Genomic DNA, 230,686 nt, shown 5'->3' with positions numbered 1-230,686 from the left:
AGCCGGAAGGAGCTACCTTATCTGGCGTGGCAGATCAAGCCGCGCGATATTCTGTAGGATTGCCATCGAACGTGCCGCATGTGACTCTTCCATTACCATTTCTATATGAAAGCACCGGAGTTGAAACCTACTTTCGTGACGAGCGTGATCCGCAGCCGCGTTCGCGCCGCATATTTCATTTCCATCGCCCGGAGACACTGGCAGACTGGGTATCTGAAAAAGTAACCTTTCGTGGACGTCTTGGACAATATCCGCCGCTGAATACAACCGGATTGTGGAAGGCGCAAATTGAAGCCGTCTCCAATTTGGAAGTATCTTTGGCGCAGGATAAGCCGCGCTCGCTGATTCAAATGGCGACCGGTTCAGGAAAAACTTTTACTGCGGTCAGTTTTGTTTATCGGATGATCAAATTTGGAAAGGCACGGCGGATTCTCTTTCTGGTGGACCGCGCCAACCTCGCCCGTCAGACGCTCAAGGAATTTCAGGCATACACCACGCCGGATGATGGGCGTAAATTTACCGAGTTATACAATGTTCAACATTTGCAGGGCAATACCATTGACCCTGTCAATCGTGTGGTGATCACAACCATCCAGCGCGTGTACTCGATGCTGCGCGGGGAAGAATCTTTCGAAGAAGGCAACGAGGAAGGTTCGTTGTTTGAAGTTGAAAATGTCCTTGACCAGCAGCAGGAAAAACAGGTTGAGTACAATCCTAGATTTCCAATCGAAATGTTTGACATCGTGGTCACCGATGAGTGTCACCGCTCGATTTACAATCTTTGGCGGCAGGTGCTTGAATATTTTGATTCGCACTTGATCGGCTTAACCGCTACACCCAGTAAGCAAACCTTCGGTTTTTTCAATCAAAATCTTGTGATGGAATATCCCCGGACGCGCGCTGTCCTTGACAAGGTAAATGTGGATGGCGAAGTCTATCGTATTCGTACCAAGATCACGGCAGAAGGCTCAAGCGTGGATGCTGGTTTTTGGGTCGGACAGCGCGATAAACTCACGCGCCGTGAACGCTGGGAACAGTTGGACGAGACTCTTACTTATGATGCCAAACAACTCGATGTGGAAGTTGTCAGCGATGGTCAGATCCGAAAAATTCTGCGTACCTACAAGGAACGCTTGTTTACTGAAATTTTTCCAGGGCGAACGGATGTGCCCAAGACCTTGATCTTCGCCAAAGATGACAGCCATGCAGAAGACATCGTGCGCATTGTGCGTGAGGAATTTGGCAAGGGCGATGCGTTTTGTCAGAAAATAACCTATCGCGCTACCGGCGTCCCGCCCGAAACCTTGATCGCTAATTTTCGAAACAGTTATTATCCGCGCATCGCCGTCACCGTGGACATGATCGCCACCGGCACAGATATCAAACCGTTGGAAGTCTTGTTGTTCATGCGTCAGGTGAAAAGCCGTATCTTGTTCGAGCAAATGCTCGGGCGCGGTACGCGCGTCATCAATCCAAATGATCTACAGGCTGTAACGCCTGATGCCACCGTCAAAGACCGCTTTGTGATCGTGGATGCGATCGGAATTGTCGAGCAGGCAAAAGTGGATACGCAATCGCTGGAACGCAAGCGCGGGAAAACCTTCCAGCAATTATTGGAAGCCGTCGCGTTCGGCGTGACGGACGAGGATACGCTTTCTTCGCTGGCAAGCCGCTTGATGAAATTGGACGGCAGATTAAGCGATGCAGATCGAAGCCGGATTCAGGCCACGGGTGCGAAGCGGACTCCCGTTGAAATTGCCGAAGCGATTCTGGATGCGCTCGATCCTGATGCAGTGATCGCATCTGCTTCAAATCTGAATCCTGCTCCTGATGAAGAACAAATTGCACAGGCAGGCCGTGATCTCGTGGAGGCCGCTATTCGCCCATTGGCTGAAAATCCAAATTTGCGCGGCGTGCTGATCGAGATTCACACTCGTAATGAGCAGGTATTGGATACGGTCAGCGTGGACGAGTTGCAGGAAGCCGGCTTTGCCGCTGAAGGCACAGAGAAGGCGCGCGCAACCGTCGATCTTTCAAGCAGTTCATTGAGCAGAACAAAGATGAGATCACCGCATTACAAATGATTTTTCAACCGTCCGCATGGACAGCGCCGAGTAACATTCGCACAGATCAAGGAACTGGCGGCGATCTTGGAACAGCCGCCGCATACCTGGACGACGGAACGGCTGTGGCGGGCGTATGCTCAATTGGAACGTGACCGCGTGCGCGGGGTGAATGAACGCCGCGTGCTCTCGGATCTGGTTTCGCTGGTGCGCCATGCCGTGCAGTTGGATGATGAGTTGACGCCCTACCTGAGCAGGTCGCGCAGCGTTATCACGAATGGCTGACGGCGCAGGAAAGAAATGGGCGCACATTTACGAATGAACAACGTTGGTGGCTTGATCGGATCGCCGAGCATATCGGCGTGAATCTTTCGGTGCGTACCGATGACTTGAGCGTGGGTGAGTTTTATAACAAAGGCGGGCAGTTTGCCGCAGTGCGCGTGTTTGGGGATGGCTTGAGTGCTTTATTGGATGAGTTGAATGTGGTGTTGGGAGAGTAGGGAATAGAGAATGGATAAGGGCGCGAAGCAGTTGCCGAATGGCTGGATAGAAACTACTCTTGGAGAAATTGCTGAACTTGTTGGCGGTGGCACTCCATCACGCGAACACCCCGAATATTTTGGAGGACGTCATATTTGGTTGACTCCAACTGAAATTCCACGCAATCGTGTTACTGTTGTTGCTACTTCTAGAGAAAAAATTACCGATGACGGCTTGAAAAAAAGTTCTGCCCGCTTACTACCAAAGGGAACAGTTTTGATGACATCTCGTGCCAGTATAGACTATGTTGCCATTGCTGGAGCAGAGGTAACAACCAATCAAGGGTTTGCTTCTTTTATTTGTAAAGATGATGTTTACAACCATTATCTGGCATATTGGCTTCTTGGAAATGTTGATTTTTTTATTGGGCAAGCAACAGGAACAACTTTTAAAGAAATCACGAAATCGAAATTGCGCAATTTTTCTTTCCCTTTGCCTCCACTGCCCGAGCAGAAACGCATTGTCGCCAAAATCGAAGAACTGTTTACGCAGTTGGATGCAGGCATGGCTGCGCTCCAGCGTGTCAAAGCGGAGGTTAAACGTTACAAAGCGTCCGTGCTCAAGGCGGCGGTGGAGGGGAAATTAGGAATTCGGAATGATGAATTCAGAATTCAGGATGATGGTCAACTACCTGCAGGGTGGAAGTGGTCAACGGTTGGCGAAGTTGCTAAAGTTGGAACTGGCTCAACACCCTTACGAAGCAATGAACGATATTGGAAAAATGGGACTATCCCTTGGGTAACGAGCGGAGCACTAAATGACTTGTTTGTGAACGAGGCAAATGAATTTGTTACAGAGGCCGCCCTGAAAGAAACGAATGTAAAGATATTTCCAAAGGGAACGTTACTTGTAGCCATGTATGGTGAGGGAAAAACTCGCGGTAAAGTCTCTGAATTAATAATTGACGCAACCACGAATCAGGCTTGCGCTGCTCTTGTTTTTTGAAAAGATACTCTTGAGAACAAACCGTTTGTCAAAATATTTTTTCAGAATATTTATGAAGATATTAGAAGGTTATCTTCTGGTGGAGTGCAAAAACCTAAACCTTTCAATCATAAGAAGTGGAGCGGCGGCTGTCCCTTGCGGCGGGGGTCGAGTCCACGCTGGCGGCGTCCATGTCACGGGCGGCGCGGCTGCGTCAGTCCGTGCTCAAGTCCGCGTTTGAGGGGAGGTTGGTGTGATTTTTACCAGACTTAAACTCAAAATGGGAAAATGGCTTCCTGGAAAACGAAAAGAACAATATAAATATGATTTTACGAACGATATAAACAAAAACTTTAAGAAGTTTGTTGATGTTAATGAACAATATTTTTTAGTAGCACACAAGTTCTTTTCCACATCACTTCAAGAAGATGAAAACTCCCTGCGCAAATCAGCGGAAGATGTTGTTGCTGCGTACAAAACTGTCGAGTTGTTTACGCTATACGAACGAGTAAATTTTTTTCATCAATCTACAGACAAAATCACGGCCAATCTCGATCAGATTGCCGAGTTAATGTTTTGGATTGACAAACGAGATAAAAGTGTTGTTGCAAATATAGAAAAATCTAGAGAAGAGCATGGTGATACGATTACGAGTATATTTTATGCTCACATTCCATTAGAAAATACGTTTCTTAATCTGGTTATGGGCTATACAACTGGACTGTCAGTTATAATGTCTTACTTCAAGTATATAGTCAAACAGTCTTTTACAGATGTTTCACTGCCCTCTGCTATTGAAGATTTTTACAACCGCTATAAATACTCAAAATTGTGGCTTGTGTTGCCATTTATAGGACTTGCTCTAACTATAATTGGCTTTATTCCTATAGTCTCGGTTGCTACTGGAGTATTAGGCTTGATAATGTTTTATGTGGAAAATTGTATTCTTGCCGGAAAAGAATTAAGAAATCTCAAGAAGATGCCGGAAGTCGCAGCAAAGGCTAAAGAAGAGTTGCATGTTATTAAATTGAAAATTGATGTTTTGCGTGTTACAAAGGATTTTGTCGTTAATTGGATGCTTATTTGCCAGCTACTACTATTGAAGTATTGGACAAAATGAAAGCAGGTCAAAAAATAAATCCTTTTAGACTTAAGTCTGAATGCGAATTTTTACATCAAAAAATCGAAGAAAATCGAGCTGCCGACTGGCCAGGCATTGGAGCAGTATTAAAAAAAGAAAAATCTGAGACTGAAAGTCCTAAAAAAGCAGAAAAATCTCGAAAGCGCCATAAGAAGGAAAATGATTCTTTTGTACCAGAATCGGTAGAGCAAACAAATACTAATCACATGCCCACCAAATTCTTCTTCACCATCCAGTATGTCTGGTATGAATACAATACCTTGCAGTGGCATTATTCTCTTATAACAGGGATTGAGTCCATGTTGGTGGCATCCATGTCACGGGCGGGGCGGCTGCGTCAATCCGTGCTCAAGTCCGCGTTTGAGGGGAGGTTGGTGTGAGTATGGAATCTATCAATGGGAAATTCATAATTCCCCGTGAGAGCGAAACAGAATTAAGTGATAATAAACTAAAATCTGCCCGATTTGCTTGGTGGGCGGTATTTCTTATGAATGGGCTATTTTTTGGGTTTTACTGGCAGTATGTTTCTGAATTAGAAGGCACATTTATTGTTATCTACAATTGGGTGTATCGAATCACCTCCTTTTTTTCCATCGCTCTGGCTTTATTTCTTTATTATAAAAAACCAAAAAATTGGATGGCGCTTTTAGTCTCCATGATGCTGGTAAGCCTTATAACCAATTATAGATTTTCGATCTTTTATTCCATCTTAGACAGTGCGTTTTTGTATACCTGGGGGTTCACAAATCGAAACGCAATCATATTCGCCGAATTCATGAGCTTTCTTACGCTCTTTATTAGGTACTCGCTTATTTTCACAGCCTTCTTACACTTTCCAAATGGAAAGTGGGTATATCGACGGGTATGGTGGATTCTCATCGTTTGGGTGATTGCTTTCGTAATCGAATCATTTTATTCCCCTTTTGTTCAATCTGCTTCGTTCGTTTCTTCTTCCAATATGCTATTCAGCGTAACATTTTTTATGATATTGGTGGGTGTAGTACAAATTAGAAATTATTACCAAATACAAGATGCCATCCAACACCAGCAAATCAAATGGGTGTTGATCTTTTGGAGTGGACTGGCCCTGCTGTCTATAACTGGCTCCGCAGTGGAAATATCGCGGGAAGTAATAACTGATGAAGTTTATTTACTTTTAGTAAAGATCTTTAGTGTAACCCGCAACGTTCTTGTTTTTGGGATGGTTGCTTCATTTGCTATTTCAATTGTTCGCTACCGATTATGGGATGTTGATATATTTTTTAATCGGGCAGTTGTATATAGTGTGCTCACAGGTTTGTTGGGGGTTTTGGGAGGTATCAGTTTGGCAGTAATAAACTATGCGATAGGACAATGGTTTGAGGAAAATTCATCGGTGTGGGCGGTCGTCATCTCTGTCCTGCCTGTTGCCGCTGCCTTTAATCCGCTTAGGGATTGGGTGCAGGAAATAGTGGATCGTTACTTCAAGCCTGAAGAAGTGAATTTTGAAAACCATTTCCTTGAATTCAGGTCAGATATACGGGACATGCTGGGCACTTCACGCATGATCGAGGTTGTTTCCCGACAGGTAAAAAAACAACTCGATGTGGAAACTGTCCGAATCTATCTGGCGGATGAAAATGAAAACATTCCCTCTCTGGCTGTAGGTGATGACGCCTTGAAAAGGCTAATCAATGGTCAACTTGTTGTTGGAGAAGACAACTCCGAATACTCCCTGATGGTGCCACTCGTGGTTGAGCGCCCCGTCATTCCAGACTTTATAGGAGTCATCGTCCTTGGTCGCCGCTTGAAAGGCAAGGGCTACTCCACGCCCATTCTGGATAGTTTGACACTTCTAGGAACCAAAGCTGGCGAGGCCATTTATTTATCCCGGTTGAATGAGCAGTTTAAAATAAAGGTAATGGCATAACGATATGAATACGACATCCTCTACTATTGTCCAACGCGTCTGGAACTACTGCAACGTCCTGCGTGACGACGGCATTTCCTACGGCGATTACGTCGAACAACTCACTTATCTTATCTTCCTGAAAATGGATGATGAGAATGCGCAATTGGCAAGCCCAGTTCCGTCCCCGCAGATTTGCGCTGGCGTACTCTGCAAAAAAGATGGCGTCATATTAGACGGCGAAGCGCTTGAAGCGCATTACATCCATATCCTTGCTTCACTCGGTAAAGCAGCTGGCATGCTCGGCGTCATTTTTCGTAAGGCCCAAAATCGTATCCAGAACCCTGCCCGTCTGCGTCGTTTGATTGATCTGATTGACAGCGAAAACTGGGTCGGGTTGGATGTGGACGTCAAGAGCGAAATTTACGAAGGCTTGCTTGAAAAGAACGCTCAGGATACCAAGAGCGGCGCGGGTCAATACTTCACCCCGCGTGAACTGATCAAGGCGCTTGTCGAAGTGATGCGTCCCCAACCCGGCGAGACCATTTGCGATCCAGCGGTCGGCACTGGCGGTTTTTACTGCGTGCCTACGATTACATTGTTGAAAATAACAAACGACTGGATCAGGATCAATGGAATCACCTGCGTCACGATGCCTTGCATGGCTGGGAGATCGTAGATAACACCGCCCGCCTGTGCGTGATGAACCTATACCTGCATGGCATTGGTCTGGAAAGCGCTGAGTCCCCCATCCACGTGGAAGACAGCCTTACGAAAAAGCCCGGAACCAGTTTCCGCATGGTGCTTAGTAATCCACCCTTCGGTAAAAAATCAAGCATTGCCACGGTTACTGATGCAGGTGAAACTAACAAGGAATCCACTGTCATCGAGCGCGACGACTTCTGGGCATCCACCAGTAACAAACAATTGAACTTTGTTCAACACATTGTCAAGATGCTCGAAATCAATGGGCGCGCGGCAGTGGTCGTGCCTGATAACGTGCTATTCGAAGGCGGAGCCGGCGAAACCATCCGCAGGAAACTACTGGAAGAATGTGATGTCCACACCCTCTTGCGCTTACCGACCGGTATTTTTTATGCACAGGGCGTCAAAGCCAACGTGATCTTTTTCGACCGTCGCACAGGCGGTGAAAAAGCCTCAACCGAAAAACTATGGATCTACGATCTGCGTACCAATAAAAACTTCACCCCCAAGACCAATCCGCTTGTTCGTGGTGATTTGGATGAATTTGTAAAATGCTACAACCCGGAAAACCGTCACAAGCGCAAGTCCACGTGGTCAGAGAAGAATCCAGAAGGCCGCTGGCGTGCCTATACCTATGAAGAACTCGCCGCGCGCGACAAGATGAATCTCGATATCTTCTGGCTGCGCGATGAGTCCCTCGAAGATTCTGCGAATTTACCCGATCCCGATGTTCTTGCTGCTGAAATTATTGAAGACCTCGAGGCCGCGCTTCTTCAATTTAGGGGTATTGCCAGTGACTTGGGTGAAGAGGAGTAACCTCCTTTTAAGAACATCAAGCCTGACAGGTAAAACAAAAGGCCGATGTCCAAAATGGACATCGGCCTTTTTATATTCCACTATTATTTATTCACCATTTCCTTCATCTGCTCCACATAAGCAAGTGACTGATGCCGGAAGTAGGTATTGTACAACTCGGCGTAATGTCCGCTTTGGCTTAGCAGGCCATCGTGGCTGCCTTCTTCGATGATCGTGCCTTTTTGCATCACGACGATCCGGTCCGCGGCTTTTACTGTGGAGAGGCGATGTGCGATCAAAATGCTGGTTGTGTTTTTCAAAATGAGATTCAGCGCCTGTTGAATTTGCCACTCAGTGAACGGATCCACGCTGGCGGTGGCTTCATCCAAAATAAAGATGGCGGGATTTTGCACGAGGACGCGCATCAGCGCCACAAGCTGACGCTGACCCATGGAGAGTCTGTTGCCGCGTTCGCCGACTTCGGTGCCCAGTCCGTCGGGCAGAGTTTCGAGCCACTCACCGTCGCCGATCTTCCTTGCGAGTTTGAGCATCTCTTCCTCAGGGACGCCTGGTGCGGCGTAACGGATATTATCTGCGACTGAACCAGAGAACAAGAACGGCACCTGTGAAACAATGCCAAGCTGTTTGCGATATTGGCTCAGATCAAAAGTGCGGATGTCGCGCCCGTCGATCATTAAGCGTCCCTGTTGATATTCGTAGAATCGTGCGATCAACTTTGCGATGGATGACTTGCCCGCGCCGGTATGTCCTACCAGCGCAAGAGTCTCTCCGGGTTGTATGAGCAGGTTGAAGTCGGTCAGAATCGGTTCCTTATCCGAATAGCGGAAATGCATATGGTCAAAATGGATTTCGCCTTTCAGTCGCGGCACATCCTGCTTTTCGGTCTGGATCACATTCGGGTCCGCGTCGATCAAAGCGAAGACACGCTCCGCGGCGGAAAGTCCCGATTGGATCTGCGCCCAGAAGGAGGTGAGATTCAAAATGGGGAAGAAGAATTGATCGAGACTCATGATGAAGAGATACCACGCGCCGATGCTGATCATGCCATTCGCCGCGCTCATGCCGCCGACATAGACCAGCACGCCGACGAAGATGCCGCCGACCGCGTTGAGCACGGGGAAGACCAGCGAGAGAATAAATCCGCGCTGCACGTTGACCTGATATGACTGCTGATTTGATTCGTCGAAGGACTTGAAGATGCTTTCTTCCTGACGGAAATTTTTCGCGATGGAAATTCCGCTGAAAGTTTCCTTGATGGCCGCGTTCACATCTGACGTGGCTTTCATGCCGCGTTTGGTGACGCGCCGCGCCAGCACCCGGAAGCCCGATGCGATGGCGAAGATGAAGGGCAGGAATCCGATCAGTAATAACGAAAGCCGCCATTCAGTGCGGAAGAGCACGATGGCGATCAAGAACGCCTGGAACATTTGCGAGACCACATCGGTGATGATGACCACGAGTTGACCGAAGTCATTCGTGTCTGATGTGATGCGCGAGACGATGCGGCCCGAGGAGAATTGATCGTAAAAAGAGAGATCGTGTTCGGCGGCGGCGCGGAAGGAACGGGTGCGCATGTCGAGCACCACGTCACCGACGGCGCGCACGATCAATGCGCGTCTGAGCCAGTTTAATCCCCACAGTCCAACCGCCACGATCACAAGTGCAACGCCGACCCATGCAATTGATTCGGGCGTCGGGCGCGTTTGGATCAAGTCCACCATTTGGCTGACCACCACCGGCAAAGCCGCGCCGATGACCGCCAGAAGAATGATGGTAATGGATGCATACACCAGTCGTGTGATCTGGGTATTGAAATAATTGATCATGCGACTCGCCAGTACACGGTCTGTGTATTGGCGGTCGTATTTTTCGTCGTTTAATCCTGCAAAGAAGCCCATAAGTGATTTCCGATTTTTGATTTGATTTACGATTTATTCTGCATCCTCCCGAAAGTTCGCCGGGACAGTGTAGGGTGACGAGTCCCAGGATGGTTCCAAATAAATCCCGTCCTCGGCTGCGCTGCGCAAAGATCAAGTGCGCGCAACTCCGCTCGGGATGTGGAATTAATCTCTAAAAATTCTCGAATATGCTTCAGATGTTTTCATCAGATCATCATGCGTGCCGATGGCGACGATCCCGCCTTTGCGCAAAACGATGATGAGGTCAGCCCAGCGGATCTGCGAAAGGCGATGCGTGATGATGAAGGTCGTCCGTCCGCGGGCGGCGTTGGAAATGGCGCGTTGAATTTTATCTTCGGTGGCCGAGTCGATGGCGGATGTGGAGTCATCCAGTACCAGTACACGCGGATCGGTCAGGAAGGCGCGAGCGAGTGCAATGCGCTGGCGCTGTCCGCCGGAGAGGGTCACGCCGCGTTCGCCGACCGTCGTGGCGTAGGATTGGTCAAAGTCGAGGATAAAATCATGTGCCTGCGCGGCAATCGATGCAGACATGATCTCGTCTTTTGTGGCGCCGGGTTTGCCGAAGGCGATGTTGTCGCTGAGTGAACGCGAGAATAAGAAGATATCCTGTTCGATGATGGAAATCTGTTCACGCAACGATGCCAGATTCCACTCGCGCACATCCACACCATCAACAAGTACCTGCCCTTCGGAGACATCATAGGTGCGGTTGATCAACTTGGCGAGCGAAGTCTTGCCCGCGCCAGTCTGCCCGACGATGGCTACGGTCTGTCCGGGTTTGACCTTGAAGGAAATATCCTTGAGCACAGACTCGCCGTTGGGATAATTGAACGAGACGCCGCGAAACTCAATTTCGCCGCTCATGCCCGAGGTCCGGCCTGATGCGTTCTGATCGAGTTTTGTCTCGCTGGTAATGAGTTCCAAAATACGGCGCGCGGAGGAAAGTCCGAGTGAAATTTGTGAATAGGCCCAGGTGGATGTAAATGTGGGGAATCCCAAAAGCTGCAACATGCCGAAGTATCCGATGACCGCGCCAACGCTGATCAATCCGCTGCGGAAAAGAATCAACGCGTGGACAAGTCCGCCGGCGTAGGCCATGCCGAGTAACAACATGGCAATGTAACGCGCTTCGAGATCGCCCTGCTGCACAAAGGCATTGCGCACTTCACGCGCATTGATGCCGAAACGGTCCACTTCCGCCACTTCCTGCGCCGCGCCTTTCATGATCTCAACACCATCCAAAGACTCGGAAAGATGCGTGTTCATCTTTCCGAAACTCGCACGTACATCATCGGTGATAGGTGAGAGTTGTTTAAGATAACGCGCAAGCGCAATGAAATAGATGACGATAAAAATAACGGGCGTGGCGATCAACGAAATGTGATAACGGGGCGCAAAGAAGAGCGGCATCAGGATGAACATGAACGAGCCGACCACCAGATTCACGCCGGGGCTGAACATGTAATTCACTTCACGCACATCGTTCGTGGCACGCGCCATCGTATCGCCCACAGGCTGTAAACTGTGAAAGGTCATGCTTTTGCCGAGCAGCGAGAGATACAACTCGTCGCGAATATCGCGTTCCATTCGCTGCGCCATTAATTCGGCGCCGAAGTTTCTTCCCAGCTGCAACACGCCGCGGATAACCTGCGAGATGCCGATCGTGATGGCCAGCGGCAGCAGCACCGATGTATCAGGCGTACTTTCCAGCATGGCGTTAAATGCGTCACCGGTCAGCACCGGCACCACCACGGCCAGCACGGCATTCCCGATCGCGCCAACGATGATCATGATCACGATCCACCAATAAGGTTTGGCATGTGAATAGATCCAGCGCACGGCCGAGGAATGTTCAAATTTGTTTTTGCGATGTAATGTGAATTCTGCGGGATTGGTAATTGAAGACATGCAACGATTTTACCACCCCAAAAAATGGCGCTCTTATTTAAGCTCTGAAAATATTTTTGCGCATTGCATCAAGTATCCGCTGTCCATGTTACCTTCCACACTCCACCATGCGGATAAAACGGCGTGAGCAGTTGCCCAGTTAAGGATTTTTCTCCACTCCCAGCCCAATCTCTCCGAGAGGATGCTCACCCGCCTCTCGGTCTTAATCTGAAAACTGGTCCCGTCCGAAAAGCTGTCCCACGGATTGAGCATGAACGGTCCTATCTCATACCCCGCCGGCCCAATGACTCCCTTCGGGTCGATCACCAGCCAGCCGCGTTCTGATGAAAGAATATTGTAATGATGAAAGTCGCCGTGCATTAATTTGATATCCTGATCTGCAAACAACTCCGGCAAAAAAGATTCCACCCGCTCCAGCAATTCCTTCTCGATCGGCCCCGTCCCTCCACCAAAATGCGGACGAATTTTCTTCAACCCGTCAAACCAATCGGATAATTTTATAAATCTGTTGTGGAGTGGAACAGCTTGCTGTTCCACAGCGGGCAGCAAGCTGCCCGACTCCATAGGACGCCAAATCTTTTGCATTACATCCGCTGCGATGTGCGTGCGTTCGTCATCATCTTCGATCTCGGCCAGCATTTGCCCCGGCTTGAGTCTTTCCAGCAAAAGAAATCCGCGCTCTGCATCATATTCCAGTAATTGACACGCACCATTACCGTTAAATAATTTCAACGCCAGCATTTCACTGGTCAACTCGCGGTTTGGGACTCCCATTTTGAGCACCACATCATCTTGTCTGGTGGTTGAGCTTGTCGAAACCCGTTTCGCAAAGGCCACAAAATTAAAAGATAAATTTGGCACAGGTTGAACATCAGTCAACCCCCAACGTTGCGATACTTCTTCAATTAAAAAAGGAAGGACAGCGAGAAAATTCTCGCCATCCTTTTTATAGACGTTTTTTATAGTAGTGATGAATGAATCAGGAAGTTGCATACTAATTTACCAATCCCGAAGGAATGTCATGGAATTTTCTTGCGATCCTGACACCCCTTCGGGGTTGAAAACCATTTCTATTTATTTCCTATAATCATTTGACCCCTTCGGGGTCATGTGAAACTTCGGAAGTCTTTTTAGGAGTCTTCATGGCGGGAGCTATATATGGGAGACTTCCGAAGTTTGGTTAATTTTGGTTGATTGTTACTTCACCCAGCCGAGTCCGATGCGTCCGCGCTCGGTTTCGATCTTTTGGATTTCTACATCAATAATGTCACCGACTTTGAGGACAGTGCCGTGTGGAATTTGGCTCTTGTGCAGCAGGCCATCGCCTTTGATGCCGATGTCTACGAAGGCGCCGAAGTCCACCACGTTGCGGACGGTGCCTTTGAGCTGCATGCCTGTCAGCAGGTCTTCGGCTTTGAGCACGTCCGAGCGCAGGATGGGAGCGGGGGTATCGGAGCGTGGGTCACGGCCTGGGCGGACGAGTTGTTCGAGGATGTCTTTCAGTGTGGGCACGCCGCATTCGAGTTCGGCGGCTAATGTTTCGAGGGATGTCTTTGCGGTGAGGGATTCCAAGGCGGCGATTCTGTCTGGGATGGACGAATCAACTGTCAGCGCGGCGCGAGCGAGAATGGATTCTGCTATCGCGTAGGATTCTGGATGGATGGCTGATTCATCCAACGGGTTCGCTCCATTTCAGATCCGCATGAAGCCTGCTGCCTGTTCAAAAGCCTTCGGGCCAAGCCCGGCGACCTTCTTCAATGCGGTGCGGGATTTGAAAGGGCCGTTCGCGTCGCGATGCGTGACAATGTTGGTGGCGAGTTTGGGGCCGATACCCGCGACATGCGTGAGCAGTGCCGAGCTGGCAGTGTTGACATCCACGCCGACGCTGTTGACCACGCTTTCGACAACGCCATCGAGCGCGTGCGTGAGCGCAGTTTGATCGACATCGTGCTGATACATTCCCACGCCAATGGACTTGGGATCGATCTTGACGAGTTCAGCGAGCGGGTCTTGCGCGCGGCGGGCAATGGATACCGCGCCGCGGATGGTGACATCGAGATCGGGGAATTCAGCGCGGGCGAGAGATGACGCGGAATAAACCGATGCGCCCGCTTCATTGACGATGAGATATTTTGTTTGATGTGCTGGTGGTTGAAGGTCGAGCGATGTTTTCCCTGCCCCTGTTTTCGTGTCTCTTTGTATCGCACCACGTATAGTTCGGCCGCGAGCTTTTCCGTTTCGCGCGAGGCGGTGCCGTTGCCGATGGTGATGAGCGTGACGTGATGGCGGTTGATCATATCCTGCAGGGTGTTGATCGAACCCTTCCAATCGTTCTTCGGCTCGTGCGGATAGATCGTGCCTGTGTCGAGCAGTTTGCCAGTGGCGTCCACGACGGCGACTTTGCAGCCTGTGCGGAAGCCAGGGTCGAGGCCGAGGACAACTTGATTTGCAAGCGGAGCTTGTCCGAGCAGGGCGCGCAGGTTGGTGGCGAAGACTTGAATGGCGTGGTTATCTGCGACTTCGCCTTTTTCACGGCGGACATCGCGTTCGATGGCGGGGAGTAATAATCTTTCAGCAGAATCTTGAATGGCGAGTTCGAGCTGCTCTGCAAAGGGACTGATGATATCTTCTTCAAATTCAGATTGAATCGCGTCGAGCCAGTCACGTCCGGGGACGTCAACATGCACACGCAGCACGCCTTCTTTTTCGCCGCGCGTGATGGCGAGGATTTGATGCGGCTGTAGTCTGTTTACGTTGATTTCGAATTCATAATACGATTCGTAAACTGCTTTTTCATCTACAGAATCTTTTATTCTTTCAACGCGGATTTTCCCAGTCTTAAGTGCCTTTTCGCGTGTAGCGGCGCGGACATTAGCATTTTCACTGATCATTTCAGCCACAATGTCACGTGCGCCTTGCAGAGCTTCTTCGATGTTCGCAACTTGATCGTTGAGGAATTTCTTTGGCGAATTTTCTGGGGGAGCCAGAATCCTGTTTCAAAATCAAATCGGCCAGCGGTTCCAGTCCCTTTTCACGGGCGACCATGGCGCGGGTGCGGCGTTTCTTTTTATAGGGCGCGTACAGATCTTCGAGCGCGGTCATGGTGACGGCGGCGTTGATGCTCTCGCGGAGTTCGTCGGTGAGTTTGCCCTGCTCTTCGATGGAGGCGAGGATGGAGACGCGGCGTTCGTCGAGTCCGCGCAGGCGAAGGAGTTCATCGGCGATGATGCGGATCTGTTCGTCGTCGAGGGAGCCTGTCATTTCCTTGCGGTAACGGGCAATAAATGGGACGGTGTTGCCTTCGTCGATTAAGTTGATGACTGCCGTAACTTGCGATGGCTTGACATTGAGTTGGGATGCGATCTGTTCAGCGTGGGTCATGGATGCGATTTTATCATAGTAGAACAAAGTTTCTTTTATTGTAAGGTTGAGGGTTGAAAGTTGAAGATCGAAGGACAGTCCTTCGACTGCGTTCCTCGAAGAGCGCTCGTCACTCCGCTCAGGACGATGCAAATCTATATAAAACAGCGCACAGAGATTGCACTCCATGCGCCGTTGTCCATCGTCTGCGGTCTATCGTCTAACTCAGGAAAAGTGGCTCAAAGACCCTAACCAGAAGGCAGCACCTTTTTTAGTACAGACTTGATTTCCGTGGAAACTGCTTCAATTGACTCGATGCCATTGACCTCGGTCAGAAGTTTACGCTCTGTGTAATATTGAATGAGAGGGGCGGTTTGATTTTTATAGATTTCGATCCGGTTTAGAACTGTTTCGGCCTTGTCATCATCGCGTTGATAAAGCTCAGAGCCGTCGATATCGCAGACCCCTTTCACTTTGGGCAGATTGAAGCGTTCATGGAAAACGTGGCCCTGTGCCCTGCAAGACCATCGTCCAGCCAGGCGTTCGATCAGGGACTCTGCGGGAGCGGTGATAAAAAGGACGAGGTTCACACGTCCGCCGAGACTGTTCAATAAAATCTCAAGCGCATCTGCCTGGGCTGGTGTGCGTGGAAAGCCGTCCAGAATAGCTCCATTCTTGCAATCAGGTTGTGTGAAGCGTTCACGCAGCAGGGCGATCGTCACGTCATCCGGTACGAGTTTGCCTTTGCTGATATAAGAATCAGCCAGCTTGCCCAATTCATTGCCCTGCTTAATATTCGCGCGGAAGATATCTCCCGTGGAAATATGCGGCAGATCCAGTTCGTTTGCTATAAATTTGGATTGTGTGCCCTTACCCACTCCGGGAGGGCCTAACAGTACGATATAAGTAAGCATAATCACCTTTTGAATTCTCATTGTTTAAAACGGCGCACAGAAATTGTTATCCATGCGCCAGTCACTTATTACTTATTACTTCTCAACTTGCTACTTGTTTACGATGGAAAAATCTTATCAAACACCTCAGGACAATACTTTTGCACCATGTCGGAAGAGATGCCGTTCTCTTTGCATATCTCAGCGTAGAAATCCACACTCGGGCGGCGGATGCGTTTTTGGGTGTCAATATCCAGTCCCCAGAGGCCAAAGCGTTGAGTCCAGCCGCGCTCCCACTCGAAGTTGTCCACCAGTGACCAGTGGAAGTATCCCTTCACAGGCCAGTTGAAATTGACCGCGCGCCAGACCTGGTGCAGATGCTGTGCAATGTAACGCGGACGCATGTGGTCATCCGAATCTTCCACGCCGTTCTCGGTGATGATGATCGGCGTGTTGGGATAGGTGCGCTCGGCCCATTTGATGGAGTTGAAGATGCCTTCGGGGATATTGGCGATGAAGTTCGTGTCGCTCATATCTGCGTTTTTGGGATAGCCGCTGTTTGAGAACAATTCGCCAGGTTTGAAGAGGTCGAACCAAACGGTATCGACAGAGTAATAGTTGAGACCAAGATAATCCTGCGTGCCTTTGGCTTCGGGGATGTTTTGATTGCCGACAGGTGAACGCATAACGCCGGTTGAAATGGCGGAAGGAAAGCCCATGTTGATTCCTTCGTAGCGGACGTTACGCATGAGTCTATCCAACGGTGACCACGAAATGCGCGGAACCATTGGGCGGTAATGCAATGCATATCCCACACGAGATTCGGGCTGTAATTCGTGGATGGCACGATATGCGGCAGCATGTGCGCGGACCATGTTGCCCAACACGCGCATGGATAACCTGATGTCTTTTTTCCCTGGCGGGAATGAGCCTTGCACATAACCGCCCAACGCATAAACATTCGGTTCGTTGATCGTACACCAGAGCGTGTTGTATTCCTTGAGCGCGTCCACAACTTTGCGGACATATTTCTCGAACAACGGAACAATGTCTGCATTTTCCCATCCGCCGCGCTCGGTGACCCATAGTGGATCGGTAAAATGATGCAGCGTAACCAAAGCTGTCAGATTGCGTTCCCTCAGTCCGCGCAGCATGAGGCGGTATTTTTCGATGGCTTCCTCATCCCACGTGTCAGGCGTCGGCTGAATGCGGCTCCATTCCAATGAAAAGCGGTGCGCGTTCTGTCCTGTTTCGGCGGCGCGGTCAAAGTCCTCGCGCCAGCGTCCGCCCCACCAATCGGCGGCCAGACCAGATTTATGGACTGTATGACCCGCTTCTTCCCACGCGTGCCAATTGTTGTTCGTGTTGTTCCCTTCCACTTGATGTGAGGCAGTGGCCGTTCCCCACAAAAATCCTTTTGGAAAATGATAGGTTGCTTGAGGCATGGATTCTCCGTGATACGTGAAACGTGAAACGTGATTACGTTTTACGCTTCACGTGATAAATAAGCTAAATATAATGCCACCGACCCCGCAACGGCCGCATTCAAAGATTCGATTTTTCCGCGCATGGGCAGCTTCAAAACGACGTCGCATTTCTTTCGGACGAGATCATGTAACCCGTCGCCTTCTGATCCGACGACGAGTCCCAATGCGCCTTTGAGATGACGAGACCCCGCTTCAACCTCCGCCCCAGCCTGATCCAGTCCGACGATCCAGATATCATTATCTTTGAGCGCGTCTATCGTCTGGGACAGATTTGCCTGGGCGATGAGCATGTGCTCGCTCGCGCCCGAAGACGCGTTGACCACGGCCGGCGTCACATCCACCGTGCGCGCGGACGGGATGACCACGCCATGCACGCCGAGCGCCTCAGCCGTGCGGATGAGCGTGCCGAAGTTCTGCGGGTCTTGCAGGGAATCGAGCAGCAGGATAAACGGCAGTTCGCCTTTGGCATTCTCTAAAATCTCGATCACATCCGAGTACGGATATCCGCTGACTTCAGCCACGATGCCCTGATTGTTCTGATGCACCTTGTCCAACTTGGGGCGCGGCACGCGGTTGACCTTGATCTTTTGCTCTTTGGCCAGTTGAGAATTTGTTCGATCTTGCCCTTGTCCTGCACCCCTTCGGCGATGTCGATTGAAAATATCTGCCTGCGCTTGGCACACAGAGTTTCATATACTGCATTACGGGAATAGATGAGTTCTTTCATATAAAGTTGATTTTACCTGATTAAAAAAACTGACAGAAGCCTTAAAGGTGACCATCGGTCAAGTCACTTCGGTTTATCAATTTGTGATTTGCAAATATCACCACGTTATACCATCTTTGCAGTATCTGGCTGTGGCTTTGGATTCTTTTAACGATTGAAGCTAAACTGTCAAGATAGGTGCAGTTATAAAGAATTTACGAGTTATGAGTTTTGTTCGCCTTTATACTTGCTTTAATTTGCAAGGGCTCCGTCGCGAGGTGTATCTGGCCTAACGGGAAATGTTATACTCTACAAAGCTATGCGTAAAATATATCTGTATCTCATCAAAAGATTTACCTGCTGTTTTTGTGGTGCTCCTGTCCACGGCGGGCAGTTATGTATGATCAGAGGTGAGTATGCCAGTTCGTTATGCCATTCAATCTGGTCTTGATCTCCTGCTTTATATATTTGAAGGGGATTGTATTGCCAGGGAATATTTCGATATGTACCATTCTGCATATCTTGATGAACGGCGTCACCACGGCATGAAGGTCTTTATAGATATCTCCAGGGCCACACTGGACTTTGATACACAAAGTCTGCGGGAAGCAACGGCGATCGTAAGCGAAAATAAGGCAGGCGGATTTCCATCGGATCGTGTGGCGATTTTGACAAAGATACGAGCATGCGATTCCTAAAGGATACACTTGTACTTCTAGCCGATGGCATCCCCATGTATCTGGAAGTCTCTCATGATATTCACGATGTAATACAATGGCTGGGGCTTGGTGATATGGAAAACGAGGTAATGCAGTTCCGCGAAACATGTTCACAGGGTGAAGGGTAATAGGTTAAATCAAAAGGACTTCTGAAGTCAACACTTCAGAAGTCCTTTTATTTCTATATTGTTCAGCATCAAGCGGACTAAAGTCCGCGCTCCAAACAAGTCCTTATTACTCGTTACTTATTACTTTTTACTTACTCCCCAAACCTACGAATATCTCCAGGTCGTGCCGTCTTTGCTGTCTTCGATGGTGACGCCCATTTCTTTTAGCTGGTCGCGAATCTCATCGGAGCGTTTCCATTGTTTTTGCTGGCGGGCTTCGGTGCGTTCGGCGATTAATGCATTGACCTGTTCATCCTGTTCACCGGAGCCTTGTTTTTCTTCGAGTTTGAGTCCAAGCACACTGGAGAGTTCACGGAAGATGCCTTGCGCAGACTTGAGTTGTTCGTCGCTTGCGCCGTTGTCGCGGGCGGTGTTGATGATCTTGCTGAGTTCAAACAAGGCGGCGATAGCGCCTGCGGTATTGAAGTCACTGTCCATGGCTTCGATGAAATTGGCTTTGGCGGTTTCTGCGGTAGCAGACATGGCAGAAACTGATTCAGCGCTGAGTCCCTTGGGCGAAGCAGAAGCAGCTCTCAGGGCGGATTTGAGGCGCTCGACATTTTTCTGCGCCGCATCGAGGGTGTCGTCATTGAAAAGTAATGGAGCGCGATACGTCCCATTTAAAACGAGCATACGCATTACATCCGCTTCGCGCTTGGATAAAAATTCCTTGATGCTGACGATGTTGCCAAGTGACTTGGACATTTTTTCGCCGCCGAGCTGCAACATGCCGTTGTGAACCCAATAGCGCGAGAATTCCTTGCCGGTGTAGCATTCGCTTTGGGCGATCTCGTTTTCGTGGTGCGGGAAGATCAGGTCGTTGCCGCCGCCGTGGATGTCGATCTGTTCGCCGAGTTCGGCGAGATTCATGGCGGAGCATTCGATGTGCCAGCCGGGGCGGCCTTTGCCCCACGGGCTGTCCCATGAGATTTCGCCTTCCTTGGCGGCTTTCCAAAGCGCGAAGTCCATCGGGTGGGTTTTGGCTTCTTCCACTTCGATGCGCGCGCCGGCTTGCATGTCGTCCAGTTTGCGGCCTGAGAGTTTGCCGTAATTGGCATCGCTGGTGACGCTGAAATAGACATCGCCATTGGTCGCGGCGTAGGCGTGTCCTTTTTGGATGAGGCCTTCGATAAACTTGATAATATCCGGCATGGTCTGGCTGACCTGCGGATTGGATGTAGCGGGAAGTATATTCAAGCTGACGAGGTCTTTTGCGTAATCCTGAATATAGCGCTGTGAAAGTTTGAGCGGATCTTCGTTAAGCTGTTTGGCGCGGTTGATGATCTTATCGTCCACGTCGGTATAGTTCATGACGTGTTTGACAGTGTAGCCGCGATATTCAAGATAACGGCGGATGATGTCGAAGACCAGCGCGGACATGGCGTGGCCGACGTGCGCATCGTTGTAAACTGTCACGCCGCAGACATACATTTTGACGAGGTTCGGTTCGAGGGTTTGAAATTCTTCGGTCTTGCGGGTAAGGGTGTTGTAGATTTTTAGCATGGGTTCTCTTTGTTATGAGGGTTGTGAAGTTTATGATGTGTTTGAGGTATCTGATGTTTATAAGGTTTCAAAGGTGTTGAGGTTTCAGTTTATATATTCTATTTTACCGCTTGTTGCACAAATTACCACTTGCGTTGAATATATTACAAGCAAAATTATAATTCCAGTTTTGCTATTTATGCGGCACTCTGTAACCGCAGATGGACACATGGTGAACTGGATTCTAAGACCAAAAGAAAAACAGAGCGCAACTTTCGCGCCCTGTTCACTGACTACTGATCACTAATTACTTCTTACTTTTTACTAACTTCACTTCTTTTTCTTCGCTGCGGCGTCTTCATCCACACGGCCAAAGATCATACGGCCGGCGGCGGTTTGCAAAACTTTGGTGATGTTCACATCCATATATTCACCGATGTAATCCTTGCCGTTTTCAACCACCACCATCGTGCCGTCTTCCATATAGCCCACGCCCTGGCTGTGTTCCTTGCCTTCCTGCATGATGTTGATGCGTAACGCTTCACCCGGCAAGACAACCGATTTGACTGCGTTCGCGAGTTCGTTGATGTTAAGCACGGTCACGCCTTGTAATTCGGCGATGCGATTTAAGTTGTAATCGTTGGTCAACACAGGACTCTTAAGCTGCTTGCCCAGTACGATCAGTTTATCGTCCACTTCGCGCACGCCGTCCACATTGATGTCAGAGATGCGCACGAGAACATTCGGAAGTTTCTGCAACTCGGCCAGTACTTCCATGCCGCGTCGTCCGCGTTGACGGCGCATACCATCAGGAGAGTCGGCGATGTATTGTAGTTCATTCAATACAAAGCGCGGAATGAGCAGTGTGCCGGGTAAAAATCCGGTTTTGGCAATATCAGCTACGCGGCCATCAATGATGACACTGGTATCAAGCAAGATATTGCGATTGAGATTGGTCCACGAAGAGGAGGAACCGCCGCCTTCGTTATTCCGTCCGCTGAGGGCGCTCAACAGTCCCATGATATCGCCTTGGCGCATCACAAAGAGCGAGACGCCAAAGTATGAGAAGATTAAAACACCAATGAACGGAAGTACTTCGCCAAATGGTTTTGGAAGCAAGGAAAGCGGAAAGCCAAGCAGCGCGGCGATCAATAAACCAACGATCAGCCCGGTCAACCCGGCGAATAAGCTTTCAGCAGCCAAACGTCCCAGCAAAGAACGCGCAGCGCGCGCAGGCCGTGTGGTAAAGTATGGAGTAAGGATGAGCCCCGCCAGTGCGCCTACCAGACTAAAAATTGTGGTGGTGACATAAGGGTCTGTTGTGGTCGGGTTCGATTTTGAAACATCAAATCCCCAATATCCGCCTGCAATTGCCAATACAAACATGCCAATAATACGAAGAACAAATTCAAAACTCATAATAACTCCTTTGAAATAAATGCAAAAAGATAATAATGGATGATAGCACGGGTAATAATACCCGTCAATCACATGGATCGAACTCATATAATATTGTTATAATCCGACTTCAAATGTCAACTGGACAGCCTCTACAAGAGGCCGACCAGGGCAAAATAAGAAAATAACCATTACTGGTATGCTCGGGAGCCCCTTCATGACCCTAATAGACACCCTTAACCGCCCTTTACGTGACTTGCGGATTTCCGTTACGGATCGATGTAATTTCCGCTGTGTTTACTGTATGCCAAAAGAAATCTTCGGGCCGGACTATCAATTCCTGCGGCGAGATCAGATCCTAACTTTCGAGGAAATCGAACGTCTGGCGCGGATTTTCGTCTCACATGGCGTGCGCAAGATCCGCTTGACCGGCGGCGAGCCATTGGTGCGCCGTGATTTTCCCCAGTTGATTTCCATGCTTTCCACCATCCCCGACCTTGATCTTACATTGACCACCAACGGAGCCTTACTTGCCCGGCAGGCACGTGCGCTCAAAGATGCAGGATTAAAACGGATCACGGTTAGCCTGGATTCACTTGACAATAAAATATTCAAATCCATGAACGATGTGGATTTTCCCGTGGAAAGCGTGCTCGAAGGAATTGAAGCCGCATCCAGTGTTGGTTTGAGTCCCATCAAAGTTAACATGGTCGTCAAACGCGGACTTAACGAAGAGAGCATTCTGCCGATGGCGCGCTTCTTCAAAGAAAAAGGCCACATCCTGCGCTTTATCGAATACATGGATGTAGGCCATTCCAACGGCTGGCGCATGGACGATGTTGTCCCGGCGGCGGAGATCATAAAAATGATCAATGCAGAAATGCCCGTCGAACCGCTTGACCCGAACTATCGCGGCGAAGTGGCCGAACGCTGGCGATACAAAGATGGACAAGGCGAGATCGGCGTGATCGCATCGGTCACGCAGGCCTTTTGCAGTACCTGTAACCGTGCCCGCCTCTCTGCCGAAGGCAGTTTATACACCTGTCTGTTCGCGGTCAAAGGCCACGACTTCCGCGATATGATGCGCAACGGCGCAACCGATGAAGAACTTTCAAATGAAGTTGCGCGCATATGGGGAAAACGCGGCGACCGTTATTCAGAGCTGCGTTCCGAAAACACAGTATCCCTGCCCAAAGTGGAAATGTCTCACATCGGCGGATAACCGCCGTATTTCTCAAAGAGGTTTATTTGTACACTTCTAAAATAAAAGCTGTTCTCTTCGATCTTGATGGCACACTTCGACATCACCTCCCCTCAGCCGGGGAGGTTTTTTTGGAACATATCCGCAGTCTGGGTTTGAAAATCTCGGAAGAGGATCATATTCGCGCCGAGCATTGGGTCCATTTTTATTTTGCCCACTCGTTTGAAATTCAAGCAGATATTAAAACTCACGGTTACGATAAAAAAGAGTTTTGGGTTAACTTCACAAGGCGGAGGCTGATCGCATCAGGCATCCGCCCGGCACAAGCCGCAACGCTGGCGCCGCAAGTCTCAGCTTATATGGGCGAAAGCTACAGGCCTCAAACCCATGTACATGAAGAAGCGCATACCGTCCTGCAATTTCTAAAAGACTCAGGTTATGTGCTCGCCACAGTTTCCAACCGCGACGATCCCTATCATGAAGAAATGAAAACCCTCAAACTGGATTCCTATTTTCAATTCTTCCTCGCCGGCGGAGAAATTAACTCCTTCAAGCCCGATGCGCTTATTTTTTAAACATGCATTGGAATTGGCAGGAACCTCCGCGCAAGAGACGATGTATGTCGGCGATAATTACTTTGCAGATATTGTCGGCTCGCGTCGCGCCGGACTGATGCCTGTTCTCTACGACCCGATCAGTCTCTTCCCTGATGCAGACTGCACAACCATTAAGGCACTTGCTGAAATTCCCATCCTCCTGCAAAGTGCCGCATAATTTACCCCCGGCTGCCATCAACACCAGACCATCGCCGCAAATTTTTCTACTTTGCAAAGGTTTCTAAAAAATTCGCGTTTATTCGTGAAATCTGCGGCAAAAAAGATGGTCGTATCACAATCCATACCGCGAATGATTGAGATTTCGCGGTATTTGTTTTAGAATGGATATATCAGATTTTCCGTCCTGAACAGCGTAGTTACAGGGCGAAATTATTAAAGGAGTTATCTATGGCTTGGGAACGAAGACTCATTCGTACAGTACGCGTCCGTAACTCACAAAAAAATGGGGTACTTGCCAAACTACTAACCGCAATTGCAGAAGCGGGCGGTAATACAGGCAGCATTTTACAACTCACTGAAACGTCACAAAATGTCGTCCGCGATATTACCATCAACGCAGAGGATGAAGCGCATGTAGAGGCCATCGTCGAAGCCATGCGCAACAACGAAGGCACACGCGTGCTCGAAGTGCGTGATGAAGTTTTGGAACTCCATCAAAAAGGCAAGATCGCCATCCGCTCACGTTACCCGATCGATTCATTAACCACACTGCGCCGTGTGTATACGCCCGGCGTCGCTGAAGTTTGTCTGCGCATCGCCAAAGACCCGTCGCAGGCGCGTTTGTATACCAGCATCAGCCACATGGTCGCCATCGTCTCAGATGGCACAGCCGTGCTCGGGCTCGGGGATATTGGTCCGCTGGCGAGTATGCCCGTGATGGAAGGCAAGGCCATGCTAATGGAAACACTGGTCGGCCTTTCGGGCATCCCCATTTTATTGAACACAAAAAATACAGAAGAGATCATCGCCGCGGTCTATGCCATCTCGCCCACCTTCGCCGCCATTCAACTGGAAGATATATCCGCGCCGCGCTGTTTTGAGATCGAAGAAAGATTACAAGCCATGCTTGATATCCCCGTGTTGCATGATGACCAACACGGGACCGCAGTGGTATCCACCGCCGCCTTACTGGTTGCGACTCGCGAAACCGGCACCGACTTGAAGAGCTCTGTCATCGGGCAGATCGGGCTTGGGGCGGCCGGGCATGCCATCGGTCAGATGATGATGCGCTTGACTGGGAATGCGGTCTATGGCGCAGACTTGAGTCCAGAAGCGTTGGACAGATTCGAAAAGGCCGGTGGAATTAAATCCAACTTAAAAGAGATCATGGAAAAATGCGACATCGTGGTTGCTACCACCGGCGCGCCGAATTTGATCAAGCCTGAAATGGTGCGCAAGGGACAGATCATTCTCGCGCTCTCGAACCCGAATGCCGAGATCGACCCCGAAGTTGCGATGGAGCATGGTGCCGCCTTCGCCGCGGACGGGAAATCTGTGAATAATGTTTTGGGTTTCCCCGGCATCTTCCGCGGCGCAGTGGATGCGAACGCCCCGCGCATTACACACGAAATGTTATTGGCCGCCGCACATGTCATTGCCGAAATGACCCCGCCCGGAGAATTGGTTCCCAGTCCGCTGGATAAAAAAGTACATCGCGCCGTAGCCCGCGCCGTAGCCGAGACCGCCTTCAAACAAGGCATCGCCCGCGCTGAATACGTTCCTTATGTGGAGGAGTAGGTTTTTTGAGGGGATGATGTTTGTGAAGTTTATGAGGTTTGTAAGGGATATGAGGTGAAGGATGAAAAAGAGTCGAAGGCTTTATGCTTTCGACTCTTTTTACTTATCACTTTTACTTATCACTTCTTACTTCTCACTCATTACTCATCCCTATCACTTCTCGCTCACCAACGCCTCCTTCAAAGTTGTGCCCAATCTTGTGATCCCTTCGCGGATATGATCTGGATTTGAAAAAGAGAAATTGAGACGCATTGTATTTTTACCGCCGCCATTGGGGTGGAAAGCCGCACCAGGCACAAAAGCCACTTTGCGTTCGATCGCCACTTTTAGCACTTCAGCCGCATCTATATTCTCAGGTAATTTGCCCCACAGGAACATGCCGCCCAATGGCTTGGTCCAGGTTACTTCGGGCGGGAACATCTCTTCCATCATTTCGATCATCACATCGCGCCGCTCTTTATACGTCGCGCGGATCACTTTCACATGTTCATCTAAAATCCACCTTTGGCGACTTCATAGGCCACATGCTGATTAAAGGATGAAGTGTGTAAATCTGCGGCCTGCTTGGTCATCACCAGCTTGCGGATCACCTGCGGCGGCGCAATGACCCATGCCAGACGCAAGCCCGGTGCAAGCAGTTTGGAGAAGGTGCTTAAATAAATCACACTGCCCGTATATTCCCCGTCATTGTCATTGCGATAGCGGCTGTCGAGAGTCGCAACCGATGGAATGTGATCGCCATCGTAGCGCAATTGTCCATAAGGATCATCTTCAACGATTGGCACGCCGTACTGGTCGGCCAGAATGATCAAACGCTTGCGGCGCTCCAGGCTTAATGTGGAACCGGAAGGATTTTGGAAATTCGGAAGAATATAAATGAACTTCGGCCCGATCCGCAGCGCCTCTTCCAACTTATCCATGATCATACCATTTTCATCAGACGGCACGGAAATGTATTGCGCACCGTACGCATTCCAGGCTTGCAGCGCGCCCAGATAAGTTGGTGATTCGACCACTACATAATCACCACGGTTAATGAATAATCTGCCGATAAAATCCAGCGCCTGCTGCGAGCCGGAGGTGATCATAATATTCTCAGCAGTCACCCGCACACTAAAGCGTGCATTGTGGCGCGCGATCATTTCACGCAGAGGCAGATAGCCTTCGGTCGTGCTGTATTGCAAAGCCTGCGCGCCGTGATCGGTTAACACTTGATTGCAGGCTTCCTGAAATTCCTTAACGGGAAAAACCTCAGGTGCGGGCAGTCCGCCCGCGAACGAAATAATGTCAGGTTGTTCAGTAAACTTCAACAACTCACGAATGACCGAACTTCCCATTTTTTGAGTGCGATGTGCGTAACGATACTCCCACGGTGTTTGCATTCATTCTCCTTAATTATAGAGATAAAAAAAGCCTGACAGGTACGTGTGTACCCATCAGGCTGACTGACGACTTATAAGGCATAGTATGCCCAAAAGGTCGAGGCCCATCAATTGCTTCATGGTTTCCTTATCTTAACCATTTTCCGGCGAGTCTGCAACCTCTTTAAGTATGGTGGATTTTATGACAAATTTCCTTCGATGATCTTCTCGACGGAAGTCCGCGTGTACGAATCCAAAGGCAGATGAAGAGCCGCATCCAACTTAACCCAAACATGCTCCTGCGCTTCATCATTCAGTTGCACTTCGAGAGAGTCGGCTTTGCAGGCGAAATCGAAAAAGATGAAGTGCCGCTTTTTCCAGAAGGAAGGATCATAAATAAACTGCTGAAAGTTGATAAATTTCAGATCGTAAATATCCAGCCCGGTCTCCTCCTTCGCCTCGCGGACAGCCGCCTCCTCCAACCGCTCGCCCAATTCCACATGTCCGCCTGGGACAACGTATTTATCAGGCCATTTATGACTCTTCAACAACAACATCTCCCCCGCTTTGTTAAAAATAAACACACCTACTGTTGGTTCTGGAAAAATTTGATCTGCCATTGTTCACCTTTTTTATTTGTTACATCAACGCCCTTCGACTACGTTCCTCGAAGATCACTCGTCACTCCGCTCAGGGTGTATTACCCAAAGATCGCGATCACCATCACACCCGTGAACACGATCGCCGATCCCACCACGCGGACGCCGCCCATTTCTTCTTTCAAAAATCGCCAGCCGAGGAAGGCTCCGATCACGGCACTCACCTCGCGAATCGCACCCGAATAACTGAGCGGCGCGAAAGTGTAGGCGAAGAGTGCGAGCATATAAGCCACCAATCCCAGCACACCGCCCAGTAATAAATATCCGCGATTCTTATTCCACACATCCACGAAATGACTTACTCCATAACGGCGAGCAAGATAGGGAGTGGTCACGAACGGCACCATCACAAACATTGACAATCCATACGGTAAAGCGGGTCCATTTTTAACAGCGGTGCCATCAATAAATGTATAGATCGAAATGATCAACGCTACTGACAAAGCGGTCAGAATTCCCCGCAGATGCGGCTTCTCGCTTTTATTATTTAACAATGTGGTTGCCCCAATGACCATCATGCCGCCTGTAATAAGTGCCAGCCCAAGATAACCGCCGATGGTCAATTTTTCGTGTAAAAAGATCGCAGTCCACAAAACGAGCAAAGCGGGAGCCGCTCCGCGCGCAATGGGGTAGACCAGCGAAAAATCATGGTCACTATAGGCGCTGCACAGCAAAATAAAATAGATCGCCTCAAGAATCATACTTAAGATTGCAAAGCCCCACATCGAACGCGGCGGCAGACCGGTGAAGAAGATGAAGCCGAGCGAGAAGAGTCCGCTCAGAATTACCTGCCAGCCCATCGCGATATATTTTTCGTCTGAGCTCTTAAGCAGGAAGTTCCACAAAGCGTGCATGGATGCAGAAAAGAAAAGCAGAATCAATGCAGAAATTGGCATGGACTATTTCATGAATTCGATCAATTTTTGGTTGACTTCCACACTGGCATCATGCTGCACCCAATGCGTGGACTTGTCGAAGAAGGTCAGATCACCTTCATCGCACAGGTCAATTGACGGCTGCGCCATTTCAGAACTCAACGCAACATCACGTTTGCCCCACAACATCATGGTCGGGACATGCACACGCCGCGCCGGTTTCTTTTTGCTAAACGCGGATCGCAATCCACGGCGCATGACAGAGCGATACCAATTCAGCATTCCAGTCAATGCGCCTTTTTGCGACCAGGCTTTTTTGTATTCCACCACATCTGCTTCGGTAAATGTGGATTTGCGGCCTGAACGGGTCAACATGCGTCCCAGATATTCAAAATTATTTTTGCTTAACATCCACTCCACGAACCAGGGGATTTGAAAGAAAAAAACATACCAGGATTTTTTGCGTTGAGCAGGGTTATGCAATACAAAATCTGTCATTACATCAGGATGCGGAACATTTAAGATGGCGAGCTTTTCCAGCCGTTCCGGGTGATTAATCGCGATTGTCCACGCGACCACGGCGCCCCAATCGTGACCGACAAGTTTTGCTTTTTGAATCCCAAAATGATCGAACAAACCGACAATATCTTTTGCAAGAATATCCACATCATAAGCAGAGACTCCCTTTGGCTTATCTGAGAGATTGTATCCGCGTTGATCGGGGACAATAACCCGAAAGCCTGCTTCCACCAGCGCAGGGATTTGATTCTTCCAGCCATAATGAAACTCTGGAAACCCATGCAATAAAAAGACCGCCGGCCCGTTTTCAGGTCCGTCGGTCATGACATGTAAATTGATATTGTTGGTTGTGATAAGTTGGCTTTTCATCCCGCGAGTATAACGGATTTCAAACTGAAACTTAAGTTTTCATAACCACAAAGACACCAAATCACAAAGCCTCAAAGTTTCTATCTTGGTGCCTCACCGCACTGCACCAAACGCAGCACGGTGCAAGTGTCGTGCCTTTGGGACTTCGGGGTTGATGCCAACTAGCCGTACAGCGGAATTCTCGCGCCGTTCACCTTACTGGCTTCGTCGGAAAACAAATAAGTCATCGCGGAGACAATTTCTGCGGGCGTGGTTCCCTTGCCTTCGTTTTTTGTATCAATCGATTTGACATGAATCACATTCGCGGTCAATCCGCTGTCTTTGTATTCTTCGGCGAGAGTCAGCACCAGACTTTCCTGTGCAGATTTTGCAGCCGTATACAATGCTGTCTTTGCTGAAGGTTTCACGGTTTCAGGTTTGGAGACGATGATCACACGTCCATGCTGACTGGCGGCGAGATGCGGAGCAAAGGCCTGGAGCAGGTGAAATGTCGTCCACACGTGCTGGTTGAGCATGGATTCGAAATCATCTTTGGATGATTCCGGGAGGGTCTTGCCGCCTGTCCAGCCGCCGACGAGATGGATCAAAGCGTGGATACGGCCAAATTTGGAAACAACAGCTTCGGCTGAGTCATGAACCGCCGGCCCATTAAGCAGGTCAATGGTTTGGGTGTAGAGTCTTTCTGAGGGCAGATTTAAATCCCGGGTCAGGGAATCCAATTTAATTTGATTGCGGTCAAGCAGTGCAATGTTGTGCCCAAGTTCTGCAAACGTCTTTGCAACCAAATTTCCAAGCGCACCCGTTGCGCCAGTAATGACAATTGTTTTAGTCATACATAGCCTTGATCTGAGATTCGTCCATGCCTTCGACGATCGGTTTGTCGCTTTGTTCAGGCAGATGTTCCTTGCCGTTGAAATCGATCATGTGACCGGATTTAGCGGCTTTGGTTTCAAGATAAAAACGATTGTGTTCGTTGCTTGGCAAAATGTGCGGAATGCGCGAGTTGACCTTCACACCGTATTGCGTGAGTTGATCCATTTTCTTTGGATTGTTGGTCATCAAATTAATAGACTGCACCTTGAGCGAATGCAGCATGTGCGCAGCGATCGCGTAATCACGTTCATCATCACGGAAGCCGAGCGCGAGATTTGCTTCAACAGTATCGAGGCCTTGATCCTGCAAACTATAGGCGCGGATCTTATTGGTCAACCCGATGCCGCGGCCTTCCTGACGCAGATAGAGCACAATGCCTTTTTCCATTTCGCCGATTTTCTTTAAGGCAGCCTCGAGTTGATCGCGGCAATCGCAGCGCAGTGAGCCGATCACATCGCCGGTTAAACATTCAGAGTGCAGCCGCACAGGCACATCATCTGCACCCAGCACTTCGCCTTTGATGATGGCAACATGCTCTTTGTTATCCTGGTTATTCGAGAATGCAACGATATGAAAATCGCCAAAGCGTGAAGGCAATTCAGCGATGGCTTCAATATGGACACATACTTTGTCTTTGCCAAAGCCTTCACATTCGTGACAGCAATCTTCTTCGATTAATAGTTCAATTTGTTCATGTGTAAATGTAGTCATGTTTTCCTCACAATTTGTAAATTAGTAGTATTCCGCCATCTTCGTGCGTTTCAACTTTTTCCAGTTTCAATGCAATGGCTTCATTTCGTGTAAATCCATTTCCGGCCGCGAGTGTGGGCGCCTGGTCTCCACCAAAGATCAGCGGTGCGATGTAGATCGTCAATTCATCCACCAGACCAAGTTTCATCAACTCAAAATTAATTGTCCCGCCGCCTTCCACCATCAAACGATTTACACCAAGTTCACTTAATGTGTCCATCATCTTTTTCAGATCCACACGCGGCTCGTCATGCACAAAGACTTCCACACCGTGTGCGCGCAAAGCTTCGAGGTGGCTTATAGATGTCTGTGATGTAGTAAATATTACGGCTCGCGCCGGACCTGCTTTAATAAAATCTGACTCAAGCGGAATATCTGCGACTGTCACAACCCCCACCTTGATCGGATTCGGCGCCGCTCCGCGCTTGATTCTGCCCTCACGCAGCGCTTCGCTCTTAACCGTCAGCTTGGGTTGTTCTTCGAGAAGAGTCTTCCCCCCGACGAGCACCGCATCTGCATTGGCGCGTAATTCATCCACGCGGGCCTTGTCTTGGGCAGATGAAATCGCAGAGCCTTTGCGCTCAAAGGTGTCGATCTTTCCATCGGCTGTGGCGGCCACGTTGATAAATGTATAGGGACGATTCATAATTATTTTTCAGACGGTAGACTATCGATATCAGAATGCAGACTTCGGCCTGCCAAACCAAATTGAATTTCGAAAAAAATATTCACGGTGGATATTGTTTAATACGAACCTGAAAAATATTCGGCGATCAGGTCGCTAAGGTCAGCATCGGTGTTGGCGCGTGCGGTGGCGAAAAAATCGTACGTGGTTGCGCGGCTGCGCCCGTAACTGGCAGCGTACCCTTTTAGAAAACGGAAAAATTATCGTCTCCCATACGCACGCGCAGATCATCCATAAAATGCGCGCCATTCAAATAGACTGCGTTGACATACGACCGCTGTGAACCCCAGGTATAGATCGGCGTATCCACATAACCGGCCGGTCCGAAAAAATCCACGCGATATTGCCACCACCAATCACCGTAATTGGGATAGTTATATTCAAAGAAAATTTTCTCGCTATAGGTTGCCATCATTTCATCAAGCCACGGTTCCAGCGCCTGATCGTTGCCGACCAATCCATACCACCATTGATGCGATATTTCATGCACACCGATCGTGGTTAAGTTATTTTTCGCGCCGCCGCCAAATTGCCCGTAAAAATCTGAAGCCAGAAAAATCAGCCCGTCATATTCCTGCCCATCGTGAATATCGGTCTGCACCACCGCCAGTGTTTCGTATGGATACGCCGCAAATTTTGTGGAAAATATGCTGACGGCTTGTCCTGCCGAATATAAGATCGACTCGCCTGCGGCTTTATATCCATCGAAATAATACGAGCGGATCACCACCGACCCGACAGCTGATTCGGCCACGAGAAATTCGGTACTTGCTGAGAGTGTGAACGTGCGCGCGCCGTACAGCCGGTAGCGGGTCCATTCGCCGTTTTGATCTGAAGGCGCGCTGGCGGCTACGATCACATCGGAACCCGTCTTGAGATTTAATTCAATATCAGAAGAGTCGTATACAAGATGTTCGCCAAAAGGCATCGGGTCATGCAATGTCCAACCGTTAATATAGGGCACAACGAATGGATACCAGTCTATGAGATTGATCTGGTTGAAGTCGTAGCCAAAAAGTCCGCTGGAGGCTTTGGCGGGGATGTTGAGTTTGAAGTTGAGAGTCAGTGTGGTGGCCGAGTTTGGCTGAAGCGGCTGCGGCAGATTCAATGTGAAGCGTTGATCGTTGATCGTGAAATTCGTCAGCGATACATTATCCTGTGCGATGGAGCTTAAGACGAAAACACTTCCGCCATAGCGATTGGGCTGAACCGATAAAACAATATCAGAGAGCGCCACGCCCGTGGTGTTGTAATAGCGGATGGTCTCTTCGACATCGAGTGTGTGCGCGGCGAAATCCAAAGTTGCGTAGAGAATGTAATTCGTGCGGGAGGGAGTCGCGGGCGCTGATTCTGTCAACGTGACTGGAGCAATTATCGGCGTCGGAGGAAGCGGGGTCAACGTCTGCGTGGCGGTTGCGGTGGCAGTCGGAGTCTCAGATGCGGGCGGGGCTTGTGTAAAGGTCGGCAGTGGTGTTTCGATCTGCCCAGATGGTTGAAAGGGCGTTGGCGTGGGCGATGCGTTCGGGTCTTGTGTGACTAAAATAAAGGTTGGGAAAACCTGCGCGGCGGGAGTTGGAGAAGTGCAGGATGCGAGTAAAGTAAAAAGTAAAAAATAAAAAGCGAGACGTATTCCAGAACGCTTAAGTGGAGTGCGAAAATGAGGAGTGGACATTAATAAATGTTTTGAAAATATTGGCGCACAATGTCTGAATAGTCTGTGCTGGTGTGTTCGCTGAGGATGCGGAAGAAATCATTTGCGGTGACGATTTTTCCCTGTCCTTGCACGACGTAATCCTGTAGGAAGGCGAAGAAGGCTTCATCGCCGATGCGTGTGCGCAGGTCTTCAAGAAAATGCGCGCCTTGAAAGTAGGCCGCGTTGGTGTAAGGGCGGAAGCCTTGTCCGTCATAAATCGGGATGTCTACAAAGCCCTGCGGCTTGTAAAAATCGATGCGATAGGTCCACCACCAGCCTACAAGATCAGGGTGGACATTTTCATAATAGACCCGTTCGGAATATGCGGCCAGTGCTTCATCCACCCAGGGCTGTAAAGCCTGATCGTTTCCGATCTGTTCAAACCACCATTGATGGGATGTTTCATGTACGGCGACAAAGGTTAAATAGTTGGCGGGTGTGCGGGCGGAGAGATTATAAAAATCGCGGCTCAGATAAAAGAAGGCGGAATATTCCATGCCGTCATTGAAATCACCCATGACCAGTGAAAGCGACTTGTGTGGATATGGCCCGTAGCGTTGACTGAATACCTGTACGGCTTCGGCGCTGGCTTGCAGGGCGGCTTGTCCGGCGTTATCGCTTAATGGATAATAGTAACTTGAGACGGTGATATCTCCGACCAATAAACTTGAGACTTGAAACTCGCGGCTGGCAGCGAGGGCAAAAGTCCGCGCGGAGGTGATGGTGTAACGGGTGAAATCCGCTTGCGGTTCAGGGACACCGCTTGCGGCAACGATGGGCGCTGTAGCGGGGTCTGTAAATTTGAGGTTGACTTCATAGTCGGCTGAGTCATAAACCAGATGTTCGCCATAGAACCACGGTTCATGTAGTACCCAGTCGCCGTTGATAGAGGGCACAACGAAGGGATACCAGTTGGTGAGATTCAACTGGCGGTTGGTATATCCATAAATCCGCGGGCGTGAAACATTAGGGTCTTCCTGTTCTGCAAATGGAAGGGAAAGTGTGTATTGGATATTAATGGTTAACACATCGCGCGGCAGAACAAAGGAGGATAGTGCAATATCCAGTCTTTGGCCGGTGAAGGAATAGGTGGTGGTGGGAATGCCGTCAATGGAAATACTGCCGAGGGTAAAACTGCCATCCCACAGATTGGGAACGATGGCGATGACCAGCGTGTTGAGCTGGCTGCCTGTCAGGTTGGGATAGAGAATGGTTTCATCCACTGTGACGGTGTGCGCGTCATAGTCAATGGTTGTGTTGAGGATGTATTTCGCGCGATCAGGCGCCGGGATGGGCGTGGATGTGGGTGGCACAGGAGTTACTGTGGGCAAAGGAGTATTGGTTGCTGCGGGAGTAAACGATGCGGCAGGGGTTGCCGTGGACGCCGGGGAAAAGGAAGTGCAGGAAACCAAAAAAGAAAGAAGAAAGAAGGAAAGGAGTCTGTGTGAGAATGGTGTTTTGTTTCGCATGGGCTGTATTCTACCGCTTGTTGATAAATAAATAAATTTCCGGTCAGTTGTTGTTGACAAAGACCAATGAAGTTTGTGGTTAAAAAAAGCCCTTCGGTCAGAAGGGCTTCATATTCATCAGGAATAGCTATCTATCCTTCAATGGCTTTCTTCAACGCAGCCAATGTACTCTCGTAACTCGAAAGCATCTGCTTCTTGATCATATCTTCCATGCCGGGCATGGACGGCATCCCTGCGGGCATCAGCATGGCTTCGGTCTGCATGGTGAGTTTTGTGCCGCTGCCCGCTGCTTCGAGAAGATAAGTGCTGGTTACATCTGAGGCAGGCGGCGCGGCAAAGGTCTTGGTGCCGTAGACCTTGTTTTGTTCAAAAGCGATCACTTCTGATGTGATCACATTGACAACACCCTGCGTGGATTTCACTGTGGTCTTGCATTTTGCGCCGAGTTTTATCGGGCCGTCAAATTCAACGCTGACAACGTATTGATTTTTCTGATTATCAGGGTTGGTGATATGCGCGAAGATCACGTCTGCGGGTTTGTTGATGATGGTGGAAACTTCGATCAGAGCCATGTTGTTTTCTCCTTATTAATAAACAGTGGAAACGATAGAGCCATTATACAGATTTCATTCTCTTCCACAAGAAGGCAAACATGAAAAACGCGGTAGCCGTTAGTACTATGGTGGAGCCTGAAACAATGTTCAGGTAATAACTTAAATACAGTCCGATGATGGAGGAGAGCGCGCCGATCAATGCGGAGACGAGCATCATTGGTAGTAATCTTCGCGTGAGCAAATACGCAGTCGCAGCCGGAGTAACAAGCATGGCGGCGGCGAGACTGACGCCTACGGTTTGCAGTGACACTACAACGGTCAGTGCTAAAAGCACCAGCATCAGATTTCTCAATAGTTCAGCTGGCAGGCGCAGGGTGGCGGCGAGAACCGGGTCAAAGGAAATGACCAGAAATTGTTTGAAGAACAAGGCAACAGTTAAGAGAATGATCAAACTCAGAATGGCGATCATCCACAGATCTGCGGCGCTGACTCCCAACACGTCGCCGAACAAAATATGAGATAAGTCTACGGCGTAGGTTTGCATGGAACTGATCAATGCCACGCCGAGTGAGAGCGCTGCCGCAAAGAGGATTCCGATGGCGGTATCCTCTTTGACCACGCCTTCGCGTGAGAACAGCCCGATGCTCAAAGCGACAATGACAGCCGCGATTCCCGCGCCGACCAGTAAGTTGCCATTTAATAAATAGGCAATTGCCACCCCCGGCAGAATCGCGTGCGCCATGGCGTCACCCAGAAAAGCCATGCCGCGCAGGACAACATACGTTCCCATGACAGCACATAGTACACCGACGATGACCGAGGCGAAAAGTCCGCGCTGCATGAATTGATAGGTAAGGGGTTCAAGAAGAAAATTCATTTGACCTCTATATGATGGTGTTCTTCATCCGGCGGACAGCACTCATCAACCAGCATCATTCCGTTTTCCATCACGAGTAATGAATTACCAAAAGCGGATGCAAGGTTTTCCTTCGTGAACACTTGTTGCGGCGTGCCAAATGCGATCAGGCGATGATTAATTAACAGCACAAGGTCAAAGCGTGTGGCGGCGAGATTAAGGTCATGCGTGGAAATAATGGTGGTCACTTGTTTGTCGCGCAAATGATCGAGCAGACCAAAGGTCACTTCCTGTGTGGTGGCATCCACGCCTGTGAAGGGTTCATCCATTAAAAGGATGTGCGGCTCCTGCGCCAGGGCGCGCGCCAAAAATGCGCGCTGCTGCTGCCCGCCAGAGAGTTGACCAATGGAAAGGTCTGCCAGATTTGTGATCCCCATTTGCTCAATGCTTTTGCGGACAATCTGCTTATCTTTTTTCGACGGATTGCTCCACCAGCCAATTTGACCAAACCGCCCCATCATCACCACATCGCTGACTGTCACCGGAAAGCGCCAGTCTACATCTTCACGCTGCGGCACATAGGCAACGCAATCTTTATGAGAGCCAATCGTTTCACCGTGGATAAAAATTTTCCCGCTTTTCAGGGGCAAAATCCCAACCAATGCTTTGAACAGCGTGGACTTTCCCGCGCCGTTTGGACCAACGACAGCCACGCGCGAGCCGTGCGGAACCTGAAAACTCAAGTCCTGCATGATGATTTTGTCGCCGTAGCCAATGCTTATGTTTTCTATTTCAAGTCGATGAGGAGTATGTGACATAGGGTTTACGATTTCAGATTTACGATTTTTGGGATTTGCTGTGTTACAAGCAAATTTAGTGTACCATGATGGATGGATAAGTTGAGAGAACCATACCTTACTTTTCTTTATAACCTTGGCGGGACATGCCCAGCAAAGGCGGGATTTTCACTTTCAAAAAGCAGTTGTGCTTCAACTGCGCTTCCATCAAAATAAACTTTACCTTCATTCATCCAGACCACGCGATCTGCCCAGCCAAAGGCAACATCCATATCATGTGTGGCGAGCATGACGGTTTTGCCACTTTTCACCAGGCGATCCAAAATGGTGAATATTTGCTGGCGTGCCCACGGATCGAGACTATTGATGAGTTCATCCGCCACCAAAATGGACGGCTGCATGGCAAGCACACCCGCCAATGCGACACGGGTCTTTTCGCCGCCAGATAAAGCATGAGTGGGACGCTCCAGCAGGTGCGTTACATCACATAACGCGGCGGCTTCGTCTACACGGGCACGGGCTTCACTGGTGGAAAGTCCCAGATTGAGCGGACCAAAGCTAATATCCTGCGCGACACTTGCTGAAAATAACTGGTCATCGGGGTCTTGCAAAACCAATCCTACATGACGGCGCAGGTTGGTTAAGGAAGCGCGGTCTGATGTGACGGTAACTCCTCCCAGACGCACTTCACCCTGCTGCGGAAATAAGATTCCGTTGCAATGCAGCATGAGCGTGGACTTGCCCGAACCGTTGCGCCCGATCAATGCCACACGGTCGCCGGGTGGGAAGTGAAGAGAAACTCCATGCAGGGCATTGCGTTCATGTCCTGCATAACTGTAATGAATATTAACCAGTTCAAGCAGACACATCATAAACTCCAAACAAAAAACATACTCAATGTAACAATCGCCGCCAGCACAAACACGCGCCTGTCGCGCCGATACTCCGCAGGCAGCACGCGCAACTCGCCCGCATATCCGCGCCCTTCCAGCGCTATCTGTACGCGCGCACTGCGTTGATACGCGTCCACGAACAGACGCGCTGCCAATTCCCCTGCGCTCGACATGCCGCGCCAAAATCCACTGTAGCCGAGGCGCGCGTCTTGCGCGGTTCGCATTCGCTCCATGCTTTCGAGCAGGGTAAAAATAAAGCGGTAGATCAAGGTCATTAGATCAAGCAAAAGAGGCGCAAGGCGCAGCCTCCTGCCCAGGTCCAACAGATCAACTAACGGCGTGGTAAGAGCGAGAAAATTCATCGCTGAGGCACAACCCAGGGCGCGGGTAAAAAGCAGCAGCGCAGAATCCAGCCCGTCGGCAGTCATCCCAAAAAAGAATGGATAAAAGCGGATGTTGACCGCCACGCCCGCGACGGATAACGCCAAAAATATGCCCTCTGCCAGCAAAACTTTTCGGATCAGACTTGCTGGTAGCTGCGCCCACCAAATGGAGAGAATCCACATCCAGGCCGCTGCCACCGCCCCCACCAGCGGACGGTTGAGCACGAGGCACAAAATGAGAACAAGCAAACTAAACCCAGCCTTATACGCCGGGTCTAGTTTGCGTAAGGGTGTTGCGTAGGCGGTGCGGTCGATCAGATTCAATGTTTTATTTCTTCGTGGTAAATTGTCCGCGTTTGACGCCGAAGTAATAGCCGATCACGCCCGCGCCGAGCGCGGCTTGCAAGGCGAATAACAGGCTTTCCGTTTCGCCGCCTGGAGGCGACCACGGGGATTCAAACCAGGGCTGATAGTTTGGCGCAATTTCAAGGATCGCGCCTTCCGCCTGACCATCTGCGCCGCCGAATTCAGAATTCGGATTTAAGAAGAGCGGCACGATTGCCAATGCGATCACAATCAGAATAAGGATCAAGGTGTTTTGCTTCATGACTTTGCTCCTGCGAGTCCAATGGATTTGAGTTCGGGCACAGCCAATCCCTTAAGCGCGTTGACGACCAACACCGTCAGAATGCCTTCGCTGATCGCCAACGGAATTTGAGTGACGGCAAAGATGGTGCAGAACTTGACGAACGATCCCATGAATCCGCTGACGGGATCGGGGTATGCCAAAGCCAGTTGCACAGAAGTGACCACGTAGGTGATAAGGTCTGCCAACGCGGCGGCGGTGAAAATGGCAACACTATCTGATGTGCGCCCTTTGAGCAGTTTCCACACACCATACGCCACGAACGGACCCGCGATTGCCATGCTGAACGAGTTCGCGCCCAGTGTGGTCAGACCACCATGCGCCAACAGGATGGCTTGAAAGAGTAGCACAATGGTTCCCAAGAATCACCATCTCGAACGGGCCAAACAGAATCGCGCCCAACCCTGTGCCTGTGGGGTGACTGCTTGAACCCGTTACGCTCGGAATTTTGAGCGCGCTTAATACGAAAGCAAACGCGCCCGTCATGCCCAACAGAAGACGTGTTTCGGGTTTTTCCGCAACGGTGCGACGGATACGTATATAGCCGATCACCCAAAACGGCAGAGACACAACAAACCAGAAGATCGCCCAGCCGACAGGCAGAAAGCCTTCCATAATATGCATTTGTGCTGGCTTGGCATATGCCACGCCGATGTTTAATAACACCAGCGCCAACAACAGCCACAATGCATTGAAAAGATTTTTACGTTTCATTTGATTCTCCTTTTTGATGAATGAATTTACACTTTGCAGGATTCAAGCGCAGCTAAGATTTCTTCGCGCGGCATTTCCTGTCCGATAAAGACCAATTCGGTGGTTGTATCTTCTTCCACTTCACCTTCGGCGGGTTCGATCTCATCCACTTCGCACAATCCGCCTGCCTGACTGAGCAAAATGGGATTATGGTCGCTGAAAAGACAATACCCTTTGAACGAGTCACGAGGTTGTATGCAGGGCTGTTCAAGAACTGATCGAAGGCGTTCCAATCCATGAGCGATTCACTGCGGAAGGCAAAACTGGCAAAGCCATATTCTTCTACTTCGCTGGAGGGTTGATTCCATTCCAAGTCCCAATTCTCAGCTTCGGCGCCGCGCTCATAATCGTAAAGTCCCGTATTGATAAGCAAAGACGGGTCAAGTTGTCCCTTCACCGTGCGGTGGATTTTTGCGTCGGGATTCAATTTTTGCACAAAACTTTCAAGGTCAATCAGATCTTCATTTTCCACAAGATCGGTTTTGTTTAACAACACGATGTTGGTGAATTCAAGTTGATCCACCAGCAGCGGCGCGAGCGGCTCAATAAAGGTTGCGCCATTTTCGTCCAGCCGTTCGCCTTCACTGTGATAGACATCCCAAAAATTGAAGGCGTCTACAACGGTGATAATGCTGTCGAGGCGTACATACTCTTCGAGACCGCCCATGTAAAAGGTCTGGGCGATGGGAAGCGGTTCTCCGATCCCCGTGGATTCGATCAGGATGTATTCCAGTTCAGGAGTCTGGCTGAGGGTTTGTAGTTCTTGCAGCAGATCATCACGCAGTGTGCAACAGATACAACCGTTGGACATCTGTATCATTTTTTCGGTGGTATGGCGCACCAGTTTTGAGTCGATGTTGATTTCGCCAAACTCGTTGACAATGATCGCGATCTTGTGCCCGTGATTTTGCGAGAGAATGTGATTCAATAAAGTGGTCTTGCCTGAGCCGAGAAACCCGACGAGGACGCTGACAGGGATGGGATTCATTTTTTATTTCGCCAGTTTCTTTAATTCGGTCATCAACTTCTTTGGTTGTTTGTCCTTGCCCAGCGAGCGGATTTGACGCGCCGACAATGTGAGCGTGATGGATTTTCCATCAATCAACAGCGTAACCTTTTGCAGATTGGGTTTGTAGGTACGCGATGTATGCCGTTGCGAAAAACTGACGCTCTTCCCAAAGCGGGTCTTGGGCGCCAGCGCCTTGCGGGTTTTGTGATTGAGTTTACGTGCCATTTCAAAATCTCCTCTTATGGTTACTTCACTTCAAACAAAAACACGTCGCCCGCTTCGGTGCCTGCGGCAAGGAACTTGCCATTGGGTGACCAATTGATTTGACTAACGGGTTCTTCCAACTCTGCGGTAAGCAGCGGAGTTTTTTTATTCTTCATTCCGCGCCACAACATCAAATTGCCGTCACGTCCGCCCGAGGCGAGGATGTCACCCACAGGTTGAAAGGCGAGGCATGAGATCAGGTCTTCGTGGCTCTGCAGGGTAGCGGGCTTACTGCCTTCGGGTCCCTTGCCTGAACAATCCCAAACCACCACACTGTCGCTACCGCCCGTGGCAAGGTAACGGCTGGACGCGTCCCACGCGAGTTGCATGACCTTGACGGGGTAGCCCCACATTTGCAGGTTCTGTCCCGTGTCGGCAAACCAAAAGTGGATGGTCGAGTCCTGATCACCTGTGGCAATGAACCTGCCATCGGGACTCCATGCCATGACCAACGCCGAACCCTTCCACGGATTTTCTTCAATGCAGGCGGATTCACCTGGCGTATAAAGATTCAATCCGCCGTAGCCTGTGACTGCCAACACTTGCGGACGCTCATCCCCTGCCCGCTTCGGACGCCAGCCGAGGCTGGATACCGTTGACCGAGGATGGTCATACGCCTGAAGCATTTCCCCTGCGGGCGTCCAGAGTCGAATCTTGCGCCCCGCACACGAAGCGAGATACGCGCCGTCGGTGCTCCAGTCGAGTCGCTCCACCCACGCCGAGCCGCCATCCATCTCGCAGATTTGTTCGCCCGTGGATGAGTCCCATAAACGGACTTTGCCATCCTGCCCACTGGTGGCAAGAAGTGAAGAATCAGGACAAGGCTGAAAACTCATGCTCATCGTTCCGAACCCGTGAGCGGGTAGTGTGAAGCGGCGCGTCCCGTCGAGGTGGAAGAGAGTCACGGGTCCGCTCACGCTGGCGACAGCAAGAGTCTGCCCGTCGGGTGACCAATCCAATGCGAGGACGTGGTCGTCAATGGCGTTGCGCCAGAGGTGATTGAATGTAGTCTTCTTCATGCCAGACAATCGCGGAAGGATTGGTTGAGTTCGGCGCGGTCGAGGTTGCGCCCGATGAAGATGAGCGTGTTGCGGCGAGTCTCGTTGCCCCACGGACGTTCGGGGCGACCATCGAAGAGCATGTGAACGCCCTGGAACACGAAGCGGCGGTCTTCGCCTTTGATGCTGAGCACGCCCTTCATGCGGAAGATGTCCACGCCTTTTTCGCGCAGGAGTTTGCCGAGCCAGGCGTTGAGTTTTTTATCGTCGAGGTCGCCTGGGGTGGTGATGCCCACCGAGGTCACTTCGTCGTCGTGCTCATGCGGCGGTTTGAATTCGCGCTGAGTGACGGGTGAAATCGCCGCGCTGTTCATCAATGCCAGATTAAATTCGGAGGGATGATGCTCGGTGAATAATCCGTACGCGCTGGGTTGATCCACTTTGAGTTTGAAACGCATTTCATTCGCGGTGGTGATGGGCAAACGATGGAGTTGTTCTTCGGGTTGAATGGACTCGCCGCTGTATTTTTTGGCATACTCACGCGCAGAAAAAGTTAACGTGGCAGGCATGATGGCGGTTTCGATTCCTTCCGCGCCTGCGGAAATCAGCGGCAGAAAAGCAACATCCATCGTCTCATCATCGGGACCAGGTTGCAGGACGAGTTCGTATTCGCCAGCGTGCAGGTTGTACGCACCCGCCCACTCAAAAGGATATTCAGGCTCCATAAACTTCGGGTCAACTTCCATCGCGCGGGTGACGTTGAATCCACCTACGTTGAGAATGCGGTCGAGGTCGATCACCGCGTCTTGTGTGCGGTACATCTTTGCGGCGGCGTTCATGGCGTGGATGCGGTTTTCGAGTTCTTCCAGCGCGGCAGGTTCCACCAAGTCCACTTTGTTGAGCAAAATGACATCGGCAAAAGCGATCTGTTCCACCACTTCGGGTGTATCGTCCAAATGCTGAATGACGTGTTTGGCGTCCACCAGTGTGACGATGCCATCGAGGCGCATTTTCGCGGCGAGTTCTTCATCCATGAAGAAGGTCTGCGCCACGGGACCTGGGTCTGCCATGCCTGTGGTTTCGATCAGGATGTAATCGAACTTGTCTTTGCGCTTCATCAGGTTGCCGAGAATGCGGATCAAATCTCCGCGCACGGTGCAGCAGATGCAGCCGTTGTTCATTTCAAAGACTTCTTCTTCCGCGCCGATGACCAATTCCTGGTCAACGCCCACTTCGCCAAATTCGTTTTCAATCACGGCAATGCGTTTGCCGTGATTCTCATGCAGAATGCGATTCAATAAGGTGGTCTTGCCTGAGCCAAGAAAACCAGTCAAGACGGTGACGGGAACACGAGTATCCATTTTTTCTCCTTCGGCTAATTGCCTTTTCTCTGTTTAATGGTTAATGTAGCGCAGCCTTGCGCCAGATCATTCCATGTGCCTGCTATTTCCTGCGGCTGACGAACGGTCTTCAAACTCCGCCATCCAATTTATTTTGCGATACGCCAATCCCGCGGTTCCACCCGGCTCTACGCGCCATGACTGTTTTGCATCCAAACGCCGACGCCCGGCACCCACCCCCTGGCAACCCGCCACGAAAACCACGCTTTCATCATTCACCATTTGCACAGGTAAAAATATCGGGCGGTAGGCGTCGTGCCCATCGCCGTATATTTCATTCATCAACGTGGCATATTCCACGGCGCGATTCGAATCGGTGTACCAACGCACACCAAGATATTCCGCTGTCTTCACCACACCCAAGACCGCGCCGCGAATTTCTTTTTCTGTAAAAAACGGGCTGGCAGGGATTAAGACCCAACGCGCCAACCGTTCCGCCGACTCGCGCTGTGTGGCAATCGCCGCATAATGCAATGAACGAATCTCAGGCGCCCACTTTGAAGGTGTGTTCTCTGCACGCAGATACATCACGAAGGTCGAAACTTCACATTCATCGGGAATGCGCACCGCCACCCCATGCGGCAGAAAAATCTGCTGTTCATCATTCATCGGCAAACCTGCCGCCTCATGCAGTCCGCGCCGAATCTCGTGCAACACCTGCAACTGCTTTTGCGCCAATCTATCTGCGCCGAACCAGCGTTCATGCTGTGCCACAGACTTTTCGCAACACGGCAGATCGCTCTCGCTCATGCGAATGCCGATCGCATTGCGCAGCCATTCGCCGCGTTTGGAAAAGACCAACAACGCGCCCGCCTGAGTCTCGTCCGCTGAAAGGTGCAAGCCATACAAAGTGACATCGGCAGAAAGTGAAGGATTCGCTATCGGCAGTGAGTCGCTGCAATCTGCCACAACAGGAATCGGGGAGGAGGAAGCGGGCTGAATCCACGCTCCAGCTTGAGTCTGCATCCAAGCCGCATCCACGCCTAAACCGAATCCCCGTGCTTCATCCTGACCGAAAGCCTGCTCCAACATCCGAAACTGAATCTGCGCTCCATGCCTCTTCACCGCGTTGACAACGTCCACCGAAGCATTGGCGTCTACCGCAACAGTCTTGCCGCGCAAGTTGAGCGCTTCGAGGATCAAGCGCCGCGCCTGAGCGACGTTCTTCACCACGAGGACGGGCGCGTTGAGAGTCGCCGCCCAGCGTTCACTTGGGTGCGCTTCGGTCGCCGCGTGAGCAATGTCCGTAGGCAGCAACAGACTCTTTTCATATAGATCAGGCAGGGAATAATCCGTGCCCCACACGGGGGCATCGCCACAGGCTCCAGGCATTCAGAAACCTCCTGTCCAAAGATCGCGCCACTCCAACATCTCAACTCCTATAAATGAAAAACGTTTTCAATAAGAAAATCTATAAAAAGACAGGGAGTTTGCGGCTCCCTGTCTTTGGGGTTACAGAGTATTTACTTCAAACCTTCAACGATCTGGGTGACGTTGTGCTTCATCATCTCGATGTAGGTCGCGGCGGGAGCGCCATCGGTCAGGGTTTCGAGGTAGAGGTTATCCACTACTTTCACACCAGTTTCATCGGCGATCTGATTCGCAAGGTCGGCATTTTCCACTTCACCGAGGAAGATGGCAGGCGCGCCTGTGGCTTTGATCTGTTCGATTAAGGCTGCCATTTCTTTGGCTGAAGTTCCCGCATCAGTGCTCAGGCTGGGGATGACCGCACCGACGATCTCAAAACCGTAGCGCTCTGCAAAGTACCCCACTGCTTCGTGATTGGTTACCAGCAAACGGCGTTCTGCCGGGATGGTGTTAACCTGTTCGACGATCCATTTGTCCAGGTCTTTGAGTTCGGCAATATACGCGTCAGCGTTGGCTTTGTATGTCTCTGCACCCTCGGGGTCTACTTCGCTCAATCCATCACGGATATTTTCCACATAGGTGATGACGAGGTTCGGGTCAAGCCACATGTGCGGGTCGCCCGCGCTATGATCGTGACCTGCTTCGCCTTCCACATGGGCATGAACCGGCGCGGCGCTAAATACGATGGTTTCTGTTTCAAAGCCTGTTAAAGCGACGATGTATTCACCAACAGTCAGTTTGTAGACGCCGCCTTGTGTCATACCAGCGCAATCCATTTCCAAAGCCTGTTCGAGTTCCAATGCTGTTTCCGTCATGTCACTAACGGCGATGTTTCCCTTGGGAGAGGTGAAAGCATAGCCTTCTTCAGCTTCAGCGTCAAACAGGACAGGTAGCCGGCAAAAGAACCATCCGGCTGCGCGTTCAATTTGATGGTGATGATTTCGCGTTCGTGGGCGTGTTCACCTTCGGCATGTTCCTCTTCGCCGTGCATTTCCACTGCGGATGCGGCATCTACGCCGGATTGAACTTCTTCTTCAGCAGTCTTTCCATCCAATTGTTCGCAGACTTGTTTGGCGTGAGCTTCGGGATGAGCTGATCTTCCTCGCCTTCGTGACCGGCTTCTTCAGCCATTTGATTTACTTCCAACCCTTTGGTTGCTTCAACGATCGGGCGTTCGCCGCCGGCATTTTCCAACAAAGGCTCGATGAAGTGTTCATACTCCACACCATTTAGGATCAGCAGGTTACTTTCGGCAATTTTTGCCACATCAGTGGGAGCTGCTTGATAGGCGTGTGGGTCTGCGCCGAAAGGCAGCAGGGAGGCAACAGTCAAACGGTCACCTGCAACATTCTGGGCGATATCTGCCAGGAAGGAGGTGGAGGCGAGGACGTTGATGGACGTAGTCCCTACGGCGGCGGGTTCTGTCACAGCAGCAGAGTCGCTGGGTGGGGTTGATCCACATGCGGTTAAGAAAAGAGCCGCGAGTGTCGTCATTACAATAATGGAATTGATAATCTTTTTCATTTAGTGTCCTTTTTTTAGTCCCCCACCGGCTGGCGAGGGACTTGTTGAATTTTTTACATTCGCCAGTATTTTTCACTGACGGTTTGTATAAGGGAATTAGTTTTTGCGGCAGGCCGCGCACAGGCCAAAGAGTTGCAGCCAGTGTTCATTGATCTGATAACCGGTTTTTTTGGCGATTGATTTGGTTAACACATCCAGGTCATCACCTTCGAAGAAAGTCGCCTGCCCGCAGTTTTGGCAGAGCAGCAAATGCTGGTGACCGTGCCCGGCCGAGATGAATGCCTGACAGCTCATTGGTTGATGCACGCGTTGAATGAGGTGAAGCTCTTCGAGTTTTTCAAGTGTGCGATAAACAGTGACCAGGCCAAGCGCGCGGTATTTCTTGCGTGCCATGTCGTACACTTCAACCGGCGTGAGGGCGCGGTTGGATGTTTCCACGATCTCAACCACGGCGCCGCGCGCCTTGGTAATGCGATAACCATTTTCGTGGAATTGGTCAAGCGACAGTTTAGCGGACATTTTTACTCTGTTCTTTATTGAAAATCAATGTCAATAAGTATACGAGGGAAAAAGCGAAGAGTCAAGAGGTCTTTTATTTTTGCCAGAGCCATTTCGGGTTGTAGCCGAAGACTTCCAGGTTGGTGATTTCGCCGGTTTTGATCTCGATCATTTCCAGCCGCGATTGAAGCGGGAAGGAATCAAGCAGGTACAGATCATACAAAATATATTTACCATCAGGCGACCAGCTCAAAGTTCCGTGCAGGACGGAGGGCGTGTCGGTGATCACGTGTGTCTCATTGCCATCGGCGCGCATCAGCCAGATCTGATCGCCGCGCGGAACAGCGAGGTCGCGCCTTACCACAGCGATATGTTCACCGTCAGGTGACCAGGCCGCGAGGATGTTTTCCATGCTGTCATTCGCGTTGACATTAACGAGCGTTTCAGAAGAGAGATCGTAAAGAAAAAGCTGTGTCACAAATTGATCGTGTTTGATGACCACATCCCGCAGCAGAATGGATTCGCTGTTCGGCGACCATTGCACGGCGGCGCCGAGAATGTTCGGAATGATGCGGCTCTCACCGCTTTCCAGTTGATTCAAGCGGATCCCTTCGGGCGTTGCATAACTTAACCATTTACCGTTCGGTGACCAGCGCGGATTTGTGCCCGGCAAAAGTGCTTCTTGAAATACGGGCTGCGCCTTGCCGGTTGCGATATCGAACCACCATAAAGAGGATGCGCCGCCATCGAGTGACATGTATTCGTAAACGATATGGTTTCCATCCGGCGACCAGATCGGCTGGCTGCAAATCACCTGTTTGCAGGGAACGATCAATTTATTTTCAGTGGTGTCCAGGTTGAGCAGCCAGAGATCATAGTCCAGCGCTTCTGTCTGTTCGACGTAAACGATCTGGCTTTGATTGGGGGAGAGCGCAAAATCGACCACGCCTTTTGCTGTTGTTGTTAATTGGCGCGGATCACTGCCTTGTGTGTCGATCACATAAAGTTGTTTATATTCATTTTCATCATCGTTGAGATAGACGACCTGCGCTTCATCCGCCGTTATGCCTGCTTCGGTTAACGATGACATTGATCCACTCTCAAGCCGCGTGAATGCGCCATAGGTTAGGCCGAAGCCCAGTATCAAAACGATCAACGCGCTGACGACCGGCATGAATGGCGCGAATTTGTTAAATGAGTCCATGCGTTTGAAGAGGCGGCTGCTGCTGACCATTAACAGTCCGATGACGATCAGGACGATGGCGAGGCCGAGGCTGAATGCGATGATCAACGCCAGCCCGAGGAAGATGCGGTTGAGGGCGATCGCCACCAGTAAAATGGCAATTGCATCGGGGCATGGGACGAGTCCGCCGCTGATGCCGAGGGTGATGAGCGAACGCCAGGTGATGGTTTCGGGAACTTCATGCGAGTGCATTTTTCCGTCACCGTGGTGATGAAAATTTTCGGGGAGTTTTTGAATTTTGACCGCGCCCGGCGTTTTTTTGGAGGGTGTTGAAAAAGGAGTTAATGAAATTTTTCGCGTGGGTTTTTCAGGCGCGGGCAGGGTTGATTTGCGCCAGAAGAGAAACCTTTGCCACAAGAGATAAAATCCCAGGCCAACGATCATTAAGCCGGAGAGAATTTCAAGCCAGGGGATGATGCTGGTGGGTAGAATATATTGTGATGCGGCGAGCGTGATGATGCCAAGCAGGAAAACCGAACCGGTGTGAGTCAATGTGACCACACTGCCAAGCACCACTGCGTGCCAGGCTGTGCCGCGTGACCCAACCAGATAAGCAGCGACCACGGTTTTGCCGTGACCGGGTGTGAGCGCGTGTAATGCGCCGAAGTGCGAGAGAGATGCCCAGCGCAAATATATAGAAGGAGACAGAAAATTCCTCTCTGCGGACAAGCTCAAGCAGAATTTCCTGCGGGGTTCTTTCGGCTAATTCAGGAACGACCTGTTCGGCAGTTTCGGTGACAACATCTTTTCCTGACCAAAAGGCAGGGAGGGTGTGCCGCTATCCCATAAGGTGAGCAGTTTGCTTTGATCGCTGAGCGGTGTTTTGTCTTGAATTACATCAATGGCGATGGCGTTATTTTTTTGGCTGGGAAATAGAAAGGCTGTATTTTCAACGGTGGAAAGATAAAACCAGTTGATGGATTTTGTTGGCTCAAGGCCGTTCTCTAAAATCAGGCGTTGGACATTGGCGGCATCCTGCGGGCGCGGCCATTTGGCTGAGAGGTTGAAGGTGATAAATTCCTGCCCTGATTGAAAACTATTTAAGTCTGCGGGCATTTGCACAGACTCTAGCAGCAGAGATAAAGGCTTGTCGTCGAGCGTGGCAGTGAGCAGGGCGGCGCGGATGCGTCCCCAGTCGTCCACTTCCTGTTGGGTGAGAATTTCATCCTTGTCTGCATCCACTTCGTACCATAAGTACGAGGTGAGCATGGGGCCGGGTTTTATATCCCATTTGATCTGCAAGCCGGTTGGGGCGAGTGCCACGTTGAGCGTGTGGGCGTAAATATCGGCGGGATGTGCTGCTGCTTTTTTGGAGGGAGCTGCCAGTAAGAGAATAAAGAAGAGGATAAAACTTATTTTTTTTATTTTCATTTTTATGGAAGCCAGTGCGGCATGATGCCTTGTGTGAGAATGAGGGGTTCGCTGAAACCGGATTTCCATAAACCGATCTCGGGTTTGAATGCGCCATGTAATTTAAATTGTTGGAAGATCAGCGCCGTGCCCCACGGGTTCCAGCGCGGTGAGTTGTAGGTGTAATCTTCCTGATCGGCGATGATGATGCCATCGAGAATATTAAGGTCGATCACCGCGAAGACCTGCGCGGGTTTTTCTTCACTGGTGCGAAGTCCCAGCAAAAAAGAATCGTCAGCAGGCGACCAGGCCAGTGAGTAGTAGGAGTAATCGCGGTTGTCGTTTTCGCCGAGCACAGTGGAGGTATCGTTTAAGGTGAGGTCTGCCAGACGGACGCGGGTGATCAATCCGTTTTCATTTTGTTGAATGTCGGTGAATAAAAATTTTGTACTGCCTGCCGACCATGTGATCGGGCCGCCGGTATTGGATGGGAAAATAAGTTGTTTGCCGGTTGCGAGATCAAGCAGACGAATTTGATCGGCGAGTCCGTCAAAGGATGCGATCTTGTTTGAATCTGGTGACCAGGTTGGGCCGTATCCCAATATTTGCTGGTCTTCATAGATCGGGCTGTTTTGTTTGCTTTGCAGATCCAGAATCCAAATGCGCGGTGAGCCGAAGGGAAGATCGGGCCCGGGGCCTGCCGCTTCGCGGGCGTAGGCAATGCGCATGCCGTTGGGGGCGATGGCTGGCGTGGTGCAGCGGTCACGTCCGCAATCAAGCAGGATGTAGGCATCGTTGCCGGCGCGGCTGACCTGCCACAGGTCGATGCCGCCTTGTGTGTTTGTCGATGTGAAGATGATGAACTCGCCATCAGCGGAAGCGTCGAAGGAAATGATTTTTATATCTACCGGTGTGATTTGCTGCGCGGGGTTGTTGTTTAAATCCATGATCCACAAACTGCTTTGATTATCGTTTGTGTTGAGGTAAACGATCAGCGGTTCGCGGACGTTAAACTCCCAGCTTCGATCATTTTTCAGCACACGGCCTTTTGCGGTGAGTGCGCCGGAGCGCAGCGTTAATTTGTAGTTTGCATCAGGTTGAAAGGGTTCAATGGGAACGAATTGCAGGGTGCGTTCATCGAGCCATTCGAGATTTCCATTTACGGCAGGCTGGATGGAAAAGAGCGATGCCGCCAGATCAGGATTCACCGGTTCGGAGAATGTCAGTTTGATCTTTTGGAAAGGCCCGATCAGACTTTGCCCTGGCAGGGTTGCTGTGACGCGGATTCCTGCCTGCGTTCCGAGAAAGACCACTATGCCAAATAGAACTGTCAGCAGGGTGAGGACACCGAGCGCCACGGTGTCCATATCGAAAGATGGGCTTCGTTTTTGTTTTTTCATGGGAATAGATAGGGCTGTTCGGGTGCGGGAACGGCTTGCACAGATTCAGCGAGGATCAATGGCACGGTTTGATCGTTAATGGTTATGGATTTGATCGTGCCTTTGACCAATACCCATGAATCCTGTGTAAGCGTGGAGGCTTGCGGCCATTCTCCAACCATCGCAATCGCAAAACCATCTGCGGCGCAGCACGAAACGACAAAGCGGCTGACGAAGAATTGATTTTTGCCCAGGCTTTCATCAAAATAGACGAAGCCGATCACTGATGCTTTTTGGCCTTCAAATTGCGCGAGGTCTGTTTCAAAGTTAAATAGTTTGATCCAATCCAGAATGTTGCGTTCCTCTGAGTCGGTTTCAAAAAGCTGCGCCGATGAATCTGCGCTGACCAGGGGTGAATTGGTATTAAAGCCTTTTGTGGCAAAAGCGGATGAATCCAGCGGGCGCGCGGGGATCAAGACGCCGATCAGCAACGGGACGAGCATGAACCATAGGTTTGCAGAAGCGGGCGCGTGATCGTGTTCGTGGTGGTGTTCATCATTTGCCGTGTTTTGACGCGCACGTTTGATCTCGGCAAACATGGTTTGGGCGAGTACAGCCAGAAAAATGATGCCAAAGATCGTCAGCGGAATGAAGCGTTGGTTGATGTAATAGGTTAATTGTCCGCTGGCGGCTTTGGATGCAAGGAGAATGCACATGCCAAGCAGGAGCAGAGCTTGCAGGGAACGATAAAGTCTTTTTTGCATACGGCTGATTCCTAGGGCTGTAAATAATTAAAGATGACGCCCGCCAGCAGACTCATCATAAATGGAATGGCGACAAGATACGTCACCGAGCGGCGGCGAAAGACCTGCGAATACATGATGATGCTTTTTATGTCGACCATCGGGCCAAAGACGAGGAAGGAAAGCACCGAGCCGAAGCTAAATGTGCCCATGAAGCCCAGGGCGACGAAGGCATCGACTGTGGAGCAGATCGAAAGCAGGATCGCCAACCCGAGCATGACGAGCACCGATAACACGGGACCGCTGCCAATGGATAGCAGGGAGGATTGCGCGATGAAGGTTTGCAACGCGGCGGCGAGCATTGCGCCGAGGATCAGGTAGCGTCCCATTTCAAAAAATTCATCGGCGGTGATCAATAAGGCTTGACGGATTTTTTCAATAAAGGATGTGTGAGCTTCGCGCGGGTGATCGTGTTCGTGCGAGAGGGTTAATACGGGACGTAAAACATTGGCCGGATCTTTCTCGACCGAGAAGACGAGTCCTACGACGATGGCGATCACCAGGCTGACGCCCATGCGCCAGAAAAGCATGTTGCCCCAGCCAAAAGCGGCGGCGGTGCTTAACACTACAATGGGATTCAAGACCGGCGCGGCCAGTAAGAATGAGATTCCGGCGGAGAGCGGCAGTCCTTTATTAAAAAGACGCCGCGTTAAGGGTACGACTCCGCACTCACAAACAGGGAAGATCATGCCCATGAAAGCGCCGCCAACTGCGGCTGCGACAGGACGATGTGAGATCCATTTGCTCATTTGATCGCGGTCGAGAAAAACCTCCACCAGGCCTGAGGCGAGCGTCCCCAATAATAAATAGGGAATTGCCTCGATGAAAATTCCGAGAAAGACGGTGGCGAAGATGTTGAGCTTGTCCCAGAGCCAGGTGAAGACGCCAGCCGGAACCATGCTGGAAACGACGATCAGTAAAATGCCAATGACGATGCTTAGAATTAGAGAACGGGATAACGGGCGGGGGGATGTTGTCTTTTGCACAGTGGGATTATAACCATTAATGTAAGTGATAGCTTAAAGGGTTCGTTAGGGATCGCGGTGATCAATTTGACTTATAAAACAGCCCCACGGTTTTTTCGCAAGAGTTCTCTGTAAAAACCTTTGGGTCTGCGTTTGAGATGAAAAAGTAACAGCCCGGGTAGTTACGATAAAGGCCAATAAAATATGACGCATCCCGAGTTTAATTTTGGACGCTGACTCACGCATTTGTCAGCGTGAATCAGCGCACAAAGCGACCTACGTTTAAAAACGAACTCGCCCACGAAACCTTAATTTCGGGGCGAGTGATATTTTTAGAGACTTATTGCGCTGGCGCACCGTCAATCGGATAGCCTTTGGTGTACCATTCTTTTAATCCACCGGACATGCTGGTGGCGTTATAGCCTGCTTCCAGTAGAATGTCGCGTCCTTCCTGACTGCGGTTGCCGGAGCGGCAGATGACTAGGATTTCCTTGTCCTTTGGAATTTCGCTTAAGCGGTTCGGAAGTTCGTCCAATGGAATGAGTGTGGTGTTGGGTGCGTGATACTCGTCCCACTCTTCCTGGGTGCGCACATCCACAACGAATACGCCGCTTTCTTGATACATCTGATAGCCTTGATCCACGGTGACCTGGCTTCCCTGACCGGCGCTGCTCCCGCCTGCTGACGCGATCAGATAAACGACAAAAGCGACAATGGCTACGATCGCCAACTGCACAGCAGGTCTGCGCAAAACTGCGGAAAGTCCGCTGCGGGTTCGCGTGTTTCTATTTTTTCTTCGAGACATGATGCCCTCACAAATTGTTTGATATACTGCTTTTTTCAGACGCGTTTCCATTATAGAGCCTTACGGCTTTTTGCATAAGCTGTTCTGTATGATTCTTTCCCAAATTTATTAACCATCCCCAGATTTTAAGCCGTCTGCTTAACACAAAAGGGGCCAACTTCTTTTTGAAGTTCGCGTTTTGGGACCTTGCAAAACCATAAATTATTAGACCTCTTGCAAAAAATCTCCGCGAATTTATGCTAATCCGGGCGAATTTTTAAAAAAAATCGAGTAAATTGGCGAAGATTAGCGGAAGAAAATGGAGTTATGCAAGAAATCTATTCCTAAAAATCTTGACTTTTTTTATTGCGGGGCGTAATATGTTGTTTATACGAGTGGGGGAAATATAAGACTAACCCACAAAAAATGTAAAGAAGCGACAGATATGTTTTTTTATTTAATCTGTTTAATATCCACCAATCTGACGGCTGGCTCACTATGACAATCATCTCTGATGTCCCTAGGCAATATATTTATTTAATGCCGCAGAAAAAATAAGATTATCTACCTTATATGGAGACTATACAATGAAATCTCGTTCCAAATTAATGTTCAACATTTTTACTCTTATCGCGTTACTGGCGTCTCTGCTTGGCAGCGCGGTGTTTGTTCCGTCTGTGCAGGCGGTTGAATCAACATTAAATTCAAGTGATTGGGCACAGGTTAAAGCTCTATTGCCTGTTGCTGCAGCCACAAGTGTAGGCAGTAAACTAGCCTATCTGAAAGCCTCCAATTCCGGGAGTGGGGATCTTTTTGGATGGTCTATTGCAATTTCTGGAGATACGATTGTAGTTGGGGCGCCTTGGGAAAACAGTATAGCCAGCGGCGTGAATGGAAATCAAATGGATAATTCAGCAAACGGCGCTGGAGCGGTTTATGTGTTCACCCGTAGTGGAAATGTGTGGAGTCAACAAGCCTATTTGAAAGCTTCCAATACAGGAATAGGAAATGATATTTTTGGGGAAGCTGTTTCAATTTATGGCGATACGATTGTGGTTGGGGCACCTGGCGAAGATAGTATCGCCACAGGTGTGAACGGAGAAGAGTCGGATGATACAGCCGATGATGCTGGTGCAGCATATGTATTCGTTCGAAATGGGACAACCTGGAGCCAGCAGGCTTACCTGAAGGCTTCGAATACTCAGGTATGGAACATGCATGGCAATGATTCTTTTGGGGAAGCTGTATCAATCTATGGCGACACAATCGTGGTAGGGGCGCCTGAAGAAGATAGCAATACTACCGGCGTAAATGGAAATCAGGCAGACAATTCAACAAATAGTTCCGGGGCTGCATATGTCTTTTTTCGCAGCGGGACAACCTGGTCACAACAAGCATATCTAAAGGCTTCCAATACGGAAATTATACAGAGTGATGGATGGGCAGGTGGGGATGAATTTGGTCGTTCTGTAACCGTCTACGACGATACCATTGTGATTGGAGCCCCATATGAAGACAGTAATGCTACTGGTGTAAACGGAAACCAGATGAGTAATTTAGCTGCCGATTCTGGGGCCGCCTATGTTTTTACACGCAGTGGAACAAACTGGAATCAGCAAGCTTACTTAAAGGCCTCTAATACTGGGATTGCTGATCGATTTGGTTTTGCAGTTTCACTTTCTGGCAACACGCTTGTCGTTGGGGCACAAGGAGAAGCCAGTGGCGCTACCGGTGTAAACGGGGATCAGACGAATAATTTGCACAATTATGCAGGAGCAGCTTATGTTTTTTTTCGCGATGGGTTAACCTGGAGCCAGCAAGCCTACTTAAAGGCATCAAATGCCTCCTTTGGTCATCTATTCGGATCTACTGTTTCTATCTCAGGCAATATGATCGCAGTAGGCTCGTGGCAGGAAAATAGCGATGGAGTTGGTCTAAATGGGAATCAACTGGAACATGGCGCCTTTAAATCAGGGTCTGCCTACGTTTTTATCCGCGACAAAACAACCTGGAGTCAACAAGCTTATGTAAAATCTTCCAATTCTGAGGCAGATGATAACTTTGGAATTGCAGTAGCGATTGATGGCAATACCCTTGCATCAGGTGCAATTGGGGAGGACAGTAACGCTACTGGAGTAGACGGGGATGAGACGAATAATTCATTAAGTACACACAGTCTTTCTGGTGCAGCCTATATTTATAGCATTTCCACGGCTATTCCAATCTTTGCTGATGTGCCAATTAGTTACTGGGCAAACGAGTATGTTGAACGTCTTGCCAGTGCTGGTATTACAGGCGGGTGTGGTAATGGTATTTATTGTCCAAGTGACTCGGTGACTCGCGCACAGATGGCGGTCTTCTTATTAAAAGGTATCCATGGTTCTTCTTATACACCGCCGGCTGTAAACAGCAATGCTGGATTCGGTGATGTGGCAGTCGATTACTGGGCAGCCGCATGGATCAAACAACTCGCGGCTGAAGGCATTACCAGCGGATGCGGTAGTGGGAACTACTGTCCTGACTCAACAGTCACCCGGGCGCAAATGGCCATCTTCCTTTTGAAAGCCAAACATGGATTGTCCTATTCACCTCCTAATGCCTCAGGTGTTTTTAGTGACGTACCAGTTGGGTATTGGGCAGATAAATGGATCGAACAGCTTGCTGTTGAAGGAATTACGGGTGGTTGTAGTATTGGGCATTACTGTCCTGATAGTTCGGTCACACGTGCGCAAATGGCGGTGTTTTTGGTAAAAACATTCAATTTGCCTTAAGAATAATGCGGTAATTGAGCAGATTTATATACGGAGATATGTTTCATGAAAACCTATTCAAAACCCATTCTCAATATTTTTACATTTTTTATTTTGTTGTTTATAGTCATCAGCACAGGCTTTACTCTTTCTGCTGTAGAAGCAGAATCTTTAGGTAGCCCGCTTTATGAAAGCAGAGATTTCTTCTGGGCAAAACGCATGGGTGGAACAGCTTTTGACTATGGTAAAGATATTGCAGTTGACTCAAACGGCAATGTTTATACAACGGGGGCTTTTTCTTATACAGCTGATTTTAATCCCGGCCCAGGTACTTCCAACTTAACCTCCGTAGGAACTGCAGATATATTCCTCTCTAAACTGGATAGCGACGGAAAATTTATCTGGGCAAAGAATATGGGGTCTGCATTAATTATGAGTGAAGGAAATGGTATCGCAGTAGATTTAAATGGTAATGTTTTTATAACCGGAGCGATTAGCGGCGTAACGGATTTTGATCCTGGTGAAGATGTATTTAACCTGACTGGCAATGGGGGCATCTTTGTCGCCAAGTTTGATGGCAATGGAAATTTTGTCTGGGCAAAAGATATGGGTGGAACGGAATTTGAACGCGGCAATAGTATTGCTGTAGACTTAAATGGTAATGTTTATACAACAGGTTTGTTTGGCGGCATGGATGCCGATTTTGACCCAGGCCCCGATATATTTATTTTGCCCAACTCAGGAACCTACAAGACGTTTGTCTCAAAGCTGGATAACAATGGTAATTTTGTCTGGGCAAAAAGTATAAATTCCGGAATATATAATTACGGCAATAGCATCGCTGTAGATTCAAATGGAGAGATTTATGCAACCGGAATATTTCTTGGCACTACTGACTTTGACCCAGGACCAGATACATTGAATCTTATTTCTCATCCTCCTGCCACGGATATTTATATTCTTAAGCTAAATAGTGACGGCAGTTTTGTGTGGGCAAAAAGCATGGGTGGAACAGATGGAGATTGGGTACGTGATATTACTTTAGATACAGATGGTAACATCTATACTACGGGCTACTTTAGAGATGTCGTTGACTTCGATCCCAGTGCAAATACATTCACTCTGACAAGTAATGGCTACAGTGATATCTTCATTTCCAAGCTGGGTAATGATGGTCGCTTTATTTTTGCAAAAAACTTGGGCGGGATATATGCTGATGAAGGCTTTGGTATTGAAGTGGACTCAAAAGGCAATATTTTTACAACAGGGTATTTTTCACATACTGCTGATTTTGACCCCGGTATAGGTACGTCTAATCTTGTCAGTCATGATATTAATTATAGTGATATCTTTATTTCCAAACTAGATAAAAATGGAGATTTTATTTGGGCAGAGGCGATGGGTGGAGAAAACGATGATATTGGCAGAAGTATTGCTTTAGATTTTAATGACAATATTTATACAACCGGGGATTTTTCAGTTGTGGTTGATTTTGATCCTGGTACAAGTATATACAACATGGTCAGTACAGGTAGTACTGATATTTTCATCTCTAAAACAAAATCGCATATTTTTACCGATGTACCATTAACTTATTGGGCAAATAACTACATTGAGCGTTTGTATCACGCCGGCATCACCGGCGGCTGTGGTGTTGGTATCTATTGTCCTGATGCCACAGTCACCCGCGCGCAAATGGCGGTCTTCCTATTGAAGGGTATGCATGGCTCATCCTACATCCCGCCTGCTGTGGGAATCACTACCGGTTTTGGCGATGTAGCTGTGGATTATTGGGCAGCCGCCTGGATCAAAGAACTCGCGGCTGAAGGCATCACCAGTGGCTGTGGTGGTGGGAATTACTGCCCCGAATCAGCAGTCACCCGGGCGCAAATGGCGATCTTCCTGCTGAAAGCCAAACATGGATCATCCTACTCGCCCCCAAATGCATCTGGAGTCTTTACTGATGTGCCAGTGGGCTACTGGTCAGATAAATGGATCGAACAGTTAGCTGTTGAGGGAGTCACTTCAGGCTGCGGTAATGGAAATTACTGCCCTGATAATTCTGTAACTCGCGCGCAAATGGCGGTCTTTTTGGTGAAAGCGTTTAATTTGCCTTGCTTGAAACGAATAGTAATTTATTAATAAATAAAGAAGGATCGTGAGAAGAAATCTCGCAATCCTTCTTTATCTCGGTATGCTTGGGGCGAAGTCCGCTACCAGGCTGGGACAATGTCCATGGGCTATGGATTCAATGGTCAATATTCATACGCCAGTGACTTCGGATTGCTATACTTCAACGCAAGATGGGTGGACCCCGTGTTAGGACGTTTTGCCCAAGCGGACACGATCGTCCCAGCCGGCGTGCAGGGATATGACCGATATGCGTATGTGAATAATAACCCTGTCCGCTATACGGATCCGAGTGGGCACGCGCCATCATGTGATGATTGGGATGATTGCGATGGCGAGGTTAGTGGATGTAGTGTCTCTACCGGGTCATTCAATGGAAGTTTTACCTGTACACCAGATGACCTCAACGATGCAACCATTGAGCAAAGACGAGATTGGTTTAATAGTATGTTGGAATCTCAAGACCCTGATTTAGTGCAGGAATTTACCAATATTAATGGAATCCTAGTGATTTTTACTGCTACAAATACCGGCGCACCTGGTACCTGGGCTTCCTGGACAGATGCTGGAATTCTAGCAAGTATTCAAAATGGCCTTGCTATGTCTAAAGATAAAAACTATATTCAGGGATTGTATTTTCACGCTGATTTAGCAGATAAAGCATGGTTTGATTTTTTTGAAAGTTTCAAGTCTACAGGTGCCAGTAATGAGACCCTTAAAAAATGGGGCGCAGCAGAGGGAGCTGGAACTAGTTATGGCAAGTTGCTTGCTCAATGGCATTTGCAGACCCCGTCAACTAGAGAAACGTTGTTTCTTGAGGTTGGAAACGTCTATCGTAGTGCGCTAAGTGTTAGACAAGACCCCGCAACTATGACACCCACAGTAGGTGCAGTCTATGGGTTTGTTATGGATACTAGCAGCACAATCCCTATCTTTGGACAAAATGTTCCTCCAGTGAGCATAGTAGCTTATCTCCTTTTGCATAAATAAGAAGGATATTTGATATGAAAATAGCCAAGATTGTCTTAGTCATATTTGCACTGACGCTTGTTGTCTCTTGCATGCCAAATAATCAAATAACTTCAGTAACGATCGCTGAGCGTTTATTATTATTTCCTGTAGGGTATTACGAACATGTTGTCTATATAAATAATCATATAGTAGGATTTACATCTAACACATTACCTCTCGAAAAAAGCATCTCCTTTGCCTATGAGGGAGAAGATAGTGTGACTCCTTTTAACCCCGAAGACGATCCAAAATGCACAACATACTCTTATTTTCAAGTTGTAAGTATTTTGCCGGATGGAAGACTGGGATTATTAAAAGTATGTCGTGACAACTCTTCCAGTTCAGGCTTCCTCTCCACCAATCGTTCAATCTATGCTTATAACTGGCAAACAGGAGAACTTGAGCGGTTGGTGGCTGGTAAATTAACTCAGGCAGATCGCCCAAAATTCTATTCGTGGAATCTGATATGACTTTGGGGTGCAAGAAACAGGACCTGGCTACCCAGGAACTATATATTGGCTGACGCCTGATGGAATATCTCCAATGGATATTCAGATTGAAGATCGCGGATTAACATGGAATTTAAAAGATTATCTTGAAGGCAAAGAAAGGACTGGGGCTGCTCGTCATCCAGCCTGGTCTCCAGATGGAAAGACAATCGCTTTTTTTGCGACCACCTATGGCATAAAAGAAAACGCACTCCCAAGATACAACGTCAATTACGACTTATACTTTATGGATCCAAACACATTAAAACCAATGCAGGAATTAATGGGTGTTGCGGATGCGGGCAAAATTGTCTGGTCTCCAAATAATCAGTATTTATTATTCAGAGGGTGTATCGGGCGTAAGTTAATCTGTGGACTTTGGAGATATAAGATCATTGATAAAACGCTTTCCCTAATTAAGGAAGGTGAATTTGCAGATTATATTTGGATCACTAACGAAAAAATTGTCGCGGCAAAATACATTGAACTGCCTAATAATGATGGTCAGATTTGGGAGTATTCAATCTCCGAATAATTTAAAATCGTCACCTTCACCTACGATGGCAATGGACAACGTGTAAAATCAGTCATCGGCCCTTCGGCAGGCTCAGGACAGGCTGCTGTGACCACCTACTTCGTCGGCAATCATTACGAGGTGGCAAATGGAGTCGTGACCAAGTATTATTATGCTGGGACTCAACGCATCGCAATGCGTAAAAATAACGTTCTCACCTACATGCTGACTGACCACCTCGGAAGCACTAGCCTTAATCACCGACGCCTCGGGCAATGTCCTCTCGGAGACGAGATATACTGCGTGGGGCGAAGTCCGCTATCAAGCTGGGACAATGTCCACGGGCTATGGGTTGTTTGAGTTGTAGAATATTAATTTATAAATGAAAAAGAGCCGCGAGAAAAATTCTCGCGGCTCTTTTTCATTCGTCTTTTTAAAACGATTGGATCGCGCTTTCAAGGTCGGTGTAAATATCAAAAAAAAGTTTCAGGCCCACTACATCCAATACCTGATCCACCGCGGCCTGTGGACTGAGCAATTTCACATGCTGGCGCACGGCGCCGTCACGTTCGGCGTTGATCCGAGCGGAACGAGGGACGCCCTGTTTGTTTTGATTGCATCGATTGGCCGGCAAAGATCAGCACAACCGCGTGCAAAGACATTAAACCGGCGCTGCTGACATAAGGCACTTTGCTTAAGTCGATCAACAGGTCGCGTGTGCCGTTATCGTAGGTTTCCTGTGCTTTGGTAATTACATCTGTGTAATTCGATGCGTCGAGATCACCCATTAACTGCATAACGGTCACCGGGACGCGGCCTTCTTGCCTGGAAAAATTGATCTGCATGGAATTCTCCTGAGTTTGGGATGATGTTTACCTGAAATTAAATTCTTCATAATGAATGTTGCCCGCTGTCACACCTGCTTCGACAAACTTCTTTTCAAAAGCCATCACCATCGGTAGCGGACCGCACATATAGACATGGTGACCGCTGATATTTCCGCCGGCAATTTTGGCGATCTCTTCCACGGTCAATGAGCCGTCTGTGGCTGAGAAGCGGACATGCGCCTTTAAGCGTGGATTCTTCTTTGCGGCGGCTTTGATCTCATCCACAAAGATGGCTTCTTCGCGATGCCGCACCGTATAGTAGAAATCTATATCGAAGGCAAGATCAGCTTCCAGATTGCGAATGAACGAGAGGAACGGCGTCACACCAATTCCGCCTGCCACCCAGATCTGTTTTTGGCCGCCGGTTTTATAGTCGAACATTCCGTATGCGCCTTCAACGACCGCGTCCATGCCGGCCTGTAAATTGCTGAATAAATGACGGGTGTAATCGCCGCAAGCCTTGATCGTCACTCGCAGCACATCCTCCTGCGGCGCGCTGGCAATCGTGAAGGGATGTGACTCGGCCAGTGGTTTTTCCTTTGGAAAACGTACGAACAAAAATTGTCCGGCGCGTTGTTTCTGGATCGAGTCTTTCTTTGCGCGCAAGACCACCTCGGTTGTGGATGGGTTGGGGTGATTCACGGCTTCCACGGTATAGGCTGTATATTTTTGAAGAACTGCCCGAAGAATTCTGTATACAAATAGGAAGCCGTGCCGATGATAAAGAAAATTTGCGTCCAGCTAATGCCGATGAAGGCGCTCGGCGCGTTCACGGTTAGTGAGTGAATAAAGCCAATGATAAAGAAGATGCCAATATAACGGTGCAGACTCTTCCAGCCTTCGTAGGTGTTGCCGGTTAACTTGTTTAAGAATGGAATCCGGGGTGCGAGCGTTGGCAGGACAATCGCCACGATGCCTAAAAAGGCGATCATTGCCAGATAATTCCCAAGGCGTAAATTTACGATCGTGATCGGCACGATCAGTAAATGCGCGAACATTAAGAGAAATGCGGCGGTTGAGGTTCGGCGATGGGTGCCATACATCTTGTCCAATCCGCCGAAGAACGGCTCGGCCCATTTCGGGCGGGTGGAGATGAACAACGAGCAGGCCATCAAAACGATCACCATCGACCCGATCACTTCTCCCGCGTAGGCGCGCGCGTAATTTTCAGCGCCGTCTTTGATGGGCGGAAAAACCAGCCAGATGATAAGAGTAAGAACAACAAGTGTAATAATGATAAGGTTGCCGGTTGTGCGTTTCATTTATAAATAACCTCATGTGTCAGAATCAACAGCGATGCAGTTTATTGCTGCATCGCTGTGTATTAACATTAACTAAAAAGAGTCTATCGCGGTTTTCCTGTCAGTGAAGGTTTCAAAGAACGCAGAGAAGCCAACCATATCCAGAACACTTGTAACCTCGGGGAGCGGATTGAGCAGCTTGAGGTTTTTTTGCAAACCGCCTTCGCGTGTGCTGTCCATTGATTTTATGGCTGCCCAGCCTTGCTCGGGATTGGCGGGTTTTTCTCCACGTGTTAATAAAGCGATGGTGTGTAAGGAAACCAGTCCCGCGCTGGAAATATAGGTGAGATCGCTGAGGTCTAATAAGATATGGAATATGCCCGCGTCGATCACTTTGCGCGCTTCCTGGATCAGGTCTTGATAAGTCTGCCCGTCCAAATGTCCGGCAATGTGAATCACCGAAACAGTGACACGCCCCTGTTCTTGCGAAATTGTAATTTCCATTGAATGCTCCTCTTGATCAGTAATTGCCAATTATAAGCCCGCTTTTCGCATCAGCCGCGCCAGCCGGTGGTCGATCTCTTCAAACCAATGCTTGCGAATATAAAGCGGCAGGTCTGCGCGCTCTGCTTCTTTTCGAGCGGATTTTGCCCATTGAATTGATGTTTTCACATCGCGCTTTTTATGTTCGTAATATTTTGCCAGTTCAATGTGCGCATAAATATGACCCTTCTCTGCGGCCTGTTCCCACAGCCGAAGAGCTTGCTCCACGTCTCCGCGCTTTTTTTGGAGGATGGATAACCGCTTCACTGCCACGCCGAAATCTGATTCTGTTAACCCGATCTCGAGTCCACGCTCGAAGAGACGGGCGGCTTCGTCCCAACGATTGAGGTCTTCATATAATTTACCGAGCGCGACGAAATCAAGTCCATGCTCCACGCGGCCGCTGTATGGGTCCGCGATCAACTCGCTGACGTGACCCAGCAGCGCGGCCATCGCAACCACATCCATCGCGTTGTGATAAAACACTCCGCCCAGCGGACGAGCGTCACGGGTGCGCAAATAATCAAAATACAACCACGGAATTTCATAGCCCGGCACTTCATCAGATGTGCGGGTAAATCCCAGCACGTGTTCTTCGAGATATTTCAACGCGCGCGAGGGAAGCCTGTCTCGCCATAAACGCCGCGCAAGGGGCAGCAGGTCAAGATGAGCATAATCTTTAAAAGGCACGGGAATGCGATGTAATTTATAACGGGTGGTCAATAATGGTGCATCAAAAGATTTGCCGTTGAATGTCACCAGGGCTTCACAAGGCGCGAGAAATTCAATCAGCGCTTCAAGCATGGCAGGTTCTTCAGACGGATCACGTAAAAAGAATTGCTGCAATGCAAACTTCCCATCCACGATGCGTGCCGCCCCGACGAGGAAGGCATACGTGCCGGTGCCGCCTGCCATGCCCGATGTTTCAGTATCAAGGAAAGCAAATTTATCGATCGGCAGTTCCGCAATACGCGGATCGTTGGCCCATTCTGCTATTATGGAAAGAGGGAAGGATGAAAGATAGGATGTCTTTCCATGCAGATAATCTTTTTCAAAGACCTGTTCTGCAATGAAGGCTTCGCCGCGCGGCGTATTGCGAAAACTCCCAGCCACGACAGAGTCAATCGAATGGCTGTCAGGCTGGGGCGGAGCGAGATGCGAGGTCCCAACTTTAACGCCGAGTGATTTAAGCTTATCCGCTAGTGAAGACATAAAGTCTATTTTATCTTACTGCCCGCAAAAGGCGGTGGTTTGGAAAACCATGCTACACTTGCACAAATCCTTCCCAGAGAAATTACAGGTATGACAAGAAAACTTCCATTTTGGTTAAAACTTTTATATGGTTCCGGCGACTGGGGGATTTCAAGTATCGGTATGATGCGTTCCATTTTCTACGCGCTGTATCTTACAGATGTGGTCGGCATTGAACCGCGGCTGGCATCGATCGGCGCGTTGGTCGGCATTGTATGGGATGCGATCAATGATCCGTTGATCGGCATGATCAGCGACAGGCTGAAAACCCGTTGGGGAAGGCGCCGCCCATTTTTGTTATGGTTCGCATTTCCATTCGGATTAAGTTTTGTGATTCTATGGTCCGCGCCAAATTGGGAAAGCCAGATCGCGTTGACAGTTTATGTGACTTTGGCATTTATGATCTCAGACACATTGACGACTCTGGTGGCGATGCCGTATCTTTCCCTAACCCCGAGCTGACTCGTGACTACGATGAGCGCACCTCCCTTTCGAGTTTTCGCACGGTGTTTCAATTATTAGGTGCCATCGCAGTAGTGGTTGCCGCGCCCATGATCGTGGATGAAGTGATTCGCATGGGCGGCACACAGCAGCAGGGATTTATGCTGGCAGGCGCGATCTTCGGATTGAGTGGCGCGATTCCGCTTTTCTTTATCGGCTGGTTCGTGCGTGAAAAATTCGTCCCTGAAGAACAGGAAGAACTTCCCTTTCGTGAAACTCTGCGCGTGGCGTGGAAGAATATTCCATTCCGTTATGCGGCGGGCATTTACATGTTCAACTGGTCAGCAGTGGACATGATCGCGATCATCTTTCCTTATTTTCTATTGTATTGGGTATCAGACGGAAATTTACTGGCCAAAGTAAATGTGCTTGGCATTGACCTCGCGCTTGAATCCGCTTTTTTTGGCATCATGATGTTGGTTTGTATTTTGTTTGTGCCTTTCTGGTTATGGCTGGCAAAAACTCGCAACAAGCGTGAAGCCTATATATTGGGTATGATCTTTTGGGTGATCGTGCAGGTTATGATCTTTACCATTCCACAGGGAAACACAAATTATTTACTATTCATCGGTGCACTGGCTGGAGTTGGCGTTTCGGCGGCTTATATTTTGCCTGACTCCATTCTGCCGGATGTGATCGAATGGGATGAGCTCCGCACCCGCCGCAGGCAGGAGGGAATCTACTACGGCATCCGCACGCTGATCCGCAAGTTGACTGGGGCGCTGGTGATCTTCATTACACTGCAAACACTGGGCTGGTCTGGTTATCAATCCCCGCCGGATGGCGTGACTCAATTCACACAGCCAGATTCAGCATTACTTGCAATTCGACTCATGGTTTCAGTACTTGGCGCGATCGTCCTCGCCGGGACCATCGCGCTGGCGTGGTCGTATCCGCTCTCGCGTGAAAAATATGTGCGGATTCAAAAATTATTGAAACGGCGCAGAGAAGAAGCACTGGCGAAAAAAGAAGCATAATAAAAGATGGACAGTCGAATGACTGTCCATCTTTTTTATTAACTCACCTTTGCGTAAAATGGATTGCGGACTTCAGTCCGCGGTTGCTGAAAAAAAAGCGGACTAAAGTCCGCAATCCCAAAAGACTGCTAGATCACTGCCAGTTCCTGATACTCACCAAAAGTCTCTTTCATCACTCCGACGATCTCACCCAATGTCGCATACGCATGGACGCACTCCATAATATACGGCATGGTGTTTTCGGTGCCTAGACAGGCCACACGCAATCTATCGAGTGTCTGGCCGACACGTCCGCTGTCACGAGTCTTGCGGACTTCATTTAATCGCGAGATTTGGCGGGTGTAGCCGTTGGGGTCCATCTTCAAAATGGGAATGGTGAAAGGTTTATCTTCCGCATAAGCATTGACTCCCACGATCTTGCGGATGCCTTTATCAATCTCACGCTGATAACGATAGGCCGCATCTGCGATCTCGCCCTGGAAGAATCCCTTTTCAATCGAAGGAATGACTCCGCCCAACTCTGCAATCTTGCGGAAGTAATCGTAGGTCTCTTTTTCCATTCTATCTGTCTGCGCTTCTACGAAGAAACTGCCGCCAAGCGGATCGACTGTATTGGTCACGCCGGATTCTTCAGCGATGATCTGCTGTGTCCGCAAAGCGATCGTCACGGAATGTTCGGAAGGCAAAGCCAGCGCTTCGTCCATGGAATTGGTGTGCAGGGATTGAGTCCCGCCCAATACAGCAGCAAGTGCCTGCAATGCCACGCGGACTACATTATTCTCAGGTTGCTGCGCTGTTAATGAAACACCCGCTGTTTGAGTATGGAAACGCAATAACCACGAGCGCGGATTCTTCGCCTTAAACGTTTCGCGCATTTCACGCGCCCAAATACGTCGGGCAGCTCTGTATTTTGCGATCTCTTCAAAGAAATCATTATGCGCGTTAAAGAAGAATGAAAGTCTTGGCGCGAACTCGTCCACATCCATGCCGCGGGCGATGCCCCAGCGCACGTATTCGAGTCCATCGGCCAATGTGAACGCCAATTCCTGCGCGGCGGTGGAACCTGCCTCGCGGATGTGATATCCGCTGATCGAGATCGTATTCCACTGCGGAACTTTTTGCGCGCCATATTCCATTGTATCCACGACCAATCGCATGGAAGGTTCGGGCGGGAAGATGAATTCCTTTTGTGCGATGAATTCCTTGAGAATATCGTTCTGTGTAGTGCCGCGTAACTGGTCAAGACGGATGCCTTGTTTTTCAGCGGCAGCCAGATACATGGCCCAAATAATGGAAGCGGGCGAATTAATGGTCATACTGGAAGAAACTTTATCGAGTGGAATTCCTTCGAGCAGAATCTCCATATCTTTCAATGAAGAGATGGCCACGCCGCATTTACCAAACTCACCCAGCGCCTCGGGTTGGTCGGTGTCATAGCCCATTAAAGTGGCCAAATCGAAGGCAATGCTCAATCCTGTTTGACCCTGTTCCAGTAAGTATTTGAAGCGCTTGTTGGTTTCTTCCGCAGTGCCGAAGCCGGCGAACATCCGCATTGTCCACAGCTTGCTGCGATGCAGAGTCGGGTGGACGCCGCGTGTGTAGGGATATTCGCCGGGATGTCCGAGGTCTGATTCGTAATCGAGTGCGGAAATATCCTGCGGAGTGTAAAGTCGGTTGATCGGTTCTGATGAAGTTGTGAGGAATTCATCCTCAGGGTGACGCTCGGGCAATTGTGACAATGCTTTTTGCAGCGATGTTTTCTCCCACTTTTCGAGCGAACCTTTTAATTCATCCAGCTTTTTTTTATCGTACATGGCACTCTCCTTTGACGAGGTGTATGAATTATACATGAGCGGTAGTCTGGTATACTACCAAAAAATATCAACGAGATTTGGCGGGTTTCCGAAACCTTGCAGATCCGGTGTTTCTTCCAAAAAGGAAAAATATGCCCCGCTTTGAAATTGACGTAGACCCTTGTGATCACATTACCACGGATGCCATTGGCAACCCCGGCCAGCGCGTTTTTTATTTGCAGGCCTATCAAGATCAGCGCACGATGACGATCCTGGTCGAAAAAGCGCAAGTGCAATCACTCGCGATCGGCATTGAACAATTCCTTTCGCAGATCAATCAGCAAAACCCTGATCTTGAAGAAGCCTCGGGCGAATTTTCCGAGGAACACATGCGAATTCATCCGCCGGTTGATCCGCTTTTTCGTGCGGGTGAGATCGGGCTCGCGTATGATAAAGACCGTGATCGGGTGGTCATCTTTGCCAAAGAACTGCTGACCGAAGAGGAAGAACCCGAATCCGCGGCGCAGATCCGCTTTTGGGCAACGCGTAGTCAGGTACGTAAACTTGCGCGTTGGGGCGTAGATGTGGCGAGCCGCGGGCGTCCGGTTTGCTCGCAATGCGGTCAGCCGATGGAACCTGAAGGTCATTTCTGCCCCAAGAAAAACGGACACTTACATTAATAAAATAGTCGAAGGTCGAAAGTCACAGGTCAATGACTTTCGACCTTCGACCTTTGACTCTCTATGAATACTTCCCCCATCACCAAAATTCAAACCGCGCTCACCCTCGGCACATATGAACTCAAAGGCCAGTTCATGCTCGGCAGCAATTACACCTTCTTTGTGGATGTGCATTACGAAGGCGTGGAATATCCCGCCGTCTATAAACCGTGCAAAGGCGAGCAGCCGCTTTGGGATTTTCCCGATAACACATTGGCGCAGCGTGAAGTCGCCGCGTATCTATTAAGTGAACAACTCGGCTTGCATATTGTGCCCGTCACCATACTGCGTGAAGATGGTCCGCACGGACGCGGCTCGCTTCAACAATATATTGAGTACGACGTGGATTATCATTATTTTAATTTTACCGAAGATGATAAAAATTTACTCCAGCCTGTCATGCTCTTTGACATTCTCATTAACAATGCCGACCGCAAAGGCAGTCATATTTTTTTTGAAAATGACACGCACAAACTATACGCCATCGATCACGGCGTTTGTTTTCACGAAGAAAATAAATTGCGGACTGTGATCTGGGATTTCGCCGGGCAGGCGATTCCAGACGAATTACTCGCATCTCTTTCCCAAACTGATAACTGGCCCAGCCTCTTTGAGTCTTATCTCAGCCCGGGCGAAGTCACCGCACTCAAACGCCGTGCTGAAAAATTACTCACCTCAAAAGTATATCCACGCGCCCGCGAGATCGGCGCGCGTTTCCATACCCACCCATATAATCAAATAAGACTTCGGAAGTCTGCCTTGACGAATAAAAGTCATGAAGACTCTAAAAAGACTTCCGAAGTCTGAACATACAGGAGAATCTTATTCATGCACTATAAAATCGCACTCATTGGTTTTGGTAATGTCGCCCGCTCGCTTGCCCGCTTATTAGTCCGCAAGCAGGATCTGCTCAAGAGTCAGTATGATGTCACATTTTCATTCACCGGCATCGCCACGGGCAGTCACGGCTTCGCAGTGAATCCCAACGGACTTGATATTCAAAAAGCCCTCGAACTCGTTGAAAGCAAACAATCCATCGCTCCGCTATCAACTGTGGATGTAAAAAATTCACTTGATGTAATCAACCATTCATCCGCCGATGTGATGTTCGAGAATTCTCCGGTCAACACTCAAACCGGACAGCCCGCGCTCGATCATATCCGCACGGCACTGAATTTGAACATGCACGCCATCACCGCCAACAAGGGACCCGTTGTTCACGGCTATCGTGAGTTGACCGCGCTCGCCAAATCCAAGGGCAGACAGTTCAAATTCGAGTCGACTGTGCTAGGCGGCGCGCCAGTCTTCTCTGTCTTCCGTGAAACCTTCCCGCTCGCAGAATTAACCTCGATCAAAGGCATCTTCAACGCCACAACCAACGTCATCCTTACTCTTATGGAAAATGGTGAAGCCTACGATGACGCGGTTAAATATGCTCAATCGATTGGTCTGGCCGAAACCGACCCCACCAACGATGTGGACGGTTGGGATGCAGCGATCAAGGTTGCCGCTCTGGTCACCGTATTAATGGATACCCCCATGACCCCGCAGCAGGTGAATCCCACCGGCATTCGCGGCATCACCCCTGAAATGATCGCCAAAGCCAAGGCTGAAGGCAAACGCTATAAATTAGTCTGCTCGGCTGAAAAAGTTGGCGACAAAGTGGAAGCCAGTGTTTCTCCGCAGCTGGTTGATTCCACTTCTCCTTTATATGGAATGATGAATTCCAGCACAGGCATTACCTTTAGAACCGATGTCATTATCGATTACTCGATCGTGCTTTCAGAAAAACCCGGCATGAAGGGCGGACCCGTTGAAACGGCTTATGGTCTGTTCGCGGATTTTGCGAACACAGTGAGTGCAGTCAAAAAGTAAAAAAACAACTCAATACAAATTAACCACAAAGGCACGAAGTCACAAAGACTCAAAGATTCTTTGTGACTTCGTGCCTTTGAGTCTTTGTGGTTCAAAGATCAAACCGGCTAAAACAGAACATAAATTCTGTTATACTTTCGCCATCGTTTCGAGCAAAGGAAATTTACAATGGCAAAAACAAAAACACATACCCGTTATGTCTGTCAACAATGTGGGAGAGTCGCCGCTTCGTATATGGGCAAATGCCCGCAGTGCGGATCGTTCAGCAGCATGGTTGAGGAAGTCGTCCATGATGAACCTGTCAGCAAGGGCTCTGCAAATACTCGCGGGCTGAGCGGCCGTTCGATTCCGCGTCCCATTGATGAGGTCGGGGGTGATGCGGAAGATCGAGTCCACCTGCCGATCGGTGAGTTTGCGCGCGTCCTCGGCGGCGGAATTGTGCTCGGTTCCATCGTCTTAATTGGCGGCGACCCGGGCATTGGCAAATCCACGTTGATGCTGCAAATGGCAATGGAAATGGCGAACTTGCAGCGTGTGCTGTATGTTTCAGGCGAAGAATCTGAACGGCAGATCAAGATGCGCGCGGTGCGTTTGTTGAATGGGAAAAAGGAATTGCCGAAAAATCTTTTACTGGTGACGGAAACGAATCTTGAAGTGATCCTGAATCACGTCAGCGAGCTCAAACCTGACCTGCTCATTGTTGACTCGATCCAGACTGTTTATTTATCTGAATTGGATTCGTCGGCGGGCTCGGTTTCGCAGGTGCGCGAGTGTTCGTCACATTTGCGTGAGTTGGCAAAATCTTCCGGCGTATCTGTTTTCTTGATCGGGCATGTGACAAAGGAAGGCAATATCGCCGGTCCGCGTGTGTTGGAACATATTGTCGATACAGTTTTGTATTTGGAAGGTGATCGATTCCAGGCCTATCGTTTATTGCGCTCGGTGAAGAATCGTTTCGGCGCGACTGCCGAAGTGGGCGTGTTCGAAATGCGCGAAGGCGGACTTGTGGAAGTGACGAATCCATCTGAAGCGTTTCTTGCGGAGCGGCTGGTCAATGCGGCGGGGTCAACGATTGCCGTGACAATGGAAGGCACACGCCCGATATTAGTTGAAATTCAGGGATTAACTTCTCCCACTCAATTTGGAAATGCACGCCGTACGCCGAACGGCATTGACTTCAACCGTTTGTTATTGATCTCGGCGGTGCTAACCCGCCGCGTGGGATTAAAACTTTCGGAGCAGGATGTCTTCGTCAACGTAGTCGGCGGTATTCAAATTGACGAACCCGCCGCGGACTTAGCCATCGCCGCCGCAATTGCATCGTCATGGAAGGATGTACCGGTGGGTGCCGAAGCGGTCTTGATCGGTGAGATCGGTTTGGCTGGCGAATTGCGGATGCCGAGTCAAATGGTGGCGCGTTTGCGTGAAGCGCAAAAGCTGGGATTCAAAGTTGCGATTGTTCCCAAAGCGATTCGACAAGGTGAGGCCTATCCCAAAGGGATCGAGATCATCGAAGTCCGCTCGCTGGATCAGGCATTGAACGCGGCGTTGATGAAAGATGGTTGCGCCACAAAGCAAAGCAGACAGAATTAACTATTCTTTCTTTCTACCTCTCAACTAAAGGAATTTTGTTGGCCAACTCTTATTAATCGAAGCCTAAACGTTTGCCAGAAGGAGAATTTAATATGAATACAAGATTTATTTCAGCATTTCTCGTGCTTGCATTAGCCAGTCTGGCTTGCGGTTTTAATATTGACATGCCCAAAATGCCCACCCCCGGCCCCGAGGTAACAGAAGAAATTGTCATCCCGGTTCCTGATACTGATGAAGTGAGTTTGAAACTTTCATTCGGCGCAGGTGACATGAACTGCTCCCCGGGCAAGAAACTTGTGGAAGGCACTGCTACTTATAATTATGATGTCTTCCAACCTGAGATCGTCACAGATGGCGGCGATATACAGATCAAGATGGGTGAGGTTAATTCATTTCCGTCTTTTGATAAACTCAAAAATGAATGGGATTTAAAACTCGGCGACACGCCCATGGATCTGGTCATTGAATCCGGCGCATATAACGGGACCTTTGAACTGGGCGGACTTTCCCTGAACAATCTCACCGTTCAAGATGGCGCGGCAAATGTGGAGTTGACTTTCTCCGAGCCGAATCTGGTTGAGATGTCCACCTTCCGATATGAGACGGGCGCTTCAGATGTAAAGATGACCGGCCTTGCCAACGCCAATTTCAGTCTCTTTGATTTTTCATCCGGCGCGGGCGATTACACACTTGATTTTTCCGGCGAGTTACAACGCGATGCATCGGTCACTGTTTCAAGCGGACTGAGCAACATCATTCTGGTGATCCCTGAAGGCGTAAATGCAGTGGTCACGATTGACAGCGGCGCATCGAATGTCAGTGTGGGTTCAGAGTGGAGTCAAAGCGGGGATATATACAAGCAAAAGGGTGAAGGCCCAACGCTTACGATCGTGATCAACATCGGCGCCGGCAATATCACGCTGACCAAATAAGAGTTAACCTTAAAGAAGCAGACTTCGGAAATCTACAGGATTTCCGAAGTCTTTTTTTAGGGAGAGTCTGCTGCGGGGAGATGATGCATATTGGGCAGAATCAGGCGTCGGCGGGGAAAGATGCGGTTTTTGTCCAATTTGAATTCGGAGCAAAAGGTCATAATTTATCCGTGACCTACATCACTTGCTTTGTACTGCATTGCACAATAAAATCGTTATAGTCGGTAAAGTTTACCTGTTTTTAAGTTGAGAGAGGCCAGTATGCAAATTACACGTCAGGCAGATTACGCGGTTCGGGCGGTCCTTCATCTTGCGCGCAGCGGCGACCAACGCACTGCAACCAGCATGATCGCGGAGGAACAGCGTATTCCCCCATCTTTTTTAGCCAAGATCGTTTCACAGCTTTCCATTGCAGGGTTGCTGCACACTTCGCGCGGTGCGCGCGGCGGTGTGACCCTTGCCCGTGATGCAAAGGATATCACCTTGTTGGAAGTGATCGAAGCCATTGACGGCCCCATTCAACTCAATGAGTGTGTTGGAGATAAGGGGTCATGTTCATTCGATGAAGCATGTCCGCTGCGCCCGGTTTGGTGTGATGCGCAGGAAGATCTGGTGAACAGATTGAAAGGCACAAATTTTGCAGATATGATGGTGAAGGATCGGCCGATACTATAATATTAATGACATGAATCTAAAAAGCCTCTCGACTATAATTGCCGGGAGGCTTTTTCATTTCATCTGTTGGGAAGAAGATCATGAGCAATCGACGAATATTTTTCATCGCAATATTTTTTTTGGCGACGATTCCTGCCTGTGTTGTGCCGGGACTTCAAACCGTTTCGGTTCCCACATTTGCGCCGACAGCGGATACGGGCCGCGTTGAAACCATGGTGGCTGTGACAGTTTCCGCCGCCATCGCGCAAACTGAACAATCCAGACCGACTCAGCTCCCTACTGCCACAACTGCGCCGACAGTCAGGGCGAGTCCCACCTCCGAAATAATTTCATTGGGCAGCACACTCGCTGTGCAAGTGGATGCCTCCACTGTTTTTGTGGATGACCTGGCCGGTTTCGAGATCACCGTGCCCGCCGCCTGGTTGATTACACGAGTGGGTGAAGAGGAATATTTGGATGCGTTTCAACTGGCTGAAGCCGCTGATGAAGATATTCAAAAAGCCCTCTTGAGCGTTCAAAATGATGCCCCGAACGTTCTGCGTTTGTTTGCGATTGATGCGCAGGAGGGGCATGTCCAAAATGGATTCGTCACTACGATGAAGTTTGTGCTGGACGGGAAAGAATCTATTTCGCTCGAAAATGATGAGGCGTTAAAGGCCAGTGCGGTAAAACTTGCAGAGACCGTGCCCGGACTTGAAATTATTTCAACCAAATTATCCACGGTCAATGAGGTTCTTATTGGCTGGGTTGAATCAAAATATACGATGAAAAATTCCTCCGGAGTGGATGTGGTTGTCTTTCAAAAGCAGGCCGTTTTAATACAGCAAACGGACAAATGACCATTACTCTGTCTACGGTGGAGGATTTACAGGAATTGTATTCCCTGTTTTTGAAGCTATGCTGGAGACTATCAGGTCAATAAAAAGTAAAAAGGGAGATTAATATGAAAATTAAAAAATCAAATCACAATACTTGTGCTTTTTCTGGCAATGCTGGCGTGCGCTGTTCCGGGAGTAAGCCAGTCTGCGGCTCCATCTAATTTTGACCCGGCCAGTTTGCCAACTCTGGTGGTGATGACTGCGAATGCAATTCTTTCACAAACCGCGGCTGCGGTAACTCCACTTCCATCTGAAACTGCAACGCCTTTTCCTACAGCTACGCCCACGCTCGCTCCAACCGAAAGTGTGACGGCTACGCCAAGGATATCCCAATTTGGAACTTCGCTAATTTTGCACGATGACCAGACAGTCACTTTCACTGACCGTCCGGCGGGAATCGAGATCACCATCCCTGCCGGCTGGATGCCGATCCGCGTGAATGAGCAGGAGTATCTTGATGCCTACTCAAACAACGCCGCCGCTGACCAGGCGATTCGTGACCGTTTGACTCGCATCCAAACGCTTGACCCGGCCTGGTTTCGTTTGGATATCATTGATATCCAGCCCGGGCATGTGGTCAACGGTGCGCCTACGTTTATGAATGTTGTTTTTCAACAAAATGAAACCAGAAGCCTGGAAAAAATAGCAAAGGATGAATCGGTTAAACCCTATTCCGATTTCAAAGCCATTTCATCGAATGAGCAAAAGGCTATAAATGGCATGGATATTCTGGTGATCGAACAAAAATGGAGTGTGACCACCGGCACAACTTATTACAAGGGCGTATTTTTTAAGACAGCCTCCGGCCTTGTTGTGCTTGATTTTTATTCTCCGCTTGAATTTAAAGACACTGTCCTGCCTGATTTTGAAAAGGTGGTAAACAGTCTCGTCCTGTTTAATCCATGATGAAAAGGCAATAAGTCTCGATAACCCACTCGGCTATAATAGCCGGGTGGGTTTTAATTCCACGAAGGAGTTATCCCCATTCTCACTTCCTGCATAATCTGCACGCCATCAGATATGGTTGTATCCATTTTTAATTAAACAAGGACAGGACAATGACCATTGACCTGTCTGTCATGGAAGAGTTGAAGGAAACTGTTTTCCGATCTTCGATGTCTGGAATCACCGGGGTCACTATGGATTAGTGATCCTAATTGGAAACCTTTGCACAATTAAACGAAAGGAAATAATCATGAAACACAAAAGATCGTATCTATTGACACTCTTATTGATCTCAACACTCGCATGTGCCATTCCTGAAATGGCGGCTCCCACCCCTGTTGATCTCAATATGCTTTCGACCGTTGTTGTGTTGACGGCAAACGCAGCCATAACACAAACTGCAGCGGTTGCACAACCTCTGTCTACGGAAGCTGCACCCGGTGACGATGTTCCTGGTCTGACTGAAACTGCCGCTACTACTCTTGAAAAGCTGCCCGACGGAAGTACGAAATATACGGATGGTGATGTTGGGATTGAAATTGTCTTTCCCGCAGGGTGGCTGACCCTGCGCGCAAATTCGGAAGAATTTAATTCCGCCCTCAAGAAGGAAGCGGCTAAGAATGAACTTTTGCGTGTTCAAATGGAATTGGATCTCGCTGAATATCGCCCCGGTTCAGACAGGTTATATTCCTATCCCCTGCGGCCGGATATCAGGAAAAATTTCGTTTTTGGATTCTCCAAACTTAGATGGGACTCGGAGGATTCGATACCTATTGATGAGAATTCCATGGGAGAACTTGTTCGGAGTCTTGAGTCTTCAGGGGCGATTCCAGGGCTTCGAGTGGATACCGCTCAATTATATGAAAATGGGAATCAGGTAAAAGTGATCGAAATCGGCGGGCAATTTTCGTTCAGAAATGACCAGGGAGAGATCATCCCGTTTTATTATTCAGCTGTGTTTTTTAAATCCACCAGTGATTCCACCATTCGCCTGTCTTTGTTGTACTTAAAGGAGTACAAGCTGCAGATCTATGAAGATGTAAAGTCGGTAATTAACTCGATCAAATTATTAGATGAGTAAAATATTTTAGATCAATGTTTCCGCGCGATATATAATTGCTGCGAGGATATTTATATAAAGGAGCACATAATGTCTGTATCTCGAGTTGTCCGTGCGCCACATGGCACACAATTGACCTGCAAGAACTGGCTTTCCGAAGCCGCCTATCGCATGATCCAAAATAATCTTGACCCCGAAGTGGCGGAAAAACCTGATGATCTTGTGGTCTACGGCGGACGCGGGAAGGCTGCGCGCAACTGGGAATCGTTTGATGCCATTCTGGAATCACTTAAAAATCTTGAAGAGGATGAAACCCTGCTTGTGCAATCAGGCAAGCCGGTCATTGTTTTCAAGTCACATAAAGATGCGCCGAAAGTATTGATCGCAAATTCAAACCTCGTGCCGCATTGGGCCACCTGGGAAAAGTTCGATGAGCTCGATAAAAAGGGACTGATCATGTACGGCCAGATGACCGCCGGGAGCTGGATCTACATTGGCACGCAGGGAATTTTGCAGGGCACATACGAAACCTTTGGCGCGCTCGCCAAGCTAAAAGGCTGGGACTCCTGAAAGGCAAATTCGTATTAACCGCCGGTCTGGGCGGCATGGGCGGCGCTCAACCTTTATCGATTACGATGAACGAAGGCGTGGGGCTGGTGGTGGAAGTGGACCCCGAACGCGCCGAACGCCGCCGCGCGATTGGCTACATTGACATGGTAGTGGATAATCTTGAAGAAGCCATGACCTTGGTGGAAGAATTCAAGCAAAAAGGAATTCCAAAATCGATTGGATTGATCGGCAATGCAGCGGATGTATACAGTGAACTTTTGCACGCGGAGTGATTCCCGATGTGGTCACTGACCAGACTTCGGCACATGAGGCTTTGTTCTATGTCCCGTCTGGATTAAGCATCACCGCTGCGAATCAATTGCGCGAGTCTGATCCTGAGAAATATAAAAAGATGGCCATGGATTCGATGTCGAAACATGTGCAGGCCATGTTGAATTTCCAACGCGCAGGCGCGGAAGTTTTTGATTATGGAAATAACCTGCGCCAGCAAGCTTATAACAATGGCGTGAGCGATGCCTTTGAATTCCCCGGCTTCGTGCCCGCTTATATTCGTCCGCTGTTTTGCGAGGGCAAGGGACCTTTCCGCTGGGTGGCGCTTTCGGGCGACCCCGAAGATATTTACACCACAGACAAAGCCATCATGGAACTCTTCCCCGATGATGCACATTTGCATCGCTGGATGAAAATGGCGCGTGAGAAAGTTCCGTTCCAGGGATTGCCTTCACGCATTTGCTGGCTCGGATATGGCGAACGTGCCAAGGCTGGCTTGATGTTTAATGAACTGGTCGCGAGCGGAAAAGTAAAAGCGCCGATCGTGATCGGCCGCGATCATTTGGATTCCGGTTCTGTGGCTTCACCGAATCGTGAAACGGAAGCGATGAAAGACGGCTCTGATGCGATCTCTGATTGGGCCATTCTCAATGCGTTGATCAATGCGGTCGGCGGTGCGACCTGGGTCTCGTTCCATCATGGCGGCGGCGTGGGCATGGGCTACAGTCAACACGCGGGACAGGTAATTGTTGCAGACGGAACTCCGGAAGCAGCCCGCAGACTGGAAAGAGTCCTGACAACAGATCCAGGTATGGGCGTGGCAAGACACGCTGATGCGGGTTATCAAATCGCAATTGATGCGGCAAAACGTCACGGGTTGAAAATGCCCATGCTGGGAAAATAAAATAGTGAAGCGTTTTTCAATTTTTATTGTGATTGCCCTGCTGGCGCAGGGATGTGGCTCTGTGCCTGTGATCTGGGGGGCGGATGCACTGCGTCCCATTTTAATAAGTACTCCAACACTGATCCTGCCAACCGCCGCGCCAATCGAAACTGCAACACCAACAGCCAGCCCCACGCTTACGTTAACTTCCACGGTTACTGCTGTTCCCGCAGAGGTCATTCCGCCCGCGCCCGAGCCGCCTTCCGCCAGGATCAAGCGTGTGATCGTTATCACCTATGATGGTCTGCGTGCCGATGCCGTGGCCGCCGCGCCAATGCCAAATCTTTTATCGTTAATGGAAACCGGCGCATACGCAACCGCACGCACCATTAATTATGCAGTCACGTTGCCTGCACACGCATCCTTGTTTTCAGGTACATGCCAAAGCAAACATGGTGTGGATTGGGACGTAACCACCTATTACAAAGGATACTCTCAAGGCGTGGATGTTTGGGATCTGGCGCACGCGGCCGGCTTGAAAACAGTGATGATCGTTAATAAGGAAAAATTAAGACAGCTCGCAGAACCTGAGACAACCGATGTCTTCGAGATCGTCTATGGCATTGAATCCACGATCATGAAAGCCGCCATTGCGCAAATCCCAACCGGCTTCGATCTGATGTTCGTCCACTTTGGCAGCGGCGATACCCGTGGACATAAATACGGCTGGATGTCTAACGCGCAATTCAAGGCCTATCGCGACGGCGACGCCGCACTCGGTGACTTGCTCGTCGCGCTCAATGAAAGTGGATTGCGAGACAGCACGCTGATCATTGTCACTGCCGATCATGGCGGCCACGATCAGACCCATGTTGGCACCGTGATCGAAGACCTGCTCATTCCCTGGGTGGCGAATGGCCCCGGCATTGTCCCCGGTGAAATTACAACGCACGTCAGCATCATGGATACTGCGCCCACCATCGCTTATGCCCTCGAACTTCCCTTACAGCCTGAATGGGATGGCTTTCCGGTTTATGAAGCCTTCGGTTTGCCGATCTTAAATATACATGGCGACACAATTTGTAAATAAGATGCCCGCATTAAAAATAAATTCACAACGGAAAAACAACTTGAACATAAATCCACAACTTTGGATTTTGACTCTCTTTGGCATTCTCCTGCAAAGCTGCGGATCATTCGCATCCTTTTCCCCGCCGACAACTGTTCCGCCCCTCACAGCCACGCTCATCCCGAGCAGCACCCTGCCATCTTCCACCGCCACACTTCCGCCCACGGTCACATTCACTCCGCCGCCGCGCATTGACCGTGTGTTGATCGTCAGCTTTGACGGATTGCGCCCTGATGCAATTGCAGAAGCAGAGATGTTCAATGTCCAATCACTGATGCAAAGCGGCGCATACACCCTGAACGCGCAAACCATCATGCCCAGCACCACCCTGCCCGCACATTCTTCCATGCTGGTCGGCACTTGCCCGGCAAAGCATATCGTGCGCTGGAACTTATACGTCCCACAAAATGGATTTGCCATCGGTACCGATATTTTTGACCTCGTCCATACTGCAGGGTTACAAACAGCCATGGTGGTCGGCAAGGAAAAACTAAGGCAGATCACCGAACCAGTCAGCCTGGATTATTTTGCATTTATCGACGGCACGGATAAGATAGAAGATTATTCCGCCATCGAAGAACTTGCGATCGATCAAGTTATGCAGGGATTTAATCTCATGTTTGTGCATTTCCCCTCTGGTGATCTGGCCGGGCATGAGTATGGCTGGATGTCTAAAAAACAATTGAAAGCCTACACCGCCGATGATGCCGCGTTTGGATTGATCCTGCAAGCGTTGAAAGATCAAGGCATGTATGAGAGCACCATCATTATCGTCACCTCCGATCACGGCGGGCATGACACCACACATGGATATGATATCCCTGATGATATGACCATCCCCTGGATCATCAGCGGTCCGCGTGTGCAGCCGGGACAGTTATCCACGCAAGTCCATGTAATGGACACAGCCGCCACTTCTGCTTTTGTGCTGGGTCTGCCGCTCCCGCCCGAATGGGATGGCGTACCTATCTTTGAGTCCTTTGGTCTGCCGGTTAGCGCGCAATCGAAGCCATGTCAGTAATAAAGGTACAGCGATTTGCAAAAGTGTAAGTGGATCAAAGGTTGTATTACTTCCCAAAAAATCATCTCATAAGTAATATAGTGTTGTATCCAATAAAGAATTATCGCAACACTATTATTTTTGGGAGAAACCAATATGCAAAAAAGACTGAATCATTTTATGCTTCTGCTTATGGTTGTTATGGTAATCATCAGCAGTACCGTTGGCACCACAACAGTCTACGCTGATGATGGAAGTTCAACCGAAGAAACCTCTGAACCTGCACAGGAAGAAACTACTCCTGAAACCGTGACAGATGTCGTAGAGTCCTCCACCCCTGAGGTTGATACTCTTATTGTCACAGAGCCTGCCTTGGTAGAAGAATCAGCCCCTGTTGATTCAGTGGAAGAGATCATGGCGCAGATCCCTGATGGTACAGAGTTAATTGTGGTAAGTGAGACTGGTATCGAGCCTCTTGCAAGTGAAGAAGCTGCTCAGATCATCCTTACCGGCGATCCCATTTGGTGTCCAGATGGTGTTACCCCAACCAGCGGCGCAAATGGCTGTACTGATAGCTTTGCCACTTTTACAGAGTTAATCACAACGTTAATTTCTGATAACGGCATTACATACAACGGCAATGGCGTGATTTGGGTGGCGGGCGATTACACCAATGCAGATGACAGCCCAATTATTTTTGATGGAACCACCCTGTCCTGGTTTGATAATCTTGCATTCACAGGTGGATGGAGCGGAATAAGCGGCGATGATGCTGTGGATAACGCCGACTATTCCGAGCTTGATGTCTCGCTTTCCATCATAAACTGGCATGGAAATGTCACATTGAGCAATCTTAGTATTGACGCGGAAGATGCTGTTGCGGGCTTGTATGTTGAAACCACTGGAGACATAAGTTTGAGCAACATTGTATCAAGCGGCAACAGTCTGGGGTACGGCGCAGGTCTTGATACCTGTGTCTATGATGCGGCTTTGGAACAGTGCAGCGGCACCGGTGATGTAATTGTGCAGGACAGTACGTTTGACGATAATACTGGCGGCAGCGGCATCGGCATTGACTCAGGCGGCACTGTGAGCATGGATACTGTGCAGGCAAATGGAAACGATTTTGCCGGCGCAGAAGTGTATAACTTTGACCTGCTCAATACGGGCGGCGTCCAAATTACAGACAGTATCTTTAACAATAATGGCGATAATGGCATCTGGGTGAACTCAGAGGGCGCGATCACCATGACCAACACCGACGCCACGGGGAACGGCTTTGATGGCGCAGATCTGATCAATTATGAAGGCTCAGGTGATGTGACTGTGAGCGGCGGCGATTTCTCAGACAATGATGAAGCCGGTTTGTATATTGCCAGTAATGGGAATGTATTTATCTCAGACGTTATTTCCAATGGCAATAAAGACGGCGCTGATGTTGACAACGCCTATGGTGAAGGGACAGTCAGTGTGACCGATAGCACCTTTGATAACAATACGTGGACAGGTTTGTACGTCACATCTGCCGGTTCCATCGCACTGGATAATATCGGCGCTTCTCATAATGGGGTCATTGGTGCGTATTTGAATGGCATGAACGGCAATGGCAATATTGACATCACCGGAGCCACATTTACAGAGAACGGTGATTGGGGGATGAAAGCTTTTGCCGGCAACGGTGATATTACACTTATGGATGTCCTCATTGATGGAAATGGTAATTCGGAAAATGGGGCATGGGTAAAATCCTATGACGGAAATGTGTGGATTGAAAACAGCCTCTTCACAGAAAAACGTCAACCTGGGACTGCTAACAGTTGCAGGCGGGCAGGTGGATCTGGTTAACGTAACCGTTACAGCCAACGGCGGAAATGGTGTGGAAGCATACAGCACCTATACCTTTGCGTGTTTTGGCTCTGAAGATATCCTGGTCAACGTGGATAGCGGTATTTATAGCGACAATGGCAAATATGGTATTTACACCGAACCCGGCACAGACGGAAATTTGACTCTTATCAACAGCCCTGAGTTTTCAGACAATGGACTTGGCGATACTTTTATTGAAAAAATTAAAGACCCCTGTCCTCCGCAGGATCCTTCAGATGATGATGACGATGGAAAACCGACCAATGAGATCATCATTCCAGAAGACGGAGATGGTGAACCGGTACTGCAAGATTGTGAGAATTTCTCAAGTACTACATTGCAGTTGCACACAGGTACTTCTGTGGAAGTGGGCTGCCCGTTCACTGGAAGCAGCCAGCTTAGCGAAACATCCGAAGGCGATCTGCCCGACCGTCTTCCCGTTGGTCTGACCTTTGGCTCAGCGATTACCGTCGGGCTTGATGATGAAGGGAACCCCATCCCCGTCATGACCGAAGGCGGCTTGCTGACCCTTACATTCGTCATCCCTGAAGAATTGATTGGCAAACGCATGTCCATTCTTTACTGGGATCCGCAAGCCAAAGATGGAGCAGGTGACTGGGTTGAGCTTCCGCTTGAGCAATACGGCGGCGCATCCTTCCCGCTCTACCCTGATGATGCAGATGACGGACGTATGATCTGCTCTGGCTTTGAGCAATCGGGCAATACAGTTACTGTGACTGTAAACTTCCCCGGCATATTTGTTCTTGTTGCTCGATAAAAAAATATCTCAAGCAAGAAGTTGATTTAAGTAAAGTCAATATTTAGCAAAGCACGCAAAAAGCCTCACGATTTTATATCGTGAGGCTTTTTGATACAGTTTTATCATCTTTGGACTCGAGTCCTTATTCTTTATGGTGGTTATTTTTTAAAATAGAAGTGAAGTTTATTAGTAATCAAGCTGACACAGTAGACCGTGGTAATATCCGCTGAAAGTCAATATTGATAATTCATAAAAGTAAGATAGAATGATTTTAGCTTACCCGGTCTTTGCCGGCCGCTTAAGTCAGACCCCTGTTTTTGCCTCGCCGCTGGACAGGGGTCGATTTTTTAAACCATGAAGGTTTAATGAACCCTGCGGGTTGTGGTTAAAAAAATGGACTTTTGCAAGAGGCCAAATTAAGAAACAGTCTCCTGCCTAAAATAAACTTAATATCCACACGATCAATGGGGCGACTGCCAGAGCGGGGAGGAAATTTCCTACGCGGATTTTTTTTAGTTCCAATAAATTGCTGACTGCAACCCCCATCAGGATTACACCGCCGGTGGCGATCAATTCAGCCATCATCGGGTCGGTTACGATCGCATCGAGCTGCCCGGCCAGCAGGCTGATGCCGCCTTGATAGACAAGGATGATGAGCGAAGAAAACATTACGCCCACGCCCAGGGTGGATGCAAATGCGATCGCTGCAAACCCATCCAGCGTGGATTTTACAGCCAGCATTTCATAATTTCCATTCAGGCCGTCTTGAATCGAGCCAAGGATCGCCATTGGTCCAATGCAAAAGAGCAATGAAGAGACCATAAAGCCGCGTACAAATTTGGACCCCGAGCCAGTTTCTGAATCTGATGAAAAGCGTTTTTCGAGCATCTGCCCAAAGGATTGCAAGCCGTCTTCGATGCCGATCCACTCGCCAAGCAGTGCGCCAATGATCAATGCACCGAGTACGATCAATGAATTTTTACTTTCAAGGAACATTTCCAATCCCATCGCGGCGGTGAAAAGCCCCATACCGGCGATGACCGTGTTCTTGAATCTTTCGGGAATACGGGAGCCGAAAAATAAGCCAATAGTTCCGCCGATCAAAATGGCGGCGACGTTAATAAATGTGCCTGTCATGTGAGTTACCTTTTATGTGATTTGCATCCTGAGCGAAGTGACGAGTGTTCTTCGAGAAACTCTGTTGTGCATCCTGAGCGGAGGACTGAGCGCTCTTTGCGAAGTCCGTAGCCGAAGGACAAGCCTGTCTGTACTTCGGCTACGCTCACATTGTCCCGCATTGTATGGTGGTTAGACTTCGGAAGTCTTTTTTGAGTCTGTATGATTAAGAGGCTTCTGGAAAGACTTCCGAAGTCTTGTTGTTAACCTACGGTTTCGCCAGACTCGTCTGTTTTCCCGCGTTTTGATTCTCAAGCAGTTCAAGCACAAAACATAATGAAGAAAGCCGGTTGAGGTAGCGTTGCAAGTCGGGATTGATGACCTCATCTTCATCAAAGAGACTCACCACGCAGCGCTCGGCCCTGCGGACAATGGCGCGTGCCAGCGAAAGCGCCGCGCCGCCGAGCGTATCTCCGGGCAAAATAAATTCCTTGGGCATCTCAACGATCATGCTTAGTTCGTCAGTTTGCTTTTCAAGCCAGTTCACGCGTGATTCGTCAATGAAATGAAATCGCGGCGCATTCTCGGGGGTGGCGGCTACTTCGGCCATCAACTTGTAAAGATCGCGTTGCGTTTCAAGCAGGATCGGCGCGGTTTGCACTGCGCTGCATTGCGCGCGCGCCAACCCGAGCGCAGCAGATGCTTCATCCAATGCGCCAATCGCTTCCATACGGACATGATATTTCGGCACGCGGCCTTCGCCGAGCAAGCCCGTTGTGCCATCGTCGCCTTTTGCAGTATAAAAAGTCATGCGGGCATTATAACCACTTTATACCGGCCTCGCTTATAATTTTATGGAACATCGCATAAATGGCAAACCAGGGTCTTAATTTCTATTTACTGTTTTCCCCGGTAAATTCAGCAATTTATGCAAAGAGCGGTGAAATGCTTGTACCTATTCATGAAGAAATGACCCGCACAGCCCTCGGCAGCCGTGTTAGTCCGCGTGCGCTTGAGGTGATCATTGCGGCTAATCGCAAACAGGATGCCCTGCACGGACAACTTGGTCACGACGAATATCATTTTGATAACAATGCCATTGATGCGGGTCATCGCTATATCACGGAGCAGCGCGGACTTGTGCTCGCAGCTTTGCTTGCTCCCGGCGTGCTTTCCGCCTGGATCGCATTTGGAAGATTGACTCATACCGCGCAGGATTTCTACGCCCATACCAATTACGTCTCCATGTGGCTTGACCAACACCCAGGCACGCCTCCTACCCCGCCCGAGATCGATCCTGTTCAAAAGAGTTTGATCGAAAGCCCGGACATTCGCTCTGGCAAGATCTATCTGCCGTTGGATGCGTTGTATTTTGTTCCATTTCTGCGAAAGATAGCACTCGCTTTTTTGCCGAACGATTCGCACGGAAAGATGAATTTAGACTCATCCAAACAGGGGCCGCATTTTGCGTATGCCTGCGCGGCTGCGATCAAACGCACGGAATATGAGTTTGATATTCTGGAGAAAATCCTTACACCTGAAATGTTTACAAAGTTTACAGATTTACAGCCGGAGAATTAATCAGCCCGGGGAATGCCCGGGTGTGTTGAAGCAGGCTTGAGGTATGAAAAGAAGCGGGCACTTCATCCAAATCATGAAAGGGTATAATCAAATTATGGACATAAAAACTCAACTTAATGAATCAGTCAAAGATGCGATGAAGAGCGGCGATGAGATCCGCAAGCGCACGGTGCGTATGGTGCTTGCGGCGGTGAAGCAGGCCGAGGTGGATAAGCAAGCCGCGCTTGAGGAACTGGCGATTGTGGCGTTGATCCAAAAAGAGATCAAGAATCGCCGCGAGGCTATTGAAGAAGCGAAGAAGGCCGATCGTCTTGACCTGATCGCAGATAACGAAACCGAGATCAAAGTTCTGGAGGTTTTTCTGCCTCAAGCCATGCCCGCCGAAGAGCTGCGCGCATTGGTGCAGGCCGCCATTGATGAAACAGGCGCGTCGGCGCCCGGTGACATGGGCAAGGTGATGAAGATCGTGATGCCCAAGATCGCGGGACGCGCTCCAAATGATATGATCAGCTCCACTGTTAAAGAATTACTTACCAAGTGATCTTTTATCATAAAGAGCAGGCTTGATAAAGGTCTGCTCTTTATGATTGATCCTTATGTCTGCACGTACCCCCGTTTCCACCCGAATTCGAGTTTTACAGACCAGCCTGATCGTTGCGGTCAGTCTTGTCTCTTTTGCTGCGCTGACCACGCCCATTGCGCTGCGTCCGATGACGCAGGCGTTGGATGTGGGGGATGTGTCGCAGACTGCCCAGCAGGCTCCGCGTGATATTGAATATGTCAGTGATATTCGCACCGAAGAAGCGCGTCAGGCGGCGGAGAGTGCGGTGCTGCCGATCTATAGTTTGCCTGATGCTGCCATTGCGCGTGAGCAGATCGAGCGGCTGCGGACAGCTTTGCAATACATCACTTCTGTGCGCGATAATGTTGAGTTGACTGCGGAACAGAAAAAATCGAATCTGGTTGCGCTGAGCGATGTCCGCTTAAAACTTGAGACCATTGATTATGTGATCGGAATTTCCAACACGCGCTGGGAAATTGTGCAAACTGAATCCCTGCGGGTATTGGAACAGGTGATGCGCCGCGCCATCTTTGAAGATAAAGTGGAATCCACGCAGGCTGGCGTTTCCTCTTTTGTAAGCCTTACTTTGAATGAGCAGCAATCGATTCTGGTTTCGGAATTGGTTAGCGCTTTTGTTGTGCCCAATAGTTTTTTTAGTGAAGAGTTGACCACCGCCGCCCGTCAATCTGCGCGTGATGCGGTGGAGCCGATCGTGCGGACGTATAAAGCCGGAGAGACGATCGTCCCTGCGGGGGAGATCATCACCCCGGCAGATATGGAAGCTTTTCAGCAGCTCGGCATGATCCGCCCCGGTCAGCGTTGGGAGGATATGCTTGGGGCGGCGGCGATTATTATTCTTTCTGCGATCCTTGTTCCCCTTTATTTTTATCGCCGCAAACGCTCGGCTGTTGTAAATGATCCGCGCAGTATGCTGGTGATCGCTATTATTTTTGTTGTGTTTTTGGTTGGTGCGCGTTTATTTACCAACCGTACCCTTGCGCCTTACGGGTATCCGTTACAAGCAGCTGGGCTGCTCGTGACTGCTTTGTTTGGTCTTGAAGCGGGGCTTGTGGTTGCCATTCCACTTTCTTTGCTGGCTTCTTATGGTTTGTCGAATACACTTGACCTTGCGCCGTATTATTTGCTGTCATCTTTGATCGGTTTGCTTGTGCTGGGACCGGTGCGCCGCTTTTGGGGATTTGTGCGCGCGGGAATCGCCATTTCGCTTTCAGGCTTTGTTGTGCTTTTGGCATATCGCCTGCCGTTCTTCGCGCCTGATTGGCTTGGCATTGTTCAATTTATCGGAGTGGTTGCCTTCGCGGGATTTTCAGCCGCAAGTATCACTCTATTGCTTCAATATTTATTTGCGCAGTCGCTCGGCATCACAACTGCATTTCAATTGCTTGATATTTCACGCCCTGATTTTCCGCTGCTGCAATTTCTGCTGCGCAACGCACCCGGCACGTATCAACATAGTTTGCAGGTTGCCAATCTCGCAGAGCAGGCTGCCGAAAAAATTGGCGCTGATCCCTTGCTTACGCGTGTGGGCGCGCAATTCCATGATATTGGCAAGGCGCTCAACCCCACATTTTTTATTGAAAATCAAGTGCCGGGGAATGTGAATACGCATCATGATATCGCGCCTGAAGAATCCGCAGCGACCATTATCCGCCATGTGACCGATGGTGTTCAACTGGCGAGAAAGTATCGTCTGCCGGAACGTTTGCAGGATTTTATTCTTGAACATCATGGCACGCTCATCACGCGCTATCAATACACTCAAGCCATGGATGCAGTAGGCGGCGATGCGGCCAAAGTGGAAATTGAAAAATTCCGTTATCCTGGTCCGCGCCCGAATTCGCGTGAAACGGCTTTGCTGATGCTCGCAGATGCCACCGAAGCCCGCGCCCGCGCCGAACGCCCCGAAACAGATGACAATCTGCGCGCGCTCGTCCGCAATGTGATCGACACGGTGCAAAAATATGGTCAGCTCGATGATACGCTTCTGACTCTCCGTGACCTGAGTCTGATCACTGAATCATTCGTTACCACACTGCGCGGCACCTATCATCCGCGCATTCAATATCCCAATGCGAAAGTCCCTGATCAGGACTCAACCATCCATGCGCTGCGGAAGGAAAAATGATAAATATAGACTCGCAACAAAAATTCTCAGATGAATCTTTATTGGAACGCGCCGCCCGTCTCACACTTGAAATTTCAACCCCGCTTCTTGCGGACCTCGAAGCTGCTCCTGTTGACTGTGACATGACCATCGTCCTGACAGACGACGCGCAGTTACACGAGTTGAATCGCGAATTCCTCGGCGTAGATGCGCCCACCGATGTACTGTCTTTTCCATCTGCTGAAGCAGACCCCGAAACAGGCGTGCCGTATCTTGGTGATATTCTGATCTCGATTCCACGCGCATCACAACAAGCGCAAGCCGGCGGACATTCAGTGGAAGCGGAAGCGCAGTTACTCGTTATCCATGGGACATTACATTTACTGGGGCACGACCATGCCGAGGCGGAGGAAAAAGCCCGGATGTGGAAAGCGCAGGCTGATGTTTTGGAAAGACTCGGGCTGTCGCATGTCAAGATACAGGATTCGTAGTTGATGTCCTTTTTGTTATCCCGCATCCATTCATTTCGTCACGCGTTTCGCGGCTGGCATTATGCCTTGCGCACGCAAAAAAATGCATGGATACACAGCCTGGCGGCCACGCTGGTTTTTATCTTTGCTTTTTGGCTGCGAGTGCCGCCGCGTGATTGGGCGGTGTTGATCTTAACCATCGCGATGGTATTCGCTGCTGAATTTATGAACACCGCCATCGAAGCTGTTGTAGACCTCGCCAGCCCGGACCGGCATCCGCTGGCGAAGATCGGCAAGGATGTGGGCGCTGCCGCCGTATTGGTTGCGGCATCTGGCTGCGATCTTGATCGGATTATTAATTCTCGGTCCGCCCTTATATGCGCAAACTAATTTTCCCTAATCCCTAATCCCTAATCCCTGGAGTTTTCCCATGACTTTATCGTTTAAATTTGGAACCGTTGGTTCTCCCTCGGGCACGCCGAAAAAACCGGGCGGCTCTGTAGGCGCAATTGAATTCAGCAAGTCTATCGGACTGGATACATTGGAACTTGGCTGGGTGCAGTCGGTGCGTGTGACCGAAGCCACCTGCGCCTTGATCAAAGCTGCGAGCGAGGAACATGACGTGGCATTAAGCGTTCACGCGCCGTATTTTTTAACTTGAATGCCACGGATGAAGAATGGCCCAAGTCACGCAAGCGTTTGATGGATGCGGCGCATTACGGCTATCTCGCGGGCGCCACGGATATTATCTTTCATCCGGGTTCGTATTTTTTGAATGACCCGCTTGACGTGTTGAAGATCGCCATTCCGCGTTTGCAGGGTTGTGTGGATGAATTAAAAAAGAACGGCACACAAGTGACTCTCCGCCCTGAGACAATGGGAAAATCTGCCATGCTAGGATCGCTTGAAGATGCTGTTGCGATGAGCATTGCTACAGACATGGTTCTGCCCTGTCTGGACTTTGCACATTTACACGCCCGCCCCGGTGACGGAACCATGAATACCTATGATGAATGGTCGCGTGTGCTGGAGTTTTATGGCCGCGAATTGGGCGAAAAGGCTCTCAAGCATTTACACATTCATCTCTCGGGAATTGAGTATGGTCCCAAAGGCGAAAAGAATCACCTCAAACTCGCCGATGCAGATTTGGATATGAAAGCCTTGTTCAAAGCGCTGCATAAATTTGGCTGTGCCGGCCGCATCATGTGCGAAAGTCCCATCATGGAAGAAGATGCGCTGATCATGAAGAAGACGTGGATGAAGGTGAGTGGGGAGAAGGAGTGATAAGGAGTGACAAGGATGAATTATGAAGGATGAAGGATGAAAAAGAGCGTGGACGAATGTCCGCGCTCTTTTTTTACTTATTACTTATTACTACTATTACTTCCCTCTTCTCACTTCCCGCCCACATACTCAAACCGATACCCGTGGATTTCCACATACGGCTGCCATTGTTTATAACTAATCGCGCGGACTCTTCTTCGCACTTCGTCTGCGCTCATGTCTGGGGTGATTCTAAATAGTTCGTCAAATTGTTTGCGTGAAAAAGGCGGACGGGTCCATATTTCTGTAGAGACGGGGAGTTCTTTTCCTGCGGCCATGAGTTCTGCAATTTCAAAGAATAACGCCATTTGATTCTCATAAGTCCGCTGGAGGATTTCTTCCACGCCGTCTTCCGGGTGGACTGGGAAACGCCTGACCTTGATGATCCTGCCTGTATCCACTTTGCCGGCCATGTGATGACAGGTCGAACCGTATTCTTTGGCGTCTTCGTACAAGGCAAAATTATTACAGCCAATGCCGGGATATTCAGGCGAAGCCGGATGGAAGTTAATGGCCGCAATCTTTGCGCGATTCAATAATGATTCAGGCACCACCCAGCGCGAAAGATACGAGATGATGTAATCACCTTCCCAGTTGCGAATGTCTTCGGGCAGTGGGTCGCCCCACTTGCCGAGGCAGTATGTCACATGGAGAAAATGCTGTTGACAATATTCCAATGCGCGCGCGCAATCGGGGTCTTCGGCTTTACCGAGGAAGAGCAGAGATGATGTGGATTGAGTCATGATGGTCATTATAAATTTAAATTCCTGAATGTAAATAACTGTAGAAGGCGATGGTCTGTGGTCTACTGTCTGCGGTCACTTTTGCTTATAGTCGGGCGACCAGCTCAAAGTCTGAGGGGAGAAGCGAGAACATGTGGGCGTCGAAAAAACGAGTGCCCACCACCATCCGGTTTAATAATATCCCCTCGTAATGTGCGCCCGCTTTTTCTGCAACACGTTTGCTGGGTTCGTTCCCAATTGCAATGACGATCTCAGCGCGGATCAGGTTAAGCCGTTCGAATGCAAAACGCGCGGCCAGTTTCGCAGCCCGCCCGGCGATGCCCTCTCCGTGGCGTGACGTGCGCACCCAATATCCCAGGTTACAGAAATGATAAATCGGGTGAATGTGACTTAAACTGCACCCGCCCAGAAACTCGCCTGTTTTTGCGTCGGCGATGGCGAATGCATATAACGATCCGTTTGACCAGTAGGTGCGGGTGAGGGCAATGAAATTAAGCGCGGTTTCGCTGGTGTAACTTTCGTTGGCCCACGACATCCACGGTTCCAATTCAGGCAGGGATTCCTGAACTGCGAGATGCAGGGTGTTTTCTTCGCCAAATTCAAATGGACGCAGGTTGATCGTGCCGTCGGTAAGTGTGATGAATGGGAACATGGATTTCTCTTAAATAAAAAACGGAGACACATTTTCACTGAGTTGATCTGCTCTGTGTGCTGTGTCTCCGTTTTTGAAATAAAAAGTTTAGGTTGAAATATATTCTCTCAGGCTGTGTTCCACAGCGTAGGCTGCTTCGGCGCGATTGTTGACGCTCAACTTCGAGAGAATGCTTGAAACATAATTGCGCACGGTGCCTTCGCCAAGGAATAAATTCTTCGCGATCTCGCGGTTGGTCTTGCCTTCTGAAACCAACAGCAGCACATGCTTTTCCTGTTGACTCAAATGGGCAAAGGCTGAGGCTTCCTCTTCCTTCACCGCGCGCCGCACTTCCTGGAATACGCGCTGGGTCACGGCAGGGTCAAGTAATGCTTCGCCGCGTCCCACAGATTCGATTGCCTTGACCAGGTCTTCGCTTCCGATCTGCTTGAGAATGTATCCTGATGCTCCCGCGCGAATGGCGGAGAACAACATTTCATCTTCAGCGTAGGAAGTGAGCATGATCACTTTTGTATTCGGGTATTGATTGACGATCTGCTCGCAGGCTTCAATCCCTGATGTGCCCGGAAGGCGAATATCCATCACGACAACATCGGGTTTCAGGGAGGCAACCTGTTCGAGCGCTTCACGCGCCGAACCTGCTTCCCCTGCCACTTCAAACTGAGGGTGGCGCTCCAGCAGGGATTTCAAGCCGAGCCGCACCACTTCGTGATCGTCTACAAGGATAATTCGTTGCTTTTTCATTGTGCTATTTTACACCGAAATACGCAGAAAACGGGCGAAATTCACTTATTTTTCATCTTTTTCAAGGCAAGCAAATGTTCTTCAATGTGCGCCAGGTTACGCTCCACCCAAAGCTGCATGGTCAGCCCGCCGCCCACGATCTCATGCCGGCTGACTCGTGACCACGCCTCACGCGGTTGGCTTTCAAGCATCACGCACAACTCTTCCACATAGGTTGTGAATTCACTCAAAATTGTGCTCAATGATTCCTGTGCATCATAATGTTCAAGCATCCATTTATCGGCATCAAAATTTTTGAAAGACGGATTCTCTTCAAGGATGGTTTGATGCACGCGCGCGCCGTATACAAATCTGCTCACGTCACGGGTGTGCGCGGCGATCTGCTGCACGGTCCAGTCGCCGTCCACTTTTGCGGCGGGGTCACCGGCCGCTTCACATGCGGCGCGAAATTCCTGCGCTGCTTCTCTTAATCTTTCGAGCAGTTTTACACGGTACTCAAGCAGTTCCTTCATTGTGCCTCCAAAATGGATAATACATCATTCACCACGTCTGTTGAATTTTCAACCGCGTACACACGAACGCCATGCGGACTCAACTCAACATCTGCCTGACGGGATAACATCGCCGCTCCGGCCTTACTGGATAAATAAGCCCCCGCATCTTTTATCGACCCTTCGCCTGCTCCTGCTACGATATTAATGATCGCCCCGTGACCTTGTTCCCGCATCATGCGCCCTACAGATTGCACAGTCAGAAACACGCCGGTTAGATTTACATCCAAAGTGCGGTGCCAGTCCCATTCATCCATCTTGAGCAAAGGTGTGTGCGGTTCCACCGATGCGTGAGTAATGAGAATGTCAATCACGCCGAAATCATCCTCGACACCTTTTACCAGATATTGCACGCCGACTTTTTTGGCAATATCTTCAACGTAGGCTTTGGCTTCTCCGCTGTTGGCGATGATTTCCGCCGCAACTTCCTCCACGTTAATGGGCGAGATGTCGTTCACGGCCACTCGTGCGCCGCGTTGCGCAAGTGCCAGTGCCAGTGTCCGCCCGGCGCCTTTCCCTGCGCCGGTGATAAGTACAACCTTGTTTTTTAAGTCCATATTTATTCCTTTAATTCCCTCAATCAGCTTGCTGATTGACTCCGTAATATTACTAATTACTCACAATAGGGAATTGCATCTGAGTTCACGTTTGCGTTCAAAGGCAAACCGAAATAAGGCGTAGGGTCGTAGGTGTTGTTGATATCCAGTTCGTTTTTGAAATTACCGAAGCCATCATCTTCCACAATGGAAATGTGTAAATGAATCCCAACCGGAGCATTGGGGTCGCCTGAGTAATTTCCCTGATACCCGAGGAAGGTGCCGGCTTCCACGTACACTTCTGATGTACCCATTGGGAATGCCGGTGAGACAAATGAATTTCCCTGCGGGTCTGCCATGTGGTGTAATACACCCAGATCTGACGCCCGGTTTGCAATGGGTCTTCAGGCACGCGGATAATGACCGTGGACTTCCAATCTGCTTGGCGGGTGAGGTAGCCAGGGTAGGCCGCGACAATGGGCGTTACGCCGATATCTGTCCCGGCGAAAATATCGAGGCCGGAGTGGCGGTGACCGGGGCGGAAAGAATCGTCCCAGATAAAGCCGATCAAGCCGTTCGTGGGGAAAATGAATGGGGCGTCGCCGCATCTCGCTCCCGAAGTCATCATCAGATCGGGTCTTGAAGACTGATCCTGAAACCAGTTATAGACTTGCGCCATGCGGGCTGAGTCTCTGTCCCGGGTGTAATACAAATAGCCCCCGCAACGGCGAGCGCAACGAGGATCACAAGTGGAAAAAAGTATTTACGCATTCAAAGATTATACCCATGAATTTTTCTTATAAAAAATCTACCCGTTGTTATTTTTTCTTATATTCAGGACTTAATATTGCGTTATTGATAAACAACAAGGAGATAAAAATGACACTCTATATTCAACCTTATCCATTCCGTCGTATGGCCCGCCGCGCAGTTGCAGCAGCCCAACCCCGTCAGTTTTCTTTGGGCGTCAATATTCGTGAAGAAGAGGATTCCTACGTGCTCTCTGCGTTGGTCCCCGGTTTGAAAGCTGAAGACCTGAACATTCAAGTACTTGAGAACACAGTCAGTATCGAAGGTGCGTATCAGGCGGCTGATACTGAATATTTACTGAACGAACTTCCCCGTGGTTCCTTCCGCCGTGCCCTGCGTTTGCCCTCAGAGATTCAGGCCGATAAAGTGGAAGCAAAGATCACCGATGGCGTGTTGACTTTGAACCTGCCCAAGGCCGAATCTGCGAAGCCGAAGCGCATTAATATTTCAGTCAATTAACGATGTAAGTTTGCAAGAGGCGCACAATACTGTGCGCCTCTTTGTATTTAAGTGAGATCGCTCCGATTTCCCGCCGGTCAGCTTTCTCCAAATCAGGCAGTATAATTCTCTTATTCGAATATCCTTAATTTCTGGAGTATGACCTTGCGTGTTAAACATTTCTTCTTCGCGATAATAAGTATCGCTATGCTAAGCGCCTGCGGCGGAGGTTCACCGACTGAGATCGCGCCCCCTACTGTTGCGCCGTCTCATACGCCGCTGCCTCCGCCGACCATGATCCCAACACCAGATACCCCGCTGGCGATCCTGGTTCTCCCCGCAGAGTTGGACAAGGCTTCATCTGATCTGTATCAAAAGACTGTGTATGACCTTGCACTGCAATCCGGTTTTCGGTTTCAGGTGCGCAATGCGCTAACATCTGCCGACTTGACCGACCCCACTTTAAAAGTAGTCATCGTTTTTCCGCCCGACCCCGGTCTGGTATCTCTTGCGCCAACCGCTCCGGGTGTGCAATTTCTCGCAGTGAATATTCCCAACCTGACGGCTGGTGGAAATTTAAGTGTGCTGGCTGGAGACTCTCAAGTGGAATTGCCTGCCTTCCTCGCCGGATATATTCTTTCCATGCTGGTGGAGGAATACCATATCGGCATGGTCATTCCTAAAGATAACGGGGATGCCCAGCGTGCCTACAATGCTTTCGTGAATGGAAAAACATATTATTGCGGGTTATGCCGCACTTTTTATATTGACCCGATCGGCTATCCCCAATTTATAGAAATTCCCGCAGACGAAAAAACTGCAAGTTATGGCGCCTATGCCAATGTGTTGATCAATGACCGCGATGTGGATGCGCTTTATATTTACTCCTCAGTGGCGAATGATGAATTTCTTTCCTATGTAGGTACACAGGGTGTGCTGTTGATCGGAACCTCGATGCCGGTGCCGCGTCCTGGCGGCTGGGTGGCGACGATCAGCCCGGATACGATCAAGGCGATTCAGACGGCCTGGCCTACTTTGAGCGCGGGGCAGGGCGGAATCAACGTTCAATCTCCGCTCGGGCTTGCAGATGTGGACCCAAGCCTGCTCACCCCCGGAAGACTTCGCCTCGCACAAGAGACACTCGACAGTCTGCTGGCAGGCCGCATCTTGACCGGCAACCCCTAAACACAAAAACGGCGGACATCTTGTCCGCCGTTTTTGTGATACCCATCTCTACCAGAGTAGAGAATCTAAATATATATATTTGTGGGCTGTGCCTGAGGCGCAGTCCATTCCTGCCGCATCAGCCATGCCATGGATTTGATCAGCAAGGCCATTGGGCTGATGGGAGTGCTGATGCACTCATCCGCGCCCGCGTTATGGTACCGGATCATTTCCTGTTCATTCCCTCTCGGGACGAGCAGTAATAAGGTACCTTGTGTCATGGAACGAAGCTTCATACAAAGAATGAGCAGTTCGGCATGAGGCAGGTCAAGTTCAAGCACGATCAGTGAAGGGGCAAGCAGGTGTGCAGTTTGCAGGGCGCTATGTGGTGTGGCCTCACTGACCACATGGCAATTCTTTTGTTGAAAAAGTGTTTCCCAAACAGAGATCATCTCTGCATCCTTTGAAATAATCAGGGCGGTTTGCACATGATTGAAGTTAGTTTCTGTTTTCCAGGCAACCATTTTATTTTCCTCTTTTTTGAGTTATATCTACCAAGTTGTTGTCTGCGCGGAAAACAGGTCTGACCCTTGAGTACTAATTGCAAGTTAAAATTCCTTGACGAGTTTTTCCCATGCGTGATAAACTCGTTGTCGCTTGAAGAAAGCAAATCTAAAAAAAAGGAGGCGCACGCCAATGATCATGAATAAGTTAAACATCGCTCCATCATTTGTCAGCAACGCTGATTTTGATACTCGCAGTGCGCCTGTTTCCCGTTAGACTTTTATTTGTTGTCATACGGCCACGGCGCTCATGCGGACCCGTGGCCGTTTTTATTTAATATCTCCCTGGCGGCTATGGGTCAATGACCTGTGGCCGTTTTTTTTTGTTTTGGAGGAAATCATGTTAGATATACAAACTCAGTTATTCGAAGCACAGGATGTCCGTTTTGGGCCGATTGACCACGAAACGCATCCCGATATCGAATCCAAATGGACGCACGACGCCGAATTCATGCGTCTATTGGACTTGAAACCTGCCCGTCCGCTTTCACCTGCGATGGTTAAGAAACAATACGAAGCCATCGAAAAGGAAATGGACGAGGATAAGAATTTGTTCTACTTCACCATCCGCGCCCGCGAAGATGACCGGCTGATCGGCAAGGCGCTCGTGGAGTGGATCGACTGGACGAACGGCAACGGCTTTCTACGCCTCGGCATTGGCGCAGCGGAAGACCGCCGTAAAGGTTATGGTTCGCAGGCCTTGAGCATGTTGCTGCGATATGCCTTTAGTGAATTGAATCTCTATCGTGTTACTGCGGTGGTGCCCGCTTATAACGAAGGCGCACTCCATCTCTTCCAGAAGTTCGGTTTTGTGGAGGAGATCCGCAGGCGCCAGGCCATGAACCGCGATGGTCAACTTTGGGATCTCGTCTCTTTCGGCTTGTTAAATGCCGAATGGCGGGAGCAGGCAAAAGGTTAAGGGGGATGCGATGAAAGATATTTATCGCGGAACCCTTGTCCGCCTGTGTGATGATTCGCCGGAAGTGATGGCGAAGGCTTATTCCAAATGGGATCGTGATACAGAACAGCATCGTCTCGCAGATAGCGATCCGGCCCAGTTGTGGTCTGAAAAAAAGATCAAGGAAACTCTTGAAAAGCGCGCTGAAAATAATACCAAGTCGTTTCGGTTTTCCATCCGCACTTTGGCCGATGATACATTGATCGGCGGCGTGGGTTTATGGGTCGCATCATGGACTCATTCAGATGCCTGGCTGGGAATTTCGATCGGCGAGCGCGATTATTGGGGCAGAGGATACGGCACAGATGCGATGCGTTTGGCTGTGCAGTATGGATTCATCGAATTGAATCTGCGCCGTATTTCGCTTGGACTGCACGCCTACAATGAACGCGCGTTGAAATCTTATGAAAAGGTTGGCTTTAAACTCGAAGGCCGTATGCGCGGAGAAGGTCTGCGTGACGGTGTGCGATTTGACAGCCTGTGGATGGGAATTCTGCGCGAAGAGTGGCTTGCCGCGCAAGGAGCATGAGATGAAAGACATCTTCAAAGGTGAGCTTGTGCGCCTTTCCGCTGTGGATCATGAAGAACTCGGCAAGGCCTACGCCGTTTGGAATCGGGATTCTGAATTCACCCGTTTTCTCGATGCGCGTATGGTCTCGCTGCGTTCTGCAAAATCGATCTCAAGTTTTTTTGAAAAGGAGACTAGCGAGGCTCTTCCTAACGCGCCGTATTTTGCGATCCGCGCACTGGAGGATGACCGTCTGCTTGGCGATATCGGCCTTTTCGTTGTGAACAATTGGACACCGCGCGATGCCTTTGTTGGAATTGGAATCGGCAATCGCAACGATTGGAGCAAAGGTTATGGCTCAGACGCAATGAAGATCATTTTGCGTTTTGCCTTTACCGAGTTAAATCTGCGCCGTGTGACGCTCAATGTTTTTGAGTACAACCCGCGTGCCATCCGTTCTTATGAAAAGACGGGGTTCCGTCACGAAGGGCGGATGCGCAATGCGCTGCTGCGCAACGGCAAACGCTGGGATATGTTCTACATGGGCATTTTGCGTGAAGAATGGATGGAGACGAATCCATGATGCAAAAAATAAATCTTGACCCAAATCCTTTGGCTGTATCCACAACCGCACGTACTGTGGACCCAAAGGCTATAACCAAACCTGCCATCGGAAATGTTTCTCCGAAAGGCATGGCGTTCGATGCCGGCAGATGGCTGCGTGGTCAACTTCACCTTTCAGGGTTTGACCAGCGCACATTTATCCATATTCAAACAAAGAACAAACATCCGCACTCGACCAAAAAGCATAAATAAAAAGCGGAAAGGAAAAAGATCATGATGAATAAAGAACTGCATCTTGACTCAAGACTCAGCCTGCGGACTGTCCGATGGACAGATCTCAACGCTGTGGCACAGTTGATCTACGATGTGTGAAGCAGATGGTGATACATCTGTAGCCATTACACCTGACGAACTGAAAAACGAATGGGAGACCGCCGGCTTTAATTTGGAGACGGATGCTTTTCTCGTCGAAACAAAAGACGGGCGCATCGTTGGCTTTGAAGAATTCTTTAATGAAAAAGACCACGCTGAATTGCAGACCGATGGATATGTACACCCGGACTTTAAGGGACTTGGTGTTGGCACATCGTTATTGCGAAAAATAGGAGGGCGGGCTTTGGCAGAGATCCCTCTCGCTGAACCTGATCTGCGTGTTTTTATCCGCAGCACGATGGACAATAAAGATGCTGAAGGTCATGCCCTGCATCAAGCAGAAGGGTATTCCTCGATCCGTTATCACTGGCGCATGGAAATTAAATTGCCCGAAGCGCCGTCCGCGGTGACGTGGCCGGAAGGCATCGAACTGCGTCCGTTTGTGAAGGATGAACACGCGATCGCCGTCTGGCAGGCCAATAACGAAGCCTTCCGTGACCACTGGGGAAGTCACGATGCGAGCTACGAAGAGTTTGTCCATAGCCGGTTTGACGACCCGGAATTTGACCCTTCACTCTGGGTAATCGCTTGGGACGGGGATGAAATTGCCGGCTTCTCCTTGAACCGTTTTCGCATGGGAATTGGCTGGGTCCGCTCGTTGGGAGTCCGCCGGCCGTGGCGCAAAAAGGGACTTGGCCTCGCCATGCTCCAGCATTCCTTTGGCGAATTTTACCGACTCGGTAACCCTACCGTTGGTCTCGGCGTCGATGCATCCAACCCGACGGGCGCCACGCGTCTGTATCAGCGGGCTGGGATGTATATTGCGAGTGAATTTGTCACCTACGAAAAAGAACTCCGCCCGGGCCGAAATCTGAAATAATATGAAGTTGGTTCGGCATGGCGGGGCAAATCAGTGTAGAATCAATCCATACCCGCTATCCAGGAAAGGATACTTTTATGAACCTGCGTTGTATCTATTGTCAGACCCCGTTCACTCTTCCCCGCGCCGAAATGTTAGGCGCGATCATTACGATGAACGAAAAGCATCAGAACCACTATGATGCACATTGTCCGCGCTGCCGCCGCGCCAACTCCATTTCGCGTCAGCGAATGGAATTGTTCTTCCCCAATTGGCAGGATGCCGCCAAACAACTGGCTGCAAATCCGCCAAAAGAGGAAGTTCCATCCACTGCATTTCTTAAAACTGAGCCGATCTCAAAAACCGCCAAAGCTGCAGTTGAGAAAAAGGCAGCTGTGAAGAAACCTGCTGAAAAAGCGGCAAAGAAACCCGCTGCTGCGAAAGCTCCAGCCGCGAAGAAGCCAGCCGCCAAGACCACCAAAACCGCCGACCCCAAGCCCAAGAAAAAGTAGGCGCGAAGCGACATGGCGATCCGTGCAATTTTTTTTGATTTTGGCGGTGTCATCATGCGCACCGAATACCAGTCACCGCGCCAGAAACTGGCCGAGCGTTTCAACATGGACTATGATGAAATCGACAAGGCCGTCTTTGGCAGTGACTCGGCGCGGCGCGCTTCGATCGGTGAGATCACCGAAGAAAAGCATTGGGCCGAAATAGCGAAAAGATTTAAGCAGCCTGCATCTGAGATGCAGGCTTTTCGCGATATGTTCTTCGGCGGCGATGTGATCGACCGTTCCCTGGTTGAGACCATCCGCTCGTGGCGCGGAAAATTCCACACCGGGTTGATCTCCAACGCCTGGAGTGGACTGCGTGAATTCATTACCAAAGAGAACGTGATCGATGTGTTTGAGACCGTGGTCATCTCGGCGGAAGTGGGTGTGGTCAAACCGTCCGCTGGGATTTATGAACTCGCGCTGAAGCAGGCCAACGTTAAGGCAGAGGAAGCGGTCTTCGTCGATCATATGCCGGTTAATATTGAGGCTTGTGAAAAAGTCGGTATGAAGGGCATCCTGTTTAATGATCCGCAGGAAAGTTTGAAGCGTTTGAATCAACTGTTGAAAATTTAACAAGACTTCGAGCTTGCAAAATAAGTGAGTTTTCGTGCTGGCAGGCTGACCATTGGCCTGTCAGTTTTTATTTAAGAGGTGACCATGTTTAATCATTTAAAAGTAGATGCATCAAAGGTTTATCTGTTCATCGAGTTTACGGCTTCGGCTTTTTTCTCAATGATGTTCGTGACCATGTCGCTTTATGAAGCGACGGTGGCGGGGCTGACTCCCTTGCAGCTTGTGCTGGTGGGGACCACGCTGGAGGTTTCGGCGTTTTTGTTTGAAGTGCCGACCGGCATTGTGGCGGATGTGTACTCGCGGCGGACTTCGATCATTATCGGTTATTTGTTGATGGGCGTTGGCTTTCTGGTGGAGGGACTCTTCCCGATGTTCCTGCCGATTTTGATCGCGCAAGTGATCTGGGGACTGGGTTATACATTCACCAGCGGCGCGACCCAGGCTTGGATCTCTGATGAGGTTGGTGAAGAGCCAGCCAATAAACTTTTTATGCGTGCCACACAGGTGGGACTTGTCGCTTCGTTGTTTGGCATGGGACTTGCGATTTTAATTGGAGCAAATAATGTTGCATTGCCGATTCTTTTTGGCGCAACTGGTGTGATCGCGATCGGGTTGGTGTTGATCGTTATCATGCCTGAAACAGGCTTTCATCCCGCGCCAAAGGAAGACCGCAACACGTGGCAGCATATGTGGCACACGTTCAATGAGGGATTGAAAGCCGTGCGCGCACGTCCGCGATTGATGTCCATTCTTGGAGTTGGTTTATTCTTTGGCTTATACAGTGAAGGCTTTGATCGTTTATGGGTGAAGCATTTGCTCGACACATTTGACTTGCCAGTTATTTTTGGAAACAATCAAGTGGCTTTCTTTGCCGTGCTGCGCATCGCTGCTGCACTGTTGACCATACTCGCGGTTCGCTTTGTTGAAAAACGCGTCGACTCTGGGAGTCCGCTGGCGATTGGGCGTGCGATGTTTATCGTGACGGGTGTCATTGCAGTTGCGATGATCGGCTTTGCTGTTTCACCGTTTCTTTCTTTAACGTTGGGTCTGTATCTCGTTATCAACATTTTCCGCGCTGTGAGTACTCCGCTATATTCAGGATGGGTGAATCAGAAACTTGATTCAAATGTCCGCGCTACGGTGCATTCGATGGCGGGACAAGTGGATGCGATTGGACAGATCGGCGGCGGGCCGAGCGTTGGGTTGGTCGCGAAATTATTTTCCGTAGTTGCGGCGATTGCAACTTCGGGTTTCCTGCTTTTGCCTGCGATGTTTTTGGTGGGCAGGGCGAATCGGATTTCGATAGAGTGAAGGGGAAGGTGGCGAGTAGAAAAGTAAAAAGTGAGAAGTGAGAAGTAAAAAGGTCTCCAGGAAAGATGGAGACCTTTTTTGTTTGATCTATTCTTCTCCGCTGGATGTATCTGGCAGCCCAAGATCGGGGATTGCGGATTCGATTTCTTCGGGGCTTTGGCCGGCTTCGAGGCGGTCTACGACATCATTGAATTCAGAGGGGAGTTCTTCGCCCATTTCGCCGCCCATTTTGCGCATCATTTTTGCGAGGGCGCGTGGGTCGTCTTCGATACCGTCCATGCCTGAGAAATCGTCGGCCGCTGATTCCATGCGGCTTGAGTCAGATTTGGCGATGCGCACTTTGGTCATGCGCCGGCGAACGTTGTCACTCTGGCAGTGGGTGCAATGCACGGCTTTTTTGCCATATTCGCTGAAGGTATGGAATGCGTCAAATCTTTGGTTGCATTTGTTGCAGATAAAATCATAAGTGGGCATAAATCTATTTTACTGCGAATCAGTTCACAGTCAGGAAAGATGCGCGGGTCTCTTTGGTAAAATAAGATATGTCCAATACATTCAATCTCGTAAAGCCCAATCCGCTCCTCATTGTCATCTCCGGCCCTTCAGGTGTTGGAAAAGATTCAGTCGTGCAGCGCATGAAAGAGCGCGGACTTCCCTTCCACTTTGTTGTCACTGCCACCACCCGTGCACGCCGCGAAAACGAAGTGCATGGCAAGGATTACTGGTTTGTCTCGAAGGATGAATTTGCGCGCATGATCGAGGAAAATGAATTGATCGAATATGCCATCGTGTATGGCGATTACAAGGGGATTCCAAAATTTGAAGTGCGTGAAGCATTGGCGAGCGGCAAGGATGTGGTCATGCGCATCGACGTGCAGGGCGCAGAGTCGGTGCGGAAACTCGCGGTCGAGTCCTTGTTGATCTTCATCACCTGCGAAGGCGAAGATGAATTGGAACGCCGTCTGCGCGAACGCAAAACCGAAACCGCAGATTCACTGTCCCTGCGAATCGCCACTGCGCGCAAAGAGTTGCAGCGCATCGAAGCCTTTGATTATGTGATCGTCAACGAGGATTTTCATCTCGACGACACCGTGGACAAAGTGCGCGCCGTGATCTCTGCCGAACATTTGAAGGTACAGCAACGCAAGGTGACTTTGTGAACGAAACCCCCGCTTCGCCGCCTGACCTTGAACCTGCTCCTGTTTCTCAAACAGTTCAGGTCGCTTTACCAGAACTCGTCCCCAAGGTGACGTATGCCATCCTTGGTTTTACTGTGGTTGTATATCTTTTACAATTATTAAGCGTGGCTGTTTATGGCTATGCTGTTTATCAAATTGACTGGCTTGAAATTTACGGTGCGCGATTTAATCAGGCAATTCGCATGGGGGAGTTGTGGCGTTTCATAACACCCGTTTTTTTGCACGGTTCCCCGCAGCATATCTTTTTTAATATGTATGCGCTTCTATCAATTGGCACGCTGCTGGAAAGACATTTTGGACATGGCCGATTCGCCCTGTTATATTTTCTCGGCGCGTTTTCAGGAAATGTCTTCTCATTCCTGTTGACCGGTGAAAATGGATATTCCGTTGGCGCATCCACTGCGGTGTTTGGGCTGATCGCGGCAGAAGTGATCTTCTTTTATCAAAACCGGGAATTATTTGGCAGTCATGCGAAACAGGCGATTACGAATGCAGGTTTTATTATCGCAGTGAATTTATTTATCGGGTTGACTCCCGGCATCGACAACTGGGGACATGTCGGCGGTCTGCTCGGCGGTGCGATGTTTGCGTGGTTCTCCAGTCCGCGCTGGGCAGTGGAAGGCATTTCGCCTGATCTGCATTTGGTAGATCAACGCGAATATAGAGAGGTTGTTGTAGGTATGGGATTGGTGGTCATCGTATTTGGCGCACTTGCGGCATGGGGGTTGTTTGGAGTGTAAAAGACATTAAAACATTAATAATGGGACGCTGACAAGTGCGGATGGACGCGGAACAGGACAAAAAACCCGCGTTTTCAGCGCGAAGCGATCTGTGTCTCATTTGCTCTTAAAAACGAACTCACCCACGAAACCTTAATTTCATGGGTGAGTTCGTTTTTGTTTGTCAATTTAAGATTAGCTCATGTGTGCGAGTCTGGGGTCAAGCGCATCGCGTAAACCATCGCCCAATAAGTTGAAGGCGAGTACGGTCAACATGATTGCTAGACCGGGGTAAAACACAAGGTGTGGCGCAGTAAATACTTGATTGCGTTCTGAACCAAGCATGGCGCCCCATTCGGGTGTTGGCGGCTGCGCGCCCAACCCGAGAAAGGAAAGCGCGGCGGCATCCAAAATTGCGGATGCAATGCCGAGCGTGCCTTGCACGATCAGTGGAGTCAATGCGTTGGGCAAAATCCGCTTGAAGAGAATCTCATAAGTATTTCCACCGAGCGCGCGCGAAGCTGAGACATAATCCATCTCGCGGACGGAGAGCACACTGCCGCGCACAACGCGGGCATAAGCCGGAATGGAAACAATACCAATTGCAAGCAGTGCGTTGATCAGTCCCGGGCCGATGACGGTCACAATGGCGATGGCCAAAAGCAGGGATGGGAAGGCCAGTAAAACATCCATGACGCGCATGATGATGTTATCGATCCAGCCGCCGAAATAACCGCCAAGCGCGCCGAGGATTGTGCCGATCACAATGGCAAAGGAGACGGTGGAAAGGCCGATGATTAAACTCAAGCGTGCGCCATAAAGCATACGACTGAATTCATCGCGCAGATTGCCATCTGTGCCCATCAGGTGTTCTGGTTGATCTGCCGGGCATCCCAAAAGATGGATACAGGGTGCGGAACGTTTTTGAATATCCTGCGCCGGTTTTACATCCAACATGGAAAGCGTTGGGCTGTAGGGAGCGATCCATGGCGCAGTGATTGCGATCAATATTAAAATGCCAAGAATGATCATGCCAACAACAGATGATTTGCGGCGGAACAACCGTCTGCGGGTGATCTGCCACAGGCTGACCGAGTCAAGCGAAAGCGTGTTGACGTCCAATTTTGCGGGTGGAATGGTTTGGGTGGTCATGAGCAGTTCCTAGTTCAGGCGGATGCGGGGATCGAGATATGCGTAGGAAATATCCACGATCAAATTCAAGGCAACAAAGAACATGGCGATCACCACAGTAAATCCCTGCACAATGCCATAGTCGCGGGCTGTGATGCCGTCGTATAGAATGCGGCCAACCCCGGATAAGTTAAAAACCGTTTCTGTTAAAACTGCGCCGCCCAGTAATCCGCCAAGTGATAATCCGATCACGGTTGCCAGCGGGAGCAGGGCGTTGCGAAATGCATGTTTCAAAATAACAGCGCGGCGTGCCAGACCTTTGGCGCGCGCGGTGCGGATGTAATCCTGCCCAAGTACTTCAAGCATGGCAGAGCGTGTCATGCGGGCGATCAGTGCCATGGGGATGGTACTCAACGCAACCGCGGGGAGAATGAGATGAATAAGTGCGTCTTTGAATAATTCCCAATTTGCAGTGAGGACGGCGTTTAGCAGATTCATCCGGCTGAGAAAATCCAAAAGTGTGAAGCCGAACTTGCCCTGGCTGATTTCCATCCCCCAGGTTTCAAAAAATGGGACTGTAACAATTCCAGCGCTCAAACGGCCGGATGGCGGCAGTTGAAACGGCGTGTCTTTTAATGTCAGTGCGAAAATGTAAGCCAGCATTAATCCCAGCCAAAAGACCGGCATGGATACGCCAACATTCGCCCACATCATGGTGACCACATCCACCCATGAATTATGGCGGACTGCGGAGATCACGCCCAATGGAATTCCAACCAAAATGCTAACCAATAATGCCGCAAAGCTTAATTCAACAGTGATCGGCAAACGTTCCATCAATAACTCGGTGATGGGTTTTGAATAACGGAATGAGTTTCCGAAATCGCCGTGCGCGATCTCGTTCACATATACCCCAAATTGAAACACGATGGGTTTGTCCAAACCGTGACGATGGTTGAACTCATCACAGACCACTTTGGTCGCTTTCTCCCCGAGCATGGCTCGGCACGGGTCACCAGGGATCAAACGGGCCAGCGCAAAGGTGGCAAATAAAATACCAAATAGCACCGGAATACTGAGCAGAAGTCGTCGGATTATATAAGTGGTCATCGCATTTTGGGGAGCCCCCCGCAGGAAAGTTCCTGCGGGGGGCTAATAGAAGAAATTAAGTTGGAATTACTGGGCAGGAGCGTTCAGGAACGCGCCAAAGAGGCCGCTCCAATAGGAGAATGCGCCTGTGTTGCCAGTGTGAAGCGGGTTAGCCGCATCCCATTGGACTGAGAGGGAAGTTACCACATCGTTTGCATCGAATGTGGAACCATCGTGGAAGACGACACCCGGGCGAAGCTTGAAGGTCCATTCGGTCAAGTCAGCGTTGACTTCGTAGGATTCAGCCAAAACAGGGACAACTGCTGTGCCACCCACTTCGTAACCGAGCAGAGACTGGGTAATCTGTTCGCAAGCGCGCAGGGATTCACCATCGGTCTCGTCAGCACAATAGAGGGAAATCGGTTCAGCGTTCTGCATCCACACGAAAGTGTCGGTGCCGTTGGACATGACGGAGAATTCTTCGTTACCAAGCGGGCTGGCGAAGGCGCCTTCAACAGAAGCCTTGAAAGCCAAAGCGGAACCACCATGAGCAACAGGGATCATCGGCACGTGAGTGCGGATGGCATTGTTGGCAGCTTCGTAGAACGGAGCGCGGTCGGCATCAGAAGCCAACTGAGCGCCGCTTTCCAAAGCGCTGGTGATATCTTCGAACTTATCACCGAACTGCAGGGAAGCGCCGGCACCGAAATGATAGCCGAGGAAGTTGGTCTGATCAGGATAGTCAGCACCCCAGCCGAGCATGTGAAGGCCTTGTAACTGGCCGGCATCTGCAGCAGCAAGGAACGCACCAGATTCCATTACTTCGATGTTGAGGGTGATGTTAAGGTTTTCTTTCAACTGAGCCTGAAGATCCTGCGCTACAACATTAGGATCGGGCAGGTAACCACGAACAACGTCGCGGTAATTCAAAACGGTTTCAAAACCATCCGGGTAACCGGCTTCGGTCAAAAGGGCTTTGGCAGCTTCAACATCGAAGGCATACCATTCATCACCTACGCAGCCATTTGGAATGGAGCATGGGGTGAAGTGTGAAGCAACCTCAGAGCCAGCTGGGTAGAAGTTGTCAACGATACGATTACGATCAATGCCCATGGCGATTGCCTGACGCACTTTCTCGTTAGCCAAAGGATTGGCTGCGTTATCGAAGCCTTCGGTAGTCGGGTTGTTGTTGAAACCAATGTACATGACATTGAGGGCCGGGCGGTTGAAGAGAGCCAGATTGGAATCGCCTTCAACAGTGGCGAAATCATCTGGGCCTACATTGTCGATACCGTCAACGGTGCCGGACTGCAGTTCGAGCAGGCGTTGGGCTGACTCGGTGCTCCACTTGAAGACCAGAGTTTCAGCGCCGACATTCTCGCCCCAATAGTTTGGGTTCTTCTTCAAGACCAATTGATCGCCGCGCACCCATTCAGAGACCATATAAGGGCCGGTGCCAACAGGCTTCTCAAGCAAATCGCCGTTGCCGCCAGTGGCTTCAAGATATTCTGAAGGCTGAATGGCGAAGGATGTGAAAGCGATCTTGGAAGGGAAGGCAGGATCAGGCACGCAAAGTGTGATCTTGACTGTCAATTCGTCCACGGCTTCGATGGATTTGAACTCACCACCGTAGTCGCAGTCAGGCGCTTCAACCATCATGCCTTCGTAGGCCATGGCGGCTTCAGTAGCGACAGGCGCTTCAGTCATGGCAGGGGCTTCGGTCATTGCGGGGGCTTCAGTGGCCGCACCGCCGCCGCAGGCAGCGAGCATCAGGCTCGCAAGCACTACCAGCGAAAGTAAAACAGAAAGATTTTTTTTCACGTTTCTCCTCCTTAGAGAAAAAGTGGATTAATGGAGTAAAGGGGAAAGTATAGAATCTCTCCTCAGGACTCCTGTCGTCTCAAATTATACAACAAAAAATATTAGGATATGGATACCGGGCGGCCAAATCCATTTAACCCCACCGTGGAAGGGTTTTTGGGCCACAAACCCGCTATTTTCTCCCCACATTTTGGGCATTTTCCTTCCTCGGTGATTTTATATTTTTGGATGACGTACCCGCTTCGTTTCACAAGCTGATAACTGCATCGTGGACAATGAGTAGTTTCATACTCCCCGACATTCCCCGGCAAATTCCCGGCGTATACATAACGTAGTCCCGCCTCACGCCCGATCTCCGCCGCGCGGATTAACGTCTGCGAATCGGTGTTATCAGGCGCGAGCATTTTGTAATCCTTATGAAACGCAGTCACATGCCACGGAATATCCACAGATAGTTCTGCCAGAAAACGTGCTGCATCCCACAGCTCTTCGTTTGAGTCATTAAAACCTGGGATCACCAGAGTCACCACTTCCACCCATAGCCCCAGATCGCGCGCGCGTTTGATTCCATCCAGTGTGTTTTGCAAAGTTCCGCCCAATGTGCGGTAACTTTTTTCGCTCATGCATTTCAAATCAACTTTATATGCATCAAGATAAGGCCGCAGGTATTCCATTGCCTCGGGTGTGTTGTTTCCATTGGAAACATAGGCGCACATCAACCCGGCTTGCTTTGCCGCCTTAAATATTTCAACCGCCCATTCACTAGTGATCAACGGTTCATTATATGAAGAGACAACCACTGAGGCTTTTGTCTTTTGCGCATGCCCCACTATTTGCGCAGGTGTAATTTTTTTACAAATTGCGCCGACACTTCAGAAGCCGGGTCGCGCAAGGCTTGTGAGGTTAACCAATTTTGACAATAGCCGCAGTGATAGTCACAGCCCAACATACCAAAGGTCAATGCGTTGGTGCCGGGCATGACATGTGAAAAAGGTTTCTTTTCGATCGGGTCGCTTTGCAGCGCGGCCACATAACCCCACGGCACGCGCAATTTTCCGCCCTCATTAAATCGCACCTGACAAATTCCACGCTTGCCCTCGCGGATCAGGCAGTGATGTCCGCAGGCGTGGCAGCGCACTGCGCCGTCTTCCAGTGTTTCATATAATTCACCCTCAACTGTTAGGTCATCAAGTAAATTTGCAAGCGTAGACATACTGTCTCCAGACTTATAATATACCCATGTTAACCATAGTCATTCAAGCAGGCGGCATGTCATCACGAATGGGCGAAGACAAAGCTCTGAAACCATTTCTCGGACGTCCCTCTCATTCAGCGGGTGATTGATCGAGTCGCGCCAATTGCGGATGAGATCATCGTGACGACGAATCGTCCCGCAGAATATGAATTTCTCAACCTGCGCATCATCCCCGACCTCAAGCCTGGGCGCGGCGCCTTGGGCGGACTCTACACCGCGATCGCATCTGCCACTTCTCCGCTGGTGGCCGTGGTGGCTTGCGATATGCCTTTCGTTGGCGCAATGTTTATCGAAGGCGCGCGCAGGCTGCTCGTTAAGGAAGATGCGGATGTCGTCGTCGCAAAAACAGAGGAAGGCTATGAACCTTTCCATGCCTTGTATCGCCGTGAGACATGTCTTCCTATAATTGAATCAGCCATTGATGCAGATCAATGGAAGGTCATCGCGTGGTTTCCGCAAGTCAAAGTGCGGACACTCACGCCGGATGAAGTGAAATTATTTGATCCTTCAGGATTATGTTTTTGGAATCTCAACACGCCTGAAGAATTTGTCGAAGCTGAGAAACGCGTTACCGAACAATAAGCACGGGGCAGGGCGCGTGCGCGACAACTTTTTGACTGGTGCTGCCAAGTAACAGGCCGGCCAGTGTGCCCAGTCCGCGTGAACCCATGACGATCACATTGCTTTTGCGTGTATTGGCAACATCAATAATGGCTTCAGCGGCTGGGCCTTCGAGCAACTCGGTGTGAATTTCACAGGAAACATCGCCCACTGCATCAACGGCTTTCTGCATGATCATTTTTGCTTCTTCCATGCGCGCGTCGATTGCATATTGCATGTTGGGCTCGCCGAGATAGGGCGGAATGAAATCGTAGGCAACCACAATACGAAGTTCGTTTGCTTTCATGGTGCGCACCAGATCGGCGGCAGTGCGGGCGGCGTGCAGGGCGTGTTCTGAACCATCTACGGCCAATAGGACTTTTTCAAACATGAGTTCTCCTTTTACGTGGGGTACAATCCTAGTATACAATCTCTCTGTCTGAATTTCATTAAAGGAGTCTTTACATGTCTCTCGATCTTGACTTGATCCGTAAACAATTCCCTGCGCTTGATCGCCCCGCTGTTTTTTTTGATAATCCGGGCGGGACTCAAATTGCAAAACCTTCCATTGACCGCATTAATAAATATTTGATCGAGAACAACGCCAATCACGAAGGCATGTTTGAGACCAGCCGCAAGTCAGATGAGACTTTGCACGAAGCGCATGTTGCCATGGCTGATTTTCTAAATGCTGCGCGGCCCGAAGAAATTATTTTTGGAAATAATATGACCACGCTCTCCCTGTATTTTTCGCGCACATTGGCGCGTAACTTAAATGCAGGTGATGAGATCGTTGTCACACGGCTGGATCATGATGCGAATATTTCTCCGTGGTTATTAGTAGCTGAGGATAAAGGCTGTAAGATCACGTGGATCGATATAGATGTAGAAGATGGTACGCTCAAGGTGGACGAGTTTGCCAAAGCCATGGAACGCAAACCAAAGATCGTGGCGTTTGGATATGCCTCTAATGCATTAGGGACGATCAACCCGGTGCGTCAGTTGACGAAACTGGCTAAGGATGCGGATGCGTTGGTCTATATTGACGCTGTGCAATACGCGCCGCATGGTCCGATTGATGTTCAGGATCTGGGCTGCGATTTTCTAGTATGTTCTTCATACAAATTCTTTGGTCCGCATGCGGGCGCGTTGTATGGGAAGTTTGATCTGCTGAATGAGTTGAAGCCATATAAAGTGCGCCCTGCGACGAATGAACTGCCGGGTAAATTTGAGACCGGCACACAAAACCATGAAGGCATCGCGGGGGTCTTGGGTGCGCTGGAATATTTCGAGTGGATCGGGAATCAGTTCGGACAGGATCAGGCTCAGGCGTGGAAAGATGCGGGATTCTCTGGCCGCAGATTAATTTTCAAGCAGGCCATGTCCGCTTTGAAGGCGTATGAGTTCGAGTTGTCGCGTGCTTTGATCGAGACCATTCAGGATGTGCCGGGCACGCGTATTTATGGCCTGACCGATATGAAGCGTTTGGACGAGCGCGTTTCCACAGTGTCGTTTACGCTGGAAGGCAAACATCCAAATGATGTTGCCAAACAATTGGGTGATGCCGGCTTTTATGTTTGGGATGGTCATTATTATGCGTTGGCTGTTCTGGAGCGATTGGGCTTGCTCGATCAAGGCGGCATGATTCGTGTGGGGGCGGCGCATTACAACACGCTGGATGAGATTTCCCGTTTTGGCGAAGGTTAAAGAAAAATTGCAGGATAAATTTTCAGCAAGATTTTAAGATAAGGTAACTAATGTTTTTCAACTTATAAGTACGATCTTATTGGCTGTTTTTTTGTCTGTCATCGCCGCGCCAATAAGTATTTCTCTTGCCTGGCGCTTTAAATTAATCGACAGGCCCGGAAGTGAGGCACATAAAATTCATTCCCAACCCATGCCAAGGGCTGGCGGGTTTATTATTTTTTTTGTGATCATTGCAGGGAGCGCATTAAGCGGCATCATTACCTCGAACCTGATCGTTCCTGTGATTTCGGCATCCGTCATTATTTTGGCATTTGGCATCTGGGATGACATTAACGGAATCATCGCACCCTGGAAAATGCTCGGGCAATTGCTGGCGGCTTTGTTGTTGATCTGGCAGGGGGTGATGGTGCATTTCACCGGCGTTTATGCGTTTGATATATTGATCACCATATTTTGGGTGGTTGGCATTACCAATGCCTATAATTTGGTGGACAGCATGGACGGCCTCGCAGCCGGGCTGGGTGTGATCACGTCGCTGTTTTTGATGATCGGCACATTTCAGGCGGGGCAGGAGTCACTGGCGATATTTGGCGCGATCCTTTTGGGATGCAGTATCGGCGTTTTCTATTTTAACTTTCACTGTCGCGTTTATTTTTGGGCGACTCAGGCGCTCAACTGCTTGGTTTTACGCTCGCATCTCTGGCACTGGCGTACACTCCGCCGGATCTTCCGCAAGCCTCATCCTGGTTTGTGCCGATCCTGCTTTTCAGCATTCCCATCTTTGATACCACGCTGGTGACTGTCTCACGGCTGCGAAGGAATCTGCCCATCTATAAAGCGAGTCGCGACCATACCTATCATCGCCTGGTTGAATTGGGCATATCGCCGCTGAAGTCAGTATTTATCATGCATTTGGCAGCAGTTGTGGTTGATTTATTTGCGTTTCTGGCTTTATTTTTACCGCCGCTATGGGCGAATGTGATCTTTGGCTCGGTCTTTTTGACCGGGTTGTATGCAATTTTTTGGTTTGATTTTAGAAAGTAGATTTTGTGATCTGTAATGTTTGTGCAAAATTTATCATGATGAACAGAGATAAACAGAGATTTGAAAAATAGATAAAATATCTTTGTGAAAAATGGTTTTACGCAGTCTTATTCATTTATAAACCGGCACATTTCACAGCTTTGGCATTTTTCTTGCTCAAGTTTGGTTATGGTAAACTTTAAATCTAATGTTTCAGTGGAAAAAAGTTCACCTTATTTTTGCAGTCTATTGTTTGTTGATTTCGGCGGGCGCTTTTGTTGCAGCCTTGTATCTTTTTTTGATTCCCGCTGAGTTCGCTCAAAGATGGATGCTAATAGGCGGCATGGTATTCGCGGGGATCTTTACATTAGGATTATCCATTAAAGCATATCAAAATCATGCCTGGGCAGAACAGGTGTGGTTTTTTCTTTTAAGAACGAAAGGCTTTCCAAAATAATTAGATATGGCTCGTTTGCCGGGTTTATCATGGGCGGTTTCATTTCTTTGATGCCCGCCTATCGCCTTGGAAATTTGCAGGGCTACTTGATTCGTCTTTCCCCGTGGATTGTTTGGTTTGTGTTCGTCTGCTTGTTGACTTATCTAATCGCGCGGATGGAAAGACATGGCCTGCATTGGCAGCCGCTGATAAATAGTTTACGCGCTCAAAAGAATTTATGGGGCATCGCTTTCGTTTCGATGATCGTCTTTGCATTGATTTGGATTTTGGCCGCACAAACTGGTCTCGGGATCCGCGTCTATGACGATTATTGGTATGGCGCAGGCGTGCCGATTTTGGGGTTGCAGGTTGTGCTGGCTTTTTCAATTGGAACGGCCTTGTTTTTCCTTGAAAGATCATCGTTCAATCTTCGTCTTCCGGCACGGATGGATTTTGTGGTGTTCGCCCTGATCTGGGGCGTTGCTGCATTCCTCTGGGCGCGTGAGCCGCTGCCCTCCAGTTATTTCGCTACGGGGCCTGATCTGCCCGCCGGTGAGTTTTATCCTTTTTCAGATGCGGCAACCTTTGATCTGGGAAGTCAATTTGCGCTGATCGGTCAGGGGATGAATAACGGCTTGTTTTTTGACCGTGTGCTGTATATGTTTTTCCTGTTGTTTCTACATGTCGTTGCCGGACAAAATTATCTTCAAGTGGTTGCGTTGCAGGCAGCGATCTTTGCGGTTTTTCCGGCCATTTTATATTTGCTGGGGAAGGCGCTTCACAGCCGTTCGTTTGGAGTGATTCTCGCTGTGCTTGCGACTCTGCGCGGCATCAATGGCATTGCAGCAAGCGAGATGATCGATCTTGCCAATCAGAAGCAAATGCTGACGGATTTTCCCGTGGTGATCTTCGCGGCCTGGTTTGCGTTGATGGCCGTGAAATGGTTACAGTCTCCCAACAAGAATTATCTTTATGCGCTTTGGGCGGGCGGCGCAGTGGGGCTGGCTGTTATGCTGCGTACTCACGCGCTTTTTCTGCTGGTGTTCGCGATCCTTTTGGCGGTAATCGTTTACTGGAATCAAAAATTGCGCGGCGTGTTGATCTCTGTTCTGCTGATTGCTGTTATGTTTGTTGTCACCCTTCCGTGGGGACTGTATAGCGGCGAATCTATTTTTGACGTGTACATGGTTCGGATTCGAAATGTGATCGAACAACGCTATGATCTTTTCCCGCAGAACACGCCAACTCCTGAGCCGCAAAGCAATCAGCTTGATTCGTTTCGCACGGTCATTCAGGAGAATGTGGCTGCAAAAGTTGATTTGATTTTGAGCATCCGCGATGTTTCACTGCGTACGGCAATCGGGAGTGTTGATCAGGAGCCGCCCGTGTATGTGATTATTGCTTCTCATTTTTTGCATAATTTAATTATGTCAGCGCTTATCATGCCAACCTCACCTGTCTTTCATGATCTGCGAAACACATTAAAGGAAGTCACCCCATTCTGGATTCTTTATTGGGATGGAAGTATGGGATTCAGGCGCCGGGATTTTTCTGTCGATCAATTTATTATTGATCGCGCTCGGCATCGGATTAAGCTGGAAACTGCATCGGCTCGCGGGACTGGTTCCGCTGGGAATGTTTCTTTTCTACAATATGGCGAATGCGCTGGCACAAACCTCGGGCGGACGTTATGTTGTCCCGGTCGATTGGGTGGTCTTTTTATATTTTGCGCTTGGTTTGTTTCAGGTTATTTTATGGGGCATGTCCTTATTCGGATACGGCGCTGATGCCGCGTTGGAGAAAACTGAACAGCACACCCCGTGGACATGGCAGCCGCTCAAGCGGGCTCCTTTTATCATGCTGGTCTTTCTGATGATCGGCGCTTCGATGCCTTTGTCTGAGAAGTTATTTCCGAAACAGTACCCTGTCCGCTCGCAGGCTGAGTTGTTTACGTTGATGGAGCAGGAAGGGTATTTACAGCAAGCCGGTTTCGACCGCGCAACAGTGGATGCGCTTTCTGCGCAATGGCCTGCTTTTAGAATTACGGCTGGCCGCGCTCTTTATCCGCGGTATTATGCTGAGGGAAAAGGCGAGCCGAAAGATAGATACCCTTACGGGGTATTGGAATTTCCACGTATTGCTTTTACCATGATCGGACCGGATGGTTTGAATTTTGTGCTGCTGCCCAAGGATGAAGTATCTTATTTTCCAAATGCTTCTGATGTGATCGTGATCGGCTGTCAGGAAAATATTTATATGGATGCGCTGGTGGTCGTGGTGATCGAAGAAGATCAGGTGGTTTATATCCGTCAACCGGCTTCTCCGCTGCAATGTCCTTTGCAGCAGCCAGTGTGTGATAATAACCATGTTTGCCGATAAGTGAAATTTTAAAAATGAAAATCCGTGTTTATCAATATAAAATTTTATTGTTATTTGTGATTGTATTTGAGTTTCGCGCAGACGGGAATCGGCAGCGCGCAGATCGAAACGCCAACTCCAGAGCCTGTTTTCACGGCGACAGGTACTGAATCTTTGTTGACCGCGCTTACGGGGGAATCTTTCACAGAGACGGCGATCCCTTTCGTAACAGAAACAAACACACCCGTTGTGGTGAATCGAGCCCGGTGGTGGAGAATACTGAAGAGTCGTCTGCTGCAGTTGTGCAGATTCTGATCCAGATTCAGGCATCCGCTGTTGTTTCTGAATCTGAGGTGCGGGAAAAACTGAAAGATCAGGGAAATGTGATTCAGTTGGCTGCGCTGGAAAAATTAGGCGTGGTGATGCTTGAGGTTCCACTGGATCAGTTGGAAGAAAAGATGCGTGAAGTGCAGGCCATTGCCGGTGTGGGCAATGTGGAGTTGAATGATTCAGTTCAAGCGTTGGATACGATTCCCAATGATCCGAATTGGGGCTCCCAGTATGCATTGACTGCCATCCGCGCGCCGCAAGGTTGGGATCTTTCCACTGGGTCGAGTGCGGTGACGATTGCAATTGTGGATAGCGGTGTGGACCTGGGGCATATTGACCTGGCTGGGAAGATCGTGGGTGGATATGATTTTGTGAATAATGACAATGTGCCGCAGGATGATTACGGACACGGCACACATGTGGCCGGGATCGCTGCGGCATCGGGGAATAACGGCGCGGGCATGGCGGGTGTTTCATGGGGCGCGCGGATCATGCCCGTAAAAGTTTTAGGCGCAACGGGTACGGGTAGTTTTTCAACAGTGGCATTGGGTATTGTTTGGGCTGTAGATCATGGCGCACAGATCATTAATTTAAGTCTGGGTACGCCATCATCTTCATTTACGCTTCAAGATGCGGTTGAGTATGCCTATGACAGGGGCGTGCTAGTGATTGCTGCCAGCGGAAATAGCGGTTCCACTCCGGTGTATTGTCCGGCTTGTTACCCGCAGGTGATGGCTGTGGGGGCAACAGATGTAAACAATCAAATCGCTTCGTTTTCAACATACGGAAATGAAGTGGATATTGCCGCGCCCGGTCAAAGTATCTTCAGCCTTGCGCCCGGCGGATATGCGGTTAAGAACGGTACTTCAATGGCGGCGCCGCATGTCAGCGGTTTGGCTGCGATCCTTTATTCTTATTCCGGCAGCGCCGCCACGGTTTGGAATGCCATGCAAGCCACCGCTTTCGATGTTGGTCCTGCCGGGTGGGATCAATATTCAGGCGCAGGATTGATCCAGATGGATGCCGCGATTCGTTTTGTGATTCCGCCTACGCCCCTGCCTGTTATTCCTGATTCTTCTTCAAATGGAAATGGCGGGACGGGCAACCCGAACGGGATCTTAATTTCCCTGCCGAGTTTTACTCCACTGCCAACTTCCTCGCTTCTTCCTGCCCTGTCTCCTGCCGCCACAACCCCAACATTAACTCCGCTGATTGTTTCTCCAACCTCCACGTCCACGGCTGTCCCTGTAAATTCTCCGCCTCCCACCTCGTCTGGATTTTTAAAGAGACTGGTTGTGTTTCAGTCCGCGCCTTTTTGCTGGGGAATATTTTTGCTGCTGCTCGGGCTATTGTTGATCTGGCTGATGAAACGCGGACAGCGCTGATCCCAGATCTTCAAATTCGTGTTTCTTCGTGACCTTCGTGGATAAAAATTTAATACCCATAAAACCTGATAATGCGCAGACAGCGGGTCATTCCTCCTTGCAAAAGTGGAATGAACTTAATCCAATGTAGGGCTTCACTTTCATTACAAGGTATGGTATTTATTAATTAACGTCGTAAACGATTCGGAATTCCCTCGAATGTACGGCTGATCTCAGGTCTTTTATTGATGAGCGTTCCAAAAGAACAAAGGAGTTTTTCACATGAAACATATCTCATTTAGAATGAAAGTGGAGGTGTGGCTCTCGGCAGCAGCCATGCTCGCCACGGCTGCCAGTCCGTTTAGCAACACGCTTCGGGCGGCAGGTAATGATGTCATACCTTTCCAGCCGCTTACGCCTGATTCCTGGTCTGATCCCATTGTGGTTACCCAGACTTCAGGAAATACCTACACCAGCGAAACACTGGAAGTTGGCAACAGCGTTTTTATTGATGTTGCCATTGCAAATAATAACAGCACACCCATCGCTGAAACATTTAATGTGTGTTTATTCTTTGACGGTGTGCAGGTTGACGTGGATGGCACGGGGGTCGATAATTGTTGGGTTGTTAATGGTCTGTCGGCTAATGAAAAACATATCGTATATGAAGACTTTGAGATGACATACGCCGCAGTACCGGCGGGCGAAGGCTCTCATGTACTTGAAATACAAATAGACGATGCCGGCGTTATTGGCGAAAATCCCACCAACAAAGCGAACAATAACTGGTCAGGTAATTTCACCTGGGAGGAAACATCCCCATCAGGCTTGGCCGGCGCAGTAATGGATGACGCTTTTGAAGTATCTCCAGGCGATATGCCCGCGGATACAAATGGCACGTCCAATCTGCCTGATAAACGTGACACCAGCGCGTACATGATCGGCACAGTGGCTGTTAGTGTTATTTTGCCTGAGAGCGGTGACAACGGAACTGAGAACTGGACCCAGCCCGAGAAAGATAAAGTGAAAGCAGAGATCGAAGCAGGTCTCGGCTCCTGGGAAACCTGGTACAGCACCTACAATGGCGGTGACCCCGGCTTGAACTTTGTGATCGCAGACCCTGTATATGCGGCAGTCACCAATGAACCGATTGCCATGGCCCAAGGAATTGATGATCAGGAAATTTGGATCAATGAAGCGCTTTGGTCTTTGGGCCACGAGTTTGGGGAGGAGATTTCCGATTTTACCTATTGGGAACGTATTTACGCACACGATAATAACATCCGCACTGCAAATGGCACGGACTGGGCATTTACCATTTTCGTAGTGGATAGCAGCACTGACGCCGACGGCAGGTTTAATAGCGTCCCACCAGTGGAAGACACAGGCCTTTTTGCTTACTCCTATTTGAATGGACCTTTCCTGGTTATGACCTACGATAACGCTGACTGGGGCATTTCTCAGATGGATGAAGTACTTGCTCATCAAGTGGCGCATATCTTTGGCGCCGAAGACAAGTATGCCGCCGGATGCGTTGGAACGAGCGCTGAGTTTGGGTATTTGGCAATTCCCAATAGTACTTGTGGCGCATCTACTCCAGTAGAATCTCTGCTCTTTACCGGCGAAGGCGCGCCCGATGCTGTTACTCGCAACCAAGTCGGCTGGCATGATACAGATGGCGACCATATCTTTGACCCGGCCGATACCCCCCGCCCGGTGATCATAGACTTTGTAGATGAAACTCCACTGACGCTTGGTACAAATCATATTTTTAGCGGTTCTGCCTACGCGGCCCCCTGGCCGCATCTTACAAGACCGATCACAATCCGAAAATTGAGCGCAATTCAATATCGTGTTGATGGGGGGGCATGGCAAAACGCTACAATTACAACGGGATCATTGGATGATAGTGACAGTGAAAATTTTGATTTCGCCACCCTTCCCGGACTTGGCGGCGGTTCACATACAGTGGATGTGCGCGCCGCGAATAGCAGTACTGACCCGGTCTACAGATACTCGGAAGTGGGTGTTGAGGGTGTTTCCAGAATTATAATGACCTTCTCTAATAATAATTTTGATTCAGCAACGATCATTCCGAACCTGCCTTATTTAATCACTGTAATTGATACTTCCGTTGGTTATGATGCTATAGATCCCCAGGACAAAGACCTGCGTAATTGTGGTGGAGATCCCACTTTTGATCGAATAGCTGGAGATCACTCTGCCTGGTTTAGCTATACCCCTACTGTAAATGAAAGTGTTACGCTGGACACCATAGGTAGTGTTTTTGATACCATGATCGGCGCTTATCTTTATGAAGGGTTTGGCGAAATCAGTCAAATTGGTTGCGACGATGATAGCGCTATAAATTTGAACTCTCGTCTAACGGTTCCTCTTTCCGCGGGTCAGACGTACTATTTTGTAGTTTCTTCGTTCAACGGCACACCTCCCAGCGATCTTGAGGCTGCCATTTCTGGCAAACAAAATACAGGCACACGGTCTGGAGATAATGATCCGGGCGGTCCGCTTACATTTCGTGTTACATCCAATGGTGAGATTGTAGATCCGCCGACTGTTTTATCAAGTGTGCGGGTTCATCCAAACCCAACCACTCTGGATGTTGTGGATTTTACCGTTACCTTCTCTGAGCCAGTGACAAATGTGGATATATATGATTTCAGTCTGACGACCAATGGCAGTGGGGTCGCGGCGGCAGGCGTAATTGAGGTTAGCCCTGCTTCAGGACCCAGCTCGGTTTACATTGTGAGTGTATCCACTGGAACGGGGAATGGCACTATTCGTTTGAACGTTGCCAATAATGGCACGATCTTGAACGCTTCATCCTTTCCATTGGGTTCAAGTTTCACGGACGGGCAGTCCTATAGAATCAAAAGAACGCCGATTTTCGATGATGTTCCATTTGTATATTGGGCGAACGATTATATTGAGCGCCTGTACTATGCAGGTGTCACCGGCGGTTGTTCGGCTGTGCCGCTGAACTATTGTCCCGACAGCACTGTGACCCGCGCACAGATGGCGATTTTCCTTTTGAAGGCCGTTCATGGCTCAAGTTATTCTCCCCCAGCGGCTGGAGCCAGCACCGGTTTTACTGATGTTCCTGTAGGCTACTGGGCAGACAAATGGATCAAACAATTGGCGGCTGAAGGAATTACCGGCGGATGCGGTGCTGGTATCTATTGCCCAGATAACACTGTGACCCGCGCACAGATGGCGATTTTCCTTCTGAAGGCCAAGCATGGTTCCTCTTATGTCCCGCCAAACGCTACAGGTGTCTTTTCGGATGTTCCTGTAGGGTACTGGGCTGATAAGTGGATTGAACAGCTTGCGGTTGAAGGTGTCACCTCTGGCTGCGGTCCTGACATTTACTGCCCGGATGCAGAAGTAACCCGCGCACAGATGGCAGTCTTTCTCGTGAGGGCATTTAGCCTTCCGTAGCAAAATTATGCTCTGTAAAACAGAGCATGGATGATAAATAAAAACAGGCTGTCGTATAACGACAGCCTGTTTTTATTTATTTGACAGGGCACATACTACGAACAATTCTGGTTCAACCAATCTCAGACCATGGTCTGCCATCGATAGTCAAAAGAGCGTAAACTTTTTGTACTGCCACTCGTTTGAAAAACCGTGGAGAACGTGTCGTAGACAGGTTAAGGCAGATTAAAGGTCTTTACCAGGAATACGGCCATTTGAGCGCGCGAGACCGCGCTGTCAGGACAGTAATTCCCATTTCCACAGCCGCCCGTGATGCCCTCAACGGCCAATTGCTCGATCCATGCGGCAGCCCAATATGAAGTGGCCACATCTGCAAAATCGCCAGTGGCAGCCGGGGGGGTATATCCTGATCCGTGTTTTGCCTTCAATAGGAAAATCGCCATTTGGGCACGGGTAACCACGTTATCAGGGCAGTAATTGCCGCCGCCACATCCGCCTGTGATTCCGTCAGCGGCTAATTTTTCGATCCATTTGGCAGCCCAGTAACTGTTAGGTACATCACCAAATACATTGCCTACTGCATTGGGCGGTGTATAGGCTGATCCATTCTTTCCTTTTTCAAGGAACACGGCCATTTGCGCACGAGTGACTTCGGCATCAGGGCAGTATTGCAGGGGGGATGCGATACAGCCGCCGGTAACACCCGCATTGTACAAGCTGATTACATAATCGTAATACCAGATATTTGCTTCGCCCGAGAAAGGATGAGACGACTGCATATCAGCAAAAACATTGGAGGAACCGGATGCAAAAGCGATGGTTTCCCATTTGCTATTGTTGAGCGCCCATTTGCCGAAGCGCGTATCGCTCATGATGTTCAGGAAACCGCTATCGCCGGTGTTTGTACCGCTGTTATAAATGCGATAATCTGCTGTTGGGGCAGGGTCCGCTCCCGAATTCACCAGACTTGACTTTGTTGAAATAGATGATGCCTCGTACTGCGGGGTAGTCTGCCAGTTTGCTAAAGGTATCGCTAACCCACGCACTTTTCGTTTGATTGGGGTCGGCGTCATCAGCATCAGCTACATTTACAGTTCCGATCTGCGAAATGAAGATCGGCTTGGAAGGAGCCATGGCGCGCATACGATCTAGATACGGCTTGTATCCTTCTTCAAAAGTATCCCAACTTTCATAAAGCGGGTCTGTATTACATCCGCCAAAGTTATAAGCGCTGAAAGAGACCACATCTACATAGTTATCGCCCGGATAGTAATTTTCAAATTGCTTGGACGGATAGGCGTATTCATTCCAGCCGTTTGGAGCGAACACCCAGCGCACTGCGCTGTCCGGTACGCCGGCAGCTTCAAAAATGGTGCGTATCTTAATGAAGGCTTGAATAAATGTAGGTCCGTCTGAACCATAGACAACCCATGATCCGCCGTTCACTTCTGGCATGGGAGCAAGATAAGCCCACTTATCCGAACCTGCCCAGTTTTTGAAGTACCCTGCCCAGGCGGTTAACTTGGCATCGCACAATCCATTAGCAATATCAGCGGCTGTATCACAATTTGAATCGTAATAAGCGCCCTCCCAGGACTCGCTGGGCATTAGATTTACAAACGGTACAAAGCCTGCATTCCAGGACCGCGTTTAATTCATTTGGTACATTTGCAGCAGGATTAAAATGTAGGCCTATGAAGTCGCCAGCAAAGGTGACTCCACTGGCGCCATTGCCGGTCAGCCAATTATTCATGGCGGTTATTTCGCTTACCGTACTTTGCAGGTCCCCGCTTGCATACGCACCAAATAGAATGGGTAGGGCGGGCGTCCCGCTGGCTTGCGCACTGCCTGCTGGAAGCATACTGATAACAAGCAGTAAAACTATGAATAAAGCGTTTGAAAGCAAATTAATTTTTTTCATCTTTCTCCTATTTTATAAAATAAGGGTTGGCATGGGGATTATCGCTAAATACTAGCTGAATAATCATATTAAATTATACTTGTTTCATTCCCCGTTTGGGATGGGAATAATTATTGCAGACAGGCCGGGCAACTTATTCCTTGATCTTGCGTAAGCTATTGTGTTACACCTGTGTTTAGATGACTTACCAAAACTGATAGTTACCCTGAAATGGGAATTTCCGTGATTTTTTTTGTTATGATTGCGAAAAGCGATAACCCACCCTATGTCAACCAGCCCGATCACAAACGAAACTTCACTTAAAAATAAACCCGGCTTACGCTGGGCATTGATCGGCGCCTGGGGAGCGGTTGTTGTTTATACGGCGATGGTTTTGGGGACAGTCCTCTCGCCTCAGTTTGCAAGTTTTCAAAATTCAAATATGGCCCAGATCATTCTGGGGCTTCCCACTCTCTTTCAATTTATCGTTGACTATGGAGTCGACCTGCTCTTGATGTTCGGGTTTTCGGTGATCGGTGGAATGCTCATTGTGCATCGCTCCGATGACTGGTTTGCGATATTCACCTCCCTTTTCCTGATCACATTTGGCGTGCGTGTCACCAATCTGGCAAATACAATTGCCTTGATCCCGGGCTATGAAACATCCGGCGGACTGATCCTGGCGATGGGTGATATTGGGATGGTCCTGTTCTCAATGCTTTTTCCAGACGGGAAGTTTGTTCCCCGCTGGCTGAAATTGACAGCTCCCTTATTGATCATCACCATGCTTGGAATTTATATCTTCCCCAACTCGCCCTTTTTCTGGAACACGATGGGAAAGAGCAATTATCTTCTGGTGACAACGACCTGGTATATGATCGGGATCCTGACTTCAGTCTATCGCTACATCCGTCATGCGACACTGGCGCAGAAGCAGCAGATCCGCTGGGCGTTTATCGGCACAATGGGACCCTTCTCCTGGTTCCTGATCTTCCAGGTGTTGCTTGGCTTTATCCCGACCATGGATGCCACAACGATCCTGGCAACAAGTATTCAGATCGTAGCGCGCCTGGCGAGCATTTTTCTTTTCCTGATGCTGCCGCTTTTTATTACCATTTCGATCGCGCGCACCAAATTATTTGACATTGACCTGATCATCAACCGGTCACTTGTGTACGGAATTCTCACCATCGGGCTGGGACTTACCTTCGCGTTGGTGCTTGGTTTGATCTCGGTGATCTTCAGAAATATTAATCAGGGCGACCAGTCTTTTATGATCGCCACTGTTTTCGCGGTTTCAGCAGGTGCGCTCTTTCAACCTGCACGTAAAAACTTCAACGTTTTGTGGACCGTTTCTTTTATCACATTCAAATTGACTATCAAAAAACTCCCGCCGAGATTCGCGCGGAATCTGAGACCATTGTCACAGGCACAACGCTTGCATCCTATCATGGCCTGAATTTGATCGGACGCGGCGGCATGGCAGAGGTCTATAGCGCCACGAATCCAAAACGCAAAGCGGTTGCTATAAAAGTTCTACGCGCCACACTTGCCAGCGATGAGCAATTTCGCAAGCGGTTTATGCGCGAGGCTCAGATCGTTTCTGGGCTTGAACATCCCAACATTGTGCGCGTGATGGATTTTGGAGATGAGAATGGCGCATACTATATTGTTATGGAATTACTCTCCGGTCCCGATCTAAATAATCTACTCAAGCAGGAAAAACAGATTACCCTGCCAAAGACAATAAATCTATTGCGCGGAGTTGCCGATGCGCTTGATTACGCCCATCAGCAGGGACTTGTTCACCGCGACATCAAGCCATCCAATGTAATGCTGGATTCTTCGACGATTCCCTCTCGCTCAGTGTTGACCGATTTTGGCATTGCCAAGATTTCCGATGCACACACCCGCATCACAAACACAGGCATGTTGGGAACTTTCGATTACATCGCTCCTGAACAAATTCAGGCATCTGCTGAAGTGGATGGGCGCGCCGATGTCTACGCACTGGGCGTGATGACCTATCAACTCGTGACCGGCTCGCTGCCGTTTGAACGTCCCAACACCGGAGCACTTCTGCTCGCACATTTGAACGCGCCCGCGCCGGATGCGCGTGAGCATATCCACGGGCTTCCCCGCCATGCAGCATTCGCCATTCAACGTGCCATGGCAAAAGATCCGGACGACCGTTTTGCCACTGCCGGAGAATTTATAAAAACATTGGAAAGTGTGTAACGAAAACAAAAACCGCAGAAAATTTTCTGCGGTTTTTGTTTTCGTTAAGTGAAAAAATATTTTATTCTTCCCCATTCCATTCAATATCAAATGTCACTGCCTCAAGCGGACTGATCTCTTTGTCACGCGCAATTTTCATATAGGCAAGCAGGCTTCTAAATTGCAGCAGCAACGGCAATGGATCTCTAAAATTCAGGATCACATCACTACTGGTGAAAAAGGTTTTTACCCACTGTTTAATATTTTTATTTTTATAAGCCTCCGGCAGACCGTAGATCAACATGGCAGAGGAAAGCATGTAAGAACCGTTGTCTGCCGGAGTGATGCATTCCATTTGAGGGTTAAGAAACGCCTCTACAAATTGCGGATGAGAAGCCAGTAAATGCACGCCGCTTGTGGCACGCGGATTACATTCCAGGGCATAAATTTGGCCGTCATCTGTTTGAATAAAGTCAAACGCGATCTGACCCGTGAAACGATTTCTCGCCACAAAGTTTTTTACCCATTTAAAAATAGCGGGGTTATCCACATGTTGATAAGCAATTGTTGCGCCGCGCCCGGCAGTAAAAACAGAAGGGTACGCCGTGTGTGCGGTAATACGCCCGTTATGGCAAATACTATAAGTACAGATCTCTGTCCCCTTAATATAATGCTGGGCCACCCACGGCGAGCGCGAATGAAGCGTCAGCGTGGATGATGCCTGTTTAAGCGAGGGCAGGATCAAGGTCCGCGCAGCGAAGCGGGAATACGTCGGCTTAAGAACAAGTTCCTTCCAATGCGCGTACGCGTGATACAGCGTATCCATATTGGTCACCAGCATCGTCTCAGGCACAGACAATCCATGCTCAACCGCATTCAACACAAACTTCCATTTATTGTGAAGGCCATCCAACTTTTTGATCGGCTCGGCAAATACCGTGCAGGGAAGTTCTTCGCGCCGCATGGCGATATGGAAAATTTCCTCGCAGGTGGGAATCAGCAGATCGACCTTATTCTCTTCGATGATATTTTTCAACGCGACAAAAAACGCATCAGGACTCAACCGTGGAGCTGGCACCACAAAATTGGCCTTGATCGCATTTGACGGCTGACTCAAATGTCCGCGCAAAGACTCGGCCATAAAGACAGTGTGCCCGGCGCGGTGAAAAGCACGGGCAAGTTCAAGGGTGGCAAGAGCACGTCCGCCTGTGAGAAGGATATTCATTCGTACTAGTAGGTTATCACCATTCCGCCAATTGACAACCCCGCACCGGTACCAGCGATCAATACTTTTTGACCGCGTTGAATGTTCCCATCGCGCACCGCCTGATACAACGTGGACGGGATCGAAGCCGCCACGCAGTTACCAAGTGTTTCAAGTGTGCTCATGATTTTTTCGTGCGGCCAGCCAAACCGTTCAAGCATCATTAATCCCACCTTGCTCGCCTGATGCGGCACAACCACATCAATATCCACCAGACTCTTCGATAAGCCGGGATACAACTCTTCAAGAAAATCACCTGCAAATTCACGCACCATGCGCAGCACAGCCGGGCCGTCCATATGAAATAGATCATCTTCAGGGTTGTGATTCGCAAAGCGCGGATGCCGCGCCGATCCGCCGCCCATGATGGCGGTTAGATACGCGCCTTCACCATAGGTTCTCAAATGCGCATTGTGGATCATGGATTTGTCACCCGGCTCAGGCCGTGTGACGATCACCGCCGCTGCCGCATCACCTACCAGAGTAGCCGACTCTGGTTCCTTTGGATTAATTCCGCACGAAGCCACATCTGCGCTGGCGATCAAAATGTTTTTGTATCTGCCGTTCTGCAAAAAATTTGCGGCCACATCCATACCTGAAATAAAACTCAAGCAGGTATTATGCACAGTCATCGCCGGAATGCCCGACTTCCCCAACCCCAACTGACGTTGAATCAACGACCCGGTATCAGGAATGGCCTGCTCGCCCGTGCCTGATGTATTAATGATCAGATCAAGCTGATCGGGCTTGAGCTTCGCCTCATCCAACGCTTCACGCGCCGCTTCAGCAGACATGAATGAAGAAGTTTCATCTGTAACCCACCTGCGCTCGCGCACGCCATTACGGCGTTCCACCCAGCCAGCCGAGAGACCACACAACGCTTCAACCTCCGCATTGGATACAACACGCTTCGGTAAATATCTTCCATGTCCAATAATTTTGAGGGGCAGATCAACTTGCATTCAATATCTCCTGTTTTCTTTAATAAACAAATTTTATTTTCAACTTCACCAAAAATCCGTTATCCGTTCTTAAATCCGTGTATCAATCCGTTTATCCGTTTCGCGAAGCAATCCGTTGCTAAAAATCCATCTTCTGAAAATACGGAATCGCATACTTCGAGATCGCCTTGATCAACTTCCACGGTCGTTGGCGCCAGACGGGCAGATGTTTCGTAAACACAGCATTATATTCAGTTACAGATTTTCCCCCGCGCACCTTTTTAAATTCCCCCACCCCGCCGCTCGCGTGGACAAGCAATCCGCGCCACAGCCCTTCCTGCAACGTGATCAACGTCAGTAAACGATATAAGCCCTCTTCCTGCGGCAGACTTGTATCGTAACCAAACAGCGGCTGGGTCATCGCGCCATTGCGGATGAAGAATCCCATCACCGCATTGATCTGTCCATTGCGGCGCAGCGCCCGCAAATGCAATACCTCACTATCGCGCGCCAGTTTCATAAACTCAAAAGTGAACTGCGGATTGTAGTAGGAATACTTTTCAAGATACAGCATGTTATACAAATGCAGCGAGCGCGCCAATTCGTCATCTGACAGATCTTTGCCGTCCACGATCTCGTAACCATGTTTGCGAAGCACGCGCATATCTTCCTTGTATTGCCGTGTGCGGCTGGCTTCCTCTGCATCCATATACCAAACTTGACGACTCAAGACCATGTCATAGTTTTTCTTTCAGGATGTCTGCAATATGCGGATTCTTTTTCTCATCGACAGACCTGAACACGATCACCCGCTCTGGAAACCACCCGGGCAACGCTTCGCTCAACGCCGATAACTGCTCGCTGTTTACTGACGGATACAGATTCGTCGAAAGCAGGTAGTTGTTGACATACGCCACCTTATCCAGATCGGCGTTGCGGAAATAGCTTGCAATTGGTCCCATTAATAATTTGATCAACGCCTCCACCGGTGGATTGTGAAGATGCTTTACTTCTTCATACCCACCATAGGAAACGTAGTGACTATAAGGCGAAACCGTGTAGGTGTTATCAAGATGAAAATCTGAAGTGGTGATGGGGATAATGACATCGTCCACTTTGGCGATCATCAATTGTGTATTGTAAATATTTTTGATGTACTTTTGTGCGCCGTCTGTCATTGTGGGCAGCAGATAACGGCGTGCATATTCCCCATCCGCAGTGGACGGCCAGTTGATATCGTTGATATTTTCGCGAGTGAATAACTCTGGTTTCATATGGAAATCCCGAAGATAACATTGCGCTGAAAAATCATGGCACCCCTTCGGGGTTTTGTAGATTTTGCTTTATATCTAGAATCATTTCACTCCTTCGGAGTTGTTTCTGTGTAAGTGAGTTACTAAATTCTGAAACTATTTTACTTTGGGATTACGGAGTGCTTTGATCGTCTCATCACAATGCGAGGGGACAATGATCGTGTCGGGATGGGTTAGATAATGACTGTGTAAATTTCCCAGTGTTTCACGATAGGCCTCGGGATCGGGGAAAAGTAAATTGGCAATTTTATGCGGCGGACGATTCTCAACAATAGACTGTTTCAACCATGCCGCATCTGCCACAAAGAAGAACAACCTCCCACTCTCATCGCGGACGAAGAGTCCCATTTGGCCATGGGCGTGACCGGGCAATTCCACGCCAATAATAGATTCGTCGCCGAGTAGATCATATCCCTGCTTGAATGGTGCATATTCTTCAGATAAAAGAACCGGCTTGGACATATCCACTTCGTGCGAGCGGGAATCAAAATCTGTGGGGATGAGTCCGCGCAGGAAGGCGTGCTTCATGTCTTCGGAGGGCGGCAGGTTGCGGAGTCCGCTAAAGGCGTGGGGCATGTAAACGAAACGGGACCAGTTCAGGTCGGGGAGTGATGCGATATGATCGGCGTGAAAGTGAGAGATGAAGACGTGGGAAATATCCTGCGGGCGGAGTCCAAATTCCGCCAGTTGATTAATCACCAGATCCTCTTCTTTTAATGTGACGGGGGTCATCCAACGATAAAAACGTTTGGGAAATTTTTTGGTCTCATCGAAGAAGCGATAGGAATAGCCGGTGTCGAAGATCATCGGCCCGAAGCGCGGATGTTGCAGCAGCGCAAACATGGCCGGAAAATGGATCGTGCGCCAGCGTCCGCCGTGGATGGCGATGTGTTCGGGAGAAGTGCAATAGCCTGCGTTGAGAATATTTATTTTCATAAAAAGCCTTTGCCACGAAGAGTAGAAGTTTTTTTCTTTGTGCCCTTTGTGCCCTTCGTGGTTAATGATTTTCTTTCCACCAATGCATAAATCTATCAAAGCCTTCATCCATTGAGATTTTGGGTTGATAACCGAGTTCATTTTTTGCAGCAGAAATATCGAGCGTGGTGCTGTTGGAAACCATATTGACCGCCATGCGTGTCAACGGGTGGTTCGGGGTGGGTTGGGATGATCGTAAAAAGAGTTTCAAGTGTGGCGGCGAGAGCATACAAACGGACTTGATATTTTATTTTTGGCGCTGGATAACCAAGTTCTTTACAAATTTTTTCAAGCCACTCCCATAGCTTGATCGGCTCGCCATTGGTGATGTTGTATTTTTTGCCAAGTGTGTTGGCTGGAGATTCGGCGCACAATAACAAGGCGTCAACGACATTGTCTATGTAGGTGAGGTCGACGATGTTTTCTCCATCACCGATCATGGGAAGTCTACCCGAACGTAAACGCGGAATTAGTCGCGGAGAAATGACAGTGTCCATCGGCCCGAATATTCCGCGCGGACGAATGGTGATGGCGGCCAGTCCGTTTGCGGAGGCTTTATCCACTTCTTCTTCGGCGAGAATTTTTGTCGCTGAATAAGCACTGACCGGTTCGGGTAGTGAGTCTGTCTCTTTCACGTTGACACGCGATGTGTAATCAAAATAAATACTGGGTGTGGAAACATACACAAGCCGTTTTATTTTGTTGGCTTCGCAGGCTTGAACAACATTGCGCGTGCCGATCACATTGGCTTGATAAAATTTTTCAAAATTGCCCCACGGCGAAGGAAACGCGGCGCAATGAAAAACGATCTCCTGATCTTTGCAGGCTTCCATCAAAACAACTTTATCTTTCAAGTCAAATTGATGCGTGCGGATTCCTTCACGCTCAAGCTGGTCAAGGCGTGAAGCATTGCGTCCGCTGGCGGTGACATCCCAGCCCATGTTGTGCAGTCGGCGGGCGAGTGCGCCGCCTAGAAAACCGGTCGCGCCGGTGACGAGTGCTTTCATGATTGTGATAAAAGAAGAAAGAGGAAAGAGGAAAGAAGTACATGGCTGGCAAGTTTTGCAAGCTGCTCGCGCACGATCTTGGAATTGTGACGCACGTCTGTCGGGAATTGCTTCATGAATAAAAAGTCCTTGATCTTTGATGCCTGCGGATGTTTTTTTGCCAGTTCGATTAAATCGCCTTTGATTTTATCTTGAGTTTTAGATGGTGTCTGAAGACTAGACCACAAAGTCTCGACACTTGCACCGCGCTGCTGCTGGTGCAGTGCAGGTGAGCCACGAAGCCACAAAGTTTTTTTTCTTTGAGTCCTGGAGTCTTTGTGGCTTTGTGGTGAAGATTCCTTCCCGGAAAGTTTTACAGTTTCAACCCATAAAACTGGTTTGCCCTGCACACCAACCAGTGCGGTGCGATACACCAGCGGATGCGCGTTAAAAATTCCTTCGATCTGCTCGGTAAATAACACTCCATCCTCTATAATGACACGATGCGATTTACGCCCGCAATACCACAATCGTCCCTGCTCATCAAAATATCCCACATCGCCCATACGATGGATGATGTCTTCGCCGTCCTTGATCTTGGCGAGTTGCGTGGCTTCTTCTCTGGCGACGTAGGAACCGGTCACTGCTGCGCCCTTAACTGTTATTTCCCCAACGACATTCGGCGGCACTTCAAGTTGACTCTGCCACTGCGCAATGACCGAGTCTGTGATTTGGATCACACGCACTTGCGCACCGGTCACAGGTTTGCCGAGACAAATCCCCGCGCCGTTTGCGGTTTTCTCTTTCAACTCAAACAGTTCACGACTTTCTATTTTGGCAATTGGCAAAGCCTCTGTCGCGCCGTAGATGCCGAACAGATCGGTTTTGTCATTGAATAAATTTCTAAATTTTTCCTGTAATGGAATGGGAGCCGGCGCACCGGCTGTGATAATCCGCTTTAAACTATGGAGTCCAACAGCTTGCTGTTGGGAATCTTTTTAGAACTCCAAAACCTCTCCAGAATATCCAACACCACCGGCGACGCAAACATATTGGTGACATTAAACTTTTGAATGGCACGCATTACTTTTGCGGGGTCGGTCTTGCCGGGCACGGGGAAATTAATATCGGGGATGACAGAGGTTGCACCCAACAGGGCATCGATCAATGCATAAAGCGGAAAGGCTGGCAAATCAATTTCATCAGGCGTGATATTAAAGGTATCTGCGAGCATGTCCATTTGGGCGGCGAAATTGGCTTGAGTGTAGACAGCGCCTTTGGGCAGGCCGGTGCTTCCGCTGGTGTAGATGATGGCGGCGGGAGATTTGGGAATTAGGTGATTAGGAATTAGGGAATTAGGGATTAGGTCTTTGACCTTTGACGTTCGACTTTCGACGTTCTTAACCTTCTCAATCGTGACATTAAGTTTGATCGAATCCCTCCCCCAGCCAAATCCGATTCGTAAGGCGTGCGTGAGTGTGTTGCCGATGAAAATATCAGGTTGGGATTCTTTGAAGCATTCGCTTACTTTTTTGAGTCCGATGGCGGGGTCGACGAGGACGGGAACGATGCCCAGTTTGAGCAGGGCAAAGGTCAAGGCGAAGAAGTCTGCCGAGGGGAGTCATCAGGGCGGCGCGCATGCCTGGGACGGCGTGGCAGGCTAAAAGTCCAGAAGTGAAACGCTGGGTTGAATCCAATAATTGAGCATAAGTGACCATTGTCCACATGCCATTGACCGGATAAATGAACACGGCCTTATCGGGGTGGCGCGCTGCGTTGGCTTCGAGCCTTTCGATGAGTGTCGTCATTCGTTGGGGTGGCGCTGCATATATTTATCCACGAACCAGCACAAGGAATGCACTTTCAGGTTGTTCTCCCGCGCATACTTCAACCCCGCGCTGACCAGCAAACTGCCAATGCCCCGGCCTTCGAGCGCAGATGGAACGCCGGTATGTGTAAAGGTGATGGTATCTCCGATTAAGTGGTAATTCAATTCGGCCGTATATGAATCGAGATGTACTTCGAAGTTGTGATTTTCAGTATTGTGAATGACGGGAAGGCTGCTGGCTGGCATGGGATTATCCTTTTTCCTTCATTGTACTCTCGAAAAATCATGACATTGACCCGCGTTCCGTTTGCTTTTACAATGATAAAGATGTATCTGAAATTTGCAGGATTCTTTCGACCCGATCATGACCCTCCATTTGCGCGCTGATCCCGTGCCGTCAACCCTTTAACCCTATAATTTTTCGGAGGAAAAAATGCCCACACCCCTTATCTCAAAACGCGCGCCAATTTACGCCGATGTTCCAGATGAAAAGTGGAACGATTGGCGCTGGCAATTAAGTCACCGCTTGAATACTGTTGAAGATATCGAAAAAGTTTTAAATCTGACCGAGAGCGAACGCAAGGCTTTGCAAACACAAGGATTATTCCGCGTGGATGTAACCCCTTATTTTATTTCTTTGATCGACCCTGAAGATGCGAATGACCCCGTCCGCAAGCAGATCATCCCTGTTTCGGAGGAACTGAACGCTTTTACTTCGATGATGGAGGATTCCCTCGCGGAAGACCGCCACTCTCCCGTGCCGGGGCTTGTTCACCGGTATCCTGACAGAGTGCTCATGCTGGTAACGACTCAGTGCGCGTCGTACTGCCGCTATTGCACACGCTCGCGCATTGTCGGTGATCCCGGCCAAACTTTCAATCGCCAGGATTTCGAAGCGCAGATCGATTACCTTAAGCGCACACCTCAGGTGCGTGATGTGCTGCTCTCGGGCGGTGATCCGCTGGTTTTGGCACCCAAGATTTTGGAAGAACTGTTGACCCGCTTGCGCGAAATTCCGCACATTGAAATTGTACGTATCGGGTCGCGTGTGCCGGTCTTTATGCCGATGCGCATCACTCAGGAATTGTGTGATATGCTCGCCAAATTCCATCCGCTCTGGTTGAACATCCATGTTAACCACCCGAATGAGATATCTCTCGAACTGGCCGAGGCCACAGATCGTTTGAGCCGCGTTGGCATTCCTTTGGGCAACCAATCGGTGCTGTTGGCAGGCGTGAATGACTGTGTCCACATGCAGCGCGAACTGGTGCAAAAGCTGACCCGCATCCGCGTGCGCCCGTATTATCTGTATCAATGTGACCTCGTGGAAGGCTCCGGCCATTTCCGCACACCGGTTGCGAAAGGCATCGAGATCATCGAAGGCCTGCGCGGACATACCTCCGGGTATGCCGTCCCACAATTCATCGTGGATGCGCCCGGCGGTGGTGGTAAGATTCCAGTCATGCCCAATTACATGTTGAGCATGTCTGACCACAAGGTGATCGTGCGTAACTACGAAGGCTTTGTGACCACGTACGAAGAGCCAACCGAGTACAAGTCACATGATCCGAAGACCTGCAAGTTCTGTCAAAGCAAGCGTGTGGAACCCGGCCAAACCGGCCTGACCGGTCTGCTGGATGGCGAGCAGTTGTTCATCAAGCCCGAAGGTTTTGATGAATTGCACAACCGCGATGGAATTCAACATCGTTTAAGAGACGAAAACAAGTGGAAACCGCTCGGCATTGGGTCGGGCGAAACAGACTAAAAAGTTCAAACAGGTTTCGGAAGTCTGCTTTTATGTGCTTCAGTTGGGTGTCTCCTGCCAGACTTCCGAAAGCTACTCAAGGAGAAAAAATGAAAAAAGTATTTCAATTTGCAGGACTTATGTTAACGCTGGCATTATTTATTGGAGCGTGTTTACCTGCCACATCAGCGCAGCAGAACACTACGCAGGCTCAAAACACACAAAGCTTGCAGGACGCAGAGTCACAGATCGGTACTGCCGTTGCGCAAACCATTGAGGCTCAAAACCAGATCGGCACTTTCGTTGCGCTCACCACAGAAGCACAAGCCACTTCAACATTTACACCTACACCATTTACGATCCCCACACTGACCCCGTTCGTGATTCCCACCTCCACCACCCGTCCCAGTACTGGCGGCGGAGGCGGTTCGCCCGCCAAGTACGATTATGCGTGCGATATTATCAACCGCCGCCCGTATGACAATTCGGAGATCCTTCACGGTCAGGATTTTGATATTAAGTGGACGATCAAGAACACAGGCACAAAATCCTGGGAATCAGGTATAGACGTGAAATACTTCAGCGGCCCGCAGATGACCGCCGTGACATTGATCGAAATCCCCGTGGTCATGAAACCCAACGATACATATAGCATTGTGCTTGATGCAACAGCGCCGCAGGAAACAGGCTTTCAGGTCATGACCTGGGTTGTACAAGGCCAGCTTTGCTATCCTTATACAGCGCTCATGGTTCACTAAAAGAATTTGGGAGAATCCATGATCGCGCGGAATCACAAGATATTTGCACTATTGGTCGCAATCGTTATGATGCTTGCTTGCGCCCCTACGCTCGCGCCTGCCACTGCGTCAGTCCCCACCTTTGACCCCAATTCGGTTGGTACGGTTATCGCTCAAACAGCGGGAGCGGCATCCACACAAACTGCGCTCATGGCGCCTCCCACACTGACTCCGACTGTTCCCCCAACCTCCACCAGTGTGCCCACAGAAACACCAACCGCGACTTTTATATTCATTCTTCCCACCATGACCGTGCCGCCAACCTTTATTCAACCGGGCAGTTCTGGAGATGATTATGAATGTCAGATCATTTCGCAAAACCCGATTAATAACACGGTTATTCAACACACGTCTGTGTTTGATGCGCGCTGGATGGTGGTTAATGTTGGCAAGCTTTCATGGGATTCAAACAACGCTGATTATCGCTATACCAGCGGCACCAAAATGCATCGGACAGGCGCTTTCGATTTTGCGCAATCCATTCCGCCGGGTGGGATGTACGAATTTGTGGTTGCCATGCAGGCGCCTGATGAGCCCGGCACATACACAACAACCTGGAAGATCACCACAGGAAAAGCCAGATTTTGTTCGATGAGCATTACCATCGTTGTAAATTAAATAAAAAAATCCTCCGGGTTCAAACCGGAGGATTTTTTTATTTAAGAAGCAGGTGGAAGCGGTTCGTCGTTTGATATGATCGCGGCTTCGGGTTTCTTGCGGAGCATAAAGAAGCCCACAGCAACCGGAATGGCAATAAAGATCACGGATAAACACAAAAATACAAATCCCATGGCCGTTGCTGATGCAGGGTCACTACTTCCCCCCACATTAATATCCGCTCCTGGCACAAAGCTGACAAAGGTTGATATTGCGCCAAAGAAACACATAAACAAACCCGGACATCCGCATAAAACAACTGCGGCAATTGTAGCGATCAAACCTGTATTCTTATTATTCATTATTCTCTCCTCGTAATAAAATTTTCAGGTAGTATACAGCCAATAAAAATGGGACGCAAGATTTTCTGCGTCCCATTGGTACTAACTTCTTAACTTCGCGCCAATCGTATTTTCCAGCCGCTTTACTATTTTATTTCTGATCGTGGCGGCGTCGGCGTCAGTCAGCGTTTTCTCGGCTTGATACGTGAGACTATACGCCAGTGACTTTTTGCCTGCTCCGATCTTTTCATCGCGATAAACATCGAACAAGCGGACGTCTGTCACGGTCTTTCCGCCTGTTTGCCTGATCAATGCTTCGACAGCAGATGCGGCGACTGATTCATCGAGGATGATGGCGATGTCTTCATACATGGGCGGGAACTCGGAGACCGGCACAATGCCATAGGATGGATTCAATGTGCGCAGTTTTTCCAGATCAAACTCTGCCACGATCACAGGCGCATCACCGAATTCATATTTCTCCTTCGCCAGCGGATGCAATTCACCGAATACACCCACGACCTGTCCGCTCACTTTCACTTCGGCGGATTTGCCCGGGTGCAGTTGATAGGAGGAGGAAGCCTCAGCGTAGACAATGTCTGTGAAACGGAGGCCGGCCAAAAGGAGTTCGATGCGTCCCTTCATGTCGTAAAAGTCGAATGCCGGCGGAGTCTTCACATCCCAGGCAGATGCGATGCGGGCACCTGTCATCACGATGCCGAGTTTGCGCGGCTCGTTGGGAAGGTCGTTCTTAACCGGCTCGAAGACCGAGCCCACTTCGAACATCGCAATCGATTCTGCTTTTGCATTTTTCTCGGCCACTTCAAGCACCGATGCCAGCAGACTTTGGCGCAGCACGCTGCGTTCAGGCGCAATCGGATTCGCGATGCGCACGTATTCATCGTATGCGATCACGCGGCCTTCGCGCTCGGGCGAGGTCATGCGATAGGTGACCACTTCCTGCAAGCCGATTGCCACGAGCAGATCACGCAATCGTTCTTCCCATTCATGCACGGGGTTGCCAACTTGCGGTGGAAGCGCATCAGACATGGTGGTGGTTGGGATTTTGTCGAAGCCGTAGGAACGCGCAACTTCTTCGAGTACATCCGCCAGACCGACCACACCTTCTTCGATATCCATGCGATGAGCGGGCGCGGTGACTTTTACGCTGCCGCCTGTGATTTCACATTTGAATTCAAGATGCGTGAGCAGTGTGGATATTTCTTCGGCGGTGAGTTCGATGCCGAGCAAACGCTTTACATCTTTGGGTGTCACTTCAACCACTGAATCCTTCGGCTTGAGTGGATACACATCCACAAGGCCGGGCGCCACCTGACCATTTGCCCAGGCAGCCATGTATTGCAGTCCGCGCTTCACGCCGGTTTCTGCGATTGCGGGATGCACGCCGCGCGAAAAGCGGAATGACGCTTCGGACGGCAGGTTGTGCTGTTTGGCTGTGCGGCGAATGTTGATGAAGTTCCACGCCGCGCCTTCGAGCAAAATGTTGACCGTGCTCTTGCCGCGTGAAGTGATCTTGCCCTGCGGCATTTCACCGGCATTGACTTCAATTCCCTTGACATCAAGTATTTCTTTTGAAGCATCATACACTTCAGATTCAGAACCGCCCATCACACCGGCCAGTGACAGTGAACCTTTTTCGTCACACACCAGGACATTCATGGCTGTGAGTTTGCGTTTCACGCCATCAAGTGTGACGAGTTCTTCACCTTCCTGTGCGGTGCGGGTGATGATTTTGATCTTTTTATCGCCGGCACGTTCCTTGAGAACGTCATAGTCAAAAGCGTGGAGAGGTTCGCCGAGTTCAATCATGGCGTAGTTTGTGGCATCGACGATGTTATTGATGGCGCGCACGCCCGCGAGTTTTAATCTGCGCTGAATTTGATACGGGCTGGGCTTGATTTCCACATTGCGGATTAATCCCGCCACGAAGCGCGGATTTAGTTCCGAGTTGATAATTTCAATCGAAACTAAATCTTCAACTGATGCGCCGGACGTTTTGAGTTCGATCACAGGCTGCTTCAACTTGCGGCCCGTCAGCGCGGCCAGTTCACGCGCGATGCCGATCACATTTGCGTTACGCGCCATGTTCGGCAGAATGGAAATATCCAACACGGCATCGCCGATGTAATCAGCGAGAGGCATGCCCACCGGTGCATCGTCATCAAGAATGATGATGCCGTCGCTTTCCTCTGTGATGCCGAGCTCCTTTTCGGAGCAGACCATCGAGTATGAATCCACACCGCGGATCTTGGCGCGTTTGAGAGTCATCAAGACCTGTCCATCCGCGTGACCATCATACAGTGTGGAGCCTTCTTTGGCATACGCTACTTTGATCGGTTTCTCAAGTTTCCCCGCACCTTTCAAATGGAAGATATTCGGCGCGCCGGTTAAGACAACCTGTTCCTGCTGACCATCGAACAGGTCAAGCAGAGTCAACTTGTCTGCGTTGGGATGCGCTTTCACTTCACGAATTTCAGCAACGACAATTTTTTCCTTGTCCCAGGCGATGCCGTTGGTCTTGAATTCATGTTTTTCGCCGGCGCCATAAACAGGCATGGGCAGACCCGCGTAGAGAATCTCATCCACTTCGAGACCGGCGAGAGTCAACTTGCGTGCAAGGTCTTCGACAGTTAATCCATCGAGATCAATAAAATCTTTTAGCCATGATATAGGTAGTTTCATAATTCACTTCCTTTTATTTACCACAAAGTGTCACAAAGGAGCACAAAGGTTTTAAATTTTCTTTTTTTTCCTTTTTTTTTTCTTCGTGGTTAAGAGCTTTAGAATTGTTCAAGGAACCGCACGTCATTGCCCCAGAAATAACGAATGTCGTTGATCTTATTTCTCAGCATCAACTGACGCTCGGGGCCCATGCCGAAGGCGAAGCCGGTATAGCGTTTAGGATCGTAGCCGCCGTTTTGCAGCACGTTCGGGTGGACCATGCCGCAGCCGAGAATTTCAAGCCAGCCCGAATTCTTGCAGACCTGGCAGCCCTTTCCGCCGCAGACAAAACATTCCACATCCACTTCGGCAGAGGGTTCGGTGAATGGGAAGTACGAAGCGCGAAATCTACGCGTGCTTCCTGTCCGAACATGCGCCGCGCAAAATCGGTGAGTGTACCTTTCAAATCAGCGAACGTGATCCCTTCGCCAACAGCCAGCCCTTCCACTTGGTTGAACTGAATTTCAGAACGCGCTGTGATCTGCTCATAGCGATAGCACATACCCGGCAGCGCAATGCGGATCGGAGGCGGGTTCTGCGGGTTGGTCGCCACAGCCTCGCGCATCGCGCGGATCTGTCCCGGTGAGGTGTGAGTGCGCATCAAGATCGGGTTGTCTTCGCGCCCTTCACTTTCCACATAAAACGAATCCTGCATTTCGCGCGCGGGGTGATGCGGCGCAAAGTTCAGCATTTGGAAATTCATTTCATCGGTTTCCACTTCGCGCGATGTGTAGACCTGAAACCCCATCTCCGCGAGAATGTCCAACACACTGCGCAGTTGCTGCGTGGCGGGGTGTAAACGTCCGATGTTCACATCGCGGCCGGGCAGGGTGACATCCAGTTTTTCTTCTTCGAGGGATTTCGCCAACGCGGCATTTTTCACCGCTTGAACTTTTTCCTCCAAAGCAGATTCCAACGCCACTTTGACACGGTTCGCAGCCGCGCCGACAACTGGTTTCTCTTCCTTTGAGAGTTTCCCAAACCCGGCAAAGACCTGCATCAGCGGTGAACTGCGCCCGACATTTGCTGTGCGCCATGCATCGAGAGCGGCCTGGTCATTAATCGATGCCAGACTCTCCAGTGCGGCCTTTTCGATCTCGTTCAATTTATCCAACATACGTGCCTCCTTGGTTACCAGACTTCGGAAGTCTCTTTTGGAGTCTTCATCATGGAAGTTTTACAAGAAAGACTTCCGAAGTCTATTTTTACGATGGCCAAAAACAAAAACCTCCCGTCCACAAATAATGGGACGAGAGGGAGTTCTCGTGGTACCACCCAAATTCATCGCTAAGCGATGCACTTCGCGCCGACATTCATCGGCTTCTCGAATAACGTTGAGAATACGGTTCAGACTACTAGAAAATCATTCACCTGAACGGCTCAAGAGGGAACTTCAACTGATTTCGGTCGAGTACAACTTTCACCCTTGCGTTGCACATCTCTGGCGGCTTCCGTCAGTTTACTTTCCTCTGTCACAGCCTTTAATTTGATTAATGCAATTATCTGCGGAATTCAAGGGATGTCAAGGCTTGGAAAATGTTCGGGGACTGGCGGGCAGGCCGCAGGTTAAGAAAGATGCGCTGATCGAGATGCGGGAATGTTTTCGGCGGGAAAATTCAAAAGATGGCGACCCTGTTTGGGCCGCCATCTTTTATCCTAAAAAATTATGGGCAGGACACTTTATATTTTGTCTCGCTTGTTTTTTCGTTTGGCTTGGTGATAATCAGTTTTACCCAATAATCGCCCGCCGGAAATGACGGGGTGAAACTGCCTTCGATGGTTTGGGTTTCGGCTTTTTTGAATTCAATCGTGTATACCGTGAGGGAGCCGCCTTGCTGGGTTTCAAAATGCCATTCCACTTTGGCCGGGCCGTTGGTGGTGATGCTGCCTTTGATCGTGATCGGTTGTATGGGGCCGATACAACCCGGCAGGATGATTTCCTTCGGATCAAGCTTTAAGCTGACATCTGTTACCGATGCGATGGGCGGATTGATCACTTGAAGATTTGCGAGATTGCCCGCGGTGACGGTGACACTGCTTGCGACCCAGCAAGGTTTGCCGGGGTCATTGACCGTGGTCACATACCACCAGGTGGCATCGCCATTCTTGCCCTGAATCGTAGCTGTCTGACCGACCAGCAGCGAACCGATGGAGATCCAATCGGTGCTGGGGCCGAGGCGGCAGTTGACTCCTTTATCGAGCGGCCAGGCGATGGGAATGGTTGGCGTGGGTGTGAAAGTGGGCAACGGTGTTTCTGTTGGAATCAAAGTTTGGGTTGGGATGAGTGTTTCGGTTGGCAGGCCGGGTGTTGTGGTAATGACGATTGGCGTTTGTGTGGCGGCTCCGCCTGCGGGCAGATTGCAGGCCAGCATTGATAATGCTAAAACAAGACTTGCTGTAAAAGTGCGTTTGTTCATAAATTCTTTTCTCCTTGTTATATGATAATGGCTAATGATAAGAAGTATGGCTCTATGCGGCAATGACCCATTGGTTAGTTAACTCAAATTGTACCCTGCTAACTTTCTACGAAGATTAAATGCATCACTTGCTCTGCCGGCTTCAGGTTTTATTTTTATGTGACATTTGTCCATTATCAATGATGGCGCGCTTGAGTATGATGTTAAGCATGGAACCTGTAACGCACGATCAACTTATAAATGAAGTTTTGCATCACACCCAAACAGACCCGCATAAACGGGCTTCGGGTCTTTCGGATTTTATTCTCGGCGCGCAGGATGGACTGGTTAACGTGCTTGGGGTTGTGCTGGGGATTGCGGCGGCCACGAGTGATGCCCGTATTGTTTTAGTGGCCGGGCTCGCCACTACTTTTGCTGAATCCATTTCGATGGGGGCTGTGGCTTATACCACCACACTGGCCGATGCAGATTTATATCAAAGCGAACGCGAGCGCGAGTATCGTCACATTAAAGAAACGCCGCATCTTGAAATTAAAGAGATCCGCGATATTTATGAAAGCAAAGGGTTTAGCGGGGAATTGCTGGATCGTATCGTGGAAACGATCACTGCCAACAATGATGTCTGGGTGGCGGTGATGATGGCGGAGGAGCATCAACTCGCGCCAGTGGACCGTAAGTCTGCGATTCGTGCCGCGCTGGTAGTTGGTTTTGCCGCGATTGCCGGATCGCTCGTCCCGTTATTCCCCTTTATGATCTGGTCGGTTTCGACCAGCATGTGGCTTTCAGTGCTGGTGACTGCGCTGGTGTTATTTGGGATCGGCGCCTACAAGGCTCGTGTGACCGTTGGCAAACCAATGAAGAGCGGACTTGAAATGGCAGTGATCGGCACTGTCAGTGCGCTGGCCGGTTATTTGGTGGGCTTCATTCTCAAGGTCCCGCCGGTGCCGTGAAGTTAAGTCAGATTACTTTGTTGTAAATATATCTTCGCTCAGTCTGTCGTGTCAGGTTAATAAGGAACGTATTGATGTAGCGCGCAAATACCTGCGCCATTTCCTTCTCGTTATTGTTGAAGGGGGATACGCTAAAACGTGAAAGCGCAAGCAGTCCGACAATTCCGTTTTGATCTGTAACGGGAATGCCCATCCATGAGCGTGTGTTGGAGGATGCGTAGACCCCGTTCCAGGCAGGAACCATGCGCACATCTTCAATGCTGAATGGCTGACTCATGGTTAAGACAGATCTGTAAATTTCATTCGAACGCAAGGGATCATCCAGAAGTTTTACATGCTCATTGCTTCTCAGGCTTTCATAGGTTGAGTTGTTTTGAATGATAATCTCTGCTTCATGATAGGGGGCAACAAGGCGTAAACTCTCAAGGATCAATTCCAGTATATTACGCCCCGGTGACTCACTGGAGAGAATTGTTTCAATATCATTCAATGAACTGATCACGCCGTTCATATTACTTAATAATTGTGATTGACTCAACAAAAGCACATACATATCCAACAGGGCATAATTGCCATCGTCATATTCAACAACGATCGGGTCGTATGTGCCGTCTTGTGAGCGGCTGAGGGCCAGTTTGGCGGCGGTATTAATGGGCAGTTGACTCTTAAGGCTGAAGACATCCGTATGCAGTTCCATCAATAGATCGCCCACTGGTTTGGTGAGGAATAATTCCACCCCGTAGCGGCGTCCCAGCCTTTCAAACATTTTGTGACGCGGGAGCACGCCCAGTAATCTTTTTCCCTGCGTGACGACCGCTCCCGGAACCAGCGGATTTTCACGCAGGTGATTGACCACCTTTTCAGCCAGCGTATCATAGGAGACCATATAGTTGGAAAGAGGCAAATCTCCAATGCAGACGGGTACTGGAATATGGCCGGTGGGAAATATATTCAAATAATGTGGAACAGGGTTGACTCTCATGGGTGATGAGTGCATTATAAAGAACTGCGCTTAACCCATTTTGAAGAGCAGGTTAACGGGACTTAAACATTCCGCTTGAAATACAAATTTGCAAGGTTTCCCAGAAAGAACACAAATAAAACGGCCACGATCACTTCCGATGCCCAGCCGATGACCGGGACAAAGGTTAATATTTCAAGGGCGGCATCCTTTAATAGGGTGGAGAGTCCCCAGATCGCCATGGCTGAATATCCGATCTCTTTGAAGCCGAGTTGAAATTTGTGTATCTTTGCCAGATGAACGAGCATATAGATCTCCAGCGCGGTCAACAGCAGGGATGTGCCCGGGATGGGCGCGGTCAGTGCGGAAATTACGCCTGCGATCAATGAGTAAATCAGAATCAGTGTCATGGTGTGTTATTGGCGCATAAGAAGAAAAACAATTCCGCCGGCCACGACAATGGCGCACAACAACAGCACCGCGACGACAGCAATGATAACGCCGGTCTGTGAGCCGGAATCTTCTGAAATGGCCGTTGGAGATGATTGCATGATCGGCGGTGCGGATTTAAAGGCGGGTTCACTTTGTGTAAAGGTGGGCGTGCCTTTGGGCAGAAGTCCCATGCGGCTAATCAACACCATCGATTTTTCAAACTTGGCGCGTGCTTCAGGCGGAAGAGAGTCAAGGCTTTGCATCTGTTTTCCATTGATGATGACGCTTGTATTCTCTGATATGCCAAGCATCTTCTGAAGCGCATCCCCTTCGAATAGATCGGGAATGCCGTTGTTGTTTTTATCCTGCATGAAATCCATGATCTGCTCGTAAGCAGCGCGCTGCTCGGCTGGCATTTCGTCAATGCTGGTGTAGGTCTTGCCGTTAAAAGAGATGATTTCCATTTTTATGTTTTCCTTTAGGTCAACCATATTCGTTAAACGATAAATGCAGTATCAGACAAAGGTACGACAGAAATTTTACTTCATCCCGGGTATGTTGGCTTTTGTCAATTTCAGCATGTTAAACGGAGAGGAACAAAGATATGTCATTAAAAAAATAGACCACGGACAGTCGTCCGTGGTCTATGGTTTATCGTCCGTTACTGCAGCGCTTCCCACTCTGCCAGAGTAGCATCCATTTCTTTTTGCGTGAGGTCGTAATCTTTTGCGAGTTTTACCACTTCACCCGGGTCTTTGGGCGGATGTGCCAGTTTTTCGCCGATCTCGCTTAACTGCGCTTCGAGTTTGGCGATCTTGCTTTCAAGTTCCTGCTTTTTTGCGTTCTTCTTTTTATCTTCTTTTGTGGCCGGTGACTTGGCTTTTGGCGCATCTTTTTCTTATCAGCAACCACCGCAGATTCACGCTCGGCTTGTACGGTGGCACGGCGGGCGAGGTCTTTCTCTCTTTCTTCTTTCAACTGAGAGTAAATACCCTTGAAGATGATGAGATGTGATTCGTCTGTGTCGATCTCCCAGATTTGAGTTGCGATGGCATCTACGAGATAGCGGTCATGTGTGACCAATAGAATTGTGCCTTCGTAATCATCAAGCACGGCTTCGAGAATTTCCTGCGAGGAATATCCAAATGGTTGGTGGGTTCGTCGAGTAATAATAAATTTGTATCCTGCAAGGCGAGCTTGGCCAATGCCAAACGTCCGCGCTCACCACCGGAGAGCATGGATACTTTCTTGAAGGCGTCATCGCCGGAGAATAGATATTTGCCGAGATACTCGCGCGCCTTTTGTGGAAGCCAGCCGGTGGCGTACATGATCTCGTCGATCACGCTTTTTGCGGATCGAGGCTTTCGTGCGCTTGAGCAAAATACCCAATGTGCAGACTCTCTCCCAGAGTCACCTCACCAGCTAACGGCGGAATCTGACCGAGGATCGTCTTCAGAAAAGTGGACTTGCCGGCGCCGTTCGGTCCGATCAATGCGGCACAGTCGCCGCGTCTCAAATCTATATTTGGAGATGAGAATAAAAACTTGTCAGAGAATCCAACTTTGAGATTCTCGGTGCGGATGACCATATCGCCGGAGCGCGCCGCTTGCGCGAGACGCAGATGCAAATTTGGTAATTGGCGCACAGGTGATTGCAGCGCATTGATGCGGCGGCCGGCTTCATCCACACCGAGGATGGAGGTGGTGACTGAAATTTCGCCAGCGGTCTCGCTCCATTTTTGTTTGAGCGCGGCTTCCATGCCGATCTGTTCGATGGCTTGAATAATGCGCGAGAGGCGTTTGAGTTTGCCTTTGGCCTGCAATACATTTTGTCCCGCCACATTCTTGCGGATGTATTCCATTTCTTTTTGCAGCTTTTCTTTTTCGGCGTCGAAAATTTCCTGCCTGCGTTCCATGCGTTCAACGCGTTGTTTCAGATACGCGCTGTAATTGCCGCGATAGGTTTCAGTTGTGCCGGGGAACATTTCCAAAATGCCGTTGCTGGCTTTATCCAAAAAGAAACGGTCATGCGAAATGATAATAGCCGCGCCTTCCCATTGACTCAAATAGCCTTCGAGCCATTCGACGGCGGCAATATCCAAATGATTGGTGGGTTCATCGAGCAGAAGCAGATCGGGGTCTTCGAGCAAAAGTTTTGCAAGAAATCCGCGTGTGCGTTGGCCGCCCGAAAGATGATCGAGATCGAGTTGATAATCTTCTTCGCTGAATCCCAAACCGGGTTAAGACTGTGCAAATTTTTGTGGTGTAGGTGTAGCCGCCGCGCCGTTCGAATTCTTCCTGTAATTTTCCGTAACGTTCCATTACTTCATCGAGATCGGCATTCGGATCAGACATTGAGTCTTCAAGGCGATGCAATTCCTCCTGCTCTGCTTTGAAATGCTCAAAGACGGATTCGCAGGCCGTCCAGATCGTTCCCTGCATTTTGAAATCTGCCTCTTGCGACAAATACCCGATTCGGACTCCGCGTGTGCGGGATACTGTTCCCGATGTGGGTTCGTCAGCGCCGACGAGGATTCTCATGAGCGAGGTTTTGCCGATTCCATTTGGCCCGACGATGGCCATGCGCGCGCCTTTGACGACAGAGAAGGATACCCCGCTGAAAATATCAGTGGGGCCGTATGATTTTGCGAGTGAGCTTACTGTAATAAGTGACATGATTTTCCAGCTTTACAAAGTACTGCATAATTTGCTGAATAAATTTTGAAATTATGCAACGAGCAGTAGATTTGAACGCCCCGTATTATAAGCGATAGAGTTTGGTTATTGCCTTTTCGAGAGTGCGTTTTTTAATTCCAATTAACCATGATAAACGGAGATACCCATACGGGCACAATGTAAACAAAGATATTCTTTCAAATCTCCGTTCTTCTTTGTTCATCTCTGGTTTAGTTTTTCAAAACTTGCGGATTAAAAATCCGCGCTCCGATTTACTTCACGATCGCGTACATATAACAATCACGCGGTTCGGGGTCCATATTCGGGCGGATACTTTCTTTGCGCAGGAGACCTTCACGCTGCATCCCTGCTTTTTCCAGAACCCGCTGGGATGGAATGTTATCCACATCTGTTGTGGCATAAACGCGGACAACGCCCGGCTGTTGAAATGACCAGTCAATACAGGCACGTGCAGCTTCGGTCATGTAGCCTTTGCCCCATTGGGCATATGCGCCTGTATATCCGAAACTTACTTTGAAAGTTTCCTTCTCCAGCCGCAGTTCGATCATCCCGGCCAGTTCACCGCTTTCCTTGATCTCAAGCAGATAGCGGAAATTTGTTTCTCCTTCCCAATTATCAATGGATCTTTTCACCAATGCTTCGGTCTGCGTCACATTTTCATGCGGATGCCACGAGAGGAAGCGGGTCACTTCTGGATATTTTGCCCAACTTGCAAAGACAGCCGGCGCATCGTCCATGCGCGGTTTGCGGAGTAGAAGTCGTTCGGTTTCGATTTGTTCAGGTGGTTTCATTTCTCTTCATCTTCATTAACATCAGAAATATGACCGGGCTTTTCCTTGCCTAATTCCAGTGAGCGTTGATAGGCGGCCCAGACCGCGCGTGAGATGGCGGTGCGGAAGCCGGCTTTTTCAAGATAATACAAAGCCTCAGCGGATGTCCCGCCGGGGGATGTGACTTGATTGCGCAAGGTGGCGGGATGTCTGCTTGCGCCTTGATAATATGAAGCCGATCCTTTGATGGTTTGCAAAACCAACTGCTCGGCGATGCGGCGTGGGAATCCCATGTGGACTCCGGCGTCGATCAGTGCTTCGGTGAAGAGAAAGACATACGCAGGGCCGGAACCTGAAAGTGCGGTTGCCATATCGAGATAACTTTCATCTTCCACAAATACTTCCTCGCCCATGGCGCTCAATAGGGAGCGTGCCATCTTTTGTTGTTCTTCGCTTACATCTTTTGATGCGGCCCAAACGGTGATTCCTTCGCCGATCTGTCCCGGTGTATTCGGCATCGAGCGGACAATGGCCTTATGTTTCAGTCCGGTGCCGATCTTCTTGATAGTTGCGCCCGCAATAATGGACAGAACCAACGCGCCCGGACGGATGCCTTTGAGTCCCTTCATGACTTCGCTTAATCGCTGCGGTTTGACAGACAGCACAACCACGTCCGCGTCGTGGACTGCGGACACGTTATCTGTCGTCACTTTGATTCCATACTTCTTGTGTAATTCCTGTCCACGCTCTTCGTGTGGACCTGAAGCGGTGATATTTTTAGGGTCTGCGAGTTTTTGGCGCAAGAGGCCGGCGATCATGGCTTCTGCCATTACACCAGGACCGATGAATGTGATCTTTTTATTGAGCATGGGGAACTCCTGGGACTTAAGGATGAAGGATGAATTGTGAAGGATGAAAAAAAGTAAAAAGTAAGAAGTAAGAAGTGATGAAGCTTTTATGGGAAATATGGCGAGGGCTTTGCTTGCCAGTGATTTGCGAGTTCGAGCGCTTCTTTTGCGGCGGTGTACATTTGCGCTTGAAATTCTTTTGTGTATTGATATTTTACTGCGGCTTCGGCGAATTCATCTTCGTCGATCAATTCAGCGGGTTTGAGCGGATACTTTGACACATCCAGTTCATGGTCTTTGAAACTCATTGTCTCATTTTTGAATTCGGGAGGCGAAGCAACATTAATATAAATATGATGCAGCTCACCATTGGCTTCAAAGATTTCGATCAAATTATAGAACTTCTCGCGCCAGTAATAAGCTCGGTAATGATAAAGAAGCGGAAGATCTTCACCCTTGATATTAAACACGGACGAGCCCGCAGGTGCAATTGTAACAATCGAGTCTGTGTTAACAGACTCGATTGTGGCTTGCCAGCTTCGATATATAGTTCCGTCCGTTTTACAGGCGCGGACTTGGATTTGGTCGCCTGGTTTCATTGAGTACTCATCTTACGCACAATTATCTTGCTCCCGCGATTTGACCGCCGACAACTATCGGTTTGCGTTATCTGTGTGTGAGCGGGCATAGATTCTGTTCGAGAGTAGAGAAAACTCGAAGCCAGAAAAATACCCGAAAATACCGCAGAATCCCTGGCATCCAGCGCACGCTTTGTTAGGTGTAGTTTTGGAATTGTACACCTTTTGCCTTTTACCTAAACCGTAATAAGAAAGGCTAAAACAGAAAGAACAATTAATGAAATCGAAGAAATAATTTGGTAAGCTGCAACACGACGAATATGTTTTATATCATCATAAATATAGCCAAAATATTTGATTTGCGGATATACGCCTTTTGTTAATGCAAATGCACCTTGATAAATACCAATTCCAGAAAAAATAAAAGTAAAGGAAGGAAAGAACCTTCTCCCATAGTTCATTAATGACCAACTATCTAGCCGTGGCGAGAATATTAAATATGGTATACAAATCAAAAATACATAACAAAGAAGAGCGAACATCAAATAATGCGAATTTATTCCTTTGAAGTCTGGTGAAATTTCTACTAATTCATTTTCGGAAAGGTGTTTTGACCGAAAGCAATAATTATCCCAGAATAAATTGAATCCACAAAGTATTCCCCAGAAGATGAACATGAAGCCATCGTCTTTTAATAAAATTGAAACTCCTTCCATAAATCTTTACTCACAGATAATTTTCTTGACATATACGGCTTTTGCGTTTTTTGACAAGCACCTAACTTATGCATAGACGTTGCGGTCAGCCGTTGTCGGTCAGATTTAGCTTAAAACTGGCCTATTAGATCACAGTAACTATTGGAAATATCCCAGTGCCAATCTGAGGCGTTCGCCTGTATCATCCGGTGAATCTTTTGGTATGGATTGAAGTGCGGCTTGCGCTTCGACTAGTGAATAACCCAGCGCGGTCAATGCGGCGATGACTTCGGCATCGGTGTCTGACATGGCGGAGAGTCTGGAGAGTGAGTCAGCGGGTTTGAGTTTATCTTTGAGATGCAGCGCCATTTTCTGCGCGGTCTTTTTGCCGACTCCGGGAACGCGGCTCAATACATCGGGTTCTTCGGCGAAGACGGCGCGCTGGATCGCATCGAGCGTCATGGTGGATAAAACGGAGAGCGCGACCTTCGGGCCGACTCCGTCCACGCCGAGCAGGATGTTGAAGAGTTCGCGGTCGCTTTGAGATTCAGATCCATAAAGCAGGAACGCATCTTCACGCACGACAAGATGGGTGAACAAAAATATGGATTCACCAGCTTTAGATTGTCCGCGCAAAGGCGCAGGGACAAAGACTCTGTATCCCACACCGCCGACTTCGACGATCAGGGCGTTCTCTTCTATTTGGGAGATTTCTCCACGGAGGGTTGCTATCATGTTTGTATTTTACCGTTTATTCATAACGTTTTGTATTTAAGTGTGTGATCGCAATTGCCAGAGCATCAGCGGCGTCATCAGGCTTTGGGATTTTATCCAGTTGCAACAGGGCGCGCACCATATCCTGTACCTGACGTTTGTCTGCGGAGCCGTAACCGGCCACGGCTTGTTTCACTTCGTTGGGGGTGTATTCAAAAGGTTCGATACCTGCTTTTTGGATGCAGAGCAGAATTACGCCGCGCGCCTGTCCCACGGCGATGGCGGTTTTGACATTGGTCTGAAAGAACAATTGCTCCACGGCGGCGGTATCGGGTTTATGCTCTTTGAGCAGATCATTGAGCTGATCAAATAACATTTCGAGGCGCGCAGCGGGTGAGGACTCTTTCGGGGTGGAGATAATGCCGTAGGAAACAGCGACCAGATCCCCGTTAGGCATGAGGCGCACGAGACCGAATCCAGTGGTGGCGGTACCGGGGTCAATTCCGAGGGCGAGAGTCATAATTTATTTACACATTAAAAAGACTTCGGAAGTTTTCCTTGAGGCATTCAGGCTGGAACGACTCTTAAAAAACTTCCGAAGTCTGGTTTTCTTAAGCGGCTTCGAGTGCGGCCAGAGCTTCGTCTGAAACTTTAACGTTGTGGAAAACATCCTGTACGTCGTCAAGTTCTTCGATGGCTTCAACCATTTTCATGAATTTCAAGGTTGAATCGACATCGAGTTCGATTTCCTGCTTGGCGATCATACGCAAGCCGGCTTCATCGGGATGAACATGCACCTGATGAAGCGCATCGGCAATGGTTTTGAAAGATTCGACGGGAGCATAAATATCAATTGTATCGCCGCCGTCTACTACATCGTCTGCGCCGACCACGATACCGAGTTCAAATGCTTTATCAAAAGATAATTGACTCGAAGGAAAGGCGAAATAAGATTTGCGGTCAAATTGCCAGCCGACTGCGCCCACTTCTGCCATGTTGCCGCCGTATTTGCTAAAGGCATGACGCATATCTGGGACCGTGCGATTGCGGTTATCGGTGACACAGGTCACCATGAGCGCCGAACCGTGCGGACCATACCCTTCGAAGGTGATCTCTTCGAAAACTGTGCCGTCTTTATCTTCGCCGGCACCGCGCTTGATGGCGCGTTCGATATTGTCCTTGGGCATATTTTCTGCGCGGGCTTTATCGATGGCAAGGCGTAGACGAAAATTTGAATCGACATCACTGCCGCCTTCGCGGGACGAGATGACGATTTCACGGGCAAGCCGTGTGAAGATGGCGCCGCGTTTTGCATCGGCAACACCTTTCTTTCGTTTAATGGTGGACCATTTTGAATGACCTGACATGGGAACTCCTTACAAGATCTTTAATTCAAAAAAATTATACCACCCTAGAAACGGCGTTGCGCAAAAATTCAACACCCGGTTTGGGTTATGCCTGTAAACACAAAAGGCAAATGGAAAATTTTCCTCCATTTGCCTTTTGTATGGTTAGGGCGGGATTTACATGGCTTTTGCGCGGTCTGCCATTTGATTGCGGAGATCGTGCGCATCTTTGTCGATGGTGAAGATCGCACCGAGATAGAAGAAGAAGCATAAGCCCCAGGCCACGGTGCAGATCAATATGATGGCGGTTTGCAGGTTGTACATGTCTGCGATGTAGCCGGTGATGATGGGAGCGAAGGCCGCGCCCGCGTTTTCGATGAAGTATTCCACGGCCTGCGCGGTCGAGCGGACTTCGGGCACGGTGACGTCATACACAGTGGCGATGACGTTGGCAGAGGAAAGCGGCATGAAGAGCGCGGTGAGACACATCAGAATAAAAAATTGATTGGTGGCTTCGATGGGTGTGTTGATGGCGAAGTACATGAAGATCGCGCCCATTAACACGCCGATGCTGGAAACAATGATGCGGCCTTTGTTTGTGAATTTATAGGCGAAATCACCGAGCGCGCCGCCTACGAAATATCCGCCGGCGAGGATCAGGATGACGGGCGCCATGGTGAAGAGAATGCTGTTGGCGTCGTAGCCGCGTTCTGTTTCAAGATAACCAAAGAAGAAGAAGGTGATCACGTTCCACGGGAAGACGCCCGCGAAGCCCTGTAAAAAAACGAACCACATGGTTTTCTTCTTGAAGATCTCCCTGCGCTTCGGCCCATGAGAATTTAAAGGTTTGCATTTCAGTCATGCCTTCGAATTCAGGTTCGGCCTGTCCGCGCGGCATTTCTTTCACGCCAAAATAGATCAGGACCGCGAGGACCAGTCCCAGCGAACCGGTGATGTAAAAGATGGAACGCCAGCCGCCGATCATGGGCGCGACGATCAATGCGAGGATCATGCCCAACAGATAGCCGAGCGGCTGCGCAAGTTGTAGAATGCCATAAATTTTTCCGCGCAGGTTCGGGCCGAAATAATCGGCGATCAACGTGAACAAACCAGGGTAGGATGAATCGTCAATGCCGGTCGATGCGCGTGTGGCGAGGAATCCGCCGAAGCTGCGCACGATGGCGTTCAGCCATGTGGTGCCGCCCCAGATAAATGATGCAAGTGAAAGAAGTTTTGTGCGCGAGTAGCGGTCGTATAAATAACCCCAGATCGGATAAAGAATGGTACCTACGATCAACGCGCCCGAATTGATCAAGCCCCATTGCTGGTTGTTAAGTTTAAAGTCCTCGCTGATCTGCACTTGCAGCGAGCCGATCATCAACTTGTCAGTTTGATGCAGGAGCATGAAAAAGAAGAATACAGCAACGACGAACCAACGATAACGTGAATTCTCTTTGGACATACAACCTCTTCGATTTACGATTTTGGATTTTTGATTGCTGATTTTAGATTTACGAGTTGCATTGTACTTGTTTACTTGTTTCCGTGTCTACTTTTTAATCCTCAAGCGGATCTTCAGAAATAATTTCCTGCGCGAGTTTTTGCAGTTCATCTGTGTCTTTTGCTTTCGATGCATCAAAATATTGCGCAAGCAGATCAAGCGGGCTCAAACTGCTGACCACCTGTCCCTCGGCGATGCGCACACGCGCCTCACTTTGCGGGCGTTTCACCAGATGAAATTCAAACGCACCTTCGGTGTATTTTCGCAGATCGGTTTCATCGATCAAGGTATCCCATTCTCTTGGATATTCAACCGACAAGCGGACAATCGCCTCAGACATTTCCTTCGGGCTGGGTAATACGTCTTTAAGAAACTCGTTCACGTTCTCCCCCGACCTGAGAACTGTCCGGCGATCTATAAACTTTCTCACCCCTGTGAGTTGTCTCCACTCCACCTGCGTGTCTTTTCCTTTTTCAACTTCTGCCACGATAAAGAAACGATCCTCTTTCGCTTCGCCAAAGTCCACGCGCTCGATCGAGCCGGGATAAATCACCGGCGGCTGGAAGCCTTCATTCACATCCTGCGGCTTGTGGATATGTCCCATGGCGACGTAACTTAATTTTGGATTTTTCACCAGACTGCCCGAAAGCACCAGGTCATTGCCAAGCATCACCAGCCTTTCGCCGCCAAACTTCGCGCCTTCGATCGATGCGTGTGCCGTGAGAATCACTGGCAGTGACGAGTCTACTTCATCAAGCCAGCCTTCGATCAAATTTCCGATATTGCCTTCGATGCGTGAATACGCTTCACTGGAATCAGTCTCGCCTGTTGCGGCCATTAATCCCGAGCGGGTGATCCACGGCATCGCGATGACTTGAATCGGCAGATCCCATAGATCCTTTGGCTTTAGCAGACAGGGTTTATCCAGCACCTGCACAAATGGGACTTGCAAAGTTTTGAATTCCTGAAGCGCATGAGCCCGCCCGATGGACGGTGATATATCGTGATTGCCGATCAATAACAAAGTGGGGATCCTGGCCTGCGACAAACGCATGATGCGTCTGCCCCATTCGCGTTGAAAGGTGGGCGCAGGGGAACGGTCTTTGTAGGCATCGCCGGCAAAGATGACCAGATCCACTTTTTCGGAGATGGCTGTATTCACGATGGTATCCAGTGACTTGAGGAAATCAAGCACGCGCATGGGAAGTCCCGTTTCGGGATCGTGGCGGCCATAGTTGGCCATGTCAATATGTGCGTCGGCGAAATGGAGTAGTTTCATAGTTTGTTAGTTGAGTGGTTTGTTAGTTGGAGATTTTGACTTTCGCAGGTACCCGATCATGCCGTTGACTAAACTGCACTTAAGGCTGCAATCCCAAATCTTGAAGTGCCTGCACTGCGGGAGTCCAGTTAATGTGGACTCTTAATGCGGCGCGGAAATCAGCCACGGCTGATTCTGTATCTCCGATCTGATAGTAGGCACGTCCGCGCCAGAGCAGGGATTCTTCGAGAGTTGGTGTGGAGATGGTGTCGTTTAAGGTTGTGTCTGCGAGATTGATCACATCCAAATAGCGGCCTGGATAGTAATAGGAAAAGTAAGGCCCTGTTTGATACCACATCATGCGGAAGGGACGGTTCTTTTCTTTAATGTCCCATTTTTCGTAGGATGCAAATGCCTGATCGTAAGCCGCCGCGGCATCGACATATTGCTGTAAAGCCACATGGCTTGTCCCTTTGTTGAATAAGGCAAAGAATAAGTCATTGCCTTTTAGACTTTTGATTTCTTTTTCAGCCAGTTCAAGCGCGTGCTGTGTAGCCCATGTTTCATCTTTCCACGGGCCGAGCAGGTCGATTAATTCTTTTTCACGTTCAGGCGGATAGATCACCATAAAAATATAATTAAATGAACGCCAGCCATCTTGATACGCGGCATAAGTACTAAGCAAGTCTTTGCCGGGTTTTAGATAGGCGTCCTGCACAATAAATCCGCCGCGCGCATCATCGTAGCCGGTGGTGAAAAGATAATGTCCGAGCCAGTCAATTTTGCCGGTGTAATCGTGTTCGTAATATCCTTTTTCCACGAGTACGGGAAATCCTGCGGCAAGCAAACGTTTGACAAGATTCTCGTCTCCGCCGTAACGGGAAAGCGCGCGCAGGTTCGTATTTTCATTTACGAAGTCTACGAGTTCGTAGGGCATCACGTTTTTATCTGGCAGACCCTGCTCAATAAAATTCTTCTTCGGGTCGCCTGAGCCGGGTTTGACAACTTTGGCAACATCATCACGAGTGCCCTGCCAGCCCCAGAATTTAAGTGCCATGGTTAAGTTGGCCGGCCCGCAATAGTTCCATGCGCCGTGCTGATCAACGTAGACAACGCCCGGCAGAATAACAGAAGCAGGCAGCGGCGTGGAGGTGATCGTGGGTGTGGGAGTAGGTCCCTGTGTGGGAGTCATGGTCGCCCTGGGAGTTAATGTCAACAGCATTTCGGCGCGAGCGGTCACAATGGCTGTTTCAATGGTTAATGCGGTTTGTCCGCTGGGTTGAAAGACTGCTTCAGCGGGCGGTTTGAAAAAATAGACGATCCTTGTGCGCACGAGGTCTACACGAGGAGCAAGGCGGTCGTGAATCGGTGGAATGAAATACAGGCCAATGCCAAGCAGAAGCGCAGCTGGAATTAACCAGAGTTTGTTTATTTTTTTGATTCTGTTCATGGGAAGATTATACATGCTTGCGCAATACCTTGTATAACAAAATAAGGCTCTTCTGTTTTGCGGAAAAACCCTTACCACGAAGGGTCACAAAGGGATTCTTAGTCTTTTTTTTGTGCCACTTTGTCTCCTTTGTGGTTAAGAAAAAGATTCCCATTAAAAATGATAGACCCCAAAATAATTTAGATAAAGCCAAGCGACGATACTGATGGTACTTTGGTACTATTTTTGGAGTGTCTGAGTAATCTCTCATATTCAGGTAGTATCTCTTTTGAAGTTAAAACGACTTATCCCTTATACAGTCAAAAAGGAGACTAATTTCATGAGAAAAAGTACTTTGTTCGTTTCTGGGGTTTTGACCACGTTTGTATTGGCCGTTTTGTTTGGGGTGGCTTCAGCTTATAAGAATATCGTCAGTGCAACCGAAGTGGCCGCAGCCACCCAGCCAACCGCAATGGTTGAAATGGTCAACCAGCCGATTGAGGCTGTAGTTCCTACTCAAGTGGTTCCCACTCAAGTTGTGACAATTGCCCCTGAAGCCGCCGCGGCCATCGCCAGCAAAGTGTTGGGACGCACAGATCTTTACAGTGTCGAAATTACCCTTTTTGAAAACACAGATGCTTATCTGGTCACATTTTCATCGGGCGATATTGTCTATCTGAGTCTCGATGGACAGATACTCTCCATTTCCAAATTACCCGTCACGATAATTACTCAAAGAAGACCCGGCAGTGATAACGAAGATACCGGCGGCGGTACCACCGCTGTTGTTACTACGTCCAGTGGCGACGACGATCACGAAGATCATGAAGAGCACGAAGAGCACGAAGAGCATGAAGATGGGGATGATGATTAATTTCAACCTGTTTAACAGGAGTATTCAACATGGCAAATAAACCCGCATCTCGAAATTGGAATGATATACAACTGGTGATCGCGACTGGATCAATGGCCTTTTCGCTTATTTTCTGGAATATGTTTGCTGGCCCAGATCGTGAAGCCGCCATAAAACGTGCGCAGGAACAGGCCGCACAGCCGCCGATGGACCCGGTACAAATAGTTACACCGGTGGTTGAAACTCAACCCACAGCGCAAGGTGCAGCTTTGCCGAGCGGCCCCATTTTGTTAGGTGGAACTGCCCCGCAGACTCAGATCATTGTTCAGACCGGCGGCGGTGGTGGCGGTGGAAACAACAGCGGCGCCAACACCGGCGCCAACACTGGCGGCGGGACTGTTACTTCAACAGGTTCATCATAATGTTGCATCGTTTGCCATTCCGCGCCATGGGCGGCGAAATGCTTGTCGTTATGGAAGGGGCAAATTCCGCTCCCTCCATAATAGACGAAATTCCAGTCTGGTTCGAAGGCTGGGAGCAGACTCTCAGCCGCTTCCGCCCTAACAGTGAGTTGTCTCTTCTCAACCAAACATTCGACCAGCCTGTGGAAGTCAGTGATACGCTGTGGGATGTCTTCCAATATTCCCTATCTGCCGAAATCATTACAAATGGACTGGTCACGCCGACCGTTTTAGATGCAATGCTCGAAGCCGGTTATGACCAAAGTTTTGATAACCTGCCGCGTTATCAAAATAAAAATGAAAGCTCAAATTTTAACAGCAACGCATCCGCTTTCACTCGTAGTCTGGGATGAAAAATCCCAAACCATTTGCCTGCCTCATGGCGTGCATCTTGATTTTGGCGGAGTTGCAAAAGGCTGGGCCGCGCATCAAACCGTTGAAAGACTTAAAGAATTTGGTTCCGTATTAATGAACGCCGCCGGTGACATTGCCATAAGTGATTCCCTTGCAAACGGGCAGCCGTGGCAGATTGGTGTTAAGAATCCATTCGTGAAAGAAACAGATTTTGAAACCCTAAACCTCAATCGCTGCGGAGTTGCCACCTCAGGCAAAGATCGCCGCCATTGGAAACAAAACGGATTAGCGCGTCATCACATCATCGATCCATACACGGCTCAGCCTGCTCAAACAAATGTCGTCACCGCCACTATCGTCGCGCCGACCGTCATGGAAGCTGAAGCCGCCGCGAAAGCCGTACTGATTTTGGGCAGCGAAGAAGGATTAAAGTGGATCGAAGCGGACCCCGTGCTGGCTGGCATTATCGTCCTCGAAAATGGACACACGTTTTACAGCCAGCGCATTTTTGAATATTTGTAAGGAGTATAGTATGTCTGTAAACTCAACTGAAACTGAATATGAATCATCCGTCAACATCCAAACTTTTTTGATGTTCCTGTTAGCCATGATCGTCGGTCTGTTATTCGCCGTCCTGGTTCTGCCTTCCTGGCTGCCCAACATGGCCTTTTCTCTCAACGGCGACGCTCCAAAAGCCTATTGGTATTTATCACGCGGCACAGCCTTTGTATCTTTAAGTCTGCTTTGGATCTCCATGGCACTTGGCCTGGGTATCTCCAATAAAATGGCACGCCTATGGCCCGGCGCACCCGCCGCGTTTGCCTTGCATGAATACGTCAGTTTGCTGGGTTTGGCATTCGCCGTATTTCATGCCATCGTGATTCTCGGCGACCATTACATCAATTTCACCTTCTTACAATTACTCATTCCATTCAGCACCGTAGATTATCGTCCATTTTGGGTGGGCATCGGCCAGATCGCATTTTACACATGGGCGATCCTCGCAATCACGTTTTATATCCGCCCGATCATCGGACAAAAATCATGGCGTTTCCTTCATTACGGAAGTTTTGGAATGTACCTGCTCGCAATCTTTCATGGCTTATTCAGCGGCACAGATACCAGCGCAGGCTGGGCGCAAAACTATTATTGGATTTCCGCCGGCAGCCTGCTCTTTTTATTGATATATCGAATCCTTGCCATTGTGATTGATGGACTCTTCCCCCAAAACAAGAAACCGACTCAAGCCCCGCATCCCGCTCAGGGATAGCTGATCCTGTTTTCTGAAAAATTCTTTATCCTGAAAAAAGTGCGCCGACAATGAAAATTGTCGGCGCACTTTTACTTCTCACTTATTACTCGTTACTCACACTATTCCTTCACTTCACCGTCAATTACATCTCCATCTTGTGCGGAAGATTGCCCGCCTTGCGCCTGCCCTTCAGGCTGACCTTGCGGTTGTTCCTGTGCATAAAGCTGCTGGCTCAATGCGTGGAAGGAGTTTTGTAATGTCTCAGTATTTTTCTTGATACTTGCAACATCTTCACCTAGTGCGGCTTGCTTCAGATCGTTGATCTGAGTTTCAATTGAGCCGCGTTCCGCCGCCGGCACTTTATCGCCAAGCTCACGCAATGCTTTTTCGGTTTGATACACAAGGTTATCGGCATTGTTTTTTACTTCGATCACTTCGCGGCGCTGTTTATCCGCGCTTTCATTTTGACGCGCTTCCTGCACCATGCGGTCAATATCGTTCTTGTTCAGGTTGGTCGAAGCCGTGATGGCAACTTTCTGTTCCTTGCCAGTGGCTTTATCTTTCGCTGTGACATGGATGATGCCGTTCGCGTCAATATCAAAAGTAACTTCCACTTGCGGCACACCGCGCGGAGCAGGGGGAAGCCCATCCAATCGGAATCTGCCGAGAGTCATATTGTCAGCTGCCATTGGGCGCTCACCTTGCAAAACATGAATGTCCACTGCGGTTTGGTTGTCTGCAGCTGTTGAATAGGTCTCTGTCTTGCGGACAGGGATGGTGGTATTGCGTTCGATCATCACGGTCATCACACTGCCCATTGTTTCCACACCGAGTGAAAGCGGAGTGACATCCAGCAGCAAAATATCCTTTACGTCACCACCAAGTACACCAGCTTGAATGGCCGCACCAATCGCCACTACTTCATCGGGATTGACACCCTTGTTCGGTTCTTTGCCATTTGTCAAACTGCGAACCAGATCCTGTACCATTGGCATACGTGACGAACCACCGACGAGAACCACTTCATCCAATTTCTCAGCGGAGAGACCAGCATCTTTAAGCGCTGCTTCAAACGGTTTGCGGCAGCGGGTTAGCAGGTCGTTGGTCATCTGCTCGAATTTGGCGCGCGTGAGTTTAACTTGTAAGTGCTTCGGTCCACTGGCATCAGCAGTGATGTAAGGCAGGTTGATCTCCGTCTCCATGACCGTAGAAAGCTCGATCTTGGCTTTTTCTGCGGCTTCGCGCAAACGTTGTAATGCCTGTTTGTCAGCCCGCAGGTCAATGCCCTGATCTTTCTTGAATTCATCGGCTGCCCAGTTGACGATCTTTTGATCCCAGTCATCGCCGCCAAGGTGTGTATCACCGTTGGTGGATTTGACTTCGATCACGCCTTCGCCCACTTCAAGGACGGATACGTCAAACGTACCGCCGCCGAGGTCGAATACTAAAATTGTTTCATTCTTTTTCTTGTCGAGACCATAAGTTAGCGCGGAGGCTGTTGGTTCGTTGATGATACGTAAAACTTCCAGACCTGCGATCTTGCCGGCATCTTTTGTGGCCTGGCGCTGACTGTCGTTAAAATACGCCGGGACTGTAATGACGGCTTGTGTAACAGGTTCACCCAGATAGGCTTCAGCATCTGATTTGAGCTTGCCCAAGATCATCGCACTGATTTCCTGCGGGGAATATTCCTTGCCAGTAACAGGAAGTTTGACGCGTACATCATTGGATGGTCCTTCGACGACTGTATATGGAACCATGCCACGTTCGACGCTGGTTTCGCCAAAGTGGCGGCCCATGAATCTTTTTATGGAATAAACGGTGTTATCTGAGTTGATGACAGCCTGTCGTTTTGCAGTTTGTCCAACCATGCGTTCGCCGTTCTTGTTGAATGCGACGACGGAAGGGCAGATACGTCCGCCTTCTGCGGTGGTAATGACTGTGGGTGTGCCGCCTTCCATTACAGCGACCACACTGTTTGTCGTGCCGAGGTCAATGCCAATAATTTTTGCCATAAGGTTTCTCCTTGCCGTTAGTTTTCAATATATAAATATTAAGCGATGTATGCAAGATTTCTGTTAACGGCTTATAAAAATTTTATTGGCTTGGTTCGTTCACGGTTACCCAGTCAAAGATTGCGATTGCCGGGGTTTCGTCGAAGGAGGAGGCGTTGATGCCGATTCTGCCCGCGGTGAGACCGTAACGGGTGACATCCAGTTTGCGAAAGAGTTTTCCATTGATATGTAATAGCAGGATGTTTCCCTGACAGGTCAATCCGATCTCGTGATCGAGGTTTCCGGCTTTCAGGTATTCGGTTGTGTCAATTGCGATGGGGGTGTATTGTGCGATGCCTTCCGCCAGCCATTGCCCAAAGAGTACGCTATAGGTTCCATCACTGGCAAGGTTGAATTCATACCATCCATTCGATTCACTGTAATCGCAGATCACGCCGATCGAGCCGGAAGGTGTGCCTGAAAATTTTGCGCTGACAAATACGTTTGTGTATTCGTGTGCGTTGTGTATCGCGTAATACCAGGTATTCGGGGAGGAAAAATCAATGCGCAGCAAGTCGTTTTCAAGTTTTACATTTGGTGGTTCCGCTCCACCGGTTTGGAAGGAGACCCATGCGCCCAGATCTGTGTTGAATTCTTCGGTAAAGAATAAGGGCACGGGGGTTGGGGGTAATGTTGGGGTGGGAGTAAATGTTAGTGTTGCAGTGGCAGGCGGGGGCGGAGTCTGAGTCGCTGCCTGGGGGGTGGGTTCTGTTTGGGATGTGGCAGTTGCGCTTTGGCAGGCAGTGATGAAGATGAGACATCCAATAAATAAGAAAAGTTTTTTCATAGGTTCTCCATTAAACGAATTCGCCCAGCAGTATAACCTGCCGGGCGAATGGGTGTGGAGATGGCGGGAATTGAACCCGCGTCCGAAAGATTCGACCCTCGGAAATCTACGAGCGTAGCCTGCTGAAGGTAGTCATCACAGAGATCTCAGCGGGCAGGTAACTCTGTGACCATCTGCTGGTCTTAGGCGTATTTAGCAGAGTCATACGCAGCGCTCCACCTTTGTGTCGCCCGATCCGTCACCCGGTGGAGTTCGGTGCCGGCGGACGTGACATCCGAAGATGTCAACTGTTATGGTTCGCCTTAGGCGGCGAGGGGCATAGCAGCGTATGAAGTGTTTTTGGCACTTAAAGTTTGCGCTGATTTTACGAGTTCGGCGCGCGCTCGGCTCGCATTCCGGAACCAGCCTCTCCCGTCGAAGCCGATCATCCCCAAGTGTGCAGGGACTTTCCTGATGCATTTTCATTATAGCATAAGGGTACTGCTGAAATGAAGCAACTTATCCGTTATAATTATCGTGTTAGACTGTGTTTCATTGCCGAGGCGAAATGACTGAAAAAATTCTGATTATTGATGATGATGTGGATACACTCAGACTCGTGGGTTTGATGCTGCAAAGACAGGGCTATCAAATCATTGCGGCTTCAAATGGTTCGCAGGGGTTGGCGAAGGCTTTTGAAGAGCGCCCGGATTTGATTCTGTTGGATGTAATGATGCCGGATATGGATGGGTACGAAGTTACGCGCCGGCTGCGTAAGAATCCAACAACGGTCACTGTGCCAATTCTGATGTTCACTGCCAAGACGCAGTTGGATGATAAAGTAACCGGCTTTGAGGTGGGGGCAGATGATTACCTGACCAAGCCCACACATCCCACTGAATTACAAGCGCATGTAAAGGCTTTGCTTGCGCGTTCGGGTCCGAAGGAAGCAAGTGATGTGATGACTACATCCCATGAGCATCATGGCTATGTGATCGGTGTACTTTCTGCGCGCGGTGGATTGGGCGTTTCGTCGCTGGCTTCAAATTTGGCGGCAGCCATTTTTACCCGCGCACAATCGGATGTGATCCTGGCTGAATTGACTCCGGGGCAGGGCACACTTGGCGCTGACCTGGGTGTTCCGAACCAAAAAGGATTGACTGAGATTTTACAAGGCAGTGTGGTGGAGGTGACGCGTGAAAAAGTGGTGTCTTCTCTGGTTGCACATGGTTCGGGGTTAAAACTTTTATTGGCTTCTGAAAATCCGCGGGATGTGACTTTAACTTCACAAGTGCAAAACTATGAGGCATTGGTCACCCGGCTTTCCACGCTGGCCCGTTTCGTAGTTCTGGACCTGGGAGTTGGTTTGCCGGGTTTTGTGCAAAAGGTTCTGCCGCTGTGTACTGAGCGCATTATTGTTGTGGAAGGTGTGCCCAGTTCCATTCAGCATAGCAGGATGTTGATCGATGGAATTGCTGATCTAAAAATAGACCGCACGAGTATTAGTGTGGTGTTGAATAATCGTCAACGTTCTGAAGCGCAAATGCAATGGGCGAAGGTGCAGGAGCAATTAAATCATTCGGTTGCGATCACACTCACCCCCGCTCCTGAATTGTTCATGCAGGCCATACGGATGCAAACCCCCGTGGTGATCTGTCAGCCGACCAATATCACTTCGCAGCAATTTCTGAAGATGGCAGATACCATCCTTGAGCGCGAAAAGGCTCGGTGAGTTTGTTTTCCTCCCAGACACAAACCAACATTGATTTTGCGGCGGATCTTTTCCGTCAGTCGAAACATGCGGTAGTGTTGACTGGTGCGGGGCTTTCCACACCATCTGGAATTCCTGATTTTCGTTCCACAGGGACAGGGTTGTGGTCACGCGATGAGCCGTTGGAGGTGGCTTCTCTAACTACTTTTCGCACGGCTCCTGAAAAATTCTATGAATGGTTTCGCCCACTGGCGAGTCAGATTTTTTTTGCCAGGCCGAATCCTGCACACTACGCGTTGGCCGATCTGGAAAAAGCGGGGCGCTTACATTCCATTATTACCCAAAATATTGATGTCCTTCACCAAAAAGCCGGCGCGCAAAATGTGATCGAAATGCACGGTACCATGCAAACTTTAACCTGTACCCAGTGTTATCATAAAGTGGATGCAGAATTGTATCTCGCTTCGTTTGCAGATAAAGGTGTGATTCCTCATTGCCCAAAGTGTGCGCAAATCCTGAAGCCTGATGTGATTCTTTTCGGCGAGCAACTGCCTCAAGCTGCCTGGTTCAAGGCTCAACGTGTGGCGCGCCAATGTGACTTGATGGTTGTGATCGGCTCCTCTTTGGAGGTTCTCCCCGTGGCTGGGCTGCCCATGCAGGCGCTGGATCGCGGTGCGCATTTGATCATTATTAATAATACACAAACCTACTTGAATGTCCGTGCAGATGTGGCTATTCTGGAAGATGTAGCGACGATCATCCCCGCAATTGCAGAGAGAGTGTTAAATGGCTGAAATAAAAACTGAACGTTTGGATGGCTACCGCCGGCTGGTGGATATTGCGCGCGATCTTGCCTCCACTCTGGATCTTGATATTTTGCTTTCACGCATCGTCCACGCTGCGGCAGAGATCAGCGGTTCCGAGGCGGCTTCCATTTTGTTGTATGACGATACTTCGCGTCAGTTGTATTTTCAGGTTTCAACGAACATGGACGAATCCATGCGGCGCGGGCTCATTGTGCCATTGGATGGCAGTATCGCAGGGTGGATCGTTAATAACCGCAAGCCTGTGAGAATTACGAACGCTCACGATGATCCGCGTTTCTTTTCAAATATTGAAGAGACTACCGGCTTCTCGACAGAATCGCTCCTTGGGATTCCGCTGGTGACCAAGAACAAGATCGTGGGCGTGTTGGAGGCCTTGAACAAGAACAAAGGCAAATTCAGTGACGCAGACGAATCCATGCTTCTGGTATTGGGGGCGCAAGCCGCCGTGGCAATAGAAAATGCGCGCCTGTTCCAGCAATCAGATTTGATCTCGGAGTTCGTGCATGAATTGCGCACGCCGCTGGCCTCTTTGAGTACAGCCACATATTTGCTTTTGCGTCCTGAAATGTCTCAAGAGCAGCGCGATCAGATCATTCACAACATTCACAGTGAAACGATGCGATTAAATGCCCTCGCCTCCTCTTTCCTCGATCTCGCAAGGCTTGAATCAGGGCGTGTGCAATTCCGCAAAACTGTATTTAGTGTGGCAGATCTGATCTACGAGTGCAAGGATGTCATGGCTTCCAAAGCCACGGATGATAATATTCAGATCCGTGTTGAATCACCTGAAGGGCTGCCCCTGCTTGAAGCTGACCGCGATAAGATCAAACAGGTCTTGTTGAATTTATTGAGCAATGCCATCAAATACAACCGCCCCAATGGGACTGTTATGCTGCGTGCCGAAGCTCTGGAAGATGAAATGGTTCTATATATTCAGGATACCGGTGTTGGCATACCGGATGAATCGGTGCCGCATTTGTTTGAGAAGTTTTTCCGTGTGCGCGAGCATGAAGCCCGCGTGGCAGGTACCGGCTTGGGACTTTCCATCTGCAAGCAGATCATCCACGGGCACGGTGGACGTGTTGAAGTGAAAAGTAAGATCGGAGTGGGGACGGTGTTCTCGGTCTTTTTGCCCAGACCCAGCCGAACCCAACCGCATATCGAAGAAGTGGATGATGTCAAACAAACTAGGAAGAAAGGATGAATTGACTTGTTCGCCTGTCAACTGTACACTAGTCAAAATCATCATTAATTATCGTATCTTTGGAGGAAGAAGATGTCTCAGTTTCAATTCGTAATGCGGTCAGGCCCAACGCCGGGTGTGACCTATCCTCTTGAAGGAGACCAACTCACCATTGGGCGTGATGCCTCCAATGGCGTTGCCATTAACGATGCAGAAGTCTCTCGTAAACATTCGCGCCTTTCATTTCAAGGCGGCAAGTATGTGCTGGAAGATCTCGGCTCCACTAATGGCACCTTTGTAAACGGTCAACGTCTTGCGGGTCCTGTCGTTCTCAAACCTGGAGATGTCGTCTCTTTGGGCGAGCAGATTGTGTTGATGTATGATGCGATCAATATGGATCCCGGCGCAACCATGGCCGCGCCGCGCAGGTCTGCCCGCGTCACTCCGCCGCCCGTCGCCGCACAACCTGCACCCCAGCAGCAAGTGTATGTCAACCCTGCTGCCACTCCAGCCTACTCCACACCGGCTCCTGCGAAAAAGACCAATATGACCCCCATCTTTATTGGCGTCGCTATTCTTCTGTTTCTTTGCATGTGCATCAGTTTCTTCTGGTGGATAGATGCCACCTACCGCTGGTGTACTTTCTTTCCCTTTATTTCGGGTTGTTAGTAAATCAATGCTCAAAAACCTGCGAGCCAAACTCGCAGGTTTTTTGTTTAATGTTGTAAAATCACTTATCTTTGATAGAATCGATTTAAGGATTCTTTGCATGAAAACGGAAAAAATATGACCCCATCCCACAATTCAGCATCCCCCACATGGGGCACAAACACAAAACTCGTCGTCGCACTCACCATTGTCGTGATCGTTGGCGCCTTATTGGTTAAATTCCAATTTGTCATTACACCTTTATTGATCGCACTTGTGCTCTCTTATCTATTTCACCCGCTCGCTGATTTTTTTCAGAGCAGACTGCATTTTTCATGGAATGCATCCGTCGCGACGATCTATCTTATTGTGATCATCCTTTTACTTGGTTTGCTCACTCTCGGTGGAGTAGGGCTGGTGGAGCAGGTGCAAAGTCTGGTCACTATCGTACAGGATGCCATCACAACCCTGCCGCAGCTCATCGCAAGCATCTCCGGCAAGGTATATCAATTCGGTCCCTTCAAATTTGATTTCAGCGCGCTTGATCTAAGCGCAGTGAGTAGTCAGGTGCTTGGCATGGTGCAGCCATTATTAAGCCGCACCGGCGCATTGGTCAGCACTGTTGCCGGAGGAGCCGCCAACTTTCTCGGTTGGACATTATTTGTCATCCTCGTTTCATACTTTGTGCTCGCCGAAAGCGGCGGCCTGCGTGACCGCATTATCACCGTTGATATTCCCAACTACACCCTTGATTTCGAACGCCTCTCCCGTGAATTGGGCCGCACCTGGAATGCCTTCCTGCGCGGACAAATCATTATTTTCTTTCTGGCCGTCATTGTATACTCCATCGTACTAACAGTCCTCGGCGTTCATTACGCCATCAGTCTCGCCTTCCTTGCCGGCCTTGCACGTTTCGTGCCCTATGTTGGCCCAGCCGTCAACTGGATCATCCTTGTCCTCGTCACATATTTTCAGGTATACAAATTATTTGATCTTTCACCTTTTTACTACTCATTACTCGTCCTGATCATCGCGCTCATTATTGACCAGATCTTCGACAACATTGTTTCACCGCGCATCCTTTCAGATGCGCTAAAAGTTCACCCCGCTGCGGTATTGGTCGCCGCCATTATCGCCGCGAACATATTTGGAATTCTCGGCGTGGTAGTTGCCGCTCCTATTCTCGCCACTGCCGCGCTTTTATGGAAATACACCATGCGCAAAATGCTGGATTTAAATCCCTGGCCCGAAGAGGAACAGCATCAACAGCCACCTCCACCCGGATCAAGATTCCTCGTTTCAATCCGCCGCTTCTTTCGTAACCTGGGCTTGAAGCGAAAAAAACGGCATGACCGGCCCTTTTACATTGTGAGTGCGGCGGGCGCTCCAGCGCCCGCTTTAATAAATACAGCCATATACAAACCTAGGAGAATCCCATGAGTAACAACGAACCCAAAACCACCACAATCGCAGAATCTGAAAACTACATCGCCTGGAAAGCGGAAGAGCCGGATGGCGAAGTGACCTATCATGTTGAACTGAACAACGTCACCGTTCATTTTTTGAAGAAGAATGGACGGAATTCCTCGAACTCGTCCGTAATTTAGTAATCCGATTTTTAAGAGCGCAGGCGTGAGAAGTTGTATCCCAACATTTCACGCCTGTCTCTGTTATAGAATCCTGTATTCCTGCCGCCCAGCCAGAATTGTGAATGTGAAAATTTAGACTCTCATTCAGACAGTGGTGGTACATTTGTGAAACAAACGCCAAAAATGAATCTGACCCGTAGACTTTTCCTCACCACCCTGTTTGCGTTGACAATCGCCTTCGCGTTCAATTTCTTTTTTCTGAATTTAAGTGATCGTCCGGTGATGGATCAAGTTCTTCTTCTTACATTTTCAACTGCCGCACTGGGATATTTAATTTTTTCATTTTTGGGGAATACTGCAAAGTCAATCCACTCGGATATTTTACTTAGCGTAAACAAGAAACTCAACGGCGTTTCAATCTTGTCTTTTTTACGGGAGAATCTGCCGGGTATATTGCTCGCGTTGACCTTTTTCGCCCTCTATACTTTTATTGGTTTAAAACTTAACTCCCCAACCATAGACACCGTGGATAACTACCTGGATGCTGATAATTACTCATGGATGCAGCGTATCTCTGCGCCGGATGGCGATCACCTCGAAATGCGTGGACCGCATCCATTTGCCTACTTTATCTTCCGTCCGCTTGGCTGGCTGTTTAATGTAGTGACCCGCAATTATGGGCTTTCATCCATTTTGATCAATACGCTGGCGGGCGCGTTATGTGTTTTTATGGCGTGGCTGTTCGTGAAGCGGCAATTTCATGAACCTATATATGCCTTGTTGATCGCTTCCCTGCTCGGCTTGTGTACCGCGCATATTTTCTTTGGCTCAGTCATCGAAACTTATATCTTTTCTGCCGCGGCGCTGATCGGCTTTGTTCTTGTGCTTCAATCTCAAAAAGATTCTTCATCCGGTTATTTGGTGGGAATAAGCCTGCTCACCTTTGGCATCACACTGACCAATTTTGTTCAAAACTTTATTGGTTTTGTTGTCTCTTTATTTTCCCGTTCCACTCCCCGTTCCTGGAGGGATTTTGGCGGCTTGATAAAGGATGTTTTTCGTTTTGGCGCATTGACGCTTTCTTTTGGTATTTTGCTCAGCCTGATCCATGCGGCCTGGTATCCATCTGCTAAATTGTTTTTTTTGCTTTCCGATGCGCAAGCTGAAGAGGAGTTTGCCTTTTCCATTTTTCAGCAGCCGGCCTGGAGAGCCATTGGACGTGTCCTTTTGCTGGTTCGCACGGTTTTGCTGTACACAGTCATTGCTCCGCAGCCTTATGTGTTTGGCCGGGAGGTGGGCGGCGTTTTTCCGCGTTTTAATTTTTTCAAGATCGCGCCTGAAGTATTTTCCTACAGTTCCTATAATGGGCTTGGAAATCTTCTGGTCATGGCTTGGGCAGTCCTGTTTTTAACGGCGAGTATATTCTTTTTGCGGAATCTCATTCGCACCCGCAAAGTGGATATTACGTTTGCCTTTGCATTAAGTGTCCTGTTTAATTTTGCACTGCATCTTAACTATGGTTATGAACCATTTTTATACTCACCAGACTGGGCGTATGCACTGATCTTCTTTGTCGCATTTTCCCTTGCGCCGCTGGCCAGGTATCGTTTATTTCAAGGCGGTTTGCTCGTGTTCTTAATTTTGCTTGCATATAACCAGTTTCAGTTCTTTCAGTTTGTCTTTGAAACGGTATCACCGTTTATCGGTCAGGGTGGCTGATGTGGATGCGCATCCTCTTCGCGCCGCGAATGTTTGGGATGATGAAGCAGGTTCCCCGTCGGTTTGATGCGGGCTGTTCGCCGCGTAAAATGTTTCAGCTTTGAAATTCATTAAGTAGAGATTTTTGCACTACAAGGAATGATTCCATGAAATTTTCTTTGTCCATTATCTTCAGGGTTGCCGCAAGTGTTTTGATTGGATCATCATTTGCATTTGCCTTTGCGTTTCCATATTTTAGCGATCAGGCATACACCCTGTTGGATAAATTTTCCCTTGTGGCTGTTCCTGCTTTTGCACTAATTTTCATCGTCTATTCTCTGCTCAATAAAATAAAACGGGTGGAGATTTCTTCGCTGCCGCTGATGTTTGGGCTGGCTTTTTTGCGGCGATGATTGCAAGTGTTTCGATGCGATTTTTTCTCCGTGGCAGTTGGTTGTAAACGTAGTTTCGTTGACCACGATTTTTTTAGCGTTGATCTTTCCGGCAGTGCCTTTTCTTCAGGAAAAAATTGAAGCGAAGGAACATTTTCATTTGTTGTTGAGCTGGCTGCTTGCCGGAGTCACATCTTTTTTCGTGACAGGTTTTCTTGATGGCTTTTATGCCGGTTATTATAAGGTCGCTCTAATAGCCGTGTTTTTTCAATTGATATTTGGTGTGATTTTTTATTACCTTGTTGATCGGGCGAAACGTTCCATGCAAAAAGATGCCGGTTCTTTTTGGGTGTTTTTATCTTTGGTTGTTTTGCTGTTTGTTTTTCAGGGGATGATATTCAAAATGGGTTGGCAGTTTCCGAAATTATTTAATATGAATCTTTTTTTACTTGAAGGGAACGGGATTTTTTTGTTTCTTCTCGCCGGTTTGGTTTCCCTGCCCTGGTTGGCATGGACTTTGTATCGTTTGCAGGAACCCGTTTTAAATCGTTTTCTTTTTCAAAATAAAATTGCCAGCTTTGTCCGCGGGAATGTATCAGGGTTGATTCTCTCTTCCCTGTTTTTTGGATTATATTTTTTGATCGGCTCCATCTTAAATTTTACCGGTTTTGATGTGGATGATATTTTCTTTGATGCAGATGGCTTTATCTGGCGTTACCGGTTGACAACAGATTTCTGGCAGGATTTTTACTGGCGTTCGGTTCATCCTCTTGCGTTATTGATCCTTAAACCGGGTGTCACCTTGCTTTCAGTTTTTTTAAATGGCAATATGTATTTTGCCGCGATTGCACTGACTGCATTTGCGGGGGCTGTCTGTGTTTTTCTGGCATGGATATTTATGAAGGATGTGCTTCAAAACAGGACAGCCGCTTTGATCATGGCGTTTCTACTGGGTATCTCAACTTCGCATTTGATATTTGGTTCGTTGATTGAAACCTATATTTTTTTAGCGGTCGCGACGCTATTCTTTTTTGTGCTGATGCAAAAAGGGAATGTCTCTTTGCCTTTGCTGGTTTCGGTGGGTGTTGTGACGATGGGAATCACGCTCACAAATTTTGCGCAGACTGTGATCGCTTTGTTTGGCGCAAGACCAAATTTCAAGTTTGTTTTTAAGTATGGGTTTGGGGTTGTGATGCTGGTGATCTCGTTGACATTGGTCAGTAACCTGTTTTACCCAAATGCCAACCCGTATTTTTTTGTTCCATCCAGCTTTTTGGCTGAAGAACAAAATGTGCGTGTGGTTTCCCTTAATCGTGGGCAGGCACTTGTTCGCGCATTTTTGTTTAATAATATCGCTGCGCCGAGCCCGCTTCTTTCCTATAAAGATATCCCTTTTACGCAATTCAGATTCTATCGTGCTGAAGATTACACGATCAGCGAGTACAGCACGCCGCTACAATCTGTCACTGGATGGGTTTGGGCTGCGCTGCTGGCCGTCGCCGCGATTTTCTTTGTGAAGGATTTCAAGTCGCAAAACATACGTTTGACTCTTTCCTTGTTGGGATGTGTTGCATTTAATCTGCTGCTTCATCTCAGATATGGCAAGGAGTTATTCCTCTACTCTCCAAACTGGACGTATGCCGTTGTCTTGTTGCTGGGGATCTCGTGGAAGAATCTGTTTGCGTATAAATGGTTTCAAATCCTTTTGATTGCTTTTCTGGCGTTGTTAATGCTGAACAACGCTGCGTTGATCCATACGATCATGGAAACTTCTGCTCCCTATATTTATTAGCATGGTTATGGCTTTGGCAGATAGACAATATATTTATCAAATTTTTTGAATTTGTATTTAATGTTCTCAATGGGTGGAGATTCTTTTAATAGCAGAATATATGCCGCATCGGGGTCTTCGCTGCAATCTGCAAGCCGGAAATGATACCGTCCAATTTCGCGCGGAGTTCTTGCCGGGTCAGTTGGGTTGTTGGAGTAATCAGGGTATAGCCATTCGATATGGTTGATGTATTCTGACGGGTGCATCTTTTGGGTGAATAAGACATAGATGTAATAAACGTATGTTGATTCAGTGAAACAGATCGAGGACTTGCTTTTTTTCGGTTGCGAAATTTGTCGCGGGAATAATCCCCGAGTTAAATACAGCGCTTGCCCGTTTTTGATATTCCTCTCCATGATATGCCTGAGTGAATAGCACAAATCCAATGGATAATGCCAGAATTGAAGTGGTCAGGGAATATTTTATGCGCTTGTCTAATTCCAGGATGAAGAGTGCGATGCAAAATAGGATGGGCGTGAATATAAAGTTAAGGCGAGTTAGATTTGTCGGATGAATCGTTCCGATCGCAATTGATGCGATCATCCAGGCTAGAACAAACCACTGTCTGCTTTTCTTTTCACCGCTTGATTTTAGAGGGATTGTCAAAAAGAGACCGATCAAGGCAAAAGGGAATGTAATTGTATAAAAATACCCAAATGGTTTGACGTAATTCCAGGGAAAGGCATCCTCTTGCTTCCAAAGTAGTTTCAACATGATGCTGATGTTTTCCATCATCGTGCGCAGCGGGGAATTGCCGAAGACAGCCGCCATCGCTTCATAGCGTGCCTGCACCGGCAGGCGCGGAATTGTGACAGGCCCAATATGAATTGGATTAAGCTGGAATGTATTGACGATAATAAATAATACAATGGGAAGGGTGAGTATGAAAAAACACCCAGCCCTGTGATTGCCTGTTTGATGGTGATCTGCTTTGTGTAGATCAAAACAGGAAGTGTGAGCAGCAGGAAAATGGGCACGCCCACATAAGCTGTTCCATACGCATATAGGGATGCGGCAAAGAACATGCTTGCAAACAGGAAGCCATGATTTTTTTGATTTGAATAAAGAAAAAGTGTGAAGCCTGCCAGAAATACGAACGGAAGAATATTCGATTCAACAGCCCAGCGCGAGTTGACAATATGCCAGGGCGAAATTGCAATCAGGAACATGGCGAGCAGGCCAAATTTTTCTCCAAATAACTTTTTGCCCGCGAAATACATAAGCGGAATGGATAGAATACCTGCAAGAAGCATGGGGATTCTGATTGACATGGGATTTAATCCCTTTAATGCAACCAGTGGCAGGATGAGATACGCATAAAGTGCATTTTGTCCGCTGCCCCATGAAATTAGATGAACCGGATATGACAATCCATATCGGTCTATTCCGTAGGTATATAAATAATATGCTTCAACACCGATGGATGCTTCGTCTGGATTTAAGCCCGGTGGCAGGCTGCGAAAATCCCATAAACGGGCTATGACGCCAATTGCCAGAATCAGAAAGAACAGAAGATACGGCCCGGCGGAGGCTGCCGGTTGATGTAAGATTTTTGACCAGAGTGAATTATTTTTCATGGTGTTATCCTCTTCAATGCTGTTTTTTATAAGCTTTGAAGTTGAGAAAATAGTGGGTGGGTAAATTGCGCCGCCTGTGTTTTGTTCAATTAAGGCGCCGGGGATAAAGGGCAATCTCGGTTGTTTGTGGATAGTTTTCTTAAAAACCAGTCTGCGCCCAGATATTTATCGGAGGGTAAAGCGCAGGGGTATCCATTTGCATATAATAAAAACTGGGCATCGTCTGGGATGGGCTGTAGTCCTTTGTGAAATGAATTGATCGAAATAATGGTTCTGCCAAGATATTTTCCGAACAGCGGATATTCAAATGTGTTTGGATATAGGAACGCAGCCACTTTTGCGTCCGCAGGAACCAGAAATTCAAACACTACAACAGGTTGGTAGTATCTGGGATTGCCCAGCGTAATTTGTTCAATTCGATCCATTTGAAAAATGGATTTATATTCCACTTTTCCCGGGTTGATTTCTGAAACAAATATTATTTTTTGTTCCGTGGCGGCTAGTGCGGAGATGCAGCCCGCCAGGACAATTGCCGTGAGATACACTTGAATTGCCCGATTTTTAGATTTAAGAAAAATTCCAGCAAGGGGTGCCGCAAATATGGCGCATATTGTGAAATACCTGCCGCCTGCTGCATTATAGGGTCCGCTATATGCCTGAATAATGGAGAAAAATACGACGGCAAGGGAGAGTAGAAAAAAATCAGGATGTCTAATGATTCGTGATAGGGATAAAAATACTATGATCCATAGAAATCCGAAACCAAAAATTCCCCAATACTTCCCCTGTGGAAGCCTGTCATATTTAAAGGGCGCAAAACTTGTTGCTTCTGCAGTCTCCAGATTGACGTTCAATGCGGATAATATTTGCTGTGGAATAAAACGTAAAACATATTGAGCCTGATTTACAGAAGTTATCGGAGGGAGCCCATCCAATGAAAGAAAATCGAAACCATAGCGAAGAATGTTATATGTGCCGCCGCGCAATATATAGCTTATGGATTTTCCGGTGAAGGAATGCATACTGCTGACATCCTCGCTGCCGGCTGGATTTCCAAATAAACGATAATTTTCAATGTAGCCGGCAGGGACGGTAAAGAGGAAAAATGCCAGGATAACAGATGCGCCAAAAATTGAAAGGTTCCTTAGCCAGACTGCCGGTTTGCCATCGGCTCGAGTTACAGCCAGTGCAATTAGTAGAATGGAAGGTATGATGAGAAATGAAGAAGCCTTTGTGCCGCATGCAAGACCAATACCCAGAGCAGAACATAAAAGATATTTCCAGTTTCTTGTTTCTCTGAATGCAAACAGAAAATAGGTTGTCGTGGCAAAATAGGCGGCGATGACCAGATCATTTTGTGTGGTTGTAGCCTGCATGATCGAATCGATCAGCAATGAGCCAATCAGGGCCGAGAAATACGCCTGTATCTGGTCGAGTCCGATTTTTCTTGTGATGCCGTAAATGCCAAAAGCCACAACCCAACAGGAAAAATATTGGACCAGTTGCATTAACTTTTCATTATGACCAAACGTCAGAAATGTGTATAACAAAAGCAGGGTGGAATTTTTAGGGTGTATGATTTGAGCCCAGTAATTCGCTTCAAAATAATTTAAGTTGTTTTGTTGAAGATAATGAGCCATTCTGGGGAGGTGATAGGTCAGGCTATCCCATTCATGCGGGGGGAGGGTTATTGCCAGTAATAAATTTGTTACGCCAATGACCAGTGTGGTAAGGGTTAAAAGCAACAGGATCCCCTTAATATAAGACGGATGGTTTTTCAGCGCGGCGGCGTATTCCTGTTTTATTGCGCCTATCGCAAGCGCAGGACGTCTGTGGAATGAGGTGAGGTCAACCTTCAAAAAGAGTGCAATGAGAAAGATGGCGGCGGCACTGACTGCGCCGATGCCGCCCCAAAAGGATAGATTACTTAAGTGATTGAGGGCGGAAAGTGCATATCCCCATGCAATGATACATGCGCTGGAAATGCAAAAAAAAGCCAGCACGGCTTCCACGATGCCTGATGGTTTGATGATGCGCAAGAGGAGATAACTACAGAGTAGTAATGTGATGAGCGCAAAAACTTTATCCATTAATACTCCTCACTTTGAATTGGGATGGTGTTTTCTTTATCGTCAACGGACCGGTTTTTTATTGCCCGCATTTATCTCCCGCCTGATTTTTGTAATACAAAATTAATTGGGGTTGCATATTAAATGTTATTAGCAATAAAAGAGGTTTGGCAAATTATAATGCCAAACCTCTTTTATCTTTTATTTTTTTATTCTCTTTTTCTACCCTTTAACTCATCGCGGAAGATGATGCTCATCACCACGCTGACCAGGCTGATGACCAGGCTTCCCAACAACGCCTGCCAGAAGCCGTCTACACTGAGGCCGAAGCCGAGCGACTGTCCGATCTTGCTGGTGAGCATCAGCATACCCGTGTTGATGACGAGGGTGAATAACCCCAGGGTGAGGATGATCAAAGGGCAGGTGAGAAATTTTAGTAATGGACGCACAAGCGCGTTCAACAAGCCAAAGATGAGTGCCAGCCATAAGACATCAACCCAGGTGCCGCGTAATGCAATGCCCGGCACAACCAGAACTGCCACATACAAAGCGACCGCGTTGATCGCCCAACGAATAATAAATTTTGTCATTTGTACTCCTTTTTTTTAAATACGCAAAAACAATTATGAAGTTGCCTGCATCCAGATCAATGTGCGCAGTGATTTGAATCCTGCGGCTTGAATTGCGCCGTCAAATTCTCCGGATGGAAATTCGAGCGCAAGGGTTGGGAATGAATTGGATAAGTCGCGGCGGGCTTGAATTAATAGCGCAGTTAACGCTTCAGGGTCTGACCTTTCGCCTGTTGCGGCGAAAAGAGATTCGCCACGCCCGTAGGGGATCCACGCCAGTGCGGCTTGCATTTGGTTGTTTCTGGCTGCCGCCCATTGACGGATATTGATATCCACGAAGAGTAGATATAGCCAGTTCCAAAAACCGGGCCGAAGGGAGGTAAAGCTCCAGTTGCGGTGCCAGGCCAAACGTTCGGGGTAGATGCGCGAAAGCCAGTTGAGTTGAATCTGCCAATCGTTTGGATGTCGGCCTGTGAGGACAATGTCGGTTTGCGGCATTGTGGCGTGAGAGTCGGTATTTGCCTGCCATGAGGTGCGGCGGGCGCGTTCGATAAATCCGAGTTTGGTGTAGAGGTCTATTGCGCCCGGGTTATCTTCACGGACGTGCAGCCAGATGTTGTTTACTTTTTTTTCGTGGGCGTGATGCATGGCGCGTTCGGTAAGGGCGCGCGCGATTCCTTTGCGGCGATGATCGGGATGCACGGCGATGTTTGCAATAAGATAGATGCGCTGTTTGTTGTGCTTAAATGGGACGAGGCTGGCGTTGCCGATGATCTTGCTGTTTTCCTCCCAAACGTATCCGCTTAGGGGCAGTGACGTGGTTTCGGCGGCGCGGTTGGTCCATTTGATAAATGAGTTGTCGTTTCCTGCGCGGCGCATATCTTGCACGTACCGCCGGCCCTCATTATCCATGGTGCTGGAGAAACAGGTTTCAATCAGGTCTGCGACGGCGGGCAGGTCACGTAAAATATTAAGTGGACGCAGGTTGGGGTGTGCCTCTGCGCGCGCGGGGATGGTAATGGATGCCATTGAAGATATTATAGCCCTTGTTTTATCGTTGAAAACGATATTCGACTTCTTGCAAAGTAACACGCTGTAAACCACAAAAAACTATACCCGGCCTCTCCCTCGTTTCACAATGAATTTGCAAGAGGTCAGTATCAATTATTTCTCACCGTAGAGTCGCAGAGTTCACACACCTGTTCTGGCGGGCGGTGCCAGGGGAAGCGTATGAATTCTGCGGTAAATATTCCTTATCCAGACGTTCTCTGTATTTACACTGTGTATCTCTTGTTCTAACTATCCGGGAAGGTAAGTCCATTTCCATAGACAAAACGAATAAGTTGACCATGATGCTGGATTTCGTGTTCAAGGAGGTTGAACGCAAATTCGATTTGTGCGTCAGTCAAAGTAGTGAAATCAATTTTTCTCATTTGCTTATGTGTTGCTTCCAGAGCGGTGAGCACAGATTGCTTAACGCGCGGTGTTGACAGGTTGCACGAGAATCCTTTCCAACTGCTCATCTCAATTGCTTTGGTGTAACTTTCACGAGCACCGACAATGCACCACAATTGACCCGCGATTCGGTTGGATGGCAGATTTGGTAGATCCAGGTTCAAGGAAGTTTCGTCAAGATGTATTACAAGATCATGCGTTAACTTAAATGCCCGATCCAATTTTTCTTTTAATTGCTGCATCACGTTTATCTCCATGATCCTGCTGTTTTATTCTGAGGCTGTATGAGAGTTATTGACCAATCATTTCCACAGTGACATGGCTGGTAATGGACATGGGAACCAATATCTCCTGATCGTTGATGATCATGGTCATGTCGCCTGCTATGGCCTGGTCGATGGTCGAGTTTACAGACCAGCCGGTTTTTGTGTCCACGGTGATGGTGCCTTCTTGAGTGCCAGACAGATTGTAGCGCACCTTGTAGGGTCCCAGATTCGTTTCGGCGCCTTCTGCGTCCTGGCTGATGACTGAAACCACGTTGACAGTTGCCAGCTCGTTTTCGTAGGATATCAGTGTGTAAGTGGTTTCCACATTAACCGGCACAAGGCTGGAGGAAGACACGGTGGAAGTCCAACTGTCGCCGATTTCGATTGGTTCATCTGGAAAATTGATGACCATGTTACCGGCCTGTTCCTTAAGAGAATCGGTGCTGTATTTTTCCTTGAACTGCTGTTCCATTTGAGCGATCAACTGCTCGTCAGTGACGCCAACCTCTTTCAGAATATCTGAGATCATTGTGTCGATACCGGTCACTTCCAGCACTTCGCCATCGGGGGACATTTTCATTGAATATCCTTTTCCGACCAGCACTTTGAAGCCGGTTACCAGCGGATTGTCTTCGTTCGTGGGGTTGCGTGAATCATATACAACATTTCCCATGTCGCTCTTTTGATCCAGTTGCACCCACTCATACTTCACATCGACCCAGGTGTTGCCGGCTTCGTCGGCTTCGCGGGCGGTTAACGAAAAACCGAAACCAAGCTTTTGGTTAATGGTCGAATCCTGACCGGAAACGGTCTGCTTGATTTCCTGATCCATGATGATGTTGATGTGATAGACATCACCCACTTTAGGCGCGAACTTCATGTTGAGCCGGGAATCCACGGTACAGGAAACCAGTCCCAACAGCAGGAGCAGGGCGATCATCAGATTTAATATTCTTTTATTCATTTGTAACCTCCACTTTTATATTATTTTCAAATCTGCTGTACTCAAAGGTTAAAGTACAGCGGCTTGGATTGACAGAAATTAAACACCTATTATTTTTTGTGGCTTTGCGTGGGTTTTACAGGTTGTTCTCACCCCAACCCGGGGCCTTAAAGAACATATCTAAAAAATATCAGCCTGCGTTTTTCTCAAAAACTTCAATTAACTTATGAATGGGGACACGGGAACGGTAAGTTTCATTTCAGATTTCATCCCATGAATTTACCTGATATAAAAAATGGATGATTGTTCGGGGCACGCACAAAATAACCGCCCTATATCAACCAACTATACGCCTCCGCTTTGATTTTGACAATATTTTCCCTCTCCCAAAATCTAACATACCTCTTACACCCCACATACAGCCCGCCAATCCGGCTTTTGTTATAATGCTTTTCATAGTATGAGACCTGATAGGTCTCCATCAGAAACTGACAGCCCACCCGGTTCTCTTGAGACCTGTCAGGTCTGAATGGAGAAAGGATAAATTCCCATGATGAGATTTGACCGATTTACAGAAAGAGCGCAGGAGGCTGCGCAGCGTGCGGCTGAGATCATTCAGCGCTACGGCCATAACCAAATTGATACCGAGCACATTCTGCTGGCGCTTATCGAACAGCCGGGCGGAGTCATTCCCCAAATCCTTGAAAAACTGAGTGTCAGCGCCGAAGCTCTGACCGAAAGACTGGATGCCACTTTGCGCGCCAGCCCGAAGGCGAATATTTTCGGCGGCGGCGCGGGGCAGATATTTATCACGCCTCGTGTCAAGCGGATCATTGATCTGGCCAACGAGGAAGCAAATCGTCTGAAAGATGAGTACATCTCCACCGAGCACATTTTTCTTGCGATTCTGACAGAGCGCAATACACCCGCAGCCCGTATTCTCGAAAGCGCCGGCCTGACCCGCGACCGTGTCTATGATTCAATTCAAGACCTGCGCGGCGGACAGCGAGTCACTGACCCGCAAGCCGAGACAAAATACCGCACGCTTGAAAAATATTCTCGAGACTTAACCCAGCTCGCCCGTGAGGGAAAGCTCGATCCGGTCATTGGCCGCGATAAGGAAATTCTGCGAGTCATCCAGATTCTTTCGCGCCGCACCAAGAACAATCCCGTTTTGATCGGTGAAGCGGGCGTGGGCAAAACTGCCATTGCCGAAGGACTCGCACAGAAGATCGCCAACAATGACGTGCCTGAAATTCTTTCAGGCAAAAAAGTGGTGGCGCTTGATCTCGGTGCCATGATCGCCGGTTCGCGCTTCAGAGGTGAATTTGAAGAACGTCTCAAGGCCGTGATGGATGAAGTGCAGCGTGCTAAAGGTGATGTGATCCTGATGATCGATGAACTGCATACAGTTGTCGGCGCAGGCGCAGCGCAAGGTGCGATGGATGCGAGTAACATGCTCAAACCGGCGCTCGCGCGCGGTGAGTTGCAATGCATCGGCGCCACTACGCTGGATGAATTCCATAAACATATTGAAAAAGATGCCGCGCTTGAAAGACGCTTCGCGCCCATTCATGTAGATGAACCAAGTGTTGAAGATACGATCAAGATGCTGCACGGCTTGCGTGACCGTTACGAAGCGCATCACAAAGTCCATTTTTCTGATGAGGCTTTAACCGCCGCTGCGCGTTTGGCTGACCGCTATGTGACAGATCGTCACTTGCCTGATAAAGCGATTGATCTAATTGATGAAGCCGCTGCCAAGGTGCGTGTGGCTTTGTATTCCATGCCTCCTGACCTTAAGGGCATGAAAACCGATGTGGACCGTTTGCGTGCCGAAGAAGAGCAGGCCGGTTTGGAACGTGATTATGAACGCGCTGCTCAAAAGAAAGCCGAACGTTTGCGCCTTGAAACTGAATACATTGAAAAGCGCGAAAAATGGGAAACTGAACATCAACTTGATGAAGTGGTTGATGTTGATGATATTGCTTCGGTCGTGCATCAGTGGACGGGCATTCCGGTTAATCAAATGCTTGAAACCGAATCAGAAAAATTACTGCACATGGAAGCGCGTTTACATGAGCGCATCATTGGTCAGGAAGAAGCCATTCATGCCATCTCTGATGCCATTCGCCGCGCACGCTCCGGGCTGAAAGATCCGTCCCGGCCGATCGGCTCCTTTATTTTTATTGGCCCTTCTGGGGTGGGAAAGACCGAGCTGGCAAAAGCGCTCGCCTGGTTCATGTTTGATGACGAAGATGCGCTCGTCCGCATTGATATGTCTGAATATCGTGAACAGCATACGGTCAGCCGTTTGTTCGGCGCGCCTCCCGGATATGTTGGTTATGAAGAAGGCGGCCAGTTGACAGAAGCCGTACGCCGCCGTCCGTATCGCGTTGTGTTGTTTGATGAAATCGAAAAGGCACATCCTGAAGTGTGGAATGCCTTGCTGCAAATTTTGGATGACGGCCGCCTGACAGATGGTCAGGGCAAAGTTGTGGATTTCCGTAACACGGTTCTGATCATGACCTCGAACCTGGGCACTGAATATGTGACAAAAGGCGGCACCCTCGGCTTTTTCACCCAAAAATCAAACGACGATGAACGCGCCATGCACGATAAGATCGAGAAGGCGCTTAAGGGTGCGTTCCGCCCTGAGTTTCTCAATCGCGTGGATGAAACCGTCATGTTCTCGCCGCTCACCATTGAACAAATGGAAGAGATCGTGGTATTGCAAATGAAGGAAGTACAAGACCGTTTGAACGAACATGACATTACAGTTCAACTCAGCGATGCCGCCCGTAATTGGCTTGCCAAGGAAGGCTTTGATCCCGCCTTCGGTGCGCGCCCATTACGCCGCGCGATCCAGAAATATGTCGAGAGTCCGCTTTCAGTGGAGTTGCTTGGCGGTAAATTCAAGGATGGCGTGATGGTGCTGGTGGATGTGAAGGATAATAAGATCACATTCCAGACCGAAGCCGCACCCGTGAAAAAATCCAAACAAAAAGTGGAAGCGTAAGTAAGTGATAAGAGTGAGAAGTAAAAAGTAAGAAGTGAAAAGGCGAAAGGCGGTGTAAACCTCTTTCGCCTTTTATTTATCCTTCATCCTTCCTCATTCATCCTTGTACCTTCCCTCCCCGTAATTTCCTAATCCGCTTTTTAGTTATGAGCGGTATGATGATGCAATCTTTTAACGCCAGAGGAGAAACATGATAGAAAATAATGAAGTCATAAATAATGAGCCGGAAAAAAGATCAGGCTCAACGGCCATTATCATCGGCATCGTGGTGGTCTTGTGCTGTATCTGTGTGCTTGTAGGCGGAATGGGCGGCTATATATACTATACATTTAATCAAATTTCTTCCACGGGTTTTCCTACACTCCCGTCAGTTGATAACACCACCCCAACGGAAGCGCCGGAAGTTATCCGCCCGCCTGTTGATTCGATTTCCACTGAAACGCTTGATATTCTGGAAAGTTCAATTGTTCCGCCGAATGAGCCGAAGGAACTGGCTTGTCGTTTGGATAAAATTTGTGACATCCCCGATGTGATGGCTACATCGGCTTTGCCGCGTGTGGTAGGGGATACCGATAATTTTTGGGTGACAGATGTCGGCACGAACGAAAACACAGAAATAAGTGCAACTCTGCGTTATGTTACACCGCATGTCTATTTCTGGGTGCAGGACGGCGTCACGTATGATGACGGCGAAATGAAGGCCTTGATGGATGCCTTCGAGAATAAAATATATCCCACCAACCGTGAATTCTTCGGTAGTGAATGGTCCCCCGGCATTGATGGCGATGAGCATATCTATATTTTATATTCCCGTGGACTCGGATCCTCCATTGCCGGATATTTCTCATCGGCTGATTCTGTGCATCCATTGGTTCACGAGTTTTCCAATGCGCACGAAATGTTCCTGTTCAATGCCGATAACACCTTTCTTGGTGAAGAGTTTACCTATGGCGTGTTGGCCCATGAATTCCAGCACATGATCCATTGGAATCAGGACCTCAATGAAACCTCATGGTTGAACGAAGGTTCTTCAGAATTGGCCGCCTTCCTTAATGGATATGACCCAGGCGGTTTTGACTGGTTGTATATCAACGAGCCTGACTTGCAGCTAAACGACTGGCCCAACGATCAGGACGCGACCACCCCGCATTATGGCGCGGGCTTCCTGTTCATGACTTACTTCCTCGACCGCTTTGGCGAAGAAGCGACTCAAGCGCTTGTTAAAGATACCGCCAATGGATTGGACAGCGTTGAAGATGTTTTGCGTGAAATTAACGCCACGGATCCTGCCACGGGACAGCCGATCAGCGCCGATGACTTTTTCATGGATTGGGCAGTTACCAACTTTACGCTCGATGCCTCCGTGGGTGATGGACGATATATCTATACCAACTATCCGGGTGCAAACCGCGCATCTGCAACTGAAACCATTTACAGCTGCCCGCAGTCTTCGTTGACTCGTGATGTGCATCAATACGGCGTAGATTACATTGCGATTGAATGTGAAGGCGATTACACGCTTTCCTTCACCGGCTCCACGGTCACCGGGCTTTTGCCTGCCGACCCGTACTCTGGCGAGTACGCTTTCTGGTCGAATAAAGGCGATGAATCAGATATGACCCTGACTCGTGAATTTGATTTCACCAATGTCAGCGGTCCGATTGAGTTGTCCTACCGCACCTGGTACGATATCGAAACCGATTGGGATTATCTCTATCTTGAAGTTTCGGAAGACGGCGAAACCTGGCAGATCATCACCACGCCTTCAGGCACCGCCACCGACCCATCGGGCAACTCTTATGGCTGGGGCTACACCGGCGTAACGAATGACTGGATCGAAGAGAAGGTTGATTTCTCGCAGTTCGCCGGCAAGAAGATTTCTGTCCGCTTTGAGTATGTGACAGATGCCGCGGTCAATGGCGAAGGCTTGTTGCTGGATGATGTCAAAGTGGACGCAGCAGGCTACAGTTCAGATTTTGAAGCGGACGATGGCGGATGGATCGCCGAAGGATTCGTACGAGTCCAAAACGTTCTTCCCCAGACGTTTGGCCTGGCTCTGATCAAGACCAGTGACTCAAGCGTGACGATGATCCCGGTCAATGCAGATCAAACTGCAGAGATCTCAATTTCATTGAAGCCTGGCGAAAAAATATATTTGGTAGTATCCGGTACAACACGCTTTACCCGCGAACTCGGTTCATATCAGATCGAAATTAAATAGTGTATTTGCACATCCGAAGTCTTTGAAATTAAAAAGACTTCGGATGTGCAATATAGGAGGCATTTCATGTCCACTGCACTTAAATCTCAGATATTGAGTTTTTCAAAAATGGCAGAATATCAGGAATCCGCAGTTGTCAGCCGCCAGATCACCAAAACAGACGGGGGAAACGTGACTTTATTTGCCTTTGATAAGGATCAGGGCTTGAGTGAGCATACTGCTCCCTTTGACGCGCTGGTGCAGATCCTTGAAGGTGAAGCGCAGATCACCATTTCAGGGAAACCATTTGAATTAAAAGAAGGCGAGGCAATAATTATGCCAGCCAATGAACCGCACGCTTTGAAGGCGGTACAAAGATTTAAAATGCTCCTGACCATGCTGCGCGCGTGATCTGAATTTTTCCGTCCGCCGCATCGATATAAAAATATTGTGGCAACTTCATTTCTTTTTTAAATTGCCAATCCCGATTTTTGCTTCCTGACTTATAATTTCAAATTATTATGACAATCTTGCCGAAACCCTCCGACAGTGGACGAAAGACAATTGCGGTGCTTGGCGCACAATTAAGCCGTGTTTGGGGTGCAGAGTTTATGGCGGGTGTTTTGGATTCAGCCAAAGCCCACGACATGAATTTGGTTTATTTTGTGGGCGGCAAGCCGGTTGCAATTGCCGCTCCAGAACAGAGCGGGCGGTCTTACGGACTCTATGACCTGATCAAGCCCGGTCAATTTGATGGGATTTTACTCGCCGCAGATATGGGGCATATCGCCTCTGCGGACGATATAAAGAATTTTTGCCGTGTATTTGCGCCCACGCCGATTGCATCCTTTGCAGTACAGGCGCAGGGCGTATCTTCTTTTATTGCTGATAATGACGGCGGAATGCGCGCTGTGATCCGCCACTTGATCGAAGTACATGGCTATAAACGCATTGCCTTTATTCGCGGCAGACAGGGTGAATTGGAAGCAGACTTGCGTTTCAATGCTTATAAAGAAGAACTAAAGGCGCATGATATCCGCTTTGAAGAACAACTTGTCGTGGAAGGTGACTACAGCCCTGAAAGCGGACGTGCCGCAGCGCGCGTTTTGCTGGATGATCGTGGTATGCGGGTGCAGGCGATTGCCGCATCCAATGACCGCATGGCGTTTGGCGCATTGGAAGTGCTACAGCAGCGCGGTATTCAGGTTCCAGATGGTGTTGCGGTAACAGGCTTTGATGATGTCACTGAATCGCAATCCATGGGCGTGCCGTTAACAACAGTCCGCCAGTCTTTTTATGATGCAGGTCGGAAAACATTTGAGTCGTTGGTGAAGCGCATAAATGGCGAAACTGTGGAAGATGTCACTGTTTTGCCGACGCAATTGGTAATCCGCTGGTCTTGTGGATGTTTGCCGGAAAGCGTACAGCGGGCAGTTGTGCTTCCCAAAGAAGTGGCTCATACCGGCCGGCTGGAAAACAAACGTGAAGCCGCGATCCGTGCTTTGTTTGGGGCAGCAGGTATTTCAGAGATGGATCCGTTAAAGGATCAATATCGTGATGTCTTTGGCCGCACCTGGGACATATTTCTGGCGAGTTTGCGTGAGACCGATCAAAGCGAAGCCTTCCTGAAGATGGTGTTGTCTTCGGTGGAAGTGTTACAGCGTTATGGATATGATTCCACGACATGGCATAACATGATCTCCACCTTCAGGCGTTATGCGCTGGGCGGCATTTCGAGCAATACCACCATGTTACGCGCTGAGAATCTTTTTCAGCAGGCGCGTATGCTGGTCGGTGAATTATCCCAACGGGCACAGGCGTTTCGACGATTGCAGTTTGAACAGCAGGAAGAAGCGTTGGGGAATTTTGGATTTTCCATGGCTCCGGCCATGACATTTGATGAGATCGGCGACGCCATTTCGAGACATTTTCCCGCGCTTGGTTTGGAACGCTGGTATGTCATGTTCTATAGCGATGTAAGCGCCCCGGGTTCCATCTCCTCTCCGCCTGAAAGTTATCGTTTGCTTTTGCAGTACGATCAGAATAAATTTCAAATCCCGCATGAAAAATCAGCCATCGCCACGGGACGTTTGGTGCCGCGCGGCAAAACCCCCGAAGATCATCGTTATACTGCTTTGGTCATGCCATTGGCATTGGCGAGTAATCGTTTCGGATTTATGTGGACGGAGATGGGTCCCACCGATTGGGATGTATATGTCCGTTTGAAGAATTTGCTTTCCAGCGCGTTGTTGCGGACGATGCTTGTGCAGCAGCGTGAGCAGGCACAAAAGGAAGTGGAACGGCTGTTGAGTGAGGCCCGTGAACGGGCGGTGGAACTTGCCCGGGCTCGTGATGTGGCGGAAAAAGCCGCAGTGCAGAATGCAAAACTTTTTGAGACCGAGCAGGATCGGCGTCGAGGGGTGGAAGCGTTGGCGCGTTCGTCGCGACAATTGTCATCGCTGACAACTGTCGATAAATTGCCGCAGCAGATCCTTGAACAGTTACTGCATGTTCTACCGTATGATTGCGGAATTTTATTCATGGAAGATGTGAATAGTGTGCCGCGTATTCGTGCTCATCGCGGTCTGCCGGAGAATACAGATGTGTCGGGCTTCCGGTTGAAGATCAACGGTGCAGATTTTTATGAGTCTGTTGTGCGAAAAGGTGAAATGCTGTTGATCGGCGATGTGGATGCGGTTAAGAATTGGGTACAGCCAGATTGGCTGCCGCATCATCGTTCATGGCTGGGCGTGCCGTTGTATGCGAAAGATAATGTGATTGGCTTGCTGGCCTTGAGCCGCTCAAAGGGGTCATTTAATGGCGACGATGGTTTGATGGCCGCCACTTTTGCCATGCAGGCCACCGTTGCGTTGGAGAATGCGCGTTTGTATGATGAAGTGACGGGCATCAATCAAATGATGGAGCGCATGGTTTCCCAGCGCGTGGAAGAATTAAATAATACATATCAAACGCTTGCCCAGCACGATAAAAATAAATCCGCGTTCATTCAGGTTGCCGCGCATGAATTGCGTACGCCGTTGACCGTGATCAAGGGCTATTTGGGAATGCTGCAGGCTGATCAGAATATCCAAAATAACACCATCTTGCTGCAGGCCATTGACGGCGTTTTACAGGGCACAAACCGTTTGCATCAGATCGTAAATAGTATGCTGGATGTGGCGCGCCTTGACAGTCAGGCGATCAATCCGCGGGTTGAGCCGGTAAATTTGAATTTGATCCTGCGGCTTGTTAATAAGGATTATACGAATGATCTGACGAACCGAAACCTGATCTTCAACCTGGAAGAGTCAACCCGGAATATTCCTCCTGTGCTGGCAGATCCGGAACTGCTGAAGAAAGCCATCGATCATGTGATCGTTAATTCCATCAAGTTTACGCCGGATGGCGGCTCGATCACCATCTCTGCTGATGTGGTGGAGGATGCTCGTTTGGGCAGATGCGCAGAACTTCGTATTAAAGATACAGGCATCGGAATCGATTCTGAACATCACAAAATTATTTTTGAGAAACTGTATCAGTTGGGAACGGTGGAGTTGCACTCGTCCAGCCGTACGAATTACAAGGGCGGCGGAGCAGGTCTTGGGCTGGCGATTGCATCGGGCATTATCAAAGCCATGCAGGGCAGTATCTGGGTGGAAAGCCCGGGCCATGATGAAGAGAAATTCCCCGGGAGTACGTTCTTCATCCGTCTTCCACTTTTGAAGGAGTAAATAAAAAAGGCATTCTCTTTATAAAGAGAATGCCTTTTTTATTCTGAGAGGTTCTACTCATCCCCATTGTTTTTGTGGTCTGAGTTTCCGTTTTTTGAAAACATATCGTCAATTTGATCGCGGATGGGCGAGAAAATTCCTATATGCATCAGCATTAGCGCGGAGATGGAAATCATCACAATGAAAATGGTCAGGTCACCCAATACCCGTTGACCGTCTGTGCCGGCTGCGAAGACATAGCGATAGACGATCACGAACAGGTGAACCACGCTGATGATCAGCAGCGGAATGGCAAAGGGGCGCAGGTCGTGGCCTTCGATCAGCAGATGCAGGAAGAAAAGCACGATCAACCCGCCGAGCAGAATGATCAGATACGCCCAGAAATGCATTCCATCATAGATCTGCATATAGAGTTTTTGGATTACCTTAATGTAAAGCAGCCCCACGGCAACGATACATGCCCAGGCATATATTTTGATGATGATGTGATACACCAGATTCCCGAAGCCGCGAATACTGACCAGTCCGATGCCCCAGCCGAAGAGAAAGGCAAATCCGAGTACGACGATCTTAACCAGTATACCGTCCATGCCGGCAGCAAGACCGTCGTTGAATACATCAATGATGAGTCTGGTCGCGCCCAGCATGGATACAGTCAACGCGGCCAGGCTGACGAACATGGTTGCGATGCTGAGCATACCGCGTGTATCAACACGGTTATGAGGCGGTTCGTTTTTCTTCTCAAAAAATGGAGGAATCTTGGGGAGCGGAGCTTTGGGTGTGGTCATATTTTTCAGCCTGGCGATGCTTCTTATTGTACTTCAATGGGATTAAAGATGTTTTTCATGGCCGCCGGATCGATTTCAGCCTGCGGTCGATTCTGGATGCGCTGAAAAATAAAATTTCGTAAAAGGAAAATAAAGAGGATCAAAAGGAACGGATCAACTGTAAACCGAAAGCGGTTATTCTCTCCGATGTCCATCAGATTCCCGACCAGCGTTACAAAAAAAATATTATACGCCATGAAGAATACAAGCATGGTTTCCGGCGCGGCCATTTGACTGCGTTTTTTCCAGAGAAAATTGACACTGCCAGCAGCGTTGATCAGAAAAACGATGACAATACCCCAGCCGATATGTTCCCCTGAAATGGTTGAGTTGCGTTCTACAGAAGTTTCGTCAGTCTGCCACTGCCCATAAAAAATCCGATTCCACCACAGGTCAAAAGTTTGAATATATTTCCGGTTGTCACCGATCAGCTCAAAATCACTGGGGGAATGAAAATAAATATACACGGCCTGTCCAATGGAGCGTAAATAGGAATCTGGCCTGACTCGAATGATGTATAACGCATCGCGCAGGTAGTATTTTGACGCTTCAACGTAAACTAGATGATGATGGTTTCGACCGCCGAGAGATGTATCCGGTTCATCCAGGACGGGAATGCCCGTCAGCGGCGTATCCGGCAAAAGTTTCAAATAAGCCGAAGGATTGCGGAATGGGAGAATTAAGGCAAATTTCGATAGCTCTCCCGCTTTGACCATGCCAGCCCGTTCCTTTTCTGATATGCGGAACGTGGCAACCTTTGAGAGATTCATCCCCGCCCATGAACTGGCGCTAAATTCTCCGACGATCAAGAAGTTTTTCGCATACCAGGCGGTTACCAAAAGTATCGGAATCAATGCGGCAAAAACTATTTTTTTGCGTTCAGGAAATACGATCAATAATATGGCGCCGAAACCGAGCATCCATATCAGGTGAAACAGGCTCCACGTTAATGAGATGGCGCTCAACAGTGCGAAAAATAACAACCCCCAAAAAATCTTTTTGGTGACGATAAATTGATACAGGCAGATGCCTGCCAATGTTAACATCATGGTCAACGGGTAGGCATACATCAGCCAGTGTTCATACAAAACTGTCCCCGGGCTGACGATGAACCACGCCGCTGCCATTGCCGAAAGCCAGTTTGGGAAATGCAAAGAAACGCCCAGAAAATAAATGGACGTTCCCAGCATCATTCCGGCTATAAAATACAGGATATGAAAAACTTCGTAGAGTCGGCAGGGAATATTTGCAGCACGATCCCGGTCAACAGATTTATCAACGGCGGCTGACTGTGCAGATAAAAAACACTGCGCCATAGGTCGGTTCGCAGCAACACCGGATCAATAAACTGCCAGTACCCGAGATAGGTATCTCCCGTAAATCGAATCCCCGCCTGGTCATAGAAAACTCTTGAAACGATAAAAATAATCCACACCCCCAACAGCGGAAAAAGAGTCCTATACTTTTTCTCGAAAATCATAAATGCCCTCACGCACTGCCCATTTTGCCTGACAGTTTGGACAATACACATGATCTTTTTTCTCTTCCATTTTTTCGTTTCCACAAGCTGGACATTTAAACAGCTCGATCACACGGACCGGGAAGCTGCTCATTGTTTCTGAATCTTTTTCATCCACTCTGGCTTTTACGAACACACTCGGTGTAAATTGCCACAGCGTGCCTGTCGGCTGGAACAGCCCATCCAGTGCAGCCAGCCATTTGGCTGGGATGATGCGTTTCAGCAAGCCAAGCCGGAAGTGTGAAACGGTGCGAGTCTTCTCGATCGAAAAGCCCAATTTTCCCAGCCAATTACGAATCGCTCTAGGGTGGAAGTCAAAATTCAACTTCACGAATTCCACAGGCTCCAGCGTAAATGGATTCCAATCCTGCTTGCCGAGCCAGTAACGCAAAATGGATTTTAGATTCAGCTTGTTTGCATATTCAAGAATGAAGATCGCATTGGAGCGCAAAACGCCGCGGATCTGGCTCAGCGCTTTGGGTGCATCTGCCATGTGATGCAGGGCGCGGATCATCGTAGCCGCATCAAATTGACGGTCACGGAAGGGGAGGCGATAAATATCCGCAGCCACATAAATGTATTTGGGCATCACCCCCAGCGGGTCGGAGCGTCCCAGTTTTTCCTGCGCCTGCGCCAGCTGCGTGGTCGAGTAATCCAAAACAACAATGTGTTCAAAGCCTGCATAACGCGGCGTATTGCGGCCTGCGCCTGCGCCAAGTTCAAGCATCAGTTTGCCGCTTGCGGGCAGCAGTTTTTTTAGAGCAATGGCTTCGGCGCGGTCTTCATATTCGCGCCCGCCCTGCTCCCAAAAGGATTGCTGATAGTCGGAGCCTTCATAATTACAAACAGGAGGAGTATTAGTCATAGCTCAGAAGTTTAGTAGTTTTTTTGTTTTTGGTCAAATACACAAATAGTCGGATGACCCAAAAACGGCCATCCGACTATTCAACGATCAAATTATCAAACGAACGAACTATCTTCCCACAGCGCGGTAGGAAAAGCCAAGTTCTTTCATTACTTTTGGATCATAAATATTGCGTCCGTCGTAAATGACCGGGGATTTGAGCAGACCTTTTACTTTGGCAAGATCCAACTGCTTGAACTCATTCCATTCGGTAATGACCATTAATGCGTCACAACCCTGGGTCATTTCATAGACATCCTTGAACATTTTTACATCTGGCAGCAACGGACGTGCCACTTCCATCGCGACAGGATCGTAGACGCGCACGATCGCGCCCGCTTCGATCAAAGCTTTGGAAATATCAATCGAAGGCGCATCGCGCATATCATCTGTGTTGGGTTTGAAGGCCAGTCCTAACAAGCCGATGGTCTTGCCTTTCAAATTGCCGCCCACCATTTTTTCAACGTGTTTCACTGCGACGGTGCGGCGTTCGTAATTGACTTCCATCACATCATTCAAAATGCGCGGATTCAGTCCCTTTTCCTTGGCCATGAAAGCCAGCGCTTCCACATCCTTGGGGAAGCATGAGCCGCCCCAGCCGAGACCGGCGTCCAAAAAGTGACGGCCAATGCGCGCGTCGTAGCCCATGCCCGCGGCCACTTCCTTCACATCCGCGCCGACGTGCTCGCACAGATCGGCCAGTTCGTTCATGAAGGAAATTTTTGTAGCCAGGAAGGCATTGCTGGCATACTTGATCATTTCAGCAGTGCGCAGATCTGTAATGACGATCGGCGCGCGCAAGGGTAAATGCAAATGCGCCACTTTGTTCGCGGCGTCTTTATCCATTGAGCCGATCACTGTGCGGTGCGGGCTCATGAAGTCGCCGATGGCTGAACCTTCACGCAAAAATTCCGGGCAGGAGACCACGGCAAAGTCGACTGGCTTGGGCTGCGCACCCTTCACAATATCAGCAACCCAGTCACCGGTCCCGATCGGAACCGTGGACTTATTAATGATCACCAGCGGTGTGGTCATATTTTCCGCGATTGATTTTGCAGCGGCGGCCACATATTGCAAGTCCGCTTCGCCGCTTTCGCCCGAAGGCGTGCCGACTGCGATAAATGCATATTCCGCATCTTTTAGCGCTTCTTTATAGGAGGTTGTGAAAGTGATGCGCCCCGCATTCACATTGCGTTTCACCAGTTCATCGAGCCCTGGTTCGTAAATGGGCATAATGCCCTTTTTGAGATTCTCCACGCGTTGTTCGTTCACATCCAACGCAGTGACGCGGTTTCCGAGATCGGAGAAGCAAGCCGCAGTGACAAGGCCGACGTATCCCACGCCGACAACACAAATTTGTTTCATGGCAATTCCTTTTATTGAGTTTTTTTGTGAGTTGAATAAACCTAAATTAGCGCCTGTTTATCCAATGATCCACGCTTTTCACGAGGTCTTCCAGATCCATGGGTTTCGTAATGTATTCATCAGAACCGGCATCCATCGCACGTTGACGGTCACCGGGCAGCGCATGTGCGGTTAAGGTCAGCAGGGGGATGAAGCTTGTGCGTTCATCTTTTTTGATTAAGCCGATCGCAGTCCAACCATCCATTTCAGGCATTGAAAGATCCATAATGATCAGGTCAGGGATTTGCTTAATGGCTGCGTTCACCCCGTCGCGTCCGTTCACCGCAAGAAAAGTATCGTACCCATTTTTCTCAAGAATGAAGCGTACAAGCTCGTAGGTATCCATGTTGTCTTCAACGACGAGTATGCGCTTTTTGTTCATGTCCGTTAATATACTACGTCTCACGCTTACGGGCAATGAGTATAATCACTATTAATCATGAAAATCCTCTTTGTGGCTGATGGCCGTTCTCCCATATCTCAAAACTGGATTCGTTACTTCGCACAGCGCGGCGACGAAGTTTATCTCGCTTCTACTTTTGCCTGTGATGTGGATTTTCCGGTTAAGCGGCTGGTTTTTACACCTGTGGCTTTTAGCGCCGTTAAGAAGCAGACGACAACCCAGGCAGCGCATCAGCCCAAACGTTGGGACTGCGTACCCTTATCAGACAGTGGCTCGGCCCGTTGACTATTCCCCGCTCCGCGCAAAAGTTAAGTGAGTTCATTCAAGAAGTGCAGCCAGATATTGTACATGCTTTGCGTGTGCCGTATGAAGGCATGCTCACGGCGCAAGCCTACCAAAAACTAAGCGGCACGAAACCACCATTTCTCGCGTCGATCTGGGGCAATGACTTTACTCTGCATGCGCCCTCCACGCCGTTGATGAGCTATTACACACGCTTGACGATGAAAACCGTCACTGCGCTGCATGCCGACTGTGAACGCGATATCCGCCTTGCGCACGAATGGGGATTCAGCGGAGATAAACTCACGTTGGTCACACCCGGTAACGGCGGAGTCAGAAGCGATGTTTTTTATCCCAATCCAGAACCTGCAAAAAATCCGGTCATCATTAATCCGCGCGGATTCCGTGCCTATGTGCGCAATGAGGAATTTTTCAAAGCGATTCCGCTGGTGCTCGCAAAACGCGCCGACGCAAAATTTATCTGCTCTTCGATGGCAGGCGTGGCGCAGGCTATTCAATGGACAAAAGAGTTGGGCATTGAAGATGCGGTTCAATTCAAACCCCCAGCTTTCACACGCGCAAATGGCAGATGTTTTCCGCAGCGCGCAGATCGTGGTCTCGCCTGCCATTCACGATGGCACGCCAAATTCACTGCTCGAAGGCATGGCCTGCGGATGTTTCCCGATTGCGGGCGATCTTGAATCCATCCGCGAGTGGATCACGCATGGGCAAAACGGTTTGCTGGTGAATCCCAATGATCCGCAAGCCATTGCCGATGCGATTCTGCTTGCTCTCGAAAACAAAGACCTGCGACGAAATGCCGCAGGCCTGAATACAAATATGATCTCTACTCGCGCAGAGTATGGAATGAATATGAAAAAGGTGGCAGGGTTTTACGAATCCCTGCTCCCTATTCCCTAATCTTTACATTTCCTTCGGCGCACGCAATGATTCCAAACGTCCGCGCAACTCGATGCGGCGTGAATCTGCGGCGTGACGGATATCGTTCGCAAATCCCTGACCACGGTCACGCAGTTGGGCGCGTAAACTCTCGCCTGATTCTGGCGCCATGAGCAACGCCACCGTGGAACCGACCAACGCGCCAACCAAAATCCCAATTAGAAAACCAAACATTCTTCGCATGTGAATTTCTCCTTTACGGAAATATAATAGTTTTTTGATGTGCTATAAAAATATTATACTGCTTATTAAGTCAACCAGACTTCCAAAGTCTGTATTGAGGACTTTAACCTAACTCGGACAAGCCGAAAAGATTTAACCACGAAGGACACAAAGTACACGAAGTAGTACGAATAAAAAAATAAAGGTTTTCCCTTTGTGACCTTCGTGTCCTTTGTGTTTAAAATATCCTTGTTTTCCCAAAGCGGCAAGGATTTAACTTTCAGGGTTCTAAAAGCCTCTAAAAAGACTTCGGAAGTCTTCATCATTTTTGTAAGAAACCCTTTTTAGTCATAGTCTAATATTATGTAAGGCAATGGCAGAAAATATCATTTTGTGTCATAATCGCTTTCCCGCGCGTATCCGTATGAACGCGACGGAGTTAATCCAACCAAACCGAAAGCGCGTGCATATCAGGGGAGCAGCACGCAACCCGGACTCTACCTTTATTGGAGGGTACCACCCATGTCTACAGTTACACCTGTCTCAACCACCCCGTCACAACGCAAGAAGGTGACCACGCTCACGTTCCGTCAGAAGAAGGAACGCGGCGAAGCGATCACCATGTTAACCGCTTATGACTATCCCACCGCGATGGCGATGGACAAGGCGGGCATTGATTCCATTCTCGTCGGTGATTCGCTGGCGATGGTGGTGCTCGGCTATGAAACCACACTGCCGGTCACCATGGAAGAGATGCTGCATCACGCGCGCGCAGTTTCACGCGGAACGAAAAGCGCCATGTTAATTGGCGATATGCCTTTTATGTCTTATCAAGTTTCCGTTGAAGAAGCTGTGCGCAATGCGGGACGCTTTCTACAACAAGCCGGCATGGACGCGGTCAAACTCGAAGGCGGACGAGAACGCGCCGATGCTGTGCGCGCGATTGTGAACGCCGGCATTCCCGTTGTGGGGCATCTCGGACTCACGCCGCAATCTGTGCATCAGCTTGGTGGATTCCGCGCGCAGGGCAAAACCGCTTTGGCGGCGAAACGTCTGCTGGAAGATGCGCACATTCTTGAAGAAGCGGGATGTTTCAGCCTTGTGCTTGAATCCATTCCGGCGCGTTTGGCTGAAATGATCTCCAAACAAATTTCCATTCCAACCATCGGTATTGGCGCAGGTGCAGGTTGTGACGGGCAGGTGCTCGTCACGCATGATCTGCTCGGTCTCTTTGAACGTTTCACGCCGAAGTTCGTCAAGCAATATGCAAATTTCCATGCCGAGATGAACAAGGCTTTTACCGATTATATTGATGACGTTGAATCAAAACGTTTTCCTGCTGTTGAACATACGGTTGAAATGACAGACGACGAATGGAATGAGTTTGTAAAAAGCGAGAAATAAAAGTGATGAAAAACGATATTCTTCTTGTAGGTACAGGCGCGTTGGCTACTTTATTCGCAACACGATTAAGCGAAGCGGGACATTCCGTTTCGATGCTTGGCACGTGGAAAAAAGGACTGGCTGAATTACAGCAACACGGTGCACGCATTGTAGATGCAAATGGAAACGAACGCGCATATCCAGTCTATGCGACAGATGATCCGCATGAAGTGCGTGGTGCAAAAGTTGCCCTCGTGTTGGTCAAATCGTGGCAGACAGAGCGTGCGGCGCGACAGTTAAAAGAATCGCTTGCCAGTGATGGACTCGCAGTCACATTACAAAATGGGATTGGAAATAAAGAAACGCTCATGCGTGACCTGGGAACTGCCCGGGTTTCATTGGGCATTACCACCACTGGGGCAACTCTGCTTGGCCCGGGCTTGGTGAGAGCAGGCGGGGATGGCGTAATCTCCCTTGAGCAGAATCAGGCTCTCGGTCCGCTTGAAGCGGCTCTTCGTTCATCCAACTTTAATTTGCAGATCGTGGACAATGCCCAGTCACTCATTTGGGGTAAGTTAGTCATCAATGCCGCCATCAACCCGTTGACTGCGTTGCTGCAAGTTTCAAATGGCGAATTATTGTCGCGCCCGAATGTGCGCAAAATGATGGGAGCGCTGGCGCGTGAAACTGCGGAAGTGGCTGCGGCGGAACATGTACATCTTCCATTTAGTAATCCCGTTTCGGCGGTGGAAGATGTGGCCAGAAAAACTGCATCGAATCATTCATCCATGTTTCAGGATGTGCGCCGCGGCGCACCGACAGAGATCGATGCCATCTGCGGTGCAGTGACCCGTAGAGCGGCCGCTCATGGAATTTCTGTGCCGTATAACCGTGCCTGTTGGCAACTGGTGCGCGGCGTTGTTTCAAATAATTAAAAAATCGAAAAAGACAAAATGGGTGACATTCTTCCAGTATAGATCGTGTACTTAATGTGTTTCCGTCATTTTAGGCGCATGGTAAGATAAATAAAAACTTTTATGGTTCTGGAGGTTGTTCATGCGTAAATTTTTTTTGATGTTCATTTTGGTGATGATGCTCGTATTTCCGACTCTTGCATCTGCACAAGCTGATGTTACTTTGTCGAATGTGAGTGTGCAGTTATGGCCTGAATACGACCAGCCGAGCATGTTGGTCATCGTGGATTTTCAGGTAGCAACTGGCACTGTGCTGCCTGTTGACCTTGTCTTTCGCCTTCCGCAGGATGCAAACTTGATCGCGGTTGCATCCTATACGGCGGATGGAAGTTTAATGAACGCGGTGTTTGATGGCCCGGTTGTGGTGGGAGACGGGCAGTCGTTTACAGTTACCGCAACTGAAAATACAGTTTATCGGTTTGAATATTATCAGCCGCTTACGTTTAACGGTGAACAACGGCTGTTCTCTTATTTATGGGACGGTGATTACACGGTGAATGAATTTTCAATCCGCGTGTTGGAGCCTGTGGATATAACTTCACTCAGCACGATCCCCGAGTTGAGTTCCATTTCCCAGGAAAATGGCTTGAAATATTTTGATGGGGAAAACGTAAAACTTGCCAGCGGTGAACAATTCACTTTAAGTCTTGAATATAAAAAAACGTCAAACACGTTGATCGCATCTTCGCAGGGTGTGCAGCCTGTTGCACCCGTGGATGCGAGCACGACCGGGCGGGTCTCTTTGAATAATTATCTGCCGTATGTGATCGGCGGTTTGGGTGTGATCATGATCGTCGGTGGGCTTGTTTATTACTGGCAGTCGGGAAAGAGAAATGGCGGAAAAAAATCCCGCCGTAGACAGAGCGTAAACACGGAGCAGGAAGAAGCTCAAAGCGATGTTTATTGTGCTCAATGCGGCACGCGCGCACATGGCGGGGATCGCTTCTGCCGTACCTGTGGTTCACGTATCAGACAGCAGGAAGAGTAGTAAAGACTAAAACGAATTTTATGATCCCGCAGGTTGTTGACAACCTGCGGGATTTTTGTATAAAAAAAGTCAGGCGGGTACTATTATGTTTGTCACTTGAATTTTGTGCTGAAAATCACTATTGTAAAGGTAGGGGTATAGTAGCGTGACTGTAAATGGGCGACTTCGGTCGTGCCGGGTTGTAACTGGTTTAGGTCTGTCGTGTCCTTTACGCGGCAGGTTGAGTTGCAAAGCACGGAGGCATTATGCCCCAGATGACAGATGAACGAGTGCGCGCGGGAATGACGCGCGAAGAAGACCTCTCTCTTTTGAATGAAGTGAGTATGAAAACTGCGGGCGTTTCGCATTTGGAGATGTGCATCCAATGCGGGACGTGTGGCGGCTCCTGCCCTGTGGCGGCGGATATGGACCATACGCCGCGTATGTTGTTCGCGATGCTGCGGGCCGGGATGCGTGAGGAAGTGCTGCGCAGCAATACGCCGTGGCTGTGTGTGTCGTGCTATCACTGCGTGGTGCGCTGTCCGCAGGAGGTGCATATCGCGGATGTGATGTACACGCTCAAAGGGATGGCGATTAGCGCGAAGTTGTATACAGACTCAACCGCGCCGCATTTCTCGCAGACGTTTGTGGGCATGGTCGAAACCTTTGGCCGCGGCTATGAGCTTGGGCTGGCAACGCGCCATTATCTGCGGCATTTTCCGCTGCGGCTGCCAGGCATGATGCCAATGGGCTTGGGCATGATCTCGAGGGGGCGTATGGCGATTGTGCCGAAAAAAATCAAACACATGGATCAATTGACGAAGATATTGGACCGCGCCAAGGAATTGGAGTTGACCTCATGAACAAGTATCTTTTGTATCCAGGTTGTTCGATGGATTCCAGCGCGAAGGCGTATATGGAATCGCTCAATTCCATCGTTGAGCCGCTTGATCTGCATTTGGAAGAGATCGAGGATTGGAACTGCTGCGGCGCGACGGAGTATCTCGGCATTAACTTGATCCCTGCGTATTCTTTGATCGCGCGAAATCTTGCATTGGCTTCAAAGCAAATGGACGATGGAACGCGAACCGTTGTTGCGCCGTGTTCGGCTTGTTATCTCAACCTTGCCAAGGCGGATTACTACATGCAGGAGCGTCCGACCTTGGGCGCAAAGGTGAATGAGGCGTTGGCTGCTGGTGGATTGGAATATAAAGCGGGCACGCTGGATGTGCGTCACCTGATCGACGTTCTTGTCTACGACGTGGGGCTGGATGCCATCCGAAAGGCAGTGACCCGCCCGTTGAGCGGACTCAAGGTCGTGCCGTACATGGGCTGCATGCTGCCCCGGCCTGATTATCAACATCGCTGGTCAGACCATGAACATCCCACGGAATTGGATGACCTGCTCCGCGCACTCGGTGCAGACGTAATCGATTATCCGCTCACAACCAGTTGCTGCGGCGGACACATGACTCAGATCGGGCCTGAAACTGCCTTTGAACTGATTCGCAGACTCGTGGCTGATGCAGATGAGCGCGGCGCGCATCTGATGGCAACGGTCTGCCCGATGTGCCAGATGAACATTGACGCGTATCAAAATGAAACGAATCATTTCTTCCATACGAATTATCACATGCCCGTTTTGTTCTTTACCCAATTGATGGGACTCGCCTTCGGCAAAGACCCTGGCGAGTTGGGCATTGGTTTGGAACTGGTCAGCGCACGCAATGCGCTGGCGAACATTGGCATAGAGGTGCCTGTCACGCAGGAGCCAACTGCGCCGAGAAAAAAGGATGAAGGGCTGCCCATGCCGCGTCGCTGGACCAAGCACGAGGGTAGGAAGGAGGCGGTGAAATGACAGAGCGAGTCGGAGTCTATGTCTGTCACTGCGGTTCGAATATCGCAGGCACAGTGGATGTGGTGGATGTCGCAAACTGGGCCGCTGAAAAACTTGGGCGGCAGGGTGTGATCATTGCACGCGAATATAAATTCATGTGCTCCAGCCTCGGGCAGGAGTTGATTACAAAAGATATCAAAGAGTTGGGGTTGACTCGCGTGGTGGTTGCGGCTTGTTCGCCGCATTTACACGAGAAGACCTTCCGCACGGCGGCCAAGAACGCGGGGTTGAATCCGTATCTGGTGGAGTTGGCTTCGATCCGCGAGCAGGTCTCGTGGGTGCATTCAGATAAAGCTGTAGCCACGGCAAAAGCCAAGGCTGTTGTATCAGGCGCGGTTTCACGTGTGATCGAGAATGCGGCGCTGGATGAGATCAAGGTCCCGATCAATCCGAATACGTTGGTGGTGGGCGGCGGCATTGCGGGTATTCAATCGGCGCTTGAAATTGCGAACGCGGGATTCCATGTGTATCTGGTGGAGCGCGAGCCGTCCATTGGCGGGCACATGGCGCAGTTCGATAAAACCTTCCCCACGTTGGATTGTTCGGCCTGTATTCTCACGCCGCGCATGGTCGAAGCGGGGACACATCCGAACATCACATTGCTGACGTGGAGTGAAGTTGAAAAGGTGACAGGCTTTGTAGGCAACTTCCATGTGACGATAAAAAAGAAGGCGCGTTTTATCAATGAAGCGCTTTGCACAGGCTGCGGGATCTGTCAGGAGAAGTGCCCGAAGAAAGTGATCGATGATGTGTACGAAGCAGGGCTTGGATATCGCAAAGCGGTGTACACGCCGTTCGCGCAGGCCGTGCCGAATTTCCCTGTGATGGACAAGGAGAATTGCACGTACTTCATCAAAGGGACTTGCAAGGCTTGCGAGAAGTTCTGCCCGACAGGTGCGATTGACTTTAATCAACAGGATGAATTAATAAACATTGATGTTGGCAATATCGTGCTTGCCACTGGCTATGACCTGTTCGATGCGCGGCGCGTTAGTAATTACGGCTATGGACGTTTGCCGAATGTGTTCACGAGTTTGGAGTTTGAGAGATTGTCCAATGCGGCAGGGCCGACCTCTGGCGATATTGTTTTGCGCGATGGAAAGACCACACCGAAGAGTGTGGGCATTATTCATTGTGTGGGGTCGCGTGACAAGAATTTCAATAACTACTGCTCGGTGATTTGCTGTATGCAGGGATTGAAGTTCGCGCACCTCGTTCACGAACGCACGGGCGCGACGGTCTACAACTTTTATATTGACATGCGCACGGCATACAAAGCCTACGATGAGTTTTATCAACGCGTGCTGGAAGAAGGGACTCTCTTCGTGCGCGGCAAAGTGGCCGAGGTCACAGACGCGGCGCGCAATGAACGTGAAAAAGGAAAGCTCATCATTCAAGTGGAAGATACATTGGCGGGTAAACAGCGCCGTATTCCAGTGGATATGGTCATCCTTTCCAGTGGATTGCAGCCGCGCCACGATGCAAAAGAAGTTGGAAAGTTATTCGGCATTTCCTGCTCAATGGATGGCTGGTTTACCGAGAAACATCCCAAGCTTGACCCCGTTGCCACGATGACCGAAGGTATTTACATCGTTGGTTGCGCGCAAGGGCCAAAAGATATTCCGTCCAGTGTGGCGCAGGGCGCGGCGGCTTCGGCACGTGTGTTGGATAAGATCTTGCAAAAGGAAGTTGCGCTGGAACCGACCAAAGCCACGGTAGATCAAGAAAAATGTTCAGGCTGCAAAATCTGCAATGGACTATGTCCATTCAACGCGATCTCATTCATTGAAGATGACAAAGTATCCTATATCAATCCCGCGCTGTGTCAGGGCTGCGGCACGTGCGTAGCGGCTTGTCCAGCGGGCGCGATCAGCGGCACGGGCTTTAGCAATGAGCAGATCATCGCTCAGATCGATGGGTTGATGATGAAAAATTTGGAGATGACTACCGCATGAAGCGTAAAACGTGAAGAGTAGAGTACGTTTCATTCTTCACGTTTCATTGCAGTCTGGAGAACACTATGACTGATAACCATTTTGAACCCACCATTATCGGCTTCACCTGCAACTGGTGCAGTTATCGCGCTTCGGATTTGGCGGGGACGGCGCGCATGAAGTATGCCCCGAATGTGAGATTAATCCGCTTGATGTGTTCAGGCCGCCTCGACCCTACCTTTGTGCTGCGTGCTCTTTCAGACGGAGCAGACGGCGTGATGATCACTGGCTGCCACCCGGGCGAGTGTCATTACATCGAACAGAATTACAAAGCCTTGCGCCGTTATCTCTTGCTCAAGCGTGTACTTGCTGGTTTGGGCATTGAACCCGAACGCGTGAAACTCGTCTGGGCCAGCGCGGCGGAAGGCGCAAGGTTCGCGGCGGAGACGACTGCGTTTGTGGAAGAGATACGGAAGTTAGGACCATTGAATTGGGGAAAAGCGGACGACAGACCACAGACCGTGGACGATGGTCTATCGTCCGTTGTCCATGGTCAGGAAATGGAGGTGCCAGCATGACCACAAAACCCAAATTCGCCATGTACTGGGCTGCCTCCTGCGGTGGATGTGAAATTGCTGTGCTGAATACCCATGAAAAGATTCTGGATGTGGACGCGAACTTTGATGTCGTCTTCTGGCCTGTGGCGATGGATGCGAAATACAAAGATGTGGAAGCGATGGAAGACGGCTCGATCCTGCTGACACTCTTCAACGGCGGAATCCGCAATGATGAGAATGAGCATATCGCCAAGTTGTTGCGGCAGAAATCCAAGATACTCGTGGCGTTCGGATCATGCGCTTGTGAGGGGTGTATCCCCGGACTGGCAAATCTCAGCCCTGTAGGTGACATTGTCCACACGGCGTTCAATACCCTCACGACCGATAACCCGAATGAGATTTATCCGCGCACAAGTTATGACGTGCCCGAAGGCGAATTACACATTCCCACCCTTTCCAGAATTGTTCGTCCGCTCGAGAACGTTGTAGATGTGGATTACTTTATGCCGGGCTGCCCGCCTGAGAGTCATCAAATTGCGGCAGTGATCGATCTGGTGATTAAGGTTGTGAAGGGAGAAGCGGAATTGCCGCCCAAAGGCTCTGTTATTGGTTGTGGAGATTCAACCGTGTGTGATGAATGTCCACGGGCGCGGAATGTGAAACTCATCAAGGAATTCAAACGCATTCAGGATGTTGCGCCTGTTGACCCGATCTTATGCTTGCTCGAACAGGGGATTCCGTGCAACGGGCCTGCCACACGCAGCGGATGCAATGCGCGCTGTCCGCAGGCAGGGGCGCAGTGTATTGGCTGTTACGGTCCCGCGGATGGTGTCCTGGATTACGGCGCGAGACTCATCACCGCCTTTTCATCCGTCATTGACGCGAACACACCCGAAGAGATTGAGCATATCCTCGATGGAATCCCCGACCCGACGGGACAGGTGTATCGTTTCAATTTGGCGGGGTCATTACTTAAGGCAAATAGAGAAGCGTGGAAAATTAAAGGTTGAATTATGAAGGATGAATAAACTCTCTTCATCCTTTCAAAAGGAGATTGACATGACTACAAAACAGACAGAAAAATCTGAACCCTATGAAGACCGCAATGCTTTTTTGGAATCCACCCTCATCGAAGAATATCTTCGTGCAAAGGGCTATTCAATGGAAAATTTCAAGAAATTGCCGGTCGATGTAGCGGAGCAATTGATGAAGGAAGCCTCTCAGTATGCTTCGCTCAAATTGGAAGAGGTTGAAGCACGTGCACACTTCATTAAAGATTTGCATGACGATGCTTCGTCTCTGGAAAAGTAATTAGCAACTGGTAATTGGAGATTGGTAATTACCAGTTACTAATTACCAATCTCCCCGTCCTGCCAAAACTGGAGATATTATGACTCAACGCATCACCATCGACCCCATTACCCGTCTCGAAGGCCACGGCAAGATTGAGATATTTTTGGATGACAGTGGTAATGTCGCCAATACCTATTTTCAGATTCCCGAACTGCGCGGTTTTGAGCGATTCTGTGTCGGACGTCCCATTGAGGAAATGCCGTTGATCACCAACCGTATTTGCGGGGTCTGCCCCGAAGCGCATAATATGGCGGCATCCAAGGCTGGAGACATGGCTTATCATGTTGACCCGCCGCGCACAGCAAAGTTGTTGCGTGAATTGCTTTACATGGCATTCTATTGCACCGATCACACCACGCACTTCTATGCGCTCGGCGGCCCCGATTTTGTAATGGGGCCAGATGCACCCATTGCCGAACGAAATATTCTGGGCGTTATTCATAAGGTGGGATTGGAGATCGGCGGCAAAGTGATTCAAATGCGTAAATATGGGCACACCGTTGTTGAGATGATCGGCGGGCGCAAAGTCCATCCATGCACATCCATCCCCGGCGGCATGACCAAGGGCATTACGAAAGAACAACGCAAAGAGATCGAAGAGATGGGCCGCTGGGCAATCGACTTCGCACAATTCAGCCTCAAACTTTTCAATGACATTGTGCTTGGCAACAAGGCATATGTTGATCTGATTCTCGGCGATGTGTACACCCATCACACCTATTACATGGGCATGGTTGATGAAAACAATAAAATTAATTTCTATGACGGCAATGTCCGTGTGGTGGATCCGAATGGAAAAGAATTTATCAAATACGCGCCGAAAGATTATGCCGAACATATCGCCGAGCACGTTGAGCCGTGGACCTATCTCAAATTCCCGTATCTGAAAAAGGTTGGCTGGAAAGGTTTTGTGGACGGCGTAGATTCGGGTGTCTATATGGCAACTCCGCTTTCACGTCTCAACGCATCGGATGGCATGGCAACGCCGCGTGCGCAGGAAGAATATAAAAGATTTTATGCCACGCTCGGCGGCAAGCCTGTGCATCAACGTCTTGCCACACATTGGGCGCGATTGATCGAATTGCTCTACGCCGCCGAACGCTGGGTGGAGTTGGCAACTGACCCTGAGATCACATCTGCGGATTTTCACACCAGGCCGACTCAAATTCCGACAGAGGGGATTGGCATCGTTGAGGCGCCGCGCGGCACGCTCACGCATCATTACTGGACCGATGAGCGGGGACTTGTAACCAAAGTGAATCTCATCGTTGGCACCACCAACAACTATGCCCCGATCCAAATGTCCACGCACAAGGCGGCGGTGAGTCTCATCAAAAACGGCGTCGTGAATGAAGGTCTGCTTAACATGGTGGAAATGGCTTTTCGTTCCTATGATCCATGCTTTGGGTGTGCCACTCATTCCTTGCCGGGACAAATGCCTTTGGAGGTTACCATTCGTGACGCGGATGCGAACCCTGTCAAAGTGTTGAAACAGTTTTGTTAAACAGAATCAGTTAACAGGCAGGAAAGAAGCGAGGGTCTATCATGAAAACATTGGTGATCGGGTTGGGAAATCCCATCCTCGGTGATGATGGGGTTGGTTGGAGAGTCGCGGAAGAAGTGAAAAAGAATCCTGCGTGTCAGAACGTAAGCGTGGATTGTCTTTCGCTGGGCGGCATCAGTTTGATGGAACATCTCATTGGTTATGAACGCGCCATTCTGATTGATGCGTTGGCGTTGGAGGAGCCGGTTGGCTCAATTTTGGTTTTAAAGTTAAGTGACCTGCCCAATTATTCAGCTTTTCATACGACGAGCACGCATGATACATCTTTGCAGAATGCGATTGAATTGGGCAGGTCAATGGGCGCACCTTTGCCTGATGACATCACAGTGGTTGGAATCGCCACAAATCGCGTTTATGATTTTAGCGAAGAATTATCGCCGCCGATCGCAGAAGCTGTTCCGCTGGCGGTCAAGTTTGTGCTGGGCGTGCTTGATCGGAATTTTAAATTTTATTAATTAACCCAAGTTGTCACCATGCCAGGAAGTCCAAAACCATCGCCACGGATTTCGCTAATTTACACAGATTTTTCAAAAGCCATCGGCAAAAAGGTTTTTTATCTGCGTTTTCAGCGTTCATCTGCGTCCTAATTTTAAAACTGCCAGGTTGCTAGATTTTTTTCTTGAATTCGCGAAAATCCGTGTAACACCGCACTGGCGCTCGGCGCAAGTGTTCGTGGCAAAAACGGGTCTGACAAGATGAATCAATTTCAAGGTAGCAACTTGGGTTAATTAGCAAGCCGCTTCACAGTTTAAAAAATTGGACGCAAACAAACGCTGCGTGTGTTCTTCATTCGAAATGGGGGTGAGTTGAGTTTGTTTAGAATAAAACCCGTGCTTGCTGAATTTTCTGGGTATAGTTCTTTTTTATGGACTGCCATTTTTTTTCTTTATGCCGGGAATGACATTCAATACTGGCAGACACGTGTTGTATGGGCTATGCTGAAAATGCGGGTAAAGCGGGAAGAGGCGATGTCAATGAACGCTTTACTGATGATTATGTGATTTTAGATTTTCCTTGACATCAAGGAGGAATACCATGGCAGTATCACTTTTCGCAGGATTGATTGGTGGAGCGATTTTGGGGTTTGCGACCCAGAGTAATCGTTCAAAGCTTTGTGATTTTATTCGTGTGCAATATCCGATCCTGTTCAAATCAGTCGGACTATTGTTGCTGGCGATTGCTGTGTTGTTGCCGATTCTCGGTTTGACGGGTGTGGTAGCAGTTAATCTCACTCCATTCTTTTGGGGTGGCTGCATGGTGTTCAGTTTCATCATTGGTTTTTTTGTTGTTCACTGCGATATCATGCAAAAAGGGCAGGAGGTTTAATGGGTTGCTTCTCGGGAGTCCATGCGTGGATGGATCAGATCTGCATTTTCAGGCGTGTGGATGAAGCCCCAAAAAACATCTCTGGCTCGGTGAGGCGGGGATGTTTTTTCGCACCATGTAGTTTACACGGATCATGTCTAATCCATTGACTGGTATGCTTACGATCCGTCCCAGTTGACACAGATAACGGCTGGCTAATCCAGACACGAAGGAGATGCCATATCCGTTTGCGACCAGTTCGAGGACGGCTTCCACATTTCCCACTTCCAGAAAAACATTCAGGTCTTCCATATCGATATCAAATTTCGCCAGTTCTTCCAGCATGACGCGTCGTGTGCCGGATGTCTCTTCGCGGATGATGATATTTTCTTGAATGATATCGGCGGGGTCAATTGAGTTTCTATTCGCCCAGCGATGGCCTTTAGGAACTACCAGGCTGATGGGGTCACGGAAGAATTCCTGAGCTTGCAGCCCTGCCTCAATAGGTTCTGAACTGACGATGCCAAGGTGCGCTTGATTTTCCAGTAGTTTTGCAACCATATTTTTAGACTGACATGCCAGGATGCGAACATGAACACCCGGATATGCGATTCGAAAGCGGGCAACAATAAGCGGCAGGACGAAACGTCCACTGGTTGAACTGCAGGCGATTTGCAGATCTCCTGTCCCAAGATTTTTAAAGGAAGACATCATTTCTTTTAGTTCATTCGTGTCGTTTATGAGTTGATGCGCTAATGGGAGGAGAAGATGCCCCGCCTCGGTCAAGGTCAATCCGGTGTTGGTGCGGAGGAATAATTTGACGTCCAGTTCTTCTTCGAGTAATTTGATCTGGTGACTGACTGCCGGTTGGCTTAGATGTAGTTGTTTTGCAGCTTCAGAGAGGCTGCAATTTTCTGCCGCGCATAGAAAGGTTTCAATTTTGCGAATGTCCACGTTGGATTCTCCGATGTTCACGGTACATATTCATTATAGAGACAAAAGACCATAATTTCAACCTGAGATAGTTGTCAAAGTAGAGATGAGGTTTGAAGTGTAATATCGGTTTCAGGCGGGGAACGAGGGTGTTTTTTGCATGAATCAAAAATGCCCGGAAGAGATAATCTCCCGGGCATTTTGTTGGTACGTCATTTACTCGTGATGGTCGTGACTTGATTTGAAAGGCAGGAAGCGCGCGGCAAGGCTGAACGCCAGAATCCAATAGCAGATGACCATGGTGCCAACTGCAAACTCGACCCAGGTAGGTGTATAGGAATTTAGCACGATGTTTGGCGTGAATGGATCGTAAGAAATAGAGGCGATCAGACCGGCAAAGTTATAGTTCCAGCGGGTGATGATGGCTGCGATGATCGGAATGACCGCGACAGCCATGAGGTAGCGGAAGTTCTTGATGCTTTTTGCTGCAAGAAGAATGGAACCCGCGATGACCGGAAGTAACGCCTGCCCCAGCCAGAAGGTGAGTGAGTAGGGGGCGATGGTATCGAGGATTTGGGTTTGCAGGAATATCTCGCGGTCGAAGCTGTAGTAGTTGGTGACTGCCCAATCCCAGACGCGCAGGTAGGTGAGGAGTAAAGTGATGCCGCCTGCAAGACGCGCCACATCATACAGCGCAGAGTCACTGACCATACCCGAGCGCATGACTCGGAAAATGAACACGCTGGTAATGAACAATAGCGCAATGCCGCCGCTCATGGCGGATAAGACGAATTGGACAGGTGCGCTTTGGTTGAACCAGATGCCGCGTCCGGCAAGTACGGAGTAGGTGGCACCCAATGAAGCTTGATGGAGCAGGGAGAGTGTGAGCCCGGCAACAGCGAGAATGGGACCGGCTTTATGCAGCCAGGCAGAGAAGCTATAAACTTTGTTCATCAAATTGCCAAGCAAACGATAACGCGTCAGCCAGGGGTGGGTCTTGAAAATGGGATGCTCAAGCACGATGGGCAATAACTCTGCCAGCAATACGTTGAGGTAAAGTACAACACACATGGTGACTTCCCAAAGCAGGGAGTGTGGCTGCCAAAAGACGATGGGGTGCCAGAAGCGCAAGGGCTGACCGAGGTCAAAGAGCAGTACCATACCGGCTGTAGAGTACCCCAAAAAGCCGAGCAGGACGGCGAGCTTGCCGATTACTTCAAAGCGTTTGATGCGCAGGATGTAAACAATGACGCCAAAGACGAAGGCACTTCCGCCCATGGAGATGGCAGAAAGGTCAATGGAGATCCATAGACCCCAAGGGACGGCGTCTGAAAGTCCGGTGACATCCAAGCCATCTCGCAGGACGACGAATGCACCGACCAAGCCAAAGAGGAAGCCAATGCTGAGCAACCCGATCCAGAAGGGGAATAGGTCGATTGAGGTTTTGCCGAGACGCAAGGTTGGATAGCGAATGTTGTTAATCATGAACCAGCCTCCTCTTGAGTTTCAGGCTTTGGGTTTGGGGGAATATAGTAAACGCGCGGCTCGGTGCTTAGTTCTTCACGTAGTCTTAAAGTGACCGTGGCTTCTGCTCGGGCAATGGAGATCGGGCTTTGAGGGTCGTTTGTATCGCCGAAAATGCGGGCGTTCGTGGGGCAAACCACAACACAAGCCGGGGTCGCTTGCGCATCAACACCCGGAGTTAGTCCATTTTCCAGGCCCTCATCGATGCGGTGTGAGCAGAAGTGGCATTTTTCAACTACGCCGCGCGGTCTATTTTTAAGCTCGGGTGTTCCAAAATCGGGAACTTTGGGGCTAAGCTCAATTGGTTCTTTCCAGTTGAACACGCGCGCACCGTATGGGCACGCCACCTGACAATATCGGCAGCCGATGCAGCGATCATAGTTCATTGCGACGATGCCATCCGGGCGGTAGTAGGTTGCCTCCACCGGGCAGACATGTACACAAGGGGCTTCGGCGCACTGCATACACGGGCGTGAAAGGAAGAACTCTTCGCCCGATTGGGTCTCTTCCGCAGTGACGACGTTATAAAGCATATCATCGGCAAGGTTATTAATCGCCTGACAGGCATAGGTGCAGTAGTTGCAGCCAATACATTTGTTGATGTCGATCAGCATTCCCCATTTCCGCCCGCCCTCGTTAATGGTTTCGCTGGCGCGCACTTTGAGGGTGTTCAGACCGACAAATTGTGTCAATCCGGTGACGCCCAGAAGCGCAGCTCCTACCTTGAGAAGGTCACGCCGTGAGACGTTCTTTCCCGCAGGCTTGTTCTCAGAGTCTTTTTCATAATAGACCTCCAATTCCACTAAAGTTATTTCTCATCTTCCGTCGGAATGCCAGGATCTTTGCCGATTACAACCCATACTACGCCGCCACCTACCAGCAGACCTGCGATTAAAAGCAACCAGGAGGGAAGATTGACGCCGCCTTTTGGTGTTTCAGGCGCGGCCTCAGTTGTGCCCGCCTCAGAACCTTCACTGACAGCGGCTTCATCTGTCGAAACTGGTACCTCTGTCGCTGCGGGTTGAGCCGCAAAATCTACGCCTGCCAGTACCAGGCTGTTGGTGTCATGAATGTCGCTATGGCAGGAGCTGCAGGTGGAAATTGTCGCGTTAAAAAGATGTCCGCTGTCGTTGCCAATATGGCATGACACACAACTTGCTCCAGCTGCTTCGTGGGTTGAGCCGTGTCCGGCATCCACTTGTTTTTTGTGACAGGCTTCGCAGGTTGTCTGGTTATCCCCGATCAGTTTTTGTTGCTGCGAATGCGGTTCATGACAGGTGGTGCAGCTCATACTCAAGTCGCCGTGCTGCCCGCCATACCATTGTGTGTAATGATCATTATGGCATGTGGCGCATGTTTTCTCTTCGCTTTCAACGGAATACTGCAACTCAGGATGTTCTTCGCCCTCACCGGGTAGTACAACATGACATGAAGTACAGTTGAGAGGGACGCCCGCATGTTTGCTGTCTGTCCATAACATGACTGCCTTTTCGTGACATTCGGAGCAATCCTCGTTGCCGGATGTTTGCCTTACAGGCTGCATGGCGTATGCATTCTCGCCAGAGAATAAAGCAAAAAACCCTAAGAGGGCAAACAGAAACGCCAGAACAAAAAATAAAAACCCAAACCGTTTAGAATGAACCTGCCAATTCATAGTACAGCCTCCATAAATATTATCTTTTATGTGCGAATTGTATAGTAAACAAAAAATCACTCTTCAACAAGTGCAACGTGTCATTTTAAGGCAGGTTTAATGTCACCTAAATTATGACAAATTTTGTAGGAATTACAAGTCGTAAAAAAGGGATGGCAAATTTTCATTCGCCATCCCTTTTTGTTACAAATTACTGTTTACGGACGTGTATAGGTGCTCACATCGCCGCCCAGGTCTTCGATCGAGTCGATCAGGATCTGGATGACGTATTTCGGATTGTGAACGAATGCGCCGGTGTCTTTCTGAACATATTGATAGTTGAAGGCGGCCTTTACCAAACGAGGAGTCCAGGTGGCGTAGCCTTTGCCATCAACATCGAAGAAGTACGGGTAGGTTACTGAGTTGTAGCTGATCTCTCCGCCGTTCGCCGTAGAATAGGTCTGCATAGCGGTGTAGAGAGCTTCAGTCAGTGTGTCGAGTTCACCCTTGATACCTTCGGTTACGTCGCCGTCACCGTCATAGTCCACGTCGCTTTCGCGAATGGTAGTCGGATCAGCAGTGCCGTGGCATGTTTCGCAGGATTCAGTCTTGGGCTCAAGCGCGTGGACATCGTGACAGTCGGCGCACTTGTTGGCTTTTGCTTCTCCATTTTCGCCAGCATGCAGGTTTACGCCCGCATACTCTTTGCCTTCATACTGATAGGCGCCGAGTACTTCTCCGCCGAAGACGGTTGCGCCCGCAGCGAAGTAGTGGATGTTCTTGAAGCGGACGCCAGGATCAACCACATCAAGTTCCTTGCCGCGCAGAGAATTGTTCATGCTGGTCGTGGATTCGCGACCCTGGTGGCACTGGAGACAGAGGTTTGAGTCGTCAGCTAAGAACTTGCCATCGGCATCTTTTCCGCCGTAGGAGACAGTCTTGCCAGAGGGGAAAGTCACGGAAGCGACAGCGTAGCGTTCGGGCCAGGCTTCTTCATTATGGCAGGTGGAGCATGCAAAGCCATTGCTGGCAGGCATGGGGCTCAAGCCAGTAATGGCTGTAGAGCCGTTGCTGGTAACTACAGTGGTGCCGCCGTCTTTGATGTAGGTGGGCAGACCAGTAGCAGTATGGCACTTCACGCAACCGAACGGAACGGTGCCATTGCCTTCTTCTTCACCATCCCAGTGACGGAAGGCTTCGGTGTTTCCTGCGAAGTGACCAGCATCTTCGCGGGCGAGTTTGCTGGTGTCACCGCCGAGGTCGGCGATCGAGTCGACGAGCAGTTGGACGATGTACTTGTTGCCGTGGGCATACGCACCAGGATCCTTGAGGGATACCTGATAGTTGTAAGCGGCTTTGAGTAAGCGAGGAGTCCAATTGGGGTAGTTTTTGCCATCGGCGCCCATGAAGTATGGGTAAGTCGCGGCATCGTAATTGATCTCAGCGCCAGCTGTAGCAGTGGCGTATGTCTGGATTTCGGTTAGGAGGGCTGCCTGGAGACTTTCGATCTCATAGAACATACCTTCATCTACGCTGCCATCGCCATCGTAATCGTTGGCAGAGGAAATCATGCGGATATTCTTGAGATCTTCTGCGGTGGCTACATCTTCATGACAGAATGCGCACTGTTCGACTTTGACTTCGAGGGTATGCGGGTCATGACAACCAGAGCAGGTGTTATAGCCTTCGACGTGATCGTTCTTGGCGTCGTAGCTCATACCATCGTATTGATAACCGCCCATCACTTCGCTACCGTAGAGAGTAGCAGCGGCAGCATAGTAATGAACATTCTTGAAGCCAAGTGTTACGTCTTTGCCTTGATCATCTTTGAATGGTGTGGGGACGGCATCGGGGTCAACGTCTTCACCGAATTTCGCGATGGCTGCATCAATGCTGACTTTGGACTCGCGTCCCTGGTGACATTCCATACAACGGACATCATCTCCGGCAGTGACTTCTACGCCGGAGGGGAACATGACAGTTGTTTTGGAGATGGTGCCTGCATTGTGGCAGGCAACGCATTGAATGCCTTGTGCGTGATCGGCAGGTACTGCGGCATCAACTTTGCCGGCTTCAGAGCCATCAACACCAAGGAAGTCCTGGTAACCATCACTCGAATGGCACTTGGCACAGGATGTGGGCACACCCTCTGGGTTTTCAGTGGCATCATCCCAATGGCGGAAAGGTTCGCTGGCTACATCTGCGTGGCCTGAACCCTGCCATTCGGCCAGATAAGGGGTATCTGGAATTGGCGCAACAGGGGCTTCTGTTGCTGCTGTGGTGGGGGCTGCTGTAGGTGTGGCGCCGCAAGCTGCTAAAATTGCGCCAATAACGATCATTACACCGAGCAAAACGAGTATTTTCTTGAAATTCATTTTGGTATTCTCCTTTTTGTGAAAGTGGAACAGAAAATCAGTTAAAAATATTGCCGGTTGATTCCTCCTTCGTTTGGAGTATTTATTATATTAATGTAATATGAGCAATTACCTCGGAATTCTAAGCATTTTTAAGATTAAAAACAAGTTAATTTGCAACAAAAGCTGTGTGACAAAAGTCACTATAATTTGGATGGAGTTGGGGGGATTTCGGTTTTTGTATAAGCTGAAAACGGGCAAGCAAGTCGCTTTACACTTTGATACTGATGCATAATCCTGCCAGGGTTGCGTTTTTGGTAGTGATCCAAATGTAAGTGATGTGTTCAAATACCAAAGAGCTTTAAAGCGAATGGTGTGAATTGAGCGGATTCCACGAATTAAATTTTTTTTGCGTCATTCGGCTCATTCGAGACATTCACGTTACGGGAACAAATTGCGCTTTTTGCCGAATATAATTCTTAACGCAAAGATGCAAAGGTGGCAAGAAAAAACCTTGAATCTTTGCGACTTGGCGGCGTGGCGTTAAAAGGAAAACCTCAATTAATAGTCGTGCCCGGTATATCTTTTGATAAAGTGAATTAACGTATCTTGCATAGCGAACCCAGATTACGGCTATTAGATTTTTTTCTACACAAGCGGATCGAAATCTGCGCGGCGGGTTGGCTGTTTCTATGCGATTCATTTGTGATGTAAGCGAATGCCGATCGGACAGCAGCAGGCCACACGTCTGATCAGATGCGGGGTAGTTTGTGGTTTGCGTCCAGCGATTGGTGTGATGCATTTAATATCTGTCTTGTGTTGAACCGGGCCGGAATACGAATTATTTTTATTCCTCACAAGAATGATAAGCAGGTTAATTGACGCATTATCACCTTGCATGTATAATTTTCAGACCTAGCCCATCGTGGGTGGCTAAGTAGAGGAACTATGGCCCTTCGTGGAAATTTACGTGATTTTACGATCACACAACTTCTCAATCTTATAAACCTTGCCAGTAAGACTGGGACATTGGTTGTAGATGGGCCTTCAGAGCAGGCGCATATCTCTTTTCGCGATGGCAAACTTGCTTATGCCCGCATTGGAAAAGAAGAAGGCAGCCTGGCTGTGGTCTTGCATAAAGCCAATAAGATCAATGCCAATCAATACCGTGCGATCTCAGACCGTGCAGGCCAGATGACCGATAAGGAACTTGGCCTGCTTCTTATTAATGCTGGTTATGTCACTCAGGAAGATATCCTTATGAATTTGCAGGGATATTTTACAGAGATGATCCGGAAGTTGTTTACGTGGGTTGAGGGTATCTTTCGTTTTGAAAATGAGCTGCTTCCCCCCGAGGACCGCATTAATGTGCGGCTTGATCTTGAGAATATTATTATTGAAGGGTCGCGTCAATTGCGTGAGTTGGAGCAATTGCAGGATGAAATTCCAAGTCTTGATATGGCCCTTAAATTTACGGAACGTCCGCTGACCAATGTGAATTTGAGCGTGGAAGAGTGGAAAGTGGTTAAGTTTGTTGATCCGAAGAATACCATGCGTCAGATCGCAAACACGAATAAATTGAGCGATATCGAAATTCGCAGGATCGTATACGGTTTGCTGCAGGCTGGTTTGGTGAATGGCGCGTCCTGCGGGAGTGGCGACTCCGCCAAATCCGAAGCAGTTTCCGACGCAGAATAAAGAAGAACAAAAGACATTAATTAATAAATTAATTGGTCGCATTCGTACAATGTAATTATCTGGTTCGGAAGGATAGAAATTATGCAAACGGTCAAAATGGTAGTTACGGGTCCATTCAGTGCAGGCAAGACGCAATTCATTCAGTCTGTGAGTGAAATTGATGTGGTTGCCACGGAACGTAAAATCTCCTCAGATGAAGAACGCTCGGTGAAATCTGCGACCACGGTGGCGATGGATTTTGGCCGTATTACAGTGGATGAAGATCTGGTTCTTTATCTATTCGGTACGCCCGGTCAGAAACGCTTCGATTTTATGTGGGAGATTCTTTCAGAGGGAATGCTGGGTTTTATCGTGATGGTGGATAGTACAAGACCTGAGACCTTCCGTGAGGCTCGTTCCATTTTGGAAACTTTCCGCGCTTATGCGCCCACGCCTTTTGTGGTTGCTGCGAATAAGCAGGATGCAGAAGATGCCTGGGAACTCGAAGATGTACGCCATGCCTTGCGCCTTGATAGTCATACAAAGCTTTTACCCTGTGTTGCAACGAATCGTGATACTGTGAAAACGGTTTTGCTTGAATTGCTGTACAGTATCATTAAAGAAATGGATTCCTAAAAGCAGGAAAACAGGTCAATCGTTTGCTGTGTCTTCAATTACCACTGATCAGGGAATAGTTCATTACGAAGTATACGGACGAGGACGTCCGGTAATTCTTTTGCACGGATGGCTTGGCTCCTGGGGGTTATGGCAGGAGACGATGGCTTATCTGGGTGCGTTCAACCGAACTTATGCGCTGGATTTTTGGGGGTTTGGTGAATCAGGTAAAAAACGCGATACATATGCGGTTTCTGATTTTGTCAGCCTTGTTAATCAATTTATGGAACAATTGGGTATCGTCCATGCTCCCCTGGTGGGGCACAGTATGGGCGGAACGGTGAGCCTTTCTGTTGCCATTAAATACCCTGAGCGTGTAAGTAAAGTGGTGGTGGTGGGGTCCCCGATTGTGGGGTCTTCGCTTGCGCCTTTGTTAAAACTATCCGGGTATCGTCCAATTGCATTTATGTTGTTCAATATGATGGGCGTTTTTCGTGCAGGGATGAAAATTTATTCGCCTTATATTTGCAGGGATCCACGTTTTCCAGAAATGATGGATCGTGATCTTTCCCGTACGACAGTCGAGTCTTTTCTGCGTTCCATCGCTTCGCTTCGCCGCACAGATTTGATTCCCGTTCTGCCGCAGATCAAAGTTCCGGTCATGGGGATGTATGGCGATAAAGATGTGATCGTGCATCCTTCGCAGTGGCAGCCCTTGCAAAAGGGAATCCCTCATGCGGTGATCGAGCGTTTTCCAACGGCAGGTCACTTTATCATGCTGGAAGAGCCAACCACATTTAGCCAGAAGTTGAAAACATTTCTTGATCAAGAGTCTCCCAGTTCATGAGCAGTGAAGCGTTTTTCTATCCCCAGAAAATGGGCAGGATCATTTTCAAGGGATGGAGGAAGTGATAGGCCAGAGCGGGGTCGAGTCTATTCTTCGTCTTGCGTCCCTTGAAAAATTTGTGCAAAAGTATCCGCCGTCTCGTGCAGACCGCTCCTTTTCGTTTGACGATGTTGGCTCTGTGCAGAATGCGCTTGAGAAAAAATATGGTCCGCGCGGCGGGCGTGGATTGGCCCTGCGTGCCGGGCGCGCCTGTTTTACATACGGCATTAAAGAATATGGCTCCATCCTCGGGTTGACCGAGATGGCCTTTCGTCTGCTTCCTCTTTCTACAAAACTACATACAGGCATAAAAGCCTTTGCCGATCTATTTAATAAGCATACAGATCAAAAAGTACGGGTGGAAGAAAAGGAAGATCAAATATTCTGGCACATTGAGCGTTGTCCGCTGTGCTGGCAAAGAAAAGCAGATGAGCCGGTCTGTCATCTGGCTGTAGGGTTATTACAGGAGGCGCTTTATTGGTTAAGCGGGGGGAAAATATTTAATGTGGAAGAAACAGCTTGTATTGCACGGGGCGATGGGGCCTGCACGATCGTAATAGATCGAGTTCCTCTCTCGTAAACGGGAAATTGGTGCATAATTTGCTTGTCAGTTTTATGTATTGGGCTGTTTCATCACATACTTTGATTTATAATCATCTGATATGCTAAAAATTATTCTTCACACGCAGAGCCAAATCATGCCATTTTGCGAGCCGGCGCGTGAATTACGCATTCAAAATTCCCCGCTTTGGCTGCATCAGCGCAATTTACTTGCGCCCTATGTAACGCGCGAGATGGAATTAAAACAAGGCGAACCTTTACAGCCTGTGCGCGAGCCTACCATTGTTTATCGCGACAATCTTTTCTTCGATAAATTCTATATTGAGGCCTTTATGGAAGAGGCCCTAAGGCGCAACCGTCCAGTGCGCGCTGCTTTTCGGGCTGATGATCCCGCTTTTCGTGAGCACGCGTTGCCGCTTTCTACATCCTATACCCCCGCAGGAAGTTTATATCTCGCAGATTTATGGTACTACCCGCAAGGCCCCAAGGCTGGCGTGGAGCCGTTGGTAATTGACATGCAAGCGCGTGAGATCGGCTATTACCATGTCCCGACTTATATGGCAGATCAAAGCGGCGACCTTGTGTTTCAAGTGCCCTTACGTGCCATGATGGCAATTGATTCATGGGTGCATGTCTTTATCGCCGATATGGTCTTTGGTCAATTTGCGCACGGGGCTCGTTTTGAAAAACGGCTGAATGAAGATCTGGGTTTTAAATTAAAGATTATTGGCAAGGCAATTTATGAAGGCAGGCAGGTTCTGGAATCTTCGGAACTTGTAAAGGTTGGCAAGGGGTGCGTGATCGACCCTAGCGCTGTGATTCATGGTCCGGCGATCATTGGCGATAATGTAACCATCAACGCCGGAGCAGTGATCGAAAATAGTATTATTGGAAACAATGTCAATGTTTCGCAGGATGTGCAGGTCATGCTTTCGGTTGTGGGAGATGGTGCGTTTCTTCCATTCCGTGCATCCTTGTTTATGACAACCGTGATGGAAAATAGCATGGTGGCACAAAACACCTGCTTGCAAATGTGTGTGATCGGAAGAAACACCTTTCTTGGCGCCGGCTCCACGTGGACAGATTACAACCTGATCCCCGCTCCGATACGTGCGCGTGACGGGAATGGGAAATTAAGCATTTCCAACCGGCCAGTGATGGGCGGCTGTGTCGGGCATAATTGCCGCATCGGCGCAGGCATGATCATTTACCCGGCGCGCACCATTGAATCAGATGTTGTCCTGGCTGCTTCAAAGGAACGCCGTGTGATCGACCGTGACATTTCATTTGCAGACAGCGATCATCATCATCTTAAACTTTCGCATCTTCATCAAACCCTGTATCACAAAGACTCAAAGGCAGATTCAGAGTCATGGTAATAAAAAATGGATAGTTTCGCATTCATCATTCACCCCATCGATCCCAAGCGAGATGTCAGCCGTAAATTCCCATTTTTAGGACGCATGCTCAGCGAAGGGCAGATCGACTTTTTTTCCACCTTTTTTCCGCCGGTGTACATCTCGGAAATTGAAGGAATCACCTCACAAGCTACAGGCAAGGTGATTAAAGGCTGGTTCCTTGCATGTCCGTATACTCCAAAACGCATGATGGAGTTGCCGGAGCGCACAGTCTATCGTAAAATTGTTCAAACAGGCCGCATGGCTGAAAAGCTCGGAGCGAACATTCTTGGCCTTGGCGCTTTTACATCTGTTGTAGGCGATGGCGGCGTAACGATCGCAAACGACCTGGATATCCCCGTCACCACTGGCGATTCATTTACTGTGGCAATGGCCGTGCAAGCCATACGCGATGCGGCGCGGGTGATGAATATAAAAATGGAAGATGCGACGGTGGCCATCGTCGGTGCAACTGGCGCGATTGGACGCGTCTGTGCTGAACTGTTAGCTGGTGAAGCAGCCCAGACATTGCTTGTGGCCCGGGATGAGAAAAAACTTGAAGTTCTGCGAGACAGGCTCAAGGTCCACGCGCGAAGCGAGCTTGTCATCAGCACGAAGATGGATGTCTTGAAGGATGCACAATTGATCCTGACGGTGACGAGTTCCATTCATGATGTCATCCGACCTGAACATTTACAGCCCGGGAGCGTGATTTGCGATGTGGCGCGTCCCCGTGATGTTTCTGCAATGGTAGCGGCGGTGAGAGATGATATATTAGTGATTGACGGCGGCATGGTGGATGTGCCTGGCCCGGCAAACTTTCACTTTAATTTTGGTTTTCCTGAAGGAAAAGTTTATGCCTGTATGGCTGAGACCATTGCTTTGGCATTGGAAGGCCGGTTTGAAGATTACACCGTGGGTAAGGATATTACACTCGAACGTGTGCAGGATATCACCGCGATCGCCGAACGTCATGGATTTCGAATGAGCGGGTTTCGTTCGTTCGAGCGTGAAGTAACAGAAAAACAGATCGAAAGTGTTCTACAAAATGCCCGTAAAGGGTTACGGCGCGCTTATAAAACGCCGCGCATCTAATTGGAAATATATTTTCTACCCGTACTTTCTTAAGAAAGTAAAATTGTTTATGACAAGCGGTAGAGGAGGCTTAAATGGGTAATGCCCGCCTTTTGGTAGTGGAAGACGACGTTGATATTGCCAATATGCTCAAGATCTACTTCACGGGTCTGCAATATGACGTGGATGTAGCGCATCGCGGCCGGGATGCTTTGGAAAAAGTAAAGCACGCGCTGCCGCACTTGATCGTGTTGGATATTATGCTGCCGGATATTGACGGCTATGAAGTGTGCCGCAATTTGCGGACCAGCACGCGCACCAGTCATATTCCGGTGATTTTCCTTACACAAAAAGATGAACGAAGTGATAAGTTGCAGGGTCTTGAATTGGGTGCGGATGATTACATTACCAAGCCCTTTGATATTGAGGAATTGAAACTGCGTGTGCAGGGCGCCATTCGCCGCTCGGAACGCGAGAGCCTCACCGACCCGCGCTCTGGTTTGCCAGCCGGTCGTTTGATCGAAGAGCAATTACGACGCATCATTCGTGAGAAGGAATGGTCTTTGCTCGATGTGCGCGTCAATAATTTTGACTCGTTCAAGGATGTTTACGGATTTGTGGCAGGCGATGATGTATTACGCTTTGCGGCCATGGTGATCGGTGAAGTGGTGGATGAGCTTGGCACAACCAGTGATTTTATCGGTCACGCGGGCGGGGATAATTTTATTATTATCACCACTGATGAGGCCGCGCCAAAAATTCGTCAGAGATTAAAGGAACGCTTTGCAAATGAAGTGCTGACGCACTATAACTTTATAGACCGTCAACAGGGATTTATTCAGGCTCCCACCGCAGAGGGCGGCGTGGAAAAAGTTGGCTTCATGACATTTGCCGCGGGATTGGTCTCACCAAGCCTGCAATCTTTTGCTGATATCCGTGAAATTACGGAGCTCGCGGCAGAAGCGCGGCGACAGGACGCGGCAGCCACCCCTGCCTCGTGATAAGGTAAGCGTTATCCATGTTTTCTGGATTGGGCATTGGGCTGTTATTTGTTGGCTCAATATTCCTTGCGCTGATATTGGTCGCTTTGCGTATTTTGCCGCGCACACAGGCGGCTGCGCCGCAAGTTGATGCCCGACCTTTGACTTTCCCCGAATCTACTCAATCAAAAGATGCTGTGATTATTCTTCAACCCGGTGGACGGGTTGAGTATATGAGCGCACCAGCGCGCGAGTTTTTTGATCTGCGCGAAAATGAACCGTATGATCTGGAACGCCTTGCGCGAAGAGTGCGGCCTTCAGATGACTTTTTAGACCTATGTGCAAGCCCCGGACAGAAACGTGTTTCCATCACTGGTAAGGTGGTGGAAATTGCGTCTTATGAAGTGCCGGGTGTATTCCCGATGATGCTTCTTTCTTTACGGGGAAAAGACCTGAGTCCGGCATTGGATCAGGGAAATGGCGCATCTGATGAAATTCTGCGGGTGGTGACAGAGTTTAGCCAGGCGATTGCCGCGAGTCTTGATCTTGAGACCACCATGCAATCCATTTTGGATAATGTCAGCCGCCTTGTTCCTTCAGACCTGCTTGAGTTGAAATTATGGAATGCAGATGATAAGGCTTTGATCCCGTATCACTTTCGGCAATCTGACACAAATACCGGCGATGTGATCCGCGCTGTATCTTCTCAATTTGGAAGTCTGACAGATCAATTGGTGAAACGCCGCACACCGATCATGCTTGAAGATGCGCGCGCACAACCTGAACTGACTGTAAACGGTGAGTTGCTTGCTGTTCAGTCTTATTTGGGAATTCCGCTTATCGCAGGCGGCGAACTGGTTGGTACGCTGGAGGCGGGTCAAACCGGAGGCGGGGCGTTTGGTCAGCATGATCTTAATTTGTTGTACCTTGTTTCCGGTCAGGCGGCTGTTGCGATCCGCAATTCAAAACTTTATGAGGATGAGCAGAAACGGGTTTCGGAGCTTGCGGGTCTTGCGAATCTAAATCAGACACTTGGCACGGTCCGTGATATGCAGGACCTTTTTGCACGGCTTGTAGAAAGCATCACTCCTTTGTTTTTTGCAGAGATCGTCGGCTTTCTTCTTTATGATGAAGAGAAACGCACACTCGAAGGAAAGAATCCTTTTCATGGATTGCCGTCACATTTGGTTGATATTTATCGAACCACCGTGCTGGTGGATAGCCCCGCAGACCGTGTGATTACAAGTCAGCAGCCGATCATTACCCTGTATCCCGCAGGGGATGAGACCTGGCGTGTGCTTGGGCTTTCTGATATTGCTCTTGCAGCCAGTTTTCATAGTACGGCGCTTGTGCCTTTGCTTTCTTCGGGACGAATGCTTGGATATTTACAGGTGGGACATTATCAACGCGGCGCTTCCTTCTTTTCGGCGGAGGAAGTGCGTTTGATGAATATCGTGGCAAATCAGGCCGCCGCCATTATTGAAAATGTTTTACTGGTGCAGCAGGCGCGCGCACGTGCGCAGCGTGCAGATGCCTTGCGCCGTATTGCGAGTCTTTCAGGTTCCTCTGCAACGCTTGAAGAGATTCTAAAATATTCTGTGCAGGAACTCGCCCATCTCTTTCAGGCGGATGCGGGTGCGATCTTCCTTATGGACGAATCGCGCGGCGAACTACGGCTGCGCCGTGAATCAACTTTTGGCGTTTCCGATGAGCTTAGCAGTACCTTTATTCAAATTTTTGTTGATGATCCCAATTATCGGTATACGGTTTCAGGCAGTCAGAAGCCATTTTTGTCGGGACGTTTGAGCGCAGATCGTAGAGTGCTGCCTGCCTACCGTCCATTGGCAACTGCGCTACGCATGGAGTCCGTGATCGTTGTCCCATTGATTGCGCGTGAGCGAAGTATCGGTGAGTTGATGCTGGGGAGTTTCAAAGCCGACTATTTTAATACTTATGATCTTCAAGTAGTTGCCACTGCGGCGGGTCAATTATCCACGGCTGTGGAGTCAGCGAGTTTGCTGGCTCAAACTGATGATTCTCTGCGCCGCCGAATCGATCAGCTTTCGGCGATTGCGCGTGTAAGCCGTGAGTTGGGAGCTTCGCTTGATATTAAGCATTTGCTCCAGGTTATTCATGATGAAGGTTTGCGTGCAGTAAAAGCCAGATGTTTATCCATTGTGTTATTTGATGATGACCCAAATGGTGCCGGTACAGAGCCGCGCATCAAATTTTTTGCCGGCTGTGATAGTGGACGTGAACTAACCTCCATTGAGCAGAGAGCCCTGCAAAGCGGCGATCCACAGATTGTTGTTGATTATGAGCAGGAGGGCACACCTCCCCCTGCACACGCGTTGCAAGGAGTGCGTTCTGCAGTGATCATGCCGATCATGGTGCAGGGTCGTGCCATCGGATTAATTGATTTGCATGATGACCGCCCCGCTTTCTTTACCCCTGAGGTCGTTGAATTGGTGGGCGCGCTGGCCTCTCAGGCGAGTGTTTCTTTAAGCAATGCGCAGCGTTATCAAAATGAAAAACAACGGGCTGAGTTGATGCGCCGCCGCGCAGATACCCTGGTGCGTTTGACAGATGTTAGTTACAACCTCGGTCACGATCAGCCGCTCGATCAGGCTTTGCAGGCCATTGCCCGTGGTATTCGAGATTCAACACCTTTCCGTGTGGTGTTGGTGAGCATGGTCGAGGAAGAAGCGAAACTTTTGCGGCGTGTTACAGCTGTGGGTATCCCACAGGATACGCTTAATGAATTGCTCTCACGCAAACAGCCTTTGTCTGGCATTCAACAATTGATGAGGCCGGAATTTAAGATCAGCCGTTCCTACTTTATTCCCATTGATCAATCTCCAGTAGTTCCATCTGATGTGCATATGGTAACTCTGGATGTTTCAGAGTCTGCGGTGAAATCTCACAATGCCTGGGATGCAGATGACACATTACTGATTCCGCTTGAAAATTCTGAAAGTGAAATTATCGGCTTGATCAGTTTGGATGATCCGGCCAATGGGTTGCGTCCGGATCGGGCAACCATTGAAACGGTCGAAGTATTCGCTTCACAGGCTGCATTGCTGCTTGGCAATATCCTGCGTCAGAGTGATCTGCGCGCTCGTATTGATTCTCTTTCTTCAGGCTTGCAGCGTCAGCAGAAATTGCTTGAGATCACCCAAAACGATCTTCCCATTTTGCTTCACAAAGACCTTGAGCAAACCATCTCTTTACATAATTTGGATCGCCGCGCACAGCGTGTTCGTGCTGGTCTTGCCATTACTGAATCTGTCAGTCGTCAATTGGATGCGTCTTCTGCGCTTTCAGCTCTGGGACGTGAAACACTTACACAATTGGGAATGTCTGTTGCACTTGTGGCAGAGAACACCCCTGATGGCTCGCGTCTTTTACATGTGTTGGGCGGTTTGCCGCGTTCCACAAATGTAGATGCCTTGTTCGGCCAGCGCAATCCTCTGCGCGCCTGTTTGCAAACGGGTGTGCCGATCCTCATTGCCAACCTGGATGAAGACGATGAGTGGCGTGATGCTTCATTACTCACCTCGCTGCGTGCAAAGGGTGTCATCTGTTTACCGGTATCCATGGAAGGCAAGATCGTAGCCGCCATGCTGGCGGTTACCCCTGAACCCATGACCGCCTTTACAGATGAAGATCGTCAGGTGTATTTGCAGATTTCACAGCAAACTTCGATCATCCTGCAAAACATTTCACTACTCAACCAAACCCGCCGCCGTCTCGACGAGGTGAATCTGCTCCTTGACTTTAGTCGCCAGCTTTCAGGTTTGGATCCTGATTCGATCATCAACGCATTGCTAGACAGCGCGCGCCGCGTCCTCCAACATGCTCATGCCGGCGCGGTGCTCATTTGGAATCCGCAAACTGAGACGATTGCCTCCCGCGCTGTTTCCGGCTATGCCGATAATATCAGCATGATGGGAATTAACTATCGTTCAGGTGAAGCGCTGCCGGGCATCGTATTTCAAAATAAAGTAGCGCGCCGCGTGGATGAAGTTAACTTTGCCCGCGACTATAACCTGAGCGCGGAAAACCTTGCGTTGTATCGTCAATCGACAGGCGGGCGTTTGCCGGTCTCAAGTTTGCTGGTGCCGATTGTGGCAGGCGATCAGGCTTTGGGCCTGCTGGTTTTGGATAACTTCAATACGATCGGTGTTTTCCGCCCTGAAGATGAAGTTCTCCTGCTTTCGCTTTCACAGCAAGTTGCACTTTCATTGGATAATGTGCGCCTCGTGCAGGCCACGCAGGAACGCGCTTTGCAATTGCAAGCTTTGAATACCGCCGCCGCTTCTCTAACTTCCAGCTTGCGCAGCGACCAATTGGTCAGCTCCCTGCTGGATCAGTTAAGCCCTGTCATTCAATACGATACAGCCACCCTCTGGCTGCGTGAAAAAGATCGCCTTGCCGTAGCCTCGGCTCGCGGATTTTCAGATGCCGAACAAAGACTGGGCTTATCAGTTGCAGTTGCAGATAGTGCGCTCTTCAAGGAAATGGCGCAAACCGGCCAGCCAATTTTGGTCAACGATGTACGCGAAGACCCCCGCTTTTTACCAGTGGAAGAGCCGCGTCTTTCCTGGCTTGGAATTCCATTGATCTCAAAGAGTGAATTGGTGGGCGTACTGGCCGTGGAAAAATGGCAGGCGCATTGTTACACGCGCGAACAAATGCAAGTCGGCCTGACCTTTGCCAGCCAGTCTGCGGTCTCTTTGGATAACGCCCGTCTCTATGAAGATAGCGTCAGCCGCGCCACTGAATTGGATCAACGCTCTCACAGCGCCTGAGCACACTCAACCGCTTCACATCTGGTTTGACCGGCTTGTTGGATGCGGACCAGATCTTGAATTTGACAGCAGATGAATTACTCAAAGGCCTGGGCGCCCGCCGCGTTTCCATTGCGACCTTTGAGCGGGGTCAAGCGTTCTGGAAAGTTTCCTCCCGCGAGTGCGCCCCAATACACTACCGCGTCCTTTGCCCGATTCACCCATCTTTAATCGGCTGAGAGAATCGCTTGGTATTTTTAGCACAGACGATGCCCGCAATGAACCCGATCTTGCGTCGCTGGTTGAAATGCTCGGCGAAAACGTAATGGGCTTGCTCGTTCTGCCGCTTATCAGTGGACAGAACCTTACTGCGCTTGTCTTTGTCCAAACTGCAAGCGAGATTCGCTTCGGATCAAATGAACTGGACGTAGCCCGCACGATCACCAATCAGGCTACAGTTGCGCTTGAAAATGCGCGCCTGTTCCAGATGTCAGTGCGCACAGCGGAACGATTTGCCATTCTTAACGAAACCAGTTCCCAGGTCAGCTCAAGCCTTGATCCTGAAGAGGTCTACGTCTCAACACGTAAAGCGGCTGAACGCCTCGTTCCCCTGGATTCTTTTGTCATCACCTTGCTGGATCAGGAGAAAAATGAAATTGATCCAGTGTATCTGCTCGATCGCGGAAAACGCTATCCGGCAGAACCTGTGCCTTATGGTCAGGGGATGAGCAGTGAAGTCATTAAAAGCGGCAAACCGGTTTTAATTTCAAATTCTGAACAGGCCAATACGATCAGCATGGTGCTGGCAGGGAATGAAGGAGAAGAAACTCAATCCATTGTGGCTGTCCCCATGATCGTGGGCAGCAAAACACTTGGAATGCTCTCTGTCCAAAGTTATGACGCGGGCGTGTATAGTGAAGAGGATGTGCAGATTCTCGGTACACTTGCAAATCAGGCCATCGTCGCCATTCAAAATGGACGTTTATTCGCTGAAACGCAGAACCTTGCCTCACAGCTTGAAATGCGCGTCATTGAACGTACCGCCCAGCTACAACGCGAACAACAAAACACCGAAACCCTCCTGCACATTCTTACAGAGGTTTCCTCCAGTCTTGATCTTGACCGTGCTCTTAATCGTACATTGTCATTGCTAAATGAAGCCATTGGCGCGGAACAAGGTACGATTATGCTCCTGCACGCTGAAGATAATCTTTTGCATTACCGCGCCGGATACGGCTATCTTTCAGATCGAAATGAATCAGGCGGCGGCAGCCGGGGTTTCACTTTGAAAGTCGGTGAAGGCTTGGCGGGATGGGTTGTTCAGAATCGCGAATCTGTATTGATCAATGATCTTCATGAAGATCCGCGCTGGGTGCAAAGTTCCGCGGGCATTGACCATCGCAGTTCGATTGTGGTCCCCATGCTTGTGGGTGAAGATGTGATCGGCGTTCTCATGGTTTTTCAGCGCACAGAATCTTTCTTCAGCGCAGAAATGCTCAATCTCGTAAAAGCAATTGGCGGCCAGGTGGCAGTTGCGATCAACAACGCGCATTTATATGAATTGATCCGCGACCAGGCCGAGCGGCTGGGCGTCATGCTTCGCAAAGAACAGGAAGATGCCAGTCGTTCACAAGCCATCCTGGAAGCCGTGGCAGATGGCGTACTTGTGACCGGCAGTGACAATCGCATCGCTTTCGTTAACTCATCCACTGAGCGTATTCTTGCACTCGATCAGGATCATCTATTTGGCAATACCCTGGATTCCTTCGGAGGCTTGTTCGGAAAAGCCGCAAGCACATGGATGGACACCATTCGCCGCTGGTCTGAAGACCCGTCTTTGTATGAACCGGGTGACACCTACGCCGAACAATTGGAACTGGAAAATGGACGCATCGCGCTCGTCCATCTTGCGCCGGTGATCCTGCAAAATGACTTCCTCGGCACAGTATCCATCTTCCGCGATATTACACGTGAAGTGGAAGTGGACCGCTTGAATCTGAATTTGTCGCCACGGTCAGTCACGAATTACGCACACCGATGACTGCCATTAAAGGCTACGTGGATATTCTCACGATGGGTGCGGCAGGCGCGTTGAACGAAAATCAGCTGCACTTCCTGGATATTGTCCGCAACAATATTGACCGTCTCAATATTCTTGTTGGTGACCTGCTTGATATTTCACGCATTGAAGCTGGTCGTGTCACCCTTAATCCGCAATCGGTGGATTTGCACAGTATTGCTGAAGATATTATCGCCGATGTTCTGCGCCGTTCACAGACAGAAGATAAGCCCATGGCGCTTTCCTTGGATTCGCCGAAGAAAGTACCCGCAGTGATTAGCGATGGTGACCGGGTGCCGAATGCTGGCAATCTTGTGGATAACGCTTATAACTACACGCCCAACAACGGCACCATCCTTGTCCGGCTTCATCAACAGGGAAATGAAATGCAGGTGGATGTTCAGGATAACGGCGTGGGCATTGCCGTTGAAGATCAGTCACGTATTTTTGAACGGTTCTTCCGCGGCGAGCATCCCCTCGTTCTTGCAACACCAGGAACCGGTTTGGGATTGCCGATCGTCCGTCAACTGGTGGAGATGCACAATGGACGCATCTGGATGACAAGCACAGGTGTGCCGGGTGAGGGAAGTACTTTCTCCTTTACTCTGCCCATCTATAAATAATGGAGTTTGAATGGCAAGGATCTTATTAGCAGAAGACGAACCCGATATCCGTGAGCTTGTGGCCTTCACCCTGCGTTTTGCGGGGCAGGAGTTACGCCTACCGCCAATGGAGAGGAAGCCTTGCAGCAGGCATCCGTCGTTATTCCCGACCTGATTCTCATGGATGTGCGTATGCCAAAGATGACCGGTTATGATGCCTGCCGCGCAATGAAAGCCGACCGGTTCTAAAAGATATTCCCGTGGTCTTTCTCTCAGCCAAAGGACAGGATTCTGAAATTCAAACCGGCCTCGATGCAGGCGCAGAGGAATACCTGTTAAAACCTTTTGCCCCAGATCAACTCACCGAACGTGTAAAGGTCATTCTTTCCAAATTTGGCAAATAAATTTTTATGAGCGCAATTATTCTTGATGGTTCGATGGTGCATTACGAGGCTTTAGGACGCGGCCGTCCTATTGTCTTTCTGCACGGCTGGGTCGGGTCATGGCGTTATTGGATCAACGCCATGCAGATCGCATCCACATCGTTCCGTGCATACGCAATAGATCTCTTTGGTTTTGGCGATACCTCGCATGATCCATTGCGCTACAGCCTTGAGCGACAGGCCGATCTCATCAACCGTTTTCTTGAAGAAATGGGAATTTCGCGGTCGCTGGTTGGGCTGACCTCGGCGCATTGGTTGGGTTTTCGTTCATCAAACAATGGCCGAAAAGTGTAGATCGGATGATGGCAACTGTCCGCTTGAGTATGATGCGGTTAATTCGCATGCGGACTGCCACCATGCCGGAATTGGTTGAATGGCTGGCAGCACGCACACCCGAAGCAACATCCGCCCTTTCAGACGTATCAAAAACGGACCCGCTGGCTGTTTCTGCTTCGATGGCAGGATTTCAATCGAGCAATTTGTTGGCGAGCTTCCGCGATTACGAAGTTCCATCTTTGTTTGTGTATGGGCCAAATGACCCCGCTGTTACCCCACCTTCACAGGAGCGGACGGATTCTCTTCCCACTCACATGCATCAGGTTAACCTTGAAGGCACCGGCCATTTCCCGATGATTGATAACCCGACCCAGTTTAACCGTCTGATGACCGATTTCCTCGCACTTGACTCCGGCGCAAGTCCGCGCGAATTGCAGATGAAAGAGGAATGGAAACGCAGAGTACGCTAACGAGACCGTCAGACAATGACGGTCTTTTTATTTTTGATTTTTGACTTGACATCTGCTCATCGCGGACATATACTGACTTCACAATTGAACGGGGAGCCTTTTCGAAAGGCTGAGAGGAGCGTACTTCGCTCGACCCGCATTACCTGATCTGGTTAATACCAGCGGAGGGACTCTTGACTTCAATAACAGCCATCCTCCGCCCGAGGATGGCTATTTTATTTCATCCTGAGCGCAGCCGAAGGACGATCATTTGAAAACAAAAATATCCCGCATCATCATCTTTGCCAACGGTGAACTGCCAAATAAAGAAAAAGCCCGCGCCCTGCTGCACAAAGAGGACTTCATCATTGCCGCAGACGGTGGAACACGCCACGCGCTTGCGCTGGGAAGAATGCCAAATGTGTTGATCGGCGATCTGGATTCGGTGACGGATGAAGAAGAAGAAAGATGAAAGATGGCGGAGTTGATGTCGTTCAATTCCCCGCTGATAAAAATGAAACAGATCTTGAACTTGCCATTCAACACGCGCTGACCTTAAATCCGCAAGAAGTCATCATCCTTGCTGCCCTCGGTGGGCGATTGGACCAAACCCTCGGCAACATTGCTCTCATCAGCGATCTTCGATCTTTGACCCTTCGATACGCTCAGGGCGGCGACTTGGACATTCGCCTCGATGACGGCATCGAAGAGATCTTTTTTTGCCGCGATACCTGCAAAATTACCGGAACACCCAGTGACCTTGTCTCCGCTCATCCCGTGGCAGGGCAGTGACAGGCATCGTTACCATAGGTCTCAAATGGCCTTTGCAAAACGAAACCTTATACCCAAACAAAACACGTGGTATCAGCAATGAAATGATGAGTGAATCTGCCACTATCCAAATCAGATCTGGCTTGCTGTTCATCGTCCACCGCAGAATTGACTGATTACTGACCACTGATTACTAAATACCGGAGTCTAATTATGAAACACATCACTTTTTACTTTTTACTTTTCACTTTACTTCTCGCATCCTGCGCCCCCAAACCTGCGGAATCGCGAGCCATCACCGTCCTCACCCACGACTCATTCGCCATCAGCGAGGACGTGGTCAAAGCTTTTGAATCAGAAAACAACGCCAAAGTCTCTTTCATCCAAAGCGGTGATGCAGGCTCCATGCTCAAGCGATCCTCACCAAAGATGCCCCCATCGCGGACATCCTCTTTGGCGTGGACAATACCTTCCTCTCCCGTGCCCTCGAAGCGGATATTTTTGAAGCGTATCAATCACCCGAATTGACCAACATCGCCGACGAATTCAAACTCGACCCGTCCAACCGTGCCCTGCCCGTGGACTATGGTGATGTGTGCATCAACTACGATAAATCTATTTCGCCGAAAATAATCTCCTCTTCCCCAATCTTTTGAAGACCTTGCAAAGCCTGAATACAAGGATTTGCTGGTTGTGGAAAACCCTGCCACATCCTCGCCTGGACTCGCCTTCCTGCTTGCCACCCGCGCCCATTTTGGTGACGGTTATCTTGATTACTGGAAGAGCCTGAAAGATAATGGTGTCGTCGTTGTGGATGGATGGGAGACCGCCTACTACACCAACTTCTCCGCATCCTCTGGCAAAGGGCCGCAGCCAATGGTCGTCTCCTACGCATCCAGCCCAGCCGCGGTGTTTTTTTACATCGCTGCTCCAGCTGGAGCCCGACCCGCATCCATTGTTGCATCTGATATGTGCTTCCGTCAGATCGAGTTCGTGGGCATCCTAAAGAATGGACAAAACAATGACCTCGCCCAAAAATTCGTAGACTTTATGTTAAGTCAAAAATTTCAGGAAGATATGCCGTTGAATATGTTCGTCTATCCTGTAAATAAAAACGCAAAACTTCCTGAAGTGTTTGTGAAGTACACAAGTTGCCGAAGAGTCCCGCCGCTTCGTATTCAGAGATCGCATCCAATCGCGACGCATGGATCGAAGCGTGGACAGAGGCGATGAAGTAGGGAAAGGCGAGTATATAAAGTAGACAGGTAAACAGGTAGACAGTATGAATTCTGAAAGAGAAAACTTTTTTCAAAACGTGTATCCGAATATACGTTCCTACCTGTCTACCTTTTTCCATTCATCAATCTCCCGATCACCCTTGCATTTGATTCCTCCGCTTTCACGCAAAAAAACTTTGAAGTCATCCTCTTCGTCGCTGGATTCACTTTTTATCAGGCAATTCTCTCCACCGTATTAACCTTCGTCCTCGGTCTACCGTCCGCCGTCCTCTTCTCCCGCTTCGACTTTCGCGGCAAGTCATTACTTCGTGCTCTCACCGCCGTTCCCTTCATGCTTCCCACAGTCGTTGTCGCCCACTTTCAATTCCCTCATCCCCTCACAGACTTCCGCTTCACCTTCCTCTTCATCCTGATCCTCACGCCACGTTTTCACAACACCACCATCGTCATCCGCATCGTCGGCAATGCCCCTCACGCCTCGACCCAAAACTCGAAGCCGCCGCCCGTTCCCTCGGCGCGGACTCGTTCCATGTGTGGAAAAATATCACCCTGCCATTATTGCGTCCATCTCTTGCTGCCGCCCTGCTCGTCTTCATGTTTGACTTCACCCAGCTTCGGCGTCATCCTTTTATTGGGCGGCTCAAATTTCTCCACCCTCGAAGTGGAAATTTATCTGCGTGTGCTCAAGCTCCCAACCGCCGCTTGCCGCATTGCTTTCATCGTTCAATTGATTTTCCCGCTCATCTTTCTATTCTCTACACCCGCACCATTAATCAAGTCACGACCCAAACCGCGCCGCGTTTTTCAGCCTCGCGTCCACCCAAAACCATCCGCGAACGAATCTTTGTTTTTACTTTTTACTTATTACTCATTACTTTTTTCGCTCTTCCACCTGATTCCCTCCCCATCCGCTCCTGACTCGCCTCGAAAGCGGACCGTGGTCAACGCAGCGAAGTTCAATACGGATTACAACCGACTACTATAAGGAACTTTTCATCAACCGCCGCGGATCGTTGTTCTACGTCCCGCCGATTCAGGCCCCGCCAATTCACTCGGGTACGCCAGCGTCACCGTTTTTCTTTCGCTCGCACTTGGTTATCCCGCCGCGTACGCGCTTGCCAAACCGACCCGACTCGAAAAATTTCTCGACCCACTTATTATGCTTCCGCTTGGTTCTTCGGCGGTCATGCTTGGGTTGGGTTTCATCATTTCTTTCGGACGTTCGCTTGCGTCGCCGTGGTTCGTTCCCATCGCGCATACGCTTGTTGCGCTTCCTTTTGCCATTCGCACACTTCAGCCTGCGCTTGCATCCGTTCCTGAACGTCCGCGTTAAGCTGCATCCACGTTGGGCGCATCGCCTTTCCGCGTTTGGCAAACTGTTGATTTCCAATCCTTTCGCGCGCCACGTTGAGCGCCGCTGCTATGCTTTCACGGTTTCGCTCGGCGAGTTTGGCGCGACCCTCTGCTCACCCGCTGGAAATATCCGACCATCCCGATTGCCATTCAACGGTTTCTGGCCCAGCCTAGCGGTCTCAATTTCGGTCAGGCGATGGCAATAGCGACTCTGCTGATGCTCCACCACGCTTGCGATTCTTGCCATCGAAGACTGCGCCTTCCCGACTCTGGAGAATTTTAAAATGCTCGAAGTACGAAACATTTTCAAAACCTGAAAAAGCAAACCGCTTCTCGCGGCATTTCATTTTCCGTTGCGCAGGGCGAAACCATTTGTTTGCTCGGCACATCGGGCAGCGGAAGAGTCCCCCTCTCTTGCGGATGATCGCTGGTCTGGAGTTTCCTGCAAGCGGACAGTTTTCACTTTGGCTCAAATTGACCTCGCCCAAACACCGCCTCACCTCCGCGACTTTGGCTTGGTCTTTCAAGACTATGGGCTTTCCCCTCACCTCAACATTTTGACAACATCGCGTTTGGGTTGAAAATGAGAAAAGCGTCACCGCGAAATAATAAAACCAGAGTCGCCGAGATGTTGGACTTGGTCAATTTGACGGGCTTCGAAAACCGTAAAGTAACCGACCTTTCAGAGCGGCGAGCAGCAGCGCGTGGCACTCCGCTCGCGCCCACGCGCCGGGTTCGCGCTGTTGATGTTCGATGAACCTCTTGGTGCGTTGGATAAAATCTTTGAAGGA

The 230,686-nt window shown here is 49.3% G+C and carries 236 protein-coding genes, 1 other RNA gene, 11 pseudogenes, 1 riboswitch and 1 other annotated feature (1 of these 250 cut by a window edge); of the genes and pseudogenes, 123 read left to right on the top strand and 125 right to left on the bottom strand.

Features of this window, described 5'->3' with window-relative positions; translation table 11 throughout:
- The 7 genes and pseudogenes from IPL71_RS24840 to IPL71_RS24805 form a co-directional block, all read left to right on the top strand.
- Nucleotides 1-2,084, top strand: partial view of a type I restriction endonuclease subunit R gene (locus tag IPL71_RS24840; protein WP_345326331.1) — the 3' portion only. It extends 196 nt beyond the left edge of the window; 2,084 of the gene's 2,280 nt are visible here — the last part of the coding sequence; its start codon lies beyond the left edge, outside the window; the stop codon is at nt 2,082-2,084.
- Nucleotides 2,085-2,150: 66 nt separating this feature from the next.
- Nucleotides 2,151-2,563 (top strand): annotated as a pseudogene (locus tag IPL71_RS26330) (type I restriction-modification enzyme R subunit C-terminal domain-containing protein).
- Between the two features lie 10 nt (nt 2,564-2,573).
- Nucleotides 2,574-3,548 carry a restriction endonuclease subunit S gene (locus tag IPL71_RS24825; protein ID WP_345326327.1) on the top strand — a complete coding sequence of 325 codons (975 nt, stop codon included), beginning with the start codon at nt 2,574-2,576 and terminating at the stop codon, nt 3,546-3,548.
- A gap of 232 nt (nt 3,549-3,780) precedes the next feature.
- Nucleotides 3,781-4,647: a hypothetical protein gene (locus IPL71_RS24820; protein WP_345326325.1), complete on the top strand. Its 867-nt coding sequence runs from the start codon at nt 3,781-3,783 to the stop codon at nt 4,645-4,647.
- A complete protein-coding gene (locus IPL71_RS24815) occupies nt 4,611-5,048 on the top strand; it encodes a hypothetical protein (protein ID WP_345326323.1) in 438 nt (145 codons plus the stop codon). Before IPL71_RS24820 ends, IPL71_RS24815 begins: the two co-directional genes overlap by 37 nt.
- A 2-nt stretch (nt 5,049-5,050) precedes the next feature.
- The gene (locus IPL71_RS24810; protein ID WP_345326322.1) at nt 5,051-6,577 is read left to right on the top strand and encodes a hypothetical protein; all 1,527 of its coding nucleotides are present in this window, start codon (nt 5,051-5,053) and stop codon (nt 6,575-6,577) included.
- Nucleotides 6,578-6,581: 4 nt separating this feature from the next.
- Nucleotides 6,582-8,077 (top strand): annotated as a pseudogene (locus IPL71_RS24805) (class I SAM-dependent DNA methyltransferase).
- A gap of 83 nt (nt 8,078-8,160) precedes the next feature.
- Here the strand turns inward: IPL71_RS24805 and IPL71_RS24800 are convergent.
- The 10 genes and pseudogenes from IPL71_RS24800 to IPL71_RS24755 all read right to left on the bottom strand — a co-directional run bounded on the left by IPL71_RS24800 (nt 8,161) and on the right by IPL71_RS24755 (nt 18,213).
- The gene (locus IPL71_RS24800) at nt 8,161-9,975 is read right to left on the bottom strand and encodes an ABC transporter ATP-binding protein (protein WP_345326320.1); all 1,815 of its coding nucleotides are present in this window, start codon (nt 9,973-9,975) and stop codon (nt 8,161-8,163) included.
- A 165-nt stretch (nt 9,976-10,140) separates the two neighbouring features.
- Nucleotides 10,141-11,904: an ABC transporter ATP-binding protein gene (locus tag IPL71_RS24795; protein WP_345326318.1), complete on the bottom strand. Its 1,764-nt coding sequence runs from the start codon at nt 11,902-11,904 to the stop codon at nt 10,141-10,143.
- 33 nt (nt 11,905-11,937) lie between these two features.
- Nucleotides 11,938-12,897, bottom strand: a complete 960-nt coding sequence (locus IPL71_RS24790; RefSeq protein ID WP_345326316.1) for an aminoglycoside phosphotransferase family protein — start codon at nt 12,895-12,897, stop codon at nt 11,938-11,940.
- Nucleotides 12,898-13,101: 204 nt separating this feature from the next.
- Nucleotides 13,102-13,581 carry a S1 RNA-binding domain-containing protein gene (locus IPL71_RS24785; protein WP_345326314.1) on the bottom strand — a complete coding sequence of 160 codons (480 nt, stop codon included), beginning with the start codon at nt 13,579-13,581 and terminating at the stop codon, nt 13,102-13,104.
- A gap of 15 nt (nt 13,582-13,596) precedes the next feature.
- Nucleotides 13,597-14,232 (bottom strand): helix-hairpin-helix domain-containing protein, encoded by a 636-nt coding sequence (locus tag IPL71_RS24780; protein ID WP_345326312.1) that lies wholly within the window; start codon nt 14,230-14,232, stop codon nt 13,597-13,599.
- Nucleotides 14,175-14,825, bottom strand: a pseudogene (locus tag IPL71_RS24775) (RNA-binding transcriptional accessory protein); the annotation flags it as partial. The gene IPL71_RS24780 and the pseudogene IPL71_RS24775, both read right to left, overlap by 58 nt.
- Nucleotides 14,809-15,453 (bottom strand): Tex-like N-terminal domain-containing protein, encoded by a 645-nt coding sequence (locus IPL71_RS24770; protein WP_345326310.1) that lies wholly within the window; start codon nt 15,451-15,453, stop codon nt 14,809-14,811. The gene IPL71_RS24770 and the pseudogene IPL71_RS24775, both read right to left, overlap by 17 nt.
- A 59-nt stretch (nt 15,454-15,512) precedes the next feature.
- A complete protein-coding gene (locus tag IPL71_RS24765) occupies nt 15,513-16,178 on the bottom strand; it encodes an adenylate kinase (RefSeq protein ID WP_345326308.1) in 666 nt (221 codons plus the stop codon).
- Between the two features lie 98 nt (nt 16,179-16,276).
- Entirely contained in the window at nt 16,277-17,602 is a 1,326-nt protein-coding gene (locus tag IPL71_RS24760; protein ID WP_345326306.1) for a glycoside hydrolase family 1 protein, read from the bottom strand.
- Nucleotides 17,603-17,643: 41 nt separating this feature from the next.
- Complete coding sequence (locus IPL71_RS24755) at nt 17,644-18,213, bottom strand: TrmH family RNA methyltransferase (RefSeq protein ID WP_345326304.1); 570 nt, start codon at nt 18,211-18,213, stop codon at nt 17,644-17,646.
- Between the two features lie 553 nt (nt 18,214-18,766).
- Here IPL71_RS24755 and IPL71_RS24750 point away from each other — a divergent pair.
- Nucleotides 18,767-19,048, top strand: coding sequence for a hypothetical protein (locus tag IPL71_RS24750; protein ID WP_345326302.1), 282 nt, complete (start codon nt 18,767-18,769; stop codon nt 19,046-19,048).
- Nucleotides 19,036-19,197: a hypothetical protein gene (locus tag IPL71_RS24745; protein ID WP_345326300.1), complete on the top strand. Its 162-nt coding sequence runs from the start codon at nt 19,036-19,038 to the stop codon at nt 19,195-19,197. The genes IPL71_RS24750 and IPL71_RS24745 overlap by 13 nt, the downstream gene beginning before the upstream one ends.
- 144 nt (nt 19,198-19,341) lie before the next feature.
- Here IPL71_RS24745 and cysS read toward each other — a convergent pair whose 3' ends face one another.
- Nucleotides 19,342-20,739, bottom strand: coding sequence for a cysteine--tRNA ligase (cysS, locus tag IPL71_RS24740; protein WP_345326298.1), 1,398 nt, complete (start codon nt 20,737-20,739; stop codon nt 19,342-19,344).
- Between the two features lie 309 nt (nt 20,740-21,048).
- Nucleotides 21,049-22,137, bottom strand: a complete 1,089-nt coding sequence (locus tag IPL71_RS24735) for a PIN/TRAM domain-containing protein (RefSeq protein ID WP_345326296.1) — start codon at nt 22,135-22,137, stop codon at nt 21,049-21,051.
- Nucleotides 22,138-22,315: 178 nt separating this feature from the next.
- Between IPL71_RS24735 and moaA the strand changes: the two genes are divergently transcribed.
- The 4 genes from moaA to IPL71_RS24715 all read left to right on the top strand — a co-directional run bounded on the left by moaA (nt 22,316) and on the right by IPL71_RS24715 (nt 25,671).
- A complete protein-coding gene (gene moaA, locus IPL71_RS24730; RefSeq protein ID WP_345326294.1) occupies nt 22,316-23,338 on the top strand; it encodes a GTP 3',8-cyclase MoaA in 1,023 nt (340 codons plus the stop codon).
- A complete protein-coding gene (locus IPL71_RS24725; protein ID WP_345326292.1) occupies nt 23,248-23,892 on the top strand; it encodes an HAD family hydrolase in 645 nt (214 codons plus the stop codon). The genes moaA and IPL71_RS24725 overlap by 91 nt, the downstream gene beginning before the upstream one ends.
- Before the next feature lie 13 nt (nt 23,893-23,905).
- The gene (locus tag IPL71_RS24720; RefSeq protein ID WP_345326291.1) at nt 23,906-24,091 is read left to right on the top strand and encodes an HAD family hydrolase; all 186 of its coding nucleotides are present in this window, start codon (nt 23,906-23,908) and stop codon (nt 24,089-24,091) included.
- 230 nt (nt 24,092-24,321) lie between these two features.
- A complete protein-coding gene (locus tag IPL71_RS24715; RefSeq protein WP_345326289.1) occupies nt 24,322-25,671 on the top strand; it encodes an NAD-dependent malic enzyme in 1,350 nt (449 codons plus the stop codon).
- A 153-nt stretch (nt 25,672-25,824) separates the two neighbouring features.
- Here the strand turns inward: IPL71_RS24715 and IPL71_RS24710 are convergent, their stop codons facing one another.
- The 10 genes from IPL71_RS24710 to IPL71_RS24665 all read right to left on the bottom strand — a co-directional run bounded on the left by IPL71_RS24710 (nt 25,825) and on the right by IPL71_RS24665 (nt 34,786).
- On the bottom strand, nt 25,825-26,154 hold the full coding sequence (locus tag IPL71_RS24710; protein WP_345326288.1) for an aminotransferase class I/II-fold pyridoxal phosphate-dependent enzyme: 330 nt from the start codon (nt 26,152-26,154) through the stop codon (nt 25,825-25,827).
- A gap of 8 nt (nt 26,155-26,162) precedes the next feature.
- Nucleotides 26,163-27,053 carry an aminotransferase-like domain-containing protein gene (locus IPL71_RS24705; RefSeq protein ID WP_345326286.1) on the bottom strand — a complete coding sequence of 297 codons (891 nt, stop codon included), beginning with the start codon at nt 27,051-27,053 and terminating at the stop codon, nt 26,163-26,165.
- A 179-nt stretch (nt 27,054-27,232) separates the two neighbouring features.
- Nucleotides 27,233-27,652 (bottom strand): NUDIX domain-containing protein, encoded by a 420-nt coding sequence (locus IPL71_RS24700; protein WP_345326284.1) that lies wholly within the window; start codon nt 27,650-27,652, stop codon nt 27,233-27,235.
- A gap of 80 nt (nt 27,653-27,732) precedes the next feature.
- Entirely contained in the window at nt 27,733-28,587 is an 855-nt protein-coding gene (locus IPL71_RS24695) for an EamA family transporter (RefSeq protein WP_345326282.1), read from the bottom strand.
- A gap of 3 nt (nt 28,588-28,590) precedes the next feature.
- Nucleotides 28,591-29,454, bottom strand: a complete 864-nt coding sequence (locus tag IPL71_RS24690; RefSeq protein WP_345326280.1) for an alpha/beta fold hydrolase — start codon at nt 29,452-29,454, stop codon at nt 28,591-28,593.
- Nucleotides 29,455-29,615: 161 nt separating this feature from the next.
- Complete coding sequence (locus tag IPL71_RS24685) at nt 29,616-30,287, bottom strand: SDR family NAD(P)-dependent oxidoreductase (RefSeq protein WP_345326278.1); 672 nt, start codon at nt 30,285-30,287, stop codon at nt 29,616-29,618.
- Nucleotides 30,280-31,038 (bottom strand): GTP cyclohydrolase II, encoded by a 759-nt coding sequence (gene ribA / locus IPL71_RS24680; RefSeq protein ID WP_345326276.1) that lies wholly within the window; start codon nt 31,036-31,038, stop codon nt 30,280-30,282. Before ribA ends, IPL71_RS24685 begins: the two co-directional genes overlap by 8 nt.
- 7 nt (nt 31,039-31,045) lie before the next feature.
- Complete coding sequence (locus tag IPL71_RS24675) at nt 31,046-31,723, bottom strand: 2,5-diamino-6-(ribosylamino)-4(3H)-pyrimidinone 5'-phosphate reductase (protein WP_345326275.1); 678 nt, start codon at nt 31,721-31,723, stop codon at nt 31,046-31,048.
- A 223-nt stretch (nt 31,724-31,946) separates the two neighbouring features.
- A complete protein-coding gene (locus IPL71_RS24670) occupies nt 31,947-33,434 on the bottom strand; it encodes a gluzincin family metallopeptidase (protein ID WP_345326273.1) in 1,488 nt (495 codons plus the stop codon).
- A complete protein-coding gene (locus IPL71_RS24665; protein WP_345326272.1) occupies nt 33,434-34,786 on the bottom strand; it encodes a M1 family metallopeptidase in 1,353 nt (450 codons plus the stop codon). Before IPL71_RS24665 ends, IPL71_RS24670 begins: the two co-directional genes overlap by 1 nt.
- Here IPL71_RS24665 and IPL71_RS24660 point away from each other — a divergent pair.
- Nucleotides 34,779-34,955, top strand: a complete 177-nt coding sequence (locus IPL71_RS24660; RefSeq protein WP_345326270.1) for a hypothetical protein — start codon at nt 34,779-34,781, stop codon at nt 34,953-34,955. The genes IPL71_RS24665 and IPL71_RS24660 overlap by 8 nt on opposite strands.
- A 100-nt stretch (nt 34,956-35,055) precedes the next feature.
- Here IPL71_RS24660 and IPL71_RS24655 read toward each other — a convergent pair whose 3' ends face one another.
- The 23 genes and pseudogenes from IPL71_RS24655 to IPL71_RS24545 form a co-directional block, all read right to left on the bottom strand.
- Nucleotides 35,056-35,496 carry an SRPBCC family protein gene (locus IPL71_RS24655; RefSeq protein WP_345326268.1) on the bottom strand — a complete coding sequence of 147 codons (441 nt, stop codon included), beginning with the start codon at nt 35,494-35,496 and terminating at the stop codon, nt 35,056-35,058.
- 43 nt (nt 35,497-35,539) lie between these two features.
- Nucleotides 35,540-36,355, bottom strand: coding sequence for a metal ABC transporter permease (locus IPL71_RS24650; RefSeq protein WP_345326266.1), 816 nt, complete (start codon nt 36,353-36,355; stop codon nt 35,540-35,542).
- On the bottom strand, nt 36,352-37,152 hold the full coding sequence (locus tag IPL71_RS24645; RefSeq protein WP_345326264.1) for a metal ABC transporter ATP-binding protein: 801 nt from the start codon (nt 37,150-37,152) through the stop codon (nt 36,352-36,354). Before IPL71_RS24645 ends, IPL71_RS24650 begins: the two co-directional genes overlap by 4 nt.
- 107 nt (nt 37,153-37,259) lie before the next feature.
- Nucleotides 37,260-38,003, bottom strand: a complete 744-nt coding sequence (locus IPL71_RS24640; RefSeq protein WP_345326263.1) for an energy-coupling factor ABC transporter ATP-binding protein — start codon at nt 38,001-38,003, stop codon at nt 37,260-37,262.
- Nucleotides 38,000-38,731, bottom strand: coding sequence for a cobalt ECF transporter T component CbiQ (cbiQ, locus tag IPL71_RS24635; protein ID WP_345326261.1), 732 nt, complete (start codon nt 38,729-38,731; stop codon nt 38,000-38,002). Before cbiQ ends, IPL71_RS24640 begins: the two co-directional genes overlap by 4 nt.
- A 4-nt stretch (nt 38,732-38,735) precedes the next feature.
- Nucleotides 38,736-39,014 carry a cobalt ECF transporter S component CbiN gene (cbiN, locus tag IPL71_RS24630; RefSeq protein ID WP_345107281.1) on the bottom strand — a complete coding sequence of 93 codons (279 nt, stop codon included), beginning with the start codon at nt 39,012-39,014 and terminating at the stop codon, nt 38,736-38,738.
- A pseudogene (locus tag IPL71_RS24625) lies at nt 39,011-39,767 on the bottom strand (energy-coupling factor ABC transporter permease). Before IPL71_RS24625 ends, cbiN begins: the two are co-directional and overlap by 4 nt.
- A 26-nt stretch (nt 39,768-39,793) precedes the next feature.
- Nucleotides 39,794-39,925: a GTP-binding protein gene (locus tag IPL71_RS24620; RefSeq protein WP_345326259.1), complete on the bottom strand. Its 132-nt coding sequence runs from the start codon at nt 39,923-39,925 to the stop codon at nt 39,794-39,796.
- 344 nt (nt 39,926-40,269) lie between these two features.
- Nucleotides 40,270-40,794 (bottom strand): annotated as a pseudogene (locus IPL71_RS24615) (CobW family GTP-binding protein); the annotation flags it as partial.
- 3 nt (nt 40,795-40,797) lie between these two features.
- Complete coding sequence (locus IPL71_RS24610; RefSeq protein ID WP_345107272.1) at nt 40,798-41,040, bottom strand: large ribosomal subunit protein bL28; 243 nt, start codon at nt 41,038-41,040, stop codon at nt 40,798-40,800.
- 20 nt (nt 41,041-41,060) lie between these two features.
- The gene (locus tag IPL71_RS24605) at nt 41,061-42,098 is read right to left on the bottom strand and encodes a WD40 repeat domain-containing protein (protein WP_345326257.1); all 1,038 of its coding nucleotides are present in this window, start codon (nt 42,096-42,098) and stop codon (nt 41,061-41,063) included.
- Entirely contained in the window at nt 42,095-43,438 is a 1,344-nt protein-coding gene (locus tag IPL71_RS24600) for a CobW family GTP-binding protein (protein ID WP_345326256.1), read from the bottom strand. The genes IPL71_RS24605 and IPL71_RS24600 overlap by 4 nt, the downstream gene beginning before the upstream one ends.
- A gap of 66 nt (nt 43,439-43,504) precedes the next feature.
- Entirely contained in the window at nt 43,505-44,809 is a 1,305-nt protein-coding gene (locus IPL71_RS24595; RefSeq protein WP_345326255.1) for a hypothetical protein, read from the bottom strand.
- A gap of 131 nt (nt 44,810-44,940) precedes the next feature.
- On the bottom strand, nt 44,941-45,660 hold the full coding sequence (locus IPL71_RS24590) for a metal ABC transporter substrate-binding protein (RefSeq protein ID WP_345326253.1): 720 nt from the start codon (nt 45,658-45,660) through the stop codon (nt 44,941-44,943).
- Entirely contained in the window at nt 45,657-45,836 is a 180-nt protein-coding gene (locus IPL71_RS24585) for a hypothetical protein (protein ID WP_345326251.1), read from the bottom strand. The genes IPL71_RS24590 and IPL71_RS24585 overlap by 4 nt, the downstream gene beginning before the upstream one ends.
- A gap of 20 nt (nt 45,837-45,856) precedes the next feature.
- Nucleotides 45,857-46,369, bottom strand: a complete 513-nt coding sequence (locus IPL71_RS24580; protein ID WP_345326249.1) for a metal ABC transporter substrate-binding protein — start codon at nt 46,367-46,369, stop codon at nt 45,857-45,859.
- Nucleotides 46,370-46,465: 96 nt separating this feature from the next.
- Nucleotides 46,466-46,888 carry a Fur family transcriptional regulator gene (locus IPL71_RS24575; protein WP_345326247.1) on the bottom strand — a complete coding sequence of 141 codons (423 nt, stop codon included), beginning with the start codon at nt 46,886-46,888 and terminating at the stop codon, nt 46,466-46,468.
- 73 nt (nt 46,889-46,961) lie between these two features.
- A complete protein-coding gene (locus IPL71_RS24570; RefSeq protein WP_345326245.1) occupies nt 46,962-48,785 on the bottom strand; it encodes a HoxN/HupN/NixA family nickel/cobalt transporter in 1,824 nt (607 codons plus the stop codon).
- Nucleotides 48,786-48,812: 27 nt separating this feature from the next.
- Nucleotides 48,813-49,481, bottom strand: a complete 669-nt coding sequence (locus IPL71_RS24565; RefSeq protein ID WP_345326244.1) for a hypothetical protein — start codon at nt 49,479-49,481, stop codon at nt 48,813-48,815.
- Nucleotides 49,482-49,483: 2 nt separating this feature from the next.
- Complete coding sequence (locus IPL71_RS24560; protein ID WP_345326242.1) at nt 49,484-50,860, bottom strand: Ig-like domain-containing protein; 1,377 nt, start codon at nt 50,858-50,860, stop codon at nt 49,484-49,486.
- Complete coding sequence (locus IPL71_RS24555; RefSeq protein WP_345326240.1) at nt 50,857-51,603, bottom strand: TIGR03943 family putative permease subunit; 747 nt, start codon at nt 51,601-51,603, stop codon at nt 50,857-50,859. The genes IPL71_RS24560 and IPL71_RS24555 overlap by 4 nt, the downstream gene beginning before the upstream one ends.
- Before the next feature lie 11 nt (nt 51,604-51,614).
- Entirely contained in the window at nt 51,615-52,628 is a 1,014-nt protein-coding gene (locus tag IPL71_RS24550; RefSeq protein WP_345326238.1) for a permease, read from the bottom strand.
- Between the two features lie 319 nt (nt 52,629-52,947).
- On the bottom strand, nt 52,948-53,412 hold the full coding sequence (locus IPL71_RS24545) for a rhodanese-like domain-containing protein (RefSeq protein ID WP_345326236.1): 465 nt from the start codon (nt 53,410-53,412) through the stop codon (nt 52,948-52,950).
- 566 nt (nt 53,413-53,978) lie between these two features.
- Between IPL71_RS24545 and IPL71_RS24540 the strand changes: the two genes are divergently transcribed.
- The 6 genes from IPL71_RS24540 (at nt 53,979) to IPL71_RS24515 (ending at nt 60,644) form a co-directional block, all read left to right on the top strand.
- Nucleotides 53,979-56,162 (top strand): S-layer homology domain-containing protein, encoded by a 2,184-nt coding sequence (locus IPL71_RS24540; RefSeq protein WP_345326234.1) that lies wholly within the window; start codon nt 53,979-53,981, stop codon nt 56,160-56,162.
- 45 nt (nt 56,163-56,207) lie between these two features.
- The gene (locus IPL71_RS24535) at nt 56,208-58,283 is read left to right on the top strand and encodes an SBBP repeat-containing protein (protein WP_345326232.1); all 2,076 of its coding nucleotides are present in this window, start codon (nt 56,208-56,210) and stop codon (nt 58,281-58,283) included.
- Nucleotides 58,284-58,286: 3 nt separating this feature from the next.
- Nucleotides 58,287-59,261 carry an RHS repeat-associated core domain-containing protein gene (locus IPL71_RS24530; RefSeq protein WP_345326342.1) on the top strand — a complete coding sequence of 325 codons (975 nt, stop codon included), beginning with the start codon at nt 58,287-58,289 and terminating at the stop codon, nt 59,259-59,261.
- 14 nt (nt 59,262-59,275) lie between these two features.
- Complete coding sequence (locus IPL71_RS24525) at nt 59,276-59,752, top strand: hypothetical protein (RefSeq protein ID WP_345326230.1); 477 nt, start codon at nt 59,276-59,278, stop codon at nt 59,750-59,752.
- 73 nt (nt 59,753-59,825) lie between these two features.
- Nucleotides 59,826-60,305 carry a TolB family protein gene (locus tag IPL71_RS24520; RefSeq protein ID WP_345326228.1) on the top strand — a complete coding sequence of 160 codons (480 nt, stop codon included), beginning with the start codon at nt 59,826-59,828 and terminating at the stop codon, nt 60,303-60,305.
- An 87-nt stretch (nt 60,306-60,392) separates the two neighbouring features.
- Complete coding sequence (locus IPL71_RS24515; protein ID WP_345326226.1) at nt 60,393-60,644, top strand: hypothetical protein; 252 nt, start codon at nt 60,393-60,395, stop codon at nt 60,642-60,644.
- A gap of 203 nt (nt 60,645-60,847) precedes the next feature.
- Here the strand turns inward: IPL71_RS24515 and IPL71_RS24510 are convergent, their stop codons facing one another.
- From IPL71_RS24510 to IPL71_RS24490, 5 genes are all read right to left on the bottom strand, one after another.
- The gene (locus IPL71_RS24510) at nt 60,848-61,129 is read right to left on the bottom strand and encodes an STAS domain-containing protein (protein WP_345326224.1); all 282 of its coding nucleotides are present in this window, start codon (nt 61,127-61,129) and stop codon (nt 60,848-60,850) included.
- A gap of 27 nt (nt 61,130-61,156) precedes the next feature.
- Nucleotides 61,157-61,813 carry a ferric reductase-like transmembrane domain-containing protein gene (locus IPL71_RS24505; protein ID WP_345326222.1) on the bottom strand — a complete coding sequence of 219 codons (657 nt, stop codon included), beginning with the start codon at nt 61,811-61,813 and terminating at the stop codon, nt 61,157-61,159.
- A complete protein-coding gene (locus IPL71_RS24500; protein WP_345326220.1) occupies nt 61,810-62,433 on the bottom strand; it encodes a ferric reductase-like transmembrane domain-containing protein in 624 nt (207 codons plus the stop codon). The genes IPL71_RS24505 and IPL71_RS24500 overlap by 4 nt, the downstream gene beginning before the upstream one ends.
- Nucleotides 62,434-62,505: 72 nt before the next feature.
- A complete protein-coding gene (locus IPL71_RS24495; RefSeq protein WP_345326218.1) occupies nt 62,506-62,916 on the bottom strand; it encodes an STAS domain-containing protein in 411 nt (136 codons plus the stop codon).
- Between the two features lie 30 nt (nt 62,917-62,946).
- Nucleotides 62,947-64,167: a ribonuclease H-like domain-containing protein gene (locus IPL71_RS24490; protein WP_345326216.1), complete on the bottom strand. Its 1,221-nt coding sequence runs from the start codon at nt 64,165-64,167 to the stop codon at nt 62,947-62,949.
- A 90-nt stretch (nt 64,168-64,257) separates the two neighbouring features.
- Between IPL71_RS24490 and IPL71_RS24480 the strand changes: the two are divergent.
- Nucleotides 64,258-65,684 (top strand): annotated as a pseudogene (locus tag IPL71_RS24480) (MFS transporter).
- Nucleotides 65,685-65,812: 128 nt separating this feature from the next.
- Here the strand turns inward: IPL71_RS24480 and IPL71_RS24475 are convergent.
- On the bottom strand, nt 65,813-67,498 hold the full coding sequence (locus IPL71_RS24475; protein ID WP_345326212.1) for an acyl-CoA mutase large subunit family protein: 1,686 nt from the start codon (nt 67,496-67,498) through the stop codon (nt 65,813-65,815).
- A 131-nt stretch (nt 67,499-67,629) separates the two neighbouring features.
- On the opposite strand from IPL71_RS24475, the gene IPL71_RS24470 reads away from it, so the two are divergent.
- The 14 genes and pseudogenes from IPL71_RS24470 (at nt 67,630) to IPL71_RS24405 (ending at nt 82,650) form a co-directional block, all read left to right on the top strand.
- Complete coding sequence (locus tag IPL71_RS24470; RefSeq protein WP_345326210.1) at nt 67,630-68,157, top strand: Rv2134c family protein; 528 nt, start codon at nt 67,630-67,632, stop codon at nt 68,155-68,157.
- A 63-nt stretch (nt 68,158-68,220) separates the two neighbouring features.
- Nucleotides 68,221-69,003, top strand: a complete 783-nt coding sequence (locus tag IPL71_RS24465; protein WP_345326208.1) for an SCO1664 family protein — start codon at nt 68,221-68,223, stop codon at nt 69,001-69,003.
- A gap of 21 nt (nt 69,004-69,024) precedes the next feature.
- Nucleotides 69,025-70,071 (top strand): homoserine dehydrogenase family protein, encoded by a 1,047-nt coding sequence (locus tag IPL71_RS24460; protein ID WP_345326206.1) that lies wholly within the window; start codon nt 69,025-69,027, stop codon nt 70,069-70,071.
- 168 nt (nt 70,072-70,239) lie between these two features.
- A complete protein-coding gene (gene radA / locus IPL71_RS24455) occupies nt 70,240-71,664 on the top strand; it encodes a DNA repair protein RadA (RefSeq protein WP_345326204.1) in 1,425 nt (474 codons plus the stop codon).
- A gap of 92 nt (nt 71,665-71,756) precedes the next feature.
- Nucleotides 71,757-72,596, top strand: a complete 840-nt coding sequence (locus IPL71_RS24450) for a toast rack family protein (RefSeq protein WP_345326202.1) — start codon at nt 71,757-71,759, stop codon at nt 72,594-72,596.
- A 261-nt stretch (nt 72,597-72,857) separates the two neighbouring features.
- On the top strand, nt 72,858-73,271 hold the full coding sequence (locus tag IPL71_RS24445; protein WP_345326200.1) for an RrF2 family transcriptional regulator: 414 nt from the start codon (nt 72,858-72,860) through the stop codon (nt 73,269-73,271).
- A gap of 80 nt (nt 73,272-73,351) precedes the next feature.
- Entirely contained in the window at nt 73,352-74,110 is a 759-nt protein-coding gene (locus IPL71_RS24440) for a hypothetical protein (protein ID WP_345326198.1), read from the top strand.
- Nucleotides 74,111-74,245: 135 nt separating this feature from the next.
- Entirely contained in the window at nt 74,246-75,055 is an 810-nt protein-coding gene (locus IPL71_RS24435; RefSeq protein ID WP_345326196.1) for a hypothetical protein, read from the top strand.
- 289 nt (nt 75,056-75,344) lie between these two features.
- Nucleotides 75,345-76,175 carry a hypothetical protein gene (locus tag IPL71_RS24430; protein WP_345326194.1) on the top strand — a complete coding sequence of 277 codons (831 nt, stop codon included), beginning with the start codon at nt 75,345-75,347 and terminating at the stop codon, nt 76,173-76,175.
- 69 nt (nt 76,176-76,244) lie between these two features.
- A pseudogene (gene hutU / locus IPL71_RS24425) lies at nt 76,245-77,898 on the top strand (urocanate hydratase).
- Between the two features lie 4 nt (nt 77,899-77,902).
- The gene (locus tag IPL71_RS24420) at nt 77,903-78,967 is read left to right on the top strand and encodes an alkaline phosphatase family protein (protein WP_345326192.1); all 1,065 of its coding nucleotides are present in this window, start codon (nt 77,903-77,905) and stop codon (nt 78,965-78,967) included.
- A 40-nt stretch (nt 78,968-79,007) separates the two neighbouring features.
- Nucleotides 79,008-80,027, top strand: coding sequence for an alkaline phosphatase family protein (locus tag IPL71_RS24415; protein ID WP_345326190.1), 1,020 nt, complete (start codon nt 79,008-79,010; stop codon nt 80,025-80,027).
- A 135-nt stretch (nt 80,028-80,162) separates the two neighbouring features.
- Complete coding sequence (locus tag IPL71_RS24410) at nt 80,163-81,851, top strand: right-handed parallel beta-helix repeat-containing protein (protein ID WP_345326188.1); 1,689 nt, start codon at nt 80,163-80,165, stop codon at nt 81,849-81,851.
- Nucleotides 81,775-82,650: a hypothetical protein gene (locus IPL71_RS24405; RefSeq protein ID WP_345326186.1), complete on the top strand. Its 876-nt coding sequence runs from the start codon at nt 81,775-81,777 to the stop codon at nt 82,648-82,650. Before IPL71_RS24410 ends, IPL71_RS24405 begins: the two co-directional genes overlap by 77 nt.
- A 417-nt stretch (nt 82,651-83,067) precedes the next feature.
- Here the strand turns inward: IPL71_RS24405 and IPL71_RS24400 are convergent, their stop codons facing one another.
- On the bottom strand, nt 83,068-83,769 hold the full coding sequence (locus IPL71_RS24400; RefSeq protein WP_345326184.1) for a DUF554 domain-containing protein: 702 nt from the start codon (nt 83,767-83,769) through the stop codon (nt 83,068-83,070).
- A 247-nt stretch (nt 83,770-84,016) separates the two neighbouring features.
- Complete coding sequence (locus tag IPL71_RS24395; RefSeq protein ID WP_345326182.1) at nt 84,017-84,559, bottom strand: cob(I)yrinic acid a,c-diamide adenosyltransferase; 543 nt, start codon at nt 84,557-84,559, stop codon at nt 84,017-84,019.
- A gap of 134 nt (nt 84,560-84,693) precedes the next feature.
- On the opposite strand from IPL71_RS24395, the gene IPL71_RS24390 reads away from it, so the two are divergent.
- The 7 genes from IPL71_RS24390 to IPL71_RS24360 all read left to right on the top strand — a co-directional run bounded on the left by IPL71_RS24390 (nt 84,694) and on the right by IPL71_RS24360 (nt 89,770).
- The gene (locus IPL71_RS24390; protein WP_345326180.1) at nt 84,694-85,329 is read left to right on the top strand and encodes a hypothetical protein; all 636 of its coding nucleotides are present in this window, start codon (nt 84,694-84,696) and stop codon (nt 85,327-85,329) included.
- A gap of 94 nt (nt 85,330-85,423) precedes the next feature.
- Nucleotides 85,424-85,870, top strand: a complete 447-nt coding sequence (locus tag IPL71_RS24385; RefSeq protein ID WP_345326178.1) for a GatB/YqeY domain-containing protein — start codon at nt 85,424-85,426, stop codon at nt 85,868-85,870.
- A gap of 55 nt (nt 85,871-85,925) precedes the next feature.
- On the top strand, nt 85,926-88,037 hold the full coding sequence (locus IPL71_RS24380; protein ID WP_345326176.1) for an HD family phosphohydrolase: 2,112 nt from the start codon (nt 85,926-85,928) through the stop codon (nt 88,035-88,037).
- Complete coding sequence (ybeY, locus tag IPL71_RS24375) at nt 88,034-88,507, top strand: rRNA maturation RNase YbeY (protein ID WP_345326174.1); 474 nt, start codon at nt 88,034-88,036, stop codon at nt 88,505-88,507. The genes IPL71_RS24380 and ybeY overlap by 4 nt, the downstream gene beginning before the upstream one ends.
- A 3-nt stretch (nt 88,508-88,510) precedes the next feature.
- Nucleotides 88,511-88,876, top strand: a complete 366-nt coding sequence (locus IPL71_RS24370; RefSeq protein ID WP_345326172.1) for a diacylglycerol kinase family protein — start codon at nt 88,511-88,513, stop codon at nt 88,874-88,876.
- A 40-nt stretch (nt 88,877-88,916) separates the two neighbouring features.
- On the top strand, nt 88,917-89,147 hold the full coding sequence (locus IPL71_RS24365) for a hypothetical protein (RefSeq protein WP_345326170.1): 231 nt from the start codon (nt 88,917-88,919) through the stop codon (nt 89,145-89,147).
- Nucleotides 89,144-89,770, top strand: a complete 627-nt coding sequence (locus tag IPL71_RS24360; RefSeq protein WP_345326168.1) for a TIM barrel protein — start codon at nt 89,144-89,146, stop codon at nt 89,768-89,770. The genes IPL71_RS24365 and IPL71_RS24360 overlap by 4 nt, the downstream gene beginning before the upstream one ends.
- Before the next feature lie 110 nt (nt 89,771-89,880).
- On the opposite strand, the gene IPL71_RS24355 is transcribed toward IPL71_RS24360, so the two are convergent.
- From IPL71_RS24355 to IPL71_RS24330, 6 genes are all read right to left on the bottom strand, one after another.
- Complete coding sequence (locus IPL71_RS24355) at nt 89,881-90,561, bottom strand: formyltransferase family protein (RefSeq protein WP_345326166.1); 681 nt, start codon at nt 90,559-90,561, stop codon at nt 89,881-89,883.
- A gap of 76 nt (nt 90,562-90,637) precedes the next feature.
- Nucleotides 90,638-91,204, bottom strand: a complete 567-nt coding sequence (locus IPL71_RS24350) for a GNAT family N-acetyltransferase (protein WP_345326164.1) — start codon at nt 91,202-91,204, stop codon at nt 90,638-90,640.
- Nucleotides 91,205-91,291: 87 nt separating this feature from the next.
- A complete protein-coding gene (locus IPL71_RS24345) occupies nt 91,292-91,948 on the bottom strand; it encodes a response regulator transcription factor (protein ID WP_345326162.1) in 657 nt (218 codons plus the stop codon).
- Between the two features lie 41 nt (nt 91,949-91,989).
- Nucleotides 91,990-92,460 carry a DinB family protein gene (locus IPL71_RS24340; RefSeq protein ID WP_345326160.1) on the bottom strand — a complete coding sequence of 157 codons (471 nt, stop codon included), beginning with the start codon at nt 92,458-92,460 and terminating at the stop codon, nt 91,990-91,992.
- Nucleotides 92,457-93,056: an SDR family NAD(P)-dependent oxidoreductase gene (locus IPL71_RS24335; RefSeq protein WP_345326158.1), complete on the bottom strand. Its 600-nt coding sequence runs from the start codon at nt 93,054-93,056 to the stop codon at nt 92,457-92,459. Before IPL71_RS24335 ends, IPL71_RS24340 begins: the two co-directional genes overlap by 4 nt.
- A gap of 56 nt (nt 93,057-93,112) precedes the next feature.
- The gene (locus IPL71_RS24330; protein WP_345326156.1) at nt 93,113-93,349 is read right to left on the bottom strand and encodes a hypothetical protein; all 237 of its coding nucleotides are present in this window, start codon (nt 93,347-93,349) and stop codon (nt 93,113-93,115) included.
- Nucleotides 93,350-93,369: 20 nt separating this feature from the next.
- On the opposite strand from IPL71_RS24330, the gene IPL71_RS24325 reads away from it, so the two are divergent.
- The 3 genes from IPL71_RS24325 to IPL71_RS24315 all read left to right on the top strand — a co-directional run bounded on the left by IPL71_RS24325 (nt 93,370) and on the right by IPL71_RS24315 (nt 95,468).
- Nucleotides 93,370-93,678 carry a hypothetical protein gene (locus IPL71_RS24325; protein WP_345326154.1) on the top strand — a complete coding sequence of 103 codons (309 nt, stop codon included), beginning with the start codon at nt 93,370-93,372 and terminating at the stop codon, nt 93,676-93,678.
- Nucleotides 93,679-93,914: 236 nt separating this feature from the next.
- Entirely contained in the window at nt 93,915-94,304 is a 390-nt protein-coding gene (locus IPL71_RS24320; RefSeq protein WP_345326152.1) for an Hsp20/alpha crystallin family protein, read from the top strand.
- 144 nt (nt 94,305-94,448) lie between these two features.
- Nucleotides 94,449-95,468: a type 1 periplasmic-binding domain-containing protein gene (locus tag IPL71_RS24315; protein ID WP_345326150.1), complete on the top strand. Its 1,020-nt coding sequence runs from the start codon at nt 94,449-94,451 to the stop codon at nt 95,466-95,468.
- A 65-nt stretch (nt 95,469-95,533) separates the two neighbouring features.
- Here IPL71_RS24315 and IPL71_RS24310 read toward each other — a convergent pair whose 3' ends face one another.
- The gene (locus tag IPL71_RS24310) at nt 95,534-95,971 is read right to left on the bottom strand and encodes a response regulator (RefSeq protein WP_345326148.1); all 438 of its coding nucleotides are present in this window, start codon (nt 95,969-95,971) and stop codon (nt 95,534-95,536) included.
- 379 nt (nt 95,972-96,350) lie between these two features.
- On the opposite strand from IPL71_RS24310, the gene IPL71_RS24305 reads away from it, so the two are divergent.
- The 8 genes from IPL71_RS24305 to IPL71_RS24270 all read left to right on the top strand — a co-directional run bounded on the left by IPL71_RS24305 (nt 96,351) and on the right by IPL71_RS24270 (nt 101,709).
- On the top strand, nt 96,351-96,929 hold the full coding sequence (locus IPL71_RS24305) for a GNAT family N-acetyltransferase (protein ID WP_345326146.1): 579 nt from the start codon (nt 96,351-96,353) through the stop codon (nt 96,927-96,929).
- A gap of 10 nt (nt 96,930-96,939) precedes the next feature.
- Nucleotides 96,940-97,497, top strand: coding sequence for a GNAT family N-acetyltransferase (locus tag IPL71_RS24300; protein WP_345326144.1), 558 nt, complete (start codon nt 96,940-96,942; stop codon nt 97,495-97,497).
- 1 nt (nt 97,498) lies between these two features.
- Nucleotides 97,499-98,059, top strand: a complete 561-nt coding sequence (locus IPL71_RS24295; RefSeq protein WP_345326142.1) for a GNAT family N-acetyltransferase — start codon at nt 97,499-97,501, stop codon at nt 98,057-98,059.
- Entirely contained in the window at nt 98,056-98,292 is a 237-nt protein-coding gene (locus tag IPL71_RS24290) for a hypothetical protein (RefSeq protein WP_345326141.1), read from the top strand. The genes IPL71_RS24295 and IPL71_RS24290 overlap by 4 nt, the downstream gene beginning before the upstream one ends.
- A 112-nt stretch (nt 98,293-98,404) precedes the next feature.
- Nucleotides 98,405-99,292, top strand: coding sequence for a GNAT family N-acetyltransferase (locus tag IPL71_RS24285; protein ID WP_345326139.1), 888 nt, complete (start codon nt 98,405-98,407; stop codon nt 99,290-99,292).
- Between the two features lie 77 nt (nt 99,293-99,369).
- The gene (locus tag IPL71_RS24280; protein WP_345326137.1) at nt 99,370-99,783 is read left to right on the top strand and encodes a hypothetical protein; all 414 of its coding nucleotides are present in this window, start codon (nt 99,370-99,372) and stop codon (nt 99,781-99,783) included.
- Nucleotides 99,784-99,795: 12 nt separating this feature from the next.
- Entirely contained in the window at nt 99,796-100,398 is a 603-nt protein-coding gene (locus tag IPL71_RS24275; protein ID WP_345326136.1) for an HAD family hydrolase, read from the top strand.
- 84 nt (nt 100,399-100,482) lie between these two features.
- Entirely contained in the window at nt 100,483-101,709 is a 1,227-nt protein-coding gene (locus IPL71_RS24270) for an MFS transporter (protein ID WP_345326134.1), read from the top strand.
- 87 nt (nt 101,710-101,796) lie between these two features.
- On the opposite strand, the gene IPL71_RS24265 is transcribed toward IPL71_RS24270, so the two are convergent.
- Nucleotides 101,797-102,183: an FmdB family zinc ribbon protein gene (locus tag IPL71_RS24265; RefSeq protein WP_345326132.1), complete on the bottom strand. Its 387-nt coding sequence runs from the start codon at nt 102,181-102,183 to the stop codon at nt 101,797-101,799.
- 68 nt (nt 102,184-102,251) lie between these two features.
- Here IPL71_RS24265 and IPL71_RS24260 point away from each other — a divergent pair, with 68 nt between their 5' ends.
- A complete protein-coding gene (locus IPL71_RS24260; protein ID WP_345326130.1) occupies nt 102,252-102,869 on the top strand; it encodes a guanylate kinase in 618 nt (205 codons plus the stop codon).
- Nucleotides 102,866-103,648, top strand: coding sequence for a rhomboid family intramembrane serine protease (locus IPL71_RS24255; RefSeq protein ID WP_345326128.1), 783 nt, complete (start codon nt 102,866-102,868; stop codon nt 103,646-103,648). The genes IPL71_RS24260 and IPL71_RS24255 overlap by 4 nt, the downstream gene beginning before the upstream one ends.
- Before the next feature lie 174 nt (nt 103,649-103,822).
- Here IPL71_RS24255 and IPL71_RS24250 read toward each other — a convergent pair whose 3' ends face one another.
- The 5 genes from IPL71_RS24250 to IPL71_RS24230 form a co-directional block, all read right to left on the bottom strand.
- A complete protein-coding gene (locus IPL71_RS24250; RefSeq protein WP_345326126.1) occupies nt 103,823-104,779 on the bottom strand; it encodes an ABC transporter permease in 957 nt (318 codons plus the stop codon).
- Between the two features lie 9 nt (nt 104,780-104,788).
- Entirely contained in the window at nt 104,789-105,868 is a 1,080-nt protein-coding gene (locus IPL71_RS24245; protein WP_345326124.1) for an ABC transporter permease, read from the bottom strand.
- 66 nt (nt 105,869-105,934) lie between these two features.
- Nucleotides 105,935-107,668: an ABC transporter substrate-binding protein gene (locus IPL71_RS24240; protein ID WP_345326123.1), complete on the bottom strand. Its 1,734-nt coding sequence runs from the start codon at nt 107,666-107,668 to the stop codon at nt 105,935-105,937.
- A 101-nt stretch (nt 107,669-107,769) separates the two neighbouring features.
- Nucleotides 107,770-108,498, bottom strand: coding sequence for a radical SAM protein (locus IPL71_RS24235; protein ID WP_345326121.1), 729 nt, complete (start codon nt 108,496-108,498; stop codon nt 107,770-107,772).
- Complete coding sequence (locus IPL71_RS24230) at nt 108,498-108,881, bottom strand: radical SAM protein (protein ID WP_345326119.1); 384 nt, start codon at nt 108,879-108,881, stop codon at nt 108,498-108,500. The genes IPL71_RS24235 and IPL71_RS24230 overlap by 1 nt, the downstream gene beginning before the upstream one ends.
- Before the next feature lie 26 nt (nt 108,882-108,907).
- On the opposite strand from IPL71_RS24230, the gene IPL71_RS26325 reads away from it, so the two are divergent.
- Both IPL71_RS26325 and mobA read left to right on the top strand, forming a co-directional pair.
- Nucleotides 108,908-109,012: an NTP transferase domain-containing protein gene (locus tag IPL71_RS26325; RefSeq protein WP_514130855.1), complete on the top strand. Its 105-nt coding sequence runs from the start codon at nt 108,908-108,910 to the stop codon at nt 109,010-109,012.
- Nucleotides 109,005-109,505: a molybdenum cofactor guanylyltransferase gene (gene mobA, locus IPL71_RS24225; protein WP_345326118.1), complete on the top strand. Its 501-nt coding sequence runs from the start codon at nt 109,005-109,007 to the stop codon at nt 109,503-109,505. The genes IPL71_RS26325 and mobA overlap by 8 nt, the downstream gene beginning before the upstream one ends.
- Here mobA and IPL71_RS24220 read toward each other — a convergent pair.
- Nucleotides 109,492-109,914: a universal stress protein gene (locus tag IPL71_RS24220; protein WP_345326116.1), complete on the bottom strand. Its 423-nt coding sequence runs from the start codon at nt 109,912-109,914 to the stop codon at nt 109,492-109,494. The two genes, mobA and IPL71_RS24220, sit on opposite strands and share 14 nt — an antisense overlap.
- Before the next feature lie 74 nt (nt 109,915-109,988).
- Here IPL71_RS24220 and IPL71_RS24215 point away from each other — a divergent pair, with 74 nt between their 5' ends.
- From IPL71_RS24215 to IPL71_RS24185, 7 genes are all read left to right on the top strand, one after another.
- Nucleotides 109,989-111,230, top strand: a complete 1,242-nt coding sequence (locus IPL71_RS24215; protein WP_345326114.1) for a cysteine desulfurase-like protein — start codon at nt 109,989-109,991, stop codon at nt 111,228-111,230.
- 91 nt (nt 111,231-111,321) lie between these two features.
- Nucleotides 111,322-112,029 carry a glycosyltransferase family 4 protein gene (locus IPL71_RS24210; RefSeq protein WP_345326113.1) on the top strand — a complete coding sequence of 236 codons (708 nt, stop codon included), beginning with the start codon at nt 111,322-111,324 and terminating at the stop codon, nt 112,027-112,029.
- The gene (locus IPL71_RS24205; protein ID WP_345326112.1) at nt 111,981-112,274 is read left to right on the top strand and encodes a hypothetical protein; all 294 of its coding nucleotides are present in this window, start codon (nt 111,981-111,983) and stop codon (nt 112,272-112,274) included. Before IPL71_RS24210 ends, IPL71_RS24205 begins: the two co-directional genes overlap by 49 nt.
- A gap of 465 nt (nt 112,275-112,739) precedes the next feature.
- The gene (locus IPL71_RS24200) at nt 112,740-114,476 is read left to right on the top strand and encodes a glycosyltransferase family protein (protein WP_345326110.1); all 1,737 of its coding nucleotides are present in this window, start codon (nt 112,740-112,742) and stop codon (nt 114,474-114,476) included.
- Nucleotides 114,451-115,068 carry a hypothetical protein gene (locus IPL71_RS24195; RefSeq protein WP_345326108.1) on the top strand — a complete coding sequence of 206 codons (618 nt, stop codon included), beginning with the start codon at nt 114,451-114,453 and terminating at the stop codon, nt 115,066-115,068. The genes IPL71_RS24200 and IPL71_RS24195 overlap by 26 nt, the downstream gene beginning before the upstream one ends.
- Nucleotides 115,069-115,313: 245 nt before the next feature.
- Nucleotides 115,314-116,762, top strand: a complete 1,449-nt coding sequence (locus tag IPL71_RS24190; RefSeq protein WP_345326107.1) for a S8 family peptidase — start codon at nt 115,314-115,316, stop codon at nt 116,760-116,762.
- Between the two features lie 261 nt (nt 116,763-117,023).
- Nucleotides 117,024-120,197 carry an S-layer homology domain-containing protein gene (locus IPL71_RS24185; RefSeq protein ID WP_345326105.1) on the top strand — a complete coding sequence of 1,058 codons (3,174 nt, stop codon included), beginning with the start codon at nt 117,024-117,026 and terminating at the stop codon, nt 120,195-120,197.
- A 215-nt stretch (nt 120,198-120,412) separates the two neighbouring features.
- Here IPL71_RS24185 and IPL71_RS24180 read toward each other — a convergent pair whose 3' ends face one another.
- Genes IPL71_RS24180 through IPL71_RS24170 form a run of 3 tightly spaced genes read right to left on the bottom strand, consistent with a single transcriptional unit; the run spans nt 120,413 to nt 122,118 of the window.
- Nucleotides 120,413-121,159, bottom strand: coding sequence for an S-layer homology domain-containing protein (locus tag IPL71_RS24180; RefSeq protein WP_345326104.1), 747 nt, complete (start codon nt 121,157-121,159; stop codon nt 120,413-120,415).
- The gene (locus IPL71_RS24175) at nt 121,110-121,805 is read right to left on the bottom strand and encodes a glycoside hydrolase family 26 protein (RefSeq protein WP_345326102.1); all 696 of its coding nucleotides are present in this window, start codon (nt 121,803-121,805) and stop codon (nt 121,110-121,112) included. Before IPL71_RS24175 ends, IPL71_RS24180 begins: the two co-directional genes overlap by 50 nt.
- A complete protein-coding gene (locus IPL71_RS24170) occupies nt 121,759-122,118 on the bottom strand; it encodes a hypothetical protein (protein WP_345326100.1) in 360 nt (119 codons plus the stop codon). The genes IPL71_RS24175 and IPL71_RS24170 overlap by 47 nt, the downstream gene beginning before the upstream one ends.
- Nucleotides 122,119-122,383: 265 nt before the next feature.
- Between IPL71_RS24170 and IPL71_RS24165 the strand changes: the two genes are divergently transcribed.
- Nucleotides 122,384-123,556, top strand: a complete 1,173-nt coding sequence (locus IPL71_RS24165) for a hypothetical protein (RefSeq protein WP_345326098.1) — start codon at nt 122,384-122,386, stop codon at nt 123,554-123,556.
- On the top strand, nt 123,442-124,335 hold the full coding sequence (locus IPL71_RS24160) for a serine/threonine-protein kinase (protein ID WP_345326096.1): 894 nt from the start codon (nt 123,442-123,444) through the stop codon (nt 124,333-124,335). The genes IPL71_RS24165 and IPL71_RS24160 overlap by 115 nt, the downstream gene beginning before the upstream one ends.
- A gap of 61 nt (nt 124,336-124,396) precedes the next feature.
- Here IPL71_RS24160 and IPL71_RS24155 read toward each other — a convergent pair whose 3' ends face one another.
- From IPL71_RS24155 to IPL71_RS24115, 9 genes and pseudogenes are all read right to left on the bottom strand, one after another.
- Nucleotides 124,397-125,539: an ATP-grasp domain-containing protein gene (locus IPL71_RS24155; RefSeq protein WP_345326094.1), complete on the bottom strand. Its 1,143-nt coding sequence runs from the start codon at nt 125,537-125,539 to the stop codon at nt 124,397-124,399.
- A 5-nt stretch (nt 125,540-125,544) separates the two neighbouring features.
- Nucleotides 125,545-126,540, bottom strand: a complete 996-nt coding sequence (locus IPL71_RS24150; protein WP_345326092.1) for a 3-oxoacyl-[acyl-carrier-protein] synthase III C-terminal domain-containing protein — start codon at nt 126,538-126,540, stop codon at nt 125,545-125,547.
- A 118-nt stretch (nt 126,541-126,658) separates the two neighbouring features.
- Nucleotides 126,659-127,249: a hypothetical protein gene (locus IPL71_RS24145; protein WP_345326090.1), complete on the bottom strand. Its 591-nt coding sequence runs from the start codon at nt 127,247-127,249 to the stop codon at nt 126,659-126,661.
- 7 nt (nt 127,250-127,256) lie between these two features.
- Entirely contained in the window at nt 127,257-127,793 is a 537-nt protein-coding gene (locus IPL71_RS24140) for a hypothetical protein (protein ID WP_345326088.1), read from the bottom strand.
- 135 nt (nt 127,794-127,928) lie between these two features.
- Complete coding sequence (locus IPL71_RS24135) at nt 127,929-128,768, bottom strand: MBL fold metallo-hydrolase (protein WP_345326087.1); 840 nt, start codon at nt 128,766-128,768, stop codon at nt 127,929-127,931.
- Nucleotides 128,769-128,905: 137 nt separating this feature from the next.
- Nucleotides 128,906-129,814, bottom strand: a complete 909-nt coding sequence (locus tag IPL71_RS24130; RefSeq protein ID WP_345326086.1) for an NAD-dependent epimerase/dehydratase family protein — start codon at nt 129,812-129,814, stop codon at nt 128,906-128,908.
- Entirely contained in the window at nt 129,811-130,719 is a 909-nt protein-coding gene (locus IPL71_RS24125; RefSeq protein ID WP_345326338.1) for an AMP-binding protein, read from the bottom strand. Before IPL71_RS24125 ends, IPL71_RS24130 begins: the two co-directional genes overlap by 4 nt.
- Nucleotides 130,720-130,751: 32 nt before the next feature.
- A pseudogene (locus IPL71_RS24120) lies at nt 130,752-131,396 on the bottom strand (AMP-binding protein); the annotation flags it as partial.
- Between the two features lie 201 nt (nt 131,397-131,597).
- A complete protein-coding gene (locus tag IPL71_RS24115; protein WP_345326084.1) occupies nt 131,598-131,867 on the bottom strand; it encodes a GNAT family N-acetyltransferase in 270 nt (89 codons plus the stop codon).
- Between the two features lie 187 nt (nt 131,868-132,054).
- Between IPL71_RS24115 and kamA the strand changes: the two genes are divergently transcribed.
- The 3 genes from kamA (at nt 132,055) to IPL71_RS24100 (ending at nt 134,780) form a co-directional block, all read left to right on the top strand.
- Complete coding sequence (gene kamA, locus IPL71_RS24110; protein ID WP_345326082.1) at nt 132,055-133,386, top strand: lysine 2,3-aminomutase; 1,332 nt, start codon at nt 132,055-132,057, stop codon at nt 133,384-133,386.
- 89 nt (nt 133,387-133,475) lie between these two features.
- Nucleotides 133,476-134,123 carry an NBR1-Ig-like domain-containing protein gene (locus IPL71_RS24105; RefSeq protein WP_345326081.1) on the top strand — a complete coding sequence of 216 codons (648 nt, stop codon included), beginning with the start codon at nt 133,476-133,478 and terminating at the stop codon, nt 134,121-134,123.
- Nucleotides 134,124-134,141: 18 nt separating this feature from the next.
- Nucleotides 134,142-134,780: an NBR1-Ig-like domain-containing protein gene (locus IPL71_RS24100; RefSeq protein ID WP_345326079.1), complete on the top strand. Its 639-nt coding sequence runs from the start codon at nt 134,142-134,144 to the stop codon at nt 134,778-134,780.
- Between the two features lie 41 nt (nt 134,781-134,821).
- Here the strand turns inward: IPL71_RS24100 and IPL71_RS24095 are convergent, their stop codons facing one another.
- The 4 genes and pseudogenes from IPL71_RS24095 to IPL71_RS24080 form a co-directional block, all read right to left on the bottom strand.
- On the bottom strand, nt 134,822-135,121 hold the full coding sequence (locus tag IPL71_RS24095) for a hypothetical protein (RefSeq protein WP_345326077.1): 300 nt from the start codon (nt 135,119-135,121) through the stop codon (nt 134,822-134,824).
- An 81-nt stretch (nt 135,122-135,202) separates the two neighbouring features.
- Nucleotides 135,203-137,803: a phenylalanine--tRNA ligase subunit beta gene (locus IPL71_RS24090; RefSeq protein WP_345326075.1), complete on the bottom strand. Its 2,601-nt coding sequence runs from the start codon at nt 137,801-137,803 to the stop codon at nt 135,203-135,205.
- A gap of 98 nt (nt 137,804-137,901) precedes the next feature.
- A pseudogene (gene pheS / locus IPL71_RS24085) lies at nt 137,902-138,959 on the bottom strand (phenylalanine--tRNA ligase subunit alpha).
- 125 nt (nt 138,960-139,084) lie between these two features.
- Nucleotides 139,085-139,327 (bottom strand) — a binding site (T-box leader).
- Nucleotides 139,328-139,506: 179 nt separating this feature from the next.
- Entirely contained in the window at nt 139,507-140,259 is a 753-nt protein-coding gene (locus IPL71_RS24080; RefSeq protein ID WP_345326073.1) for an SH3 domain-containing protein, read from the bottom strand.
- 119 nt (nt 140,260-140,378) lie between these two features.
- On the opposite strand from IPL71_RS24080, the gene IPL71_RS24075 reads away from it, so the two are divergent.
- Nucleotides 140,379-141,209 carry a VIT1/CCC1 transporter family protein gene (locus IPL71_RS24075; RefSeq protein ID WP_345326071.1) on the top strand — a complete coding sequence of 277 codons (831 nt, stop codon included), beginning with the start codon at nt 140,379-140,381 and terminating at the stop codon, nt 141,207-141,209.
- A 7-nt stretch (nt 141,210-141,216) separates the two neighbouring features.
- On the opposite strand, the gene IPL71_RS24070 is transcribed toward IPL71_RS24075, so the two are convergent.
- The 19 genes from IPL71_RS24070 to IPL71_RS23985 form a co-directional block, all read right to left on the bottom strand.
- Nucleotides 141,217-142,206, bottom strand: a complete 990-nt coding sequence (locus IPL71_RS24070) for a GAF domain-containing protein (RefSeq protein ID WP_345326069.1) — start codon at nt 142,204-142,206, stop codon at nt 141,217-141,219.
- A gap of 47 nt (nt 142,207-142,253) precedes the next feature.
- On the bottom strand, nt 142,254-142,580 hold the full coding sequence (locus IPL71_RS24065; protein ID WP_345326067.1) for a hypothetical protein: 327 nt from the start codon (nt 142,578-142,580) through the stop codon (nt 142,254-142,256).
- A gap of 6 nt (nt 142,581-142,586) precedes the next feature.
- Nucleotides 142,587-143,066: a hypothetical protein gene (locus tag IPL71_RS24060; protein WP_345326065.1), complete on the bottom strand. Its 480-nt coding sequence runs from the start codon at nt 143,064-143,066 to the stop codon at nt 142,587-142,589.
- Between the two features lie 197 nt (nt 143,067-143,263).
- Nucleotides 143,264-143,416 carry a hypothetical protein gene (locus tag IPL71_RS26320; protein WP_514130858.1) on the bottom strand — a complete coding sequence of 51 codons (153 nt, stop codon included), beginning with the start codon at nt 143,414-143,416 and terminating at the stop codon, nt 143,264-143,266.
- A complete protein-coding gene (locus IPL71_RS24055) occupies nt 143,392-143,715 on the bottom strand; it encodes a hypothetical protein (RefSeq protein WP_345326063.1) in 324 nt (107 codons plus the stop codon). Before IPL71_RS24055 ends, IPL71_RS26320 begins: the two co-directional genes overlap by 25 nt.
- Complete coding sequence (locus IPL71_RS24050) at nt 143,658-143,945, bottom strand: ATP-binding cassette domain-containing protein (protein WP_345326061.1); 288 nt, start codon at nt 143,943-143,945, stop codon at nt 143,658-143,660. The genes IPL71_RS24055 and IPL71_RS24050 overlap by 58 nt, the downstream gene beginning before the upstream one ends.
- On the bottom strand, nt 143,942-144,835 hold the full coding sequence (locus IPL71_RS24045; protein ID WP_345326059.1) for an ATP-binding cassette domain-containing protein: 894 nt from the start codon (nt 144,833-144,835) through the stop codon (nt 143,942-143,944). Before IPL71_RS24045 ends, IPL71_RS24050 begins: the two co-directional genes overlap by 4 nt.
- A complete protein-coding gene (locus tag IPL71_RS24040) occupies nt 144,717-145,277 on the bottom strand; it encodes an ATP-binding cassette domain-containing protein (RefSeq protein ID WP_345326054.1) in 561 nt (186 codons plus the stop codon). The genes IPL71_RS24045 and IPL71_RS24040 overlap by 119 nt, the downstream gene beginning before the upstream one ends.
- Nucleotides 145,278-145,549: 272 nt before the next feature.
- Nucleotides 145,550-146,089 (bottom strand): GNAT family N-acetyltransferase, encoded by a 540-nt coding sequence (locus IPL71_RS24035; protein WP_345326052.1) that lies wholly within the window; start codon nt 146,087-146,089, stop codon nt 145,550-145,552.
- Nucleotides 146,086-146,937, bottom strand: coding sequence for a pyrroline-5-carboxylate reductase (gene proC / locus IPL71_RS24030; RefSeq protein WP_345326051.1), 852 nt, complete (start codon nt 146,935-146,937; stop codon nt 146,086-146,088). Before proC ends, IPL71_RS24035 begins: the two co-directional genes overlap by 4 nt.
- An 86-nt stretch (nt 146,938-147,023) precedes the next feature.
- On the bottom strand, nt 147,024-147,515 hold the full coding sequence (locus IPL71_RS24025) for a DUF402 domain-containing protein (protein ID WP_345326049.1): 492 nt from the start codon (nt 147,513-147,515) through the stop codon (nt 147,024-147,026).
- Nucleotides 147,516-147,730: 215 nt separating this feature from the next.
- Nucleotides 147,731-148,210 (bottom strand): hypothetical protein, encoded by a 480-nt coding sequence (locus tag IPL71_RS24020; RefSeq protein ID WP_345326048.1) that lies wholly within the window; start codon nt 148,208-148,210, stop codon nt 147,731-147,733.
- 138 nt (nt 148,211-148,348) lie between these two features.
- Nucleotides 148,349-148,924: a Holliday junction branch migration protein RuvA gene (ruvA, locus tag IPL71_RS24015; protein ID WP_345326047.1), complete on the bottom strand. Its 576-nt coding sequence runs from the start codon at nt 148,922-148,924 to the stop codon at nt 148,349-148,351.
- 16 nt (nt 148,925-148,940) lie between these two features.
- The gene (ruvC, locus tag IPL71_RS24010; protein ID WP_345326045.1) at nt 148,941-149,423 is read right to left on the bottom strand and encodes a crossover junction endodeoxyribonuclease RuvC; all 483 of its coding nucleotides are present in this window, start codon (nt 149,421-149,423) and stop codon (nt 148,941-148,943) included.
- Nucleotides 149,424-149,514: 91 nt separating this feature from the next.
- Nucleotides 149,515-150,270: a YebC/PmpR family DNA-binding transcriptional regulator gene (locus IPL71_RS24005; protein ID WP_345326043.1), complete on the bottom strand. Its 756-nt coding sequence runs from the start codon at nt 150,268-150,270 to the stop codon at nt 149,515-149,517.
- Between the two features lie 156 nt (nt 150,271-150,426).
- Nucleotides 150,427-151,044, bottom strand: a complete 618-nt coding sequence (locus tag IPL71_RS24000) for an MFS transporter (protein WP_345326041.1) — start codon at nt 151,042-151,044, stop codon at nt 150,427-150,429.
- Nucleotides 150,965-151,711: an MFS transporter gene (locus IPL71_RS23995; RefSeq protein ID WP_345326039.1), complete on the bottom strand. Its 747-nt coding sequence runs from the start codon at nt 151,709-151,711 to the stop codon at nt 150,965-150,967. Before IPL71_RS23995 ends, IPL71_RS24000 begins: the two co-directional genes overlap by 80 nt.
- 94 nt (nt 151,712-151,805) lie before the next feature.
- A complete protein-coding gene (locus IPL71_RS23990; protein ID WP_345326037.1) occupies nt 151,806-153,029 on the bottom strand; it encodes a metallophosphoesterase family protein in 1,224 nt (407 codons plus the stop codon).
- A gap of 79 nt (nt 153,030-153,108) precedes the next feature.
- Nucleotides 153,109-154,458, bottom strand: coding sequence for a C39 family peptidase (locus IPL71_RS23985; protein ID WP_345326035.1), 1,350 nt, complete (start codon nt 154,456-154,458; stop codon nt 153,109-153,111).
- 319 nt (nt 154,459-154,777) lie between these two features.
- Here IPL71_RS23985 and IPL71_RS23980 point away from each other — a divergent pair, with 319 nt between their 5' ends.
- The 5 genes from IPL71_RS23980 to IPL71_RS23960 are packed head-to-tail and all read left to right on the top strand — an operon-like array spanning nt 154,778 to nt 157,375.
- The gene (locus tag IPL71_RS23980) at nt 154,778-155,311 is read left to right on the top strand and encodes a hypothetical protein (RefSeq protein WP_345326033.1); all 534 of its coding nucleotides are present in this window, start codon (nt 154,778-154,780) and stop codon (nt 155,309-155,311) included.
- 29 nt (nt 155,312-155,340) lie between these two features.
- Nucleotides 155,341-155,712: a hypothetical protein gene (locus tag IPL71_RS23975; RefSeq protein WP_345326032.1), complete on the top strand. Its 372-nt coding sequence runs from the start codon at nt 155,341-155,343 to the stop codon at nt 155,710-155,712.
- On the top strand, nt 155,712-156,104 hold the full coding sequence (locus tag IPL71_RS23970) for an FAD:protein FMN transferase (RefSeq protein ID WP_345326030.1): 393 nt from the start codon (nt 155,712-155,714) through the stop codon (nt 156,102-156,104). The genes IPL71_RS23975 and IPL71_RS23970 overlap by 1 nt, the downstream gene beginning before the upstream one ends.
- Nucleotides 156,049-156,627, top strand: a complete 579-nt coding sequence (locus tag IPL71_RS23965) for an FAD:protein FMN transferase (RefSeq protein ID WP_345326029.1) — start codon at nt 156,049-156,051, stop codon at nt 156,625-156,627. The genes IPL71_RS23970 and IPL71_RS23965 overlap by 56 nt, the downstream gene beginning before the upstream one ends.
- Nucleotides 156,628-156,637: 10 nt before the next feature.
- Nucleotides 156,638-157,375, top strand: coding sequence for a ferric reductase-like transmembrane domain-containing protein (locus IPL71_RS23960; RefSeq protein WP_345326027.1), 738 nt, complete (start codon nt 156,638-156,640; stop codon nt 157,373-157,375).
- Between the two features lie 101 nt (nt 157,376-157,476).
- Here the strand turns inward: IPL71_RS23960 and dnaK are convergent, their stop codons facing one another.
- The 3 genes from dnaK to ssrA form a co-directional block, all read right to left on the bottom strand.
- Nucleotides 157,477-159,372: a molecular chaperone DnaK gene (gene dnaK / locus IPL71_RS23955; RefSeq protein ID WP_345326025.1), complete on the bottom strand. Its 1,896-nt coding sequence runs from the start codon at nt 159,370-159,372 to the stop codon at nt 157,477-157,479.
- An 82-nt stretch (nt 159,373-159,454) separates the two neighbouring features.
- Nucleotides 159,455-160,198 (bottom strand): hypothetical protein, encoded by a 744-nt coding sequence (locus tag IPL71_RS23950; RefSeq protein ID WP_345326023.1) that lies wholly within the window; start codon nt 160,196-160,198, stop codon nt 159,455-159,457.
- 52 nt (nt 160,199-160,250) lie between these two features.
- Nucleotides 160,251-160,630, bottom strand: a transfer-messenger RNA (tmRNA) gene (gene ssrA, locus IPL71_RS23945).
- Between the two features lie 115 nt (nt 160,631-160,745).
- Here ssrA and IPL71_RS23940 point away from each other — a divergent pair.
- The 9 genes from IPL71_RS23940 to IPL71_RS23900 all read left to right on the top strand — a co-directional run bounded on the left by IPL71_RS23940 (nt 160,746) and on the right by IPL71_RS23900 (nt 170,017).
- The gene (locus IPL71_RS23940; protein ID WP_345326022.1) at nt 160,746-161,909 is read left to right on the top strand and encodes a CpaE/TadZ family protein; all 1,164 of its coding nucleotides are present in this window, start codon (nt 160,746-160,748) and stop codon (nt 161,907-161,909) included.
- 2 nt (nt 161,910-161,911) lie between these two features.
- On the top strand, nt 161,912-162,682 hold the full coding sequence (locus IPL71_RS23935; RefSeq protein ID WP_345326021.1) for an SIR2 family NAD-dependent protein deacylase: 771 nt from the start codon (nt 161,912-161,914) through the stop codon (nt 162,680-162,682).
- Entirely contained in the window at nt 162,675-163,919 is a 1,245-nt protein-coding gene (locus tag IPL71_RS23930) for a sensor histidine kinase (RefSeq protein ID WP_345326019.1), read from the top strand. Before IPL71_RS23935 ends, IPL71_RS23930 begins: the two co-directional genes overlap by 8 nt.
- A gap of 72 nt (nt 163,920-163,991) precedes the next feature.
- Nucleotides 163,992-164,567 carry an FHA domain-containing protein gene (locus IPL71_RS23925; protein WP_345326017.1) on the top strand — a complete coding sequence of 192 codons (576 nt, stop codon included), beginning with the start codon at nt 163,992-163,994 and terminating at the stop codon, nt 164,565-164,567.
- Nucleotides 164,568-164,684: 117 nt separating this feature from the next.
- Nucleotides 164,685-165,986: an AI-2E family transporter gene (locus IPL71_RS23920; protein WP_345326015.1), complete on the top strand. Its 1,302-nt coding sequence runs from the start codon at nt 164,685-164,687 to the stop codon at nt 165,984-165,986.
- The gene (locus IPL71_RS23915; RefSeq protein ID WP_345326013.1) at nt 165,983-166,153 is read left to right on the top strand and encodes a hypothetical protein; all 171 of its coding nucleotides are present in this window, start codon (nt 165,983-165,985) and stop codon (nt 166,151-166,153) included. Before IPL71_RS23920 ends, IPL71_RS23915 begins: the two co-directional genes overlap by 4 nt.
- Before the next feature lie 147 nt (nt 166,154-166,300).
- Entirely contained in the window at nt 166,301-167,854 is a 1,554-nt protein-coding gene (locus tag IPL71_RS23910) for a hypothetical protein (protein ID WP_345326011.1), read from the top strand.
- 146 nt (nt 167,855-168,000) lie between these two features.
- Nucleotides 168,001-168,246, top strand: coding sequence for a hypothetical protein (locus IPL71_RS23905; RefSeq protein WP_345326009.1), 246 nt, complete (start codon nt 168,001-168,003; stop codon nt 168,244-168,246).
- Nucleotides 168,247-168,304: 58 nt separating this feature from the next.
- A complete protein-coding gene (locus tag IPL71_RS23900) occupies nt 168,305-170,017 on the top strand; it encodes a hypothetical protein (protein ID WP_345326007.1) in 1,713 nt (570 codons plus the stop codon).
- 5 nt (nt 170,018-170,022) lie between these two features.
- Here IPL71_RS23900 and IPL71_RS23895 read toward each other — a convergent pair whose 3' ends face one another.
- From IPL71_RS23895 to IPL71_RS23860, 8 genes are all read right to left on the bottom strand, one after another.
- Nucleotides 170,023-170,262 (bottom strand): hypothetical protein, encoded by a 240-nt coding sequence (locus IPL71_RS23895; protein WP_345326005.1) that lies wholly within the window; start codon nt 170,260-170,262, stop codon nt 170,023-170,025.
- Nucleotides 170,263-170,305: 43 nt separating this feature from the next.
- Nucleotides 170,306-170,827: a hypothetical protein gene (locus IPL71_RS23890; protein WP_345326003.1), complete on the bottom strand. Its 522-nt coding sequence runs from the start codon at nt 170,825-170,827 to the stop codon at nt 170,306-170,308.
- A complete protein-coding gene (locus tag IPL71_RS23885) occupies nt 170,788-171,633 on the bottom strand; it encodes an ArnT family glycosyltransferase (RefSeq protein ID WP_345326002.1) in 846 nt (281 codons plus the stop codon). The genes IPL71_RS23890 and IPL71_RS23885 overlap by 40 nt, the downstream gene beginning before the upstream one ends.
- 89 nt (nt 171,634-171,722) lie before the next feature.
- A complete protein-coding gene (locus IPL71_RS23880; RefSeq protein ID WP_345326000.1) occupies nt 171,723-173,723 on the bottom strand; it encodes an ArnT family glycosyltransferase in 2,001 nt (666 codons plus the stop codon).
- 188 nt (nt 173,724-173,911) lie between these two features.
- Nucleotides 173,912-174,292, bottom strand: coding sequence for a phage holin family protein (locus IPL71_RS23875; RefSeq protein WP_345325998.1), 381 nt, complete (start codon nt 174,290-174,292; stop codon nt 173,912-173,914).
- Between the two features lie 33 nt (nt 174,293-174,325).
- Nucleotides 174,326-175,300, bottom strand: a complete 975-nt coding sequence (locus IPL71_RS23870) for a GNAT family N-acetyltransferase (protein WP_345325996.1) — start codon at nt 175,298-175,300, stop codon at nt 174,326-174,328.
- Nucleotides 175,301-175,566: 266 nt separating this feature from the next.
- Nucleotides 175,567-175,968, bottom strand: a complete 402-nt coding sequence (locus IPL71_RS23865) for a hypothetical protein (protein ID WP_345325995.1) — start codon at nt 175,966-175,968, stop codon at nt 175,567-175,569.
- Between the two features lie 49 nt (nt 175,969-176,017).
- Nucleotides 176,018-176,956 carry a DUF6263 family protein gene (locus IPL71_RS23860; protein WP_345325994.1) on the bottom strand — a complete coding sequence of 313 codons (939 nt, stop codon included), beginning with the start codon at nt 176,954-176,956 and terminating at the stop codon, nt 176,018-176,020.
- Nucleotides 176,957-177,488: 532 nt separating this feature from the next.
- Between IPL71_RS23860 and IPL71_RS23855 the strand changes: the two genes are divergently transcribed.
- The 4 genes from IPL71_RS23855 (at nt 177,489) to IPL71_RS23840 (ending at nt 185,885) form a co-directional block, all read left to right on the top strand.
- On the top strand, nt 177,489-179,954 hold the full coding sequence (locus IPL71_RS23855; RefSeq protein WP_345326336.1) for an ATP-dependent Clp protease ATP-binding subunit: 2,466 nt from the start codon (nt 177,489-177,491) through the stop codon (nt 179,952-179,954).
- 190 nt (nt 179,955-180,144) lie between these two features.
- Nucleotides 180,145-182,175 carry a hypothetical protein gene (locus IPL71_RS23850; RefSeq protein ID WP_345325992.1) on the top strand — a complete coding sequence of 677 codons (2,031 nt, stop codon included), beginning with the start codon at nt 180,145-180,147 and terminating at the stop codon, nt 182,173-182,175.
- 66 nt (nt 182,176-182,241) lie between these two features.
- On the top strand, nt 182,242-182,565 hold the full coding sequence (locus tag IPL71_RS23845) for a cupin domain-containing protein (protein WP_345325990.1): 324 nt from the start codon (nt 182,242-182,244) through the stop codon (nt 182,563-182,565).
- A gap of 110 nt (nt 182,566-182,675) precedes the next feature.
- Complete coding sequence (locus IPL71_RS23840) at nt 182,676-185,885, top strand: substrate-binding domain-containing protein (RefSeq protein WP_345325988.1); 3,210 nt, start codon at nt 182,676-182,678, stop codon at nt 185,883-185,885.
- A 53-nt stretch (nt 185,886-185,938) separates the two neighbouring features.
- Here IPL71_RS23840 and IPL71_RS23835 read toward each other — a convergent pair whose 3' ends face one another.
- The 5 genes from IPL71_RS23835 to IPL71_RS23815 all read right to left on the bottom strand — a co-directional run bounded on the left by IPL71_RS23835 (nt 185,939) and on the right by IPL71_RS23815 (nt 190,921).
- Nucleotides 185,939-186,673, bottom strand: coding sequence for a hypothetical protein (locus IPL71_RS23835; RefSeq protein ID WP_345325986.1), 735 nt, complete (start codon nt 186,671-186,673; stop codon nt 185,939-185,941).
- A 23-nt stretch (nt 186,674-186,696) separates the two neighbouring features.
- Entirely contained in the window at nt 186,697-188,028 is a 1,332-nt protein-coding gene (locus IPL71_RS23830; RefSeq protein WP_345325984.1) for a glycosyltransferase family protein, read from the bottom strand.
- A gap of 141 nt (nt 188,029-188,169) precedes the next feature.
- Nucleotides 188,170-189,096, bottom strand: a complete 927-nt coding sequence (locus tag IPL71_RS23825) for a methyltransferase domain-containing protein (RefSeq protein ID WP_345325981.1) — start codon at nt 189,094-189,096, stop codon at nt 188,170-188,172.
- A gap of 108 nt (nt 189,097-189,204) precedes the next feature.
- Entirely contained in the window at nt 189,205-190,506 is a 1,302-nt protein-coding gene (locus tag IPL71_RS23820; RefSeq protein WP_345326335.1) for a UDP-glucose dehydrogenase family protein, read from the bottom strand.
- Nucleotides 190,507-190,546: 40 nt separating this feature from the next.
- Nucleotides 190,547-190,921, bottom strand: a complete 375-nt coding sequence (locus IPL71_RS23815; protein WP_345325979.1) for a response regulator — start codon at nt 190,919-190,921, stop codon at nt 190,547-190,549.
- A gap of 57 nt (nt 190,922-190,978) precedes the next feature.
- On the opposite strand from IPL71_RS23815, the gene IPL71_RS23810 reads away from it, so the two are divergent.
- The 3 genes and pseudogenes from IPL71_RS23810 to IPL71_RS26310 all read left to right on the top strand — a co-directional run bounded on the left by IPL71_RS23810 (nt 190,979) and on the right by IPL71_RS26310 (nt 192,145).
- Nucleotides 190,979-191,227 (top strand): glycosyltransferase family protein, encoded by a 249-nt coding sequence (locus IPL71_RS23810; protein ID WP_345325977.1) that lies wholly within the window; start codon nt 190,979-190,981, stop codon nt 191,225-191,227.
- A pseudogene (locus tag IPL71_RS26315) lies at nt 191,185-191,487 on the top strand (glycosyltransferase); the annotation flags it as partial. The gene IPL71_RS23810 and the pseudogene IPL71_RS26315, both read left to right, overlap by 43 nt.
- Nucleotides 191,468-192,145, top strand: a complete 678-nt coding sequence (locus IPL71_RS26310) for a glycosyltransferase (RefSeq protein ID WP_514130857.1) — start codon at nt 191,468-191,470, stop codon at nt 192,143-192,145. The pseudogene IPL71_RS26315 and the gene IPL71_RS26310, both read left to right, overlap by 20 nt.
- Before the next feature lie 3 nt (nt 192,146-192,148).
- Here IPL71_RS26310 and IPL71_RS23795 read toward each other — a convergent pair whose 3' ends face one another.
- Nucleotides 192,149-192,367: a YtxH domain-containing protein gene (locus tag IPL71_RS23795; protein ID WP_345325973.1), complete on the bottom strand. Its 219-nt coding sequence runs from the start codon at nt 192,365-192,367 to the stop codon at nt 192,149-192,151.
- Nucleotides 192,368-192,868: 501 nt separating this feature from the next.
- Here IPL71_RS23795 and panB point away from each other — a divergent pair.
- From panB to IPL71_RS23735, 12 genes are all read left to right on the top strand, one after another.
- Nucleotides 192,869-193,750: a 3-methyl-2-oxobutanoate hydroxymethyltransferase gene (gene panB, locus IPL71_RS23790; protein WP_345325972.1), complete on the top strand. Its 882-nt coding sequence runs from the start codon at nt 192,869-192,871 to the stop codon at nt 193,748-193,750.
- Nucleotides 193,751-193,755: 5 nt separating this feature from the next.
- A complete protein-coding gene (locus IPL71_RS23785; protein WP_345325971.1) occupies nt 193,756-194,664 on the top strand; it encodes a ketopantoate reductase family protein in 909 nt (302 codons plus the stop codon).
- 121 nt (nt 194,665-194,785) lie between these two features.
- Complete coding sequence (locus IPL71_RS23780) at nt 194,786-195,691, top strand: zinc ribbon domain-containing protein (protein WP_345325969.1); 906 nt, start codon at nt 194,786-194,788, stop codon at nt 195,689-195,691.
- A 254-nt stretch (nt 195,692-195,945) separates the two neighbouring features.
- A complete protein-coding gene (locus tag IPL71_RS23775) occupies nt 195,946-196,533 on the top strand; it encodes a 4Fe-4S dicluster domain-containing protein (RefSeq protein WP_345325967.1) in 588 nt (195 codons plus the stop codon).
- Entirely contained in the window at nt 196,530-197,528 is a 999-nt protein-coding gene (locus IPL71_RS23770) for a CoB--CoM heterodisulfide reductase iron-sulfur subunit B family protein (RefSeq protein WP_345325966.1), read from the top strand. The genes IPL71_RS23775 and IPL71_RS23770 overlap by 4 nt, the downstream gene beginning before the upstream one ends.
- Nucleotides 197,525-199,522 carry a 4Fe-4S binding protein gene (locus tag IPL71_RS23765; protein WP_345325965.1) on the top strand — a complete coding sequence of 666 codons (1,998 nt, stop codon included), beginning with the start codon at nt 197,525-197,527 and terminating at the stop codon, nt 199,520-199,522. The genes IPL71_RS23770 and IPL71_RS23765 overlap by 4 nt, the downstream gene beginning before the upstream one ends.
- Nucleotides 199,523-199,587: 65 nt before the next feature.
- A complete protein-coding gene (locus IPL71_RS23760; protein ID WP_345325963.1) occupies nt 199,588-200,079 on the top strand; it encodes a hydrogenase iron-sulfur subunit in 492 nt (163 codons plus the stop codon).
- Nucleotides 200,076-201,068 carry an NADH-quinone oxidoreductase subunit B family protein gene (locus IPL71_RS23755; protein WP_345325961.1) on the top strand — a complete coding sequence of 331 codons (993 nt, stop codon included), beginning with the start codon at nt 200,076-200,078 and terminating at the stop codon, nt 201,066-201,068. Before IPL71_RS23760 ends, IPL71_RS23755 begins: the two co-directional genes overlap by 4 nt.
- Nucleotides 201,069-201,117: 49 nt before the next feature.
- On the top strand, nt 201,118-201,369 hold the full coding sequence (locus tag IPL71_RS23750) for a hypothetical protein (RefSeq protein WP_345325959.1): 252 nt from the start codon (nt 201,118-201,120) through the stop codon (nt 201,367-201,369).
- A 79-nt stretch (nt 201,370-201,448) separates the two neighbouring features.
- On the top strand, nt 201,449-202,915 hold the full coding sequence (locus IPL71_RS23745; protein WP_345325957.1) for a Ni/Fe hydrogenase subunit alpha: 1,467 nt from the start codon (nt 201,449-201,451) through the stop codon (nt 202,913-202,915).
- 41 nt (nt 202,916-202,956) lie between these two features.
- On the top strand, nt 202,957-203,430 hold the full coding sequence (locus IPL71_RS23740; protein WP_345325955.1) for a hydrogenase maturation protease: 474 nt from the start codon (nt 202,957-202,959) through the stop codon (nt 203,428-203,430).
- A 580-nt stretch (nt 203,431-204,010) separates the two neighbouring features.
- Nucleotides 204,011-204,301, top strand: coding sequence for a hypothetical protein (locus IPL71_RS23735; protein ID WP_345325953.1), 291 nt, complete (start codon nt 204,011-204,013; stop codon nt 204,299-204,301).
- A 48-nt stretch (nt 204,302-204,349) separates the two neighbouring features.
- Here IPL71_RS23735 and IPL71_RS23730 read toward each other — a convergent pair whose 3' ends face one another.
- The 5 genes from IPL71_RS23730 to IPL71_RS23710 form a co-directional block, all read right to left on the bottom strand.
- Nucleotides 204,350-205,234 carry a LysR substrate-binding domain-containing protein gene (locus IPL71_RS23730; protein ID WP_345325951.1) on the bottom strand — a complete coding sequence of 295 codons (885 nt, stop codon included), beginning with the start codon at nt 205,232-205,234 and terminating at the stop codon, nt 204,350-204,352.
- Nucleotides 205,235-205,429: 195 nt separating this feature from the next.
- Nucleotides 205,430-206,698, bottom strand: a complete 1,269-nt coding sequence (nrfD, locus tag IPL71_RS23725) for an NrfD/PsrC family molybdoenzyme membrane anchor subunit (RefSeq protein ID WP_345325948.1) — start codon at nt 206,696-206,698, stop codon at nt 205,430-205,432.
- On the bottom strand, nt 206,695-207,540 hold the full coding sequence (locus tag IPL71_RS23720) for a 4Fe-4S dicluster domain-containing protein (RefSeq protein WP_345325946.1): 846 nt from the start codon (nt 207,538-207,540) through the stop codon (nt 206,695-206,697). Before IPL71_RS23720 ends, nrfD begins: the two co-directional genes overlap by 4 nt.
- A 5-nt stretch (nt 207,541-207,545) precedes the next feature.
- The gene (locus tag IPL71_RS23715; protein ID WP_345325944.1) at nt 207,546-208,391 is read right to left on the bottom strand and encodes a cytochrome c3 family protein; all 846 of its coding nucleotides are present in this window, start codon (nt 208,389-208,391) and stop codon (nt 207,546-207,548) included.
- A 197-nt stretch (nt 208,392-208,588) separates the two neighbouring features.
- Nucleotides 208,589-210,745: a hypothetical protein gene (locus IPL71_RS23710; protein WP_345325942.1), complete on the bottom strand. Its 2,157-nt coding sequence runs from the start codon at nt 210,743-210,745 to the stop codon at nt 208,589-208,591.
- 927 nt (nt 210,746-211,672) lie between these two features.
- On the opposite strand from IPL71_RS23710, the gene IPL71_RS23705 reads away from it, so the two are divergent.
- The 20 genes and pseudogenes from IPL71_RS23705 to IPL71_RS23610 all read left to right on the top strand — a co-directional run bounded on the left by IPL71_RS23705 (nt 211,673) and on the right by IPL71_RS23610 (nt 229,875).
- Nucleotides 211,673-212,422, top strand: coding sequence for a DUF4388 domain-containing protein (locus IPL71_RS23705; RefSeq protein WP_345325940.1), 750 nt, complete (start codon nt 211,673-211,675; stop codon nt 212,420-212,422).
- An 81-nt stretch (nt 212,423-212,503) separates the two neighbouring features.
- Nucleotides 212,504-213,037: a GTP-binding protein gene (locus tag IPL71_RS23700; protein WP_345325938.1), complete on the top strand. Its 534-nt coding sequence runs from the start codon at nt 212,504-212,506 to the stop codon at nt 213,035-213,037.
- A 28-nt stretch (nt 213,038-213,065) separates the two neighbouring features.
- Nucleotides 213,066-213,863, top strand: coding sequence for an alpha/beta fold hydrolase (locus IPL71_RS23695; RefSeq protein ID WP_345325936.1), 798 nt, complete (start codon nt 213,066-213,068; stop codon nt 213,861-213,863).
- Nucleotides 213,864-213,915: 52 nt separating this feature from the next.
- Nucleotides 213,916-214,482 (top strand): V4R domain-containing protein, encoded by a 567-nt coding sequence (locus IPL71_RS23690; RefSeq protein ID WP_345325934.1) that lies wholly within the window; start codon nt 213,916-213,918, stop codon nt 214,480-214,482.
- Nucleotides 214,483-214,600: 118 nt separating this feature from the next.
- Nucleotides 214,601-215,842: an LbetaH domain-containing protein gene (locus IPL71_RS23685; protein WP_345325933.1), complete on the top strand. Its 1,242-nt coding sequence runs from the start codon at nt 214,601-214,603 to the stop codon at nt 215,840-215,842.
- Between the two features lie 6 nt (nt 215,843-215,848).
- Complete coding sequence (locus tag IPL71_RS23680) at nt 215,849-216,955, top strand: shikimate dehydrogenase (RefSeq protein WP_345325931.1); 1,107 nt, start codon at nt 215,849-215,851, stop codon at nt 216,953-216,955.
- 74 nt (nt 216,956-217,029) lie between these two features.
- The gene (locus IPL71_RS23675; RefSeq protein WP_345325929.1) at nt 217,030-217,935 is read left to right on the top strand and encodes a response regulator; all 906 of its coding nucleotides are present in this window, start codon (nt 217,030-217,032) and stop codon (nt 217,933-217,935) included.
- A 17-nt stretch (nt 217,936-217,952) separates the two neighbouring features.
- Nucleotides 217,953-222,725 (top strand): GAF domain-containing protein, encoded by a 4,773-nt coding sequence (locus IPL71_RS23670; protein WP_345325927.1) that lies wholly within the window; start codon nt 217,953-217,955, stop codon nt 222,723-222,725.
- Between the two features lie 160 nt (nt 222,726-222,885).
- Entirely contained in the window at nt 222,886-224,745 is a 1,860-nt protein-coding gene (locus tag IPL71_RS23665; protein WP_345325926.1) for a GAF domain-containing protein, read from the top strand.
- Nucleotides 224,742-225,386 carry a sensor histidine kinase gene (locus IPL71_RS23660; protein ID WP_345325925.1) on the top strand — a complete coding sequence of 215 codons (645 nt, stop codon included), beginning with the start codon at nt 224,742-224,744 and terminating at the stop codon, nt 225,384-225,386. The genes IPL71_RS23665 and IPL71_RS23660 overlap by 4 nt, the downstream gene beginning before the upstream one ends.
- 120 nt (nt 225,387-225,506) lie before the next feature.
- On the top strand, nt 225,507-225,614 hold the full coding sequence (locus tag IPL71_RS23655) for a response regulator (protein ID WP_345325923.1): 108 nt from the start codon (nt 225,507-225,509) through the stop codon (nt 225,612-225,614).
- An 11-nt stretch (nt 225,615-225,625) separates the two neighbouring features.
- Nucleotides 225,626-225,769 (top strand): response regulator transcription factor, encoded by a 144-nt coding sequence (locus IPL71_RS23650; RefSeq protein WP_345325921.1) that lies wholly within the window; start codon nt 225,626-225,628, stop codon nt 225,767-225,769.
- Nucleotides 225,770-225,775: 6 nt separating this feature from the next.
- The gene (locus tag IPL71_RS23645) at nt 225,776-226,102 is read left to right on the top strand and encodes an alpha/beta fold hydrolase (RefSeq protein WP_345325919.1); all 327 of its coding nucleotides are present in this window, start codon (nt 225,776-225,778) and stop codon (nt 226,100-226,102) included.
- Between the two features lie 5 nt (nt 226,103-226,107).
- The gene (locus IPL71_RS23640) at nt 226,108-226,554 is read left to right on the top strand and encodes an alpha/beta fold hydrolase (protein ID WP_345325918.1); all 447 of its coding nucleotides are present in this window, start codon (nt 226,108-226,110) and stop codon (nt 226,552-226,554) included.
- 79 nt (nt 226,555-226,633) lie between these two features.
- Nucleotides 226,634-226,741, top strand: a riboswitch (TPP riboswitch).
- A 63-nt stretch (nt 226,742-226,804) separates the two neighbouring features.
- Nucleotides 226,805-227,325: pseudogene (locus tag IPL71_RS26305) on the top strand (thiamine diphosphokinase).
- Nucleotides 227,322-227,480 (top strand): hypothetical protein, encoded by a 159-nt coding sequence (locus IPL71_RS26300; protein ID WP_514130854.1) that lies wholly within the window; start codon nt 227,322-227,324, stop codon nt 227,478-227,480. The pseudogene IPL71_RS26305 and the gene IPL71_RS26300 overlap by 4 nt, the downstream one beginning before the upstream one ends.
- Before the next feature lie 282 nt (nt 227,481-227,762).
- Nucleotides 227,763-227,960: a hypothetical protein gene (locus tag IPL71_RS23625; protein WP_345325913.1), complete on the top strand. Its 198-nt coding sequence runs from the start codon at nt 227,763-227,765 to the stop codon at nt 227,958-227,960.
- A gap of 37 nt (nt 227,961-227,997) precedes the next feature.
- A complete protein-coding gene (locus IPL71_RS23620) occupies nt 227,998-228,537 on the top strand; it encodes a thiamine ABC transporter substrate-binding protein (protein ID WP_345325911.1) in 540 nt (179 codons plus the stop codon).
- 336 nt (nt 228,538-228,873) lie between these two features.
- Nucleotides 228,874-229,527 carry a hypothetical protein gene (locus tag IPL71_RS23615; RefSeq protein ID WP_345325909.1) on the top strand — a complete coding sequence of 218 codons (654 nt, stop codon included), beginning with the start codon at nt 228,874-228,876 and terminating at the stop codon, nt 229,525-229,527.
- A gap of 174 nt (nt 229,528-229,701) precedes the next feature.
- Nucleotides 229,702-229,875 (top strand): hypothetical protein, encoded by a 174-nt coding sequence (locus IPL71_RS23610; RefSeq protein ID WP_345325908.1) that lies wholly within the window; start codon nt 229,702-229,704, stop codon nt 229,873-229,875.
- A gap of 199 nt (nt 229,876-230,074) precedes the next feature.
- On the opposite strand, the gene IPL71_RS23605 is transcribed toward IPL71_RS23610, so the two are convergent.
- On the bottom strand, nt 230,075-230,383 hold the full coding sequence (locus IPL71_RS23605; RefSeq protein ID WP_345325906.1) for a hypothetical protein: 309 nt from the start codon (nt 230,381-230,383) through the stop codon (nt 230,075-230,077).
- Nucleotides 230,384-230,686: the final 303 nt, after the last annotated feature.

The sequence above is a fragment of the Candidatus Villigracilis proximus genome, assembly GCF_016717045.1.
GTDB classification, from domain to species: Bacteria; Chloroflexota; Anaerolineae; order Anaerolineales; family Villigracilaceae; genus Villigracilis; species Villigracilis proximus.
Note: the sequence above shows the minus strand (reverse complement) of the source record. Positions and strands in the feature narration are given on the sequence as shown.

Coding starts and splice junctions, on each gene's coding strand:
- IPL71_RS24825 (WP_345326327.1), top strand. CDS start 2,574: ATGGATAAGGGCGCGAAGCAGTTGCCGAATGGCTGGATAGAAACTACT.
- IPL71_RS24810 (WP_345326322.1), top strand. CDS start 5,051: ATGGAATCTATCAATGGGAAATTCATAATTCCCCGTGAGAGCGAAACA.
- IPL71_RS24800 (WP_345326320.1), bottom strand. CDS start 9,975: ATGGGCTTCTTTGCAGGATTAAACGACGAAAAATACGACCGCCAATAC.
- IPL71_RS24795 (WP_345326318.1), bottom strand. CDS start 11,904: ATGTCTTCAATTACCAATCCCGCAGAATTCACATTACATCGCAAAAAC.
- IPL71_RS24790 (WP_345326316.1), bottom strand. CDS start 12,897: ATGCAACTTCCTGATTCATTCATCACTACTATAAAAAACGTCTATAAA.
- IPL71_RS24770 (WP_345326310.1), bottom strand. CDS start 15,453: ATGGAGTGCAATCTCTGTGCGCTGTTTTATATAGATTTGCATCGTCCT.
- IPL71_RS24765 (WP_345326308.1), bottom strand. CDS start 16,178: ATGCTTACTTATATCGTACTGTTAGGCCCTCCCGGAGTGGGTAAGGGC.
- IPL71_RS24760 (WP_345326306.1), bottom strand. CDS start 17,602: ATGCCTCAAGCAACCTATCATTTTCCAAAAGGATTTTTGTGGGGAACG.
- IPL71_RS24750 (WP_345326302.1), top strand. CDS start 18,767: ATGCCAGTTCGTTATGCCATTCAATCTGGTCTTGATCTCCTGCTTTAT.
- IPL71_RS24745 (WP_345326300.1), top strand. CDS start 19,036: ATGCGATTCCTAAAGGATACACTTGTACTTCTAGCCGATGGCATCCCC.
- cysS (WP_345326298.1), bottom strand. CDS start 20,739: ATGCTAAAAATCTACAACACCCTTACCCGCAAGACCGAAGAATTTCAA.
- IPL71_RS24735 (WP_345326296.1), bottom strand. CDS start 22,137: ATGAGTTTTGAATTTGTTCTTCGTATTATTGGCATGTTTGTATTGGCA.
- moaA (WP_345326294.1), top strand. CDS start 22,316: ATGCTCGGGAGCCCCTTCATGACCCTAATAGACACCCTTAACCGCCCT.
- IPL71_RS24725 (WP_345326292.1), top strand. CDS start 23,248: ATGGGGAAAACGCGGCGACCGTTATTCAGAGCTGCGTTCCGAAAACAC.
- IPL71_RS24715 (WP_345326289.1), top strand. CDS start 24,322: ATGGCTTGGGAACGAAGACTCATTCGTACAGTACGCGTCCGTAACTCA.
- IPL71_RS24705 (WP_345326286.1), bottom strand. CDS start 27,053: ATGCAAACACCGTGGGAGTATCGTTACGCACATCGCACTCAAAAAATG.
- IPL71_RS24700 (WP_345326284.1), bottom strand. CDS start 27,652: ATGGCAGATCAAATTTTTCCAGAACCAACAGTAGGTGTGTTTATTTTT.
- IPL71_RS24695 (WP_345326282.1), bottom strand. CDS start 28,587: ATGCCAATTTCTGCATTGATTCTGCTTTTCTTTTCTGCATCCATGCAC.
- IPL71_RS24690 (WP_345326280.1), bottom strand. CDS start 29,454: ATGAAAAGCCAACTTATCACAACCAACAATATCAATTTACATGTCATG.
- IPL71_RS24685 (WP_345326278.1), bottom strand. CDS start 30,287: ATGACTAAAACAATTGTCATTACTGGCGCAACGGGTGCGCTTGGAAAT.
- ribA (WP_345326276.1), bottom strand. CDS start 31,038: ATGACTACATTTACACATGAACAAATTGAACTATTAATCGAAGAAGAT.
- IPL71_RS24675 (WP_345326275.1), bottom strand. CDS start 31,723: ATGAATCGTCCCTATACATTTATCAACGTGGCCGCCACAGCCGATGGA.
- IPL71_RS24670 (WP_345326273.1), bottom strand. CDS start 33,434: ATGTCCACTCCTCATTTTCGCACTCCACTTAAGCGTTCTGGAATACGT.
- IPL71_RS24655 (WP_345326268.1), bottom strand. CDS start 35,496: ATGGCTCTGATCGAAGTTTCCACCATCATCAACAAACCCGCAGACGTG.
- IPL71_RS24650 (WP_345326266.1), bottom strand. CDS start 36,355: ATGAATTTTCTTCTTGAACCCCTTACCTATCAATTCATGCAGCGCGGA.
- IPL71_RS24645 (WP_345326264.1), bottom strand. CDS start 37,152: ATGTCACATACTCCTCATCGACTTGAAATAGAAAACATAAGCATTGGC.
- IPL71_RS24640 (WP_345326263.1), bottom strand. CDS start 38,003: ATGATGTGTCTGCTTGAACTGGTTAATATTCATTACAGTTATGCAGGA.
- cbiN (WP_345107281.1), bottom strand. CDS start 39,014: ATGAAGCAAAACACCTTGATCCTTATTCTGATTGTGATCGCATTGGCA.
- IPL71_RS24610 (WP_345107272.1), bottom strand. CDS start 41,040: ATGGCACGTAAACTCAATCACAAAACCCGCAAGGCGCTGGCGCCCAAG.
- IPL71_RS24605 (WP_345326257.1), bottom strand. CDS start 42,098: ATGAAGAAGACTACATTCAATCACCTCTGGCGCAACGCCATTGACGAC.
- IPL71_RS24600 (WP_345326256.1), bottom strand. CDS start 43,438: ATGGATACTCGTGTTCCCGTCACCGTCTTGACTGGTTTTCTTGGCTCA.
- IPL71_RS24595 (WP_345326255.1), bottom strand. CDS start 44,809: ATGCCTGGAGCCTGTGGCGATGCCCCCGTGTGGGGCACGGATTATTCC.
- IPL71_RS24590 (WP_345326253.1), bottom strand. CDS start 45,660: ATGACGGAAACAGCATTGGAACTCGAACAGGCTTTGGAAATGGATTGC.
- IPL71_RS24585 (WP_345326251.1), bottom strand. CDS start 45,836: ATGCACGGCGAAGAGGAACATGCCGAAGGTGAACACGCCCACGAACGC.
- IPL71_RS24580 (WP_345326249.1), bottom strand. CDS start 46,369: ATGAAAAAGATTATCAATTCCATTATTGTAATGACGACACTCGCGGCT.
- IPL71_RS24575 (WP_345326247.1), bottom strand. CDS start 46,888: ATGTCCGCTAAACTGTCGCTTGACCAATTCCACGAAAATGGTTATCGC.
- IPL71_RS24565 (WP_345326244.1), bottom strand. CDS start 49,481: ATGAAAATAAAAAAAATAAGTTTTATCCTCTTCTTTATTCTCTTACTG.
- IPL71_RS24560 (WP_345326242.1), bottom strand. CDS start 50,860: ATGAAAAAACAAAAACGAAGCCCATCTTTCGATATGGACACCGTGGCG.
- IPL71_RS24555 (WP_345326240.1), bottom strand. CDS start 51,603: ATGCAAAAAAGACTTTATCGTTCCCTGCAAGCTCTGCTCCTGCTTGGC.
- IPL71_RS24545 (WP_345326236.1), bottom strand. CDS start 53,412: ATGTCTCGAAGAAAAAATAGAAACACGCGAACCCGCAGCGGACTTTCC.
- IPL71_RS24540 (WP_345326234.1), top strand. CDS start 53,979: ATGAAATCTCGTTCCAAATTAATGTTCAACATTTTTACTCTTATCGCG.
- IPL71_RS24535 (WP_345326232.1), top strand. CDS start 56,208: ATGAAAACCTATTCAAAACCCATTCTCAATATTTTTACATTTTTTATT.
- IPL71_RS24525 (WP_345326230.1), top strand. CDS start 59,276: ATGAAAATAGCCAAGATTGTCTTAGTCATATTTGCACTGACGCTTGTT.
- IPL71_RS24520 (WP_345326228.1), top strand. CDS start 59,826: ATGGATATTCAGATTGAAGATCGCGGATTAACATGGAATTTAAAAGAT.
- IPL71_RS24510 (WP_345326224.1), bottom strand. CDS start 61,129: ATGCAGATCAATTTTTCCAGGCAAGAAGGCCGCGTCCCGGTGACCGTT.
- IPL71_RS24500 (WP_345326220.1), bottom strand. CDS start 62,433: ATGAAACGCACAACCGGCAACCTTATCATTATTACACTTGTTGTTCTT.
- IPL71_RS24495 (WP_345326218.1), bottom strand. CDS start 62,916: ATGGAAATTACAATTTCGCAAGAACAGGGGCGTGTCACTGTTTCGGTG.
- IPL71_RS24490 (WP_345326216.1), bottom strand. CDS start 64,167: ATGTCTTCACTAGCGGATAAGCTTAAATCACTCGGCGTTAAAGTTGGG.
- IPL71_RS24475 (WP_345326212.1), bottom strand. CDS start 67,498: ATGTACGATAAAAAAAAGCTGGATGAATTAAAAGGTTCGCTCGAAAAG.
- IPL71_RS24470 (WP_345326210.1), top strand. CDS start 67,630: ATGCCCCGCTTTGAAATTGACGTAGACCCTTGTGATCACATTACCACG.
- IPL71_RS24465 (WP_345326208.1), top strand. CDS start 68,221: ATGAATACTTCCCCCATCACCAAAATTCAAACCGCGCTCACCCTCGGC.
- IPL71_RS24460 (WP_345326206.1), top strand. CDS start 69,025: ATGCACTATAAAATCGCACTCATTGGTTTTGGTAATGTCGCCCGCTCG.
- radA (WP_345326204.1), top strand. CDS start 70,240: ATGGCAAAAACAAAAACACATACCCGTTATGTCTGTCAACAATGTGGG.
- IPL71_RS24450 (WP_345326202.1), top strand. CDS start 71,757: ATGAATACAAGATTTATTTCAGCATTTCTCGTGCTTGCATTAGCCAGT.
- IPL71_RS24445 (WP_345326200.1), top strand. CDS start 72,858: ATGCAAATTACACGTCAGGCAGATTACGCGGTTCGGGCGGTCCTTCAT.
- IPL71_RS24440 (WP_345326198.1), top strand. CDS start 73,352: ATGAGCAATCGACGAATATTTTTCATCGCAATATTTTTTTTGGCGACG.
- IPL71_RS24430 (WP_345326194.1), top strand. CDS start 75,345: ATGAAACACAAAAGATCGTATCTATTGACACTCTTATTGATCTCAACA.
- IPL71_RS24410 (WP_345326188.1), top strand. CDS start 80,163: ATGCAAAAAAGACTGAATCATTTTATGCTTCTGCTTATGGTTGTTATG.
- IPL71_RS24400 (WP_345326184.1), bottom strand. CDS start 83,769: ATGACAGGCACATTTATTAACGTCGCCGCCATTTTGATCGGCGGAACT.
- IPL71_RS24395 (WP_345326182.1), bottom strand. CDS start 84,559: ATGACTTTTTATACTGCAAAAGGCGACGATGGCACAACGGGCTTGCTC.
- IPL71_RS24390 (WP_345326180.1), top strand. CDS start 84,694: ATGCTTGTACCTATTCATGAAGAAATGACCCGCACAGCCCTCGGCAGC.
- IPL71_RS24385 (WP_345326178.1), top strand. CDS start 85,424: ATGGACATAAAAACTCAACTTAATGAATCAGTCAAAGATGCGATGAAG.
- IPL71_RS24380 (WP_345326176.1), top strand. CDS start 85,926: ATGTCTGCACGTACCCCCGTTTCCACCCGAATTCGAGTTTTACAGACC.
- ybeY (WP_345326174.1), top strand. CDS start 88,034: ATGATAAATATAGACTCGCAACAAAAATTCTCAGATGAATCTTTATTG.
- IPL71_RS24370 (WP_345326172.1), top strand. CDS start 88,511: ATGTCCTTTTTGTTATCCCGCATCCATTCATTTCGTCACGCGTTTCGC.
- IPL71_RS24365 (WP_345326170.1), top strand. CDS start 88,917: ATGACTTTATCGTTTAAATTTGGAACCGTTGGTTCTCCCTCGGGCACG.
- IPL71_RS24355 (WP_345326166.1), bottom strand. CDS start 90,561: ATGACCATCATGACTCAATCCACATCATCTCTGCTCTTCCTCGGTAAA.
- IPL71_RS24350 (WP_345326164.1), bottom strand. CDS start 91,204: ATGTTCCCATTCATCACACTTACCGACGGCACGATCAACCTGCGTCCA.
- IPL71_RS24345 (WP_345326162.1), bottom strand. CDS start 91,948: ATGAAAAAGCAACGAATTATCCTTGTAGACGATCACGAAGTGGTGCGG.
- IPL71_RS24340 (WP_345326160.1), bottom strand. CDS start 92,460: ATGAAGGAACTGCTTGAGTACCGTGTAAAACTGCTCGAAAGATTAAGA.
- IPL71_RS24335 (WP_345326158.1), bottom strand. CDS start 93,056: ATGGACTTAAAAAACAAGGTTGTACTTATCACCGGCGCAGGGAAAGGC.
- IPL71_RS24330 (WP_345326156.1), bottom strand. CDS start 93,349: ATGGGTACATCAGAAGTGTACGTGGAAGCCGGCACCTTCCTCGGGTAT.
- IPL71_RS24325 (WP_345326154.1), top strand. CDS start 93,370: ATGAATTTCCCTGCGGGTCTGCCATGTGGTGTAATACACCCAGATCTG.
- IPL71_RS24320 (WP_345326152.1), top strand. CDS start 93,915: ATGACACTCTATATTCAACCTTATCCATTCCGTCGTATGGCCCGCCGC.
- IPL71_RS24310 (WP_345326148.1), bottom strand. CDS start 95,971: ATGGTTGCCTGGAAAACAGAAACTAACTTCAATCATGTGCAAACCGCC.
- IPL71_RS24305 (WP_345326146.1), top strand. CDS start 96,351: ATGTTAGATATACAAACTCAGTTATTCGAAGCACAGGATGTCCGTTTT.
- IPL71_RS24300 (WP_345326144.1), top strand. CDS start 96,940: ATGAAAGATATTTATCGCGGAACCCTTGTCCGCCTGTGTGATGATTCG.
- IPL71_RS24295 (WP_345326142.1), top strand. CDS start 97,499: ATGAAAGACATCTTCAAAGGTGAGCTTGTGCGCCTTTCCGCTGTGGAT.
- IPL71_RS24290 (WP_345326141.1), top strand. CDS start 98,056: ATGATGCAAAAAATAAATCTTGACCCAAATCCTTTGGCTGTATCCACA.
- IPL71_RS24285 (WP_345326139.1), top strand. CDS start 98,405: ATGTGTGAAGCAGATGGTGATACATCTGTAGCCATTACACCTGACGAA.
- IPL71_RS24280 (WP_345326137.1), top strand. CDS start 99,370: ATGAACCTGCGTTGTATCTATTGTCAGACCCCGTTCACTCTTCCCCGC.
- IPL71_RS24275 (WP_345326136.1), top strand. CDS start 99,796: ATGGCGATCCGTGCAATTTTTTTTGATTTTGGCGGTGTCATCATGCGC.
- IPL71_RS24270 (WP_345326134.1), top strand. CDS start 100,483: ATGTTTAATCATTTAAAAGTAGATGCATCAAAGGTTTATCTGTTCATC.
- IPL71_RS24265 (WP_345326132.1), bottom strand. CDS start 102,183: ATGCCCACTTATGATTTTATCTGCAACAAATGCAACCAAAGATTTGAC.
- IPL71_RS24260 (WP_345326130.1), top strand. CDS start 102,252: ATGTCCAATACATTCAATCTCGTAAAGCCCAATCCGCTCCTCATTGTC.
- IPL71_RS24250 (WP_345326126.1), bottom strand. CDS start 104,779: ATGACCACCCAAACCATTCCACCCGCAAAATTGGACGTCAACACGCTT.
- IPL71_RS24245 (WP_345326124.1), bottom strand. CDS start 105,868: ATGACCACTTATATAATCCGACGACTTCTGCTCAGTATTCCGGTGCTA.
- IPL71_RS24230 (WP_345326119.1), bottom strand. CDS start 108,881: ATGTCTACGCTTGCAAATTTACTTGATGACCTAACAGTTGAGGGTGAA.
- IPL71_RS26325 (WP_514130855.1), top strand. CDS start 108,908: ATGTTAACCATAGTCATTCAAGCAGGCGGCATGTCATCACGAATGGGC.
- IPL71_RS24220 (WP_345326116.1), bottom strand. CDS start 109,914: ATGTTTGAAAAAGTCCTATTGGCCGTAGATGGTTCAGAACACGCCCTG.
- IPL71_RS24215 (WP_345326114.1), top strand. CDS start 109,989: ATGTCTCTCGATCTTGACTTGATCCGTAAACAATTCCCTGCGCTTGAT.
- IPL71_RS24200 (WP_345326110.1), top strand. CDS start 112,740: ATGGGCGGTTTCATTTCTTTGATGCCCGCCTATCGCCTTGGAAATTTG.
- IPL71_RS24195 (WP_345326108.1), top strand. CDS start 114,451: ATGTCCTTATTCGGATACGGCGCTGATGCCGCGTTGGAGAAAACTGAA.
- IPL71_RS24185 (WP_345326105.1), top strand. CDS start 117,024: ATGAAACATATCTCATTTAGAATGAAAGTGGAGGTGTGGCTCTCGGCA.
- IPL71_RS24175 (WP_345326102.1), bottom strand. CDS start 121,805: ATGCCCAGCGAGTCCTGGGAGGGCGCTTATTACGATTCAAATTGTGAT.
- IPL71_RS24170 (WP_345326100.1), bottom strand. CDS start 122,118: ATGAAAAAAATTAATTTGCTTTCAAACGCTTTATTCATAGTTTTACTG.
- IPL71_RS24165 (WP_345326098.1), top strand. CDS start 122,384: ATGTCAACCAGCCCGATCACAAACGAAACTTCACTTAAAAATAAACCC.
- IPL71_RS24155 (WP_345326094.1), bottom strand. CDS start 125,539: ATGAATATCCTTCTCACAGGCGGACGTGCTCTTGCCACCCTTGAACTT.
- IPL71_RS24150 (WP_345326092.1), bottom strand. CDS start 126,540: ATGCAAGTTGATCTGCCCCTCAAAATTATTGGACATGGAAGATATTTA.
- IPL71_RS24140 (WP_345326088.1), bottom strand. CDS start 127,793: ATGAAACCAGAGTTATTCACTCGCGAAAATATCAACGATATCAACTGG.
- IPL71_RS24135 (WP_345326087.1), bottom strand. CDS start 128,768: ATGAAAATAAATATTCTCAACGCAGGCTATTGCACTTCTCCCGAACAC.
- IPL71_RS24130 (WP_345326086.1), bottom strand. CDS start 129,814: ATGAAAGCACTCGTCACCGGCGCGACCGGTTTTCTAGGCGGCGCACTC.
- IPL71_RS24115 (WP_345326084.1), bottom strand. CDS start 131,867: ATGCCAGCCAGCAGCCTTCCCGTCATTCACAATACTGAAAATCACAAC.
- kamA (WP_345326082.1), top strand. CDS start 132,055: ATGCCCACACCCCTTATCTCAAAACGCGCGCCAATTTACGCCGATGTT.
- IPL71_RS24105 (WP_345326081.1), top strand. CDS start 133,476: ATGAAAAAAGTATTTCAATTTGCAGGACTTATGTTAACGCTGGCATTA.
- IPL71_RS24100 (WP_345326079.1), top strand. CDS start 134,142: ATGATCGCGCGGAATCACAAGATATTTGCACTATTGGTCGCAATCGTT.
- IPL71_RS24095 (WP_345326077.1), bottom strand. CDS start 135,121: ATGAATAATAAGAATACAGGTTTGATCGCTACAATTGCCGCAGTTGTT.
- IPL71_RS24090 (WP_345326075.1), bottom strand. CDS start 137,803: ATGAAACTACCTATATCATGGCTAAAAGATTTTATTGATCTCGATGGA.
- IPL71_RS24080 (WP_345326073.1), bottom strand. CDS start 140,259: ATGAACAAACGCACTTTTACAGCAAGTCTTGTTTTAGCATTATCAATG.
- IPL71_RS24075 (WP_345326071.1), top strand. CDS start 140,379: ATGCATCACTTGCTCTGCCGGCTTCAGGTTTTATTTTTATGTGACATT.
- IPL71_RS24070 (WP_345326069.1), bottom strand. CDS start 142,206: ATGCACTCATCACCCATGAGAGTCAACCCTGTTCCACATTATTTGAAT.
- IPL71_RS24065 (WP_345326067.1), bottom strand. CDS start 142,580: ATGACACTGATTCTGATTTACTCATTGATCGCAGGCGTAATTTCCGCA.
- IPL71_RS24060 (WP_345326065.1), bottom strand. CDS start 143,066: ATGGAAATCATCTCTTTTAACGGCAAGACCTACACCAGCATTGACGAA.
- IPL71_RS24040 (WP_345326054.1), bottom strand. CDS start 145,277: ATGTCACTTATTACAGTAAGCTCACTCGCAAAATCATACGGCCCCACT.
- IPL71_RS24035 (WP_345326052.1), bottom strand. CDS start 146,089: ATGAAACCACCTGAACAAATCGAAACCGAACGACTTCTACTCCGCAAA.
- proC (WP_345326051.1), bottom strand. CDS start 146,937: ATGCTCAATAAAAAGATCACATTCATCGGTCCTGGTGTAATGGCAGAA.
- IPL71_RS24025 (WP_345326049.1), bottom strand. CDS start 147,515: ATGAAACCAGGCGACCAAATCCAAGTCCGCGCCTGTAAAACGGACGGA.
- IPL71_RS24020 (WP_345326048.1), bottom strand. CDS start 148,210: ATGGAAGGAGTTTCAATTTTATTAAAAGACGATGGCTTCATGTTCATC.
- ruvA (WP_345326047.1), bottom strand. CDS start 148,924: ATGATAGCAACCCTCCGTGGAGAAATCTCCCAAATAGAAGAGAACGCC.
- ruvC (WP_345326045.1), bottom strand. CDS start 149,423: ATGACTCTCGCCCTCGGAATTGACCCCGGTACCGCCACCACTGGATTC.
- IPL71_RS24005 (WP_345326043.1), bottom strand. CDS start 150,270: ATGTCAGGTCATTCAAAATGGTCCACCATTAAACGAAAGAAAGGTGTT.
- IPL71_RS24000 (WP_345326041.1), bottom strand. CDS start 151,044: ATGTGGTTCGTTTTTTTACAGGGCTTCGCGGGCGTCTTCCCGTGGAAC.
- IPL71_RS23995 (WP_345326039.1), bottom strand. CDS start 151,711: ATGTCCAAAGAGAATTCACGTTATCGTTGGTTCGTCGTTGCTGTATTC.
- IPL71_RS23990 (WP_345326037.1), bottom strand. CDS start 153,029: ATGAAACTACTCCATTTCGCCGACGCACATATTGACATGGCCAACTAT.
- IPL71_RS23985 (WP_345326035.1), bottom strand. CDS start 154,458: ATGAACAGAATCAAAAAAATAAACAAACTCTGGTTAATTCCAGCTGCG.
- IPL71_RS23980 (WP_345326033.1), top strand. CDS start 154,778: ATGAGAAAAAGTACTTTGTTCGTTTCTGGGGTTTTGACCACGTTTGTA.
- IPL71_RS23975 (WP_345326032.1), top strand. CDS start 155,341: ATGGCAAATAAACCCGCATCTCGAAATTGGAATGATATACAACTGGTG.
- IPL71_RS23970 (WP_345326030.1), top strand. CDS start 155,712: ATGTTGCATCGTTTGCCATTCCGCGCCATGGGCGGCGAAATGCTTGTC.
- IPL71_RS23965 (WP_345326029.1), top strand. CDS start 156,049: ATGAAAGCTCAAATTTTAACAGCAACGCATCCGCTTTCACTCGTAGTC.
- IPL71_RS23960 (WP_345326027.1), top strand. CDS start 156,638: ATGTCTGTAAACTCAACTGAAACTGAATATGAATCATCCGTCAACATC.
- dnaK (WP_345326025.1), bottom strand. CDS start 159,372: ATGGCAAAAATTATTGGCATTGACCTCGGCACGACAAACAGTGTGGTC.
- IPL71_RS23950 (WP_345326023.1), bottom strand. CDS start 160,198: ATGAAAAAACTTTTCTTATTTATTGGATGTCTCATCTTCATCACTGCC.
- IPL71_RS23940 (WP_345326022.1), top strand. CDS start 160,746: ATGACTGAAAAAATTCTGATTATTGATGATGATGTGGATACACTCAGA.
- IPL71_RS23930 (WP_345326019.1), top strand. CDS start 162,675: ATGGCTGAAATAAAAACTGAACGTTTGGATGGCTACCGCCGGCTGGTG.
- IPL71_RS23925 (WP_345326017.1), top strand. CDS start 163,992: ATGTCTCAGTTTCAATTCGTAATGCGGTCAGGCCCAACGCCGGGTGTG.
- IPL71_RS23920 (WP_345326015.1), top strand. CDS start 164,685: ATGACCCCATCCCACAATTCAGCATCCCCCACATGGGGCACAAACACA.
- IPL71_RS23915 (WP_345326013.1), top strand. CDS start 165,983: ATGAGTAACAACGAACCCAAAACCACCACAATCGCAGAATCTGAAAAC.
- IPL71_RS23905 (WP_345326009.1), top strand. CDS start 168,001: ATGAAATTTTCTTTGTCCATTATCTTCAGGGTTGCCGCAAGTGTTTTG.
- IPL71_RS23895 (WP_345326005.1), bottom strand. CDS start 170,262: ATGCACCCGTCAGAATACATCAACCATATCGAATGGCTATACCCTGAT.
- IPL71_RS23890 (WP_345326003.1), bottom strand. CDS start 170,827: ATGGCGGCTGTCTTCGGCAATTCCCCGCTGCGCACGATGATGGAAAAC.
- IPL71_RS23885 (WP_345326002.1), bottom strand. CDS start 171,633: ATGAAAAATAATTCACTCTGGTCAAAAATCTTACATCAACCGGCAGCC.
- IPL71_RS23880 (WP_345326000.1), bottom strand. CDS start 173,723: ATGGATAAAGTTTTTGCGCTCATCACATTACTACTCTGTAGTTATCTC.
- IPL71_RS23875 (WP_345325998.1), bottom strand. CDS start 174,292: ATGACAAAATTTATTATTCGTTGGGCGATCAACGCGGTCGCTTTGTAT.
- IPL71_RS23870 (WP_345325996.1), bottom strand. CDS start 175,300: ATGGCATCCATTACCATCCCCGCGCGCGCAGAGGCACACCCCAACCTG.
- IPL71_RS23865 (WP_345325995.1), bottom strand. CDS start 175,968: ATGCAGCAATTAAAAGAAAAATTGGATCGGGCATTTAAGTTAACGCAT.
- IPL71_RS23860 (WP_345325994.1), bottom strand. CDS start 176,956: ATGAATAAAAGAATATTAAATCTGATGATCGCCCTGCTCCTGCTGTTG.
- IPL71_RS23855 (WP_345326336.1), top strand. CDS start 177,489: ATGAGATTTGACCGATTTACAGAAAGAGCGCAGGAGGCTGCGCAGCGT.
- IPL71_RS23850 (WP_345325992.1), top strand. CDS start 180,145: ATGATAGAAAATAATGAAGTCATAAATAATGAGCCGGAAAAAAGATCA.
- IPL71_RS23845 (WP_345325990.1), top strand. CDS start 182,242: ATGTCCACTGCACTTAAATCTCAGATATTGAGTTTTTCAAAAATGGCA.
- IPL71_RS23840 (WP_345325988.1), top strand. CDS start 182,676: ATGACAATCTTGCCGAAACCCTCCGACAGTGGACGAAAGACAATTGCG.
- IPL71_RS23835 (WP_345325986.1), bottom strand. CDS start 186,673: ATGACCACACCCAAAGCTCCGCTCCCCAAGATTCCTCCATTTTTTGAG.
- IPL71_RS23830 (WP_345325984.1), bottom strand. CDS start 188,028: ATGGCGCAGTGTTTTTTATCTGCACAGTCAGCCGCCGTTGATAAATCT.
- IPL71_RS23825 (WP_345325981.1), bottom strand. CDS start 189,096: ATGACTAATACTCCTCCTGTTTGTAATTATGAAGGCTCCGACTATCAG.
- IPL71_RS23815 (WP_345325979.1), bottom strand. CDS start 190,921: ATGAACAAAAAGCGCATACTCGTCGTTGAAGACAACATGGATACCTAC.
- IPL71_RS23810 (WP_345325977.1), top strand. CDS start 190,979: ATGAAAATCCTCTTTGTGGCTGATGGCCGTTCTCCCATATCTCAAAAC.
- IPL71_RS26310 (WP_514130857.1), top strand. CDS start 191,468: ATGCCGACTGTGAACGCGATATCCGCCTTGCGCACGAATGGGGATTCA.
- IPL71_RS23795 (WP_345325973.1), bottom strand. CDS start 192,367: ATGCGAAGAATGTTTGGTTTTCTAATTGGGATTTTGGTTGGCGCGTTG.
- panB (WP_345325972.1), top strand. CDS start 192,869: ATGTCTACAGTTACACCTGTCTCAACCACCCCGTCACAACGCAAGAAG.
- IPL71_RS23785 (WP_345325971.1), top strand. CDS start 193,756: ATGAAAAACGATATTCTTCTTGTAGGTACAGGCGCGTTGGCTACTTTA.
- IPL71_RS23780 (WP_345325969.1), top strand. CDS start 194,786: ATGCGTAAATTTTTTTTGATGTTCATTTTGGTGATGATGCTCGTATTT.
- IPL71_RS23775 (WP_345325967.1), top strand. CDS start 195,946: ATGACAGATGAACGAGTGCGCGCGGGAATGACGCGCGAAGAAGACCTC.
- IPL71_RS23770 (WP_345325966.1), top strand. CDS start 196,530: ATGAACAAGTATCTTTTGTATCCAGGTTGTTCGATGGATTCCAGCGCG.
- IPL71_RS23765 (WP_345325965.1), top strand. CDS start 197,525: ATGACAGAGCGAGTCGGAGTCTATGTCTGTCACTGCGGTTCGAATATC.
- IPL71_RS23760 (WP_345325963.1), top strand. CDS start 199,588: ATGACTGATAACCATTTTGAACCCACCATTATCGGCTTCACCTGCAAC.
- IPL71_RS23755 (WP_345325961.1), top strand. CDS start 200,076: ATGACCACAAAACCCAAATTCGCCATGTACTGGGCTGCCTCCTGCGGT.
- IPL71_RS23750 (WP_345325959.1), top strand. CDS start 201,118: ATGACTACAAAACAGACAGAAAAATCTGAACCCTATGAAGACCGCAAT.
- IPL71_RS23745 (WP_345325957.1), top strand. CDS start 201,449: ATGACTCAACGCATCACCATCGACCCCATTACCCGTCTCGAAGGCCAC.
- IPL71_RS23740 (WP_345325955.1), top strand. CDS start 202,957: ATGAAAACATTGGTGATCGGGTTGGGAAATCCCATCCTCGGTGATGAT.
- IPL71_RS23735 (WP_345325953.1), top strand. CDS start 204,011: ATGGCAGTATCACTTTTCGCAGGATTGATTGGTGGAGCGATTTTGGGG.
- nrfD (WP_345325948.1), bottom strand. CDS start 206,698: ATGATTAACAACATTCGCTATCCAACCTTGCGTCTCGGCAAAACCTCA.
- IPL71_RS23715 (WP_345325944.1), bottom strand. CDS start 208,391: ATGAATTGGCAGGTTCATTCTAAACGGTTTGGGTTTTTATTTTTTGTT.
- IPL71_RS23710 (WP_345325942.1), bottom strand. CDS start 210,745: ATGAATTTCAAGAAAATACTCGTTTTGCTCGGTGTAATGATCGTTATT.
- IPL71_RS23705 (WP_345325940.1), top strand. CDS start 211,673: ATGGCCCTTCGTGGAAATTTACGTGATTTTACGATCACACAACTTCTC.
- IPL71_RS23700 (WP_345325938.1), top strand. CDS start 212,504: ATGCAAACGGTCAAAATGGTAGTTACGGGTCCATTCAGTGCAGGCAAG.
- IPL71_RS23690 (WP_345325934.1), top strand. CDS start 213,916: ATGGAGGAAGTGATAGGCCAGAGCGGGGTCGAGTCTATTCTTCGTCTT.
- IPL71_RS23685 (WP_345325933.1), top strand. CDS start 214,601: ATGCCATTTTGCGAGCCGGCGCGTGAATTACGCATTCAAAATTCCCCG.
- IPL71_RS23680 (WP_345325931.1), top strand. CDS start 215,849: ATGGATAGTTTCGCATTCATCATTCACCCCATCGATCCCAAGCGAGAT.
- IPL71_RS23675 (WP_345325929.1), top strand. CDS start 217,030: ATGGGTAATGCCCGCCTTTTGGTAGTGGAAGACGACGTTGATATTGCC.
- IPL71_RS23670 (WP_345325927.1), top strand. CDS start 217,953: ATGTTTTCTGGATTGGGCATTGGGCTGTTATTTGTTGGCTCAATATTC.
- IPL71_RS23660 (WP_345325925.1), top strand. CDS start 224,742: ATGACTGCCATTAAAGGCTACGTGGATATTCTCACGATGGGTGCGGCA.
- IPL71_RS23645 (WP_345325919.1), top strand. CDS start 225,776: ATGAGCGCAATTATTCTTGATGGTTCGATGGTGCATTACGAGGCTTTA.
- IPL71_RS23640 (WP_345325918.1), top strand. CDS start 226,108: ATGATGGCAACTGTCCGCTTGAGTATGATGCGGTTAATTCGCATGCGG.
- IPL71_RS23615 (WP_345325909.1), top strand. CDS start 228,874: ATGCTTCCCACAGTCGTTGTCGCCCACTTTCAATTCCCTCATCCCCTC.
- IPL71_RS23610 (WP_345325908.1), top strand. CDS start 229,702: ATGCTTCCGCTTGGTTCTTCGGCGGTCATGCTTGGGTTGGGTTTCATC.